192 protein-coding genes, 4 tRNA genes, 3 rRNA genes, 1 other RNA gene and 7 pseudogenes (2 of these 207 cut by a window edge) are annotated in these 230686 nt (G+C 41.9%); 40 read left to right on the top strand and 167 right to left on the bottom strand.

What is annotated here, in order from left to right; genetic code table 11:
- The 4 genes from ACFSN5_RS01995 to ACFSN5_RS01980 form a co-directional block, all read right to left on the bottom strand.
- Positions 1-4096: the 5' portion of a collagen-flanked surface repeat-containing protein gene (locus ACFSN5_RS01995; protein WP_398600922.1), read on the bottom strand. 2063 nt of this gene lie to the left of the window's left edge; only the first 4096 of its 6159 coding nucleotides appear in the window; the start codon lies at positions 4094-4096; its stop codon lies beyond the left edge, outside the window.
- 529 nt (positions 4097-4625) lie between these two features.
- The gene (gene manA / locus ACFSN5_RS01990; RefSeq protein ID WP_165212738.1) at positions 4626-5573 is read right to left on the bottom strand and encodes a mannose-6-phosphate isomerase, class I; all 948 of its coding nucleotides are present in this window, start codon (positions 5571-5573) and stop codon (positions 4626-4628) included.
- A gap of 109 nt (positions 5574-5682) precedes the next feature.
- Positions 5683-6570 carry a fructokinase ScrK gene (gene scrK, locus ACFSN5_RS01985; RefSeq protein ID WP_165212736.1) on the bottom strand — a complete coding sequence of 296 codons (888 nt, stop codon included), beginning with the start codon at positions 6568-6570 and terminating at the stop codon, positions 5683-5685.
- A gap of 164 nt (positions 6571-6734) precedes the next feature.
- Positions 6735-8699, bottom strand: a complete 1965-nt coding sequence (locus tag ACFSN5_RS01980) for a sucrose-specific PTS transporter subunit IIBC (RefSeq protein ID WP_165212734.1) — start codon at positions 8697-8699, stop codon at positions 6735-6737.
- Between the two features lie 953 nt (positions 8700-9652).
- On the opposite strand from ACFSN5_RS01980, the gene ACFSN5_RS01975 reads away from it, so the two are divergent.
- A complete protein-coding gene (locus ACFSN5_RS01975) occupies positions 9653-11089 on the top strand; it encodes a sucrose-6-phosphate hydrolase (RefSeq protein ID WP_165212732.1) in 1437 nt (478 codons plus the stop codon).
- A 3-nt stretch (positions 11090-11092) separates the two neighbouring features.
- Positions 11093-12055: a LacI family DNA-binding transcriptional regulator gene (locus ACFSN5_RS01970; protein WP_165212730.1), complete on the top strand. Its 963-nt coding sequence runs from the start codon at positions 11093-11095 to the stop codon at positions 12053-12055.
- Positions 12056-12129: 74 nt separating this feature from the next.
- On the opposite strand, the gene nusB is transcribed toward ACFSN5_RS01970, so the two are convergent.
- From nusB to nagA, 22 genes are all read right to left on the bottom strand, one after another.
- Positions 12130-12549 carry a transcription antitermination factor NusB gene (nusB, locus tag ACFSN5_RS01965; protein WP_165329335.1) on the bottom strand — a complete coding sequence of 140 codons (420 nt, stop codon included), beginning with the start codon at positions 12547-12549 and terminating at the stop codon, positions 12130-12132.
- Positions 12542-12928: an Asp23/Gls24 family envelope stress response protein gene (locus ACFSN5_RS01960; protein WP_165212726.1), complete on the bottom strand. Its 387-nt coding sequence runs from the start codon at positions 12926-12928 to the stop codon at positions 12542-12544. Before ACFSN5_RS01960 ends, nusB begins: the two co-directional genes overlap by 8 nt.
- A gap of 222 nt (positions 12929-13150) precedes the next feature.
- Entirely contained in the window at positions 13151-13711 is a 561-nt protein-coding gene (gene efp / locus ACFSN5_RS01955) for an elongation factor P (RefSeq protein ID WP_004225331.1), read from the bottom strand.
- 91 nt (positions 13712-13802) lie between these two features.
- On the bottom strand, positions 13803-14258 hold the full coding sequence (locus ACFSN5_RS01950; protein WP_165212724.1) for a deoxycytidylate deaminase: 456 nt from the start codon (positions 14256-14258) through the stop codon (positions 13803-13805).
- A gap of 9 nt (positions 14259-14267) precedes the next feature.
- Entirely contained in the window at positions 14268-15335 is a 1068-nt protein-coding gene (locus tag ACFSN5_RS01945; protein ID WP_165329334.1) for a M24 family metallopeptidase, read from the bottom strand.
- 366 nt (positions 15336-15701) lie between these two features.
- Entirely contained in the window at positions 15702-16571 is an 870-nt protein-coding gene (locus tag ACFSN5_RS01940; protein WP_165212720.1) for a hypothetical protein, read from the bottom strand.
- A 494-nt stretch (positions 16572-17065) separates the two neighbouring features.
- Positions 17066-19891, bottom strand: coding sequence for an excinuclease ABC subunit UvrA (gene uvrA, locus ACFSN5_RS01935; protein WP_165212718.1), 2826 nt, complete (start codon positions 19889-19891; stop codon positions 17066-17068).
- A gap of 1541 nt (positions 19892-21432) precedes the next feature.
- Positions 21433-22122, bottom strand: a complete 690-nt coding sequence (gene alsE / locus ACFSN5_RS01930) for a D-allulose 6-phosphate 3-epimerase (RefSeq protein WP_004228130.1) — start codon at positions 22120-22122, stop codon at positions 21433-21435.
- Between the two features lie 20 nt (positions 22123-22142).
- Positions 22143-23246, bottom strand: a complete 1104-nt coding sequence (locus ACFSN5_RS01925; RefSeq protein ID WP_004229375.1) for a PTS fructose transporter subunit IIC — start codon at positions 23244-23246, stop codon at positions 22143-22145.
- Positions 23247-23264: 18 nt separating this feature from the next.
- Positions 23265-23576, bottom strand: coding sequence for a PTS fructose transporter subunit IIB (locus ACFSN5_RS01920; RefSeq protein WP_004225901.1), 312 nt, complete (start codon positions 23574-23576; stop codon positions 23265-23267).
- Positions 23577-23812: 236 nt separating this feature from the next.
- Positions 23813-24262, bottom strand: coding sequence for a PTS sugar transporter subunit IIA (locus ACFSN5_RS01915; RefSeq protein WP_165212716.1), 450 nt, complete (start codon positions 24260-24262; stop codon positions 23813-23815).
- A gap of 59 nt (positions 24263-24321) precedes the next feature.
- Positions 24322-24747: a PTS sugar transporter subunit IIA gene (locus ACFSN5_RS01910; protein ID WP_165212714.1), complete on the bottom strand. Its 426-nt coding sequence runs from the start codon at positions 24745-24747 to the stop codon at positions 24322-24324.
- Positions 24737-26212, bottom strand: coding sequence for a BglG family transcription antiterminator (locus ACFSN5_RS01905; protein WP_165212712.1), 1476 nt, complete (start codon positions 26210-26212; stop codon positions 24737-24739). Before ACFSN5_RS01905 ends, ACFSN5_RS01910 begins: the two co-directional genes overlap by 11 nt.
- A 200-nt stretch (positions 26213-26412) precedes the next feature.
- Positions 26413-26670, bottom strand: coding sequence for a DUF896 family protein (locus tag ACFSN5_RS01900; RefSeq protein WP_040804840.1), 258 nt, complete (start codon positions 26668-26670; stop codon positions 26413-26415).
- 48 nt (positions 26671-26718) lie between these two features.
- On the bottom strand, positions 26719-28755 hold the full coding sequence (gene glyS / locus ACFSN5_RS01895; RefSeq protein ID WP_165212710.1) for a glycine--tRNA ligase subunit beta: 2037 nt from the start codon (positions 28753-28755) through the stop codon (positions 26719-26721).
- The gene (gene glyQ, locus ACFSN5_RS01890; protein WP_165212708.1) at positions 28755-29672 is read right to left on the bottom strand and encodes a glycine--tRNA ligase subunit alpha; all 918 of its coding nucleotides are present in this window, start codon (positions 29670-29672) and stop codon (positions 28755-28757) included. The genes glyS and glyQ overlap by 1 nt, the downstream gene beginning before the upstream one ends.
- A 435-nt stretch (positions 29673-30107) precedes the next feature.
- Positions 30108-30524, bottom strand: a complete 417-nt coding sequence (locus ACFSN5_RS01885; RefSeq protein ID WP_165212706.1) for an EVE domain-containing protein — start codon at positions 30522-30524, stop codon at positions 30108-30110.
- A complete protein-coding gene (locus ACFSN5_RS01880) occupies positions 30517-30975 on the bottom strand; it encodes a MarR family winged helix-turn-helix transcriptional regulator (RefSeq protein WP_165212704.1) in 459 nt (152 codons plus the stop codon). Before ACFSN5_RS01880 ends, ACFSN5_RS01885 begins: the two co-directional genes overlap by 8 nt.
- Positions 30972-31388, bottom strand: a complete 417-nt coding sequence (locus tag ACFSN5_RS01875; protein ID WP_165212702.1) for an SRPBCC family protein — start codon at positions 31386-31388, stop codon at positions 30972-30974. Before ACFSN5_RS01875 ends, ACFSN5_RS01880 begins: the two co-directional genes overlap by 4 nt.
- 467 nt (positions 31389-31855) lie before the next feature.
- Positions 31856-32713 (bottom strand): S-formylglutathione hydrolase, encoded by an 858-nt coding sequence (fghA, locus tag ACFSN5_RS01870; RefSeq protein ID WP_165212700.1) that lies wholly within the window; start codon positions 32711-32713, stop codon positions 31856-31858.
- Between the two features lie 416 nt (positions 32714-33129).
- Complete coding sequence (locus ACFSN5_RS01865) at positions 33130-34239, bottom strand: S-(hydroxymethyl)glutathione dehydrogenase/class III alcohol dehydrogenase (protein ID WP_346773315.1); 1110 nt, start codon at positions 34237-34239, stop codon at positions 33130-33132.
- A 255-nt stretch (positions 34240-34494) separates the two neighbouring features.
- A complete protein-coding gene (gene nagA / locus ACFSN5_RS01860; protein WP_165329332.1) occupies positions 34495-35643 on the bottom strand; it encodes an N-acetylglucosamine-6-phosphate deacetylase in 1149 nt (382 codons plus the stop codon).
- 430 nt (positions 35644-36073) lie between these two features.
- Here nagA and ACFSN5_RS01855 point away from each other — a divergent pair, with 430 nt between their 5' ends.
- The 6 genes and pseudogenes from ACFSN5_RS01855 to ACFSN5_RS01830 all read left to right on the top strand — a co-directional run bounded on the left by ACFSN5_RS01855 (position 36074) and on the right by ACFSN5_RS01830 (position 39483).
- Positions 36074-36343, top strand: coding sequence for a hypothetical protein (locus tag ACFSN5_RS01855; protein WP_165212694.1), 270 nt, complete (start codon positions 36074-36076; stop codon positions 36341-36343).
- Between the two features lie 10 nt (positions 36344-36353).
- On the top strand, positions 36354-36611 hold the full coding sequence (locus tag ACFSN5_RS01850) for a hypothetical protein (RefSeq protein WP_165212692.1): 258 nt from the start codon (positions 36354-36356) through the stop codon (positions 36609-36611).
- A 176-nt stretch (positions 36612-36787) separates the two neighbouring features.
- Positions 36788-37038 (top strand): annotated as a pseudogene (locus ACFSN5_RS01845) (hypothetical protein).
- 1026 nt (positions 37039-38064) lie between these two features.
- A complete protein-coding gene (locus tag ACFSN5_RS01840; protein ID WP_350018437.1) occupies positions 38065-38241 on the top strand; it encodes a hypothetical protein in 177 nt (58 codons plus the stop codon).
- Between the two features lie 640 nt (positions 38242-38881).
- Entirely contained in the window at positions 38882-39115 is a 234-nt protein-coding gene (locus ACFSN5_RS01835) for a hypothetical protein (RefSeq protein WP_165329331.1), read from the top strand.
- A gap of 17 nt (positions 39116-39132) precedes the next feature.
- Positions 39133-39483 carry a hypothetical protein gene (locus ACFSN5_RS01830; RefSeq protein WP_165212688.1) on the top strand — a complete coding sequence of 117 codons (351 nt, stop codon included), beginning with the start codon at positions 39133-39135 and terminating at the stop codon, positions 39481-39483.
- An 845-nt stretch (positions 39484-40328) separates the two neighbouring features.
- Here the strand turns inward: ACFSN5_RS01830 and ACFSN5_RS01825 are convergent.
- From ACFSN5_RS01825 to ACFSN5_RS01800, 6 genes are all read right to left on the bottom strand, one after another.
- Complete coding sequence (locus ACFSN5_RS01825) at positions 40329-40919, bottom strand: DUF4352 domain-containing protein (RefSeq protein WP_241154257.1); 591 nt, start codon at positions 40917-40919, stop codon at positions 40329-40331.
- A gap of 259 nt (positions 40920-41178) precedes the next feature.
- Positions 41179-41994 (bottom strand): Cof-type HAD-IIB family hydrolase, encoded by an 816-nt coding sequence (locus tag ACFSN5_RS01820; protein ID WP_165329330.1) that lies wholly within the window; start codon positions 41992-41994, stop codon positions 41179-41181.
- A gap of 54 nt (positions 41995-42048) precedes the next feature.
- Positions 42049-42462, bottom strand: coding sequence for an acyl-CoA thioesterase (locus tag ACFSN5_RS01815; protein WP_165329329.1), 414 nt, complete (start codon positions 42460-42462; stop codon positions 42049-42051).
- Positions 42463-42531: 69 nt separating this feature from the next.
- Entirely contained in the window at positions 42532-44883 is a 2352-nt protein-coding gene (locus tag ACFSN5_RS01810; RefSeq protein WP_165329328.1) for an endonuclease MutS2, read from the bottom strand.
- A 323-nt stretch (positions 44884-45206) separates the two neighbouring features.
- Complete coding sequence (locus ACFSN5_RS01805) at positions 45207-45725, bottom strand: CvpA family protein (protein ID WP_165212680.1); 519 nt, start codon at positions 45723-45725, stop codon at positions 45207-45209.
- Positions 45726-45728: 3 nt separating this feature from the next.
- On the bottom strand, positions 45729-46037 hold the full coding sequence (locus ACFSN5_RS01800) for a hypothetical protein (RefSeq protein ID WP_165212678.1): 309 nt from the start codon (positions 46035-46037) through the stop codon (positions 45729-45731).
- A 321-nt stretch (positions 46038-46358) separates the two neighbouring features.
- On the opposite strand from ACFSN5_RS01800, the gene rnhC reads away from it, so the two are divergent.
- From rnhC to ACFSN5_RS01780, 4 genes and pseudogenes are all read left to right on the top strand, one after another.
- Positions 46359-47285 (top strand): ribonuclease HIII, encoded by a 927-nt coding sequence (rnhC, locus tag ACFSN5_RS01795; protein ID WP_165212676.1) that lies wholly within the window; start codon positions 46359-46361, stop codon positions 47283-47285.
- 15 nt (positions 47286-47300) lie between these two features.
- Entirely contained in the window at positions 47301-47945 is a 645-nt protein-coding gene (gene lepB / locus ACFSN5_RS01790; protein ID WP_165212674.1) for a signal peptidase I, read from the top strand.
- Positions 47946-48117: 172 nt separating this feature from the next.
- Positions 48118-50424, top strand: a pseudogene (locus ACFSN5_RS01785) (ATP-dependent RecD-like DNA helicase); the annotation flags it as partial.
- Positions 50425-50625: 201 nt separating this feature from the next.
- A complete protein-coding gene (locus ACFSN5_RS01780; RefSeq protein WP_165329326.1) occupies positions 50626-51093 on the top strand; it encodes a hypothetical protein in 468 nt (155 codons plus the stop codon).
- 608 nt (positions 51094-51701) lie between these two features.
- On the opposite strand, the gene dinB is transcribed toward ACFSN5_RS01780, so the two are convergent.
- On the bottom strand, positions 51702-52799 hold the full coding sequence (gene dinB / locus ACFSN5_RS01775) for a DNA polymerase IV (RefSeq protein WP_165212668.1): 1098 nt from the start codon (positions 52797-52799) through the stop codon (positions 51702-51704).
- Positions 52800-53032: 233 nt separating this feature from the next.
- Here dinB and pflB point away from each other — a divergent pair, with 233 nt between their 5' ends.
- Both pflB and ACFSN5_RS01765 read left to right on the top strand, forming a co-directional pair.
- Positions 53033-55366, top strand: coding sequence for a formate C-acetyltransferase (gene pflB / locus ACFSN5_RS01770; protein ID WP_165212658.1), 2334 nt, complete (start codon positions 53033-53035; stop codon positions 55364-55366).
- 710 nt (positions 55367-56076) lie between these two features.
- A complete protein-coding gene (locus tag ACFSN5_RS01765) occupies positions 56077-57222 on the top strand; it encodes an acyltransferase family protein (RefSeq protein ID WP_165212656.1) in 1146 nt (381 codons plus the stop codon).
- 143 nt (positions 57223-57365) lie between these two features.
- Here the strand turns inward: ACFSN5_RS01765 and ACFSN5_RS01760 are convergent.
- The 3 genes and pseudogenes from ACFSN5_RS01760 to ACFSN5_RS01750 all read right to left on the bottom strand — a co-directional run bounded on the left by ACFSN5_RS01760 (position 57366) and on the right by ACFSN5_RS01750 (position 59583).
- Positions 57366-57914 (bottom strand): annotated as a pseudogene (locus ACFSN5_RS01760) (DUF1697 domain-containing protein).
- Positions 57914-58834: a serine hydrolase domain-containing protein gene (locus tag ACFSN5_RS01755; protein WP_165212654.1), complete on the bottom strand. Its 921-nt coding sequence runs from the start codon at positions 58832-58834 to the stop codon at positions 57914-57916. Before ACFSN5_RS01755 ends, ACFSN5_RS01760 begins: the two are co-directional and overlap by 1 nt.
- Positions 58831-59583, bottom strand: a complete 753-nt coding sequence (locus ACFSN5_RS01750; RefSeq protein WP_165212754.1) for a CppA N-terminal domain-containing protein — start codon at positions 59581-59583, stop codon at positions 58831-58833. The genes ACFSN5_RS01755 and ACFSN5_RS01750 overlap by 4 nt, the downstream gene beginning before the upstream one ends.
- A gap of 113 nt (positions 59584-59696) precedes the next feature.
- On the opposite strand from ACFSN5_RS01750, the gene ACFSN5_RS01745 reads away from it, so the two are divergent.
- The gene (locus ACFSN5_RS01745; RefSeq protein WP_165212652.1) at positions 59697-60578 is read left to right on the top strand and encodes a sulfite exporter TauE/SafE family protein; all 882 of its coding nucleotides are present in this window, start codon (positions 59697-59699) and stop codon (positions 60576-60578) included.
- 253 nt (positions 60579-60831) lie between these two features.
- Here ACFSN5_RS01745 and gla read toward each other — a convergent pair whose 3' ends face one another.
- Complete coding sequence (gene gla, locus ACFSN5_RS01740; RefSeq protein ID WP_165212650.1) at positions 60832-61713, bottom strand: aquaglyceroporin Gla; 882 nt, start codon at positions 61711-61713, stop codon at positions 60832-60834.
- A gap of 115 nt (positions 61714-61828) precedes the next feature.
- On the opposite strand from gla, the gene ACFSN5_RS01735 reads away from it, so the two are divergent.
- Positions 61829-64105, top strand: coding sequence for a Xaa-Pro dipeptidyl-peptidase (locus ACFSN5_RS01735; protein WP_165329325.1), 2277 nt, complete (start codon positions 61829-61831; stop codon positions 64103-64105).
- A gap of 81 nt (positions 64106-64186) precedes the next feature.
- Here the strand turns inward: ACFSN5_RS01735 and ACFSN5_RS01730 are convergent, their stop codons facing one another.
- From ACFSN5_RS01730 to ACFSN5_RS01715, 4 genes are all read right to left on the bottom strand, one after another.
- On the bottom strand, positions 64187-64879 hold the full coding sequence (locus ACFSN5_RS01730; RefSeq protein ID WP_165329324.1) for a LexA family transcriptional regulator: 693 nt from the start codon (positions 64877-64879) through the stop codon (positions 64187-64189).
- Between the two features lie 117 nt (positions 64880-64996).
- The gene (gene nadE, locus ACFSN5_RS01725) at positions 64997-65821 is read right to left on the bottom strand and encodes an ammonia-dependent NAD(+) synthetase (RefSeq protein WP_165212645.1); all 825 of its coding nucleotides are present in this window, start codon (positions 65819-65821) and stop codon (positions 64997-64999) included.
- 601 nt (positions 65822-66422) lie between these two features.
- A complete protein-coding gene (locus ACFSN5_RS01720; RefSeq protein WP_165212643.1) occupies positions 66423-67880 on the bottom strand; it encodes a nicotinate phosphoribosyltransferase in 1458 nt (485 codons plus the stop codon).
- A gap of 735 nt (positions 67881-68615) precedes the next feature.
- Entirely contained in the window at positions 68616-70385 is a 1770-nt protein-coding gene (locus ACFSN5_RS01715) for a DHA2 family efflux MFS transporter permease subunit (RefSeq protein ID WP_165329323.1), read from the bottom strand.
- 182 nt (positions 70386-70567) lie between these two features.
- On the opposite strand from ACFSN5_RS01715, the gene ACFSN5_RS01710 reads away from it, so the two are divergent.
- Both ACFSN5_RS01710 and ACFSN5_RS01705 read left to right on the top strand, forming a co-directional pair.
- The gene (locus ACFSN5_RS01710) at positions 70568-71107 is read left to right on the top strand and encodes a TetR/AcrR family transcriptional regulator (protein ID WP_165212639.1); all 540 of its coding nucleotides are present in this window, start codon (positions 70568-70570) and stop codon (positions 71105-71107) included.
- A gap of 178 nt (positions 71108-71285) precedes the next feature.
- Positions 71286-71504, top strand: a complete 219-nt coding sequence (locus tag ACFSN5_RS01705; protein ID WP_165212637.1) for a hypothetical protein — start codon at positions 71286-71288, stop codon at positions 71502-71504.
- Between the two features lie 230 nt (positions 71505-71734).
- On the opposite strand, the gene ACFSN5_RS01700 is transcribed toward ACFSN5_RS01705, so the two are convergent.
- The 3 genes from ACFSN5_RS01700 to ACFSN5_RS01690 form a co-directional block, all read right to left on the bottom strand.
- Positions 71735-73123 (bottom strand): amino acid permease, encoded by a 1389-nt coding sequence (locus tag ACFSN5_RS01700; RefSeq protein WP_165212635.1) that lies wholly within the window; start codon positions 73121-73123, stop codon positions 71735-71737.
- 542 nt (positions 73124-73665) lie between these two features.
- On the bottom strand, positions 73666-74286 hold the full coding sequence (locus ACFSN5_RS01695; RefSeq protein ID WP_165212633.1) for a LysE family translocator: 621 nt from the start codon (positions 74284-74286) through the stop codon (positions 73666-73668).
- A gap of 1 nt (position 74287) precedes the next feature.
- Complete coding sequence (locus ACFSN5_RS01690; protein WP_165212631.1) at positions 74288-74746, bottom strand: hypothetical protein; 459 nt, start codon at positions 74744-74746, stop codon at positions 74288-74290.
- A gap of 138 nt (positions 74747-74884) precedes the next feature.
- On the opposite strand from ACFSN5_RS01690, the gene ACFSN5_RS01685 reads away from it, so the two are divergent.
- Positions 74885-75067, top strand: a complete 183-nt coding sequence (locus ACFSN5_RS01685; protein ID WP_165212752.1) for an IS3 family transposase — start codon at positions 74885-74887, stop codon at positions 75065-75067.
- Positions 75068-75121: 54 nt separating this feature from the next.
- Here the strand turns inward: ACFSN5_RS01685 and trxB are convergent, their stop codons facing one another.
- The 7 genes from trxB to ACFSN5_RS01650 all read right to left on the bottom strand — a co-directional run bounded on the left by trxB (position 75122) and on the right by ACFSN5_RS01650 (position 82492).
- Complete coding sequence (gene trxB / locus ACFSN5_RS01680) at positions 75122-76039, bottom strand: thioredoxin-disulfide reductase (RefSeq protein WP_165329322.1); 918 nt, start codon at positions 76037-76039, stop codon at positions 75122-75124.
- A gap of 65 nt (positions 76040-76104) precedes the next feature.
- Positions 76105-76329 carry a DUF4059 family protein gene (locus ACFSN5_RS01675; RefSeq protein WP_040804414.1) on the bottom strand — a complete coding sequence of 75 codons (225 nt, stop codon included), beginning with the start codon at positions 76327-76329 and terminating at the stop codon, positions 76105-76107.
- 142 nt (positions 76330-76471) lie between these two features.
- A complete protein-coding gene (locus ACFSN5_RS01670; RefSeq protein ID WP_004227958.1) occupies positions 76472-77215 on the bottom strand; it encodes an amino acid ABC transporter ATP-binding protein in 744 nt (247 codons plus the stop codon).
- Entirely contained in the window at positions 77215-78120 is a 906-nt protein-coding gene (locus tag ACFSN5_RS01665; protein WP_165329321.1) for an amino acid ABC transporter permease, read from the bottom strand. Before ACFSN5_RS01665 ends, ACFSN5_RS01670 begins: the two co-directional genes overlap by 1 nt.
- Before the next feature lie 572 nt (positions 78121-78692).
- Positions 78693-79523 (bottom strand): transporter substrate-binding domain-containing protein, encoded by an 831-nt coding sequence (locus ACFSN5_RS01660; protein WP_165212621.1) that lies wholly within the window; start codon positions 79521-79523, stop codon positions 78693-78695.
- Between the two features lie 218 nt (positions 79524-79741).
- Entirely contained in the window at positions 79742-81085 is a 1344-nt protein-coding gene (locus ACFSN5_RS01655; RefSeq protein ID WP_165329320.1) for a DEAD/DEAH box helicase, read from the bottom strand.
- 147 nt (positions 81086-81232) lie between these two features.
- Positions 81233-82492, bottom strand: a complete 1260-nt coding sequence (locus ACFSN5_RS01650) for a peptidoglycan bridge formation glycyltransferase FemA/FemB family protein (RefSeq protein WP_241154256.1) — start codon at positions 82490-82492, stop codon at positions 81233-81235.
- A 218-nt stretch (positions 82493-82710) separates the two neighbouring features.
- Here ACFSN5_RS01650 and ACFSN5_RS01645 point away from each other — a divergent pair.
- A pseudogene (locus tag ACFSN5_RS01645) lies at positions 82711-82818 on the top strand (YSIRK-type signal peptide-containing protein); the annotation flags it as partial.
- A gap of 390 nt (positions 82819-83208) precedes the next feature.
- Positions 83209-84057 (top strand): lytic exoenzyme target recognition domain-containing protein, encoded by an 849-nt coding sequence (locus ACFSN5_RS01640; RefSeq protein ID WP_346773314.1) that lies wholly within the window; start codon positions 83209-83211, stop codon positions 84055-84057.
- Between the two features lie 158 nt (positions 84058-84215).
- On the opposite strand, the pseudogene tnpA reads toward ACFSN5_RS01640, so the two are convergent.
- From tnpA to tkt, 11 genes and pseudogenes are all read right to left on the bottom strand, one after another.
- A pseudogene (gene tnpA, locus ACFSN5_RS01635) lies at positions 84216-84449 on the bottom strand (IS200/IS605-like element ISSsu4 family transposase); the annotation flags it as partial.
- Between the two features lie 136 nt (positions 84450-84585).
- On the bottom strand, positions 84586-87327 hold the full coding sequence (locus tag ACFSN5_RS01630) for a GBS Bsp-like repeat-containing protein (RefSeq protein ID WP_165329318.1): 2742 nt from the start codon (positions 87325-87327) through the stop codon (positions 84586-84588).
- A 298-nt stretch (positions 87328-87625) separates the two neighbouring features.
- The gene (gene mraY, locus ACFSN5_RS01625) at positions 87626-88639 is read right to left on the bottom strand and encodes a phospho-N-acetylmuramoyl-pentapeptide-transferase (RefSeq protein ID WP_165329317.1); all 1014 of its coding nucleotides are present in this window, start codon (positions 88637-88639) and stop codon (positions 87626-87628) included.
- Position 88640: 1 nt separating this feature from the next.
- Positions 88641-90893, bottom strand: a complete 2253-nt coding sequence (gene pbp2X, locus ACFSN5_RS01620; protein ID WP_165329316.1) for a penicillin-binding protein PBP2X — start codon at positions 90891-90893, stop codon at positions 88641-88643.
- Between the two features lie 3 nt (positions 90894-90896).
- Positions 90897-91232, bottom strand: a complete 336-nt coding sequence (gene ftsL / locus ACFSN5_RS01615; protein ID WP_165212103.1) for a cell division protein FtsL — start codon at positions 91230-91232, stop codon at positions 90897-90899.
- A 10-nt stretch (positions 91233-91242) separates the two neighbouring features.
- Positions 91243-92193 carry a 16S rRNA (cytosine(1402)-N(4))-methyltransferase RsmH gene (rsmH, locus tag ACFSN5_RS01610; RefSeq protein ID WP_165212101.1) on the bottom strand — a complete coding sequence of 317 codons (951 nt, stop codon included), beginning with the start codon at positions 92191-92193 and terminating at the stop codon, positions 91243-91245.
- 633 nt (positions 92194-92826) lie between these two features.
- Entirely contained in the window at positions 92827-94077 is a 1251-nt protein-coding gene (locus ACFSN5_RS01605) for a glutamate-5-semialdehyde dehydrogenase (protein WP_165329315.1), read from the bottom strand.
- Between the two features lie 38 nt (positions 94078-94115).
- The gene (gene proB / locus ACFSN5_RS01600; RefSeq protein ID WP_165329314.1) at positions 94116-94916 is read right to left on the bottom strand and encodes a glutamate 5-kinase; all 801 of its coding nucleotides are present in this window, start codon (positions 94914-94916) and stop codon (positions 94116-94118) included.
- A 227-nt stretch (positions 94917-95143) separates the two neighbouring features.
- The gene (locus ACFSN5_RS01595) at positions 95144-96742 is read right to left on the bottom strand and encodes a hypothetical protein (protein ID WP_165329313.1); all 1599 of its coding nucleotides are present in this window, start codon (positions 96740-96742) and stop codon (positions 95144-95146) included.
- Complete coding sequence (locus ACFSN5_RS01590; protein WP_165329312.1) at positions 96739-97503, bottom strand: ABC transporter ATP-binding protein; 765 nt, start codon at positions 97501-97503, stop codon at positions 96739-96741. The genes ACFSN5_RS01595 and ACFSN5_RS01590 overlap by 4 nt, the downstream gene beginning before the upstream one ends.
- Positions 97504-97895: 392 nt before the next feature.
- Positions 97896-99881: a transketolase gene (gene tkt, locus ACFSN5_RS01585; RefSeq protein WP_165329311.1), complete on the bottom strand. Its 1986-nt coding sequence runs from the start codon at positions 99879-99881 to the stop codon at positions 97896-97898.
- Between the two features lie 231 nt (positions 99882-100112).
- Between tkt and ACFSN5_RS01580 the strand changes: the two genes are divergently transcribed.
- Complete coding sequence (locus ACFSN5_RS01580) at positions 100113-100493, top strand: type II toxin-antitoxin system RelE/ParE family toxin (protein WP_165329310.1); 381 nt, start codon at positions 100113-100115, stop codon at positions 100491-100493.
- Positions 100474-100751: pseudogene (locus ACFSN5_RS01575) on the top strand (helix-turn-helix domain-containing protein). The gene ACFSN5_RS01580 and the pseudogene ACFSN5_RS01575 overlap by 20 nt, the downstream one beginning before the upstream one ends.
- Positions 100752-101262: 511 nt before the next feature.
- Here ACFSN5_RS01575 and ACFSN5_RS01570 read toward each other — a convergent pair.
- The 6 genes from ACFSN5_RS01570 to ACFSN5_RS01545 form a co-directional block, all read right to left on the bottom strand.
- Positions 101263-101541 (bottom strand): hypothetical protein, encoded by a 279-nt coding sequence (locus tag ACFSN5_RS01570; protein ID WP_165329309.1) that lies wholly within the window; start codon positions 101539-101541, stop codon positions 101263-101265.
- Positions 101542-102233: 692 nt separating this feature from the next.
- Complete coding sequence (locus ACFSN5_RS01565; protein ID WP_165329308.1) at positions 102234-104282, bottom strand: BglG family transcription antiterminator; 2049 nt, start codon at positions 104280-104282, stop codon at positions 102234-102236.
- 126 nt (positions 104283-104408) lie between these two features.
- Complete coding sequence (locus ACFSN5_RS01560; protein WP_165329307.1) at positions 104409-105773, bottom strand: PTS ascorbate transporter subunit IIC; 1365 nt, start codon at positions 105771-105773, stop codon at positions 104409-104411.
- Positions 105774-105801: 28 nt separating this feature from the next.
- A complete protein-coding gene (locus ACFSN5_RS01555; RefSeq protein WP_165329306.1) occupies positions 105802-106101 on the bottom strand; it encodes a PTS sugar transporter subunit IIB in 300 nt (99 codons plus the stop codon).
- The gene (locus tag ACFSN5_RS01550; RefSeq protein ID WP_165329305.1) at positions 106098-106550 is read right to left on the bottom strand and encodes a PTS sugar transporter subunit IIA; all 453 of its coding nucleotides are present in this window, start codon (positions 106548-106550) and stop codon (positions 106098-106100) included. Before ACFSN5_RS01550 ends, ACFSN5_RS01555 begins: the two co-directional genes overlap by 4 nt.
- A gap of 147 nt (positions 106551-106697) precedes the next feature.
- Positions 106698-108305 (bottom strand): ribonuclease Y, encoded by a 1608-nt coding sequence (locus ACFSN5_RS01545; protein ID WP_165329304.1) that lies wholly within the window; start codon positions 108303-108305, stop codon positions 106698-106700.
- Positions 108306-108505: 200 nt separating this feature from the next.
- On the opposite strand from ACFSN5_RS01545, the gene ACFSN5_RS01540 reads away from it, so the two are divergent.
- A complete protein-coding gene (locus tag ACFSN5_RS01540; protein WP_165329303.1) occupies positions 108506-108988 on the top strand; it encodes an S-ribosylhomocysteine lyase in 483 nt (160 codons plus the stop codon).
- 485 nt (positions 108989-109473) lie between these two features.
- Here ACFSN5_RS01540 and ACFSN5_RS01535 read toward each other — a convergent pair whose 3' ends face one another.
- The 5 genes from ACFSN5_RS01535 to ACFSN5_RS01515 all read right to left on the bottom strand — a co-directional run bounded on the left by ACFSN5_RS01535 (position 109474) and on the right by ACFSN5_RS01515 (position 113511).
- On the bottom strand, positions 109474-110940 hold the full coding sequence (locus ACFSN5_RS01535; RefSeq protein ID WP_165329302.1) for a cell division site-positioning protein MapZ family protein: 1467 nt from the start codon (positions 110938-110940) through the stop codon (positions 109474-109476).
- Positions 110941-110951: 11 nt separating this feature from the next.
- Positions 110952-112106 carry a THUMP domain-containing class I SAM-dependent RNA methyltransferase gene (locus tag ACFSN5_RS01530; RefSeq protein WP_165212064.1) on the bottom strand — a complete coding sequence of 385 codons (1155 nt, stop codon included), beginning with the start codon at positions 112104-112106 and terminating at the stop codon, positions 110952-110954.
- 63 nt (positions 112107-112169) lie between these two features.
- Positions 112170-112538: RNase P RNA component class B (gene rnpB / locus ACFSN5_RS01525), an RNA gene on the bottom strand.
- 18 nt (positions 112539-112556) lie between these two features.
- Positions 112557-112895, bottom strand: coding sequence for a cell division regulator GpsB (gpsB, locus tag ACFSN5_RS01520; protein WP_165212061.1), 339 nt, complete (start codon positions 112893-112895; stop codon positions 112557-112559).
- Positions 112896-112986: 91 nt separating this feature from the next.
- Complete coding sequence (locus ACFSN5_RS01515; RefSeq protein ID WP_165212058.1) at positions 112987-113511, bottom strand: SLOG family protein; 525 nt, start codon at positions 113509-113511, stop codon at positions 112987-112989.
- 75 nt (positions 113512-113586) lie between these two features.
- On the opposite strand from ACFSN5_RS01515, the gene recU reads away from it, so the two are divergent.
- Both recU and pbp1a read left to right on the top strand, forming a co-directional pair.
- Positions 113587-114192 (top strand): Holliday junction resolvase RecU, encoded by a 606-nt coding sequence (recU, locus tag ACFSN5_RS01510; protein ID WP_165329301.1) that lies wholly within the window; start codon positions 113587-113589, stop codon positions 114190-114192.
- Positions 114189-116441: a penicillin-binding protein PBP1A gene (gene pbp1a, locus ACFSN5_RS01505; RefSeq protein ID WP_165329300.1), complete on the top strand. Its 2253-nt coding sequence runs from the start codon at positions 114189-114191 to the stop codon at positions 116439-116441. The genes recU and pbp1a overlap by 4 nt, the downstream gene beginning before the upstream one ends.
- Positions 116442-116544: 103 nt before the next feature.
- Here pbp1a and pepC read toward each other — a convergent pair whose 3' ends face one another.
- Positions 116545-117882: an aminopeptidase C gene (gene pepC / locus ACFSN5_RS01500; protein ID WP_165329299.1), complete on the bottom strand. Its 1338-nt coding sequence runs from the start codon at positions 117880-117882 to the stop codon at positions 116545-116547.
- Positions 117883-118084: 202 nt separating this feature from the next.
- Here pepC and ACFSN5_RS01495 point away from each other — a divergent pair, with 202 nt between their 5' ends.
- On the top strand, positions 118085-118384 hold the full coding sequence (locus tag ACFSN5_RS01495) for a YbaB/EbfC family nucleoid-associated protein (protein ID WP_165212049.1): 300 nt from the start codon (positions 118085-118087) through the stop codon (positions 118382-118384).
- 136 nt (positions 118385-118520) lie between these two features.
- On the opposite strand, the gene ACFSN5_RS01490 is transcribed toward ACFSN5_RS01495, so the two are convergent.
- The 5 genes from ACFSN5_RS01490 to ACFSN5_RS01470 all read right to left on the bottom strand — a co-directional run bounded on the left by ACFSN5_RS01490 (position 118521) and on the right by ACFSN5_RS01470 (position 122659).
- A complete protein-coding gene (locus tag ACFSN5_RS01490) occupies positions 118521-119327 on the bottom strand; it encodes an ABC transporter permease subunit (protein ID WP_165329298.1) in 807 nt (268 codons plus the stop codon).
- On the bottom strand, positions 119320-120249 hold the full coding sequence (locus ACFSN5_RS01485) for an ABC transporter ATP-binding protein (protein WP_165329297.1): 930 nt from the start codon (positions 120247-120249) through the stop codon (positions 119320-119322). The genes ACFSN5_RS01490 and ACFSN5_RS01485 overlap by 8 nt, the downstream gene beginning before the upstream one ends.
- Entirely contained in the window at positions 120249-120974 is a 726-nt protein-coding gene (locus ACFSN5_RS01480; RefSeq protein ID WP_165329296.1) for a MerR family transcriptional regulator, read from the bottom strand. The genes ACFSN5_RS01485 and ACFSN5_RS01480 overlap by 1 nt, the downstream gene beginning before the upstream one ends.
- A gap of 120 nt (positions 120975-121094) precedes the next feature.
- Positions 121095-121682 (bottom strand): 3'-5' exonuclease, encoded by a 588-nt coding sequence (locus tag ACFSN5_RS01475; RefSeq protein WP_004226538.1) that lies wholly within the window; start codon positions 121680-121682, stop codon positions 121095-121097.
- Between the two features lie 458 nt (positions 121683-122140).
- A complete protein-coding gene (locus tag ACFSN5_RS01470; RefSeq protein ID WP_165212121.1) occupies positions 122141-122659 on the bottom strand; it encodes a DUF536 domain-containing protein in 519 nt (172 codons plus the stop codon).
- Positions 122660-122912: 253 nt separating this feature from the next.
- Here ACFSN5_RS01470 and ACFSN5_RS01465 point away from each other — a divergent pair, with 253 nt between their 5' ends.
- Positions 122913-124091: an NAD(P)/FAD-dependent oxidoreductase gene (locus tag ACFSN5_RS01465; RefSeq protein ID WP_165212038.1), complete on the top strand. Its 1179-nt coding sequence runs from the start codon at positions 122913-122915 to the stop codon at positions 124089-124091.
- A 229-nt stretch (positions 124092-124320) separates the two neighbouring features.
- Here ACFSN5_RS01465 and ACFSN5_RS01460 read toward each other — a convergent pair whose 3' ends face one another.
- The 7 genes from ACFSN5_RS01460 to tsaB all read right to left on the bottom strand — a co-directional run bounded on the left by ACFSN5_RS01460 (position 124321) and on the right by tsaB (position 129821).
- Entirely contained in the window at positions 124321-125346 is a 1026-nt protein-coding gene (locus ACFSN5_RS01460; RefSeq protein ID WP_165212035.1) for a threonine aldolase family protein, read from the bottom strand.
- Between the two features lie 489 nt (positions 125347-125835).
- A complete protein-coding gene (nth, locus tag ACFSN5_RS01455; RefSeq protein ID WP_165212032.1) occupies positions 125836-126465 on the bottom strand; it encodes an endonuclease III in 630 nt (209 codons plus the stop codon).
- A gap of 45 nt (positions 126466-126510) precedes the next feature.
- Entirely contained in the window at positions 126511-126837 is a 327-nt protein-coding gene (locus ACFSN5_RS01450) for an AzlD domain-containing protein (RefSeq protein ID WP_165212029.1), read from the bottom strand.
- Positions 126824-127522 (bottom strand): AzlC family ABC transporter permease, encoded by a 699-nt coding sequence (locus ACFSN5_RS01445; RefSeq protein WP_165212026.1) that lies wholly within the window; start codon positions 127520-127522, stop codon positions 126824-126826. Before ACFSN5_RS01445 ends, ACFSN5_RS01450 begins: the two co-directional genes overlap by 14 nt.
- A 132-nt stretch (positions 127523-127654) precedes the next feature.
- Positions 127655-128674, bottom strand: coding sequence for a tRNA (adenosine(37)-N6)-threonylcarbamoyltransferase complex transferase subunit TsaD (tsaD, locus tag ACFSN5_RS01440; protein WP_165329295.1), 1020 nt, complete (start codon positions 128672-128674; stop codon positions 127655-127657).
- 42 nt (positions 128675-128716) lie between these two features.
- On the bottom strand, positions 128717-129133 hold the full coding sequence (gene rimI / locus ACFSN5_RS01435) for a ribosomal protein S18-alanine N-acetyltransferase (protein ID WP_004228123.1): 417 nt from the start codon (positions 129131-129133) through the stop codon (positions 128717-128719).
- A gap of 1 nt (position 129134) precedes the next feature.
- A complete protein-coding gene (gene tsaB / locus ACFSN5_RS01430; RefSeq protein WP_165212020.1) occupies positions 129135-129821 on the bottom strand; it encodes a tRNA (adenosine(37)-N6)-threonylcarbamoyltransferase complex dimerization subunit type 1 TsaB in 687 nt (228 codons plus the stop codon).
- A gap of 245 nt (positions 129822-130066) precedes the next feature.
- Between tsaB and ACFSN5_RS01425 the strand changes: the two genes are divergently transcribed.
- Positions 130067-130297 carry a DNA-dependent RNA polymerase subunit epsilon gene (locus ACFSN5_RS01425; RefSeq protein WP_165212017.1) on the top strand — a complete coding sequence of 77 codons (231 nt, stop codon included), beginning with the start codon at positions 130067-130069 and terminating at the stop codon, positions 130295-130297.
- Between the two features lies 1 nt (position 130298).
- Positions 130299-131990: a ribonuclease J1 gene (gene rnjA, locus ACFSN5_RS01420; protein WP_165329294.1), complete on the top strand. Its 1692-nt coding sequence runs from the start codon at positions 130299-130301 to the stop codon at positions 131988-131990.
- Between the two features lie 199 nt (positions 131991-132189).
- Here rnjA and ACFSN5_RS01415 read toward each other — a convergent pair whose 3' ends face one another.
- The 4 genes from ACFSN5_RS01415 to ACFSN5_RS01400 all read right to left on the bottom strand — a co-directional run bounded on the left by ACFSN5_RS01415 (position 132190) and on the right by ACFSN5_RS01400 (position 135544).
- A complete protein-coding gene (locus ACFSN5_RS01415) occupies positions 132190-132843 on the bottom strand; it encodes a COG3942 and LysM peptidoglycan-binding domain-containing protein (RefSeq protein WP_165212011.1) in 654 nt (217 codons plus the stop codon).
- 282 nt (positions 132844-133125) lie between these two features.
- Positions 133126-134472 carry a type I glutamate--ammonia ligase gene (glnA, locus tag ACFSN5_RS01410; RefSeq protein WP_165212008.1) on the bottom strand — a complete coding sequence of 449 codons (1347 nt, stop codon included), beginning with the start codon at positions 134470-134472 and terminating at the stop codon, positions 133126-133128.
- A gap of 99 nt (positions 134473-134571) precedes the next feature.
- The gene (locus ACFSN5_RS01405) at positions 134572-134943 is read right to left on the bottom strand and encodes a MerR family transcriptional regulator (protein WP_165212005.1); all 372 of its coding nucleotides are present in this window, start codon (positions 134941-134943) and stop codon (positions 134572-134574) included.
- 127 nt (positions 134944-135070) lie between these two features.
- A complete protein-coding gene (locus ACFSN5_RS01400; RefSeq protein WP_398601160.1) occupies positions 135071-135544 on the bottom strand; it encodes an FUSC family protein in 474 nt (157 codons plus the stop codon).
- Positions 135545-135689: 145 nt separating this feature from the next.
- Between ACFSN5_RS01400 and ACFSN5_RS01395 the strand changes: the two are divergent.
- Positions 135690-135821, top strand: a pseudogene (locus ACFSN5_RS01395) (oxidoreductase); the annotation flags it as partial.
- 784 nt (positions 135822-136605) lie between these two features.
- Here the strand turns inward: ACFSN5_RS01395 and ACFSN5_RS01390 are convergent.
- The 11 genes from ACFSN5_RS01390 to rsgA all read right to left on the bottom strand — a co-directional run bounded on the left by ACFSN5_RS01390 (position 136606) and on the right by rsgA (position 148454).
- Positions 136606-137802 carry a phosphoglycerate kinase gene (locus ACFSN5_RS01390; protein WP_165211999.1) on the bottom strand — a complete coding sequence of 399 codons (1197 nt, stop codon included), beginning with the start codon at positions 137800-137802 and terminating at the stop codon, positions 136606-136608.
- A 358-nt stretch (positions 137803-138160) separates the two neighbouring features.
- On the bottom strand, positions 138161-139174 hold the full coding sequence (gap, locus tag ACFSN5_RS01385; RefSeq protein ID WP_165211996.1) for a type I glyceraldehyde-3-phosphate dehydrogenase: 1014 nt from the start codon (positions 139172-139174) through the stop codon (positions 138161-138163).
- Between the two features lie 259 nt (positions 139175-139433).
- Positions 139434-141515 (bottom strand): elongation factor G, encoded by a 2082-nt coding sequence (fusA, locus tag ACFSN5_RS01380; RefSeq protein WP_165211993.1) that lies wholly within the window; start codon positions 141513-141515, stop codon positions 139434-139436.
- A gap of 395 nt (positions 141516-141910) precedes the next feature.
- Complete coding sequence (gene rpsG, locus ACFSN5_RS01375; RefSeq protein WP_165211990.1) at positions 141911-142381, bottom strand: 30S ribosomal protein S7; 471 nt, start codon at positions 142379-142381, stop codon at positions 141911-141913.
- A gap of 20 nt (positions 142382-142401) precedes the next feature.
- Complete coding sequence (gene rpsL / locus ACFSN5_RS01370; RefSeq protein ID WP_165211987.1) at positions 142402-142815, bottom strand: 30S ribosomal protein S12; 414 nt, start codon at positions 142813-142815, stop codon at positions 142402-142404.
- Between the two features lie 350 nt (positions 142816-143165).
- Positions 143166-143984 carry a pur operon repressor gene (gene purR / locus ACFSN5_RS01365; RefSeq protein ID WP_165211984.1) on the bottom strand — a complete coding sequence of 273 codons (819 nt, stop codon included), beginning with the start codon at positions 143982-143984 and terminating at the stop codon, positions 143166-143168.
- A gap of 95 nt (positions 143985-144079) precedes the next feature.
- Positions 144080-145018 carry a 3'-5' exoribonuclease YhaM family protein gene (locus tag ACFSN5_RS01360; RefSeq protein WP_165329293.1) on the bottom strand — a complete coding sequence of 313 codons (939 nt, stop codon included), beginning with the start codon at positions 145016-145018 and terminating at the stop codon, positions 144080-144082.
- Complete coding sequence (rmuC, locus tag ACFSN5_RS01355; protein WP_165329292.1) at positions 145008-146285, bottom strand: DNA recombination protein RmuC; 1278 nt, start codon at positions 146283-146285, stop codon at positions 145008-145010. Before rmuC ends, ACFSN5_RS01360 begins: the two co-directional genes overlap by 11 nt.
- The gene (locus ACFSN5_RS01350; protein WP_165329291.1) at positions 146282-146917 is read right to left on the bottom strand and encodes a thiamine diphosphokinase; all 636 of its coding nucleotides are present in this window, start codon (positions 146915-146917) and stop codon (positions 146282-146284) included. Before ACFSN5_RS01350 ends, rmuC begins: the two co-directional genes overlap by 4 nt.
- Positions 146910-147569, bottom strand: coding sequence for a ribulose-phosphate 3-epimerase (gene rpe, locus ACFSN5_RS01345; RefSeq protein ID WP_165329290.1), 660 nt, complete (start codon positions 147567-147569; stop codon positions 146910-146912). The genes ACFSN5_RS01350 and rpe overlap by 8 nt, the downstream gene beginning before the upstream one ends.
- Before the next feature lie 12 nt (positions 147570-147581).
- Positions 147582-148454 (bottom strand): ribosome small subunit-dependent GTPase A, encoded by an 873-nt coding sequence (gene rsgA / locus ACFSN5_RS01340; RefSeq protein ID WP_165329289.1) that lies wholly within the window; start codon positions 148452-148454, stop codon positions 147582-147584.
- A 109-nt stretch (positions 148455-148563) separates the two neighbouring features.
- Between rsgA and ACFSN5_RS01335 the strand changes: the two genes are divergently transcribed.
- A tRNA-Leu gene (locus ACFSN5_RS01335) sits at positions 148564-148646 on the top strand.
- 140 nt (positions 148647-148786) lie between these two features.
- Positions 148787-148875: transfer RNA gene (locus ACFSN5_RS01330), tRNA-Ser, on the top strand.
- 92 nt (positions 148876-148967) lie between these two features.
- On the opposite strand, the gene ACFSN5_RS01325 is transcribed toward ACFSN5_RS01330, so the two are convergent.
- A complete protein-coding gene (locus tag ACFSN5_RS01325; RefSeq protein ID WP_165329288.1) occupies positions 148968-149375 on the bottom strand; it encodes a hypothetical protein in 408 nt (135 codons plus the stop codon).
- 211 nt (positions 149376-149586) lie between these two features.
- On the opposite strand from ACFSN5_RS01325, the gene ACFSN5_RS01320 reads away from it, so the two are divergent.
- A complete protein-coding gene (locus ACFSN5_RS01320; protein ID WP_165329287.1) occupies positions 149587-150492 on the top strand; it encodes a LysR family transcriptional regulator in 906 nt (301 codons plus the stop codon).
- On the opposite strand, the gene ACFSN5_RS01315 is transcribed toward ACFSN5_RS01320, so the two are convergent.
- From ACFSN5_RS01315 to ACFSN5_RS01295, 5 genes are all read right to left on the bottom strand, one after another.
- Entirely contained in the window at positions 150489-151847 is a 1359-nt protein-coding gene (locus ACFSN5_RS01315) for a CitMHS family transporter (protein ID WP_004229867.1), read from the bottom strand. The two genes, ACFSN5_RS01320 and ACFSN5_RS01315, sit on opposite strands and share 4 nt — an antisense overlap.
- 4 nt (positions 151848-151851) lie before the next feature.
- Positions 151852-152991 (bottom strand): 2-methylaconitate cis-trans isomerase PrpF family protein, encoded by a 1140-nt coding sequence (locus tag ACFSN5_RS01310; protein ID WP_165211942.1) that lies wholly within the window; start codon positions 152989-152991, stop codon positions 151852-151854.
- A 507-nt stretch (positions 152992-153498) separates the two neighbouring features.
- Positions 153499-154863 carry an MmgE/PrpD family protein gene (locus ACFSN5_RS01305; RefSeq protein WP_165211939.1) on the bottom strand — a complete coding sequence of 455 codons (1365 nt, stop codon included), beginning with the start codon at positions 154861-154863 and terminating at the stop codon, positions 153499-153501.
- 399 nt (positions 154864-155262) lie between these two features.
- Positions 155263-156135 (bottom strand): 16S rRNA (adenine(1518)-N(6)/adenine(1519)-N(6))-dimethyltransferase RsmA, encoded by an 873-nt coding sequence (gene rsmA, locus ACFSN5_RS01300; protein WP_165211937.1) that lies wholly within the window; start codon positions 156133-156135, stop codon positions 155263-155265.
- 82 nt (positions 156136-156217) lie between these two features.
- Entirely contained in the window at positions 156218-156832 is a 615-nt protein-coding gene (locus tag ACFSN5_RS01295) for a nitroreductase family protein (protein ID WP_165329286.1), read from the bottom strand.
- 106 nt (positions 156833-156938) lie between these two features.
- On the opposite strand from ACFSN5_RS01295, the gene ACFSN5_RS01290 reads away from it, so the two are divergent.
- Together ACFSN5_RS01290 and ACFSN5_RS01285 are read left to right on the top strand one after the other, a co-directional pair.
- Complete coding sequence (locus ACFSN5_RS01290) at positions 156939-157253, top strand: winged helix-turn-helix transcriptional regulator (RefSeq protein WP_165211933.1); 315 nt, start codon at positions 156939-156941, stop codon at positions 157251-157253.
- Between the two features lie 93 nt (positions 157254-157346).
- Positions 157347-157625: a putative quinol monooxygenase gene (locus ACFSN5_RS01285; RefSeq protein ID WP_165211931.1), complete on the top strand. Its 279-nt coding sequence runs from the start codon at positions 157347-157349 to the stop codon at positions 157623-157625.
- Between the two features lie 78 nt (positions 157626-157703).
- On the opposite strand, the gene ACFSN5_RS01280 is transcribed toward ACFSN5_RS01285, so the two are convergent.
- The 26 genes from ACFSN5_RS01280 to rnpA all read right to left on the bottom strand — a co-directional run bounded on the left by ACFSN5_RS01280 (position 157704) and on the right by rnpA (position 177982).
- Positions 157704-158228, bottom strand: coding sequence for a DUF1697 domain-containing protein (locus ACFSN5_RS01280; RefSeq protein ID WP_165211929.1), 525 nt, complete (start codon positions 158226-158228; stop codon positions 157704-157706).
- Between the two features lie 9 nt (positions 158229-158237).
- Positions 158238-158855 (bottom strand): DJ-1/PfpI family protein, encoded by a 618-nt coding sequence (locus ACFSN5_RS01275; protein WP_165212117.1) that lies wholly within the window; start codon positions 158853-158855, stop codon positions 158238-158240.
- A 45-nt stretch (positions 158856-158900) separates the two neighbouring features.
- Positions 158901-159515 carry a GyrI-like domain-containing protein gene (locus ACFSN5_RS01270; protein ID WP_057489988.1) on the bottom strand — a complete coding sequence of 205 codons (615 nt, stop codon included), beginning with the start codon at positions 159513-159515 and terminating at the stop codon, positions 158901-158903.
- A 60-nt stretch (positions 159516-159575) separates the two neighbouring features.
- Positions 159576-160475, bottom strand: coding sequence for a helix-turn-helix transcriptional regulator (locus ACFSN5_RS01265; protein WP_165211927.1), 900 nt, complete (start codon positions 160473-160475; stop codon positions 159576-159578).
- 65 nt (positions 160476-160540) lie between these two features.
- Complete coding sequence (locus tag ACFSN5_RS01260) at positions 160541-160828, bottom strand: YciI family protein (protein WP_165211925.1); 288 nt, start codon at positions 160826-160828, stop codon at positions 160541-160543.
- A gap of 40 nt (positions 160829-160868) precedes the next feature.
- Positions 160869-161498: an alpha/beta fold hydrolase gene (locus ACFSN5_RS01255; RefSeq protein ID WP_165329285.1), complete on the bottom strand. Its 630-nt coding sequence runs from the start codon at positions 161496-161498 to the stop codon at positions 160869-160871.
- Positions 161499-161515: 17 nt separating this feature from the next.
- A complete protein-coding gene (gene rnmV / locus ACFSN5_RS01250; RefSeq protein WP_165212115.1) occupies positions 161516-162088 on the bottom strand; it encodes a ribonuclease M5 in 573 nt (190 codons plus the stop codon).
- A gap of 42 nt (positions 162089-162130) precedes the next feature.
- Positions 162131-162580 carry an ASCH domain-containing protein gene (locus tag ACFSN5_RS01245; RefSeq protein ID WP_165211921.1) on the bottom strand — a complete coding sequence of 150 codons (450 nt, stop codon included), beginning with the start codon at positions 162578-162580 and terminating at the stop codon, positions 162131-162133.
- Between the two features lie 17 nt (positions 162581-162597).
- Positions 162598-163371: a TatD family hydrolase gene (locus ACFSN5_RS01240; RefSeq protein WP_165211919.1), complete on the bottom strand. Its 774-nt coding sequence runs from the start codon at positions 163369-163371 to the stop codon at positions 162598-162600.
- A gap of 69 nt (positions 163372-163440) precedes the next feature.
- Positions 163441-163953, bottom strand: a complete 513-nt coding sequence (locus ACFSN5_RS01235) for a DUF1307 domain-containing protein (RefSeq protein WP_165211916.1) — start codon at positions 163951-163953, stop codon at positions 163441-163443.
- A gap of 818 nt (positions 163954-164771) precedes the next feature.
- Positions 164772-165116: a type II toxin-antitoxin system RelE/ParE family toxin gene (locus tag ACFSN5_RS01230; protein ID WP_165211913.1), complete on the bottom strand. Its 345-nt coding sequence runs from the start codon at positions 165114-165116 to the stop codon at positions 164772-164774.
- Positions 165106-165393, bottom strand: coding sequence for a type II toxin-antitoxin system RelB/ParD family antitoxin (locus tag ACFSN5_RS01225; RefSeq protein WP_165211910.1), 288 nt, complete (start codon positions 165391-165393; stop codon positions 165106-165108). Before ACFSN5_RS01225 ends, ACFSN5_RS01230 begins: the two co-directional genes overlap by 11 nt.
- 1158 nt (positions 165394-166551) lie before the next feature.
- The gene (gene dltD, locus ACFSN5_RS01220) at positions 166552-167823 is read right to left on the bottom strand and encodes a D-alanyl-lipoteichoic acid biosynthesis protein DltD (RefSeq protein ID WP_165211907.1); all 1272 of its coding nucleotides are present in this window, start codon (positions 167821-167823) and stop codon (positions 166552-166554) included.
- Entirely contained in the window at positions 167816-168055 is a 240-nt protein-coding gene (dltC, locus tag ACFSN5_RS01215) for a D-alanine--poly(phosphoribitol) ligase subunit DltC (RefSeq protein ID WP_165211904.1), read from the bottom strand. Before dltC ends, dltD begins: the two co-directional genes overlap by 8 nt.
- Before the next feature lie 12 nt (positions 168056-168067).
- Positions 168068-169330 (bottom strand): D-alanyl-lipoteichoic acid biosynthesis protein DltB, encoded by a 1263-nt coding sequence (dltB, locus tag ACFSN5_RS01210; protein WP_165211901.1) that lies wholly within the window; start codon positions 169328-169330, stop codon positions 168068-168070.
- Complete coding sequence (gene dltA / locus ACFSN5_RS01205; RefSeq protein ID WP_165211898.1) at positions 169327-170865, bottom strand: D-alanine--poly(phosphoribitol) ligase subunit DltA; 1539 nt, start codon at positions 170863-170865, stop codon at positions 169327-169329. Before dltA ends, dltB begins: the two co-directional genes overlap by 4 nt.
- Positions 170866-170881: 16 nt before the next feature.
- On the bottom strand, positions 170882-171004 hold the full coding sequence (locus tag ACFSN5_RS01200; protein ID WP_165212113.1) for a teichoic acid D-Ala incorporation-associated protein DltX: 123 nt from the start codon (positions 171002-171004) through the stop codon (positions 170882-170884).
- 266 nt (positions 171005-171270) lie between these two features.
- Positions 171271-171405 (bottom strand): 50S ribosomal protein L34, encoded by a 135-nt coding sequence (rpmH, locus tag ACFSN5_RS01195; RefSeq protein ID WP_004228750.1) that lies wholly within the window; start codon positions 171403-171405, stop codon positions 171271-171273.
- Between the two features lie 101 nt (positions 171406-171506).
- The gene (locus ACFSN5_RS01190) at positions 171507-171914 is read right to left on the bottom strand and encodes a DUF3021 domain-containing protein (protein WP_165211895.1); all 408 of its coding nucleotides are present in this window, start codon (positions 171912-171914) and stop codon (positions 171507-171509) included.
- A 9-nt stretch (positions 171915-171923) separates the two neighbouring features.
- Complete coding sequence (locus ACFSN5_RS01185; protein WP_165211892.1) at positions 171924-172379, bottom strand: LytTR family DNA-binding domain-containing protein; 456 nt, start codon at positions 172377-172379, stop codon at positions 171924-171926.
- Between the two features lie 58 nt (positions 172380-172437).
- Positions 172438-173043, bottom strand: a complete 606-nt coding sequence (locus ACFSN5_RS01180) for a DUF998 domain-containing protein (protein ID WP_165211889.1) — start codon at positions 173041-173043, stop codon at positions 172438-172440.
- A gap of 44 nt (positions 173044-173087) precedes the next feature.
- The gene (locus ACFSN5_RS01175; protein WP_165211886.1) at positions 173088-173936 is read right to left on the bottom strand and encodes an ABC transporter permease; all 849 of its coding nucleotides are present in this window, start codon (positions 173934-173936) and stop codon (positions 173088-173090) included.
- 14 nt (positions 173937-173950) lie between these two features.
- Complete coding sequence (locus tag ACFSN5_RS01170) at positions 173951-174802, bottom strand: ABC transporter ATP-binding protein (protein WP_165211883.1); 852 nt, start codon at positions 174800-174802, stop codon at positions 173951-173953.
- 784 nt (positions 174803-175586) lie between these two features.
- Complete coding sequence (jag, locus tag ACFSN5_RS01165) at positions 175587-176732, bottom strand: RNA-binding cell elongation regulator Jag/EloR (RefSeq protein ID WP_165211880.1); 1146 nt, start codon at positions 176730-176732, stop codon at positions 175587-175589.
- A 51-nt stretch (positions 176733-176783) separates the two neighbouring features.
- Positions 176784-177587 carry a YidC/Oxa1 family membrane protein insertase gene (locus tag ACFSN5_RS01160; protein ID WP_165211877.1) on the bottom strand — a complete coding sequence of 268 codons (804 nt, stop codon included), beginning with the start codon at positions 177585-177587 and terminating at the stop codon, positions 176784-176786.
- A gap of 59 nt (positions 177588-177646) precedes the next feature.
- Entirely contained in the window at positions 177647-177982 is a 336-nt protein-coding gene (rnpA, locus tag ACFSN5_RS01155; protein WP_165211874.1) for a ribonuclease P protein component, read from the bottom strand.
- Between the two features lie 410 nt (positions 177983-178392).
- Here rnpA and ACFSN5_RS01150 point away from each other — a divergent pair, with 410 nt between their 5' ends.
- Positions 178393-180837, top strand: a complete 2445-nt coding sequence (locus tag ACFSN5_RS01150) for a bifunctional 2',3'-cyclic-nucleotide 2'-phosphodiesterase/3'-nucleotidase (protein ID WP_165329284.1) — start codon at positions 178393-178395, stop codon at positions 180835-180837.
- A gap of 81 nt (positions 180838-180918) precedes the next feature.
- Here ACFSN5_RS01150 and argH read toward each other — a convergent pair whose 3' ends face one another.
- The 16 genes from argH to ACFSN5_RS01070 all read right to left on the bottom strand — a co-directional run bounded on the left by argH (position 180919) and on the right by ACFSN5_RS01070 (position 202233).
- Positions 180919-182310: an argininosuccinate lyase gene (gene argH / locus ACFSN5_RS01145; RefSeq protein ID WP_165329283.1), complete on the bottom strand. Its 1392-nt coding sequence runs from the start codon at positions 182308-182310 to the stop codon at positions 180919-180921.
- 860 nt (positions 182311-183170) lie between these two features.
- Positions 183171-184361, bottom strand: coding sequence for an argininosuccinate synthase (locus ACFSN5_RS01140; RefSeq protein WP_165329282.1), 1191 nt, complete (start codon positions 184359-184361; stop codon positions 183171-183173).
- Positions 184362-185876: 1515 nt separating this feature from the next.
- The gene (locus ACFSN5_RS01135; protein WP_165329281.1) at positions 185877-186626 is read right to left on the bottom strand and encodes a response regulator transcription factor; all 750 of its coding nucleotides are present in this window, start codon (positions 186624-186626) and stop codon (positions 185877-185879) included.
- A gap of 563 nt (positions 186627-187189) precedes the next feature.
- The gene (gene gltX, locus ACFSN5_RS01130; RefSeq protein WP_165329280.1) at positions 187190-188647 is read right to left on the bottom strand and encodes a glutamate--tRNA ligase; all 1458 of its coding nucleotides are present in this window, start codon (positions 188645-188647) and stop codon (positions 187190-187192) included.
- 119 nt (positions 188648-188766) lie between these two features.
- Positions 188767-188991, bottom strand: a complete 225-nt coding sequence (locus tag ACFSN5_RS01125) for a hypothetical protein (protein ID WP_165329279.1) — start codon at positions 188989-188991, stop codon at positions 188767-188769.
- Positions 188992-189102: 111 nt separating this feature from the next.
- The gene (locus ACFSN5_RS01120) at positions 189103-189849 is read right to left on the bottom strand and encodes a TIGR00266 family protein (protein ID WP_165329278.1); all 747 of its coding nucleotides are present in this window, start codon (positions 189847-189849) and stop codon (positions 189103-189105) included.
- A 110-nt stretch (positions 189850-189959) separates the two neighbouring features.
- A complete protein-coding gene (locus tag ACFSN5_RS01115; RefSeq protein ID WP_165211859.1) occupies positions 189960-190454 on the bottom strand; it encodes a beta-class carbonic anhydrase in 495 nt (164 codons plus the stop codon).
- A 145-nt stretch (positions 190455-190599) separates the two neighbouring features.
- On the bottom strand, positions 190600-192288 hold the full coding sequence (locus ACFSN5_RS01110) for a CHAP domain-containing protein (protein ID WP_165329277.1): 1689 nt from the start codon (positions 192286-192288) through the stop codon (positions 190600-190602).
- A 436-nt stretch (positions 192289-192724) separates the two neighbouring features.
- The gene (gene sufU / locus ACFSN5_RS01105) at positions 192725-193165 is read right to left on the bottom strand and encodes a Fe-S cluster assembly sulfur transfer protein SufU (RefSeq protein WP_165211853.1); all 441 of its coding nucleotides are present in this window, start codon (positions 193163-193165) and stop codon (positions 192725-192727) included.
- Positions 193152-194378: a cysteine desulfurase gene (locus ACFSN5_RS01100; RefSeq protein WP_165211850.1), complete on the bottom strand. Its 1227-nt coding sequence runs from the start codon at positions 194376-194378 to the stop codon at positions 193152-193154. The genes sufU and ACFSN5_RS01100 overlap by 14 nt, the downstream gene beginning before the upstream one ends.
- Positions 194379-194399: 21 nt before the next feature.
- Complete coding sequence (sufD, locus tag ACFSN5_RS01095) at positions 194400-195662, bottom strand: Fe-S cluster assembly protein SufD (RefSeq protein WP_165211847.1); 1263 nt, start codon at positions 195660-195662, stop codon at positions 194400-194402.
- 135 nt (positions 195663-195797) lie between these two features.
- Complete coding sequence (gene sufC, locus ACFSN5_RS01090) at positions 195798-196568, bottom strand: Fe-S cluster assembly ATPase SufC (RefSeq protein WP_165211844.1); 771 nt, start codon at positions 196566-196568, stop codon at positions 195798-195800.
- 604 nt (positions 196569-197172) lie between these two features.
- Positions 197173-198333, bottom strand: coding sequence for a glycosyltransferase family 4 protein (locus tag ACFSN5_RS01085; protein ID WP_165211841.1), 1161 nt, complete (start codon positions 198331-198333; stop codon positions 197173-197175).
- Positions 198334-198336: 3 nt separating this feature from the next.
- Positions 198337-199140 carry an adaptor protein MecA gene (locus ACFSN5_RS01080; protein WP_165211838.1) on the bottom strand — a complete coding sequence of 268 codons (804 nt, stop codon included), beginning with the start codon at positions 199138-199140 and terminating at the stop codon, positions 198337-198339.
- Positions 199141-199308: 168 nt separating this feature from the next.
- Positions 199309-200151 (bottom strand): undecaprenyl-diphosphate phosphatase, encoded by an 843-nt coding sequence (locus tag ACFSN5_RS01075; RefSeq protein ID WP_165211835.1) that lies wholly within the window; start codon positions 200149-200151, stop codon positions 199309-199311.
- A gap of 153 nt (positions 200152-200304) precedes the next feature.
- Complete coding sequence (locus tag ACFSN5_RS01070) at positions 200305-202233, bottom strand: DUF2207 domain-containing protein (RefSeq protein WP_165329276.1); 1929 nt, start codon at positions 202231-202233, stop codon at positions 200305-200307.
- A gap of 183 nt (positions 202234-202416) precedes the next feature.
- Here ACFSN5_RS01070 and ACFSN5_RS01065 point away from each other — a divergent pair, with 183 nt between their 5' ends.
- From ACFSN5_RS01065 to brnQ, 3 genes are all read left to right on the top strand, one after another.
- The gene (locus ACFSN5_RS01065; protein ID WP_165211829.1) at positions 202417-203961 is read left to right on the top strand and encodes an ABC transporter permease subunit; all 1545 of its coding nucleotides are present in this window, start codon (positions 202417-202419) and stop codon (positions 203959-203961) included.
- Complete coding sequence (locus ACFSN5_RS01060; protein ID WP_004226196.1) at positions 203961-204701, top strand: amino acid ABC transporter ATP-binding protein; 741 nt, start codon at positions 203961-203963, stop codon at positions 204699-204701. Before ACFSN5_RS01065 ends, ACFSN5_RS01060 begins: the two co-directional genes overlap by 1 nt.
- A gap of 350 nt (positions 204702-205051) precedes the next feature.
- Positions 205052-206446: a branched-chain amino acid transport system II carrier protein gene (gene brnQ / locus ACFSN5_RS01055; protein WP_165211826.1), complete on the top strand. Its 1395-nt coding sequence runs from the start codon at positions 205052-205054 to the stop codon at positions 206444-206446.
- 92 nt (positions 206447-206538) lie between these two features.
- Here the strand turns inward: brnQ and ACFSN5_RS01050 are convergent, their stop codons facing one another.
- The 18 genes from ACFSN5_RS01050 to ACFSN5_RS00965 all read right to left on the bottom strand — a co-directional run.
- Positions 206539-207429 carry an SPFH domain-containing protein gene (locus ACFSN5_RS01050; RefSeq protein ID WP_165329275.1) on the bottom strand — a complete coding sequence of 297 codons (891 nt, stop codon included), beginning with the start codon at positions 207427-207429 and terminating at the stop codon, positions 206539-206541.
- A 179-nt stretch (positions 207430-207608) separates the two neighbouring features.
- Entirely contained in the window at positions 207609-208859 is a 1251-nt protein-coding gene (ilvA, locus tag ACFSN5_RS01045) for a threonine ammonia-lyase IlvA (protein WP_165329274.1), read from the bottom strand.
- 709 nt (positions 208860-209568) lie between these two features.
- The gene (gene perR, locus ACFSN5_RS01040; protein ID WP_165329273.1) at positions 209569-210030 is read right to left on the bottom strand and encodes a peroxide-responsive transcriptional repressor PerR; all 462 of its coding nucleotides are present in this window, start codon (positions 210028-210030) and stop codon (positions 209569-209571) included.
- Positions 210031-210105: 75 nt separating this feature from the next.
- Entirely contained in the window at positions 210106-210537 is a 432-nt protein-coding gene (locus ACFSN5_RS01035) for a CoA-binding protein (protein ID WP_165329272.1), read from the bottom strand.
- A gap of 29 nt (positions 210538-210566) precedes the next feature.
- On the bottom strand, positions 210567-213200 hold the full coding sequence (gene polA, locus ACFSN5_RS01030; RefSeq protein ID WP_165329271.1) for a DNA polymerase I: 2634 nt from the start codon (positions 213198-213200) through the stop codon (positions 210567-210569).
- Between the two features lie 392 nt (positions 213201-213592).
- Entirely contained in the window at positions 213593-215329 is a 1737-nt protein-coding gene (locus ACFSN5_RS01025; protein ID WP_206221357.1) for an ABC transporter permease/substrate binding protein, read from the bottom strand.
- Complete coding sequence (locus tag ACFSN5_RS01020; RefSeq protein WP_165211808.1) at positions 215330-216526, bottom strand: quaternary amine ABC transporter ATP-binding protein; 1197 nt, start codon at positions 216524-216526, stop codon at positions 215330-215332.
- 251 nt (positions 216527-216777) lie between these two features.
- A tRNA-Asn gene (locus ACFSN5_RS01015) sits at positions 216778-216851 on the bottom strand.
- 9 nt (positions 216852-216860) lie between these two features.
- A 5S ribosomal RNA gene (gene rrf / locus ACFSN5_RS01010) occupies positions 216861-216976 on the bottom strand.
- A gap of 190 nt (positions 216977-217166) precedes the next feature.
- Positions 217167-220065 (bottom strand): 23S ribosomal RNA (locus tag ACFSN5_RS01005).
- 278 nt (positions 220066-220343) lie between these two features.
- Positions 220344-220416: transfer RNA gene (locus tag ACFSN5_RS01000), tRNA-Ala, on the bottom strand.
- Positions 220417-220618: 202 nt separating this feature from the next.
- Positions 220619-222166, bottom strand: a 16S ribosomal RNA gene (locus tag ACFSN5_RS00995).
- Together the 16S, 23S and 5S rRNA genes with 2 tRNA genes alongside form the textbook arrangement of a ribosomal RNA operon.
- 437 nt (positions 222167-222603) lie before the next feature.
- Complete coding sequence (gene leuS / locus ACFSN5_RS00990; protein WP_165329437.1) at positions 222604-225105, bottom strand: leucine--tRNA ligase; 2502 nt, start codon at positions 225103-225105, stop codon at positions 222604-222606.
- Positions 225106-225249: 144 nt separating this feature from the next.
- The gene (gene ilvC, locus ACFSN5_RS00985; protein ID WP_004228024.1) at positions 225250-226272 is read right to left on the bottom strand and encodes a ketol-acid reductoisomerase; all 1023 of its coding nucleotides are present in this window, start codon (positions 226270-226272) and stop codon (positions 225250-225252) included.
- Between the two features lie 68 nt (positions 226273-226340).
- On the bottom strand, positions 226341-226823 hold the full coding sequence (gene ilvN / locus ACFSN5_RS00980; RefSeq protein ID WP_004226495.1) for an acetolactate synthase small subunit: 483 nt from the start codon (positions 226821-226823) through the stop codon (positions 226341-226343).
- The gene (locus ACFSN5_RS00975) at positions 226816-228519 is read right to left on the bottom strand and encodes an acetolactate synthase large subunit (RefSeq protein ID WP_165329438.1); all 1704 of its coding nucleotides are present in this window, start codon (positions 228517-228519) and stop codon (positions 226816-226818) included. The genes ilvN and ACFSN5_RS00975 overlap by 8 nt, the downstream gene beginning before the upstream one ends.
- 471 nt (positions 228520-228990) lie before the next feature.
- The gene (locus ACFSN5_RS00970) at positions 228991-230661 is read right to left on the bottom strand and encodes a DAK2 domain-containing protein (RefSeq protein WP_165329439.1); all 1671 of its coding nucleotides are present in this window, start codon (positions 230659-230661) and stop codon (positions 228991-228993) included.
- On the bottom strand, positions 230661-230686 hold the 3' portion of the coding sequence (locus ACFSN5_RS00965) for an Asp23/Gls24 family envelope stress response protein (RefSeq protein WP_004229225.1). It continues 340 nt past the right edge of the window; the window shows 26 of its 366 coding nt (coding positions 341-366); its start codon lies beyond the right edge, outside the window; its stop codon occupies positions 230661-230663. Before ACFSN5_RS00965 ends, ACFSN5_RS00970 begins: the two co-directional genes overlap by 1 nt.

The following is a 230686-nucleotide window of genomic DNA, read 5'->3' as shown; positions in this document are numbered from 1 at the left end:
TGACAAAGCCTGCGGCGCCGGCTTTACCGTCCTTGCCATCTACGCCGTCACGACCATCGCGACCTGCGGCTCCAGTGTCCCCCTTGTCGCCTTTAGCGCCTTGGGCGCCATCGGAAACAGTGACACGGCTCTTTTCATCTTCAGAGACCACACCATCGCCATTAGTATCCGTACCAGTCGTAATCGTCTTAGTGCCATTGTGGTTATCGACAACATTGACGTAACCCGCGGCGCCTGCTTTGCCGTCTACGCCGTCACGACCTGTAGCTCCGGTATCACCCTTGTCACCTTTAACACCTTGGGCTCCGTCTGAAACTGTCACGCTGTTTTTCTCATCGTCAGAAACGACACCATCGCCGTTAGTATCGGTGCCAGTCGTAATTGTCTTGGTGCCGTTATTGTTATCTACAACATTGACGAAGCCGGCGGCACCTGCTTTACCGTCTACACCATCGCGACCTGCAACGCCTGTGTCTCCTTTATCACCCTTGTCACCTTTGGCACCTTGGGCTCCATCGGAAACCGTCACGCTGCTCTTTTCATCGTCAGAAACGATGCCATCACCGTTGGTATCCGTACCAGTCGTAATCGTCTTGGTGCCGTTGTGGTTATCCACAACATCGACGAAACCGGCGGCACCTGCTTTACCGTCTTTGCCATCTCGGCCATCTCGACCTGCGGCTCCGGTATCTCCTTTAGCTCCTTGGGCTCCATCGGAAACAGTGACATGGCTCTTTTCATCTTCTGAGACCACACCATCGCCATTAGTATCCGTACCTGTGGTGATCGTCTTAGTGCCATTGTTGTTATCCTTGACATCAACGAAGCCTGCGGCGCCGGCTTTACCGTCCTTGCCATCTACACCATCGCGACCTGCAGCTCCGGTATCGCCTTTGTCACCTTTAGCTCCGGTGTCTCCTTTTTCACCCTTATCGCCTTTGGCACCAGTATCACCTTTGGCACCATCAGAAACAGTAACACTGTTCTTCTCATCGTCAGAAACGATGCCATCACCGTTAGTGTCTGTACCAGTTGTAATTGTCTTGGTACCATCGTGGTTATCAACAACATTGACGTAACCAGCCGCACCAGCTTTACCATCTACGCCGTCACGGCCATCGCGACCGGCAGCTCCAGTATCTCCTTTAGCGCCTTTATCTCCCTTGTCGCCTTTAGCGCCTTGGGCTCCATCGGAAACCGTCACGCTGCTCTTTTCATCGTCAGAAACGATGCCATCACCGTTGGTATCCGTACCAGTCGTAATCGTCTTGGTGCCGTTGTGGTTATCCACAACATCGACGAAACCGGCGGCACCTGCTTTACCGTCTTTGCCATCTACGCCATCTCGGCCATCTCGACCTGCAGCTCCGGTATCGCCTTTATCACCTTTGGCTCCTTGGGCTCCATCGGAAACAGTGACACGGCTCTTTTCATCTTCTGAGACCACACCATCACCGTTAGTATCGGTTCCTGTGGTGATCGTCTTGGTGCCATCGTGGTTATCGACGACATTGACGTAACCCGCGGCGCCTGCTTTACCATCTACGCCATCGCGACCTGCGGCTCCGGTATCGCCTTTGTCACCTTTTTCACCTTTAATAGTATTAACAGTAAATTGTGCCGAAGCTTCTTGTCCAAAGGCATCAGTGTATTTAACCGTGTAGGTACCATTTTCACCCGGTGTAATCTCGAGCTTAGGTTTCTGAGTATTAATTGAATAGGTGAAGACATTGCCATTCTGCTCAATATTAAGACCGTTTCCTGCGCGGAAGGTAATGGTATCACCACCATGAACCTGCTGAGCATCAGGGGCAACATTGGTATCGTTCACTTGATTTTGCGTACCTGTTCCAGCAGTACCGGATGTAGCAATCCAATGATAATCTCTGGTCAGAAGGTACAATTGCGAACCGTTGACAGCATCTGTGGAACTTTCAGAAATAGCTCCCGCTGCAACATTTTTGATTTGACGTTCTTTATCTTTATAACCAACTGAAACCTGATCGCCATCAGCTTTCACCTGACCGGCAAAACCGGAATAAGTAATATTATTGACAGTTGCTTCATTCTCTGCGGTTGCTTCTGAATCTGTTCTAGAATATGCACCAAGAGCAACAGAATTATAATAAGTAGATTCAGCTGAAGGACCAACTGCTGAGGAAAGAATCGCTTTCGATTTAGCTTGGGTACCAAGCGCTATACTGTTGGCCGCTTTGGCATTGGCATAGTAGCCCACACTAACACTTGAATCGGCATCGGCAGAAGCTGTATAACCAATATTTATTGCGCCGACACCGCTTGCTTTACCACCGAGGGCAATGGCTGAATTAGCGCCAGCATTGGCAGTATTACCAATAGCAATCGCATTTTCACCGTTGGCTTTTGTATAAGTACCAAGAGCAACTGCACCGCCCTTATTATCCAAATCAACATTGGTTTCTGCATAGTAACCAATAGCGGTATCATGATTGTTGGATGGTGTTGCATTGTCGCCCAGATGAACGGTACCCACAGGATTTTCACCAGCTACAGCCCTAAATACAGAGCCGCCCGATTGGGTTGGCTGAGCAGACACGGCTGATGCATTTATCGGATTAGCCGTAAGCGAAACAGATGGCAGACCAGGACCATTTTGTTCAGCTACATATAAATGGCTTTCTGTTACATAAGTTACAGCACCTGAACCAACATAGGTACCGTCAGGGTTTGTTGCTTCAACACTAGCCTGCGACAAAATAGTATAGCTGCCGGCCTGAGCAACCTGCCCTTCAATTTTACCAGTGGATGAATCATACACTAGGCCTTCTGGCAGACCATCCTTAGTAACGGTTTCTCCCTGAATCGTTGCACTGTAGCTAAATTTAGTTGAGACCGCATTAATTCCACCATTAACGGCAATACCAGAAATTTTACGACCAGAAAAAACAGCCTGATCACTCTTAGGCAGCGCATTAACATCCAGATCAATAGTCTTGCTGGCTGTAGCCCCATCAGCGGCTTGCACAGTAGCTTTAATTGTATACTGACCAGATTGGAGGACTGCCCCCGTTAATTGGCCACTTTCAGCATCATAGAAGAGGCCGGCAGGCAGCCCATCAACTACTTCAGCTGTCCCTTCTTTAGTATAACTAAAGGACAACTCTGCCTGTGCTGCCTTACTATCTGATGTTTCCTCCTCATCTTCATCAACATTGCCCATAAGGACAAGATCAATCGCCTGACCAGATTGGGTCGCTGTGATAGCAATGGGACGGATACTGCTCGCTTCATTCAGCGATTGATAGTCACGGCCAATAGTCACACCAAGGGTGCTTTGAGCTTGACCACCACGCTGTTCAGTAGCAATTTGCCTACTATGATGCTGTGCAGAAGTCTGCCCATTACTTGCTGCAGCTGTCACCTGATTAGCAGTCTTTTGAACATAGAACGTTACATACTTGGACTTTTGAAGTTCTAAAGCTGCAACAGCTTGCGTATCAGCTTGATTTGGAGCTAAAGCATAACCTGATAAGCCTAGTTGATTTAAGTTGGCTGTTTCAGTCACAATTTTATCAGCCAAATCATCAGCAGGAATCACCAAGGATTTAGCTGGTGTCTGAGCAATCGTCGTTTCGGAACCATCAGCTCCTTGCTCAACATAACGTACCTTATAAAAAACATAGGCATTCTGCCCTGCAGCATTCACTCTAGCCGAATCACTAACGTGGCTATTTGATTGTGAGCCCTCGCTTACTTGCGAGTGATCAGCAGTTGGATCATTATCGGTAGTTTGTTCTGCATTTTGTGACGTTTCTGCCAGACTATTATTCTCCCTTGATAGGCTCGCCTGACTTTCACCAGTGCTATTGCTAACACCAGCATCCTGTGTTGGCGTCACTGCTTGATCCGAACCAACCGACTGACCGGCTGACCCTTCCGAAGACTGAACAGCTACGACTGTAGACTGAGTTTGGGGCTGCTCTTCAGCGAGAACGCTACCTGTAGCGAACAAACTGACCCCAATCAAGGCCGAAGCTGCGCCAAACTTAAACTTACGAATAGAAAAGTATTCTTTCCTTTGAATAGAATACTTAGATTTCCTAGGCTTAGGTTTCATAGAATGTATCCATCCCTCTCTAAAGATTTTATGTTGATTATAAACACTTTTAAACATCTATTGTCAAAAGCAAGCACAATCACTCTAATTATAAAGCTTAAGAAAAATAATTGCAACCTAAATGTAATGTTTTTAATTATTTTTATTTTATCGGTCGTTTTACTGTCCACTCTTTGACAGGAAGGCAATACCATGACCTCGTTACGACTGCATTCTAACCAAAAACAGAACTTAGCCTAAGACTAAATTCTGTTGAGATGAGGTACTTTTCTCAGACTAAATTCTGCTGATCTGAAGCCTAGAACTTACTCTGAGAATTCTGCTTTTTATCTTGCTCACTTTCTCCGCTTGACTACGTCCTATATTTTTTAGAATTTAACACCTATACAGCTTCAAAAATAGCATCACAACCTAATATGATCACTTGCCAAATGAGTGTTTTTTGTCTCGCACCAAAGGACGCGAGACGGACTAAAAGTCACTAATCAAAAAAATCAAGGAGCCTGTCGCTGCTCCTTGATTTGCTTTATTAATCCGTTATATGACTGACAATCATAGATAAATCCCCAGACATTTCCCAATTTCTAACGGTATTAGGCAGGATAAAATGTTGCCCTTTCTCCAATGGATAGGACTGATCAGCAATCCTAATCTGTCCCTGACCATCAATGACACTAACAAGATAGTAAGGAGCAGCAGCTTCAAAATAAGTCTGACCAACAACCTCCCACTTATAGACCGTAAAGAATTCATTAGCTACCAGCAAGGTTGAGGTTAAGTCACCCGTTTTTAAAGTGGCAGGGTGGGAATTTTGCGGTTGACCAATCGTCATGACATCAATGGACTGCTGAATATGCAGAGGGCGCAAGTTCCCTGACGCATCAGGACGGTCAAAATCATAAACCCGATAAGTTGTATCACTGGATTGCTGTGTTTCCAACACCATAATTCCCTTACCAATAGCATGCATCGTGCCGCTTGGAACATAGAAAAAATCGCCAGCTTTGACAGGTACTCTTGTTAAGAGTTGATCCCAGTCTCCAGCTTCAATCCGCTCTGCTAATTCCTGACGACTCTGAGCGGTATGTCCGTAGATAATTTCCGCTCCCTCATCAGCAGTCAGAATATACCAACACTCAGTTTTTCCTAACTCCCCCTCATGTTCCTGAGCATAAGCATCGTCAGGGTGAACTTGAACACTGAGCCAATCATTAGCATCTAAAATCTTCGTTAAGAGTGGAAAAACCGGACTGGATGGATTGCCAAAGAGCTCGGGCCTCTCTCGATAAACCCGATCCAGACCCTGATCAGCCAGAGAGCCGTTTTCAATAATGGAAACCCCATGAGGGTGACCGGAAATAGCCCAATATTCTCCGGTTGTTTCTGTCGGGATATCATAACCATAGACATCTCTCAGTCTTGTCCCACCCCAAATTTTATCATGCATACTAGCCTTTAAAAATAATGGTTCTGCCATGGCTGTTTTCCTCCGTTTTTACTGCCATTCTAACATTTTTCCCAAAAGAAAAAAAGTGAATAGGAAGAGACCAGCAACGATCTAGCACCTATTCACTATTATTACTTTACTAATCAAAACGCTCTGCGACCTTTTTCGCTAAGGCAAAATTACCGATAGTAGCTGAGCCATTACCAGATACAGCTGGTGTGACAATATAATCTTCAACAGGCGGAACAGGAAGATAATCATTGAGCAGATTCGTAAATTTCTCACGCACCCGGCGTAACATGTGCTCTTGAGCCATCACACCACCGCCAAAGACAATCACATCTGGACGGTAAAGAAGGGTTGCTTGAACAGCAGCTTGGGCGATATAGTAAGCCTGAATATCCCAAACATCTGAATGCTGTTCAATCAGCTCGCCCCGAATTCCTGTGCGGGCTTCCAGTGAAGGACCAGCCGCTAACCCCTCCAAACAGCCATTATGGAAAGGACAGGTTCCGTGGAATTCATTAGCCACATCGCTGGGGTGCAGGGCAACGTAAACATGGCCAGCCTCTGTATGACCAGCACCACCAACAAATTCTCCGCGTTGGATAGCCCCAGCGCCGATACCCGTTCCGATGGTGTAATAAACCAGATTTTCAACCCCTTGGCGAACCATAGCTTCACCATAAGCTGATGAATTGACATCTGTCGTAAAATAGAAAGGAACCTTGAATTCTTTAGCAATCAAGCCAACCAAATCTACATTTGACCAATTAGGCTTAGGGGTCTTGGTGATATAGCCATAGGTTTTCGAATTTTCGTCAATATCAACAGGTCCAAATGAGCCGATGGCAATTCCTTGCAAGTCAGCTTCAAATTTTTTAAAAAATCCTACCGTCTTATCAATGGTTTCATAGGGTGTCGTCGTTGGGAACTGCACTTTTTCGACGACCTGAAAATTTTCATCGCCGACAGCACAGACAAACTTGGTCCCGCCTGCTTCCACACTTCCATATAATTTAGTCATTATTTTTTCCTTTCTTTACCAATCTATTCCTTTTCATTATAAAAAATTCAAGAGCATAAATCAATGGAAATCCCAAGGTTTCCTGCCCAATAAAAGGAGTTTTTGAACAGCAAACAAAAGGGACCAAGACCGAAATCTCACTCCCTTTAGAATATACCAAAAACTTATTTTACTTCAAGCAAATCAGCACCAGCCGTAACAGCACCTGAGGCTACCGGAGTAACGTCTGTATAATCCGCAGAGTTGGTTACGATAACCATTGTCGTGTCTTCCAGACCCGCTGCTGCAATAGCTGCTGCATCAAATGTTCCAAGAACGTCACCCTTCTTAATAGCTTGATTGGCTTTGACCTTTTGCTCAAAACCTTTACCATCCATTGAGACAGTATCAATACCGATATGAATAAGAACTTCAGCTCCTTGATCTGATTTCAAACCATAGGCATGGCCAGTTTCAAAAGCAATTTGTACAATGCCATCAACCGGCGATACAATCGTATTGCCATTAGGTTTAATAGCGACACCTTTACCCATAGCCCCTGATGAGAAGACAGGGTCATTGACAGAAGACAGTTCAACAACTTGACCATCAAGGGGAGCGTAAATGGTTTCTTCAGAAACTTCTGTTTTGGCTGCTTGTTCATTGCCGGAGGCTTCATCAAGACCGTGTACTTCGACATCTGCTTCGGCAGCAGCCACAGCCGCTTCTGCTTCAAAGACCTTGGCTTCCTTAGTCTTACCATAGTAGTAAGTGATCAGAAAAGCAATAACGAAGGAAATCGCTTCACAGACCAAATAGAAAGGAATTGATTTAGGGGTGATAGAGATAAGACCAAGGACACCAGCCGAGCCTAATGATACAGCAATAACTCGTAAAAGACCAGCAATGGCTGCTGCAATAGCCGAACCTACCAAGGCACAGAAGAATGGGAAACGGTATTTCAAGTTAACCCCAAAGACTGCTGGTTCTGTAATACCAAGAAGAGCTGAAACACCAGCTGAACTTGAAAGCCCCTTAGTTTTAGAATTCTTAGTCAAGGCAAAGATAGCAAAAGCTGCAGCGGCCTGTGCCATATTGGCCATTGAGGCCACAACGAAGATAAAGTCCCCTGAGCCATGACCAGCTTTATAGGAATTAAGCAGGATTGTTTCGAAGGCTGGGAAGGATTGGTGAAGTCCCGTAACAACGATTGGCGTATAGAAAGCACCAAAGATACCCATACCCAAGAAGCCTAAGGTATCATATAACCAAACCAAACCATTGGCTACCCAGTCAGAAACTTGACCAAAGACCGGACCAATGATGGCAAAGGTCAAGAAACCTGAGATAATCATTGTGAAAAGCGGTGTAAAGGTAAAGTCAACTGCTGAATGCAAGTGTTTGTGGAACCATTTTTCAATGATACACATAACCCAAACGGCGATAATCGCTGGAATAACTTGTGAAGTATATTGCTGTGCATGAAGTGTCCAGCCAAAGAAATTCCAATTCAGTGACGTTCCAGCTGCCTTCACCACAGCTTCATTAAGCTCTTGCGAACTCATCATGAGTCCAAGAGCAGCTCCAAGGAACTGGTTACCGCCAAAACGTTTAGCAGTTGAGATACCAAGCAAGACCGGCATATAGATAAATGGAGCATCCGACAAGACAGTCAGCATATCAGAAATACCGGAAACTTGCGGGTATTGGGCAATCAATGATTGTGATCCAAACAATCCTTCTGACTTAAAGATGTTATTGACCGCCATCAAGAGACCGCCGGCAACAAGAGCTGGGATAATAGGTACAAAAATTTCAGACAGAACTTTAATAAAGGCCATAATTGGGTTTTGCTTATGTCCTTCTGCTGCAATTTTCTTAACCTCTTCGGTAGAAACTTCCTGCAAGCCAGTTTGTTTAATCAACTCGGCATAAACATGGTTAACGTCACCAGCACCAATAATAACCTGATATTGGCCATCCATTTTGAAAGTCCCTTTGACATCGGGATTGTTATCAAGAGCCTCTTGGTCAACCTTCGTATCGTCTTTTAAAACAAGGCGCAGACGAGTGGCACAGTGGGCACCAGCGACAAGATTATCTTTACCGACCGCTTTAATAACGTCGGCAGCTACTTTAGCATAATCCATTGCGTAACTCCTTTAAAATTTAATAAGATAAAAGCTTTCAATTTTTGAAAACGCTTTTTTACAATTCTTAATTTAACACAAGACCGTTACTATGTCAACCGTTTTGCAGAAATTAAATTTTTCCCTACAAGCTTGTTGAACTCATTAAAAAATTTATTCGACTGTTATCTAAACTTGACCAGCATCTCCTAAGGCTATGTATAGCACAACCTAGTAAAACCGGCTTATTTATCACTAATTAAAGATAATATATTCAAAATTTTTTGCTAACCCTTGACAAAATTTTCAGAAGCTCTTGATTCTATCAGTGACATAGTCTATGAATCACAGATAATACAACACTATTCATAAGCAAAAGTCCCCTATCATTAAAAATTCAACATAAACCAAAACTGTACCACCCGCGACATGAAGTCAGGTCAATCGATAACACTTGGACTGACTGAATTAGTAAGGAATATAGTTAGATCGCCATAGCGACTAGCGGAATAAGTTATCTCAAAGAGATAAAACTTATTTTATCCCCACGACACAAAGTCAGGTCAGCCGATAATACTGTATTGACATTGACCAAATGAATAAGAGGAACAGTGGGCTAATTTTTTGTAAAAATAGCACTACTTTTCCTACGAGATAAAGCTTAGAAAGTGACATTACCCATTAAACTGAGTTAGGAAGGGAAATTGGGCAAAAACTCGTCCAGTCTTCCTATTTTGGAACAAGCTCTTGGCGCAGCAGCTGGGGGGAGACCGTTTAAGGTCGCCACCTTAAAACTAGGGTGTGGTGAGAACCAAAATTTTCAATTTTTGAGTTGACCCCTCCCCATAGCTGGTATCAATGTTATTTTAAATAGACCAATTTTCTTCCTTGATTTTTCCCATGAAAACCTTTACTATGTTATGGACGTGACATTTCTTGCCAATAGTTGACATATAATATATGGAGGAATACTTATGAATCTACCAACAGAGGTGCGTTATCGCTCCTATGCTGACTGGACCGATGAGGAGAAAGCTGAGATTAGAGCTCATGTCGCTGCCTCGCCTTGGCGGGCCAACTATCATATTGAGCCAAAGACCGGCCTTTTAAATGATCCAAATGGATTTTCTTACTTCAACGGAAAATTCCAGCTTTTCTATCAAAACTGGCCTTTCGGTGCAGCTCACGGCCTTAAGCAATGGGTCCACACAGAATCCCAAGACCTGGTTCACTTCAAAGAAACTGGCATTACCCTCCAGCCTGACCACGAAAATGACAGTCATGGAGCTTATTCCGGGTCGGCCTATCCGATTGATGATAAACTCTTTATCTTCTATACGGGTAATGTCCGCAATCAAAACTGGGTACGAGATCCTCGCCAAATCGGAGCTTGGATGGATAAGCAAGGCCATATTGAAAAATTCGACGATATCCTTATCAAACAGCCAGCCGACGCGACTGAACACTTCCGCGACCCACAGATTTTTAATTACAAGGGACAATACTACGCCATCGTTGGAGCTCAAAGCCTTGATAAAAAAGGTTTTATCAAGCTCTACAAGGCCCTTAACAATGATGTCCATAACTGGCAAGAAGTCGGTAATCTGGACTTTGGTGGCACAGGTTCTGAATACATGATTGAGTGTCCAAATCTGGTTTTTGTTGATGACCAACCAGTCCTTCTCTACAGTCCTCAAGGTTTGGATAAGACTGAACTAGCCTATGATAATATTTATCCAAATACCTATAAAATCTGTCAAACGTTTGACACAAATAAATCAGCCCTCCTTGGCGCTTCGAAAATTTTCAATCTGGATTATGGCTTCGAAGCTTATGCTACCCAAGGATTCAACATGCCTGATGGTAAGGCTTATTGCGTCAGCTGGATTGGCCTTCCAGATATCGACTATCCTACCGACCGATATGACTATCAAGGAGCCATGAGCTTAGTTAAGGAACTGTCTATCAAGGATGGCAAGCTCTATCAATATCCTGTTTCAGCCATAACCAGTCTGAGAACTACCCAAGAAGTCTTTGGTGACAAAGATCAGACAGATAATTGCTATGAATTAGACTTAACCTTTGCTCCTGACCAAAAGACTGAGCTTCTCCTCTTTGCTGACCAAAAGGGACAGGGGCTCAAACTTACTGTTGATAATAACAAAGGAAAAGTTATCCTCGATCGTTCCCAAGCTGGTGTCCAATATGCCACTGAATTTGGCACGATCAGAGAATGCCAACTGGACCAAACTCAGGAAGCTCGTATCTTTGTTGATAAATCTATCGTGGAAATCTTTATCAATAAGGGGGAAAAGGTCTTCACCAGTCGTGTCTTTCCCCAAGCTGACCAATCTGGTCTTAAAATTCTCTCCGGTCAGGTTAGCGGAACTTACTATCACTTAAAGGGATAAGCTATGGTCGCAAAATTAACTGATGTTGCCAAATTGGCCGGTGTCAGCCCAACCACCGTTTCTCGTGTCATCAACAATAAGGGCTATCTCTCTGAAAAAACTAAGGACAAAGTCCATGCAGCCATGCGCGAACTGGGCTATAAACCCAATAACCTGGCCCGTGGACTTCAGGGAAAATCCTCTAAGCTAATCGGACTGATTTTCCCAAACATCTCTAATGTGTTCTACGCTGAAATTATTGAGCACTTAGAAAATATCCTTTTCTATCATGGCTACAAGGTCATTATTTGCAACAGCCAGAACGAGTCCGACAAAGAGCGAGACTACTTGGAAATGCTGGCGGCCAATCAGGTCGATGGTATCATCTCTTCCAGCCACAATCTGGATATCGAGGACTACGAACGAGTGGAAGCTCCCATTGTTGCCTTTGACCGCAATCTGGCACCCCGTATCCCTGTTATTTCTTCCGATAACTTTGAAGGCGGAAAATTAGCGGCCATTAGCCTGCAAAAGGTGGGCTGCCAAAACATTATCATGTTTACTGGTAATGATAATTCCAATTCAACCACTGGGCTGCGTCGCAAGGGCTTTAGCTCTGTCCTTCCTGAGGCCAAGGTTTTCAATATCCCCAGCGACTATTCTGCTATTCGCAAAGAGATGGAAATTAAGTCCATCCTGTCTCAGGAGAAGCCCCATGGAATCTTTACTTCCGATGATATGACAGCCATTCTGACGATGAAAATTGCAGACGACATGGGTATCAAAGTTCCCCAAGACCTAAAAATTGTTGGCTACGATGGAACCCAGTTTGTGGAAAATTACTTCCCGCAGCTGACCACTATTAAACAGCCCATCAAGGAAATTGCTGAGCTCTTGGTCGATGTCCTCCTAGCTAAGATTGAAGGCAAGGATGTTCAAGAAAACTACACTCTGCCCATCAGCCTCCTAACCGGAAAATCTTTATAAAATAATCCCTTGGCAACCAATGCTAAGGGATTTTTCACATTTCACCAAAATAAAAATGACCAACTCGGGTCATTTTATTCTTCAACAAACTTCGTCAAGATGCCGTTAACAAATTTGGCGGAGGTTTGGTCGGAGTAGATTTTAGCCAACTCAATAATCTCATTGAGGGCAACCTTGTCCGGTGTTTCTTGGTAATACTTAATTTCAAAGAGTCCTAAACGCAGGAGACTGCGGTCGGTCAGGGTCAGCCGTTCTAAAGACCAGCCTTCTTTAAGATTCTCAATAATATAAGTATCGATTTCAGCCAGATTATCCACAGTACCCTTGACTAAATTCAAGAGCAGGGTCGGAACGTCAAATTCTTGTCCTTCTTCTGCTGCCTTGTCATAGGTATAGGCAAAGCTAACAGCCTCAAGAAAATCAGCTTGACCAAATTCTAAACTAAAGATCGCCTGAAAAGCCCGTTCTCGTAAATTATGTCTTGAATCAGTCATTCAGGAAATCCTCGTCAAACAAGGCTGTCATATCTGGTTTTGGTGCCTTTTCAGGAACGATGCCAACAACATGGACATTAACATCTGAAATTTCAACCTCTGCCATATCGTAGACAGCTGATTTAACAGCTCTTTGAACTTCAATCGAAACCGCTGGGACATTTACTCCATATTGCAATTGCAGGTAAATATCCGCTGTAACCTTATCTTCACCACTGGTAGTGAGATAGACACCACGACTAAGAGTTGTTTTACTGATGCTATCCGTTACAGCCTTATTGTTGAGCGAATATACCCCCTCAACCTTGGTCGCTGCAATTCCCGTGATAACCTCTAACACTCGAGGAGCGATGACAATATCTCCAATTGTTTCTGCCATAGGTCTTCCTTTCTAATCATTCTTATTGAAATTTACGCCCTTAGGCAAGACTAACGATCCTAAGGTTTTAATCAAACTTTTTATTAGTTTTTGACACAAAATTTGACCAGTCGCTAGCACTAGTCAAACCAAGTCAATTAAGGACATCAAAAGCTATAGATGATAACTTTTCGTCGTCATTCTATTGAAAAGATAGAAAGACTCTGTCCGTGATATCGTACTTTAGGCACGTGATACGTAAGTTCCTTCTTGAGTATTGATGACTAATTTTTGACCAACTTCGATGAAGTCTGGTACGTTGACCACAAGGCCTGTTTCCAAGGTAGCTGGTTTACCTGAACCTGTTACGGTAGCTCCCTTAATAGAAGGTTGGGTATCCGTAACAGTTAGTTCAACAGTTGTTGGAACCTGTACCCCAATTACTTCGGTTCCATAGAATTGAATCTTGACATCACCGTTTTCCAAAATGTAGCGCAATTCATTTTCCACGTTAGCCACTGGAATTTCATATTGGTCATAGGTTTCGCTATTCATGAAGTAGGCTGTATCATCCATCTTATAAAGGTATTGGGCAGGCACTGTTTCAATGATAGCTTGTTCAAATTTTTCTTCTGGACGATAGGTTGTGTCGAAGGTTGAACCTGAACGAACATCACGCAGTTTCATCCGCATAACAGTATTCCCTTTACCTGGTTTATGGTGGCTGGCTTCCAGAACACGGATTAATTTCCCATCACCTGTCACAAAAGTCATACCAGCTCTAAGCTTACTTGCTTCAATCATGTTTTCTACCTCTTCATTAATTTAGTTATCAGCTTATTTTATCATAATTTGTGATGCTACTCAAATTCTTTATGAATATAAGCAGCCTTGCCTAGTCCTCCCCTAAGGTGATATGGGGAACATCATGCTGGATATATTCCACACCTTTCTGCCTCATCAGTTCGATAGCCAGAGCATTGGGACGATAGTCGGATTTATAGGTGATTTTCTTGATACCTGCTTGCAAAAGAGCCTTGGTGCAGTTGATACAAGGAAAATGGGTGACGTAGATTTCGGTATTTTTGGTCGAGATACCTTCCTTGGCACATTGAATCAGGGCATTCATCTCAGCATGAACTGTCCGAATGCAGTGACCGTCTTCCATATAGTGGCCAACCTCATTGCAATTATCTGTTTCAGAAACCCCGCCGTTATAGCCCGTAGCGATAATCCGTTTGTCCTTAACCAGAACTGCTCCAACATAGGCACGGTCACAAGTTGACCGTTTCGAAATCAGCTCGGCATTAGCCATAAAATAATCCTGCCAAGATAGACGATTTTCAGTCATAGAAACCTCCTAAATAATAATCAATTCCTTGGGTGCTTTAGTCAGGACTTCACAGCCTGTCTCAGTCACCAGTATATCATCTTCAATCCGCACACCGAATTTTCCGTCCAAATAAATCCCAGGTTCATCAGTGATAGTCATCCCAGACGCCACTAAGTCGGTTGACTGCCCAAAATAAGGCCCTTCATGGATATCAAGACCGATACCATGACCAATACCGTGGGTGAAGCAAGCGCCGTAACCAGCTTGGGCAATAACTTGACGTGCAAGACCATCATAGTCACAGCGTCTCATGCCAGCCTTGACGGAGTCAATCACGGCTTGGTTGCTCTTGCGGACAAGATCATAAACAGATCGCTCTTCATCAGAAGGCTGACCAACATGAATCGTTCGTGTGATGTCGCTGACGTAGTGATGATAAACACACCCGAAGTCTAAGGTTAGGGTCTCACCCTGGCAGATAATTTTTTCGCTGGCTCGGCCGTGGGGCATGGCAGAACGCCGGCCCGAAGCCACGATAAAGTCAAAAGATGGACCGGTCGCTCCTCGCTCTCGCATCCGAAAATCAAGAAAATTGGCGACTTCAATCTCGCTAGTCTGATTAGGCTTGATAAAATCTAAAACATCTAAGAAGGCCTGATCAGAGATTTTGCAGGCCTGACGAATAGCTTCAATCTCACTGCTGTCCTTAATCATTCGCAACTGTTCAATCAAATCAGTCAGAGATTGCAAGCAGTAATCCGCAAAGCTCTCCTTCAACTGCTGATAGTAGTGATAGGAAATAGCTTCCCCCTCAAAACCAATTGCAGTCAATTGATCACCTTTAATAATCTCAGCAATGTCAGCAAGCGGTTGGCGGGTCTCAATAATCTCAAAGCCTTTAACTTGGTCTCTAGCCAAAAGGCTGTAACGGGAATCTGTCAGAAAAAGCCGCTGCTGCTTGGAAAGAAATACTGTTCCTGCCGTGCCATAAAAGCCAGTCAAATAATAGATATTCGTTAAATTAGTAACTAAAAAGCCATCACAGGCTGTCTTCTCCAAAGCTGCCAGCAGTTTTTCTACACGCGCTTCAAACACCTGAAAACACCTCCCATCGAATAGCTTTATTCTAGCATGAATGAGGGTAAATTACTAATTTGAAAGAATTTATACAAAGACTGACTTTAATAGACTTGTTTGAAAACTAAGGCATTTCATAATCGATAATGCCTCAAATCACTCAGCTTAACCATTTTAAATGTTCTGAGTAAAGTTTTAGGGCCTTTCGTACGCAGTTTTGGTTACCGAAGAAATCTAATATATTTTTGACATTCTAATCCTTTTAGCTCAATCCTCTGCAGTTTTTGGAAGTTCTTAAAAGAAAGGATAACCACCCCGAGGTTGCTTAATTTCTCTGATACGTTGCGTTACCGAAACCATAGTCCCTCCCTTAAATGATATAGATTAATTGTTGACCTTAGTATAAGAATCATTCTCATAGATACTGTACTCGGAATAGTTTGGCTCCTCATTCATTCCATACTGCCAAAGAATAGGATATAACGTTTGTCCGTCAGAACTTAATTTGTAACCAAAGTCGTATTGAATACCACTCCCCCCTAGCTGCGCAGGCAACACTGTTCCTGAATAATCCACAATTCTATAAGTTGTCTCATCAACTGGAATCATTGAATAGACTGTCCCAGAGACTTCAGAACTACTGCTATCGCTTCCATTAACCTTTATTCTTAAGTCGCCATTGCTCGAGAAAGTAATCGTAGTTGGCGTTCCTGACATAGTTCCCTTCCAAGTTCCAATCATTTGGTTAGGAAACACACCATCATAAGTGGAACTTTTACCGTCTGCCTGAGTAGAGGAAGAAGTTAAATCTGAGGAAGCCTGACTGGATGACAAAGAAACTGAACTTGCTTGGAATTGGTCAATTTGGTTCTTCTTATTTTGATAAGAAGTCCAAAGCACAAGGGCAATGCAGGCTAAAACTGCCAGAATCAAAATCGTTAAAATATTATAAATAAGTTGCTTACGCCTTTCTTGGCGCTCCAACTTATCCTTTTCTATATAATAAAGATTTTGCTCCAAAATTGCTTCATCTAATAAATTTTTGACTTGTTGTCGCTTTTTAGGATCACTTGTCTGAGCTAGAGCTAACTCCAAACGGGAAATTTTCTCCCGCATCTCCCTCTCTTGTTGCTCATCTATGAGTTCCTGATGAAAACGTTCCTGATCTCGCTGCATCTTTTCCAATGCAGAACTCTGCCTCGATTGTTCCCAAGTATTGCGGTCTATGGAATTTTTGATTTTCCAATCATCCATACTATTTTCTCCCTCCATTTTATACAATGATAATTTTCTAAAAAATTAGATACATCTTTAGTATAACAAACAAGAAGGCCTAGAGCAATATTGGTAAAGAATCTATGACATAATATTACATTTATGATACTTTTATAACATCAAAATTGCTAAAATCCTGTCGACTAAAGGCCACTAGACTAGCATACTTTAGAACTTGATTCAGTTAGATATAGACATCTAGCTTTTTTCACATAAAAAAGATGCGGGACAAAACTTGTCCAGCATCTCTGTTTTAGATTAAACGCTTGGCGCAGTGATTAGAGGTAAGACTTGTTCTACGCAAACTTAATCTTACCACTGACAATTCATTAGGGGCTTTAGCACCAATGAACCACTGCTGATTAGTTTCCCTTTTGCCACAAGGTCAAAACGGAAAACTTAGCCAAGTATGTCGAGGTGAAAAGACACCCCAAATTTTCAATTTTTTGGGTGATTCCACTCCATTCTTATGGCTATTTCAACTTATCTTGTAAATATTGGCCGGTAAAGGACTGGGGATTTTTAGCCACCGCCTCGGGGGTACCCGTAGCAATAACTTGGCCGCCGCCAACACCGCCTTCTGGTCCTAGATCGATCAGGTGATCTGCCGTTTTGATGACGTCCAGATTATGCTCGATAACGAGCACTGTATTTCCTTCGTCGACAAAGCGTTCCAAGACCTTGAGCAGACGGGCAATATCATCGGTATGCAGACCGGTAGTTGGTTCATCCAAAATGTAGAAGGACTTGCCAGTTGAACGCTTGTGCAGTTCACTGGCCAGCTTCATGCGCTGAGCTTCCCCGCCTGACAGGGTAGTAGCTGGCTGACCCAATGTCACATAACCCAGTCCGACATCCTTGATGGTTTGAAGTTTGCGGGCAATCTTTGGAATTGGCGCAAAGAAATCCACCGCATCATTAACAGTCATATCAAGGATTTCTGCAATATTTTTTTCCTTGTAGTGGACTTCTAGAGTCTCACTGTTGTAGCGTGTGCCGTGACAAACTTCACATGGAACATAAACATCTGGCAGAAAGTGCATCTCGATCTTGATAATGCCATCACCTGAGCAGGCCTCACAACGCCCTCCCTTGACATTGAAGCTAAAGCGGCCCTTCTTGTAACCGCGGATCTTGGCTTCATTGGTCTTGGCAAAGAGATCACGAATATCATCAAAAACCCCTGTATAGGTCGCTGGATTGGAACGCGGTGTCCGACCGATTGGACTCTGGTCAATATCAATCAAACGCTCAATATGTTCAATCCCTTCAATACTCTTGTGCTTGCCGGGTTTTTCCGAATTGCGATTCAGTTTTTGTGCGATAGCCTTTTTCAAAATACTGTTGACTAAGGTTGATTTCCCTGAACCAGACACACCAGTAACGGCGATAAATTTCCCAAGAGGAAACTTAACATTAATATTTTGCAGGTTATGCTCAGTTGCTCCCTTAACTTCAATGAAACGACCGTTTCCTTCTCGCCTTTCGATTGGTACGGGAATTTCTTTCTTACCAGACAGATACTGGCCAGTGATCGATTTTTTATTTTTGGCAACCTGATCTGGCCTACCGGAAGCAACGATTTCACCGCCGAATTGGCCGGCACCCGGGCCAACGTCCACCAACCAGTCAGCCTGTCGCATCGTATCCTCATCATGCTCAACAACAATCAGAGTATTGCCTAAATCACGCATTTTCTTGAGACTAGCAATCAAGCGGTCATTATCACGCTGATGAAGGCCGATAGAGGGTTCATCCAAAACGTAGAGGACGCCGCTCAGATTAGAACCAATCTGAGTGGCCAAGCGAATGCGCTGACTTTCTCCGCCTGACAGGGTTCCTGCCATCCGAGACAGAGTCAGATAGTTGAGGCCGACATTATTGAGGAAAGTCAAGCGGTCTTTGATTTCCTTGAGAATCGGTCCTGCAATCGTTGCTTGGTTGTCCGACAGATGTAAGGTTCCAAGATGAGCCAAATGGTCCTGAATGGACAAGTCTGAAATCTGGCCAATATTAAGACCATCTTCGCCCCCAAGCTTAACAGAGAGAGCAGCATCGTTGAGACGGTAGCCGTGGCAGGTCGTACAAGTCAACTCGTTCATATAGCCCCGCATGACATTGCGGGTAAAGTCACTGTTAGTTTCATGATAGCGGCGGTTGACATTATTAACCACGCCTTCAAAAGGAATGTCAATATCACGCACCCCACCGAAATCATTGACATAGTGGAAGTGGAATTCTTTATCATCAGAACCATAAAGAATCAGATCCTGATCCTCTTTCGAGAGCTCTTCAAAGGGCGTATCCATATCAACCCCGAAAGCTTCCATCGCCTGCTCCAGCATGGCTGGGTAATAGTTAGAAGAAATGGGATTCCAAGGAGCTAAGGCACCTTCCCGCAGAGTCAAACTAGGATCTGGAATGAGGAGATCCATATCCACCACCAGCTTCATCCCCAAACCATCACAAGTCGGACAAGAACCAAAGGGGGCATTGAATGAAAAGAGACGGGGCTCCAGCTCAGGGACTGTAAAGCCACATACTGGGCAGGAATAATGCTCTGAAAAGAGCAAATCATTGCCGTCCATGGTGTCAATGATGACATAGCCATCCGCAATCCGAAGGGCAGCTTCGACAGAATCAAAGAGACGGCTGCGAATGCCCTCCTTATTGATCAGACGGTCAATAACCACTTCGATATTATGCATCTTAGATTTGGACAGCTCAGGCACCTCAGTCACATCATAGACCTCGCCATCCACACGCACACGGACATAACCTTCTTTTTGGATTTTTTCAAAAAGGGTCTTGTGCTGTCCTTTCTTACGACGGATAACCGGTGCTAAGATCTGCATACGGGTGCGCTCCGGCAGATCCAGTACCTGATCAACGATCTGCTCAACCGAGCTGGCAGAAATCTCCCCATGACCATTTGGACAGTAAGGTACTCCTACACGCGCATAGAGCAGACGCAGGTAATCATTGATTTCCGTTGCCGTACCAACTGTTGAACGCGGGTTCTTACTGGTCGTCTTTTGGTCGATGGAAATAGCTGGACTGAGACCGTCTATGCTATCTACATCAGGCTTTTCCATATTACCCAAAAACTGACGGGCATAAGCAGACAAACTCTCCACATAGCGCCGCTGACCTTCTGCGTAGATGGTATCAAAAGCCAGACTGGATTTACCAGATCCAGACAAACCAGTCACTACCACCAGCTTATCTCGTGGAATTTCTACATCTACATCTTTCAAATTATGGGCACGTGCCCCATGAATCACTAACTTATCTTGCATAACTAAGATACCAAGCCGTTAAACGACTCAAAGGAATTTAGCGAGTGCTACAGCTATCTATGATAGCGTCGTAGCACCGCCACAAGGTTGATTAGGTGGGTCGCTGTCGCTATTGCGACAAGAGTTACCAATCAACTACTGTGATAGAAACTCAGGTGAAAAGACACCTAGGAGATTTTATCTAATTCCACAGAGTCGTAGGCGGGGTCATTTCCTTTCTAAGATATAACGGGCAAAGTAAAACTAAATGCAAAAGCATTTGCTTTACTACGGGAACTCCTATAGTAGTTTCCTGTGCCCCTTACTAACTTCAAAACTTCGTTAATATCGACCGAAGTTTTTTCGTGTCGCCAAGCCGTTAGCACTCCAAAGAAAATAGCGAGTGCTACAGCTATCTGTGGTAGCGTCATAGCACCGCCACAAGGTTGATTAGTCAAGTCGCTGTCGTGCATACAACAAGAGTTACCAATCAATTACTGTAAAAAGGACGAAGAATCACTTGAATTCTAGGAAGGTGAGTCTTTTTTCACAGGAGTGTAGGCGGGTTCATTTCTTTGCTAAAAGACGCTATACTTTCAACGAATAGACATTACTTTAAAATTCACTCTCTAACCTGTTATTATAGCAGATTTCTTCTTTGCCAAGTGGAAAGAAATCTGAAACCATATATGTAGAGTAATTTCCTTATACCACAAATAAAGATCTGCTACCGACATCTGATTTTTATACCCACGAAATCAAGTTTGGTTTTTCAACTAAGAATATTAGCTGTGGGCTTGCACTCCCGTTTGACTTATTTTACCCTTAATCCAAAAATAAGAAGCTTGACTTAACAAAAAATCTTAGACAGTTGACAAGTTGACACTTGGATATCAAAAAAACGGATGAATAGCCACTTCAAAATCGTGAGAATGTGCTATTCATCCGTTTTTAATATTAGTGCTTCATAAGAATAAATTCTTACAGAATCTTTACCTTAGAAACTGTATTCACAAGTTTAAATTCTTAGCGTCAGCTGGAAAAAGCCTGGGGAAAAAAGTATTCAGCCTTCTATTTTTGCAGTAATAACAGTTTGACGCAGTGGGCAGTGGTTGGGAGAAAGACTTGTTGGCTCTGCCGACTTAGTCTTTCCCCTGCACAGTTCATTAGGTGCTTTAGCACCAACGAACCACTGCTGATTGGAGGTCCTTATCTTGGGGTGCACTCCTATTTTCAGGCACCCCCCTTAAATGGTCCACTGGACTGTTTAACGACTCCGCAAGTGTTAGCGGCCATCCTAATCAACTGTGCGGAGGTGGGACAACGAAGTCAATTTATATAAAAAATCGACTTCTGTCCCACTCTCAAAACAGACAGTTGCCGCCGTGGGAAAAAGACGATTGACCCTATTTAAGTCAATCGTCGAGGGGATTTTCAAGACCCTAGGCTTGAAAATGAGCAATGGAACTCCGTTAGGAGGTCGCTTGCGTCCCTGCCACATCAGACTAACTGTCAAAAAAATGTGAATACAAGTCCTTAGTATCTTTTTATTTCGGGCTCCGTTATTCAACAGTCTTTCCTGTCATCTCCAAATAATCCTGACACATCTTTGCCCAAGACTCTTCAATTGTATCCGCAACTGCAAAGAGACCGCTGCGGCCGATAACATAAATATCGGGGGCAGCCTGATCAATCCTCTTGAAAGTCTTACGACTGGACGAACCATCCATTTCAATTAAATAAGGATAGTTATGCTCTTTCCGTAAGTTACGCAATTGGACAATTTTATCAAGTGTGCTTTCCAAAAAACGTTGGCCTGCAAAACCAGGATCGACTGTCATAATCGTCACCTTATCCAGCAAGTCAATATAAGGCAAGATAGCGCTGACCGGTGTCTCTGGATTCAGGACAACACCAGCTTTTAGTCCCGCATCATGAATACGGTCGATTAGTCGAAAAGCGAGACCGTTAATAACTTCTGCATGCATACAGATATACTCACACCTAATACTAATCAGCCGTTCTACCCAAAAAGTAGGGTCAGTCACCATCAGGTGAGCTGACATTGGTACATCACTGAGCTTTCTTACTTCCTCAATAAACCAAGGCGAAAGTGTAATATTCGGAACAAAATGACCATCCATGATATCAATATGATAAGACTGAGCATGATCATTCAAAAAGGTGATTTCTTGGGTAAATTTATCCAAGTTCATACACATTAGTGACGGCGAAAAATGAACATGTGCCATATAGGGTTCCTTCCTTTCATTTATAAAATTTCAATATCATCTAGACTAATATCTTCTTCTTCTACCTCTGAGACTGTCGCTAATTCCTCGGCTGTTTTATTTTTGGCAATAAAAGCATAGACAAGACCCGTCACTAATACATTAACAACAATAGCAAGAACACCAGCTAAGGGATGTGACATCGTCGGAATCATCAGAAAACCTCCAAACGGAACCGTCGAATCTGCTCCCATAGCCATGGAAACCGCACCACCAGCAGCACCACCAATCGCCGCTGCTGTAATAGCACGTGCAATATCATTCATAACAATAGGAATAACTCCTTCAACAATGTTCAGAACCCCCATGGGTACTGCGGATTTCAAGGTTTCAATCTGTTCTCTGCCATAAATATTCTTACGGAGTAACTTAGCTATAAAATAGGCAAAACCAAAGCCAATAGGCGTTGAAGTATTAACTAATTGCAGGGCCGTAACCGGTTCTTTTACTCCTGACGCTAGCAGGGTTAAGGTAAAGGCATAAACTGTTTTATTGATTGGCCCACCGAAATCAACAATACTCAAAAATCCTACAACAAGACCAAATACTAACATGGAAGAAGAACTTAGCCCTTGCAAAACCGTCGTCAACCAGTTAGTAAAAGCCGCAATCGGAATACCAACAATATAAATCATCAGCAAACCAGAAATTAGAGAGGATAATAAAGGAACAATGACCGTTGGCATCAGCCCTTTGGCCCATTCGGGAACTTTGAAAGTTTTTAGAATCCCCAAGGCCAAAAATCCGGCAAAGTAGCCGCCTAGGATACCACCCAGAAAGCCAGCACTGATCGCATTAGCTGATAAGCCTACAACGAATCCGGGAGCAATCCCTGGTTTACCCGCGATAGAATAAGCAATCCCCGTTGCAATAATAACAGGTAACAGCCCTAAAGCCTTACCGCCCATTGTGGCCAAGGCATCCCAAAAGGTGAATTTCCCCTGAACCAAGGCATCTTGAGCGGTACCGCCAAGGGCCATGCCAATGGCGACAAGGAAACCAGCTCCGCATACAATGGGAACTAAATAGGAAATGGCGGTCAGAAGATGCCCCTTAAGGTTTAATTTTTTCCATGTATCTTTCATCTAGTTTACCTCACTTCTCTATCCCTGAGCTACTTCTGCAGCCTTTTGCAAGAGTTTATTGGGAGATTTGATGGCGATTTCGGTTGGAACCTTGATGACCTTTTTCCCTTCAAATCGTTCCATCCCCGAAATTTTGACATCAATAGCCAAAATAACGATATCCGCTTCTTGAATTTGCTGCTCTGTTAATGCATTTTCTACTCCAATGGTTCCTTGAGTTTCAATATGGATATCGTAACCGGCATTTTTAGCAGCATTTTCAAGTTTTTCCTGAGCAATGTAGGTGTGGGCGATCCCAACCGTACAAGCAGCAACTCCAACAATTTTCATAAATGATCTCCTTTCTTTAAAATACAAAAGTGTTAAGCGACACACAGCAAAATAGGAAAGCAGACGCAGAGGCTCGGCATCTAGGAAGTCTATATACTTAAAGGTCTCTGCACCTGTAATCAGCTAAGGCTGAAACCGTTGCATATCTTTTGGCACAATGTCGTAGGCGAGTTCAGTTCTGGTCTAAATTTTGCTTGCCTCAATCAAGAACCTCAAGCAACTCCAATTATTTCCTTTTAGGCAAAAGCTGCAACAACATCTTCAACGGACTGGGCCGCTAAAAGATTTTCAACCACTCTATCCTTGCCCAATTTCTTAGCAAAGAGTGCTAGGAGCTTTAAGTGTTCCTGAGCATTGTCGGTGTCATTGCCAACGGCAAAGAGAATCACTACTTTGACCCCCTTACCATCTAAGCTTTCCCAAGGGATTTCATACTTGTTAATGGCAATGGCCACACCAATTTTATTAACCGCTTCGCTCTTACCATGGGGAATCGCCACAAAATTACCGATGCCTGTCTGCCCTTCTTTTTCACGCAAATAAACATCCTCTAAAAAACTATCGGCATCCTCCAGATAGGCCTGCTCTTCCAGCAGCTGGCAGAGCTTCCGCAATATCTCATCCTTGCTTCTAGCAGTGAGATCTGTCAATACCAAGTTTTTATCAATCACATCTGTTACTTCCATAAATGTCTCCTTTTGATAGGGCTTCTGGGAAAAGACCAGACACAGTCTATTAACCAGCTTCATAAATTTTCTAACATGATTTCCAACTGTTTTAAATCTACCTTTCTCAATTGATGAACAAAGTGCTCATCGGCTAACTTTCTCACAAAGGCCTTAATAGCGAATTGCTCCGTTGCCCGAGCCTGACTGTCCAAGGCAATTGTAAGCACCAGCTGGACGCGATTAACAGTCTCAGACCAGTTGATTGCTGATGCCAGTCTGCTAATAATGATGCGGTTGGCTAGACCTGGAAGTTCGACATGGGGCAAGACTACTCCCGGTGCAATCTCAATACTACCCAATTTTTCCCGCCAGACCAAAGCCTCCAAAATAGCTGACTGATCAATGGGTGAATCTTTTGCAAGCTCCGTTGCTAAATACTGATAGATCTCTTTCCGACCAGCCAGAGCTAAATCTAAGTGGATGTCATAAAGATTAGTGGCCATAGCGAATCTCCTCAATCTTTCGTCGAATACGCCTCTGATCATCCTCCGTCATCAAGGCACTGACTAGGATTTTGGTCATATTCTCTGGTATCGCTACATTAACGGTTGTAATTAACAGCTGGGCCTCTGGATATTGCCGACTGACATCGGCCAAATCTCGATAGGGCAGAACCGATAAAATAGCTAAATCGCCAAATTGCTGTTCAATCTTGGAGCGAAGCAACTCTGAGGTTCCAATGCCAGAAGTACACATAATTAAAGTAGGAATCGGCGGTGACTGAGTCTCTTGATAGCGAGCAAAGTAGAGGGTAATAAAACCAACTTCATCCAGATTAATAGTTGGAAAACCATACCGTTGACTGACTACTTCTGAAACACGGCGAACCTGATTAAAAATTTTAGGATAGGTCAATCGTATATCCGACAGCATGGCATTTTTTATTCGAATCTTGTGATCCAAGCGCCTGAGCATGGGACTAATATGATTGGCCAAGTCGACAAAGATAGGAGAATCCTCCATAATAGCCTGTCCTCTATCAGGAAACATCTGCTCAAAATAGAAATGAGTGATGGCCAACGTTCGCTGAGAAAAATAAATCGGAGCGGAGTCATGAATATCCTGAAAGTGGGAAGCCATCAAATATTGATAGAGATGATAGACTTCACTATCATCAACACTAATCCCTAATTTTTCTCTAACATCCTGAATCACCCGCCAGCTCTCTTTCATCAAGAAGTTCATTTCCTCAAAATTCTGAAGAGACTGATGTGTACCTAGGAAGACCTTCCCATTCTTAGAACGCATAATCATGATATATAAGTGGGAAAAAACATTAACATCATAAGGGTAGGGAAGAACTGCTTGCAGATGTTGTTCAATAGAATGAAGCTCAGCCTGAATAAAGCCGGCTACCTCCCTATCAATCGTTTGATCCTTTTCAAGGGATAATTGCTCCAAATCAATTGTTCTAAACGTTGGAACCAAATCCGCAATAGCCCGGCGAATATTCTGTTCTTCTCCATGAATGGAAAGAATGCGTCTTCGGCTAAGCAAACGTAATTGGTAATCATTCAACAGCTTTTGTAATTCCAACTTATCCTTTTGAATGACAGATTCGCTGACAAAATAATCTTGACACAAGTCGTAAAGTGCCAACCCTTTGGGGGCTCTAAGCAAAAGGCGCTCCAAGATCAGTTCCTGTCTATTCTCAACCGTTAAGTCATCATGGAGGGGACAGGAGTGTTGAGTAAAGGTCAGGTATTTTTCTTGATTCAGCCAGTAGCCCCTGCCCTTTCGAGAGACAATCAACTGACCGCTATGCTCTTGATTGAGAGACTTAATCATTCGATAAATGGTCTTTTCTGATTTTCCCAGAGCCTGGGCTAATTGACTAGCCGTCATATAATCTGATTGCTGGCTCAAAAAGAACAAAAGCTCATCAATTTTTTTCCGACTTTCAACCATAATTCTTTCCCCACTTATACCTTTATTCTATAGCTCTTAAAGAAGTCCGCTTATTAAAAAATGGCCATTGCAACGGTCATTTTTTTCTTATCCTCACTTTAAATACCCATTCTTACAAAAGCGTTTTAAAATCTCAACAACCCTCTTACATTTGGACATACAAAAAGGTCAGCGAAAACCGCTAACCTTTGCTTATCTCATCAACTATTCGGGTCGTCTAGGCTGCGGCCATGCAGGCCTTTTTGACGTTGAATTTGACGGAGTTTTTCTGGGGTCACGTCATTGCCTTTTTCATCAACCACCTTGATTCCTTCAATGTGGTGACGCAGATTGCGACGATAGCCTTCGATATACTCCTGACGAAGCTTAGCCTGCTCAACCTTTTCCTCACCAGTCAACCCAACCGTTTTTTTCTTTTTAGCAAGCTCGTTAATGCGAGCAATCTTTTTAGGATCTATTGTCATCACCTTCTTATATTATTTTTGCGAGAGCACTTGCGCCAGCATTTACTTGGTATTCAACTGGTTAAAAGCTGCAACTTGACTAGCTTTATCAGCCAAGTCTGAGAGGATAGCCAAACGATTATTTTTCACCGCTTGGTCGTCTGCCATAACCATGGTATTGTCAAAAAAGGCATCAATAACTGGACTGAGGGCAAAGAGTTGCTCAATATTTGCACTTGCATCCTTACCCAACTCAAGCTCAGCGACAGCTTGAGCCAGAGCTTTTTCTTGGTCATTTTCAAAGAGCTTAGCATCTATAGCAACACTCTTATCAGCTTTTTCAGCCAAATTAAAGACACGAGACAAGCTTTCAACCGCTGGTTTGTAGCTGTCTTTTTGTGATGCTTCTACAAGGGCATCTGCTGCAGCTAACATGTCTGATACAACAAAAGTAGAGCCAGCGAGAACTGCTTCCTTGATATCTTTTGGTGTCTTGCCCATCATCTTATCTACACGGGCACGGATAAAATCAAGGACCTCAGCCTTATTATCGTAAGTCAAGCTGTCAAAAGTAAGACCATAGAGGTCGTCCACCAACTCATCCATCGCAATGGTCCAGCCGAAGGTATCCAATATGCGGACAATCCCTTGTGTCGCACGGCGAAGAGCGTAAGGGTCATTAGAACCGCTTGGGATAAGGCCGACCGAGAAGAAGCTAAACAGGGTATCCAATTTATCAGCCAGAGCCAAAACAGCACCGACCTTGGTTTCTGGAAGCTCACCATCAGCCGAATCAGGCAGATAATGCTCACGGATAGCTGTCGCAACAGCCGCTTCTTCGCCTGCAAGAAGAGCGTACTTCTCACCCATAATGCCTTGCAGCTCATCGAACTCACCGACCATACCAGTCAAAAGATCAAACTTATAGATTGTAGCTGCACGCGCAACAGCTGCCGCCTCATCGGAGGATAAACCTGCCATCACGCTGAGATAGTCCGCAATAACACCTGCACGGGCCATGTGTTCAGCCAAAGAACCGATCTTTTCGTGGAAGGTCACCTGAGACAGCTTAGCCACAAGATCTTCAATCCGAAGTTTTTGATCCTCATGCCAGAAGAATTCCCCATCTTCAAGGCGGGCCACCAACACTTTTTCATTCCCTTTGATGACGTTTTCTAGTGCGACATCATTACCATTACGCACCGAGATAAAGTTAGGTCTGAGCTTGCCTTCCTGATCACGGACAACGAAGTAGCGTTGATGACTCTTCATGGAAGTTACAAGGACTTCTTCTGGAATCTCCAAATATTTTTCATCAAAACTTCCCATGAAGGCAGTCGGATATTCAACCAAGTTAAGGACTTCATTGAGAAGGTCTGGCTCGATATCAACTTGGACATTTTCCTTAGCTTCAATAGCCTTAATCTGTTCCACAATCATGCGCTCACGCTCAAGGCTATCTGCAATCACAAATTCTTTACGAAGGTCATCTTCATAAGAATCTGCAGAAGCAATTTCAGTTCCTTGACCCAAGAAACGATGACCACGGCTGATACGACCTGAGGTGATATCGAGGAAATTCATATCAAGAGCCTTGTCATCTAAAAGTACGGTCAAGGTGTGAACAGGACGAATGTACTCAAAGGTATTCTTAGCCCAGTGCATACTGACTGGGAAGGTAAGACTGTTAAGCACCTCAGGGATGCCTGCCAAAACGTCTTCAGCAGGTTTGCCAGCTTCATTTTTGGTCACATAAACATACTCAACACCTTTGACTTCCTCAAAGCGGATATCATCAGTGGTCAAACCTTTACCACGCACAAATCCCTGAGCCGCCTTGGTAAAGTTACCATCACTGTCTAGGGCAATTTTTTTAGCAGGACCTTTGAAATCTTCTGAAAGATCCGTTTGAGCATCAGCTAGTCCCATGACACGCACAGCCAAACGACGAGGGGTTGAAAAAGTCTGGATAGCGTCGTATGACAGACGATTTTCTGCCAAAAAAGCCGCCATTTTTTCACCTAATTGTTTTTCACTTGGGGTTACCACATAGGCTGGAAGTTCTTCCAGACCCAGTTCAATCAATAAATTCTTCACCATTACTCTGCCTCCTCCTTGAGTAATTCTGCCCGTGTTTCTTCGTCCAAAAGTGGGTAACCCAATTTTTTACGCTCAGCTACAAAAGTCTTAGCGACAAGGCGGGCAAGATTACGGATACGGGCTATATAGCCAGCACGCTCGGTAACAGAGACAGCACCACGCGCATCCAGCAAGTTGAAGGTATGGGAACATTTGAGAACGTAATCGTAGGCTGGGTGAACCAAACCTTCTTCCAAAGCCCGACCGGCTTCCTTTTCAAACTTGTCAAAGTTTTCAAGGAGCATATCTTGATCTGAGATTTCAAAGCTGTATTTGGAATGCTCGTACTCAGGCTGTTTGAAGATTTCACCGTACTTAACACCCGGTGCCCACTCAATATCGTAAACAGAATCAACTTCTTGAATATAGGAAGCCAAGCGTTCTAAACCGTAGGTGACCTCAGCCGTTACTGGACTTGTCGCCAAGCCACCAACTTGTTGGAAATACGTAAACTGAGTGATTTCCATACCGTCCAGCCAAACTTCCCAACCAAGTCCAGCAGAACCCGTGGACGGATTTTCCCAGTTATCTTCGACAAAACGAATATCGTGCTCTAATGGGTTGATCCCCAGTTTTTCCAAAGACTCAAGGTAAAGCTCTTGAATATTGCTTGGCGATGGTTTCATGACCACTTGAAATTGATGATGCTGGTAAAGGCGATTAGGATTTTCTCCATAGCGCCCATCAGCTGGACGACGACTGGGCTCCACATAAGCCGCATTCCATGGCTCAGGACCGATGGCCCGCAGGAAGGTGTAAGGACTCATCGTCCCCGCCCCCTTCTCATTATCATAAGCCTGCATCAGCATACAACCCTGATCATTCCAGTATTGTTGTAAAGTCAAGATAATTTCTTGAAAAGTTAGTTTTTTACTCATTGGTTCTCCCTTTTTTAATAAGTATGTTTTGCGACGATTTTTCAAGTAAACCATATTTTAACTTGAAAAATCTAGTGCAGCGTCTAGGCAATCCTCATAGGGATTGCCGTTAGGTGCTCGCTCCTTTAGGAGCACTAGCACCTTTGACGAAGCGGAAGGTTAGTTTTTTTGACATTGCTGTCCTCCTTTTTCCTCTATAAATAGCAAAGCTAGGCTACAAAAAGAACCACGCTCTCCACTCCCATGTCAGCTGACATAGGGGCGTCAAAACGCGGTTCCACCCTAATTTATTACTTCATTTTTATATAGATTGTTACAGAAAGCGCCAGTTGCTTATCGCACCACACCCAGCTTTCACTATCCTGAGCTCGCTTGAGAAATGCCTATAAGCCCCTCTTTCTTGACGAGTATTATAGCAAAAAATCATCAAACTGTCTAGGTAGCATCAACCTTCATCCACTCAAAAATATACATAAAGAAATCTCGACTGACTTCAAAATGCCCGTAGCGCAACTGACTGGCATAAGCTTTCCAGTCTGGATGCTGCCTTGCCACTTCAATTGGGCAGGGACGAATAGACCTATAATACTCAACATCCCGCCTGAAAGGGATAAAGTCCGGTGCCATTTCAAATTGATAAACCCTGTCATCCTTCATTTTACCCACAGCTGTGAAAGCCTGCAACTTTTGATCAGAATCCAGCGCCACCTTGGGACTATAATAAAGCAGATAGTCTCCTTTTTTCATGCGTTTCAAGGGACCGCCTTTGCCATGACAAACTTGACAAAATTCACCTTCAACACCGCGTTGGACATGGTTTCCCGAAACCACTCCGACCCAAAATTTAACCATCTCTTTCCTCCAGTTTTATTAAAAGCTGATTGAAGTCCGCTAGCTGATTGTCCAACTGACCAAAGTAAGAGCGATCGATTGCCTCAACGAGAGGCAAAGCCTGATTCATGCGTTCTCTGCCTGCATCAGTCAGAAAGACAACTTTTGCCCGGCTGTCCTGCGGATGCTCCCGCCGCTCAACTAAGCCTTTTTTTAGCAAGAGCTTGAGAACCTGAGAGACCGTCATCACATCCATATCCGAAAAAGCGGCTAAATTGACCTGAGTAATCCAATCCTGTTTCATCTCCAGAGCCCCTAAACTCGTCAGAATAATGAACTGTGGATGCGTCAGTTCAACTTCTTGCAAAGCTTTTTTTACTCGGCTATGCCAGGCATTGTAGACCCGAGCAAATAAAAGACCCGTCGATTCCTGGTGGTTGTCCGCATACTGGGAATGAAAAACCGTTGTCATGCTGTCTCCAAAGTCTGTTTCAATTTTTCAACGCTTTCTGGCACATCGTCAAAAATCTGTTTCAAAAAGGCCAAAGCGTCTTCTGTCATATCACCATCTGTCAAAGAAACGGAATGTCTCAGGCTAATGCCACCAGCAGGATTTTCAAGTATCTCATGCTCAAAGAGAACGTTGCCAAAAGGCGTTGCTGTTACATCAGAAAAACACTGATTTTCACGCACCTCAACCAAAGTGAACGCAAGTTCAGGCATGCCTTCCAGCTTCATTTTCCCTTTTTGTCCTGTAGTGAAAGCACCGTCCAAAGCAATCTGTTCCAAATCACCCTCCCAGACAAACCACTGATCAACTTGAGAATAGTAGACCCAAGCATCCTCTTTTTTAGCATTGACAGCCAATTCAAAAGAAAATTTCATAAAAACTCCTCCTTTTCATAAGTTTTTATATTATAAGTTAACTTACAATATTAGTCAAGAGGCTGAGCTAAAACTCATCCAGTATTCCTGTTTTGGAGTAAGCCCTTAGCGCAGTGATCGGAAGCAACACTTGTTGGCTAGGCCAACTTGGTCTTGCTCCTGCACAGTTATGAGGTGCTTAGCACCAATGAACCACTACTGGCTAGCTCCCCTGTGGCCGCAAAGTCAAATATGCGAGGATAGGAGTGAAACGTTCTGGAAGAGAGACTGTTTTAGGTTACCACCTTAAAATTAGGGAGTGATAAGAAACAAGATCTTCAATTTTTAGGTTGATCCCACCTTTTGATAACTAGCATTTCATGTTATATTTTGACACGGTAGAATTATTAGACAGCAACAAAAAAGAGCAGTCCAAACTGCTCTCTAAAAATTACACGATTGTTCTAAAATCTCTCATTGCTCAAAGACTAATCCTCCATTAACCCCAAATGCTTGGCATGAAAAGCAAGGTGCTGCTCCACAAAGCTGGCAATAAAGTAATAGCTATGGTCGTAACCGGCATGCAGATTAAGAGTGACAGGAAGCTGACGCTCCTTAGCCACTGTTTCAAAACGCTCAGGCTGGAGCTGCTCAGAATAAAAGCCATCTGCCAGTCCCTGATCAATTAAGATCGGCAAGCACTTATCAGGATCCACCTGAGCCAGCAGCCGGGTGCTGTCATAGACTTCCCAAGCTTTCTTATCCTTACCGAGATAGGCGGTGAAAGCCTTCTGCCCCCAAGGGACCTCCATAAGATTAACGATAGGAGCAAAGGCTGATATAGCCGCATAACGCTCAGGATTTTTGAGACCAATCTGAAGAGCCCCATGACCACCCATACTGTGTCCAAAAATCGAACGCTGATCAGTCACTGGGAAATTGGCCTCGATCAAATCAGGCAACTCCTCTACCACATAATCATACATGCGATAATGCTTAGCCCAAGGTTCCTGAGTGGCATTGACATAAAAGCCTGCTCCTTGCCCCAGATCATAACTCTCTGCATCTGCTACACCTTCACCGCGCGGTGAAGTATCTGGCATAACGAGTACTAGGCCATACTTAGCGGCCCATCGCTGAGCGCCTGCCTTGGTCGAGAAATTTTCATCTGTACAAGTCAAACCTGATAAGAAATAAAGAACAGGGACCTTTTTTCCTTCTTCTACTTGAGGTGGCAGGTAGATGGCAAAGGTCATCTGCGTCTTGGTACTGGTTGACAAATGCGTATAGCGTTGATGTTGACCGCCAAATGAACGGTTGCTTGAAATTAATTCTAGATTTTTCATAGGTTTAAGTAAATATTTGATAACTAGAATGCACTTAGCTAGCTAAGGCACTGCTGTCTGTTATTGCGACACTAGTTGAGAGTTATTGGCCTTTGTTATCAAGTGTAAAGCACTTAGATAACAAGCCTCTGCCATATCTTGGTTTAATTGAACACGCCTACACTCCTGTAAAAAAAGACTCGCCTTCCTTGAATCTTGTGATTCCCCATCCTTTTTCACAGTAGTTGATTGGTAACTCTTGTCGTATGCACGACAGCGACTTACCTAATCAACCTTGTGGTGGTGGGATTGAAATGCTCCAGTGGAGGATTTCTACCTGAGCCTTAAAATGGGAGAGCGAAGAAAATCAAAGTCGTGATTTTATCACGATTTACTGATTTTTGTCCCACTCTCAGTTTGAGTAAGTCAGTGGTATCTTAGTAATGAATAACGGTACGAATAGATTTGCCTTCATGCATAAGGTCGAAAGCCTTGTTAATGTCTTCAAGCGGCATGGTATGAGTGATAAAGTCATCAAGCGCAAACTCTCCATCCATGTATTGATCGACAATACCTGGTAGGTCTGTTTTTCCCTTAACACCGCCAAAAGCTGAACCGCGCCAAACACGACCTGTAACCAGTTGGAAAGGACGCGTATGAATTTCAGCACCTGCTGGAGCAACCCCGATGATGATGCTTTCTCCCCAACCTTTATGACAAGCTTCCAGGGCAGAGCGCATGACTTCGACATTTCCGATACATTCAAAGGAATAATCCACCCCACCATTAGTCATCTCGATGATAACCTCTTGGATTGGACGATCATAGTCATTAGGGTTGACAAAGTCAGTCGCCCCAAGCTCCTTAGCTTTTTCAAACTTATCAGGGTTAGTATCGATGGCAATGATACGACTGGCCTTAGCCATACGAGCCCCGATAATGGCTGCTAAGCCAATACCGCCCAGACCAAAGATGGCAACCGTTGAGCCCTCTTCAACCTTGGCTGTATTGAGCACAGCCCCCATACCAGTCGTCACGCCGCAACCAAGCAGACAGACTTCCTCAAGAGGGGCATCGTCGCGTACCTTAACCAAGGACACATCAGCAACCACCGTATGCTCTGCAAAAGTAGACGTTCCCATATAGTGGTAGATAGGCTGACCGTCTTTGTAAAAACGCACCGTTTCATCTGGCATAAGACCACGACCTTGGGTCTCACGGACAGCTGAACAAAGATTAGTCTTGCCTGATAAGCAAAACTCACACTTACCGCACTCAGCTGTGTAGAGCGGAATGACGTGGTCGCCGACCTGAAACTCCGTTACGCCTTCACCGACTGCCTCGACAATACCAGCCCCTTCATGCCCTAAGATACACGGAAAGACCCCTTCACTATCCTTACCTGAAAGTGTGTAGGCATCTGTATGGCAAACCCCTGTTGCTGTTATACGAACCAAGACTTCATGCGCCTTGGGCATCATCAGATCAACCTCTTCGATCTTCAAAGGCTCATTAGGCGCCCAAGCCACGGCTGCGCGTGTTTTCATAAATTCCATAATAATTTCCTCCATCTATCAATTTAGGTAAATGATTTAACAACCAAAAGGGGGGAGGGAGCACCATTAAGAGTGTATCGGGATCGGACCAAAAGTAACCACATTAATTCCTTTAAATACAGCTCCTATTGCTCTAACCTAAACCGCTTTCTTGCTACATATTTTAGCAAAAGAAAAAAGCTGGTGCAAAAATCTGCTACCAGCATTATGGGGTGAGTGCCAAAAATTAAAAGATAGTCGATCCACCTATTCGCCCCAAACCTTTTCTCCATTGATATAAGTCGCCACTAGACTCATATCATCTTTGAGAACGACAAAATCAGCTGGCAGGTCAAGCTTGATCTGACCGCATCGTTCTTCCAGACCAACGGATTTAGCTGGAACGTAAGTTGCCATGTGAACTGCTTCTTCAGGAGTGGCAATGCCCCAATCCACTACATTTTTGAGTCCGTCTTTAAGCTTGAGAATAGACCCTGCCAAGTTACCCCCATCCTTAAGACGAACAGTCTTTCCTTTAACCACAACTGGGAGTTCACCTAGCATATAATCGCCTTCTGGCTGGCCTCCCGCTGACATACAATCGGTAATCATGGCCACGTGCTCTGTTCCCTTTTGCTTGAGGAGGATTTGACAAGCCACTGGTGACACATGATAGCCATCGCAGATGAGCTCAGCATAGGTATTCCCAAGATTATAAACAGCACCCACCATACCGGGCTCGCGATGGTTCAGCCCACTCATGCCATTGTAGGCGTGCACCCAGACACTAGCACCTGCTTGCACGGCTTGTGCAGCATCCTCATAGCTGGCATCAGAATGCCCCAGAGCAACAATGACCCCAGAAGCTGTAGCTTTGCGGATAAACTCAACCGTTCCTTCACGTTCAGGCGCTAGACCGATTTTTCGCAGGAGCCCCTTAGCTGCCTTTTGCCAGCGCTCCAGCTCCTCAAAACTAGGATTGCGCATATAGGAAGGATTTTGCGCTCCCTTATATTTCTCTGTGAAATAGGGGCCCTCGAAGTAGATTCCTTGAATCTTAGCACCTGTCTCAGACCCCGATACATCAGCGATAGTCGCGCAGATATCTTCCAGCTGCTGACTGCTAGCTGTCAAAGTCGTCGGTAAAAAAGAAGTCACCCCAGCTTCTGGCAAGTGCTGACTGATACTGCGAAGACCATCTGCAGAATTATCCATGACATCATGACCGGCATAACCGTGGATATGGGTATCTACTAATCCTGGCGCAATCTGATACCCTGTATAATCTAAAACTTGAGCAGCACTTGGCATATTCTCTGTCCACTGGCCAAAGCGGCCATCAACCAACTCAAGATAGCCAGCTGGCTTAGTCTCATGAGCATAATAAAAACGATCTGCCTTAAGGTAGGTTGCCATTTATTGTTATTCCTCTCTTCCAACGAGTTTTTCTTTCTTTTATTATAGTGCTTTTATGATAGTTTGTAAATGGTATATACCAGTCATCTTATAAACTGTACTGCTAATTCTAATATCTAAGGAAAAACAAAGATAGACAGGGCCTTGACGTATAGATAGAGGACTCAAAAGCTCCATGATTTTCATAGTAGGGTTCCTAACTACAGAAATTATGGAGTTAATTTCTAGATCTCTGCAAACGAGCTAGTCTTAGCCAAATCACTGCTCAAACCACTGATTTTTCGCTTTATGATAATTATCAGAAAGATTGTCATTTATTTTCAAATGATTACTGTTTGTGTTAAAAATTACAAAATCACTCTGATTTTCCTTGCATAAGTAAATTTTAAGCGTTACAATAATCGCATAATTTTTTTAAAGGAGAATTGTTATGAACACATTAGCTTTGGACTCAATGGCTTTTGAAAACTTTGGGATAGCAGATATTACTGCTCTTTCTGAAATAACTGGTGGCGAAGTTGATTGGCATTCTGGTATTGCAGATGGAATTAAAGCGTTAGGTGTATACGGTGGCGCATATGCTGTTGCAGCTGCTTGCCCACCGTTAGCTTTGGTGGGCGTTGCGATTGGGGCCTACTATACTTATAATGAATGGAATGAACTAGACACGAATAACAATATTAAAAAATTAATTAATTAGAGGTAAAGTTATGAGAGATACAAATGGATTAAATGCGAGTGCCAGTAATTATTTTCAGGTAGCTCCGTGTGATTACCTTGCTGAATTGAGAGGAGGAACTAGCATAAAAACCCTTCAAAATGACTTGTGGGATGTCGTGGCCGCTGATTTTGCTGTTGCTGTATCTGGGGTCACTGCTCCTCCAACAGCTTTATTTACAGTTCCAACTGCTGTATTGACAACTGCTAATTTTATTTATGATGGATATCAATATTTATCGGGTAATTAGCTTATGCGTAATTTAGTTCTCCTGCTTTGTTATGTAAGCTATTTGATACTCTGTGGGATATTTTTATACCTAAATTGGGAGTATTCTAAACTGAGGTCTATCATAGAGTTTATTATATTTATAGGATATGGTACAGTTCTATATATAATCTTCCGTAAGCAAAATTGGAGGTAGACATGAATTCTATCGCATTTAGTGATTTTGAAATTGTAGATAGTGAAAATCTTGTAGAAATTGGCGGTGAATTTAATGCTTGAGAGCTGCGATAGGCTTTGCAGGTGGAGTAATTGACAGTGCGGGTAAAGGTTTAATAGCCGGTACAGCTGTAGAACCAGGAGCTGGAAGTGTTGTAGGTGCTGTTCTTGGCGGTGTTGGTGAGGGAATGGTAGTAGGAACTACCTGTGGTATTGCTGGTTCACAGCTTTAATTATTGTTATGAAAAATTTTTTAAAAGAAAATTTCCTGATCTATTTAATCGTTTTATTAGCCCTTGTTGCTGTTTGTTCGCCAAACAAGCATTTTGGAAAGTTTGTGTTTATCTTACTGGCATTAGCGGTTTTAAGTATAATAATCATTTACTCAATAAGGTTTTTTTATCTTTTTAGAAAAAAGTAGTCCACACTTGGATTTCCCTGCCTCCATCATGGTGTCAGGGGCCTTTTTATAATGATTTAGGGTCGTTAGGAGCTGGATTTATGGAAAAATTCCCAGGAATTTCACTGATGCTCATTCTCTGTGTATTGGCTGTTATTTCTTACTATAGTAAAAATATAATTGTCTCATTTATTAGTTTTTTGCTATTTCTCGGTGTATGTACTTATGTTATTTTTAATTAGAGGTAATACAGGACTAAATTAGGAGTAGATAAAATAACAGATTAAGTAAGAAGAGTAGTAGTATTAATAGCTTGGTTAATGATGGCGATAGCAAGTACAATAGTTTTATGGTCAGATCATAAAATGATGGCGATTGTGGTATTTACTGCAATTACAGCTATTAATCTTTTGTAATTTTTTGTAAGTAAAAAAGGTTAAAATACCTAGTAACCAAATCAGATAATTTCTTATTCTTATTTGATCTAAGTGTTTAGTTGTCAGCTCTGGTGGATGCCGACTTATAACTAAACACTGGTGAGAGAGGATCGTAGTTCTCTCTTTTTTACCATTTGTCAAGCCTATCAAGGCTTTAGGCTAAAAATATTGTGAAGACAGTGGTCATATTAAGGCTATTGTCTTATCATAGAGTTATTGAAATAGCGAAGGTATATACTTTCGGAGCCATTGCTGGTAGTGTTACAGAGGGAGTGAGTGGTACAGTTTTAGGATACAGAACAGGAGATTTATTTGACTAATTAGTTATGAAATATGTGATTATTTTATCCTTTGGATAACTTTAAAACAAGGAGATAAGTTATTTTAATGAGACGGATTAACTAAAAACAGGTAACTTTTAAATGAAAGAACTAATAATTGCTCTTTTTTGGCTTTTTTCTATTAGTACTGCTAGTAAATTTTCAAAAAAGTTTGGTACAAAAATAGCTAAAATAACTGCTTTTTTTGTAAATATATCTGCTTCTGCCTTAGTAATAATTTACTATCTTTTTTCTACAACAAATAAAGAGAGCCTCTAAAACTTAAATCATCTCTCTTTAATAACTACATATTGATAAAAGATATTAATTAGAATAGGAAAGATTTATGCTGAACACAGCAACATAGTTCCTAATAACTTTAAAGCTGTAGATACAGACTTTATCGCCTCTTTTTCAGAAGGAGGTCATACAAGCAGGAGTGCTTAACTGCAGCTGCTGGTGCTACTTGTTGGGATTGATGATGAGTTATTAATATGAAGTATTTTATTATTGGTGTTTTAGTTGCAATTGCAGCATCTGTTATTTTATATAAATTAGGTATAATAAAGTTTAAATAACTAGATTGTAAGCTGCTTGAATTTATGATTACCATGAAAAAGTTAATTCCTTTACTTTGCTATGTGTCTTATTTAATACTTTGTGGGGTGGGATTTTACTTAAATTGGGCTCACTCCGAACTCATTTCTACTGTAACATTTATTATCCTTGTAGGATATGCTACGATTTTTTATATAATATATAAGCAAAAAAGAAAATAAACTTTTGCCTGTATATTACAGAGGATTCCTGAAGATTCAAGTGTGAGAAAAAATTTCAAGCAAAACTTTGAATTAATAATCAGTAATTAGTAACTTGAGCTTTTGAAAGTTACCAATATCTATCGCAAGTAGAAACTATAATGAACATTGTATTCCTAGACACAACAGCTTTTGATAAATTTGAAGTAGCGGATATGGATACACTAGCAAATTTAGAGGGCGGATTTAATGGAGAGGGAGTTGTAACTTCTATTCTTGCAATGATCCCTTATGCAGCAGCAAGGATAGCATATACTAATTCGGTTGGTGCAGCTCTATATTTTGGTGCAGAAGCTTGTGCAGGTGCTGCTGCTATTTATTATAGCAGACATTGATAGTGGAGTTATAGAGAATGATAAAAGATAGGAAACTGAGAAGGATAGTAGATCTATTAGCTTGGATTTTAGTCGCTTTTTCCTTTCTCATAGGTTTTTGGTCAGACCAAAAGATTATTGCAGTAACAGCATTTATTGCTATCACAGCTGTTAATCTTTTGCAATTTTTTTCGGATAAAACTATTGAAAAGCAAAGTAATGATTTTATGGAAAAAAAGAACTATGACGAAAAAATTGCTACTGCAATTGCTTTGATAATTTGTACAGTATCGCTAACCTATGTTTTGTGGCCTATATCAAAGAGTTTATCGGTTGTATTTTTCATTTTACTAATGCTAATCAACATTTATTTGTTTTTAAAAAAATAACTGGGAAATATTAAGCTGCATATCTAATATCTCCCTCACCTTCCCCGCCTCCGTATTGGTGTCGGGGATTTTTTGATAATGATTCAGGGCCTTCAGGAGCTGGATCGTTTGAAGGTAATATGGCTCTCAGTTTTAAGTTATAGAGCAGGAGATTGTTTGACTAATTAGTGTTATGAAATATGTGATTATTTTTATCCTTTGGATAATTTTGGTTGTTCTAGATACCATTTTTATCAAGTTTTCTAAAAACAAGAAATTAAAAGCCTTATCTTCCACATCTGTCTTGTTGATAACAGTCTTGTTGGCTCTCTATGAACTGTTTTAGTCCTAGGCTAATGAGTTATGAACAAATCTGAAAAATACTTAAATCAGTTGCGAGATTAGGTATGTATGGATTTATTCAGATAAAAGAGCTGACGAAGGCAATATCAAAAATAGATAACAACTATCCGACTGAAATGACTGAACCGTTTATTTCAAAATTTTCGACTTTTTGCCAATTGCAGTGTGGAATTTATAAATAAAGCACGAGAGGAGACGAAATTCATCTTCTCTCTTTTTAATATTCAAAAGCACTAAAAGCATAGGCGTGTCCAATCAACAACCTAACATTGACATTGTTATTCAAATAATAGATTTGATCGAAAACTAAGGCATTTCATAATTGCTAATGCCACAAATCAACTCAGCTTAATCATTTTAAATGTTCTGAGTAAAGTTTTAGGGCCTTTCGTATACGGTTTTCATGAGTTTAGCATATCAGTTTTGGTTATCGAACAAATCTAATATTAAAAGGCTTGGAACACAACCAAACCTTTTAATCTAATACGTGTTCATAGATAGAATTACTGGATATTAATTCTTGCTTTTTCAGTTCCCCATACACCTGTTTGAACTTGTAATTGCAGGCCTTTAGCATTTGCGACATCTTGGGGAACATCAATGGCTACTGTACTTGTTACGGAATTTCCTGGATTAATTTCTTCCAAGAAAAACCCAGTATTATCATTAGCGTACAAAGAAGCCTCAGAATCAGATTTATATTCAGTATCTCCCTTGTAAATTTTAAAGAAATCATCTGAAACACTTAAAGACTCTTTACCATTATTTTTCACAGTAATATTTACCAATAGATAAACACCTTGGGCAGTCTCTCCAAAATATTCAGAGCCTACGCTAGTTGCTTGTGATAACGAATTGAACGTATATTCTACATCTCCAACTTTAACAACATCACCAACTCCGTATGTCTTGCGAGCCTTTTTCTGACTGGCCTTCTTTTTAGTAGATTTAATCGTATTAGTAACTTCTTTTTGTACCTTAGAATCACTGCTAGTGTTCGCACTACTCTCACCATCTTTCCCAAATGTACTACCAATAGCACCAATTACCATTAGCAATACAATAACACTTAAGCAACCTTTTAATTTCTTCATATCTTAGAACTCCCATCTAATTGATAGAAATATTATATATATATATATATAATTTGTCAATAGATTACAAAAAGATTTCATTTAAATTTCTTAACTTAAAATAAAAAAGCCTTAAAAATAACTACTACATTCAAGGCTTCATATCTTTTTTAATTGAATTTGGAGTATAACTGTCATTTCATAAGTCTTTTAAAGACTCTAGCTTAGCTCCCCCACTTTCTGTTAGAAACTTTCGTTAAGTAAGAAACTTCTTTGTACCTTAATCTAACACATACTCATAAATAGCTTTAGCTACACCAGCTTGATCATTGCTGGCTGTCTGGTAGTTACAAACTGCTTTTACGCTGTCTGCCGCATTGGCCATAGCCACACTGTGGCCGACAAATTTCAGCATTTCTAAATCGTTAGCAGCATCGCCCAAAGCCATTATTTCAGAGCGATCGATTCCCAGTTGCTGGGCTAATGCTTTGAGACCAGAAGCCTTGCTTGTACCTTTAGGAAGTGCTTCAATAATATAGTGCTGACTGCGGACATGAGAAAAATATTGATCAAAATAGGGGCGATTTTCGTCGTGAAAACGGTCTAAAGCATCACGATCACCCATAATCATCGCTTGAAAAATACGGCCGTGCCCTGCTTGGAAGTCTGACCAGGAGATAGCCTGAGCCTGAGTGAAAATTAAACTAGCATCATAGGCGACAATCTCGGGCACCTGATCCGCAAAGACCAAAAAGCGTTCCTGCTCTGTCAAGGTTAAATAGATATTATCATAATCAGCGACCCTATCTAATAGCTCCTTTACCTCCTGATCACTCAGCGTCACATAATCAACCAAGCCCCAATCCTTGAGCGCAAAGGTTGAGCAGCCATTGTTCAAAATCGCAAATTCTTTGTCTTCTCCCAAGCCTAGCTCCCTCGCATAGGGTTCAACGCCAGACTGGCAGCGACCTGTACAAAGGACAACATCGTAACCGGCTTGACTAGCTTTCTGAAGAGCCTCAATGTTTTCCGGAGGCAGTTGTTTTTGACTGTTTAAAAGAGTGCCATCCATATCAACAGCAATAAGTTTAATCATCTTAATTTCTTTCTAATTTTCATGAGGAGACTGATTTTCCGTGACACGTGTCCGTTAACCTTGCTTGATCATTTCTTGGACCTTTATATAAAAGTCAGGATAAACCTTCTTGAGCGCAACAAACCGTCCAGTCTTATCTAAAAAGCTATGTTCCGAATGCGCCTGACAAACCAGTTGCCCGTTTTGATTCGTCATCACATAATCAAATCCCAGTTTAGCTCCCTTAAGTGTACTGACACTGATGTCAATAGCGATAACATCTGCAAATGTTGACGTTGCCTTATAGTGACAATCTACTGCAGTAACCGGCGAAATAATACCGTCAGCCTCTAGTTTATCATAGGGGAGACCTACTTCATCCAAAAAATAGACACGCGCCTCCTCCATCCAACGGACATAGTTGGAATGGTGCGTAATGCCCATCCGATCGGTCTCATAGTATTGAACCTTATGAGTAAAACCTTTCATCACTTTTCCTCTCTAGTTAGCATGACAGCTGGCGCTGCCTAAGCCAGCTGTCATTTTATTTACCATTGTTTAACCTAAGTTAGCAATAGTACAGCCCGAACCACCTGCATTTTGAGGCGCATAGCCAAAACTCTTGACATGACGATGGCTACGCAGGTACTTGGTCACACCTTCACGGATGACACCGGTACCGATGCCATGAATAATATCAACTTGAGCCATATTGTTGAGAAGAGCCTGATCAATAAAGTCATCCAGCTCCTGCATAGCCTCTTCATAGCGCTTGCCACGGAGATCCAAACGGGCATGTGGTCCTTTAGGTCCTTTACTAGCAGACCTCTTGACAACATTAACTTGTTTTTTCTTACGGGCTTTCTGACTTTCCTGATGTTTCACTAGATTGAACTCAGCTTCCCTTAGGGTCATTTTAATCAAGCCAACTTGAGCCTCCCAACGACCATCCTTGAGCTGATTGATAAGAGTTCCACGCTGACCATAAGCGATAACGATGATATCATCTCCCACTTTAGGCGCACGCGCTGCCTTTTGTTTCTTAGCCTTACGTAAAACCTTATTTTTAGAAAGATCTTCACTTGGTGCCAATTTCTTAAGTTTGCCCTTAGCTTCAATCACCTCATGCGGTTTAAGCTGCGAACGGTCGCTAAGATTTTTAAGAATTTGGTTGCTCTCGTCCGTCGCTCTAGCTACCAACCGACGAATCTCATCTTGAGCCTTCTTCAATTCCTTATCATAAGCATGCGAAAATTCATTGTAAAGCTTTTTGACTACCCGATTAAATTTAAGATTTTCTTGTTCAACTTCTCTAATATGATCCAAACGCTTACGGCTTTCAGCTGTTTGGGTCTCCAGCTGCTCAATAATAGCATTGGTATCACTGTCTCGGTTAGTCATCTGTTCAGCATCATCTACGATGACCTTAGACAACCCCAGACGTCTAGCAATCTCAAAGGCATTGGAACGTCCCGGAACCCCCTGCATAAAATGGTAAGTTGGTCTGAGGCTGTCTATATCGAACGCCATACTGGCATTTTGGACATGAGCAGTTTCAATTCCGTAAGCCTTAAGCTCAGGATAATGGGTCGTGGCCATGGTTTTGATATCGCTGAGACGCAAGTGCTCTAAAATAGCCATAGCTAAACTGGCACCTTCCTGAGGATCGGTTCCTGCTCCCAATTCATCGAGCAGGACAAGACTCTGATGATCAGCCCGATTCAAAATATCAACAATATGTCCCATGTGACTAGAGAAGGTTGACAGGCTTTGCTCAATCGACTGCTCATCACCGATATCTGCAAAGATTTCCTTGAAGAGGGCTACCTTGCTGCCTGGATCCGCTAGAATTGGTAAACCGGACTGAGCCATAATTTGACACAACCCCAAGGTCTTAAGCATGATCGTCTTACCACCTGTATTGGGACCGGTAATAACAATGACAGAGAGATTTTTAGAAAAGTGAAGGTCATTGGCAACAGGATTGACCAGCAAAGGATGACGGACATTGAGTAAGTTGACCGTCTTATCCTCTGACAGACTGGGCAGGCTAGCCTGATGCTCCTGCATGTAGAGATATTTAGCACGCACGAAATCCAAATGCCCAATCAGCCAAGCATTGTTACGAATAGTATGGGTATGAGGGCGAAGCAAGTCTGACAATTCCCGCAAAATCCGATGCAATTCATGCCGCTCATCTGCTCTGGCTTGAGTGATATCTTCATTAAGTTGCACCACAGCCCGAGGCTCGATATAAACTGTCGTTCCCGAAGCTGAAATATCATGGACAACTCCAGCTATCTTATTGCGATAGGTGTTGCGAACAGGCAAGACAGACCGACCGTTACGGCTGGCAATCAGATTTTCTGCCAACATATCCGACTTGGACTTGACCAAGTCTTGTAAGATTTGCCGAACCTGACTCTCTCCTCGATGAATGCGGCGGCGAATCTGGCTCAAACTTGAACTGGCAAAATCTTCAATAAAACCACCATCATTAACAGCCTGTAAATTTCCCTGCAATCTAGGAAAAGCCTCCAGATTCTCAAAAAGACGGCTGAGAGCGGAAAGTTCAACATTTTCCAGATTTTCATAAAAACGACCGATTTCTGAAGATACCTCTAAGACTCGCTTAACAGCCAAAAGTTCATCAACATTAAGGTCTGCCTCCAGCTCTAAACGTCTTAAGGGCTCAGCCAAACTCCTGATAGCACCAATTGAAAAGCTATGATATTCCACAAAAATGGCTTGCATATCAGCAATTTCTGCAAAGGAGCGCTCAATCTTTTCCCGATTGGTTTCAGGCAGTAAAGCACGCAACTCCTCTTGAGCGACTTCTGTCTGTAAGTAGGGTTCAAATTGATTTTTAACCTTAGCAAATTCCAAGGCCTCTAAAATTTTTGTGTTCATACGGTTATTATAACAAATTCCCTAAGAAAATCAGAACCAACGAAATATTGAGAATGAGACAAACAGTCATAATGGTTTAGTCATCCTCCACAAAATATTGTAATCTCTGAAGATTGCGCATAAAAAAAGCAGGACTTTTGTCCCAACCTTGAAATTTTATTAGCTTCCGCACAATAGCTACCATAAGCTTACAGATTCACTACAGCCCCTATAAAATCTGACTTTCTTATTAATCCCCCTAAGAAATTCAAAAAGTGTTAAAAAATCATAATCTCTCGTCTAAACAGATGATTATGATTTTTGAAATTAGTAGCTTGACCTTCTTATCTAAATAAAGCCTTGGGGAATATCATAATCAGTAACTTAAGCAGCCAATTATCGGCTAAGAAATTTTGCAGATTCGTCATAGGCACAGTGGCTAGAATGGTGAAAAATGTTGCTAGACCAAAGGCGGTAATCAGAACAGCCAGCCCACCTGCAATTGACCGCTGGTAGGCTAACTCCTCCAAACGTGAATATTCAAAAGCATGAGCAAAAATCCCAAAAAAGCGAAATATTAAATAAACAGCCAAGTAAATGATGAGAAAGGCTACCCCTGCATAATAAAGTCGATTGAGTTCGAAAACATTCTCAGAGGTAAAAAAGCTCATCTGACCTCCCTGTGTTGGGTTCGCATAGGGAACCCAGAGATAGAGTGCCTGGGCTAACTTAGTCTTAAAAATACTCGCTACAATAATAGCGACCAAACTAGCCAAAAAATAAAAAGCCTGCAAGAAAAGACCTCGACTATAGCCAAGGTAAAAATTCCATGCCAAAATAAGGAGAATCACCAGTGAAACCATCAATTATTCTCCATGAGTCTTGTTGGCCTTACGTCCCTTGATATTAGTCAAAGTCTTCTTACGTAGAGCATCCAGTTCTGCTTCTTTTTTGTCGAACTCAATCTCGCGGCTGAGCTGAGTTGACAGAGAATTGATAGCCATTAAAATAGCAATCGTCTCATCATCAGCTGTTGGCAAGGCTTCCTTGATACTGTCATACTTTTCACGCGCCACTCGTTCAACTTCTTCCATGAACAGATTATCTTTATCTGTGGTCAAGGTCAAAGGTTTTTGTCCAAATGTAAATTTATAGCGATTTTTTGTCTTTGTCATAGAGCACCTCTTTGCCTGTCATTATACCGTAATTTTAGCCTTTAGACAATGGCTAAACAATAGACCTTCACTCCTTATCTAAGCTAACTGTTTTTCTAAAAATCAGACCAGTTTGAGAGCCCTGACCGACCATTCATTCTATTAAGAAGACTATGGCCTGTTGGTGAAAAAATTTTAGTCGGCAGCTTCTAAGTCATTGAATTTTTTAAATTGATAAACTTCATGCATAAGCCAATCATGAAAATAATAACACGTCAATCTTTTCTAAATTTTCCTACTTCTAGCTATCACGACTGGGGCATTTGTGATAAAATAGTCCTCATGGATACACTTGTCATGAAAATGGACCAAAGGTCGATAAATAGTCTTACGACTGAGCTGGCTGACTACCAAATCGCTAACAAGAATCCTTACGTCAGCTTTGCAGCTAAACACAAGAATACGACCGTCCTTGTCTACACTTCTGGCAAGATCGTCTTTCAAGGTAAGGAGGCTTTGAGCCTTGCTCAAGCATTTGGTTATCAAGAAGATGACAGGTCTCCAATCAAAGCCAGTCAAACAAAGGGAATCAATCAAAACCAACAAAATTTGTCTCTGATTGGTTCTGACGAGGTTGGCAACGGCTCTTATTTTGGAGGTCTGGCCGTTGTAGCCAGTCTGGTCAAACCAGCTGACCATTCTCTGCTTAAAAATTTAGGCGTAGCGGATTCCAAGATTTTAACCGACCAAAAAATTCAAACAATTGCTCCTATCTTGGAGGAAAAAATTCCGCACAAGGCCTTGCTTCTATCTCCAGCTAAGTACAATGAAGTGGTAGGTCCCGGAAAGCCTCACAACGCTGTATCAGTCAAGGTGGCCTTACATAATCAAGCGATCTACCTCCTCCTGCAGGAAGTTCCTAAGCCTGATAAGATTGTCATCGACGCCTTCACTAGTCAGGATAACTACAATAAATACCTAAAAAATGAGCGCAATCAGTTCAACAATCCACTCACCCTTGAAGAAAAAGCCGAAAGAAAATATCTGGCCGTTGCTGTCAGCTCTATTATCGCCCGCAACCTCTTCCTCGAAAGTCTTAAAAAACTAGGAGACGACCTGGGCTACTCGTTACCCAGTGGAGCAGGTTCTAAGTCGGACAAGGTAGCCAGTCAGATACTGGCTGCTTATGGTATGCAAGGATTGGAGCACTGTGCCAAGCTCCATTTTGCCAATACGAAAAAAGCACAAAAATTATTGAATAATAACTAAAGGATTTCACACCGCATGTCTGCTATTACATCTAAGAAAAAAACAATTAGTTACTTTGATTCCCCTTTTCTCTACTTTATGAAGGAGTGGGGAGTCCTTCTCATCATTATAATCGCTATCCTCCTCAGTCGTATCTTTCTCTGGACTCTCGTAACTGTTGATGGTCATTCTATGGACCCAACCCTAGCCGGCCACCAAAGGCTTTTCGTCGCTAGGACTGCCAAAATTGACCGCTTTGACATTGTCGTTGCCAAAGAAACAGAAAGCGGCAGATCTAAGCAAATTGTCAAGCGCGTCATTGGGATGCCTGGCGATACCATCACCTACGATCATGACAAATTAACCGTTAATGGTAAGACAGTCAAGGAAGCTTATCTCAAGAGCTACCAAACAAAATTTGCTCAGGATAAGTTGCAGTCAACCTACAGCTACAATAGCTACTTTCAACAATTAGCTCGGTCAGCTCAGGCCTTTACTGTTGACAAAGAAGGCAACGCCAGCTTCACGGTCAAGGTGCCTAAGGGATCCTACTTACTCTTAGGCGATGATCGCATCGTTTCCAAAGATAGCCGAGCAGTTGGAACCTTTAAAGAAGACAGCATCATCGGGGAAGTGAAATTCCGTTTCTGGCCTCTGACCGAAATTGGTAATCCAGAATAAATGATAAGAGGGGGCGGGGAGACGGCGCCCAGCTGCGTCTCCCCGCCCCCTCTTTTTTGCTAAGGCAGCCGCTATAATAATCTAAACTATCTCTCAAAGTTCAAGAAAATTTATAAAACTAACCCAGAAGAAAACAACCCCTGAATTAGGCAAACAAGCAAGGAAAACAATCATGACGGAACTCTACTTTTCAGGAACTGTTGATCGCATCATCTTTGAAAATGCCAGTAACTTCTTTAAAATTCTCCTGCTCGAAATCGAAGAAACTAATGCTTCCGATTATGATGACTTTGAAATCATCATAACGGGTACTATGGCAGATATCATAGAAGGCGAAGATTATACCTTTTGGGGCCAGCTGACCCAGCACCCCAAGTACGGAGAACAGCTCAAAGCCAGTCGCTATGAGCGAGCCCAGTTAACCTCGGCCGGTCTCATCAAATATTTTTCTAGCGATAACTTTAAAGGTATTGGGAAAAAAACCGCCCAAAGGATTGTCGAGACTTATGGTGATGACAATACCATTGACAAAATTCTGGCCCAGCCTGAAAAATTAGAAGCTATTGCAGGTCTCTCTAAGGCCAATCGAGCCAACTTTCTAGCCAGATTGAGAGCCAATTATGGAACAGAACAAATTCTCTCAAAGCTAGCTGAGTTTGGCCTCAGCAACCGTCAGGCGCTGGACATCTATGACAGTTATAAAGAAGAAACTCTGGATATCATTCAAGAAAATCCCTACCAGCTGGTTGAAGATATCAAAGGGATTGGTTTTAAAATTGCGGATAACCTCGCTGAACAGCTGGGCATCGAGAGCGACTCTCCTCAACGTTTCCGAGCCGCCCTTGTCCACAGCCTAACCGAAACTTCGCTGGAAAGAGGAGACACCTATGTCGAGGCGCGTGACTTACTAGAAAATGCCGTCAATCTACTAGAAGAGGCCCGTCAGATAGAACTAAATCCAGCTCTAGTCGCTAATGAATTAACCAATTTAATTGCCGAAGACAAGGTACAAAATATAGAAACCCGCATTTTTGATAACACTCTTTTCTACGCCGAAGAAGGAATCAAAAACAACCTCCGGCGGATTCTCGACTTTCCCCTCAAGCAAGACTATCAAGCTCAGCAAATTGAAGAAGAACTGATGACTGTTCAAACCGAACTGGGGGTCCATTACGATGACAGTCAAAAGCAAGCCATTGTCAAAGCTCTGACCAGTAAGATTTTTCTCTTGACAGGGGGTCCTGGTACTGGTAAAACTACTGTCATCAAGGGACTAATTAAGACCTATGCCGAGCTCAATCAAATTGACCTCCATAAGGGAGATATTCCTATCATACTGGCTGCTCCTACCGGTCGAGCCAGCCGACGGATGAGTGAACTGACTGGTCTGCCAGCAGCTACTATCCACCGCCATCTAGGCTTGACCACTGATGACAGCAATTTTCAGGCTTTAGATGACTATCTGGACTGCGATCTAATTATTATTGATGAATTTTCCATGGTGGATACTTGGTTAGCCAATCAATTGTTTACCGCTATCTCAAGTAATACTCAAATCATTATCGTTGGCGATAGTGATCAGTTGCCTTCTGTTGGCCCTGGACAAGTTTTGGCAGATCTCTTAAAAATTGCTGGTTTGCCCCAAGTAACTTTGACAAAAATTTTTCGTCAGTCAGAAGATTCCACTATCGTCACCCTAGCCAGTCAGATTCGTCAAGGACAGCTGCCGGATGACTTTACAGCTAAAAAAGCCGATCGCTCCTATTTTGAATCTCAAGCTAATCATATTCCTAGTATGGTCCAACAGATTGTTAGCTCTGCTATCCGCAGCGGCATCAAAGCTCAGGAAATCCAAATTCTGGCTCCTATGTACCGCGGTCAAGCGGGAATTACTAATCTTAACACTCTTATGCAGGAACTACTCAATCCCTTAAAAGACGGAAACAGTCAGTTTCTCTTTAACGACCTAAAGTTCAGAAAAAATGACAAGGTCCTCCACCTGATTAACGATGCTGAGCTCAATGTCTTCAACGGTGATATCGGCTATATTACTGACTTGATTCCCGGAAAATATACCGAGAGTAAACAGGATGAAATCTGGCTAGATTTTGATGGCAGCCAAGTGGTTTATCCCCGCAATGAATGGCACAAAATCACCCTAGCCTATGCTATGTCTATCCATAAATCCCAAGGAAGTGAGTTTCAGGTAGTTATTCTGCCTCTCACGCGCCAGAGCGGTCGTATGCTCCAGCGCAATCTCATCTACACAGCTATCACCCGTTCCAAGAGTAAGCTGATCATGTTGGGAGAGATGTCTGCTTTTGATTATGCTGTTAAAAATCAGGGAACTCAGCGCAAAACCTATCTTGTCCAACGTTTTAACCCAACTGACCGCAATGAGAAAATTTCCCAGACAAAAGTTCAAGCCGAAGCTCCACTATCGCAGGATCTTGATAACAAGCCAAAGAAAACTGGTTCTGCTTCAACTTCAGATATGGGAAGAGCAGAGTTTAATGGGACTACAGGTACCGGACTGCTGTCAGAAGAAAACATAAAAACTGCTCCAGAAATCTATCGTTTAACCGAGGACAATCTGCTCACCATTGCCCCCATGATCGGCATCAGCCAAGCCGATATTGCCAACTTTTTTAAGAACCATTCATAAACTCAGGAGACTAATATGCCCATCAAAGACATACAAACGATCTTTAGGAAATCCAACCGTACCGTAGCCATCCTCCACTTAATTAATTTAGTACTAAATATTCTGGCCCTGCTGGGACTGCTAATGTTGCACTTTGGACTCAAGTCAGGCATCTATCAGGATAGCGGACTGAGTCAGGCCGATTTAGCTTATATTAAAGAGATATTGCATTCGGTCACGACCAGCGTTCAGTTCAATCATTGTGTCAATATTATTTTTAACATTGCTATCATGAGCTTGGCCTTTAGAAATCACATTCGCTTCAAACGGAAGGACAACCTTTCAGAACTTCCTTATATGCTGGGGTACAGCCTCTTTTTCATCAATATTTTTGCCGACCTCATGGCTGTCGGACTCAATCTCAACATGGTCTTGCAACTCTTCTATCTGCCACTTTATATCAATAGCCGTCGCTCAGCCAAACTGCTCAATGCCTTAAACTAAGTCTTGGTTCACAGATTCTTTCAAAACATCATAAACTTTGGTGTCAAAATAATAATGATCCTTTCAGTTCATCTCCCTTGACGCCTTCCTTTCTTCAATTGATATCTAACATTATTTCTCTGCATAATTGCTGCCGTCTGCTTAACAGAATTTATTATTATCACTGACAAAGGCAATCTACTCTCCCTAGCCAACCTCTTAATATTGCTCGCAATAGCGTTGACTTTTATTGGATTAGCAGTTTTGCCATCGTCACTAAACTATTGATTGCGCTGCTTGATTAAGAGAGTATAAGTTCGATACTTTTCTCAAAAATCCGCTCAAGGTTCAAAAGGGCTAATCATTCCAGCCTATTCTATTATTAAGCTTCCTGATTGAGAGCTAGAATCACCTACGAGAAAAGTTAAGGGAACAAACCTCTTATTAATTTGGTTTGTTCCCTTTCTCTAATTTAGACTTTACTAGCTTTCTGATAACAGTGATTTTCTAATCTTTGTATTACTTATTACCAGAATTTTAATCATCCCTTTACAAGGAAAGTTCCATAAAAAACTGCTTGTCTCACACAATTGAGACAAGCAGTTTTTCACTTCGTTAGGCAATAACAGCTAAAACAAAGTCATTTCACTGGCTCCTGTATCCTCTAAATCTGTTACGGTAACACCGAGGAGACGGATACCCAGACTGGATTCTTCTTCCAGTTCCGCAAAGATAGCATAAGCTTCCTTTTCGATTTGTTCCCTATTCTGTGTGGCTAGCTCCAGACTGTGACGTTTTGTTAGGGTAGAAAAATCTGAATAGCGGACTTTTAGAACAATAACCTTGCCCTGCTTACTGTGTCGCTCTAAGGTATCAGCGACTCTCTTGACATGTTTGGAAATTTCAGCCTTAATGTCTTCATCATTTCGGAGTAACTTTCCGTAAGTTCGCTCGCTGCCGATGGATTTGCGCACGCGATTGGGTTTAACGGGACTGTTGGAAATACCTCTAGCCTTGCGATAAAGGTCATAACCAAAGCGTCCAAAGTGATCAATCAGGGTCATCTCAGGAATCTCCAAGAGATCCTGCCCCGTATAAACCCCTAGCTCATGCAAGCGTTTGACCGACTGCTTGCCTACCCCATAAAATTTTTCAATGGGAAGACCCTTCAAAAAATCCTCAGCCTTATCAGGTAAAATCAGGGTCAAGCCATGGGGCTTGTCATAGTCACTAGCCAATTTAGCCAGAAACTTATTATAAGAAACCCCAGCCGAACAAGTCAGCTGGACTTCCTGCCAGATATCAAACTGAATCATCTTAGCCAACTTGACAGCCGATTTAATCCCTAATTTATTTTCGGTGACATCCAGATAAGCCTCATCTATAGACATGGGTTCGAACAAATCCGTGTAGCGTTTAAAAATCTCTCGGATCTGCTGTCCAACCTGACGATACTTCTGATAGTCACCTGATATGAAAATAGCCTCAGGGCAACGTTCCAAAGCCTCCTTGGAATTCATGGCCGAATGTACACCAAATTTTCTAGCCTCATAGTTACAGGTAGACACGACACCTCTACCACCTGTTTTTCTAGGATCAGCCCCGATAATAACGGGCTTACCAACTAGGTCAGGATTATCCCGCTCTTCAACCGAGGCAAAAAAGGCATCCATATCAATATGGATGATTTTTCGACTGGTATCGTTAAGGAGGGGAAAAATTAACATACGTTTCCTTTCTGACTACAACTTAGTTAGTTTATTATACAACTTTCATGCAAAAGAGCCAAGCAGAAAAATTTATAATACAGTTCAGCAAAAAATTCTATCTGTATTATAAAAGAAAGTGGATATTCTCCCGTTTTTCCTTGTGAAAACGGTTACCCTGTGTTACTATTATACTGTAAATTGTAACAGGTGGTAGAGCCACCATGTTACTAGAAATAGGAGAATTTAGTCTTATGGCAACTGTTAAAACAAATGCTGATGTCTTTGAAAAAGCTTGGGAAGGGTTTAAAGGAACTGATTGGAAGGAAAAAGCAAGTATTGCTCGTTTCGTTCAAGATAACTACACCCCTTATGATGGTGACGAAAGCTTCTTAGCTGGTCCAACTGAACGGACGCTTCATGTCAAAAAAATTGTAGAAGATACGAAAGCTGGCTATGAAGAAACTGGCCGTTTCCCGATGGATACGCGTCCAACATCAATTGCTGATATTGATGCAGGTTATATTGACAAAGACCAAGAGTTGATCTACGGTATCCAAAATGATGAACTCTTTAAGCTTAATTTCATGCCAAAGGGTGGTATCCGTATGGCTGAAACTGCTTTAAAGGAACATGGATATGAACCAGATCCAACAGTGCATGAAATCTTTACCAAATATGCAACAACTGTCAATGATGGTATTTTCCGTGCTTATACTTCCAACATCCGTCGTGCCCGTCACGCTCACACTGTAACTGGTTTGCCAGATGCTTATTCACGCGGTCGTATTATTGGGGTTTACGCACGTTTGGCTCTCTATGGTGCTGACTACCTCATGCAAGAAAAAGTTAATGACTGGAACGCCTTGACTGAAATTGACGAAGAAACCATTCGTCTGCGTGAAGAAGTTAACTTGCAATATCAAGCCCTGCAAGATGTTGTTAAATTAGGTGATCTCTACGGTGTTGACGTTCGTCGTCCTGCAATGGATACTAAGGAAGCTATCCAATGGACCAATATCGCCTTCATGGCTGTCTGCCGTGTCATCAATGGTGCTGCTACTTCTCTCGGACGTGTGCCAATCGTTCTTGATATCTACGCTGAACGTGACTTGGCTCGCGGCACTTATACTGAAAGCGAAATCCAAGAATTTGTTGATGATTTCGTTCTGAAATTGCGTACTGTTAAGTTTGCTCGGACCAAAGCTTACGATGAGCTCTACTCAGGTGATCCAACCTTCATCACAACCTCTATGGCAGGTATGGGAGCAGATGGTCGCCACCGTGTTACTAAGATGGACTATCGTTTCCTTAACACCTTGGATAACATCGGCAATGCTCCAGAACCAAACTTGACCGTTCTTTGGACTGACAAATTACCATACGCTTTCCGTCACTACTGTATGCACATGAGCCACAAGCACTCTTCTATCCAATATGAAGGTGTAACAACGATGGCTAAAGATGGGTATGGTGAAATGTCATGTATCTCATGCTGTGTATCACCGCTCGACCCAGAAAATGAAGAACAACGTCACAACATCCAATACTTCGGTGCTCGTGTCAACGTGCTGAAAGCTCTCTTGACCGGCCTTAATGGTGGTTATGATGATGTTCATAAGGACTACAAGGTCTTCGATATCGAACCTATTCGTGACGACGTACTTGACTTTGACACCGTTAAAGCTAATTTCGAAAAATCTCTTGATTGGTTGACTGATACTTATGTAGATGCCCTCAATATCATTCACTACATGACTGATAAATATAACTACGAAGCTGTTCAAATGGCATTCCTGCCAACTCATCAACGGGCTAACATGGGATTTGGTATCTGTGGTTTTGCCAATACTGTTGATACTTTGGCTGCCATCAAGTATGCTACTGTTAAACCAATCCGCGACGAAGATGGCTACATCTACGATTACGAAACAATTGGTGACTATCCACGTTGGGGTGAAGATGACCCTCGTTCTAATGAATTGGCTGAATGGTTGATCGAAGCTTACACAACTCGTCTTCGTAGCCACAAGCTCTACAAGAATGCCGAAGCAACTGTATCACTCTTGACCATTACATCTAATGTAGCTTACTCTAAACAAACAGGTAACTCACCAGTCCACAAGGGTGTTTACCTCAACGAAGATGGCACTGTCAACCTATCTAAGTTGGAATTCTTCTCACCAGGTGCCAACCCATCAAACAAGGCTAAAGGTGGCTGGTTGCAAAATCTTAACTCTCTTGCTAGCCTTGACTTTGCTTATGCAGCTGATGGTATCTCATTGACAACCCAAGTTTCACCACGTGCTCTTGGTAAGACTCGTGAAGAACAAGTTGATAACTTGGTTACTATCCTCGATGGTTACTTTGAAAACGGTGGCCAACACGTCAACCTCAATGTCATGGATCTCAAAGATGTCTACGACAAGATTATGAGCGGGGAAGATGTTATCGTTCGTATCTCTGGATACTGTGTCAACACTAAGTACCTGACTAAGGAACAAAAGACTGAATTGACACAACGTGTCTTCCATGAAGTTCTTTCAATGGATGATGCTGCTGAAGCTCTCTCAGGCCAAGCTAAATAAAATCCATTAATAAAAAAAGGCTTTGCCATTTTGGCAGAGTCTTTTACTTTACTTATAATACAACAAGTCTACAAGATGGCAAAGGTGGGGAGAGAGAATCAATCCTTTGAATTACTGATTTCTCTCATCCCTTCATTATAAGTACACAATACACCGACGTATGATTTCGATTTTTAAAGTATATAAAATTCTCCCCTTTTTTGATTATTTCTAGGTTTGAATTGTCAGTCAAGTTAAGTGCCAAGCATCATCTGAACAAAGTAACATCAGTTTAGGCTGTTTGGGCTAGCCCGCTGATTAGTGCTCAAGCACTTTTCGTGGCCGCCAATGGATGATTGATTATAATGCGAGGTTCAAGACTTTTCAGATCGTGGCTCAACCTTATTACAATTGGGAAAAAGATTTAAACCAAAAGCTGAGTTTGAGTTATTTGGCGTTACTATCAATGACGAACGCTACCATCAATGACGAAATAAATCAGTTTCCGGACTCATCTAATATAGTTCAAACCTACAATCTACCAACTGCATTTTTAACGATTTTAACCTAATAATGGACGTCAAGCCAGATTATTGATAAACTGAAAACTGAAACTTGATAGTTTTACAGCTATAAGTTAATTCGTCAAGGCTTTCCCTGTGTATCCATAACCAGTTTTGCTTACTGGGGATGATTTAGCAGAGGGTGTAATAGTAAATTAAGAAATGAAGATGGAAACAAAAAAGAAAATAAGACGTGCAAATATCGAGTTATTACGTATTGTAGCTCTGTTTATGATTATTATGTACCACATTGTCAGACACTGTATCAGAGTCCAGCTAGTCTCTCCCGAAGACTTGGGGAGAGAGGCAGTAGAAGTCTTTAATCAGCCTGTCTTCTACCCTCGTCTGCTAATTTTGAATGTTATTATGACCTTTGGTAGTATTGGCAATGCCTTATTTATTCTGGTTTCTGGATATTTTATGGCCAATAGAGAACCTGATACTATTCAGATCGGAAAGATTTCTAAGAAGCTGCTCTATCAACTTTTATTTGCGGCTATCTTATTAACCTGCCTTTCTCCTTGGCTGCATCACCTACGGCCAGATATATTTTCAGGTCTCCAGCGATTTATGCGGATCAATGAGCGATTTTGGTTTGTCGGTTATTATTTTGTTGTGATTCTTTTTGGAAAACTGTTCTTAAATAAGTTTCTCAAACAACTGGAATATAAGCAGTATGCTAGTTTTCTTCTTGTCTTTTTAGCTCTGATAACTTTTTCTTGGACCAATCATATTATGAGATCTTTTGCGACAGGGTTAGAGGTCTTCTTGACAGGAGTCTTTCTCTATTCCTTTGCAGGATTTGTTAGGAGGTTTGACGTCCTTTCCAGAGTACGGACCTATGTTTTATTCCTCCTTCCCATGCTAGTTTATGTCTTGGTTTTGATTTCTGGTTATAATACTGTCGTAACTAGGATTCAAACCTACATAAAAAGTGACTCTACAGAAATCTTTCTCCAGCGTATTCCTAACTTTAATAATAGTAGTTTAGTCGTTATTATCGTTGCTATCTGTATTTTTGAACTCTTCCGACGCCTGTCACTACCAGATAGTAGACTAATGGCCTTTTTGGGACGGTCGACCTTTATGGTCTACCTTATCCATGATAATCGCTTCTATTACGAACTTTGGAATCTCAGAGACTGGGTAACGACTTTGGCAGCCAGTCCAACAATCTTTATCATCCAGTTGATAAAATGGACTATCTATACCTTTGCGACCGGTGTGTTTGCTTATATCTTATATGTACTATTGCACTTTATTTTGAGACGAAACAAATGGTTGTTGTTGAGATCTGAAAAGAAAATAACATAAATAAGCTAGATTTGCCATGGGCCTTTTCAAAGTCTGTGGCAATTTTTGAGCTTTAGAAAAATCCGCTAGGCTACTTCCTAGCGGATTTTATGAAACTTTTAAAAAACAGTCACAGTTAGCTTCTAAAAAGGCTTTAACAGATATTACAGATGGTCATGAGAAAGCCTAAGATAATCTGCCAGCTTAGCATTGGTCTTCTTATGATTGCGAATAGGCATTTCCTTATAGAAGGGTTGCTTGAGAGGGACCTTATGGTAAGCCATCTTGAAGAAACTTTTTTCCTGGTATTTGCCCCAGTACAGTAGATACCTAAATGCCCAAAATGGACAGTCTCATCAGCCAGTCCCAACGTTTCAATAAGCTTTTGCACCATCTTACTATCCAATTGTAAAAAGCACATTCTTTCTGGTTAAATCATCAGTCACCAATTCGGCAGCTCGTCTGCTGCAAAACCCTTGGACGCTATAAGGGCGAAGGTCTGCACAGAAAGTTGGCTGCAAGAAGGCTTTGAATTCCGCAATAATATCAGCTTCTAGTCTTTCACTATTAAAAAAGAGGTTGCCGGAATTAACAGAGGTCGCAGCTTGACGATAACCCTACTCCCTACTACTCAGCTACTTAACCAAGTCAGCCATAACAATCTTATTCTTACCACCTACATTGATACCTCTTAGAAGCAAGGTAGAACGCATCAGAGCTCCTCCTTGATGACTGTAATTAATTGATCCCGATCCAAAATCCACTGAGCACGTTCATCCCTTTCATAAGTCCGATTGGAAAGGAAGATAGCTGCTTTCTGCGCTTTCCGGTTGTAGAGAACAAAGGTTCCTGTGTAGCCCGTATGCAGGAGCCAGTCACCCTGCTTGTCCCAAGCCAAACTGCGTTCTTTTGAACCCGAAGGTGCAAAATTGTGATTGAGATAAGTCGCAAAATCCCTTTGTAAATAGGCATTCAAAAATTTTTCCAAATCCTTCAGCGTCGAAAAAAGCCCTGCCGATCCCGTATGAACTCCCAAGACCTTGGCCTTAGGGTCATGCACCACTCCGGGTAATACTCCTTTGACCGTCGGGACTGCTACTGAGACTGGACCAAAGTTAGTTTCCTTCATGGCAAATGGTTTAAAAACCCTCTGCTTAAATACATTAGCTAGAGTTTGGCTAGTCAGAGTTTCCAGCATCAGCCCCAACAAAATAAAGTTGATATCCGTGTATTTAAACTCATGCTGACTGGTTACCTGAATATGATTGATAGCCTCAATCAAGGATTCAGCGTCTAATTTGTGACGGTTGGGAATATAGGGATCAATGCCCGATGTATGAGTCAGCAGCTGGCGGATAGTCACGCTATTATTAGCAAAAGCTGGATAATAGGCCCTAAGCGGCCAATCTAATTTGACGACGCCCTCCTTAACCATCTGAATCAGTACCGTCCCCACACCGACCACCTTGGACACACTGGCTAAATCATAAGTTAACCCTGGCACAACTGGCTGCTTACCATCTAAAGTTCCCAAGTAGAATTCCTGCCAATGTTCATTGTAAAGGGCAAGGCTGGCACCATGATAGATGTCAGCCTCAATTTGTCGCTCTATTTTGTCTAAAATCTTTTTCATTTGCTAAACCATAATTCAATTTGACTAGGATCAGAAATCACAAGTACAGTTTTCCCTTTGTCGAGGTATACTGAAAGGCCTGCAGCTTCCAAATAAGCTTTCAAAGCTGTAAAATCATAATCAGCTGGAACTTGATAATCAATAATTTCAAGATCCCAAGTGGTGTTCTCAGCTGCCTGCAGATCTGGACCTTGAGCTGCCTTTAAAGTCGGTAAAAAGGCTAGTCCAGCTAGGACTTGGTAAAACCCCTGAGAAGCTTTTAAATCAGCAACGTTCAGAACCAAATTAGCAATTTGGAAATCGGACAGCCCTTGAAAATCTGGCAAAGCAGCGAAGGTCAGACCAATCCCAGAAATTTCTTCCAAACAATCACTACTCTCCTCGGCGTGAAGGAGGACAACATCATTTTCTGGCGAAATGACTTCATAGGCATAGCCTCTCTCCCCCTTAAAGAGTCGCTTATAAGCTACTCCCTGAGCTAAAAGAGCCTCAATTTCAGCAGGATTTTGAGTCTTAACTTCTAAGCGATTAAGCTTCTTTGGTCCTTCGACCTCCCGCACGCGCATGGACGGGGATTCTTCAATAACAAGTTTGACATTTTTATTGACATAGCCGCTGAAAAAAACCTCAGAATTTTCCTCTTTTAAAACTTTAAACCCTAAGTTCTTGCGATAAAATTCCGTATTACGCTCCCGATTATTGATACGAAAAAACGGTGCTGCTAAAGTAATTCCTTCAAATAATGACATCATTTTTCTCCTAACTGCTTCCATTTTAGTCAAATTCTTTTCATTTGACAAATAATTATATGCTTTAAGCAAAAACTATTTACTATTACTAGCTTTTTCTGTAAACTAGGTACATGAATGAAAATCTAATTTTACACCTGATTCAGACAGTACTGGTGTTGGCTATGATTATCGTTATCATTGAGCTGACCCTTCATATTCGCCATAAAAAAATAAATATTTTCCAGCGTTTTACAACTGGATTTTGGATTGGATTAGTCACCGATATGCTAGATACGCTGGGGATTGGCTCTTTCGCAACGACGACTACTCTTTTTAAAATCACCAAACTCAACGATGATGATAGTAAACTGCCTGGAACTATGAACACGGCTCATGTTATCCCTGTCATGGTACAGGCCCTCTGCTTCATTTTAGTCGTCAAGGTTGAACCCTTAACCTTAATTCTAATGGCTTCCGCCTCCTTCTTTGGAGCCCTTTTTGGCACTCGAATCACCAAAAATTGGAATGAACGCCTTGTCCAACGAATTTTGGGGCTACTTCTGATTGTTGCCGCTTTGATCATGGTCTACCGTATGCTAACGAATCCCGGCGGGAATTTATCAACATCTGTCCATGGCTTACACGGTATTTGGCTGGCTATCGGTGTTGGCTTCAACTTTGCTATCGGTGTGCTTATGACCATGGGACTAGGGAATTATGCTCCTGAGTTGATTTTCTTCTCCTTGATGGGATTGAGCCCAACCATTGCCATGCCAGTTATGATGCTGGATGCTGCTATGATTATGACAGCCTCCAGTACTCAATTTATCAAAGCCGACCGCGTCAACTGGACCGGTTATGCCGGCCTGGTTTTGGGAGGCATTATCGGTGTTCTCATCGCTGTATTCTTTCTTACAAATATCGACCTCAATACTTTAAAAGTCTTAGTCGTAGGTATCGTTATCTTTACTGGTACCATGCTTATCCGCTCATCCCTAACTAAAAAAATCTAGCTTTGGCTAGATTTTTTTATAAAATTACTTGCAAAACTGGCAATGATTGATAGTCAAAAAATTAAAACCAGATTAGACAACGAGCTACTGATAACTTGGCTAGAGACTAAGCAAGCAACAGCTTGTAATACTGGAGTGTGGTAGGGGACATCATCAAAGGATCATTTTGATTTTCAAAGAGTATTAAAAGCTCAGAGAATATGATTAAGGATAAAAAAGAAGCAAGACAAACTTGCTCCTTTCTTTTGACCAATTACATATACAGCGCTTTAAAGGCAGCCACAGCAATGATACCGGCAATGATTGGTGCAACAACGGGCACCCAAGCATACCACCATTTTGAATCACCCTTATGTTCACCAAGAACGGTTTCAGGCAAAAGATGGTGGAGCAAACGAGGACCAAGGTCACGCACTGGATTAAGGGCAGGGCCGGTCGGTCCACCGAGGGAAATAACCAAGGCTGCAACTAAGAAGCCAAGACCAAGGTGAGCAGCCCCCAGAGCCCCACCAGTCATCAAAGGAATTTGCGGACTTTGCTGTGTCAAGGCATCGACAGTCATACCAGTTTGTTGAGCAGCATCTTTAAGAGCCTCAGATCCAAAGTAATTATGAGTCAATGCCAAAGCACCAAAGACCAGAACAAAAGTTCCGATAAACTCGTTGATGAAACCATTGATAGTGGAAGGACGGCGACTTTCTTCTGTACCATCATCCAAGGCAGAGATAGTCGAGAAAGAACCAAGGATGGCATTTGGATCTTCTGTCTTTTGATAGTAGGCCGCATGTCCCATTACCAAGATACCTTGTCCCAACATAGCTCCCAACATTTGAGCAATCAGATAACCTGGGACATAGGTCCATTTGAAAAGACCTGAAACAGCCAAACCAAGCGTAAAGGCAGGGTTGATGTGATTACCAGAAACGGTACCAAACATAAGAGCTGGCAACATTACGGCAAAGCCATAACCAAAACCGATAACAAGCCAACCTGATTTATGGCCTTTGGTTCCCTTCAGTTCAACATTGGCAACAGAACCATTCCCAATCAAAACCATGAGAGCAGTTGCAATAACCTCTGTGGCATACTTCACCAGCCATTCATGTGTCAGGGCTTCTTTAAAAAATTCATTCATTCGTCTAGACTTCCTTTCTCCTTAACAAGTATTTAGACAGCTACCATTTTATCAAGTATAATAGATAAAGTAAAGGTATTACTGAAAATAAAACGTTTACTAGTGAGGTAAGAGCATGCGCTTCAATCAATTTAGCTACATTCCCCTTTCAGTCCAAGAAGCTGAAGCAGAATTACAAGAACTAGGTTTCTCTGTCTCCCTAAAAGAATCAGCCAAGGCCAATCTGGAACGTTTCCTTCGCAAAATTTTCTTCCACTATGGTGATACTGATATTCCCTTAAGCAATTGGATAGCCGATCCTGAGACAGATCTACTGTCTTTCTTTCAATCTGACAGACATCTGACTGAAGAAATTTTTTATACGATAGCTTGCCAAATTCTGGACTTTGTTCCCCATGTCGATTTTGAAGAGGTCACTGATTTTCTGGATCAGACAAATTTCCCTATTCAATACCAAGAGGATCAGTTTATTTTAAATCTCTATCAATTATTGGCAACCAGACAAAAAACAGGCATGACCCTGATTGATAAACTGGTCAGTCAGGGACTTATTCCTGCTGACAACCATTATCACTACTTCAATGGGAAAAGTTTGGCAACCTTCGATACCAGCCAGATTATTCGCGAAGTTGTCTATGTTGAAACCAGTATTGACAGCGATCAAGATGGGAAAAACGACTTGATTCGCGTCCATATTCTGCGGCCTCAAGCCAATCAACCTATTCCAACAACCATGACCGCCAGCCCATACCATCAAGGTACTAATCCTGTGGCAAATGATAAAAAAATGCACAAGATGGATGGTGAATTAGCTGTTAAACCTACTGGTCAGATTGAAATCGAAGAAAAGCCCATCCCTCAAGTGACCTACAACAAATCACAAGCCCCTCAAGAACCTGCCTGTGAGACTTTTACCCATATTGCCAACTACAGCCTCAACGACTACCTTCTAGCTCGAGGTTTTGCCAATATCTATGTCTCAGGTTTAGGCACTTTGGCTTCTGAAGGGTTTATGACCAGCGGAGACTATCAGCAAGTCAATGCTTTTCGGGCTGTCATTGACTGGCTCAATGGCCGGGCTGTTGCCTATACCAGTCTCAAACGAACCAGCCAAGTCAAAGCTGACTGGGCTTCTGGCAAAGTGGTTACTACAGGAATTTCCTATCTGGGAACGATGTCCAATGCCTTGGCTACTACTGCTGTCGATGGTTTGGAAGTCATCATTGCCGAAGCCGGTATTTCCTCCTGGTATGACTACTATCGTGAAAACGGCCTCGTGTCTAGTCCAGGGGGGTATCCTGGTGAAGACTTAGATGTTTTGACCGAATATACTTATTCCAGAAATCTCCTAGGCGGCGAATACCTTCGCAGCAACCAAGCCTATCAGGCCTTCCTCAAGCAGATGAGCCAAGACCTCAAAAGAGACAGGGGAGACTATAGCCAGTTTTGGCAGGACCGAAACTATGTCAGTCATGCCAAAGCAGTTAAAGCTGAAGTTGTTCTAACTCACGGTAGTCAGGATTGGAATGTCAAGCCACTTCATGCTTATCAATTCTTTAAAGCTCTTCCTTCTGATATTAAAAAACACCTTTTCTTTCACAATGGCATGCACGTTTACATGAATAACTGGCAATCCATTGATTTCCGAGAAAGCATGAACGCCCTCCTGACTCATAAACTCTTGGGCCTAAACAACGGTTTTTGGTTACCAAGCATCATCTGGCAGGACAATAGCCAAGAACAAGGCTGGCAAAGTTTAGAAGATTTTGGCGGGACCAACTATCACTCCCTTGTTTTAGGCCAAGATCAAGCGGTCATTGATAACCACTATAACCAAAAAGATTTTGATCGTTATGCCAGGGATTTCAATACGTTCAAGGCCCAACTCTTTGAGGGCAAGGCTAACCAAGTTACTCTCGATTTGACCTTGGATAACGACCTCCTGCTCAATGGTCGTCCACGCCTGAACCTGAAAATCAGATCCTCAGCCAACAAGGGAATCCTGTCCGCTCAAATTCTAGATTTTGGACCCAAGAAGCGCTACAAAGATGTCCCGACCACCAAGGAAGCCCGAGGTATTGACAATGGCCGCAATTATGTTCGCGAAAATTGTATGGAACTTCCTTTTGTACAAACACCATATCGGGTTATCAGCAAAGCCGTGCTCAACCTTCAAAATCGTCAGGACCTGCTGTCCATTAAGACAGTCCAAGCTAATCAATGGATGACCATTCAGTTAGACTTGCAGCCTAGCATCTACCGCTTAGCTAAGGGAGATCAGCTCCGTCTGGTTCTTTACACAACTGATTTTGAGCATACCATTCGCGATGATAGCGACTATCAGCTGACTGTAGATTTAGCTCACTCTAAACTCTTACTCCCCTATGGTTAAAATTAGATCCATCGAATAAAACTATAAAAGACTCCTAGAGTCGATTCAGAAGAATCTCTCCAGAAGTCTTATTTTTTATTCTCAAACACTAGCATCGATTGGCATAAAGTTGCCAACAATTTTACCAACAATTCTAGGGTTCTCATCGTAAGGAGCGAATTTATCCGCATACTGCTGATTGATAGAAACTAGGCGAAGACCATTTGGTTCGCGATAAACCCGCTTAATGTAAGTTTGACCGTCCCAATCAACCGCATAAACAGCCCCATCATAATCAAAACCAGTCTGCTTAATCAAAACTACTTCACCATTAAGGTAGGTTGGCTCCATAGAATCTCCAAAGACCCAAGAAGCAAAATCATGATCCAGTTCCTCGTCATAGAAAACCTCATCATAGTTGCCATCATTGAAGTAGGTATAACCCGTACCAGCTGACAGGCGTTCGTAGACCTTGTAAGCAAAGAGTTTCCGTCCAGACTCAGATCTTATTTTGCCTTGTTCAGCTAAAAGATGATTGGCAAAGTCCACAGTCTTCTTTTTATTACCCTTATTGAGTTGAACATAGGTCTCAACAATCTCATATTCTGACAAAAAATAAGAAGGATTCACCTGCAAAATCTTGCTGAGCTTGTTCCAGTTCTTTTGATTAGGTTTGGTTTTTCCGTTTTCCCAGTTAAAATAAGAGGGACGGGAAATTCCCAATTGTCTGGCAACATCAGCCTGTGACATTCCCAATTCCTTACGACGATTTTTCAATTTTTCAGCCGAAAACATAGCCTCACCTCATCATTAGTTTTATAACTTACAAGTAGTATAACATAGGAAAACAAGCCAAGCAAGGGATTACCCCCAAATGTATTCAAAAAAGTAGCCTCAGAGGACTACTTGAACTTAATCTTTCCAAAAATCATCAAAGACAGTGATTGGCAGATGGCGCTTGTGCTCACCCTTGAACCACCAAGTTTCAATCGTCTTTTGAGCCTGAGGACTAACACGCTTCCCTTCCAGATAATCATCAATATCCTGATAAGTCACACCCAGAGCTACTTCATCAGCAATACCAGGTTTGTTTTCTTCTAAATCTGCTGTCGGAATTTTTTCATAGAGAGATTGGTCAGCCCCCAATTCTGCTAGAAGCTGCTTCCCTTGACGCTTATTAAGACGAAAGAGAGGCAAAATATCAGCGCCCCCATCACCAAACTTGGTAAAGAAACCAGTCAGATTTTCAGCCGCATGATCTGTCCCAATAACCGCTCCGCTATTTTCCCCAGCTACAGCATACTGGGTAATCATCCGTTGGCGGGCCTTGATATTCCCTTTGTTAAAATCAGAAACTTTAACGCCCGCCTTCGCCAGCTCTGCTACTTGACCATCGACCGCTTCCTTGATATTAATGGTCAACGAAACATCCGGTTGAATAAAGGACAGAGCCTTTTGAGCATCAGCCTCATCGGCCTGAACCCCGTAAGGTAGACGAATAGCGATAAATTTGTAGAGTTCACCTGTTTCAGAACGCAGTTCCTCAACAGCCATTTGAGCCAGACGACCGGCTAAGCTGGAATCCTGACCGCCAGAGATGCCTAATACATAACTCTTTAAAAAGCTATGCTTTTTCAAATAAGCCTTGAGAAAATCTACTGAGCGTCTGATTTCTTGCTTGGGATCAATATGTAGTTGAACCCCTAATTCTTTAATAATATCTTCCTGTAAGCTCATCGCTACCTCCTCTATTTAAGATATTAAGCCATTAAACACTCCAAAGAAAAATTGGAAACCTGACAATGAATCACATAGATTCAAAGAAAGTGACTTTTTTCACAGGAGTGTAGTCATATTCGATTACTAAGATACTAAGCCATCAAGCGACTCAAAGGATTTTAAAAAGTCTGAAGTTTCTGCTTGCCTAATTGTTGCTTTTTAGCTTTTAGGAAGCAAGCTTCAGCAGGCTCTCCTCAGACTACTGAACGCTGCTCAGTCGTAAGCGTGTTCAGTTAAATTAAGATACAAAGGGCGTAAAAAGCAATTAGGATTTTAGAAAGGTGATACTGTGTGCTTGCACACAAGGAAACTTGTCTAAATCCCGAGCTTTTAGCCGTATTCAATTGACAAAATACTAAAGGACGTTCGCTTTAGCAAAAATTACTGCCAGAGAATAGCGACTTGCTGCTGACTACTGACACACAAGAGAAGTCATCTTGTCTCCGAAAAAATTAGTCCTGTATTTATAAACATCACTATCACACTTGAAAATGAGACCCTGAAAGTAGCCTATCAGCCAATTGAAAACCTTGCTTTAACCCCTTAGTCAGGACTATCCTTAAAAGTCCTGAGTTTGATTGGCCTTTTCCCGCATTTTGGCAATCAAGTCCATCTTGTCTTGCCAAACATCAGGAGCTAAATCAACTGGATAATCCTGCGGATTGAGGACTCGCTTGTATTCATCCCAAAGATGATCCAACTCTTTCCTAGCGTAATCCTTGATTGCCATCAAGCTCGGCCGTTCGTAGACCAAACTTCCCTCCTTAAAGATGTCCTGCAGAAGGGGAACAGCATCAAAGTTCTTAACAGTCTTATTAATATAAGTATAGGTTGGATGGAACATGTTCAATTCCTTAACCTCATTGACATCAACGCCATCATAGGTGATGTAATCACCTTCAGATTTGCCCTTCTCGCGGCTAGTAATCCGCCAAACCTGCTTTTTACCAGGCGTTGAAACCTTTTCAGCATTGTTGGACAGCTTAATGGTATTTTGCATGATGCCCTCGTCATCCTCTAAAGCAACCATCTTGTAAACAGCCCCTAGAGCTGGTTGATCATAGGCTGTAATCAACTTGGTACCGACACCCCAGACATCAATCTTAGCTTTTTGCATCTTAAGGTTGAGAATCGTATTTTCATCAAGGTCATTGGAAGCATAGATATGAGCATTTGGGAAGCCAGCTTCATCCAGCTGCTTGCGGACTTTTTTCGACAAGTAAGCCAAATCCCCCGAATCCAAGCGAACACCCAGAAAATTAATCTTATCACCTAGCTCTTTAGCCGCCTTGATAGCTGCTGGTACGCCCAATCTCAAAGTATCGTAGGTATCCACCAAGAAAACACAATCTTTATGGGTCCCTGCGTAAGCCATAAAAGCATCATAGTCATTACCATAGGCCTGAACTAGAGCATGAGCATGGGTTCCGGAAACTGGGATACCAAACAGCTTACCAGCCCGAACATTGGAAGTAGCATTAGCACCGCCTATGACTGCAGCTCTAGTCCCCCAGATCGCTGCATCCAGTTCTTGAGCCCGACGGGTTCCAAATTCCATCAAGGGTTCATCATCAATAACCGATCGAATCCGAGCAGCCTTGGTCGCAATCAAGGTTTGGTAGTTGACAATATTAAGGATAGCCGTCTCTACCAACTGACATTGTGCTAAAGGACCTTCGATTTGCACGATAGGCTCATTAGCAAAGACCAAATCCCCCTCCTTAGCCGAACGAACGCTCAAGGTCATCTCAAGATTTTCCAAGTAATCTAAGAAATTCTTAGGATAACCCAAATCTTTCAAATAAGCCAAATCTGTTTGTGAAAAGGTCAGATGATTGAGATAGTCGATAATTCGCTCTAAACCGGCAAAAATCGCATAACCATTAGCAAAAGGCTCTTTGCGGAAAAAAACCTCAAAAACAGATCTTTTATTGTGAATCCCTTGATTAAAATAGACCTGCATCATATTAAGTTGATATAAATCAGTATGTAAAGTTAAACTGTTGTCTGCATACATCTGCCTGTTCTCCTTTGAGTTTGTGACTATTATAACATAATAGAAAATACTAAGGGCAGTAAGAAAAATGAAGAATTTTAGAGGACAGACAAAAATGTCGATTTATTAGGACGGCAGTCTAAATTATCAGTCTTTCAGCTCCTGTTCAATTTCAAAAGATACAGAGCTATTAAATACCTTAACCAGGCCATTCTCAAACCATTAGATATTTTCTTAATTAATATCAGTCGTATTTTAGAGAATTTGGGAGTGGGGTCAACCCCAATATTAAAAATTTTGGTTCTCACTACTCCCTAGTTTCAAGGTGGTGACCTGAAAGGGTCTCTTGCCAGAGCGTTTTTGACACTTACTTTGCAAGCAAAAGGTCTGGGATCTTTTGAGATTGGAAATAAGATACATTCGTTTAGTTTTTCCGCTTTGGCCTTATGGCAAAAGGAAAACCAACCAGCAGTGGTTCATTGGTGCTAAAGCACCTCATGAACTGTGCAGGAGTAAGACTTTTTGGCATAGCTAATAAGTCTTACTCCCAACCACTACGCCAAAAGTTTATTCCAAAGCAGGAATACTGGATGAGTTCCTGCCCAGCCTCAAGTATTCGAAAGAAGAAGTAAATAATGTACCCGCTTAAAATCTATACAATTAAGGATATTAGGTATAAAGTTGAACCAGAAAATACATTATTCCTTAGAGGAATATTAATTTAAATTTGAATGAAATAAAATCGTATTTATATAATCATTGATTTTTCTTATCTGTCATATAGGCAAGGGGTAAGCATACTAGAACGATGATACCGCCAATATTAAATACTTGGTCGAATGCTTGACTTAATTCATCATTTTTAGATTTTACAATATTTTTTAGAGAATCCGTTAACTCTTCCTTTTGTGCTAATAATTGGATAGCCGTACTCATCTCCTTTTGACCCATTGACAGGCTGGACAAGCTTGATTTCAACTGTGGAAGCGGAACAGCCCCAGCAATTTTTTCAGAACCAGCAACCATCAGCTCATTAGCATCATAAAGCTTACGATAATCACTACCCTTTTTAGGCTTAGGCAATTTACTTTTATCCTGCGCTGCTTGCTTGATTCTTTTAACCATTGTGTTTTGTTTCTTTGATGTATTAGTACTATTTTTAGATGTTTTAAAAGTATTTCTTATTTCTTCACGTGCGACTTTCTTTACTTTTGTTGATAGAACACGATGATCAATTTGATGATAAGCTTCTTCTTTAATATTAGCTTTTGCTGTATTAATATTTCCGTTTAAAATAGTAACAAGCAAAGCTATACCTAAAGCCTGTCCAATATACCTTGAAGCGTTGACAATACCTGAGCCGATCCCTGTTTTGGTAACTGGCAGATATTTTACTGAGGAAGTAAGCGCCATCGCCATAAAACCAAGGCCAAGGCCAATAATAATATTACAGCAAACGATAATACCTTTTGAAGTATTTTGTTCAACAAATCCCAACATGAATAAGCCGCCAGCCGTAACTGCTATTCCAATACCAATTAACAGCTTAGCACTGAGTTTTTGATACATCTTTGTTGCCAAGGGCATACCTATTGCTATAGCTAGAGAAGCCGGAACGATTAAATAAGCTGAGTGCAATGCTGAGTAGTTGCGGACATTTTGCAAAAAATAATTCACTACAAATGAAGGCACGATAATGGCAAATCCAAAGACCATATAGACAATACTGGAAGCCGTAAATGTTTTTTCTCGAAATAAGGAGAGCTCTATAATTGGTGATTGGACTTTTCTCTCAGTAAGAATAAGAAGAACTAATCCTACCAAGCTCAGCATGAAACTTGATACGATTGCCTGAGAAGTCCAACCGTATTCTCGGCCTTCTAACAGACCAAAAATCAATCCTCCTAGTGCAAGCGTTAGAAAAATCACGCCTAGCCAATCAATATTCTTAGTTATACTTGAGTCGTATGATTCATGTGTTCCCATTAAAATAAAAAGTAAGGCTAAGACAGCTATCGGAACATTAATACCAAAAATCCAGTGATAACTGGTCCAATTTATAATTATCCCTCCTATGACAGGTCCTCCTGCCGCTGCAATAGCTCCAAAAGCCCCTATAACTGCAGTAATGCGACTTGTTTTCTTTTTTCCAAACAGTTCAATCCCCATAGGCAAAACAATAGGAGTAAGAATCGCTCCTCCAAGTCCTTGAAAAAAGCGATAAATAATAAGAGGGAAAAGTGAGCTTGCGGTCATACAAGCAAATGAAAAGCCTCCAAATACAATCACCCCAATGAGCATGACTAACTTTCGACCGTAAATATCCGCCAGTTTAGATGCTGTAATAATAAAAGCTGACATAGCTAAAACATAAATTGTAGCAACCCAGCTAGTATCAGTCAGCCCTGTGTGTAAATTGTCCATGATATCAGGAAGGGCAATGTTGACAATCGTAGCATCTAAAGCTCCCATAAACATTGCCAGAATAAGACCGATAAAACCGATAATTTTTCTTATATTCGACATTTAATATGTCTCCTTTCTGAATAAAGAATAAATGTAAAATAATAAACTACGCAATAAAATACTAGACAAGCATTTCCAAGAAGGATGCCGGAATTTATTGATAATTTATAAAAAAAGAATATAATAGTACGTAAAAAATAGCCATGACAAAATTGAACAAGTTGTTAAATTAAGAAAAAAAAATGAGTCAAATAAGACAGACACAAAGTGTAAAACATCTCAAAAACGCCTTAATCGATTTACTATTAGAGAAAGATTACTTCAAAATTTCGATTGGTGAAATTGCAAAACGGGCAAATGTCAGTCGAGGCACCTTTTATCAACATTTTCTGGATAAAGATGATTTAGCCTATACTATTGGTGAAGAAACATTGGAAAGATTCTGGAATATCCTTTCCAAAGGTAATTTGTCCAAAAGAGAAAAAATAGTGGAAACCCTAGAAGAGATTCAATTGGATTTTAAACACTTTAAAGCTATCTCTCAAGCCTCTCACATGGAATTTTCCCAAAAAGTTCAAGAGTTAATAAGAAATATTATAAATAATAACCCTACTTTAAAAAATAAAATGAAAACTCACACTGGAATCTCTAATGATATTATTATTCAGGTTTTTTGTGCTTCTTTTGAAACCGTCATTTCATCTTGGATAAAAAATGATTTAAGAGAAAAACCTTCAGAAATCACTGATATTATTATGAAAATAGAGAATATCTTTTGGTAATTAAAGAATCTTAGGCAAAAAGATTTTTCGACTAACTAAAACCAGAGGGGCACGAAGATGTGATCCTCTGGTTTTTAATATTGCCTCATTAATGCAAAAACAACAGCATCAATAACACCATTACTTTTTCCTCAAGTTGAAAGGCTATTATTTTAAGTTTGGGATATAAACTTTTTATATGAAGATAAGCGATTTACATTTTTTTGAACTAAATGTACTGGCTCTAACTGAAAATTATTGGCTTGCTAATACATTGAAATATTCCAAATTCCCATCAATGACCATCAAATTTATGAAAAGTTCATTTATCATTCCTAATACCTATGACATTCATCAAATACCGATTGATACTAACAATAAAAAAATTTGCTATCAAGATGATGAAAATAATAATTAATCCTCATAATTAAAAAACTTTGAGCTCGTGCTAAGGTTTTACTATCCTAAAAAAATCCTAGAAGAGAAACTCTTCTAGGACTATTTATATATTGATTTTGCAAGAGTTAAAGCTGATTAAACAATCTTTAATATTTCTTATATTGGCTTTAGATTTCTTTAGACACACGAAAATCCAGCATATAGTTTCTAGTGATTTTATTTTTCACTACATGAGGACTATAGCATTAATTAATCATTCTTACGCGTAACCATTTGACAAATGGTTCCCATGACCAAAATCCAAAGGGTCGAGCCGACTGCTCCAATAAAGGTTGACTGTTGCAGAAAAAGTGACAAATAGATAAAGCCAAAGAAGGCAATAGTCAAGGGATTAAGCACCTTATAGGCTGGCATGAGAAAGCCATTCGCCATAAAGTCTTGCGATTTGCGATAGCGTAGATGGGCCAGCATAGTAAGGGCATAGATAGCAATGTAAACCCCTGAAGAAGATGAGGTGATAACGGTAAAACTATCGGAAATCCATGGAACTACGCTGAGAATAGCCGCAATAACCATAAATCCAGCTGAGGTAAAAATAGCATTTTGCGGAACATTGGTCCGAGACAAACGGTTAAGTTTGTAGCGATCCAAGGCAGGCGTTTCTCTGGCCAATTGGTAGAGATGACGGCCGCTGGAATAGAGCATAGAATTGAGGGAGGAGGCTGCTGCTGTCAAAACCACAAAGTTGATAAGAGCAGCTGCCCAGTTGACACCGGCTAACTTAAATACCATAACAAAAGGGGACTGGTCATCAGGCAGCTGCCTCCAAGGGAAGATTGACATAATAGCAATCAAGGCTCCTACATAGAAGAACATAATTCGACTTGGAATAGCATGAATGGCCTTAGGCAGAACCTCTCTAGGATTCTTAGTTTCAGATGTTGTAATCCCGACAAACTCAATAGCCTGATAGGCAAAGAAGACCATTTGGAAAGCCATAAAGAAATGATCAATCCCCAAAGGAAAGAAATTAAAACCATGGAAGATATTGGTTAGACTGGCATGACCAACCGGAGTCTGAAAACCTGTCAGAACCATAAAAATAGCTGTCACAATCAAGGCTAGAATAGCAATGATCTTAATCATCCCAAACCAGAACTCTACTTCGCCAAAGACAGCTACGGCGACGACATTGACACCGCAGAGGATCAAGAGAAAGACCAACTGAATCAGCCAACTGGGAGCGCTGGGAATGAAGTATTGAACATATTTAGCAATGGCAGTCAACTCTGCCATCCCTAAGAGTACCAAGGATATCCAGTAGGACCAGCCAGCGAAATAGCCCCAGCCCTGTCCCAAGTACTTGGTAATAAAGTTAATAAAGGTATGTTGGTCGGGATCTTGGAAAAGCATCTCCCCAATTCCTCGCATCATCAGGTACATAAAAATTCCTGTGATGATATAAACCAAGACAATGGAAGGCCCCGTCAGGTGAATGGACTTCCCAGCTCCCAGAAAGAGCCCTGTCCCAATGGTTCCGGCAATGGCGATAATCTGGACATGACGGTTGGTCAATCCCCGATCCATACCATTTTTCGTCGTTTCGACATCTGCCCCGTTTGTACGTTGTTCTGACATTTGAGCTTGTCATCTTTACCTGCCAGCTTAGAGGCTGGAGGTTCAAAGAATTTCCTCCTTTTGAAGTATAGGTAATATTATAGCACAATTCGAACAATAAGAAAAAAGCACTCCAGACGGAATGAATTGATATACTCCCCCATAGTGGGCAGTGAAATAATATCTTGGAATTCTATTTCTCTTATCAGCTATAGCTTATAATCATTTTTGAGAAGTACTATTAAAGTTCATATGCTTAGGAGCCCTCGTCTCAATAACCCATTAGAGTATCCATTAGCCCCCGTTAACTAGGAGCCAACAAAGAAAATATCAATATCATTTTGATTAGAAGTGGACTACCAGCTGGAAAATTTTTCTTCACAGTAAACCAGTGTGATAACAGCACTTTTGTAATACTTACCGAAGTTTTTGAATTATCAAATCAGGGTAACTTTCCAATGATAATGAATCTTAGAAGAGAGCTCCAGATAGTTTTCTTAGATTGAATACCTTCTTCACCTTATATTCTATCTTTATATAGTTATCTAATATATAGTGAGAACTTAAAAATTTTGGAAGATCACAATAATAGCTGATAGTACCATTGCTAAACCTCCTATACCGTTTATCCATTTTTCTGAATGTTGCCCTAGTAATTTGCCGATATGAGAAGCAAAAAAACTGTATAGAAAATCATTGACCAGCCCAATTACTAAATAAGTTACGCTCAAAATAATTACTTGGGCATAGAGAGAACTTTGTTCATCAATAAATTGTGGTAAGAAAGAAGCAAAAAAAATAATATTCTTAGGATTTAAAAAGATAAGCAGAAAACCATTTTTAAATCCTTCTCCTTTTTTGGGGGGAACTATTTCCTGACTCGCAACACTAGAGTCTTTGATTATTTCTAATAAACTTCTTATCCCTAAATATAATAAATAACTTATCCCTAAAATTCTGAAAAGACTATATAGGATAATCGATGTATTGAGTATAGTTCCAATACCAATAAAAGATAAGACTAAACATACTAATCCCCCAAAAAAACTCCCCCATACCACTTCGTAAGCAGTTTTTTTCCCATGAACCATACTGGTTGTTATTAAGTATGTTACAGTTGGACCTGGTGGAGAAATAAGTAAAATACAGGCTATAACATAAGAAACCCAGATTGATATTGCCATTTTAATTTTCCTTTATTGTTCTATATTTTATTTCACTTTTATTCAAAGTTAATAATGCTGTTGGAAGTTCAATGTGAACATATTTATCAGGTATTAACGAGGAAGGCATATATGATAAAAAATTTAATAAATTGTTTTTATTGTTAGAGGCATAAAGTGTATAGAAATTCCCAGAGTTCCAGTTAATCACGGCATAGGCAAAAAACTTCGATAAAGCATCTATAAATTGTTCAAGTGTAACAAGGCCGTTATTCATATCAGATAAAACATTTTTCTTCTTTAAGAAAATATCTTCTTCTGAGAAAAAACGTCTTTTAAAATAGATATCTTTAATTTGTTCACGTTTAAAAAATTCATTAGCGTCTGTATTAGAAAACTTTTCTATAAAACCTATTATACCATCAGATTTTAATTTACTTTTAGTAAATTTTATTTGTTTCTCCCGATTAGAGCTGTACATTTGAAAAGTAGTGTCTTCAATAATAAATAAAGAATGGCCTACTCTAAAAGGTTAGATAAGGCTCAAAAGCGAAACAACAAGTAAGATTAGGATGTAAACTGGTCTCTTACCAAGCATCTATACGTACAAAGAAGAAACATCGATTGGAAGCTTTTTCGACCACTTCAAGAGTGCTACACCCCTCAACTCAACACTTACAAGACTTTTGAGGAATTAGTCACTTATATTGATACCTATATCCATTTTTACACTAACTATCGTTATCAAGAAAAGCACAATGGCCTTGCTCCTCTTGAACTGAGGAACAAGGCCATTGCCTAATCTTTTACTATTATACTTGTCAAATAGCGGTTCCCCAGTCTTTTGGGGTAATGCCTAAGCCTGCTCAGTAATATAATTATAGACTTCTTGACCGGCAATAGCACCATCGCCAACAGCTGTTGCAATCTGCCGCAGGTCCTTCTGGCGAATATCACCAATCGCAAAAATACCTGAGCGGTTAGTCCTCATTTTCTCATCGGTAATAACCCAGCCTGCTTGATCGGTAATCCCAAGATCACTGATCATGCTGGACACTGGATCTAGACCAACATAAACAAAAACACCGCCAAATTCATGGTTAGTCACTTCCCCAGTCTTAACATTCTTGATGTCAACCGAGCGAACCTTAACATCATCACCCTTGATTTCCTCAACCACAGAATCCCAGATGAAGTCAATCTTATCATTAGCAAAAGCTCGATCCTGCAAAATTTTTTGCGCTCGCAATTCATCACGGCGGTGAACAATAGTCACCTTATCAGCAAACTGGGTCAAGTAGATTCCTTCTTCAACCGCTGAGTCGCCACCACCGATGACCAAGAGATCTTGATTGCGGAAAAAAGCCCCGTCGCAGACCGCACAGTAGGAAACACCACGACTGTTGTACTCCTGCTCGCCGGGAACACCCACCAAACGGTGTTTGGCACCCGTTGCTAAAATAATAGTTTTGGCGTCATAGTGATCATCGCCAGCAATCACCCGCTTGAAATCACCATGATCTTCAACCCTCTCAACAATACCGTAAATATTTTCAACGCCGAATTTTTCCAAGGGTTCATACATTTTCATAGACAGATCTGGACCAGAAATGGTCTCAAAACCTGGATAATTTTCAATATCTGAAGTATTGTTCATCTGGCCGCCGGGTGCCCCTTGCTCAATCAAGCCAACTTTGAGATTAGAACGACCAGCGTAGAGAGCAGCAGTCATCCCACCAGGACCAGAGCCAATCACCAATGTATCATAAATCATATCATTTCTCCTTAGCATATCTTTAGTAGACCTAGTTTACTCCAGAAGTGCAGCCGGGTCAACTATTATGACTTTATCATCAAAACAATAGCCATAAAAGCGAAGGACAGGATGGGAATAGAAATCAAAGCCATCATAATACCATCATAAAGGGCATTTTGGCGCTCCTTGATCGTCTTATCCTTCAACTTGAGCGCTCGATAGGACAGCCAGACAATCACAGCAAAAATAACAAAGGCAACAGCCATAAATAGACCTTGCAAATAAAATTTAAAAATATCGACTAACATAAAAAACCTTAGACACTTTTAGAAAATCTAATCACCTGAAATGGCCGAAATAACAATCAAAGCCCAACAAGCAAATTGCGACTGAATCCACAAGAAAGCCCGCTTGACTGGCCAAACGAGCTTCAAACTTATTCTTATTATATCAAACATAAGATTTTTTGTAACTAGCAAAAAATTCTTTGGTTCTTTCCTCTTTCGGATGGTTGAAGAGTTGATCTGGTGTCCCCTGTTCGAGGATCTTTCCTTTTTCTAAGAAGAGGACCTTATCAGCCACCTGAGCAACAAAATTCATATCATGACTGACTAAAACCATAGTTTGACCAGTCTTAGCAGCATCCGCAATGGATTTTTCCACTTCGCCTACCAATTCAGGGTCTAGAGCCGAAGTCGGTTCATCCAAAAGGAGAACATCTGGCTTCATCGCAAGAGCCCTTGCCAAGGCTACCCGTTGTTTCTGCCCGCCAGAGAGGTGGCGAGGATAATGATTCTCTCGGTCAGCCAGTCCGACCTTCCGCAACTCCTCCTTAGCAAGAGCTGTCGCTTCCTTGTCGGGCATCTTTTGAACAATCTTGAGTCCTTCTTTGACATTGTCCAGAGCCGTCCGCCGTTCAAAGAGATTAAACTGTTGGAAAACCATGGCCAATTTGCGGCGCAGAGTCAGGATTTCTTCTTTAGTAATCGTTTCAAAATCCACCTTGAAATCATCAATCTCAATCGTACCAGAATCCGCTTCTTCCAAGTAATTCATGCTGCGTAAAAAGGTCGATTTCCCAGCGCCGGAAGCACCAACGAGAGCGATAACCTGCCCCTTTTCAATGTCCAGATCGAGGCCATTCAAGACCTTTTGACCGGAAAAGGTCTTGGTCAAATTTCTAATCTTGATCATTAGCGTAAGCCTCCTTCTTCTCCGGAAATATTTTCTGGTGATTTAATTTCCATACTCTTTTCAATATAACGGCCAATATTTTCAATGACAATGCTGACAATCCAATAAATCAGGGCAACTGAAATGTAACGTTCAAAATAACGATAGTCTCGGCCGCCGATAATTTTTGCTTGGGCAAACATCTCAATAATACCAGCACTGAAGGCCAGAGAGGTCCCCTTGGTCAGACTAATCAGAGTATTGATGAGGGTTGGGGTTGCAATAACAGCTGCATTTGGAATAATAACCCGACGGTAGATCTGCGTATTGGTCATTCCCAAACTCTTAGCTGCCTCAATTTCACCCGAATCAACTGCCTGAATCGCTGCCCGAATAGTCTCACTGGTGTAAGCCGCCTCATTAAAGGCAAAAGCTACAACCGCAAAGACCAGAGGAGAGACATTATTGATATTCCAACCCGAATGGGTCTTCATATTAATATAGCGCAGTAAAAGCGGAATCCCATAATAAGTCAGCATAAGCTGAACCAAGATAGGTGTTCCCCGCAAAAAACTGACAAAGAAAGCCTGAATTTGATAGAGAACAGGCACGCGATTAATTTTGACAATGGCAAAAAGCAAGGCCAAAATCAAACCAAAGATAGAGCCCCAGACAGTCAGACCCAAAGTCATTGGCAGATGTTTTAAAATATCAGGAATAGCACCGAAAACGGCGCGTACGCTAAAGAGCATCCCATCAGGCAAGGTATTAACAAACTTGTCATAGAGACCTGTTTTTATAAGATAACCCCATACCTGCATCAAAATCAGGATAACAAGGATTAAGCCGATAAAGAAACCAGCCATTTTTCCTCTAGTTGTTTTAAAGAACTTACTCAGCCCTTGTGAGTTATTCGTTTCTGACATAGAATCTCCTAATTTTTATTTTTATCAAGTTATACTATCAGTTCATTGTAACATCCTAAGCAGCAGCTGTAAAATAGTTGATTTCTAAGACTAGAACTAGATAGGAAAACAGCATGAAACAGGTAGGACAACAGCCATGATGGCTCTGCCCTAACCCATGAATATTGCAATATCTGAAAATGACGTATAAAAAATCGATAAATCACCAGAAATAGCGATTCCGATTTTCCTCACTCTCTTATGTTAAGGCTCAGGCCTCTTCTGTCACTCTCTTGTTTCAAGGCGCGGCAGCTTTGCTTGCTCTATTCCTAACCCTCAGTATGCTGCCATACTCTTGCATGGTCATTAAAAAACCACTAGATTGTTGAAAGCAGCCTGAAAATAAGAATACACGCCCTAAATAAGAACTTCCAATCAACAGCGACTCGGCTCATTGGTGATCGAACATCGAATAGCTTAGGCAGAAACAAGACCCAATTGCTCAAGACAGCAGGTCCCAGCTACCGTATCAAACTGTTCCATCTAACAATAATTAACACGAGGCAGGCCTTTTATCCCAGCCGATTTTTCTATTACTTAAGACTGGAAACGTAGTCTCCACCAAAATACTTTTGACTTAATTTCTTCAATGTACCATCTTTTTGGAGGGCCTTAATCCGCCGATTAACAAAGGCTTGCAGCTCTTTACCTTGATCTGTCTTTCCAAAGAGGAGGTATTCCTTACCATCCTTGTTAGAACCGACTTTATCTTGTAACTTGCTGACCGTGAAGTCAAAGCCTTGGTCCTTGGCCGCATAGCTGGAAGAAATTTGGTCGTAAAAGATAAAGTCAATCTTACCCTGATCCAAATCTTGAAGACGTGAAGTGAAGCCAGTTTGACCAGAGACATAATTGACCTTGATTGGCTCTTTATCAGGATGCTGTTTATTCCAATCCTCTAGGGTCTGAGCATAATTTGAACCTGCCAAAGCTTCAGTAGATTTCCCAGAGAGCTGCTCCAGCTTATCATACTTGGTACCAGATTTGGTCACAATAGCATAGTTAGAGACTGAGATTGGATCAGAAAAGAGATACTTCTTAGCCCGATCAGCATTGTAATTGAAGTCATTAGCTGCAATTTGATAGCGATCTGAATCAATGCCCGGCAAAATAGACTCAAATTCGGCTGTCTCAAATTTGAGATGATACTTCTTTGAACCTTTAAAAATAGCCTTCATGACTTCAATATCATAGCCAGTTTGCTTATTATTCTTGCCAGTAAAAGTGAAGGGAGCCGTATCAGAATCTGTTGCAACAATGATATCCTGCTTGGCTGACTCATCCGTTTTAGACGAACAAGCCGTTAAAGTTAAAACAGCTAAACCAAGTACCAAGCCAACTAGAAAAACATTCTTTAATTTCATAGACAGTCTCCTTAAAGTCTTCATCGTGACACTAGTTTAACATGTCATGAATATTTTGAATAATAGGGAATTTCTATCAAGTGATAAATAGATACTATCAAAAAATTAAAAAGAACTTTTTGATGAATAGTTAAGAAACTATTCGAAGGGCAAAATCAGCCGAAACAGCAGATAAAAGGCCGGAAACCTAACCCCAGCCTTCAACCAACATATTAAATTTAAAAACTCTGCTTTTTAGCCTTGCGACTAGCACGGCCCTTGGCTCTGACTTGTGCTCGTCTTTCTCGCTTACGTTTTTCGTCAACCTTCCACTGAATTTTCTTCTTGTAGCCCGGTTTAATTTTTTTCTTTTTCTTCTTAACCAAACCAATCATTTCCGTGTCCAGTTTCTGATAAGATTTTTCACGATTAGCCCGACGGTCACGATCATAGGTATCTTGGAATTCCTCATTTTTAAAGACCTTAGGTACAAAACTAATCCCCATCTTTTCCAGTTCACGAATATCAGTGTCATCACTAGGTTGGTAGAGCGTAATAGCCGTACCAGACAGACCATTACGTCCCGTACGGCCGACCCGATGAACAAAGAAAGATAAATCCTGCGGAATGGCATCATTGATGACATGGCTGACCCCTTCAATATCAATCCCCCGAGCCGCGAGATCAGTCGCTACGATATACTCAAAATCCAAACGTTTAATTTGGTTCATGAGTCGCTTACGCTCCCTTGGCGGAACACCACCGTGAATCTTAGCTACTTTGAGACCATTGCTTAGCAAAAAGTTATGAAGTTCATCCGCCCGCTCCTTAGTATTGACAAAAATCATAGCCAAATAGGGCTGAAGATGGGTCAAAATTTCCAGAAGCTGACTATTCTTATCGCGGCCCTTAGTCGAAATCAGCCAATTATCAATGGTATCAGCAATCACCGTCTGAGTTTTAATTTTTTCAATAACAGGATCTGTCAGATACTTCTTCAGGAAGGGCTGGAGCTTTTGTGGAATGGTAGCCGAGAAGACTAGGAATTGCACATTCTTAGGCAGACTGGCAGCAATCTTATCAACTGTGTCCAAGAAGCCCATATCCATGGTCATATCAGCTTCATCAACAACAAATGTGGAAGCCTTGTGAATATCCAAATGACCTGATCTTATCAAATCATAGATCCGACCGGGCGTTCCAATGACAATCTGAGGCTGCCCAGCCTTCAACTTGTCTACCTGCCGCTGCTTATCCGTTCCCCCGACATAATTGACAAGGCGAATCTCACTATCAGCTTGGTCAGCTATCTGTTTAGCTGCTTCATAAATTTGAGTAGCCAGTTCCCGACTAGGAGCTGTAATAACTGCCTGAACCTGCTTGACTCCTTCGTCTATTTTTTCAAAAATTGGCAATAAAAAGGTGTGGGTCTTGCCCGACCCCGTCTTAGATTCACCAACTAAGTCACGGCCTGAACGGACTACTGGAATCAATTTGGCCTGAACCGGAGTGGGTTCCTTAAAATTCATCTGATCCAAAGCCTGATTAATATAAGCCTTGAAATTATAATCTTTAAAAGTCATACGTCCCTCATTAACTCTGCCTGAGCTCTTTTATACCTTATTTTGCTTATTGACTTAACCCATTATACCAGAAGAAATCTCTGGATACTGTAACAAAGTATCTAGGATACAACTAATAATATAATTTTGTAAATTATTTTGAAGTAGTCACTTTCTACCAAGTAGAAATTTCAAACTCTTTATTATCCCATATTTGAACAGTTTAGGATAATAAGTAAAACTGGAGAATTTCTGTATAACATAGCCATTAAAATTCTGTTTAAACCCCAGTACTCCGTCTGTCCCATCAAAGTTACCTGTCACTCCCAACATATTATAAAATGAAATTCCTTTTTTAATTGCTTTAATCATAGCATACTCCTGTAACAGGGCAGGAGCGTAAAATTTATTGAACTCAACATAGGAACCTGAGTACAGATATACTAATTCTTGCTGAGTATAGATAAATAGACTCCCAGCTAAAACCACATCTTCGTTTCCATATTTTCCTAATAATCTTTTTGCTTCTTCTTCTCTAATTACAAAGGAGTCGTGTTGATCCTCGTATTCTCGCAAACGATTTTGCTTTTTTTTAGACTTAGGACTTTTAAGTAAGTCCTCTCGGAGATCCGCTATTTTCTTGTCTAGTTCTAATTTCTTAGATAGAACATTGGTTAAATAATCATTAAAATTAATAGTTGCAATTGTAAACTCAGCTTTATCATGGAATGAATCATACAAATCTATATAATAATCAATCCCTTTGTTTTCATAACCACGTCTACAAGATGTCACAGCCATAAGCTCATCGAAAACCCCTAACTCATCTCTTTTTAAAATACGTATTTTTATACCAAATGTCTTTGCCTTTTTTAACAGAGAGCGCCCCTTTTTTGAAAAAGATACACTCAAACTATCTTGACTAAGCCCAGCTAAATCCTTTACGTAATGCCAAAAAATTTGTTCATTGGTAAAGCCATTTTGATTTCCTTGATAATGGAACCCAGAATTTTTATAAAGGTATAATAATTGATTATTATCTTTACTTTTTTTTACCCCATCATCACTGTATATCTGGTAGTCTTCATAAGGAAATAAAATTAATTTTAAAATCTTTTCTTTTTTTAAATATCTTTTTAGCCCACCAAGAAATAGTGGGAGATCTTCTAATTGATTATACACAGGTCCGTAATAAATTCCCATATTTTTTCCACCCCAAACATTTTGGAAGTATGTTAAAGCCGCAACCTGTACTATATTATTAGTAACCCATGCAAGATATTTGGTTTCATAACCTCGTCGATCTCTCAAATCAGCCATTTCCACAGATTGTTCATATGAACACTTATCTAATGTTGAGATAAAGTTTGCAAATTCTTCCCGTGTAATTTCTTTAAATATACCATTAAGTTTATTTAATTGATTCAAAGTTATTGAACCTCCACTTCATACTTAAGTGCTCCAGTAATTGTAGACCTAACTGACTATATTATATTACAATCAGCGAAATATTTCACCTGTTTTTGTCTCTATTCTGAAGTGTTTCTGAAATATATTTAAAAAATCTGAATTTTTACTTGTAAACGCTTTCTTGAAATGCTATACTAACATCATAGAAATAAATAATAAAATTGGAGGAACTTACTATGAATAACTTATTCAGAAACCAAAAACAACGATTTTCGCTTAGAAAATACTCATTTGGCTTAGCCTCAGTCCTGATAGGCTTGACACTTTTTACTGCTCCTACAGTTTTTGCAGATGAACAAGGTACTGTCTCTCCTCAACAACCTTCTTCAACTGCACAAGCAATCAAAGAGCCTGATTCTATTTCTATAAGTGAAGTTGAACAATCAGAAAATGAAAATAATCAGGTGTTAGTCTCCGAAGAGAAAGCACCCAATATCGAAGAAAGTTCAGACCTAGGAAATAACATTGAAAACAGCCCCTCCTCAAGTCCTGAAATAGAAAACGGCTATATTCAATCTGGAAATGAGAATAATATGGATAATCAAAATTCAGAAATAGCCAATAACGTTAACAGTGAAAATGATTCAGTAAATTCTAATAACACACAGGAAAACGTAGAAGTGAATCCAGAAAAATTGGATAGCGAAGAAAATATTACCGTTGAGACTGCTGACATTAAAACTGAAACAACATCTACATCTGTAGGAATTAAACGAGCTTCTGCTGGTGCTACTGTATATGCATATACAAAGCCAGTGGATGGGAACATCTCTGCTGGATTTAATGGTTACCCAGGACATGGTGGTATTGATTATGCTGTTCCAGATGGAACCCCTGTAAGGGCAGCAAGAGATGGTGTAGTAAAATTCGCTGGAGATGGGAGCAATCACAGCTGGATGACTTGGTTAGCTGGTAACTGTATTTTAATTCAACATAGTGATGGAATGTACACAGGTTATGCCCATCTTTCATCAGTAGCAGTTTCAGCAGGCAATCAAGTCAAGCAAGGACAAATTATTGGGTACTCTGGTCACACAGGATATGTGACTGGTCCCCACCTCCATTTTGAAATGCTACCAGCAAACCCTAACTTTAACAATGGATATTCTGGCCGTATTGATCCAACTCCGTATATTATCAATGCTCCTTATTACTCGGGAGGAGGAACAGATACAACCCCTTCTACTGCTAATAATTTAAAAGTATATAGAGTAGATGATATCCAATTTATAAATGGAATCTGGCAAGTTAAGTGTGATGCTCTCGCTCCTACTGGTTTTACTTGGGCAGATAACGGCATTGCTGCAGCTGATATAGATGAAGTAGACAGCAATGGAAATAAAACTTCTGATCAGGTTCTTCAAAAGGGCAGTTACTTTGTTATTAATCCAAGCAATGTTAGAAGTGTTGGAAACCCATTAACAGGAACCGGCGGTCTTGCATGGGCTCAAGTTGGATTCGCCCATGGTGGTTACGTCTGGCTAAGGGTTAATAGCCGAGACAATTTACTTTATGGTAAGTAAGAATTTTAATCTATAAATCAAAACCACCCGTCAAACGGGTGGTTTGAACCAGGGCTATAAGCCCAGATAACCAGCCAGCGCCTAAAGACGCTGGCTTTCACCTTGTTCAAGCCTCACTGCTCTTGACTCGTCACAAACCTCTCAAAGAGGTATTGGTATTACTTGCCATTATCCCTAAAGGGATCTTCATATTCTTTCACACTCAGTTTATCAAGTGCGATATCATGCTTTTCCTGTTCTTGAATATATTTCTTTATTGTGGCTTCGTTAAGTCCAACTGTACTGACATAGTAACCTTCCGCCCAAAAATGCCGATTCCCAAACTTATATTTGAGATTGGCGTGTTTGTCAAACATCATCAGAGCACTCTTACCTTTTAAATACCCCATGAAATAAAAATGCTCGTATCTTTTTCATAAGGCGAGCATTTCTTATATCCCAATTATCAAAAGGCCCTGTCCCCAGTGTCTCCTAAAACACAGGGCAGCAGGGCCTTTGCTGTTGATGAATCTCGTTTAATCTAACAATCTAGGCATCTGTAATCTTGATAAACGGAGCACCGATACCACTGGTATCAATCGGGTCATGACTTTGTTCATTCCAAAGCTGACTCACTGAATACCAGCCAGAGAGTCCAGAAGTATAAGGATCGGATACATGGGTACTACCATTGTTGTAGCCCTTGAGAACCAATTCATGACTGCCATTTCTGACAAAGACACTATTCTGCACAGCGGCCAGAACATGATAGCCTTGCGATAGGGCTGTTTGAACCTGACCTAAGCTTCCCAGAGGTGTCGCAACCAGACCCCAATGACTAGCAGCTTGTAGGATCCCTTGACCACTGGTTCCGTCAAAGTTCTTGTTGAATTCATTAGTATTGTTGTAAAGGTAGTCGGCCACTTGGTTCGGGGTAACTTCTTGGCCCTTGAGTGAGCTGATAACCATTGCTAAATCAGTTGGTACGCAGCCTGTTGGGCCAAGATATCCGCGGCCATATTTCAGACCAGACCAGCGGCCATCTCTTTGATTGTAATAAGGTGTGTCATAGTTGGACTTATTAACTTGGAAATCATAACCGGCCAAAGCAGTCATCTTATCTCCAAGTCGTTGATAAACATGGGCATGATAGGTTCCAGTACCATTGTGGTTTTGAGTATTGACTTGCAGGGAAGCCTCTAGGTTGGAACGGTTCATCTCATACCAAATGATATCATCCTGATCATGAGTGTCCGACCAAACAGCCACTAGAATATCACCATTACTGGGAACATTATGAGCCGTGATCAGGTAGTTTCCAGTTCCCTTATAGGTAGTGGTTACCGTTACCTGCTCCCTATTCTCATTAGCTGGCACCTCATAAGTTGTTCCCGTGACACCAACCAACTGATTATTGTTGTCAACATAGTATAGATGAACCATATAGGTACCCGTCTCATACTGATGCTCAGACAATTTCACAGTCACTTTATAGCTATTATCGGCCTGTTTACTAGCATCATACCAGATAATATCATCTTGGTCACGATTGCTGGTCCAAACAGGAACCTTAACCGCTACAATACCGTCACTGTTTGACACATTTGTGATCAGGACATCAAAACCATCGGATGTCTGATTTTGAATGGCAAGGGTTCCGGTCACCTGTTTATCCATCTTCTTAGTTTCTGAACGATGCTGCTGACCGGTTATACCGACCAGCTTGCCATCATTCTCTAGGTAATAGAGATGAATATTGTAGAGTCCAGTCTCATTCTTATGGTCGGACACTCTGACGGTTACCTTGTAGGTCCCATCAGCTTGTTTAACGCCATCATACCAGATGATATCATCTTGGTCGTTCCTATCTGTCCAGACGGGCACCTTAACCGCCTTAAGTCCTTGGCTGTCGGTGACATTCGAAACGATGACATCAAAATCCCCGTTATCCTTGTTACTAAAGGAGAGGCTTCCGGTTCTGGTAATTTGAGGTTCAGCCACCTTAACCTGTTGAGCGGCGACTCCCTTCATAGCTCCATCAGTTTCGACATAATACAGGTGGATATTGTAGGTACCGGTTTCATTCTTATGGTCAGACAACTTAACGGCTACCTTATAAGTACCATCTCCCTGTTTAACGCCATCATACCAGATGATATCATCTTGGTCGTTCCTATCTGTCCAGATAGGAACCTTGACGGCTAGGATTCCCTTACTGTCTGAAACATTGGAAATCCTGACATCAAAGCCTTGGCTGGTTTGGTTTTCAACACTGATCTGTCCGGTCCGTTTGGATTCTGATGGTTGAGAATTGGGCAGCTTATCCAGCATGACATAGCGGCGGATACCGCTGTAAGAGACATAAGAGATCCACTTGTAGCCATCGGCCTTGAGTTCCTTATCATAGTTAACCCCTTCTCCTTTGGTAAAGGTGAACTCTGTCTTAGCGGCTGCTCTGGCCTCATTTTTAACCGAGACTTCCCGATCGAAAGTGTAGCGCTGCAGGGTTGGAAAAGTAGTTTCGCTGTCTCCTGCTGACTGACCGTCTGTCTTAGGCGCTGGAACTTCTTTAACCTCCAGCTTAGCAATATTGGCATAACGGCGAATACCACTGTAAGACTTATAACTCAGCCATTGATAGCCATCTTGGGTGAGCACTTGATCGTAGTAAACACGGTCACCGGCGTTAGCATAAAAGGCCAGAGGAGCGCTGGCAGAGGGGCTATTCTTAACCTCTGTACGCTCTGGATAGGTATAATAGCCTGAGTTTGGGATATCTTTACCAACCGCTTGAACTGTTGTCGCCACAGATGCCCTCGTCACAGCTGGGCTTGCTTGAGCCGGTGCTGAACTCTCACTCTGCTGAGCCGTAACACGAACCGTTGATTGTACTGCAGGCTGAGCGAGCATAGCATCGGTCTGGGTGGCAGTGTCCACCCTAGCTGGCGCTGCAGTAGCTGTCACAGCATCTGTAGGAACCACATCAGACGTTTCTGACACAGTCTGAACCGAAGCCTGACCGTCTTGAGGCAAAGGCAGCTTGTCTGAAGGACCTGCGGGGTCACCAACGTCTGCTGGAGAGACGGCACTATTGCCATCTTGAACGGGCTGGTCAGCAACGGTGGTTTGAACCGTTTGGTCTTGAGGCTGACCCGCTGGCACTGCTTGTTCATCAGCCAGTGCTTGACCGCCGAAGAATAAGCTGGCACCGATTAAGACCGAGGCTGCACCAAAGGAATATTTACGGATAGAAAAACGTTGCCTTTCATTCAAAATGGAAGCTCTTTTCATGGATTAATCTCCTTTCTTACTAAGATATCTCTTCATTAACATTGTAGATCAATATCTAGGATTATTATAACAAAAAAGGAAAACGATTTCAATATATAACTGTAATTTTTGTTATATCTTTGTAACATTACGTTTATCCCCCATGCTAAGGATAAAGCCCAGAACAATAAAAATAGCATAAAATCAACACTTACCAGCAAAGATTTCATACTATTCACACTATTAAAATAAAAATTTGATTGTAACTCAGCAACTCACTCTAGTAATAAACTGCGACTATGGTAACAAATTTCTGCTGTCATTTAATCACCAGCCAGATGAAAAGGGCTACCAGACTAGAGCAGGCACCAACAGTCCAGAGAAAGGCATCTACCTTCCATTCGCTCCATTCTTTTCCTTGACCAGACAGGCCGCCCAGCTCCAAATGATGGTGGAATGGAGTCATCCGAAAAATCCGGCGACCTTCACCATATTTTTTCTTAGTAGCTTTGAAATACGCCACCTGTAACATAACAGAGGCTGTTTCAAAAACATAAACCAGACCAATGATAAGCAAGGTCCATTCTTGCCGCAGAGCAATGGAAATCGAAGCCAGCATAGCTCCTAGAGCCAGACTGCCGACATCCCCCATAAAAACCTTGGCAGGCTTGTGATTGAAGACGAAAAAGCCTAAAAGCGCACCAATCATGATAATAATAATCAAGAGAATATCCGCTTGCTTTTGCACATAAGCCATGACACCATAGGCTAGCAAAGAGATCACCACCGAAATTGAAGCCAAGCCATCAATTCCATCGGTCAAATTGACCGCATTGGAAAAACCAACAACCCAGAAAAGGACAAAAGCTAGGTAGAAGACACCAATGTGAAGTTGGAAGCCAAAAATATTGATAGCGTCTGTTCCGCTGGGACGCACATGGGTAAAATAGAAAATCAGACCAGCCAGAATTTGCAAGAGCATCTTCTGCCAGGGTGTTAAACCTTCGTTAATTTTCTTGAAAATCTTTAAAAAGTCATCCAGAAAACCGATGATGCCATAGATAACCACGACCGAAAGGATGCCAGCTGTTGCCCCAAAGGCAGCCCCACGAAAAAGACTTAGGGTAGAAAAGGCCAGAGTCACCACGGTTGCTACGATGATGAAAACTGTTCCCCCCATGGTGGGAGTCCCAGCCTTGGCCAAATGCTGTTTAACATCCTCATGTGTCTGCTGTCCCGCAATTTTCTTAGCCTGATAAAACTTAATAAAGAAGGGCATACCGACTACCGTCAAGATGAAGGCAATCAGACCTGCTAATAATATGGTAAACATCTTAGTCTCCTAGTGTAATTGTTAATTTTTTAACATTTTTCAGCTTTGAACCTGAGTCAATATTCTGCTTGGTAACGGTTCCTGAACCTTTAAATGTTACCTTGATTCCCATCCAGTCAGCAAAGGTTTTGACATTAGCCTTGGTCCAACCGTACATATCAGGCAGTTCTTGGAGCTTGTCCGTCAGAATCAAGACTTGACTGCCCGATTTCACATCACTGCCGGCTTTGACTGAAGTCTTTTTGACCTTACTGCCATTTCCCAAAGATACCACATGGACTAGATTTTGCCGCAGGGTAACAGCTGCATCGCCTGCACTCTCTCCATTAAAATTCGGCATCTTATAACTGGTTTCTGAAGAAGCCTGCGAGCTGACTGAGGTTGATGACAATTCATCCTGCATCAGCATAGCCTGTTCCAGTACTGGATTGACAACATCAGCCCAAAATGTTCCGCTAAAGTTTTCAGGTTTTTTCAGGGTTACATACATGATAAATTTAGGATCATCGGAAGGAACCATGGCGACAACAGAGTAGATATAACTGTGCTCACCCTGCTCGTAACCTCCGTCATCAGAGGCATACTGAGCTGTCCCAGATTTTACGGCTACAGGATAGTTGCCAACTTGAATAATTGGAGCACCAGTTGAAGCAGAATAAAGCGTTCCGTATGTAGGATCCGTTCCGACATTAACCATGTAGTCGCGAGTCTGACTGGCAGCATCTGCCGACACAGGATTACCAACGACTTCAGTCGAACCAACTCGGCTGGTATTATCATCCGAATCATAGATCTGACTGATAAATCGAGGCTCCAGCATGATACCATTATTAGCAATAGCACTAAAGGCACGCAGCATTTGCGTTTCTGTGACAGACACCCCTTGCCCGAAGGCAGACATAGCCGCAGTAACCTTATTGTCCAAGGAAACTGAGCCGGAAGCCTCATCATCCATTCCAAAGCGGGTTGGTAGGCCAAAGCGGAATTTTGAAAGGTAGCTTCCCCAAGTAGAATCCCCCATTTGTTGCTCCAAAATAGTCATTCCCACATTGGACGAATAAGCAAAGCCTTGCGCCAAAGTCATGGTCTGACCAGATGATGTTCCCTGATTGACTGCCCAGTCATTGATCGTCGTATCTGCAATCTTGATCCCATCACCATTGTAGTAGGTCTGGTTGGCATTGAAGGCTCCCTCATTCAGAGCCGACGCCAGCAGCATAACCTTCATGGTTGAGCCGGGTTCATAATTACTACCATAGAGCATATTGAGCCAGTTATAGCCTTCATCCTTGCTCATCCCCTGTAAGGTATCAGCATTATAAGTTGGCCGTTGGGTCGTTGCCAGAATTTCACCTGTCTGGGCATTGACCAAGGTAGCACTGGCATCTGTGGCATTACCGACCTTTCCCATAAAGGTATCCATCTGAGTTTCCAGATAGGTCTGCAGAGTAGCATCCAAAGTCGTGTAAACATCCCGGCCATCTATGGTTTTCTTGACATTTTTTCCTGTCCCAAATTGAATATTGCCATTTTGGTCCTTTTCATAGGTGACTTTACCATCTGTTCCCGATAGAATGCCGTTCATGGAAGCCTCCAAACCAGTCGCTCCGACTAGAGTAGAATCCCCCTTCTTGCCATTTTTACTTTGGGCAATACCAATGAATTCCGAGGCAAACGTTCCGTTAGGATAGAGCCGACTGGCACTGGAATCAAAGTCAACCCCTTTAATACCGGCATCCTTGGCCGCATCAGCGATAGCCTGCATGGTCGAATAAGACAAATTAGTTCCCTTAGATCCAAAATAGACCTGAGTCAGCTTTGGCTGATTCAACTGCTTTCTAATATAATCTTTTTCCATGCCAAGCTGTTGATTGAGAATATCGGTCAACTTATCAAAGTCTTTATTTTGGACATAAAGTTTTTCACCTTTAGCTGAGACATACTTTTTATCAATAATGGCATAAACGGTATAAGTGGTCGAGTTTTCAGCAATCACATTACCATTACGGTCATAAATGGTTCCCCGCTTGGCAGCCTTGGTCACTGTTGTCTGGTAGACATTTCTCGCCTTGGGAGACAGTTTAACACCAAACTTAGAATCCGTGCCGATAATAACCGCAAAATTAATGATAAAGATAAAAAAGATGACAACCGTAGTAATCATCAAATTCTGGCCAACCCGTTCTCGGTTAGCCCGCGGTCCTCGTCGGTCTTTTGTCACATAAGACAAAAAGCGATTGATCAATTTTTTCATGCCTTACTTGTTACTCCCAACATTTCCAAGATTAGAGTTATCAATGTTAAGCCCAGCTTTTTTAGCGATGTCAGCAATGCGATCAGAGCGGGTCAGCTCATTGACCTCTTGCTTAGCATTATTCAGATCCGTTTCGGCATCAGAAATCTGACTGTTAATCTCTGTGATATCCTGCTTGACTTGTAAGTTTCGACTCTGCAAATAGATAATTCCCACAGCCATTAAAACAGCAGTAATAATAATAGAACCGTAAAAAGCCAGCTCAAGCCTAGAAAACTTTCGGAATCGTTTTTGAAAAGCTTCTCGAACCGCTCTTTCTTCCTGTTTATTATGAGCCATAAATTATTCTCTACTTTCGAATTTTTTTAGCAACCCTCAGTCTGGCCGAGTGAGCCCGGTTATTGGCTGCCAGCTCCTCTGAAGAGGGTAAAATAGGTTTACGATTGACCAGAGCGATCTTAGGCTGCATCTCCTCTGGAATAAAAGGGAGTCCCTTAGGCACTTCTACCGTCGAAGCTTCTTTAAAAAGCTGCTTGGTCAAGCGGTCTTCTAAGGAATGAAAAGTAATGACCGAGATTCGACCATCCAAAGCCAAGAGCTCCAGAGCCTGCTGGATGGATTCATCTGCCGCCCCTAATTCATCATTGACCTCAATCCGAATAGCTTGAAAAATCTGCTTAGCCGGATGTCCCTTCTTTTTCAATTCCTTGGCTGGCTTGGCCGACTTGATAATATCAGCCAGCTGAGTCGTTGTTTCAATCGGTTTGACTTTCCTAACCTGCTCGATTTTTCTAGCAATCTGTTTGGAAAACTTATCTTCTCCATATTTAAAGAAGATTCTTACCAAATCCTGATAGCTGTAGGTATTGACAACATCATAAGCCGACAGATCAGCATCCTGATTCATTCGCATATCAAGAGGGGCATCCTGCTTATAGGAAAAGCCCCGCTCTCGCTGATCCAGCTGGGGACTGGAAACCCCCAGATCGTAAAGGATACCATCAATTTCAGTCACACCATACTCAGCAAGACGCTCCTTGAGGTTGCGAAAATTATCATTAATGAAGGTCACCATTCTCTGATCGACATAATCTTTGAGCTTGGTCTGGGCATTATCAATAGCAGTCTGATCCTGATCAAAACAGTAAAGATGGCCTTCTGAGCTCAACTTTGACAGTAAATAAGAACTGTGCCCAGCCCCGCCAAGTGTGGCATCAACATAGATTCCATCGGGCTTTAGGTCCAGCATATCCACCGTCTCATGTAAGAGCACGGTCACATGGTGAAAGTCATTTGTCATAACTTTTATTTTACCATAAATATAACAGATATGCCCAAGTATTTAACAAGATACCATGCCTTTAAACATTCTCAAGGAAAATAAGAAAGCCGATGTTAAAACATTAGACTTCAAAAGAAACTTTTTCTAAAAGGGTCTAGGCGACTTTGATGAAAAAATTCAAGATCAATGACTTCTATATGATCTCACCAAAAAAAGCCTGGGACAAAAGTCCAGACTCGTTAGCATTGTGCTAGATTGACGCAGTGGTTGGGAATAAGACTTGTTAACTATGACCCTGCACAGTTCATGAGGTGCTTTAGCACCAATGAACCACTGCTGATTGGTGGCCCTTATCTTGGGGCACAGTCACATTTTCGGACCTCCTCTAACAGTCTGGGGAACTATTGGAGGTTATCTAATGTGATGAACTTTGTTCATCTTATTTCCAAGCTCAAAAGGTCTCCCAGACCTTCTGAGCTGTGAGGAGATGGCTCCAGTGGACTTTGACAGTCTGGGGATAATTGCCAAAGCCTGTTACCTAAAAACAGGAGGGTGACCGAACTCTGAGCCTTAAAACAAGAAAACGCAGAAAATCAAAATCGTGATTTTATTACGATTTACTGATTGAGTCCCACTCTCTAATAAACTAGCTTATTCCCTGATTTGGCCTTGACCGTTGATATAGAACTTAGTTGAGGTCAAAGCTTCAAGCCCCATAGGACCACGCGCATGCATCTTCTGGGTAGAAATACCAATCTCAGCTCCCAGCCCAAAGACAAAACCATCGGTGAAGCGGGTTGAGGCATTGACATAGACCGCTGCAGCATCAACCTGTTCCTGAAAAGCGTCAGCAGCTGCGATGTCCTGAGTAATAATACTTTCTGAGTGATGGGTAGTGTAGGTATTGACCCAATCGATAGCTTCCTCTAAGCTATCGACAATCTTAACCGATAGAATATAGTCCAAAAATTCCGTCGCAAAATCTTCAGGTTGAGCAGGAACTGCCTCCGGCAGCAGAGCAAGAGCTCTGTCATCTGCCCGAAATTCGACAGGATGAACTTCCTTAATGGCTAAGGCTAACTTAGGAAGAAATTCATTTGCTACAGCTTGGTGAACGACCAGACTTTCTGCAGCATTACAGACACTAGGACGCTGAGTCTTAGCATTGATAACAATCTTAGTCGCCATATCCAGGTCAGCTGTCTGATCGACATAGATATGAACATTACCGACGCCAGTTTCAATCACAGGCACCTTGGCCTTATCTTTAACTGTCTGAATCAAACGAGCACCACCACGAGGAATCAGCAAGTCCAAATATTCAGTTGCCTGCATCAGTTCCTCAGCTACAGCATGGCTGGTATCTTCAATGAGTTGAACGATATCAGGGTTTAGCCCCGCTTCTCTCAAGGTCTGGCGAAGCACATCAACCAAAACTTTATTAGAATGAATAGCATCGCGGCCGCCTCGCAAGATAATGGCATTATTTGTTTTAAAAGCTAGACTAAACGCATCGACAGAGACATTAGGACGACTTTCAAAAATCATCCCAATCACACCCATAGGCACCCGCTTCTGAACAATTTTTAAACCATCCCTATTGGTAAAACCTTGAACAACCTGACCGATAGGATCCTGCAAATCAGCTACTTGGCGCAGCCCTTCTGCCATCGCTTCAATACGGTCAGCCGTTAAGCGCAGGCGATCCTCCATAACCGCACTGATACCATGTTCCTTGGCTAAAGCTAAATCTTTAGCATTTTCAGTTAAAATAGTTTCTTCGGCTTGCAGCAAGGCTTGAGCTGAGGCCCCAAGGACTTGATTTTTTTCAGCAGTACTCAAGGACAGCAAGTCCCGACTGGCCTGCCTAGCTCTCTTTCCTAAATCTTCAATGACTGTCATAGACTGCTCCCTTCAAAAATTCCTTAGGCCAATAGCTATTATTCTTGCTTAAACCAAGTACCTAACCTCTCGCCTGCCAAGAGCCGTAAGATATCCCGAGGATTCTCACCATTCATCAGAACCATCTGACCCTTATTTTCAAAAACTATCTGGGCCGACTGCACCTTACTGAGCATGCCCCCCGTACCAAATTTACTACCAGCTCCGCCGGCAGAAGCAAGGATGTCATCAGTAATTTCCGTCACTCGGTCTCGCAAGACCGCATCTTCATAAATGTTAGGATTCTTGTTGAAAAGACCATCAATATCCGAAAGCATGACTAACAAATCGGCATTAGTAATGTTTGTAACGATAGCAGAGAGGCGGTCATTATCACCAAACTTGGTCTGATGGTCCATCTCTTCAATACTGACAGCATCATTTTCATTGACAATTGGGACAATACCCATCTTAATTAAGGACTCAAAAGCATTGGTAAAGTTTTCCAGACTCTCCGGATAGACTATCACATCCCGCGTTATCAAGAGCTGACTAACCGTGGTTTGGTAGTGAGAAAAAATTTGAGAATAAAGACTCATCATGGCCACCTGACCGATACTTGAAACTGCCTGTTGCTGAGCGATTTCCGCTGGTCTTTTATCCTTGCCCAAAACATTAAGGCCAAATCCCATCGCTCCCGAAGACACTAGAATAACTTCCTTGCCTTGATTCATCAAGTCAGAAATGACAAAAGCCAACTGGTCAATTTTATTGAGATTAATTTTTCCATTAGGCAAAACAAGCGAGCTGGTTCCTACCTTGATAACCAGTCGCTTTACGCCTGTAAAATTACGTTTCATACCATTAATTATACACTAAAAGGGAGTGGGAAAGAAGTCATAAATTCAAAGAATTAGACTTCCCTCACTCCCAAATTTCAAGATAACAGGCTGAAATAGTCCAATGAGCCCTTTCACTCTTTTGTTAAACAGACAAAAGATTATTTTGACCCATCACATACCTAGCAAAGTGAATCAATAATTCCCGTTTTATCGACATGCAATAGTACGGCTTGAAAAAATACACTTTAATCCAACTGTTTCCAGAAAGTGCGGTTGATTCGGTATTGAAGAAAAGCAAAGATGAGGAGGCTGAATCCAACGACGACTAAACCAGCAGTTAGTCCACCTAAGAAGTAAATTAAAATAATTGTAATAACAGTAGCGACTCCCCCAACTAGCAAACTAGCTAGCATTATTCCAAAAATAAACCATTGACCACCGCCCCGATTAATCAATTGGGTGAGATCCTGCCAATTAAGAACAAGATTGTGATAATCTCTGCGATACATATACTGCCCAAAGACCAAAGATGATAAAGTAAACCCGAATAAAAGAGCTAAGAGATTGACTAAATTAATATGAACTAGCAGACCTATCACTAAGTAAACCAATAAAAGAGGAGCTAACTGAGCAATCGCTAAGATAGCAAACTTTTGCTTCAAGAAACCCTTAAAATTAACAGGTAAACTCTTTATGATGAAATAGTTTGTCTTTTCCAAAGATATCCCGACAGCCAGAAATGTTGAGGGCATTGAAATTAAAGCGCCCAAAGCTAAACCAATCACCCAAGGAACTCCAAAATAAACGCCAGAAACATTTGATAAAACAGAAACGTTTGACAAAGCACTAGCCCCAAAGGCAAAAGGGAAAATCAGAGGCATAAGGAAAGCCTGAGAAATCAGAGTACCATCTTGTAGTGTAGAAAGATGGTGGCGAAACCAGAATTGATTTAGACTTCTTGACTGACCGCTATCACGTCGCTTAGTACGCCCCTGATTTGGATTAGCAAAAAGAGTTTCTTGGTAGTAACGAGGATACATTTTCTTTATCAACCAAACCAAACAGATAAGAACAAAGACTAAAGGGAGGACAAAATTAAGGACAGTAGGCAAACTAAGAGGATGGGTTAAAATGTCATTATAGCCTCTAAACACAGGTATTTGTGGGATAGAAACAACTACCTTTTTTCCTTCCCGTAAAGCCGTTGATTGACTATTTGCCCAAAACCAAATAGCTACTGCACTAATTGAGGTTATGGTCAAAAGAATAGTTGAAAAAAGCTTACCATGAGAACTCTTAATAGCTACACGACCAATCAAATGGTTGAGAACTAGACCAAGAGTAAGACTTGAGATACTTGCTAGAATAAAGAGAATTATGGCTGGAATAAGCCCTACAGGCCCATAAAGTTGCCAAGTAAGACAAATTAATAAAGGCAGAATTGGTAAAAGAAAAGTCCCAACCAGACCCAGAGTAGAAAAAATCTTAGCCAGATAAATATCTTTAGGGCTTAATGGTAGATGAGCATAAAGTTTCAAATCATTACTTCTGTAAAAAATAGAGAACATAGCTCCCAAACCATTCATGACTGACATACAGAAGAAAGCTGCAAAATACTGAGAGAATAGACCAGGATAAGTCTTAAAATCATAAAAAGCGAAAGTAAAGGCAAAAAGAACTGTCATCATTGCCATTAAAATCACTTGCTGTCTAATGACACTCTTATAAGCTGTGATATTTTTACCAGGATTCTTCTCGCGCTTTTTCTTTATCTGAGACAAATTTTGCGGATTGGAATAAAGAATATTGATCTTTATCAGTTCCCAAATATTAGACCAACTCATAGACTTGCCTCCTCATTATCAAGAGAAGAATCTGCTTCTTCAGCATTCCGACCGGCCATCTCCAGATAGATAGTTTCCAAATCTTTTTCAGGATGATTGGCCTTGAGTTCTTCAAGTGTACCAACAAAAATCAGTTTCCCTTGTTTGAGAATACCAATGCGGTTACAGAGCTGCTCTGCCACTTGCAAGACATGGGTGGAAAAAAGAACTGTATTGCCTGCCTGAGCGTGCTGTTTCATCATTTCCTTGAGGTCATAAGAGGCTTGAGGATCAAGTCCGGTCAAGGGTTCATCCAAAATCCAAATATCTGGATTGACCACCAAGGCTCCTATAACGATAACCTTTTGTCGCATCCCGTGGGAAAAGCTGTCAATAATATCATCTTGCTGCTGGGTCAGGTCAAAGACTTTAGTCAAATCCGCGATCCGCTGTTCAACTTGACTGTCTGCCACACCATAGATTTTCCCTAGAAAATGCCAATATTCACTAGCTGATAGATTGAGGAAAATATCAGGAGAATCGGGAACATAACCAATTTTCTTTTTAATGGCATCCCGATTAGCGGACAAGACCTGACCATCAACCACCACATCGCCATAAGTTGCTTCGATAATCGACGTCAAGATGGAAATCGTCGTCGTTTTCCCAGCCCCATTATGGCCAATCAAACCAAAAATTTCACCATTATTGATGGTCAAATTGAGATCACTGAGCGCTTCTTTATCACCGTATAGTTTCGAAACGTGCTGAAATTCAATCATAAATTACCTCCTACAAGGAAAAGCAGAGCGCCTTTCCGCCAATCCAAGCAGGACTGGCCTTTTCCAAAATCAGAATAACAATACCTTTATACATCAAATATTGTACTATAAGTATATTACAAAGCCATTGTAAGGGATTTACTAAGTCTTGTCAATGCTAATTCACCAGAAAGCAAAGCAGAAAACTTCAAAAGTCGTGCAATAGCACGAATACGAGTGAAACAAGATCAAAAATGACAAAGATCTGATTTCAACTCGTTCATCAAAAGAGAGAGCCAAACAGCCAAAAGCTTACAGAGCCATCATGTTATTAAAAGTATCAACTTCACAACTTATAGGCGTTCCTCTCAATATAAAAAGCTCACCCTAAGATGAGCTTAATATCTCAATGATTAAAGAGAGTTGTAGAGAGCAGTCGCATGATCAACGGTGAAGCCATACTCTTCAAAGATCTTACCTCCCGGTGCCGAAGCTCCCCAAGTATCAATGGTCAAGGTCTTACCTGCTAGACCGACATATTTGCCCCATCCGAAGCTAGAACCAGCTTCAATCGCCAAACGCTTGGTTACAGCCGCAGGCAGAACACTTTCCTTGTAAGTAGCGTCTTGCTCGTCAAAAATATTTTGAGCTGGCATAGAAACAACCCGAACATAAGTACCTTGAGCTTCCAGAGCAGCCTGTGTATCCAAAGCCAACTTCACTTCAGAACCGGTCGCAATAATGATACCATCCAAATCACCCTTGGCTTCTGAAAGAACATAGGCTCCCTTGTTGACACCATCTGCCGCCTTTTCTTTGGTACCTTCTAAAACAGGCAAGCCTTGACGGGTTAGAACTAACATGGTTGGGCGGTCAGTTTCAGCCAAAGCCCTCTGCCAAGCTGCATTGGTTTCATTACCATCAGCTGGACGAATAACATTGAGATTAGGCATAGAACGAACACTAGCCAATTGTTCAACAGGCTCGTGAGTAGGACCATCTTCTCCAACAGCAACTGAATCATGCGTCATCACATAAATTGCTGGCAAGTTTTGCAAAGCAGCCATCCGAACAGCTGGTAGGAGGTAATTTGAGAAAACGAAGAAGGTACCACCGTAGACACGCGTACCGCCATGCAGAGCAATTCCATTCATAGCTGCCGCCATGGCAAATTCCCGTACACCAAACCAGATATTGCGGCCGGCATAGTTATCTGCCTGAAAATCAGTTTCAGCCTTAACCATGGTATTGTTAGAAGCCGATAAATCAGCCGAACCACCCCAGAAATTAGGAAGCTGCGCTGAGATTTGCTGAATTGCAGACTGACTAGAAACCCGGCTAGCCACTGCTGTACCAAGCTCATGAGCTTCCAGCTCAACGGACTCTGGCTGACCGGCAAAAGCTGCCTTATACTCAGCTGCCAGTTCAGGGTAAGCTTTTTCATATTCACTGAACTTGGTAGCCCAAGCATTTTCAGCCGCTTCACCGCGGAATTGGATTCCAACTTCAAAACGCCGTTTAACTTCGTCCGGTACTGTAAAGGCTGGATAATCATATCCCCAAGCCTTCTTGGCATAGTCAACGCCTTCTTGCCCCAGCGGAGCACCATGGACAGCAGACGTTCCTTGCTTTTCCGCCCCGAAACCGATGACAGTCTTAACTTCAATAATCGATGGTTTATCTTTTTCAGCCTTAGCCGCCTCGAGGGCTGCCTCAATAGCTTCCAAATCATTGCCATCTTTAACTAAAATATGCTGCCAGCCGTAAGCTTCAAATTTGCCCTTAATGTCTTCGGTAAAGGCCATTGAAGTTGGGCCATCCAAGGAAATATCATTGGAATCATAGAGCAAGATCAGCTTGCCTAATTTGAGGTGACCAGCCAAACTTGCTGCTTCTTGGCTAACCCCTTCCATCAGACAGCCATCACCACTCAGGGCATAGGTGTAATGATCAACAATATCAAAATCAGGCTTATTAAATTTAGCAGCTAGATGGGCTTCTGCCATAGCCATACCAACAGCATTGGCAATCCCTTGCCCCAGAGGACCAGTTGTTGCTTCAACACCATCGGTATGTCCCACTTCTGGATGGCCTGGCGTCTTGGAACCCCATTGTCGGAAATTTTTCAGATCATCCATGCTGACAGCATAACCAGATAAGTGCAAGAGACTGTAGAGTAGGGCACTACCATGACCAGCTGATAGAACAAAACGGTCGCGATTGCTCCATGAACGGCTGGTCTTTGGATTAACATTCATCACATGATTCCAAAGAACATAAGCCATTGGTGCAGCACCCATTGGCAGACCAGGATGACCCGAATTAGCAGCTTGGATAGCTTCAATCGACAGTGAACGGACGGTATTGACCGCCAATTGATCAATATTATCAAACGACATGACTGGAACGACCTTTCTATATAAAAAGTAAATAAGAACCTACATTTGCTATTGTATCATAAATAAATCAGATATTCTGAAAACGGTTATAAAAAGTTGTAAAAGACAGTAAGGTTATATGAGCTTCTCATTTCACCCTAGATTTAAGGATTATTCTTATAAGTGGAAGTGATTCAATCTTTTTTGAATGCTTTTATTGTTGTTTTGAACGCATATATGATATATTAGTGCATGAAAAACCTCAAGTTCGAGTTGTACGTTAGACCTAATGGAAAAAACGAATTTCTAGATTTTTTAGAAGGATTGCCGCAAAAAGATAAGAATAAGTTACTAACGATTATTGATCAAATTCAATCTTATGGTTTACTTATCTCTCAAAAAATGGAGTGGGTCAAACGATTAGATAATGAAATTTTTGAAATACGCTCAAAAGTTTCTAGTAATATTCAACGTGCCTTATACTTTCACGTCGTAGACAATCGTTATATAATTACACATGGTTTCACTAAGAAAACTCAAAAGACTCCAAAAAGTGAGATCCAACATGCTAAGCAACTCAAAATAGAATTTGAAGAAAGGGAGAAAAAGAAAAATGACAACCGTGAAATTTGATGATTTTTTAGCAGAACAACTCAAAGACGAAAAGTTCCAAAAAAAAAATATTTACAAGAAAAAAAGAGGATGGATAACGCCGTAGCTCTTATGCTTGCAAGGGAAGCACAAGGATATAGCCAGCGAGAACTGGCAGAACTGGCCCATGTGCCACAATCAACAATAGCACGGATAGAACGCGGAGCAAACACCAGCATTGATACATTATCAAAAATTGCATTAGCATTAGGAAAGGAATTAACTATCAATTACTCATAGAAACAAAAAAGACCATGACGGTCTTTTTTTGTCTGTCACGCATAGGGAAGAGAAAAGCCCTAGACTAATACTCTTTAAAAATCAAAATAAATCATCGCTGACTTCACCTTGCCGTACTTCAGTACTGTCTACGATTTCTCGTCTTGTCCTATTTTTATTTTATTTAAACCAAATCGCTCTGAAAATATCGCAAAGACTGAAAGTCCATGCAATTAAAAAGCCAACCCTCACTAGCATAGAGGGTTGGCTCAAATTTTAAATCGAACTTTTTAATGATTAAAGCTAAGGCTCAGGAACCGCTAATCCACCGAGAGCACCTACAGCACTTCCTGCCTCTGCCCCTATAATACACCAGCAATTGTTCCAATACGCTTATCAACACCCCAAGCATCTGCAATGCTCGCTCCTCCACCTCAAGACTAACTAGCGTCAATGAACAGACTTTTCAAGCATGAAAAAACACCCCTGTATCTAGGAGATTAACAGAAGTGCTTTTCATATCTGATTTTAATTAAAGTAAATAATTTAAGCCACCACCAACAGCTCCACCAGCCAATCCTGCTGCGCCAGCAACAAAAGCTCCTCCAGCAGCCCCTGCAAGAGTTCCTGCCGGTCCAGCAGCACTTCCTGCGAGAGCACCATTAATAGCTCCGCTAACTAATCCTGATGCACCACCAACATCAGCCCCTACAACGGTTGCATCAAGAAAATCCCAAAAACCACCACCTTCTACGGCAGCTAAGTCAACCATTCCTACTGTTTCAAAATCATTAAACACAAGTGTGTTCATAAGAAATTCTCCTTTTCTTTTTTCGTTAAGCACTTTTACTTAACGGAACTTAGCTTAACATAATTAGTTTCAGATGAAAATACAGTTGAGTTTGATTTAATGAAATTTCAAACTAACCATTACAAACTTAAAAAAATTCTTTTTTTTTTCATTTTCATTTATTCCAGATAACAAAAGTTACTTTCTCACCTATCCTGATACCCTTGTCAACCGATCTCATAGAAACTAGACGGAACATCAGCTGAAGCTCTCACGTGCTTAAAAATAGTTTGCAATGCCCCTTAAAATCACTGTTAACTTATAAAGTATTTCTAGTGAAAATCCTCAGTAGTTTAATAAATACCCCAAAAATACCTCAAGTATTAGACTTTCCGCCCAATTTTTAAGATACCGTTCATAAGTTCCACCTTCCTTAGCATGAGTAGAAGCCCCTTACCTAAGAAACTTCTCAGTCAAATCCTGTCGGGTCTCTATTACAGCCTTTTTCCAAAGATAGCATGCAAGTCTGAGACTTTTATGAGCTTTCTCGAGCCCTTATCACTAAAATTTCTCAAGCGAATATTGTTGTGTCGTGCTTATAAAAAAACATCTGAGTACTGAGACGATGAAATCTCCCACACTCAAATGGTTCATAAAATCCAGGACTTACCAAACTTAATAACATTGATTGGCTAACCTAAAATCAGCTATGTTTACTCGAGAGCCTTTTGAAGTAAGTGATAATTTTTTTCCTGAGAAGTTGACCTTTTCAACTCATCAACCAGTGGTCGATTTGAAAGAAGCTTAAGTAGATCTTTCATAACCTGCAGATGGCTTTCATTATCCACAGCAGCCAGAAAAATAACCAGGCTAATCTGACCCAAAGCTGTCTCAAGTGGCTTTGGCAACGTAGCTAAACCTACTCCTATAGCATTAACACCATTAGGATAAGCATGGGGCAGTAAGACTCCCGGAGCGATTAAAAAATTTTGCAAGTTTCGATCCAGACTTTCTAAAACCTGATTAATGTAACTCACTTCGATAATATTTTTTTCCGCTAATGGCTTAGCCACTGTCTCAACCGCCTCATGCAAATTGGATACATTTTCAAGAACAAGAACGAACTCCTCTTTTAAGACATCATTTAAACCTAGTTTTTCAGAAAGAAGTTTGCTATCTCCTAGCTGAGGAGAAAGGTACTGAAACAGTTCCTGTCGCAAAGATGTTTTGTTGTGAACGATCGCATATTTTTCGATAATCGCCATCAAATCATCTACACTCGGTAGCCTAAAATAAGAATTTCCTACAGTCTCATAAACCCGCTTGACCAGACGATACTCTTCATCGGCAGTCATGACAGGGTTAACAATGAAAACAGGCTTATGCATGTGATAAATCGAAGCATTACTGGCCGTAGAAAAAATAATATCAAAATCACCATCAGCCACGGTCATCATTGTCTCCATGTCCATCGGTCCCAGCAAACCCATTTCAGTAAATAAATGGTCTAATTTTTCAAACAGGATGGCCGAACTGCCCACACCATTCGTACAGACAACCAGCGCTCTGATTGAACGATGATGAGTCTTTCGCTGATTCTTCGTCAAGATGGAAGCAAAGTGCATCGTCAAAAAGGCCAATTCTTCATCTGGGACCACAAACATTTTTAAACTGTCTGTCTCTTGTAAGGCCCTTTCAACAAGATAAAAAATACTAGGATATTCTGACTTTACCTTATCAACCAATATATTGTTGATGGGTAGATGAAACAGCAAACGATAATAAGTTGGCCTTAAATGGCTATAGATTTGCCCTACGATATTGGACCATTCCATAAAATGAATCCCAGATAAGATCTGAAAATGAGTGACCATTGCCTCTGTCAGTTCTAAAATTTTCGCCCTATCTGGTGAATTAAAATGAATATCGCCTACTGATTCCCCCAAAACCAAAGCGGATAAAAAGGAACTTTCTTTAGGACTTTTTATGTCTAGACTTTTTAGTAAGGCTTGAACAAAATGATACTCTTCAAAATCTGAGAGCGCAATCTCTGAAAAATCGGTTCCTTGATAGAATCCCTCTCTTAAACGATTCAGAGTCAAAACAATAAAATAGGCTAGCTCAACCATCCGGCTTTCTACTAGACGGAGATGGTAGGACTGCTTCAATAAACGGATTTTTTGGACAAGAGTTTCAACGTTCTCAGTCTTAAATCTTGACATGTAGACATCGTAGATAATACTATTATCTTCTTCAATATCTTTTGTTAACCATTCAAAAAGCAGATTTCTCAACACTAATTCATCCCCCAAGAGATGGTAGCCTTTATCCCTAGAATAGGCTAGAGTGATACCCTTGACCTTTAAACACTTTTCCAAATTTTTCAAATCAGCCAGAGCAGTTGTCTTGCTAACCCGTAAGTCATCCACAATATCTGCTAAGGAAATATAGTCCAAATCAACGGCAACTAGCATCAAATAAAGAAACTTCTGCCTCTCTCCATTATTCATTATATAATTCTTCATTTGAGAGGTAGTGAGCAGCTGCGACAGGAAATCCAACTGCTTATCGGTGAGTTCGAGCTCCCGTCCCAGATAAGAAATCGGTGAAATCTGATTTTCTCGAAAGAGTTCATTTAATCGATCTAGTACGTACGTAATTTGCCGACGCGACAAGCCTAAATAATTCTCTAAGACAGCTAGGCTGCTTCGTCTTTCCCTGATAAAAAAATTAGCCAGATCTCTTAACCGCTTATCAAGCATACTTTCCCTCCAACCTTTGATGCAAGACAATGATTAGTACTAGTTAGTATAATCACTCTAACATACTGACACCTTATTTCAAAATCAAAAACTATCGCCCGAAGTGGTGGGACGATAGTTTGTTTATCATTCACCGCTGACAGCTCTCGCCTTCCTTCCAAGAAGAAAACTAGCTATGATAACAAGTAATACAAAAGCAATAATACTGGTTATCAAGACCACAGGACCTGCCTGACCTAACGTACCTAAAATCCATCCCGGAATTAAGTAGTCCGTATCAGCAAAGGTTGAAGCTGCTAATTTTAAAGAGCCTAAAAGCGGCAAAATAGTTAGAGGTAACCAGCTGAGTAAGAGACTATTGAAGGCCGAACCTAAGACAGCTCCTCGCCGGCCTCCCGTAGCATTACCATAGATACCCGCTGCTGCTCCACAGAAGAAGTGTCCGACAACCCCCGGAATAATCACCGTAGTGTGAAGAGCAATCATGGCAAACATCGATAAGGTCCCAACGATAAAGCTGACGAAAAAGCCAATCAGTACAGCATTTGGAGCATACGAGAAAATAATGGGAACATCCAAAGCTGGCTTAGAATCAGGAACCCACTTTTTAGCGATTCCTTGAAAGGCTGGAACAATTTCAGCCAAAACCATCCGAACACCTTGAAGAACAACGACAAAGCCAGCTGTAAAAGTTCCGGCTTGAACAAGAGCAAAGACGATAGCACTGGTTCCGTCACTTAATTTATTTTCCACGTAACCAAGTCCTGTAAAGAAGGTCAATGCAAGGTAAACTAAGCTCATCAAAATCATAATAGAAACTGTCGAGTCCCTCAAAAAACCAAATGATGATGGAACATTTAAATCTTCTGTTGACTTTGTTTCATCACCAAAAAATTTTCCAATCCAGCCAGAGGCCGCATAGCCAATATTACCAGTGTGACCCATTGCGACCTTATCATTACCAGTTATTTTTCTCATAAAGGGCTGACAAAGAGCAGGGGTAATCGTTAAAAGCGTCCCTTCAAAAATCCCTCCTAAAATAATCATCAGAGGACTGGCCTTCATGCCGGAGCTAATCAGAATAACGGCGGTAATACAGGAAACATACATCATTGCTTGTCCTGTCAAAAAGATATATTTAAATCTTGTAAAGCGGGCTAATAATATATTGACGATCATCCCTACCAGCATAATCAGGGCAGTCTGGCTGCCATAATCTTTTAAGGCAATAGCCACAACAGCTTCATTACTCGGAACGACTCCTTGAGCTTGAAGAGCAACTTGAAACATTTTCGCGAAAGGTTCCAATGCTGATTGAAGAATGCCAGCTCCGCCTGTCAGAACAAGGAAACCGACAGCTGTTTTAATCGTTCCCGAAACAACATCAGAAATCTTTTTCTTCTGCAAAATCAAACCAATCAGAGCAATCAGCGCAACAAGAATCGCCGGCTGCGTAACAATCGAAACAAATAAATTCAGGATACTTTCCATAACCGAGACCCTCCTTTAATCTCCAGAATTAACTGTGCGCAATCCCATTATCGTCTAAGAGCTGCAAAACTTTTTCTTTAATTTCGTCAGCATCAATAATGGAATCCAGAGGGATTATTTTTTCATCTGGTAGATTATTTAAAGCTGGTACCAGTGTTTTTTCCGCAAAGAAATAATCTGCCATATCTCCACTGATACTGCCAGAATCGGCATGATCAACCTGGAAATCATTCCTATCAACCCCAGCTGCTTCTAAAGCTGCTTCAATATTCATTTGAACCATAAAACTAGTTCCTAAACCACTTTGACATACGGCATAAATTTTCATGACCCTTCCTCCATCTTTATAATAGCCATAAATTCTTGACTAGTCTTGGCCTCTTTTAACCGCTTCAAGGTCTGCTTATTGGACAAAAGTTTCGTTAAAGAGGACAAAGCTTCTAAGTGCTTGTCATTATCACTAGCCGCTAAACAAAAAAGTAAATCTACTTTTTGTTGTTCATCATTCAATAAAAACACCGGCTCTTGTAATTTTAAAACGGACATCCCAAATTCCTTGACACCCTCCTCCGGCCGGGCATGTGGGAGAGCCACTCCCTGCCCCAAATTAATAAAAGGACCAAACTCTTTTACCTTATTGACCATGGCCCCAATGTAAACTTCGTCAATTTTACCTTGGTCAAGCAGCGGCTGGGCAGACAATCTTATAGCATCTTCCCAAGATATTTTTTTATCAGAAAAGCGTACACTATCCTGAGTTAAGAATCGCGATATCATACGGGCCTCCTTCCTTATTTCCTTGTTACCATCATTATAAGCAAGGAATGTAAGCGTTTCAATATTTTTTGGGTACAACTTCTGTCACGGCCTCTAACAAAAAGTGCACTAAAAAAGCCGCTAAGTTGCCTAGCGACTTTATAACTTTTATTTGGCATAATCAATGGCACGCAGTTCACGAATGACTGTCACCTTGATATTCCCTGGGTAATCTAGATTATCCTCAATCTTCTTGCGAACCTTATGGGCTAAAATAGTTACCTGATCATCAGAAATTTTCTGAGGTTGTACCATGATACGAATCTCACGACCCGCCTGCAGGGCAAAACTATTCTGAACACCATCGAAACCGGAAGCAATCTCTTCCAGATCGCGCAGACGCTTGATATAGTTCTCAATAGATTCATTACGAGCCCCCGGACGCGCTGAACTGAGAGCGTCAGCCGCCGCAACCAGAACAGCAATGACGCTCTCTGGCTCTACATCACCATGGTGACTGGCAATCGTATTAACTACTACAGGGTGCTCCTTATACTTACGAGCAAATTCTGTCCCAATTTCGACGTGACTGCCTTCAATATCCCGGTCAAGCGCCTTCCCCATATCGTGGAGAAAACCTGCCCTGCGAGCTAAAGCAACATTTTCGCCGACTTCACCAGCTAAAATACCTGCTAGTTTACCGACCTCAACCGAGTGACGCAAAACGTTTTGACCATAAGACGTCCGATACTGCAAGCGACCCATAATCTTAATCAAATCGGGATGAAGATTAGGAGCACCAATTTCGTAAGCAGCTGCTTCACCAGCCTCACGGATACGATTATCAATCTCCTGCCGGTTCTTTTCAACCAATTCCTCAATGCGAGCTGGATGAATACGCCCATCCTGAATCAAGGCTTCCAGAGTCATGCGGGCAATCTCACGGCGAATGGGATCAAAACCAGAAAGAACAACAACTTCTGGGGTATCATCAATAATAATATCAATCCCAGTTAGACTTTCCAGAGTCCGAATATTACGACCTTCGCGTCCAATAATTCGTCCTTTCATACTGTCATCTGGTAGATGAACTGTCGTAATAGTCTGCTCAGTAACATAATCACCAGCCAAACGTTGCATGGCCTGAGCTAATAAGTTTTTAGCCCTTTTATCAACTGTCCGCTTGACCTCATCATCAGCATCCTTAATGCGACTAGCAATATCCTGACTCAGATCATTCTCAGTCTCTGTCAAAATGACATCACGCGCCTCAGCAATAGTCATATTGGCAACTCGTTGCAACTCAGCTTGTTTTTCTTCTTCTAATTGTGCGATCTTAGCTTCTCGCTCATCAATGTGTTTAGATTTATCAGAAAGACTTTGTTCTTTACTATCAAGTGTTTTTTCCTTGCTTGATAAATTTTCATCTTTACGATCAAGACTTGAAGCACGCTCAGTCAGACGCGTCTCCATTTGCTTCAACTCTTGTTTTTCAGACTTAAATTCTTTATCAACTTCTTCACGATATTTTCTGGCGTCTTCCTTAGCCTCAAGAAGGAGCTCTTTGCGTTCAGCTTTCATATCCAATTCTGCTGTTTTTTTAATATGAACAGCGTCATCTTGAGCTTTTTCACGAATCGTAACGGCTTCTTGCTCGGCATTTAAAAGCGCTAGTTCTGCAGCTTCACGGTCAGCTTTTGTCTTAGCAACCATGGCTCCATAACCAATACCTAAACCAATGAGGATAGCAACAATCGCTAAAATAATATCTAGCATGTTTCACCTCAAATCTAATACCTTTTTTACCAAAAGGCTAACTTTAAGTCTAGCATATTTTAAAGAATATCTCAATTATATTTCTTACATAACAAACTCCCAACACCAGTATTTTATAGACCGTGATACTCATTTTTCATTTATTTCTAACATTTGTGGTATGATGAAATTAGTAAAACTTTTGAAAGTGAGGTTCACTTATGCCAAAAGATGTTGTTGTAGAAAGTTTTGAACTGGATCATACTATAGTAAAAGCACCTTATGTCCGCTTAATTTCTGAAGAACAAGGGCCTGCTGGAGACACGATCACCAATTTTGATCTTCGTTTAGTTCAGCCTAACGAAAATGCTATTGATACGGCAGGTTTGCATACTATTGAACACCTACTAGCCAAACTGATTCGCCAGCGCGTCGATGGTCTCATTGACTGCTCTCCTTTTGGTTGTCGTACAGGTTTTCACATGATTTTCTGGGGCAAGCAAAATCCGACAGAAATCGCTAAAGCCGTTAAATCCAGTCTGGAAGAAATCGCCACTAGCATTACCTGGGATGATGTCCCGGGAACAACTATTGAATCCTGTGGAAATTATAAAGATCACAGCCTGCATTCAGCTAAAGAATGGGCCAAGCTTATCCTTTCCCAAGGAATTTCCGATAATGCTTTTGAGCGCCACACCGTTTAAACAGTTGTAAAGTCTGATCTGAAACTTTCTAGTCCTAGTGAATAGCTCAAGCCCAGCAGATTTTTAAGCTTTAATCGTATAAAAACAAGAGTCTGAGACAAAAAGAGTTCAGGTCAAAGAAAAAACAGAGATTCACTTTTGATGTGAGTCTCTGTTTTTGTTGCGAGCCATTTTCTTGTTGTATTTGAGGAGGTTATTGGTCATGAGAACCAATCCCATGTCAATTGTTACTTGGCATTTCCCTCTTGGGTTACAGCGTTTGTCCCCCAAACAAGCCTTTATCTACCCACTACATCAACTTTTCCTTGTACGGAGATGGGGTGAAATGCTCCAGTGAACTTTGGCAGTCTGGAGATAGACTGCCAAACGCTCGCCATCTTAAAGAACAACAGAGGTTAAAGCCTAAATAAAAATGGAGAGCAAGGAAAATCAAAATCGTATTTATATCACGATTTACCGATTGAGTCCCACTCTCTTTTAAAAACTTAAAAATCAAGATTATCTGAATTGCCGGAAGCATTTCCAACAAAGTAGCCCGTTTGAGCATTTACAGAAAAGAGATAGGTGCCATCTGACTTATACATATTATAGTAACCATGACCATTGACAATATTAACCGGCTCCAAAATATAGTCATTACCTGAGAAATAACCACGTGACTGTGACGTTGAGACAACCTTTTCCAAGATACCATCACCAAAAATCCAAGCGGCATTATTGACATCCTTAACTGCATCCGCATTATAAGGAACTCGGCTCCGATCTCGTTGAAGAATGGAAGGGTCATAGCTGGTAATGCCAGACTGACGGATATTCCCACCAGAAGGAATAGAAGCATTATTGGATGAGCCAGTATTGGTATTTTGACCACCATTATCAGCAGGAGCAGAACCAGACTGACTAGATGAACTGGAAGCAGGAGTTTGACTAGCTTTTTGCTGCTCCTTCCCCTTTTTAATAGCTTCTTGAATCAATTTATCAAGTGTGCTATTACCAGTTTTAAGAGTATCATCAGTCAGGCTATCAAAATCCGCATCCTTCTTGGCCTTAGCATCGGCAGCCAACTTTCCATCAACAATCATATCTTTGTCAAAAAGTTTATTGACAGTTTTGATCGCTGTAATCTGCTTATTCAGACTGCTATAATCTGACTTGGCATCTTTATAATAAGTCGTACCATCAAGTTTTTTCAGAGTCTTATTGAGATTAACCAGCTGGCTGAACTGACTATTTTTCAACTGGGTCTGTTTATCATCAATAAAGAAGGACTTATAGGACTTTTGAAAAGCTTTGTAATCTGTTTTGCCAGCATCTTTACCTTTAGTACTAGCTCCAGAAGATACCGTTGTCGTTGACTGCTTATTCCAATAATTCAAGCCAAAACCAGTCCCGACAATGACCACTAAAATGGCCACTAGGCCAGCTACAATTCCTGCTTTTTTCTTTTTAGAGGGTTCTTCTTCTGGTAAGAAATCCTCATCCTCATCTGACTTTTCTTCTGGTTCAACCAGATAGTCTTCATCATTGATAGACTGGTCATCCTCAGCAGTCTTATCTGCTGATTTCACCCCTTCTTTGGCAGGGGCAAAGACACGGGTTTCATCTAGGAATTCTGGGTCCTTCTGGTCGGCAGCTATTGTTTCAGAAGCCTGATTTTGCGCTTGACTTTCCGGCTCTTCCTTAGATAATAAACCTTGATTGGCCAGTTCCTCTCTCTGCTTTTGAATAAAACTATCCAAAGATGACGTATCAATATTTTCAAAGTCAGACGTCTGTGCCTCATACTTTTCAGCAACCACTTGATCACGGTGCTGCTTAATATATTTATCGAGAACACCATCATCATCAGTGACGCCAGCTTCAATTTCTTTGTGTTTTTGAAGAGCTTCTTGAACTGTCATATCCTTGGCTTCTTCAAAATCCAGCTTCCCATTCTCATTTTCCTTAGCCATAAAAGTCCTCTCTACATTTCTGATCGCTTAACCCGCTGACCAAAATATTGATACAAATCAACCCGCAAGGTTCCATTATAGAGCTTGCGTTTCTTATCAGCGGCTGTCCCATACTTTTGTTCAAAATTTTCATCACTGGTCAAAATAAACTTGCTCCAAGTCCTAAGTGAAGCAAAGGTCTGACCCATTTCATTATACAGAATGTCAACCGCTTTGTCATCAAGCAATCGCTCCCCATAAGGAGGATTAGAAATAATAACGCCGTTGATTTTATCTGTTTTCAAGTCTTGCAAGCGCATTTGTTTCAATTTGATAACATCTGCAAGTCCTGCTTCTAAGGCATTATTTTTAGCAACTTCAATCATGCGGGCATCAATATCTGTCCCCATAATATCCAACTCTATATCATAGTTGGCTTTGCCGTCTGCTTCATCACGGACAGCCTCAACTAGCTCTTTATCAACCCAGGGCCAAGCTTCAAAGGCAAAATCCCGATTAAAGCCTGGTGCAATGTTCATACCGATCATGGCCGCTTCAATACAGAAGGTCCCCGAACCGCAAGTCGGATCGATAAAAGGTTTATCAGGATACCAGTTGGACAGCATAATGATAGCAGCTGCCATATTTTCTTTGATAGGAGCTCCGCCCTTATCAGTTCGGTAGCCCCGTTTAAAAAGACTTTCTCCTGTTGTATCAATCATGACCATGGCCTGATCCTTATGAATCGATACCTCTATCCTAAATTCAGCCCCAATTTCTTGCAGGGGAACCCCTTCAGGACGATGGAAATAGCTCTGCAATTTTTTAACAATGGCTTTTTTAGTAATAGCCTGAACACTAGGCTCATTATGGAGCTTGGAACGGACACATTTGGCCTTAGCTACTGGAAACTTAGCTCCCAAAGGCAGGTAGTTTTCCCAATCCAAGGCAAAGACCCCTTGAAAAAGTTCTTCAAAGGTCCGAGCCGGAAATTCCCCCACGACAATCTTAATGCGGTCTGCTGCCCGCAGCCAGAGGTTCGTTTCCGCGATTGTACGGATATCTCCTTGAAAACGCACCCGGCCATTTTCAACCTGGCGCTCAATTCCCAAATCTTTAATTTCACGGCCAACTACTGCTTCGAGTCCTGCTGCCGCTGTTGCTATTAAATTAAATGTTTGCTTCATATCTATCCTATTTTTATACAATAAAAGCTAGCCTGAGCTAGCTCCTAAACCTATTATGCAATTTTCTATAAGCCATGTTTTGTTCCGGAGACACTAGGCGCTGTCTCCTTCGATAATCATCTGTCTACCGCTTACGCAGTCAAGATGGTCCGTTCGGATTCCAGCCATCTCGTGCCCCGACCAAAATTTGGGTTGCTAGCTTGAGGGGTTTACCGCGTTCCACTCCTTGAGTTTCCCCAAGAACTCCGTCACTGTGGCACTTTCAGGACTGGGAACATATCCAAGAACTTAGCTCCGTCGTCCGCCGTCATGTCAAATAGACATGCCTAGGCTTATTGTTTCACCTAGCACAAACACTACTGGCATCACAGCCAGTGCTAGCATGGACTTTCCTCATATCGACTAAAAAGCGACATGCGATTATCCAAAAATTGCACACTATACTGTCTTTTAGTCCATCAGTTGTTTCCCGAAAACTTCCTTTTCAAGGCGGCTAACTCGCTTCAAAAGATCAATATTACTAGCTTGTGCCGAGGCCACACTAGCCGTGCGAAGACCATCACTGCCGTACGATGGGGTCACACTAGCAGGCTGAGCCGCAGCTTTTTTAGCATCAGCTTTTAACTTTTCATTTTCCTTGCGCAAAGCTGCAATTTGAGCCGCATAAGTCTCATAGTCCTTGATGACATCATCTAAAAATTCATCAACTTCATTCTTGTCATAGCCGCGCATACTGGTTTTAAAATCTTGTTCATAAATGTCCTTAGGACTAAAAATAATACTTGCCATTCTTTTCTCCATACCTATCTGTCATTTTTGTCAGAGCTAACAGCCCTAGCAAATAGTAATTATACAGACAAAACTATCAAAAATCAAGTCTTTACCACTCATCCTCTTCCAAAATTTCATTTAAATTTTCGAAAGTTAAGAAGTCTACAAAATAATGATTATTTGAGGTCATTTGCTTGATAAAATATTTCAAGTTCGTTTCAGCTTCAGAATCATAAAAAACATAGGCGCCATCAGTATTATCAATCAAAAATTGATTGTAAATTCTAAATTGGCTAGGATTTTGATAGCTCTCATAGGAATATTTCACAAAATCAGCCTGCTTAAAACGAGCCAGCTTTTCTTGATTGCTTTCCTTCCAATTTTGACCATGCGTTTGAAAAGGAAAAATCACTGCCGTTTGAAACTGATATTCTGACTTCAGCTCTTCAGCAACTTCAAAAGTCCAGAATTCAAAACCCAGATTTCCTGTAAAAATGAGCCAGTCCAAACCTTGATCACAATAGTGTAAAATGGCCCGTTTGATAGCTTTTTTGATAATCCCAATTTTAGGGTCATCATCTTTAAAAATTCCCAGTTCAAAATTACGGTAACCCGTTACAAGAATTGAGGTCATAGACTGTATTCCTTTAAATTTTTATGGTATAATGGGAAGGCTTATGGAAATAAGTCTGTTTCAGTTAGGAGAATTATGGTTAACTATCCACATAACCTTGTTCGTAAGCCATTTCCAAAAGTAAGGCAGCAAAAGAAAAAAACTGATTTTGCCAATCGGGGAATGTCTTTCGAAGCAGCTATCAACCAGACCAATGAATACTATTTGGCCCATCAGATGGCTGTCATTCACAAGAAACCGACCCCTGTTCAGATTGTCAAGGTTGATTATCCCAGACGGAGTCGGGCAAAAATAGTAGAAGCCTACTTTCGTCAAGCCTCCACAACAGATTATTCTGGTGTTTATAAGGGGCATTATATTGACTTTGAGGCTAAGGAGACCCGCCAAAAAACAGCCATGCCCATGAAAAATTTTCATGCCCATCAGGTTGAACACATGGAACAGGTGCTCAAGCAGGATGGCATTTGCTTTGTCCTACTGCATTTTTCTAGCTTGAAAGAAACTTATCTCCTACCAGCGAGGGCTCTGATAGATTTTTATCAGATTGACAATGGCAGCAAGTCCATGCCCCTTCATTATATCAGAAAAGAGGGTATCATAATCAAGGAAAGTGCCTTTCCTCAGGTACCTTATTTAGACATTATCGACTACCATTTTTTGAACGGAAGTAAAGACTTATGAAAAATTTTAATTTTAAATTTCCAGATTTGAAGGGCATTGGGAATAATTTATCCAACCGAATCAAATCAATTGGAAAAAGTGAAGGCGAACATGGACGCAAATTAACACCTAAGCAGAAGTCTTGGAAATTCTTTAAGTACTTTCTAGGCATTATCGCCTCCCTAGCAATCGTTGGGATCATTGCAGGCGGCTTGCTGTTCGCTTATTATGCCAGCAGTGCACCTAGCCTGTCTGAAAGACAGCTGGTTGCTACTAACTCAAGTATTCTCTACGACAAAAATGGCAGTGAAATCGCTGACTTAGGAGCAGAAAAGCGGATCAGTGCTAAAACCGATTCAATTCCTGTTAATCTGGTTAATGCTATTACAGCTATTGAGGACCATCGCTTCTATAAACACCGTGGGATTGATATCTATCGGATTATCGGTGCGGCCTGGCACAATATGACCCGTACCAGCACCCAAGGGGGATCTACGCTTGACCAGCAATTAATCAAACTGGCCTACTTCTCCACTAACAATTCCGATAAGACTCTTAAACGGAAGGCTCAAGAGGCTTGGCTGTCAATCCAGATGGAAAAGAAGTACAGCAAAGAAGAAATCATGACCTTCTACGTCAATAAAGTTTATATGGGGAATGGTTATTACGGAATGCAAACCGCAGCCAAGGGCTACTATGGCAAGAGTCTCACTGACTTATCCATTCCTCAGCTGGCTCTCCTTGCAGGGCTGCCAAATGCTCCAACTCTCTATGACCCTTACACCAATCCTGAACAATCCAAGAAACGGCGGGATACTGTCCTTTCTGAAATGTATAAGGTGGGCAGCATCGATAAGAAGACTTACGATGCTGCTATCGCCACTGATGTTGGAGAAGGGTTGATTCCACAGACCGAAAAATCAAGCTATGATGCCTACCTCGATAATTATATCAAGGAAGTTGTCAATCAAGTTTCGGCCAAGACCCATGCAGATGTCTACAGTGCAGGACTTAAAGTTTATACGAATGTTGACCCGACTGCTCAACAACGTCTTTACGATATTGTCAACTCCGATGATTATGTGGCTTACCCTGATGACCAAATGCAGATAGCGACAACCGTCATTGATGTGACTAATGGTAATGTTGTGGCTCAAATCGGTGCTCGGCACCAAGATGCAGCTGTTTCGATGGGGTCTAACCAAGCTGTCCTAACCGACCGTGACTGGGGTTCAACCATGAAACCAATCACGGATTATGCGCCAGCCATCGAAAATGGTGTGTACAACTCAACTGGTGCAAGTGTTTCCGATAGTCCTTACAATTTCCCTGGAACATCGACACCAGTTTACGACTGGGATAGAAAATATATGGGAAATATGTCTATCCAAACCGCTATCCAGCAATCTCGTAACATTCCAGCAGTTAAGTCCCTCTATGCAGTCGGTCTAGATAAGGCCCAAGCCTTCTTGAGCGGGTTGGGGATTAACTATCCTGAACTACAATACTCCAATGCGATCTCAAGTAATACTAGCAGTTCTGATCAAAAATATGGAGCCAGCTCTGAAAAAATGGCTGCTGCTTACGCTGCTTTTGCCAACGGCGGTACCTATTATGAGCCGCTCTATATCAATAAAATTGAGTTTAGCAATGGTAAAGACCAAACCTTCTCATCGAATGGCTCACAAGCTATGTCACCTGAAACAGCCTACATGATGGTCGATATGATGAAGACCGTTCTACAAGCTGGTACAGGTACCAAAGCTGCTGTACCCGGTGCTATCAATGCTGGTAAGACTGGTACTTCCAACTACTCCGATGATGAGTTGGCACAGGTCGAGGCTGATACCGGTCTTTACAATGCCTCTGTCGGAACCATGGCCCCTGATGAATCCTTCGTTGGAATCACGCCGATGTACTCTATGGCAGTTTGGACTGGTTACAAGAGCCGTTTCACGCCTGTCTATGGTACAGGTCTTGATGTCGCAGCAGAAGTTTATCAAGCTATGAGTTCCTTCCTCTTCCAAACTTATGGCAGCGGCTCTACAGATTGGACAATGCCTGATGGGGTCTATCGTAGCGGTGGCTATGTTGCCAAGAGTGGTTATAGTAACAACTACAGTTACAGTACATCGTCATCATCCTATGGCTACAGCAGCAGTTCTGATTCTCAAACGCAAAGTTCCAGCAGTAGTTCTGATAATAGTAGCTCATCGAGCAGTCAAACTGACCAAAATAATAGCGACAGTGATGATAATGATAGTGAATAGTCTAAAGAGTCTTGAGTTTACGCTCAAGGCTCTTTTAAACATCTTAAAAATCCTAGAAGCATTTTTCTCCTAGGATTATTATATATCTCTAAAAAACTAGAACTTATTTACTAGCCAAAGCTCCCATTGGATCCCAAGGAGCCAAAACTTTCGGTTCTGCTTGATAGGCTGCCAGCTCTTCTTGAGTGAGGAACTCTTTGCGGACAACAATTTGGTAGGTATATTCATCCATCCAACTATCAGTTGCAACGAAATAACCATCCTGACCGACCTTTTCTCCCCAAGAATTTTCAACCTTCCATTTAATAGGTTGACCCTCAGCATCCAAATCAACACCAGTGAGAACCATGGCATGAGTCATCAGGCTTTCGCTGTAATCCAACCGACCAGCTTTATCCTGCTTAAGGTTGATATCAAGAGCTGTCGCAAAATCGTAAAGATTAGCAGCCATAACGCCAGATTGACGGTTGCTGGATTGCCCCACATCTGAACCAAACCAAACTGTTTCACCAGCCTTCATTTGAGCGATAGCCAATTCCTTAAAGCGTTTCATATCTAGGTTGAGGTAGCGAACTTGGCGACTGCCAACTACATTCCCTAAAAGCTCAACTGTGTAAGACTTACCATAGGGCTTATCCGCTGTCGGAGCATTGATGATAGATACATAATCATCCAGCTTGAGGCCAACATACTCTTGGTAAAATTCCTGCGGTGTAATATCACTATCCTTATGGTAATTATCATCCTTATCGCGATAGGCAAAATCAAACCGACGCGGTGGCAAGCCAAGATTAACAGCTAAGAAATTAAAGATTTCTTGCAAGAGCTCCTCCTTCTTAGCTTGGACAGAGCTGTCATCAGCACCAGCAGCAATTAATTCCCGCAAGATTTGAGCATCTTGACGGAGCAACTTATTAAGATATTGATTAAGTTCCCGACTATTGCTAGATGAAATAGATTCTGGATAAACTGATTTGGGTACGACTCCGTACTTTTCAAAGAGAGCCACGACCATGTCCCATTGGCCCCCATCTTGTTGCGGAACATCAAGCAAGAATTTAACCTTGCGGCTACCTAACTCTTGGTCAGCTGTCGCAATAATTTGCTCTAAGAACCAGTTAGATTTTTCATACTTATCCCAGAAGAAGGTATGAGCTTGAGAGAGCTCAAAATTCTCCAACTTGAAGTCTGCCATTAATTTATGGCGGAAGGTATTGAGAGCCGCAAACATCCAGCAACGACCGGATTGTTTTTGATTGGCAACCTCATCCTTGGTTAAATCAATGGAGTAGGCAAAATCATTGTTTTGACTAGCCTTGCGATTTTCTAAAGACTTAAGCAGTCCAGCATGAGTCACAGCATTTTCAACAGCTCTCAGCTTAGGGTTGGCCTGGTAGTCTGCATATAGTTTGTCAGTAAAACGTGTTTCAATTTTCGACATAGTGCACTTCCTTCTAATTTTCATTTCTCATCTATTATAATACATGCCAAAGAATATGCAAACTCTTGCAAAGAATCAAAGGCAAAAAGTCTCATTAACCATCAATATCATCCCAGTCTTTTCTGCTAGCTCAGGTTATTTCAAAATTAAGCTTAAACATGATATAATGGCAAAGTAAAAATTTTAAGGAGAATTTAGAACAATGATGAATATGCAAAATATGATGAAGCAAGCGCAAAAACTACAAAAGCAGATGGAACAAAAACAAGGCGAGTTGGCTGCTCAAGAATTTATCGGCAAGTCCGCTCAGGATTTAGTTGTTGCAACTTTTACAGGCGATAAAAAATTAGTCTCTATTGACTTTCAGGAAGCTGTCGTTGATCCGGAGGATCTTGAAACCTTATCTGACATGACTGCTCAAGCTGTTAATGATGCCCTTGCTCAAATTGATGAAGCAACTAAAAAATCGATGGGAGCTTTTGCCGGTAAATTGCCGTTTTAATAAATGGAGGCTAGAAGCCTTATTTGCCACCAGCCTAGCTGGTGGTTTTCTTGTTTTTCTCTCTGAGAAAAACTGGTTGGAGCCATAATAAAAAATCGTTTGGAGTTTCCAAGCGATTTTTTTACTATATACGATTTTATTGAGTAATATAGGCCTCCATATTAAAAATCTTAGTGAGGATATAAAAAGCAAGCCCATTGAATAAGGCTAAAATTCCTACGATTATCAACATTAGTTCAAGGCCAATTAGCATCACACCTGTACTTTGTGAAATCATTAGAGTCACCAAGGGAAGTATCAATAACATGGAAACAGACTGAGCCGACTTACTCGTTTTGATATATTGAGATGCCCCTAAGACCAAGAAGCTCGACAGCATAACAAGTAATGGAGAAACTAACAATCCACTGATCAACCAAGTTATATTGGGAAAGAGCAAGTGGTGAAATAGGGAATAGCCCATGACATCTACGATGACACCATAAACTACCATAGCCAGCCAAGTGACCAAAACAGCTGGAATCATAGAGGCTAACATTTTCCCAACCAGTAAACTTTGAGGACTAATCGGTGTACTAAGCAAACCTTCTAAGGTCTTATGCTCCTTTTCTCCGATAAAGCTAAAACTAGCTATTAAATTTGAGAAAATAATTGGTAACATCATAAAAAGAGGAAGCATAAAAAATATCAAAAGAGCATAAAGCGGAGCTAAGTCATTGTCGATACCCTTAGGAAGGATTGTAGCTGGCAGGTTATCCACAAAGCTATCCATCCCATTGATAGAATCAAACAGCAACTCATTGTTACCGAGCTTTATGAGTAAAACTGGTAAAATTAGACTAAAGAGCAAGGGAATAAAAATGAAAAGCCCTAGAATACTCTTGTCTGAGAAAAAATCCTGCAAATCCTTGCGGATAATCACTGCAATCTGCTTCTTATTCATCTTTTGAGTCTCCTATTACTTCTAAGTAAAGACTGGTTAAGCTAAGAGCCTCACGCTCTATATGGTAGATATCACAGTCCAGAGCCACTAAATTCGCCACTAACTGAGGAATGGTTTGACGCTGGATACCAGTTATCCTTAAGCCAGTATCTCCCAGATCAATCCTTCCATAATTTTGAGCAGTCTTTACAGCTAATGTTAAGGGAGCTACTTTCAAACATAGGGGCTGAGCATCACAACGACTGCTTAGCAACCTCTCCAAATCACCAGCTAATAAAATCTTTCCTTCTGACATAATAGCCACATCGTCCACAATTAGCTCTAAACCGTGTAGTTGATGCGTACACATCAGTACTGTCGTTCCACGACTGGCAACGAGTTCTTTTAAATAGCTGAGGAAACTCTCAACCATCTGTGGGTCTAAACCTGTAGTTGGCTCATCTAAAATCAAGAGCTTTGGTTGATGTAAAATTGCTCTAGCTAGGGCCGCCTTTTGACGATTTCCTTTACTGAGTTTACCAACTGCTTCATTGAGATAAGCTACTAAATCTAAACGTTCCACCACTTCACTGATCGCTTGTTCAATATCAGAAGCATCAAGGCCATAAAGCTGACCCCAGATTCTTAGGTTTTCTTTGACAGATAGCTGCTCGTAGAGGTTGCCATCATTTTGAACCCCAATTTGCTTTAATAAATCAGCACGATTCCTTGTTGTCAGCGTTTCGCCAAACAGTTCAACCGTTCCACTATCTGCTTTTAGCAACCCTAAGATTGTCCGTATCAAGGTTGTCTTACCCGTCCCATTAGGACCTAAGAGAGCAAGAATGCGACCAGCCTCTATTTTCAGGTCAACACCCTTGAGTACCGACTTATGCTTGAAATTTTTGGTTACTTGCTGACAGCTTAAAATAGGTTCTACCATTAGTCTACCTCCTTAGCTAACTCTAAGCAAAATGATTTTTGCTGGCAATGAGGGCAGGTAAATTTTCGAGTTCTAGGTGTATGGGATGCGAAGATAAAAGCCTTTAGAGAAACATTAAAGATCTGATGGCAATTAGGGCATAAATAAACAACACGTCGATGATACTGGTACATCATCCTTATTACAACAAGAAAAATGACCGGTAAAGCAAGTAAAATAGTCCATTCATAATCGGTAGCATCAATGAAACTCGCATAGATAAAGACGATTACTATCACCAGCACCAAACTCCCCCATAATTGCCACTGCAATCGTCGCCAGGCTTTCTGATTTTTCAAGGTTAGTGAAAGGCCTGAAAGAGTTTTAAGGGATGAATCATCCTGTTTTTTCAGCCTGTCAAGCAAGTTGACAGCTGTGTCAAGTTTGCCCTGCTTATCAGCAATTTCAGTTTTTAGGTCTGCAATCCGCTCTTTTAGCAGGAGTTGCAAAACCGACATTTCTCTGTCTTCTGATAAAACCGTCTTGATGTCTTCAATCGAAAAATCCATATCACGCAGAAAACAAATGAGTTTAAGCTGCTCAGCATCAGATGCTGTATAGATTCGTCGGCCACCCTCAGTCAACTGCGACGGGGTTAAAATCTCCCTCTGGTCGTAGTATTGCACCGTTCGTACTGACACACCAACGAGCTTGGCTAGCTCACCAGTTGAATACGTCTTAGTCACTTATTACCTCCCTACCAAGAACAAGGAAAACCATTGTTCACCCCCTGTTCTCCTATATCCTAGCAAATGACGCTGCGTTACATGCAAGCCAAAACATCACTTTTTTGACAATTTTTGCTATTAATCAAATAAATCCCCCAAAGCTGCAAACGGATTGTCACCATGCGCTTCTTCCTGCTGATTAAGGTAATCTTTGTTACTGTCCAGTTCTAAAAAGGCTTCGTAAACACGCGCCGTCATTCGAGCATCCTCTAAGCTATCATGCCCACGCCCCTTGATTCCTAAAAAGTCAGCTACACTTGTTAATTTAAGGTTGACGATACCGTTTAAATCAGTCGAACGGCGCTCATAAGCTTCATCAAAGATGTCTAGCTTATATTGTGTAGCTAAACCAAGACCATTTTCAGCTAAAATCGGGAGATCAGACTTGTGAGCATTGTAGCCAATAAGTGGTGTGTCCCCAATAAAGGACTTGAAAGCATCCAGTACCTGATCAATCTTTGGGGCTTGTGAAATTTTATCCGCTGTAATTCCTGTCAAGCCATTAATAAAACTCTGCAAGGGGACAGACGAATAGACATAGCTATCGAACTGTGCCGCTTCTTCATGCTTGTCAAACTTAACAGCTGAAATTTGGATAATATGACTGACTCCCTCAACTGTATTAAATTCTAGATCAAAAGCAATATAAGTATCTAATTTTTCCATGGTATATCCTTTCCAATCAAAAAGGGAGTGGGAGCAACCCAAAAATTGAAAATTTTGGGCTGCATTCCCACCCCCGCACACCTCAAAAGGTCCGGGAGATCTTTTGAGGTCGGAAATAAAATTAAGAAGGTTCATCACGTTCGTTTAGGTTTTCCGCTTTGGCCTTGGCCAGCAATGGAGTCTGGGACAAAAGTCTAGACTTGTTAACATTGTTCTAGATTGACCAGATTGACGCAGTGGTTAATTGGCAGTCCTCAGTCCCATTGTCAGGCAACCCCCTAAACAGTCCACTGGACTGTTTAACTATCACGCAAGTGAGAGCAGCCAGCCTAATCAACTGTGCAGGGTAAGACTGCTTGGCATAGTCAACAAGTCTTGCTCCCAGCCAATGCGCTAAGAGTTTATTCCAAAACAGGGAGACTGGACGAGTTCTTACCCAGCCTCCTCTGTATTTTCAATTACTTACCGCCGAACATCCGTGCAAAAAAGCCTTTCTTCTGTGCACGAGCCTGCTGAATTTGAATCTCTTCAACCTGAGTACGAGCTTCATCTAATTCTAATTTAAGATTTTCACTGTCCTGCATAGCCGTCAAAGTCAGCTGTTGCTGCTGATCCAACTGTTTATCTTTTTCTGCAATCTGCACATCCTTGATATTGAGCTGCTCATTCATGGAAGAAAGCTGAACATCTTTAGCCTTAAGTTGGTTATAGAGACGCTCAATCTCCGCATTCTTCTCATCCACCAGAATTTCCATCAGTTCCCGCTGCTTAGTTTCCTCACTGACCGGCTCGTCCTCAAAAATCGTTTTCTTATAAATTTCTTCCAGCTTTATAAGGCCATCACGATTGACAACCGTCACACCCTTTTCATTTTTTCCAACAAATTCTTCTGGTAATGATTTTACTCGATTATTGACCGCTTGGCGACTGACACCAAGAATTTCAGCTAATTCACTGACTGTTTTTTCAATAGCCATAAAGTCCTCTTTTTTATCCGAAATTTCTTCTAAAATAGTATCATAATAGGCTTTGACTGTCAATTTCAACAAAGATTCAAAAGAACGTCTCTGCCCTAAGGTTGTCATTAACGAAGCTAGGCATCCGTAAATCCAACCAACTTATCCATTAATAGCCCTAGATAATCCGGTTAAAGAAAGCCTAGTCAAATCTGAGTCAATTTTTACATTGATTCCTAGCCTACCTCTCCTACCCTTATGCTATAATAAAGTCATGACAAAAGCTGAATTTGATACTATCATCATCGGTGGTGGTCCTGCAGGCATGATGGCGGCTATTGCTTCTTGCTCTTACGGATTCTCTACTCTCCTCATTGAAAAAAATAAACGCTTAGGAAAAAAATTAGCGGGGACTGGCGGCGGTCGTTGCAATGTCACCAACAGCGGCAGCCTGGATGATCTCATGGCTGGCATCCCCGGCAATGGCCGTTTTCTCTATAGTGTCCTATCCCAGTTTGATAACCATGATATCATCAATTTTTTCGAAGATAATGGGGTTCCTCTAAAGGAAGAAGATCATGGCCGCATGTTTCCAACAACTGATAAATCCCGTACCATCATCCAAGCCTTAGAAAATAAAATTAGGGAACTGAGCGGTCAGATTTTAACCCAAACAGAAGTGGTGTCAGTTAAAAAACAAGGTAGGATTTTTGTCCTAAAATCTGCTGAACGGACCTTTACTTGCCAAAAGTTGATTGTCACAACAGGAGGCAAGTCTTATCCCTCAACTGGTTCAACTGGGTTTGGTTATGACATTGCCCGTCACTTCAAGATAACAGTCACTCCTTTAGAAGCTGCGGAGAGTCCTCTGCTAACCGACTTTCCTCATAAAGCCCTGCAAGGCATTTCTCTGGATGATGTGACTTTAACTTACGGCAAGCATAAAATCACCCATGACCTGCTCTTTACCCATTTTGGCCTATCTGGGCCTGCCGCTCAAAGACTGTCCAGCTTCGTTTCAGGTGGCGAAGTTACTTATCTTGACCTCTTGCCCAAGCTAACAGCTGATGACCTGGCAGCCTTTCTCGAACAAGAGCGAGAAAAAACCATTAGAAATGCCTTAAAGACCTTACTGCCAGAACGTTTGGCTGACTTTCTCACCCAACATTTCCCTGAAAGAGTCAAACAGCTGACCCCTCAAGAAAAAACTGAGCTTATCAGAAAAGTCAAGTCTCTGCCTATTAAAATTACTGGTAAGATGTCTCTAGCTAAATCCTTTGTGACTAAAGGTGGAGTCGACCTCAAGGAAATCAACCCCAAAACTCTTGAAAGCAAAACAGTTTTGGGCTTGCACTTTGCTGGTGAAGTCTTGGATATCAATGCCCATACCGGTGGCTTTAATATCACTGCTGCCCTTTGCACCGGCTGGGTAGCTGGTAGCCCTCACTATTAGAGGACAATAATACCGTCCTCCCAAGCCAATATAAAGTTAAGTTTTCTAATAGTTTTTCTTAAGTATGTTTTTAGTGACTTTGGTTATAATTATCTCACAATTCTTCTTATTCAAACCCTTTGCAGCCCTAGCGGCTGCTTTTTTCTTATCTATTTTTGGTACAAGCCTTATCTCAAGCATTCTGCTTATTTAAGATTTAAAAAGAGTGACTCAACCAGCCACTCTTTTTCTATAAAATTTCTTTTAATTGATCGATATCTTCCTGAGTCGTGGACCAGCTTGTTGCTAGACGAATCACGGTATGATTATCATCATATTTCTCCCAAGAACTGTAGGCCAACTTTTCCCCTAATGCTTCTAGCTGACCATTTTCAACAATAACAAATTGTTGATTAGTCGGCGATTCATAAAAGAAAGAATAGCCCTTATCTTTTAAAATTCCCTTGAGCTGTTCAGCCAAACGAAGAGCTCCTTTACCAATTTCTTCATAGAGATTATCCGTAAAGAATTGATCAAACTGGATCCCCAAGATCCGCCCCTTAGCCAAGAGAGCACCGTGTTGTTTGACCATGGTATTAAAGCGCTTGGGCATATTCCCATGTGTAAAGACGACTGCCTCACCTATTAGAGCCCCCATCTTGGTTCCACCGATATAGAAGACATCTGTCAACTCAGCAATCGTCGGCAAATCAAGATCTGTCTCCTTCGCTGCTAAACCATACCCCAGTCTAGCCCCATCTAAAAATAAAGGAATGGCATAAGAACGGCAGACTTGAGCAAGCTCCGCCAACTCTGTCTTGCTATAGAGGGCACCGTATTCGGTCGGATGAGAAATATAGACCATGCCAGGATAAACCATATGTTCATGATTATCATCAGCATAAAAATCCTCCAGACATGCTTTAACATCCCCAGCAGTTAGCTTTCCATTTTCGTGCGGCAAGGTTGATACCTTGTGACCGGTATATTCAATCGCCCCAGCTTCATGAGCAGCAATGTGCCCTGTTTCTGCTGCTAAGACACCTTCATAAGACGCCAGCATGGTATCAATGACCACCTGATTGGTCTGAGTTCCGCCTGTCAAAAAGAAAACCTGGGCGTTGGGAGCCTGACAGGCCTCTTTGATTTTCTGACTTGCCCCCTCAGTATAGGAATCAAGGCCGTATCCTGCTAGATTTTCAGTATTGGTCTTGGTCAAGGCCTCCAAAAGCTTGGGATGGACTCCTTCATTATAGTCGTTTTCAAAATGTAACATAAATTTCCTTTCCATACCATACAGCTCGACACTAAGAATCAACTGAGAGTGGGACTCAATCAGTAAATCGTGATAAAATCACGACTTTGATTTTCCTCGCTCTCCATTTTAAGGCTCAGGCCTCTGCCACTTTCTTGTTTTTAAGTGGCAGGCTTCAGACTGCCAAAGTCCACTGGAGCATTTTGACACTTGCTTTGCAAGCTTTATTTCCCGATTAAAAAGCTCTGCCAGAGCTTTTTAACCCACCTCCGCACAGTTGGATATTGGTTTCTCAAACAGCCTCCCAGACTGTTTAAGGGGGCGCTTAAAAACTAAGAAGCTCCAGTTACAGAAAAATCCAATCAGCAGTGGTTCATTGGTACTAAAGTATCTCATGAACTGTGCAGGGTTAAGACTTCTTGGTCTAACCAATAGTCTTACTCCCAACTACTGTGTCAATCTAGAACAAGGCTAACGAATCTGGACTTTTTCCCAGACTCATTTAAGAGCTTAACTATCAGAAAAATCGTAGAGTTGTGGGTAGTTATGACATTCTGGATTCTTAGGATGGCAGATTTCACGTCCAAAAAGAATCATGGCCTGATGAGCTGGCAGCCACTCCTCTCTCGGAAGAACTTCCATCACCCGTTTTTCTACTTCCAGAGGACTGGCAGACTTTTTCACAATATCATGGTGTTTACAAATCCGCTCCACATGAGTATCAACTGCAAAAGCTGGAATACCAAAACCAACGCTCATAACCACATTAGCCGTCTTACGACCGACACCTGCCAAGCTCTCCAACTCTTTTCTCGTTTGCGGAACCTGACCAGCGAAGTCTTCGACTAATTGCTGGGCACATTTTTTCAAATACTTGGCTTTGTTACGATAGAGTCCTAAGCGAGAAATACATTGGGCTAAATCAGCTTCGCTGGCTTCTGCCATAGTCTCAGGAGTTGGATAAGCCTCAAAGAGGGCCGGTGTCACCGTGTTAACTGCAGCATCCGTTGTTTGGGCGGACAGCATGACTGCTACTAACAATTCAAAATGATTGGCAAAATTTAAACTGGGTTTGGCATCAGGGTAAAGAGCAATAATCGCCTCAATTACCTTTCTGGCACGTTTATTTGATAAAACCATAAGAGCCTCACTTTCTTGTCCCTATTTTACCACAGCTTGAGACTTCTAAAAAACCAAACGCAAGAAAGCCAGACTGACAATACCTGTTAAAACAGTATAGAGAAGATTTTTTGTCCGAATGGCGACTAGTAAAGTAGGGAAACTGGCTAGTACTTCCAAACCATTGATCCTAGGTAGATCTCCCACCTTACTGGTAAAAAGGCTGGACAAGGTCAAAGCAAAGAGAATGGTCACCGGTAGGTATTTCAAAAAATGAACGACCACATCAGGTAACCCCCGATATTTGACTAAAACAAATGGAAGCACTCGAGGAATCCAAGTCACAACAAAACCCAGAACGATAGCCAGTAAAATAAAACTAGTATTTGCCATCTAAAATCACCCCCAGGCTACAGCCGATGAAGGTTGCCAGCAAAACTACCAAAGACGAAGTCAAGACGGTCGCCAAGAGCAGGTAACTAGCCGCCACAGCTAATAAAATCAAGCAGAGCTTTTTGGCTCCTTGCGAAATCATGGACTCCAGCTGGAAGACCAAGAGTCCCAGAAACATTGCAATCAAGGCAAAATCCAGCCCCATGGCTTGCGGACTAGGTATAAGATTGCCCACTAGAGTTCCAATAACTGTCGCCGAAAACCAGACTAGGTAGCCAACTACATTATTACCATGCATCCAGGCCGCTGTAATAGCTTTATTGTGAACCTGTTCTCCCAAGAGAACGCCATAGCTTTCATCGGTAATTAGAGTAGCCATGAGAATATTCTGAAAGAAGGGAGTCTTGGTAAAGATAGTTGTAGCATGCAGGCTCATCAGCATATTTCGCAGATTGACCAGAAAGACAGTCAGGGTAATCGTCAACAAATCGGCTCCTGAAACAATCATGGCTACCATAGCAAACTGAGCTGAACCTCCATAAATGAGAAGGCTCATCAAACCGACTTCTAAGGTTGACAGACCTGCCGAAGCTGCCACTACCCCAAAAGCAATCCCTATCGATATATAACCTAAAGCTGTCGGCAGAGCATCTTTAGCCCCAGCTTTAAATCCCTTTTCTTGCATATCAAGACTTCTTTCAATTTTTAGAATATTCTATCATTATAGCAGAGAAAAAAGCCCAAGACAAGAAGTCTGGGAAATCTGAATTCTCAATTAAATCTCCGGCTTACAGTAAAGATAACTTGGGATAGAAAGCTAGTCAGCTAGGCTTTCAAAAGCCAAACTCGGCTTGGCATTGAGATCCAGATTGGCAAAATGTCCCTTCTTAAACTCAATGGCTGCTGCCAAAGCAATCATCCCAGCATTGTCACCACAGAGGCGGAGCGGCGGAATTCGTACCTCAACTTGATCAGCTACTTCCTCAGCCAAGCGCTCCCTGAGACCATGATTGGCCGCTACACCGCCAGCTACGACCAAGGTCTTGACTGGATAAAGCTCGAGGGCCCTCTTAGTCTTAGCCAGCAAAATATCCAAAACCGCTGCTTGAAAGGAAGCAGACAAGTCAGTGATTTTTAAGGCTTGACCTTTTTGTTGAGCATTGTGATACAGGTTAATAAAGGCTGATTTGAGACCCGAAAAAGAAAAATCTAGGTTATCTTCCTTGATCATAGCCCTAGGGAAATCGTAGATATCCTGTCCTTTGTGAGCTAAATTATCAATTTCCTTACCCGCAGGATAGGTCAGCCCCATGACCCGACCGACCTTATCATAGGCCTCGCCAACCGCATCATCTCTGGTTTCCCCAACAATTTTGTAATCACCTGGTTCTTTGACATAGACTAACTCAGTATGGCCGCCTGAGACCAAGAGCGCCAAGAGCGGATAGGTCAAGGCACCCGCTTCCCTAGCTGCCATCAGGTGACCTGCCATGTGGTTAATAGGAATAAGCGGGAGACCATTGGCCCAGGCAAAGGCCTTGGCTGCAGCCATCCCAACCAAAAGAGCCCCAACTAGTCCAGGACCATAGGTCACAGCCACAGCATCCAGTTGCTGAACCCCAATCCCAGACTCATTCAGAGCATCCTGAATACAGAGTGTCACCACCTCAACATGATGACGACTGGCCACTTCTGGCACCACACCACCGAAGCGTTTATGGCTCTCAACCTGACTGGCAATAATATTGCTCAACAGTTCCGAATCATTTTTTAAAACGGCGACACTAGTCTCATCACAAGAAGACTCAATCGCCAATATATATCTATCTTTCGTCATTATTCAACCTCATAATAGCCAATTTGCCAGACTCAATCTTCCTTATTTCTTAGCAGCCCGTTGCATGATCAGAGCATCTTCGATTGGATTATGATAATAGGCCTTGCGCTTAGCCAAGCAGCTAAAGTTAAACTTTTCATAGAGCCTTTTGGCGGACTGATTTGAGGCCCTAACTTCCAAAAAGATGTCTTCTGATCGGCCTTCTAACTTCTGCAATAACCGACTGGCCAATCCTTGACCTTGGTAGGCTTTCTTAACAGCCAGATTAGTAATTTCTAATTGACCAACCAGATTCTGAATGGATAAAAAACCAACAATTTCATGCCCTTCATAAGCATAAAAATAATCGGTATTGTCCTGAGCTAAATCCGCTTGTACCTGAGCCAAGGTCCAAGGGGACTGGCCATAGACATCCGCTAGAATATCATAAATAGACTGAGCTAATTCTTTCTCTTTCATTTTAGACGCGCTTGATATAATTATCAGAATTATTTTCTTGATGGGTTTTAAGCCAATTTTCTTCCGCCTCAACTCGTTTGAGATAATTTGGTACAAAGGCATGGACATCTACCGCTGACTGACTTCGACCCAAATGCCCTAGCAAGCTAGCCGATGGCAAGGTTTCAACAATCTGGGCTTGAGGCAGAACTTCTTCAATTTCTGGCCGAAACTTCTCTGCTTCACCAACAAAGGTTACTTGAGGATAAGACTGGGCAAAGTCCAAGACGTCTGCCAAACTAGCATGCCGCTCTGGGGAGACGATTTGTCCGGCCTCATAAAAACCGACGTAGACATTCTGTCGTCTAGCATCAATTAAAGGGATAACTAGACCGTCCACTTCCAGATCACATAAAGCCTGTAAACTAGACATTCCAACCAAATCAATCCCTAAGCTATAGGCCAAGGTTTTAGCAGTCGCTACCGCTACTCTTAGCCCAGTATAGGATCCAGGCCCTTGAGCCACGACAATCCGCTCCAAATCACTGGGTTGCCAGCCTACTTGAGCTACCAAAAAATCAATAGTCGGCATCAAGCTGATACTGTGGTTCTTTTTAACCGTCAAGGTCAAGTCCGCCACGATTTTATCATCTTCCAAAAGCGCCACTGACAAGGGCTGATTGGATGTGTCAAAAGCTAATAATTTCATGATTTCCCTCTCGTCAAATTCCTTCTTATTTTATCATAAAATATAGTCCTTGACACCTCAGTCTCCCCGACAAGATTGATTCCTTTTTACTAATCCCCTTTTTTATGATATAATTTCGATAGCTATAAATGTTCAGGTCAAACTACTACTCAGTATAATTTAATAGAAAATAATCAAACTGGCACGACAAGGCTTTTTTTGATTTGAATCTTTTAGAAATACCTGACAACTCAGAAAGGAAAACCATGATTTATAAAGTTTTTTATCAAGAAACTAAGGACCGTAGCCCAAGACGCGAAACCACTCAAGCCCTTTATCTGGATATTAACGCCAAAGATGAACTTGAAGGTCGAATCAAGGCTCGAAAAGTAATTGAAGAAAAAACAAACTACAATATTGAATTTATTGAATTATTATCTGATAAACACCTAGACTATGAAAAAGAATCAGGTACCTTTAGTCTAACGGAGTTCTAATATGTCAACTATCAATTTAAAACCCGAAGAAGTCGGAGTTTATGCTATAGGCGGACTGGGGGAAATTGGTAAAAATACCTATGGTATCGAATACCAAGATGAAATTATCATCGTCGATGCCGGTATCAAGTTCCCAGAAGATGACCTTCTTGGTATCGACTATGTTATTCCCGACTATTCTTATATCGTTGAAAATGTTGATCGGATTAAAGCCTTGGTCATAACCCATGGACATGAGGATCACATTGGAGGAATCCCTTTCCTGCTCAAGCAGGCCAATATTCCTATCTATGCTGGCCCTTTGGCTTTAGCCCTCATTCGCGGAAAGTTAGAGGAACATGGTCTCCTGCGCGATGCTAAACTGTATGAAATCAATGATAACACTAAATTAACTTTTAAAAATCTCAGTGTCACCTTCTTCCGAACAACTCACTCAATTCCAGAACCTCTAGGAATTGTCATCCACACGCCCCAAGGCAAAATTGTCTGTACCGGTGACTTTAAGTTTGATTTTACGCCTGTTGGTCAACCAGCTGACCTTCACCGTATGGCTGCCATCGGTGACGATGGCGTTCTCTGCCTTCTATCAGACTCTACCAATGCGGAGATTCCAACTTTTACTAATTCGGAAAAAGTTGTCGGTCAATCCATTATGAAAATTATTGGGGATATCCACGGTCGAATTATCTTTGCTTCCTTCGCTTCCAATATTTTCCGTCTGCAGCAGGCTGCAGAAGCCGCCGTTAAGAACGGCCGTAAGATTGTTGTTTTTGGTCGCTCTATGGAGAAGGCTATCGTCAATGGGATTGAACTGGGCTATATCAAAGTGCCTGATGGAACCTTCATTGAACCAAATGAACTCAAAGATTACCATGCCAGCGAAATTATGATTATGTGTACCGGCAGTCAAGGGGAATCTATGGCTGCCTTAGCTCGGATTGCCAATGGTACCCATCGGCAAGTCACTTTACAACCTGGGGACACGGTCATTTTCTCGTCTAGCCCAATTCCAGGCAATACAACCAGCGTCAACAAGCTGATTAACACTATTCAGGAAGCTGGTGTGGATGTTATCCATGGTAAGATTAATAATATTCACACTTCTGGACACGGCGGCCAACAAGAGCAAAAACTCATGCTCCGTCTGATTAAACCAAAATTCTTTATGCCCGTCCATGGCGAGTATCGGATGCAAAAGGTCCATGCTGGATTAGCCGAAGATACGGGTATCCCAAGAGAGAATATTTTTATCATGGAAAATGGGGATGTCCTTGCCCTGACTAAAGATTCTGCTCGTCGTGCCGGACATTTCAATGCTCAAGACATCTATGTTGATGGTAATGGTATCGGTGATATTGGTACTGCAGTTCTTCGGGATCGACGGGATCTCTCAGAAGATGGGGTCGTTTTAGCAGTCGCTACCGTTGATTTTAAGACCAAGATGATTTTGGCAGGACCGGATATTCTTAGCCGAGGTTTCGTCTATATGCGAGAATCAGGGGATTTGATTCGTCAAGGCCAACGTATCCTCTTCAATGCTATTCGGATCGCCCTTAAGAATAAAGAGGCCAGTATCCAAAGCGTTAATGGAGCTATCGTCAATGCCCTGAGGCCCTTCCTCTACGAGCAAACAGAACGTGAACCTATCATTATTCCAATGATTCTAACACCAGACAAAAATAACGATAAATAGAAAAAACTCGCTTGTAAGTTCCAAGCGAGTTTTTCTCCGTTCCAAGTATAAATCTAACCATTGTAATCATGACTCTCACCAGTGGTAAATTATTGTCTCGTACCTAGCGGGGTCAGACGGAGACAGAATTAAATGGCCTAAAGAAAAAGCCTCCCAAAATGAGAAGGCTTAGGCTTCGTTTATTCTTTGCCTATTATGATTATGAGTTAGGGTAGATATAGCTAACTTGACCTGGAGTTACGCTATTATTAGGATCGAACCAACCACGATAGTTATTAATTTCTAGGTTATCCTTATAGTTGGATTCCAAAACTTGGATTTGACCTTGGTCGTTGACATCTGTAACATAGGCAACATGACCGTAGCCGCCATCAGACCAACAAATAATAGAACCAACCTGCGGAGTAGAACCGACTGTGTAACCATCACTAGCTGCGCTGGCAGCCCAATCGCCACCATTACCCCACCAGTCACCGGCCCAACCAGTTACCTGTTTTACTCCCCAAGTACATTGACCTGTAGGATAAGTATTTACTGCCGTATCCAAGGCTGGAGCCGCAGCCTGCCCCTGATCGACAGGTGCTTCAGCAACTGGTACAGCTTCTTGAGCTGGTGCAGCTGCCTGAGTAGAACCATCAACTTCAATAGTTTGACCAGGCAAAATTGTGCTTGAAATGGTCATTCCATTATTGGCTGCCAATTGATAAGGATCCATCCCTTGATTGCTGGCGATAGAAAAGAAGCTATCACCATTTTGAACGGTGTAGGTTTCGGCTTGAGCGACTTGACCTGCCAAACCCACTAAAACTGTTGCAGCAACAAATAAACTTGCAGTTGATAATTTTTTATTCATCTTATTTCCCCTTATGTTCATAATAAAAATCCTAATCAATAAATTTACTTAGGATTCTTTTACTGTGTTTCCAGTTTAACAAGAAAAAATAACAAGTCCATTAATTCAAAATTAAAATCCTTGATTATTCTGGTGACAAATTCTACTTAAATTGTTAATTTTTTAACCAGATTGACACAAAAAGAAAATTTTAAGCTTATCATTCGCCAAATAAAAGAAACCTGACAAGCCATCAAGTTCCTTACTTTATTTTTATCTAATAGCCTTAGCGTCAGGCAAAACTTAATATAAATCTAAGTAGTTATCAACTTCCCATTGAGAAACAAAAGCTGCATAGCTAGCCCATTCCATTCGTTTTGCTTCAACAAAATTAGGATAGATATGATTACCAAGAGCTGCTTTAACCACTTCATCCTCCTGTAGAGCCTTGACTGCATTATGGAGAGTTGAAGGTAAATCACGAATACCAGCAGCCTTACGTTCGTCTGCTGTCATGACATAGATATTGGATTCAACAGGGGCTGGAGCTTCAATCTTGTTTTCAATACCATCAAGACCAGCTTCTAGCAGCACCGCCAAAGCTAGGTAAGGATTGGCCGTAGGGTCAACTGAACGTAGTTCCAAACGCGTTCCCTTACCACGAGAGGCAGGTACACGGATCAATGGAGAACGGTTTTGACCAGCCCAAGCAATATATACAGGTGCTTCATAACCAGGTACCAAACGCTTATAAGAGTTAACGGTTGGGTTGACAATAGCTGTATAGTTATAGGCATGCTCCATCAAACCACCCAAAAAATAGTAAGCATTTTGCGACAGCTGCATACCACGGGGATCGTCAGGATCAAAGAAAGCATTATTACCTTCGGCATCAAAGAGGGACATATTACAGTGCATCCCTGAACCATTAATGCCGAATTTAGGTTTGGCCATAAAAGTCGCATAGAGACCATGCTTACGAGCAATCGTTTTAACAACCAATTTAAAGATTTGAATATGGTCACAAGCCTTAAGAACATCGCTATACTTGAAGTCAATCTCATGCTGACCAACAGCTACTTCATGGTGACTAGCTTCAACTTCAAATCCCATCTTAGTTAAAACATTGACAATTTCCCGACGGGTATTGTCAGCTAAATCGGTTGGCGCAAGGTCAAAATAACCACCCTTGTCGTTCACTTCTAGTGTTGGATTACCAAGTTCGTCCATTTTAAAGAGGAAGAACTCTGGTTCTGGACCTAGATTAAATGATTTAAATCCCATTTCTTCCATGTGACGTAGGGCACGCTTCAAATTGCCACGCGGATCCCCTGCAAAAGGCTCACCTTGAGCCGTATAAATATCACAAATTAATCCAGCAACAGCACCATTTTCTCCTCCCCAAGGGAAAACAGTCCAAGTGTCAAGATCTGGGTAGAGATACATATCAGACTCATTAATCCGTACAAATCCCTCAATAGACGATCCGTCAAACATAGCCTTGTTTGATAAAACCTTATCAAGCTGTTCCTCAGTAGCAGGAATTTCAACATTCTTCATAGTTCCTGCTATATCCGAAAACATTAAACGTAAAAAGGTAACATTTTTCTCTTTGACTTCGCGACGAATATCGTCTACTGTGATTGCCATAACGGCCTCCTCTTCTAAGTTGTAAGGGGCAAAAAAGTAACTCAATTTCCAACCTGCCCATGTTTTATGAGTGAGAATAGTGAGTGGGATCACCAGAAACTACATCCGGAAACCACCAAAATTGGACTTAGGTGAGGTAAATCTCGCTTGATTGCGCAACTCATCCTGCAAAATCCGCCGAACATCAGCATCTGTTAATGGCTTTTGTTTACTATTAGCAGACTCTTGACGTTTAGCGTATTCTTTTTTAATAGCGGCAATATTCAAACCTTCATCCAGAAAATCTTTAATTTCTAGTAAAACATCCATATCATTCAAGGAATAGAGACGGCGGTTACTAGAACTGCGATCGGGAGTTAAAAGACCTTGATCTTCATAATAGCGAATCTGTCTGGCTGTTAAATCGGTCAGCTTCATAACTGAACCAATTGGAAAGACGGCTAGAGAACGTCTGAACTCTTTTTCTCGCATAAAAACTCCTTTCACGAACCATTATAGGCTGAAAAAGAGCCTCTGTCAAGTCAAATGTTATATTTTCTGACATTGAAATTAGAGTGAATAAAAAGCCTCATAAATCAATGATTTATAAGACCTAAATTTAAGACTTGTTAAAAAATTTTTCACGAACTCGGTCAATATCCGCATTGACTAAAGTTGCGATAAATACACCTACAAAAGTTTCAAAAATCCGAGCAATTGTGTAGGTAAAGGTATCTCCTTCTGGAATAGACAGAGTAATAATTAAGAAAGCCGCTACAGCCCCAATAATCCCAGTTTTATTATTCATAGCCACATTAGTCATAATGGTCAGCATGGTAAAAATAGGAACAAAGACTAACATCACCCACAAAGGACGATGAAAAAGTTCACTAATACCGAAAAAGAGCAAAGAATAGACACCACCAATGGTATTGCCAACAATTCGGGAGGTTCCGAAGTGAATACTCTTATCGAAATTTTCCCTGAGACTAAAAACAGCCGTTAAACTGCCAATCTGCAAACCCTTAAACCCCAAAAGAGCAAAAAGAGCTAAGACTAAGAAAACAGCTAGGCCAGTTTTAAAAGTCCGCATGCCTAACTTAAATTCTTGAGGATTAAAACGAAATCGTCCCACAATTGAAAACCCGCCTTCCAAAAATTCACTTCCCTATTCTACCATAGATTTAGATGAGTAACAAAATTTTCTGACAATTTCGAAGGATAAAATCGCCTCTGCTGTAGAGGAATACCAGCGCACTCACTTTGATCATACTAAAACAAAAAAAGAATTGGGAGGATATTTTCGCCCAATTGAAGAGACAATGTTAGCTACCATCAAATGGTACCGTAATCATGACTATTTGGATTAGCACAAAAATGAGAGTGGGACAGAAGTCAATTTATATAAAAAATTGACTTCGTCGTCCTACCTCCGCACAGTTGATTAGGGTGGTGGCCGCTAACAATTGCGGAGTAGTTAAACAGCCCAGCGGACTGTTTAAGGGGATGCCTGAAAATGGGACTGCACCCCAAGATAAGGACCTCCAATCAGCAGTGGTTCATTAGGTGCTAAAGCACCTAATGAACTGTGCAGGGGTAAGACTTCTTGGCATAGCCAACAAGTCTTACTCCCAACCACTGCGTCAAACTGTTATTACTGCAAAATTAGAAGGCTGGAATACTTTTTCCCAACCTCATTTTTTATATCGACTCTGCTTTTCTTCTACAAAATCAGAATTTTATAGAGACTAACAAGCTCAACCTTATTTTTTATCAATGCTGCGAGTCTAGGAAGAACTCTATACCTTGCTAGATTTTCTAACTCGCACCATTCGTAGAAACTCTACGCGATGTACAGAAAAAAGAGACATCCGTCTCTTTTTCTAACCTTTTTACTGCGCAGTAGCTGATTGGTAGTTTGCTTCGTTAAACTCGCAACCGACCTAATCAGCCTTGCGGGGGTGCGTCAAGGAAATCAAAGATTTCTGACTTACCGCCTATTTCTAAGCGATGCGAGTCCATGAAGAACTTTTCCTTCTAGTAATTCCATTGATGCACCGCCACTGCATCACAAATATCTCCATTATCACAAAAGGGTGAACAAGTCACCCTTTTATTATCATTACGATTTTGCAGAGACTGACGGGCTCAATCTTATTTTTCTGTCAACGCAGCCAAACCTGGTAACACTTTACCTTCTAACAGCTCCATGCTTGCGCCTCCGCCCGTACTAATCCATGAGAATTTATCTGCACGGCCAAGGTTGATAGCTGCTGCTGCTGAGTCACCACCACCGATGATTGATTTAACACCTGGTTGTTTAACGATAGCATCCATCACACCGATAGTACCAGCTTGGAAGTCAGGATTTTCAAAGACACCCATAGGACCATTCCAGACAACTGTTTTTGCACCAGTTAATTCTTCGTCAAATTTAGCGATAGATTTCGGACCGATATCAAGGCCAAGGAAACCGGCGTCTACTGCTTCACCTTCAGTATCTTTAACTTCAGTGTAGTCAGCAAAAGCATTAGCTTCTTTAGAGTCAACTGGCAAGACCAATTTACCGTCTGCTTTTTCAAGAAGCGATTTAGCTACATCAAGCTTATCTTCTTCGACTAGAGAATCACCAATTTCGATACCTTGCGCTTTGTAGAATGTATAAGTCATCCCACCACCAATAAGAACCTTATCAGCTTTTTTCAGCAAGTTTTCGATAACACCAATCTTATCTGAAACTTTTGATCCACCAAGAATAGCTACGAATGGACGTTCTGGTGTTTCAACAGCTTCTTGGATATAAGCAATTTCGTTTTCAAGAAGGAAACCAGCCACTGCCTTTTCAACGTTTGCAGAGATACCGACGTTTGAAGCATGTGCACGGTGAGCTGTACCGAAGGCATCATTTACAAAGATACCATCACCAAGGCTAGCCCAGTATTTACCAAGTTCTGGATCGTTTTTAGATTCTTTTTTACCGTCAACATCTTCAAAGCGAGTGTTTTCAACCAAGAGAACCTGTCCATCTTGCAAAGCATTAATGGCTTCTTCCAATTTTGGACCACGTGTTACACCTGGGAAAACGACATCTTGACCTAACTTAGCTGCCAAATCTTTAGCAACTGGTTCGAGAGATTTACCTTCTTTGTCAGCTTCTTCTTTAACCCGTCCAAGATGAGAAAAGAGGACGGCACGACCACCTTGTTCGATGATGTATTTAATAGTTGGAAGAGCCGCAGAAATACGGTTGTCATTTGTGATAACGCCATCTTTTACAGGTACATTAAAGTCAACACGAACGAGGACTTTTTTCCCTTTCAAATCAACGTCTTTTACAGTCAATTTAGCCATGGATAGGACTCCTTAAAATTTATTTTTTACCCCATCATTATAACATAATTTCAAAGCTATATCTAAATTCTTCCACAAAAAGTGATAGCTTTCACTAATTAAGAAGGCTTCTCTGCCAACTCTTAGTAATTAATACTCTTTGAAAATCAAAACGATACATTGTTAACTTCAGCTTGCTATGCTCAAGTCATCTACACGTCATCCTGCTATTTTGATTTTCTTTGAGTATAAAATATAAAGCACATTAAAAAGCTCCTCATTATCAAAGCGGAGTTATCTACCACAGATATTATAAGTCATAAAAAAAGTACCAAAAAAGGCTAGCCTAAACTAGCCTCTACGATCACTAAATCATAACTTATTTAGCAATTTTTGCGAAGTATTCAAGCGTACGAACAAGTTGTGAAGTGTAAGACATTTCGTTGTCGTACCATGATACTGTTTTAACCAATTGAGTGCCATCAGCACCTTCAGTTACTTCTGTTTGAGTTGCATCAAACAATGAACCGAATGACATACCAACAATATCAGAAGATACGATTGGATCAGTGTTGTAACCGTATGATTCAGTAGCTGCTGCCTTCATAGCTGCATTTACTTCTTCAGCAGTAACTTTCTTGTCAAGTACTGAAACCAGCTCAGTCAATGAACCTGTTGGAACTGGAACACGTTGAGCATGACCTTGAAGTTTACCATTCAACTCTGGCAATACGAGACCGATAGCTTTAGCAGCACCAGTTGAGTTAGGAACGATGTTAGCTGCAGCAGCACGTGCACGACGGAAGTCACCTTTACGGTGTGGACCATCAAGAATCATTTGGTCACCAGTATAACCGTGAATAGTTGTCATAGTACCAGCTTTGATACCAAAGTTCTTATTCAACGCATCTGCCATTGGTGCGAGACAGTTTGTTGTACATGAACCAGCTGAGATAACTGTTTCAGAACCATCAAGAACGTCATGGTTAGTGTTGAAGACAACAGTTTTAACATCGTTACCACCAGGAGCAGTGATAACAACTTTCTTAGCACCACCTTCATGCAAGTGCTTTTCAGCAGCTGCTTTTGTAGCGAAGAAACCAGTCGCTTCAAGGACAATTTCTACACCATCGTTAGCCCAGTCAATTTTTTCTGGATCACGTTCTGCAGAAACTTTAACGAATTGACCGTTTACTTCGAAACCACCATCTTTAACTTCAACAGTACCGTTGAAACGACCTTGAGTTGTATCGTATTTCAACAAGTGTGCAAGCATTGCTGGGTCTGTAAGGTCGTTGATGCGAGCAACTTCAACACCTTCAACATTTTGGATACGACGGAATGCAAGACGCCCGATACGACCGAAACCGTTAATACCAACTTTAACTACCATCTGTGATTTCCTCCTTATGAAAATCATATAAATTTGATTAAGGGCAAGCCCTTTAAACGATTTGTGAAAAGGTTAACTTGTGAACATTCACAAAGCCCCTTCAACATGATTATTATATAATCTTTTTCTGTAAATTGCAACCACTTACCATTTTCAGAAAGTTACAAATTCAGTTTGAAAATCAAACAAAAACTAGCAAGTTTGACCTGCTAGTTTTGAATTTTAGTTTTTCTATCCTTCAAAGAACTCTTAACTCAGATTAAGCTTCGCCTGAGTTCTTCTTGATAATTTCTTCTTGTACAGATTTTGGTACGTCTTCGTAGTGATCAAATACCATCATGAAGGTACCACGACCTTGTGAAGCTGAACGAAGGACCGTCGCATAACCGAACATTTCAGCCAATGGTACATAAGCACGAACAATTTGGCTGTTACCATGTGCTTCCATACCATCAACACGTCCACGGCGAGCAGTAACGTGACCCATTACATCACCAAGATTTTCTTCTGGAACCGTGATAGTTACCAGCATCATTGGTTCAAGAATAGTTGGTTGTGCAGACTTAGCAGCCTCTTTCAGTGCCAAAGAAGCGGCAATCTTGAAGGCCGTTTCAGAGGAGTCGACATCATGGTATGATCCATCATAAAGTTTAGCCTTGATGTCAACCAATGGATAACCAGCTAAAACACCATTAGCCATAGCTTCTTCCAGACCTTTTTCTACAGCTGGAATAAATTCACGTGGGACAACACCACCGACGATAGCATTTTCAAATTCAAAGCCTTTACCTTCTTCGTTTGGTGTAAATTCAATCCAAACATCACCAAATTGACCTTTACCACCAGATTGGCGTTTGAAGAAACCGCGGGCTTGTGTAGAAGCACGGAAAGTTTCACGGTAAGATACTTGTGGGGCACCGACATTTGCTTCGACCTTATGTTCACGTTTCAAACGGTCAACAAGGACATCCAAGTGCAATTCACCCATACCAGAAATAACTGTTTCACCAGTTTCTGGGTTAGTTTCAACACGGAAAGTTGGATCTTCTTCCGCAAGTTTTTGTAAACCGATAGCCATCTTATCTTGGTCAGCCTTAGTCTTAGGCTCAACCATGAGCTGGATAACGGGTTCTGGAACATCAATTGATTCAAGAATAACTTTATGTTTCTCATCAGTCAGTGAATCACCGGTTGTAGTATCTTTCAAACCGATAGCAGCTGCGATGTCACCTGAATAAACCGTTTCGATTTCCTTACGACTGTTAGCATGCATTTGCAGGATACGTCCGATACGTTCACGTTTACCCTTAGTAGTATTCATAACGTATGAACCAGAGTTGAGAACACCTGAGTAGACACGGATAAAGGTCAGACGACCGACGAATGGGTCAGTCATAATCTTAAAGGCAAGTGCTGCAAATGGTTCGTCATCAGATGCTGGACGTTCTTCTTCTTCATCTGTATCTGGATTAACACCCTTGATTGCTGGGATATCAAGTGGGCTTGGCAGATAGTCAATGACTGCATCAAGCATCATTTGAACCCCCTTATTCTTGAAGGCAGAACCTGCAAGGACTGGGAAAAACTCAACATTGATGGTTGCCTTACGGATAGCAGCTTTCAATTCTGCTTCAGTAATTTCTTCACCTTCAAGGTATTTCATCATGAGATCTTCATCAGTCTCAGCAACCGCTTCAATCAACTTTTCACGATATTCATTCGCTTGATCAACATATTCTGCTGGGATATCTTCGACAAGAATATCGGTACCAAGGTCATTTGTATAGATCTCAGCCTTCATCGTTACCAAATCAATAATACCTGTGAAGTCATCTTCAGCTCCGATTGGCAATTGAATTGGGTGAGCATTAGCTTGCAGACGTTCATGGAGAGTAGATACTGAATAAAGGAAATCAGCACCAATCTTGTCCATCTTGTTAGCAAAGACGATACGTGGAACACCATATTCAGTTGCTTGGCGCCAAACAGTTTCAGTTTGAGGTTCAACACCTGATTGGGCATCAAGAACCGTTACAGCACCATCAAGAACCCGGAGAGAACGTTGTACTTCGATCGTAAAGTCAACGTGCCCTGGGGTGTCGATGATATTAACACGGTGACCATTCCATTGTGCGGTTGTTGCCGCAGATGTGATGGTGATACCACGTTCTTGTTCTTGTTCCATCCAGTCCATTTGTGAAGCTCCTTCGTGAGTTTCACCGATTTTGTGGATGCGACCAGTGTAGTAAAGAATACGCTCTGTAGTAGTTGTTTTACCGGCATCGACGTGAGCCATGATACCAATATTACGAGTTTTTTCCAATGAAAATTCGCGAGCCATGAATGATTCTCCTATAAATCTATATTTTTGGAAAAAACGGATAGGCAGGGACCTACCCGTTTCCAATGTTTATTAGTTTAATTGCGTTCGGACTAAACTAACAGTTCAATAGCCGAATTGAGCTCGAACGGTCTGCCGCCAACGAAAAAAGATAAATCTCATTGAACGCAAATGCGTTCTGCTTCGATTTCCTATTTTCCGTCTGCAGACTCGTTCTCCGCATCTTAAATAATTGAACTCAGGCTAAACGCTTGGTGAAAAAGCGAGGTGGCTGTTTTGACTTTAGTCAATTACAGCCAAGACTACCTTTAGGTACAAACTCTCCTAGAGACAAAAGTCTCTTTGTCAAGTTTCCTATTTTCACTGTGCGTTTTATACGCCTTCGTATCTTGTTTTTACCAGCGGAAATGTGCAAAAGCACGGTTGGCTTCTGCCATACGATGTGTATCTTCACGTTTCTTGACGGAAGCACCTGTATTATTAGCAGCATCCATAATTTCTTTTGCCAAACGATCTTGCATCGTGTGTTCACCACGTGCACGTGAAGCATTTACCAACCAACGAAGCCCAAGAGTTGTACGACGTTCTGGACGGACTTCGACTGGGACTTGATAGTTAGACCCACCGACACGGCGAGCACGTACTTCAAGTACAGGCATGACATTTTCCATTGCTGTTTCAAAGACTTCAAGAGCATCATTGCTAGTGGCTTCTTTGATTTGGTTGAAAGCACCGTAAACGATGCTAGCAGCGGTACCACGCTTACCATCAAGCATGACACGGTTGATAAGACGCGTTACAAGCTTTGAATTGTACAATGGATCTGGCAACACTTCGCGCTTAGGCGCTTGATTTTTACGACTCATTAGTTCTTATCTCCCTTCTATTATCCTTTAGGACGTTTAGCACCGTATTTAGAACGACCTTGTTTACGGTCAGCAACACCTGCAGTATCAAGTGCACCACGGACAATATGATAACGAACCCCTGGAAGGTCCTTAACACGTCCACCACGGATAAGCACAACACTGTGTTCTTGCAAGTTGTGGCCGATACCTGGGATATAAGCTGTAACTTCGATCAAGTTACTCAAACGAACCCGAGCGAATTTACGAAGGGCAGAGTTTGGTTTCTTAGGTGTCATAGTACCAACACGCGTAGCAACACCACGCTTTTGTGGTGAAGAAATGTTTGTTGGAACTTTTTTGTGAGAGTTGTAACCAATGTTAAGTGCTGGTGAGTTAGATTTCTCAACTTTAGATTTACGTGGTTTACGTACCAGTTGGTTGATTGTAGGCATCTACATTTTCTCCTGTAAAATTTTATTTTTGGTTGATAGAGCGCTTGGTGACAGGCACCTATCTGGGTGTACTTTGCAACATTTGTCAGCACGTCTCTGTACACTTTGGAGAGACCAAAAGTAAAAAGTACCGTTTATCATAATACTACAACATCAGTATTTTGTCAATATCTTGTCTAAACTTAGCATTTTTTACAAAATAAAAAGGCTGGAATGGAATCCCTTACCTTTTCTTAGAAAATTTATAGGCAGTTATTAACAAATTTAGTTAACTCGAACACCCTTTAAAATGGATCAATTTTGACCCTAATCTTAATAGTAGACACGTCTTTCATTACTTTTCTTAATTCTTAACGTTTAAAGATATTCCCTAATTCTACCTTCACCAAATTATTTTTAATATCTATTTCTGAGACGGTCAAGAGAGACTTGTAGTCAAATAAGTGGGCCCGCTCTTTTTGAGCATTCTCTGCAAAGACAGCAACTCCAACTAACTCACTTTCAAATTCCTTGAGCAGACTGATCATTCCGCTGATAGTTCCTCCTCCTTTGAGGAAGTCATCAACAATTAATACATGACTGTTAGGTTGAAGACTGCGCTTTGACAGAAACATTTTTTCAATCCGGTCACTGGAACCGCTGGCATAGTTTACCGAAACAGTTGATCCTTCTGTAATTTTCAAATCACGCCGGACAATCACAAAAGGAACATTGAGAACATTGGCAACCGCATTAGCCAGAGGAACTCCTTTGGTAGCCACTGTCATCACTGCATCAATCTTCTGACCAGCAAAGGCACTGGCAATGATTCGTCCGACGCTCTGCAAAATACTGGGGGTGCTGAGCAAATCAGACAGATAGATGTAACCGCCTGGCAAAATTCGGTCACTCTCAGATAAACGCCGACAGAGATCTGCAACAATCGTTTTAGCTTCTTCCTGTGAAATGCTAGGTGTAAAAACCACACCGCCACTAGCACCTGTCACAGTTTCAATATGACCGATATGGCTGTTTTCAAAGGCTCGCTTAATAATAGCAATATCTTCCGAGATAGATGACTTAGCAGCTTCATACTTCTCAGCAAAAGTGTTTAAGCTAGTTAAACTATAAGGATTATTAATCAGGTAGTTAGAGATAACCACCATCCGTTCACTTCTTCTTAATTTCATTCATTTTCCCATTCCTTATTATTTTAATCATATTGTATCATAAAAACAGTAAAAAACGAACATTTATCCAATAAATATCCGTTTTAATCTTTAATTTACAATTTTGGTTTATAGAAGGAACGATTTTCCAAAGCAAAAATTCGACTGGTCATTTCTCCGTCTTCGACTTGTGTCAGCGCTGTCGTCATCATCATCATTTCAGCATCAATATTATCAATTAAGTGGATAATCTCAGCTTCCATAATTCGTGGGCGAACAGGACTGCCGTACTCCAGCTGACCGTGGTGACTGAGCACCACATGGCGAAGAACTGTGACATCTTCACGGTCATCTTCAATCCCCAACTCAATAATAGCCTTGGTAATTTCTTCATTAACCAGTGCGATGTGGCCGATGAGATTGCCACGAATGGTATACTCGGTCCCATCGACGCCAGAGAGCTCAATGCACTTAGCAAGGTCATGGAGCATAATCCCTGCAAAAAGCAGACTCTTATTGAGATTAGGATAAATGTCTCCGATACTGTCTGCCAAGCGAACCATAGTCGCTGTGTGATAGGCCAAGCCGTTTTCAAAAGCATGGTGATTGGTCTTAGCAGCTGGATAGGTAAAGAAGGCTTTATCAAACTTGCGATAGAGCGTGCGGACAATTCGTTGCCAAGTAGCATTTTCAATCTTGAACATCATCCCCTCTAGGTAATCGCGAATCTCTGCAATATCAACAGGAGATTTTTCACGGAAATCAGCTGGATCATTCGGTTCACCTTCCTTGACATTACGCAAGGTAATCTGATTGACTTGAGGGGCGCCATTATAGACCTCCCGCCGCCCTTGCATGTGAACAACCTTACCAGGAGTGAACTCTTCTACATTGTGAGGTTGGGCATCCCAAAGATTCCCAGAAATTTCGCCAGAATCATCCTGAAAAGTCATAGCCAGATAATCCTTGCCAGCCCTAGTCTTTCTTACTTCAGCCTTTTTTATCAAGTAGAAACCTTCAAAAAGCTCATCTTTCTTCATTTGATTAATTTTCATGAGAATCCTCACCTTCTTCTGTTTGAGGGATGTTTAATAACGATTGGGTACTTGAATCTTGATAAGCTTCAACCGTATCCAGAGCCTTAACAATAGCATTGGTCCTAGTCGTTAAAAGACTATCAACAGTCTTGCTTGCTGTGTTGAGTTGCTTCTGCGCCTTAACCAGCATACCGCTAAATTTGCCAAATTCAGTTTTAACATTTCCTAAAATTTTAGAAATATCATCGGCATTCTTCTGAATATTGAGGGTTTTAAAGCCAACGGAGAGGGAATTGAGCAGAGCGGATAAGGTAGAAGGACCTGCTACAACAATATTTTCCTCTCGTCTCAAGGCATCAAAGAAGGCTGAATTTCTAACCACTTCTGAGTAAAGGCCTTCTGTCGGTAGAAACATGATACCAAAATTGGTGGTCTCTGGTGGGTTAAGGTATTTCTTTTGGATGTCCTTGGCAAAACGTTTGATACTGGCCAGAAGTGACTTACGATAGGTCTCAATCTGCTGACTGTCACCGGATTCATAGACTTCTTCCAAACGGTAATAATCTTCCAAGGGAAATTTGGAATCTATGGGCAGATAGACATACTCACCGTCATGGTTTCCAGGGAGTTTGATAGCATATTCTACCCGCTCGCTAAATCCTTTAACGGTCGCAAACTCTCGTTCATACTGGTTATCTGTCATGATATCTTCGATAATTTGGCCCAGCTGTAATTCGCCCATAATCCCCCGAGTTTTGGTGTTGGAAAGGACCTTATTGAGAGTGCCAACATCTTGAGCCACAGTCTTCATTTGACCCAAGCCTTGGTTAACGGATTCCAACTGTTTAGAAACCGTTGCAAAGGAGGCCTGCAGGCGGGTTTGCAGAGTCTGCTCCAGTTTTTCTTCAACGGTCTGACGCATTTGGTCTAATCGTTTTTCGTTGGAAGCCTGCATTTCTTTAACAGCCGTACTCAAACTTTGTGTCATCTGTTGCAGCCTCTGATCCGATCGATCCTGATTATCACTGAGGTTTTTATGAAGGACATCTCGAATTTCCGATAACTGTTGGTAGATTTCTGTCTTTTGCCGCCCCAACTCCTGATTGAGAGCCAAAATCTGATCCTTCTTAGCCAAATCTAATTGATAGGAAATCTGCTCAGACAGGTTGTCCGCATTATCATCCAGCTTTTTGACCAGTTTACTGTGGAAATCGGCTAACTTACTTAGCACATAAAGGGAGAGACCTAAACCGGTCAGGCCTATGAGAATTAGAATTAGGGTCATAGTTTATCCTTACTTTGAATCACAATGAGGTAGCCCTTATCTAGGCTGACCTCTATTGCTTGATTCGTAAATTCATTACTGGAATAAATCTGTTTTTTAAAATAGTTTTCTGATGTCAACTCATACTTAGCCCCCTCGATTGTCAACTTTGCTTCTTGAGAGGGCATAAAAGAGACATAAGTCATAGCGGAATCAGGTAGAATCTGGTGCTGACCAGCCGGCAAATAACTAACAGTATTCTGATCATCTAATAAGCTGATAGACTGCATAAAAGGAGCAATCTCAGGGTCGCTGGGCAGAAAAACATTGCTGAGGGTGTGATCTAAACGACCACCAAATGCTCCGTAAATAGTCAAGACAGCTTGGGGATACTGACTCAATACTGTTTTGACTGCCAATTCGGTATCCGTATCATTCTTCTCACTTGGAGCCTGAATGATTTTCCCTACATGCTGTCTAATCAAAGCTAATTCCCGAGCAGTAACAGAATCAAAATCTCCAATGGCTACATCTAAGGGAAGGCCCTGCTCTAAAATCCAAAGACAGCCACGGTCAATGCCGACATAAAGGTCGAAATTCTCAGGAAGCTGAACTTTACTACCACCTGCTAAAAGAGCAACTTTTTTAGGCATCGAGGGCATCTCGCAGGGTTTGAACTTGACTAGCTAAATCATCAGCCTTAAAGAGATAGGAGCCCGCGACAAAAACATTAGCACCAGCGTCCTTACATGCCTTGATAGTTTTGTCATCAACACCCCCATCAACCTCAATATCAAAGTTATAACCCGTTTCCTTTCTCCAAGTTGCTACTGTTTTAACCTTATCTAGCATCTCAGGAATAAAAGCTTGTCCACCAAAACCCGGATTGACGGTCATAATAAGCACCTGATCAACCAAGCTGAGGACAGGCTTCAGAGCTGAAACTGGAGTCCCTGGATTGATGACCACACCTGCCTTGAGACCTGCTTGTTTTATCTTTTGCAGAGCCCCGTGAATATGATTAGTTGCTTCAACATGAATGGTCATAATATCAGCACCTGCCTGTGCAAAGGCATCCACATAGCGCTCAGGTTCAACCACCATCAAATGACAGTCAAAGACCAACTTACTATGCTTGCGCAGACTGGACACGACATCAGCCCCAAAACTAATGTTAGGGACGAATTGACCATCCATAATATCAATATGAACGTAATCCGCACTGGTTTGATCAATCCGATTGAGTTCCTGAGCAAAATTAGCGTAATCCGAAGCTAGAATAGAGGGAGCAATTTTATTGACCATAGAAGATTAATCCTACTTTCTTTTGACGACCTTTTTATAGATTTCTCGACGATTCTCAATTTCACTGAGAAAGATGAGGTAATTATCATAGCGACTAGACCAAAGCTGTCCAGTTTCTAGGGCGGCTTTGACCGCACAATCTGGTTCATGAGTATGAGTACAGGAGCGAAATTTACAATTTCGACTAATTTTTTGGAGCTCCGGAAAAGCTTGATTGAGCTGGACACTGTCGGAAACTTCATAATCAATGGAAGAAAATCCCGGTGTATCCGCAATTTTTCCCCCATGAACATTATAGAAACTGACGGCCCGTGTCGTATGACGGCCCCGCCCTAAACTATCGGAAATAGTATTGGTCTCAAGCTCTAACTCAGGAACTATTTTATTAAGCAGGGTGGATTTACCTACACCTGTTTGCCCCATAAAGACAGTCACCTGATCTTTTAATTTAGGAAGGAGTTCATCCAGCGCCCAGCAAAAATCATAACCAACAGCCTGATAGCGCTGGCGGATCCTTTTCATAGAGCTGTCGTCCTCAAGGAGATCCATTTTGGAAATATAGACCAACGGTTTGATTTGCTTATGCTCTAAGAGCACCAGAAAGCGATCCAAGAGATTGCTGTTAAAATCTGGCTTTTTGGCCGACATAATGACCACAGCCTGATCAATATTAACAATAGGCGGCCGGATCAAACTATTTTTTCGCTCATGAATCTTTAAAATATAGCCTTCGGAATTCTCCTCTGCTGAAAAATCAACCCAGTCGCCAACATAGGGACTCTGCCCTTTTTTACGAAAATTTCCCCGGGCTCGAGTCTGATAAATCTGATTGGCTGATTCAACATAGTAAAAACCTGCTAAAGCCTTGATAATTCTACCTTGCAAATGAGCTCCTTTATGAATTTTATGGGCTTATTATACCATAAAAGATTTCTCTTTGGGGGAGAAACAAAGTCTTGCAATTTTCAGAAAATACGCTATAATAATTGTGTATGCGGAGGTGGTGGAACGGCAGACACGCATGCTTCAGGCGCATGTGCCCGTACGGGTGTGAGGGTTCAAATCCCTTCCTCCGCATTTGATTGAGAAAGATTAATCACAGGTTGATTTTCTTCCTGTGATGTTTCTTTTCAATCAATACATTTACAAAGTCAGATAAAATGGATTTAGGTAACTCACAATTGATACTGAAGCCATCCATTTTCAAGAGACTTTTTGGAAAGGTGGCCCAGCTTGGTACGGCACCGGACTCGAAATCCGGCAAGTGGACTTTGTTCATGCGCGGGTTCAAATCCCGTCCTTTCCTTAAAATACTAAGTCGTGAAGTCCTGATGTCCTCTGACCTTTTATAGGCTTCACTTGTATTTAGCTATAGAATAAAAAATCTCTCAACTTTAATTAGGTGGGAGATTTTTGTTTGTGATTATAAAGCAAAGACAGACTAATCAAAAAAGCTAAGAACGTGATACTGCCTGTCACGTACTTTTCAAAAAAGCTGTTACTGACAAAAAAATTAAAGCAAGCAGCTAAACCTAGAAAGACCGTGACAAACTGGATAATTCTAGCAAGCGTTTTTTCCTGCCAAGATGATTTTAGAACCCCGCCATAAAGCAAATAACTATAACCAAAGAAGGTCCAAAGCAAGAATAAAGCTAGATTAACTGGTCTCAGCCACAGCGGGAAAGCCGTATAAACTCCGCCAAAGACGAATCGCCCCAGCGGAGCTCCCATCATCAACAAGAAATGCAAGATTGCCTGCGAGAACCAGAGCAGGGCACTAGCCGAGGCTAGCAGTTTGATTTTCATCACTTGACTCCTTATCTTATCCAAGCAGTCTGTTGCTGACGTTAATATTAATACAGCCACCTTATCAGAAAACGAGAACTTGTCTTAAAATCTCTAGCTGGCAAATGTTTCTAATAAAACGGAATCCTCTTGAACAGGCCGCTGCTTCGCTGCAATTTATTTAGTGCTATAATAGCAAAGGAAGATTAAGTTGTCTAGAAAGAGGTAGATCATGGAGATTAAAGATATTGAATATGTTAAAACAATTATTGATTACGGCAGTATCACCAAGGCCGCAAAGGCCTTATACATTACCCAACCGTCTCTAAGTATTTATATCAAAAATATGCAACAAAGATTGGGGTTTGACGTTTTTTACCAGCGTGGAAAGAAACTTGAGCTAACCTACCTTGGAGAAGAATTTTTAAAGTATGGTTTACAAATCCTTCGCATTCAAGAAAATTTTAACGATACTGTACAGAATGCTTTAAATAATAAATTTGGCCGTTTGCGTTTAGCTATCCCCCTTTTGCGAAGTTCCTATTTGGTGCCAGAGTTGTTACCTAAATTTCATAAAGAATTTCCTAATGTCGATATTCAATTAAATGAATCCTCATCCGCTTCATTTCCTTACCTCATTGAAAATGGAAATGTGGATTTGGCTCTAATGAATCGGACTCAGGAGAGCCACTTCTTAGAAATCAAAAAAATAAAATCAGAAGAAATCTTAATTGCTCTGCCTGCCAAGCACCATCTAGTAGGACAAAGCCATCTAAAAAAAGAGGGAGACTATCCCTCTCTAAGCCTAGATCTCTTGGCTGATGAATTATTCATTTTACACCAGCCAGACCAATTTTCAAGGCATATTTCCGACAATATCTTCCTAGAAAATCACTTCCAGCCAAAGCAGGTTTTACAAACCCGAAATATCGAGACTGCCGCCAACCTTGTTGCCAACAATCTGGGCGTTTGTTTCATTAATGCTTCACATACCAAGCATTTAAATGACAACGCCAAAATAAAATTTTTTTCGCTGGAACAGAAAGTCTATGTTGATTTAGTAGTCGCCTACCGTAAAAACAGACAGCTTCCTAGTTTTGCTAAAGCCTTTATCGAAATTTGCAAACACAGTATTTAAATCGGGATGGCTCCTGTCAAAACAGCAATGCTCGTCTGTAAAACGAAACTGGCAAAGCCCCATTTCAAATATTCCTTTTGATATTCCACAAAGCTTACTTCCGTCCGATCAACCAAGACATATAAGAAAGCAACGAGGGGACTAGCGAATCGAATAGCTTGTCCCATTAAAGAGGCTACCCCAATTTGAACAGGCGTTGCCCCATAAGAATAAGCAATTGGTGCGATAACAGGTAATAAGCCAAAATAGAAAGCATCGTTTGGCAAGAAGAACAAACCAGGCAAAGAAATCAGAGCAAAAATCAGAGGGATATAACCTCCCAAGCTATGGGGAATCATTGATACCAACTGATGCGCAATAGCAGCGCTCATGCCGCTACCATTTAAAACACCCATGATGACCCCAGCACCGAACACCAAGGAGACTGGGCCGAGAGCTTCGGCACCATTTGCCAGTAAACGGGAATTTTGAAGAGATAGATCACGATAATTGACAATCAGAGCAATAGCTGTCCCAGCTAAGAAGAGGATTCCTCCGTTGACGATATCCAACACCAGCAAAACCATGATGGCCACCGTCATAATAAGATTGAAATAAATCAATTTAGGCCGCTTGTATTCAACGTTTGTCAGAGTGACATCATCAATAATACTTTGTGTTTCAGACTGAGTGAGGATTCCTTGTCCTTTGACATAGCCGAGTCGTTTTCTCTCCTTCTTACCATACGTATAAGCCTGAAAAATAGCTAAGAGCGCTGCAGCAACCATCCCCGGAAGGACTGGTAAAAGGAATTCCTTAGGCCCAATATTTAGGACCGGCATTGCACGCGCCATGGGACCGCTCCAAGGCACCAAGTTCATAACAGAATTACCAAAACCGATGATGGCCGCCAAATAAATCTGCTTCATTTTCATCTTCTTAAACAGCACCAACATCGAAGCTGTAACAATCAGAACGGTCGTTGTACCGTCACCATCTAAGGAAACCGACAGCGTAATGACTGCTGCGGCAACCATAATCTTCATCGGATCACCCTTAGCCCATTTGATCATCATAACGGCTAAGGGATCAAATAAACCAACATCCAGCATAACAGAGAAATAAAGGATGGCAAAAAGTAAGAGGGTAATAGTCGGTGCAACCCCTGTTGTGATTTTTCCTCCACTACCGACAGCATAATAAAGTCCTTGATAGACCCATTCAAAAGTTTTCAAAAATGGGACGCCGGTTATCAAAGCCGCTGCTATTCCAAAAATTAACGGAACCAAAATTAGTCCTGCAAAGGGGCTGATTTTTTTGCCTAGCAATAAGGCCATGAAGGTAATGATCATTAAATATCCGAGTATAGCTAGCATAGGACTATTCCCCCTTAATAAAGGCCGTTCCTGTCATAATCTTTCTGGCTGTCCGATAACTCGAAACAGACCTAATAACAGTTTTTCCTTCAACAATCTCACTCTTGACAGAAACCGAAATCTTGCCGCTACTATGGGCAATCTCCAGCTTATCACCAATCTCTCTATCCTGAACCAACTCATAAGGTATCGTTCCCTTTAGATGAGTAGCTGCTCCAGTGCATAGGGCACCTGTCAAAGCAATGGATTTATGAGCCTTTTGCATACTCATCATACGGACAGCAATATCAAAATTGGATTCTTTTATTTCTTTTCCTTCTTTAGTCAGGTAAGTTTTTGGTTTAGAAATAATTGTCAACTTAGGGACACCTGGAGTCAGAACTGCACTATCTTTAGGGTCTTTAATAATTCCCATCAGTACGGCTGCCTTACCGCGAATTTCTTCCAAAAGCTGCAGGAGACTATCCTTGCTATCAATCATTTCAGGGGTCTCGATTCCCTCTAAGCCAATATCTTCTGCCCGAATATAGACGAGGGGATTGGCGACATCAACTAAGGAAACGTCAATGTCTTTCCCATCACTTAAGGTTATGACATCTTTTGCTTGTCCCGTTGGGAATAATTGCCCACTGAACGCCCCAGCAGGCTCAAGAAATTCCAGCTCAATTTTTAAGCCTTTACCCGGAACACCAGATATCTCAAAATCGCCTTCATAGGTCAATCGCCCATCTGGCGTTGGGATATACTCGTTGATTACTTTCTTGGTGTTTGTATTATAAACTCGGACCAAGGTTTGGGGTGAGCTGGTTTTAACCAAATTATTTTCAATGGCATAAATACCGACTGCAGACGAAATATTTCCACAGTTTCCAGAATAAGAGACAACGGCCTTATCCACAGCAACTTGTGCAAAGGTATAATTGACATCCCAGTCATTAACCGTCTCTTTAGAAATAATAGCCACCTTACTTGTCGTTGAAACAGCCCCACCCAGACCATCAATTTGTCTGGCATCAGGACTTCCCATCAATTTCAAGAGAATTTTCTCTCTGTCGCCGAGGTCACTTGGCAAAACTGCTTCATCAATAAAAACTGCTTTGCTAGTCCCACCACGGTAAATACTCACTGGTAAATCTACTAGCATTCTTAACCTCCTCATATAAGATACAACAGAGGCTTGTTAGCTAAGTGCTTCGCACTTGATAACAAACGCCAATCACTAGAGTGAATTGGCTACCTCTCCTACTAACTTCGTTTGATTAGTAAAATCGACTAACCAAACGTCGTGTCGCAAAGGGCGTCCGCGGATAAAGCAAAAATAGGAGGTTCGACGAAGACGCTTGCGTCTAGGAAGAAACTATCTTTTTTGCACAAGCCGCAGCCCGTGTTCGATTATTAAGATATGGCAGAGGCTTGTTACCTAAGTGCTTCACACTTAATAACAAACGCCAATCACTAGAGTGAATTGGCTGCCTCTCCCACTAACTTCGTTTGGTTAGTAAAATCGACCAACCAAACGTCGTGTCGCAAAGGGCGTCCGCGGATAAAGTCAAAATAGGGAGTCCGACGACGAATCATCAAAGATTCTAGGAGAACTCATCTTTTTGACACAATCCGCAAGCCCATGCTCCGTTATCCAAACCAAGACTTATCAAATTTTTGCCAATAAATTGGTTAACTCACTAATGTCAATGTCTTCAAGCCGAGCAATCGTATCTGCAATTTTTTGAGCTAGAGTCTGGTCAATAGATTCTGTCAGCAAATGATATTTTTCCAATAGGACCTCCCAAGTCGCTGGTCTGGAAGTAAAACCTTGGTAATCATCTTTATCAATCGTATAAACATGACCATCATTGGTTTCTACTTCCAATCTGATAGCCATCTCATTCGGAAAACGTTTGCTGAACTCAGGATTTTCCCTAACGGTTACTTTTTGCAAGAGATTTTGAATATCATCTTTTAGGATCCGATCTTGTTCATACTGGGCTGGCAAGACCTGACCATCCAAATAAGCTGCTGACAGCATGTATGGAAGCGAGTGGTCGGCTTCCTCCTTGAGACGAATTTGTTTCTTATCGCCTTCTTCGCCCCCTCCAATAATATTAAAAGCAACATCAAAGGTATCCAAACGAATTTCCTTAATAGCTTCTGGAGCAAGGTGTTCCTTATTTCTAAATTCAATCAAGCCCTCAATTGAAGACTGGGAGTGGATTTCAGCATTGTAGCGCTTGATAATTGTCTTTAAAACACGTTCCAAACCTTCTTTTTCCCAGTCGATTTCAAACTTACCCGCAATAGTTTCATAGAAGCCTTTATTGCCTTCAAAAACTTCTCGTGGACCTGTAATATTATACTTTGCCAAGAGAGCCGAAGACATTGCACCGCGGGCTGTATTCGGTGCCGCCAAACCTTTCCAGTTCGACAGTGCACCCGTCCGAGTGACCCGCAGAGAATTATAACTAGTTCCTGAGATGGCGATAGCATTTGCAATTTGCGTCTGTGTCAGTCCCAAGGCCTTAGCCGCACCAGCTGCAGCCCCATAAGCTTCCTGAACAGTATGGTCAAAACCATGTTTTCTGACAGGAGCCTCATCAGAAAGTCGGCACTGGATTTGGTAAGCAATCGCTAGACCAAGAAGAAAGTCTTTCCCCGTCCCATGATTGTGCTCTGTTGCTGCCAGAATAGCTGAAATATTATCAGACGGATGGCAGGTTTCTCCTTTAGCTAAATAAGAGTCGTTATAATCTAAATAACGAATAGCTGCACCATTAAACAAGGCTGCATAATCTGGTGTAGTTTTTCCCCCGCCAATCATGGTCACCGAACCATCAGCAGTTAAATCATGCGTCATTTGCTGGATATTCTTGATTGTCTGGCTATTCAAAGCACCAATGGCACAACCAATAGCATCAAGCACACGTCCCTTCAAAGCAGCTACTTCTTCTTGAGAAAGGTCAGCAAAATTTTTTGTAGCAGCCCATTTAGCCATTTGTTCAACAACAGTTAAATTTTCCATCTTTTATCTCCTTTAAATTTTTTCACCCCCATTATATTGCAAGCGGATTCATTACACAAATTAATGTTTTTTATGATTTTAATAGATGAAACCTATTATCGATAACCAATGACATAAGTTTATCATTCAAATGACACACCTTCTGACTAGGTGCTTAGAGTATTAAAAAAAAACCGCTAATCTAGCGGTTTTAAAACGATAATAGAGAGATGGATATGCCTATAATCCTGCTTGAAAAACTCTGGATGACCTTGTATAAATCTGGCTACAATAGATGAGATGGAGTTAAAATAATGATTACGCGATAAAAAGTCAGCTCAAAGAGGCCATATAGGCTCCCCTTATCATCCTCAACGAGATAAGTCCTGATCTTTCCATATTTCTACTCTTTTTAACCTATCAAAATCCTTGCTCTTTTAAAGCGTCAGCTAAACGGCCAAAATCAGCAATCGATAAAGCTTCACCCCGGACACTCGGCCTTAGCCCTGCCATTTCTAAAGCCTGCCTCAGTTTTTCTTTGACATTTTCTGACTTGCCAAAGCGGTTGGTTAAATTATTCCACAAGGTTTTACGACGGTGAACAAAGCTAGCTTTTGCGACATCGAAAAGAAAATCTTCATTTTGCACCTCAACCAAGGGCTGATCACGGCGTACCATTTTCAAAATAGCGCTATCCACATTCGGCGCGGGTACAAAGACCGTCCGAGGTACAATAAAGGCTACCTCAGCCGCCATATAATACTGTACTGCAATAGACAGAGACCCGTAAGCCTTGGTATTGGGCTCAGCTGCGATACGGTCGGCCACTTCTTTTTGCATCATGACCACAAACTCTGCAAAAGGAATCTTGCTTTCGATCAAATGCATGAGAATCGGCGTGGTGATGTAGTAAGGCAGGTTGGCTACAACTTTGATAGGCAGGTCTGGATTTTTAAACTGCTTGATTTGGGTCTGCAAATCAGCCTTGAGGATATCTTGATTGACTACCTGCACGTTGTCAAAATCACGCAGGGTATCTGCCAAAATCGGGATGAGACGGTCATCAATTTCAAAAGCCATGACCTCAGCAGCCTTCTCCGCCAAAAACTCGGTCAAAGCTCCGATACCGGGCCCAATTTCGATGACATTAACATTTTTGTCAACCTCTGCCGTATCGACAATCTTCTGTAAAATATTGGTATCGGTCAAAAAGTTCTGACCGAAGGATTTTTTAAAGGTAAAGCCGTGACGCTCCAAAATGGCTCGGGTCACGGAGTAGTCTGCTATTCTCATAGGGGCACTTTCTATTTTAATTCTTTCTACCTATTTTACCATAAATAAAATAGGGGTAACGGGCATAGAACAGCTGAGCTAATTAATCAATAAAAATCGAGAACTCTTCGACCTTTCTCCTAATATGGGGATGCCCAGATTCTAAAGCTTTCCCCACAGAAAGCAGCAAAATAGGCTCCCACTCAGCAGATATATTCAAGAAGTCTTTCACCGCCTCAAAATCCACACCCCTCATCGGTACACTGTCATAACCAAATGTACGGATAACATGCATAAGGTTCATTGCAAAGAGACCAACATCCAGTCGTAAGCCTTCAACATCCTTATCTTCGGGATGAAGGGCAAAGTACCGATCTATCCGCTCTGAGCGGACAGCTGCTTCAGCTTTTGTAATAGCACCTTTTTCCATATAAAATTCCTGCCACCAATCCAAATCGTAGGCCTCTTTATCTCCAAATAAGAGAAACACTGCGGAGGCTGTCTCAACCTGCGGCTGATTAGCTGATAATTTCCTCAATTCTTTTTGCTTCTCCTTATTTTTAACAACTACAACGCGCCAAGACTGAAAATTATTACCAGACGGCGCGTAACTGGCATGTTTCAGTATATCGACGATCACACTTTTTTCCAAGATGGATTGGGAATCAAAATGCCTAACAGACCGACGTTCATCCAAAAAGCTTAAAATATTTTCCATAATCTTGTATCCTCCTTTGTATTTCTTAACGATTTCATTATAATAAAGCTAATGATGAAAAAACAGTAGTCACTTTTTTGTGACTACTGTCTTAGGAGATCTTTCTATGCAAACAAACACACACTGGAACTGTGGATTATCAAGATTAATGGACAGCATTTCAGGGAAATGGAAACTCAATATTATTTGGATTATCTCACAGCATGAGCCCATTCGTTTTAATCAGTTAAAACGTGAAGTAGAGGGGATCACCAAAACCATGCTGACACGCGCTTTAAACGATTTAATAGCCGATGGCCTAGTGCTCAAAACAGACCTACAAACCTTACCTTTTCACACTCAGTACCGTTTAACAGCAAAAGGACAAGAGCTGTTGGAGCTCTTACTCAGGCTCAACAATTGGAGTAAAGATAATATGTAGCTGCCCTCTATGTTAGAAAGCAACAAAATATTGACATTTAGTCTATAAATTTATAGACTGTTACCAGTATTATCTATTACAAGGAGGCCATTTATGAAAACAATCAACGCCACGTTCTTTATTAAAGAGGATAATCGTCAAGATTTCTTGCAGGCGATTCAACCACTGATTGAATCCTCAAGACAAGAAAAAGGAAACCGCAGCTACCAGCTCTATCAAGCTGTGGACAAGCCCAATCAATTTATCATGATTGAACAGTGGGAAAATCAAGAAGCTATCGATAGCCACAACCAAACACCGGTCTTCACCCAATTTTTCGACCAATTGTCTGACTGGTCAGCAGCTGAACCAATTGTGACTGTGTTTGACTAAATGATTCTAAAGGGAGTGGGAATACGAACCAAAACTTTCAATTTTTGGGTTCTTTCCCACTCCCTTTGTAATTCTTTTTCACAGCTGACTCAAACGCTTCGTGACACTAAGCTTACGCATGGTGGCTTTAATCGCCATTTTCTTTTCTAAAAAGTTCGTATTCAGCCGTTTCTTTTCAGCATCACGTGGTAGATAAAGATACAGACATTCACTTCCGACGGCAAACAATTCATCATCAAAATCTTGCTCTAGGAGCTGGGCGACTTTCTCCGAAGGCAGTGTATCATTAGTAAAAACCAGATGAACACGTGAGCTATCATATCCGTCATCAAAAGGATTCTCCTGAGCAGCCATTAGTTGCTCAGGACTTTTGATAATGACGGATAAATCTGCACCGATTTTTTCTAAAATGGTATCGTGAACGAGGTTTTTGACGTCTTTATCGGCTAAATCCGTCTCGCAAACAATATTCCCACTCTGAATATAGATCTCTACGGCCTGCAAGCCTACTGTCTCTAAAATCTCTCTAAGATAAGCCATCTTAGGAATGCGATTTTGCCCTGTCGGTGTAACCCCGCGTAAAAGGATGATTATTTTCTCCATCAGGTCTCCTTACTCTGAAAATGAGGCCATCAATCTGGCATAAGCGGCAACATCTCCCGTAGAGAAATAGTCAAACCAAGCTTCGATGGTTTTATTAGAATACAAACCCAACTTTTCCACAATAAGTTTTGCCCACAAGAGTGAGCCAGCAGAGCTTGCTGTGATAAGATTGCCATCACAAACAGCCACATCGTCTTTATAATTTCTCTGCCCAGTATAATGAGGACTCATTTCTGGGTAAAAAGGAGCATTGCTCGTATGGAAACGTGTATTTAAGGCACTACGGTCAGCCAGCCCCAAGGTAGCACCGCAGATAGCGGCAACCAAGATCCCCTCCTGTAACAACTTGGCCGCAAGGTTCAAAATAGCTGCTTGCTCCTCATCTAGCCAAGTCTCACCGCCAATGAGCACCAAAGCTGCTGTACTCGCAACATCTATATCATCTAGACTTAAATCGGGCACTAGAGTAATGCCGCTGGCTGTCCTAATCGGCGCTTTTGTCCTGCCTACCGTCTTAAAAGAAACTTTGGGCTTTTTCAGCATAGTCTGCAGGCTCAGAGCTTGCATTAGATAGCCATGTTCCCAATCGGCCATAGTATCTTGGACGTACATATAAACGGTTTTCATCATTCCTGCCTCACACACTCCTATTGAATAACTTTTTCCATGTATTTACCTCACGGAGTACCTAAGTATAGTTTTTTGCTTGTCTTCAGCTGTTCTGTTGCGATTGCTTAGGTAGATTTCTCTGTGAAAATCGGCTGTTCGTGTAAGGTTGAGATCATTGGCAAGTTGCTCCATCAATGCAAAAGACTTGGGTTCATCATCGTAGCTTCCCATATGTAAGATCTGAATAGCTTTGCCATCTTTTACTTCTTCAAAGCCTATCTCATCATACAAGTCATTAGGCTTTTTCTTTCTAACAGTCTCAAGCGCCTTGGTAAAATCCTTCTGCCTTATAAAATCAGGTTGTTTAATCATCAGTGTATAGGTCAGTTTGTTTTTATCAAATGCTGACTCATCACCATTTTCCCAAAGTCCCTCCAAAGGATAGACGGTAAAATCCGTCACTTCAGCATCGGACCTATCTTTCATATCTTTCTTATACTGCATCTTGATAGCATAGGCCAGCGCATATAGGGCGGATATCCTATCTGAAAAATCCGCTTCATTGGGATTACCTTTGCCTTTTATCAGGATAAACTGCTGTTTGGGTACTTCTACTACGACCGGTGTCTGCTTGACACCATAAAGAGCTTTTTCCTGTTTTCTCCATTCGTATTTCATGATCTAATCCTCCTGTATTTTGATAGTTCTATTGTACAGGAAGATACTTGACACCATTTGTCAGGTTCTATATTTTTTGGCCATTTTATGAGTCATTTCTCTCATTTGCTTTCGAACATCCTCTGGTTCTAAAACTTCTACCGCATCTCCAAATGAAAGAATATAACGATAAAGGTTGTCATCATTAGGCAGTTCTATCTCAGCATAGAGATTGCCCTCTTTATCTTCTGCAGCATTTTCTGCCATTTCATCGTAGACCCTAAATGCTGCTGTTTTATCAAATTTCATTTTGATTGCTACTGTATCTTCAGTCTTTACTTCCCTTGGCAAAACAATACTGTCGAATTGATCGTTAAAGCGATCCCGACACGTTTCAAAGCCTTTGATACGAGACAGTTTAAAATACCGGAAATCATTTCTGAGCAAACAAAAACCATAGACATACCAATCCCAGCTTTTAAATAAAAGCCTGACGGGTTTGACTTCTCTATAGGTTTCTTCTTTACTGCTGGAAAAATATCGGAATCTCACAATATTTTTATTGATAATAGCTGACTTTATGTCTCTAAATAACTCATCATAGGCTTTATTCCCCTGCCAGCTATCAAAATCAACCTCTATCCAATTGGTGTTTTTCATTTTAAAGAGGGCAGACAGTTTTGTCAGAAGCTCATTCTCATATTCTTTACTTGTTCCCTCCAGACCTTTCAGGGCGATTAAAATCTGCTCTTGTTCTTTCCCAGAGAGCAGTGATTTCCTCAGTACAAAGTCATCAGAAATTTCAATGCCACCACCCTTGCCTTGAGTCGCATAAATCGGAATGCCTGCACTGCTGATAACATCGATATCTCGGTATATGGTCCTGACGGAGACTTCATATTTCTCAGCCAATTCATGAGCCGTTACTTTACCCTTCTCTAGGACGTAGTATAGAATTCTAAACAGTCTATTATTCTTCATGATTCAATCGCTCCTACAAATAGGACAGCACAAGCCTGACAGAGATTATCGAGTTAGGATATTTCTCACTCAACAAATCTTTCAAAACCTTCTGCAAATTTGCTTGGGAAAAATTCCGTAACCTCATATTCTGCGATGGCGTTGACATTGAACGGATCCTCCGCAAGAATAGTATTTAGCTCATTTTCACTTTCAGCATTGCAGAGAATAATCCCTCCTGTCCTTGGATTTTTACGCCCAGACGCAATAAAATCTCCAGATCCATAATACTTATCTAAGAAAGCGACATGGGCTTCCAGATATTTTTCCACATCTTCTAATGGTTTCACATAGTTTAAACTAACGATGTACATACTAATAACCTCCGTTTCGATTAATTTATTTTTATTACTCTCACAACCTAACTTGGCTCTCTAAAAATTTAGATATAACCTCTTCAATCTGTCCCGAGTGAGAAGTAAGCACTTGATGGGCTCCACCTTCAATCCATTCTAATTGAGCTACCTTTATACGCTTGGCTAACTCTCTGGCAGCCCTCTTATTGGGAACATCTTTTGTTCCACATAATACCAAAGTCGGACAAGAGACTGCCGACAATTTTTCTTCTAGATTAACATCTACCATGGAATTCATAAATTCAATCGCCCGATTTTTTGTCAGCCCCAAACCTTTAAAAGTCTGCTCAGGCATGAAATGAAAGATGAAATTTTGTACTTTTATCAGCCATTTGGGTGTCTTATACTGAGCAGAAATTAAGATCAAGCCAGAAACTTTATCCTGATGAGCAGCCGCATAATGTAAGGCCAGTATAGCTCCTAGTGAATGTCCAGACAAAACCAATGGCTCGCTAGTAGCGTGACAGTAATTCTCTAAACCTTCATACAATTGCCTGTAATGTGGATGCTCTTTATCAAACCAATCCCCTAAAGGCAAAATAGAAGATTTTTCTGAAGGAATTTTAGTTGCTATATCTCGCCAGACAGATGGAGAATCGCCTAAACCGTGCAGATAAACATGCTCCATTTCCCTTCCTCCAATTTTTAATTTTTTTGATAATTCTCCATCACTTCCTCAACCTCTGCCAAGGTCACGCCAAATAGTTCTAAGCGTTTGAGGAGTTGCTTACCGTTGGTGTAACCTATTCGCAACTGTTCACCGAGGTACTCACGGCGCTGACGACTGTCAGCTCCCATGAGAAGGCCGAGGCGCATGAGATCGGATTGGGTAATATCAAAATGATTGTCATCATCGTAGCTGCCAAGTACCCCAGACAAAGCTTTTTGCAAGTCCTCGAAAGAGGCATGCTCAACACCGAGCGAGCGCCCCTTGTTTTTTGATTTTGGCACAGCTTCATCACGGTTAAGAAAGGCATGTTTAGCGGTCGGTACAGCCTCCATGATGATTTTGCGGATGCGTTCCCCATTGTAGTCAGGGTCGGTGAAGACGATAACACCTCGTAACTCATTGAGATAAGCGATGCGTTCTAGATCCTCATCGGTAATGGCAGAACCCTTGGTTTCGTAGGTATCAACCTCATAAAAACGGCGCAGATTGGCCGTGTCACTCTTGCCCTCGACGACGAGGACTTCTTGTATTTTAATTTTATTTTCCATCATTTTTATTGTCGCTATGTGCACAAACTGACTAGCGGATAATTAATAAACCTTTTCAAATACTTCACACAGCATAGGTGCTTGTTCGTAAAATTCTTTTCCTATTGCTTGGTATTCCTGATTAAAAAAATCATCATGAACCTTTTTCCAGTAAAAATAACTCCTATCACCTTCCCCCTCATGCCAAGCATGCTCAGGTGAAATCAAATAATAGGGCATAAGGTAGGTCACCTTGGTTTGAGTGACACAGACTGGTTCCTGTGAGCCATTGAGGATAATGTTATAATCACCAACTTGTGGAACATACTCTCCCGCCTCATATAATTCATAAGATGAGGTCGTTGCTGTTTTTATCCCTCTATTGACCAAATCTGCTAGCTCATCTGCCATCTCTTTGGTATTTCCAAAGCTCCACGCCTCATACTTGGTATCTTCTGGTAAATGTAACTTCTTACAGCAACGGGCCCAGTAATCCTTGATCGTGTCAGTCATATAGTCTTTTTCCTTATCTAGCAGTCAATTTCAAAAATACGTAGAGCATTTTCAGTCGTAGCTTCAGCCACTTCTTCGCTCGTTAGCCCTCGTAGTTCGGCAATCTTATCAACGACATAACAAGTATAGGCCGTGCGGTTTTCTCGGCCGCGTTTAGGCACAGGTGCTAGGTAAGGGGCATCGGTTTCCACTAAGATTTTGTCAAGCGGTAAACCAGCTGCTGCTTCTTGCACGTCCAGTGCTTTTTTAAAGGTCACGACACCTGAGAAGGAAATCAACATGCCTAGATCCACGAACTTCTGCGCCATCTCAAGAGACCCTGAGTAGGAATGCATAATGCCACCACATGGACCGACACCTGCTTCCTTGATAACTTCATAGGTATCCTCAAGCGCATCACGAGTATGGACAACAAAAGGCAGGTCATAATCCTTGGACAGCTGGATTTGGCGTTTAAAGACCTCGATCTGAACGTCCTTGGGATCTTCCATCCAGTGGTAATCCAGACCGATTTCACCCAAGGCAATGACCTTAGGATCATGCAGGTGACTGACAATCATATCTTCGACTTCCTGCGTGTAAGAACCAGCCTCAGTCGGATGCCAGCCGATAGTCGAATAGAGTTCAGGAAACTGACGAGACAGCTCTAAGCTCCGCTTAATCGTCGGCTCATCAAAACCAACGATATTCATCCTCGTCACGCCGAGTTCACGCGCTGCTGCAATCTCTTCTGCTTCTTTTCCTGTAAAATTTTCTACGTTTAAATGGGTATGGGTATCAAATATATTCATGCCTTTATTTTATCACAAAGTCCAGATAAAAAGAGCCCAAATCATATTTGAGCTCTGCTATTGTATTCTTTAATTTAGTTCTTGGAATTTACCATCTTTGATCTCGGTGTAACCTTGATCTTTCAAAGCCTGACTGGATTGCTTAAAGCTGATATGATCAACCCTTTTGCCATCAGGTACCTGAACTTGCAAGAGGTCAGCATTGGCATTGATATCAACCTTAGAAAAATCCACTGTTGTGGTTTCAACCATTCGATCGCCTTGATAGTCAACTTTATGCTTAATTCCCTTAACACCGTCCCACTTGTTACCGCCGTGCGCTTCTAAATATTGCTTGGCAGCATCAGCAGAATCCACCTGAATAGCTGCGTAAAGCAGGGTAGTTGTGGTGGTCATTTTCAGCACTTTATCATCTTTATACTCATAGTGATTCCGGACATCCATCTGTCCCGCCTTTACTAATTGAAAATCAGCTGTCTCGCGAGGACTAGTATTCTCAGTCGCTTGTTTGCTGCCGCAAGCCACTAAGACCAGGGCCGCTAAGAAAGCGACTAAGCCGAGGGCTAATTTTTTTAAGGTCATAGGATGAGCTCCAATCTTTATTTAATTCAAAGCTATTATAGGAATCCCGATAAAACTTGTCAAGCGCTTTCATAAAACTTTTGAGGAAAAATCACAAAAAATTAAAAGAGACAGGAGCGCCTACCACTTCAGAGGTGAGGAGGTAGGTCTCTAATTCCCTTTATATTCTTTAGGAAATTGGCTTAAAATCGATTCTAGGAAAAATCCATGTCTAAATTTGTTGTACCATGCGCTATAATAAATCTACATAGCATTATGTGAGTATGTATTTAATAGGGGATAGCCATGAGCCTACAGGTCAGTATTAGAGTATTGAAAGAACTTAAGGAAAAGCTAGTGGGGCTTGCAAAAGAAGAAGGCAAAACAGTTACCCAATAAGCACCGTTCTAGCTGACGAAAAAGGTACAGAGTACAGAGGCTAATAGCAGTCGCATAGAGGAGATACCAACCAAGGGCTGATTTTGAGTGAGAAAGAGCCTACTATACCTCTCAGATTGAGAAAGAAGATGAGCAGATAGCTGAAATTAGCGAAACCAACCAAAAACAGCTATAACTGATCGCTGTACTATGAGAAATGAAACCCTCCTAATCGAAGAAAACCACTCAGGTAGCAGAAGATTTTCGGAAGAAAAAATAAGGCAAATTAGGCTGATTTTTAGCATAAATATACCGATTTTATGAAAAAATGGGCTAAAAATTGAATATCCCAGTTTTCAAATAAAAACAAAAGGTAGTTAAACTCTAAAGGAATCCAGTAAAGACAATGGTTCAACTGCCTTTTATAATTGATTAATTTTTTTTTTCGAAAAATTTAGTTTTTAGGAAAGTCGTCTGTTTGAGGTTCTATTTTTTAACAATCTCATATAGTCGCTTCTTGAAGGAATGAAGTGGGTGATAATCACTTCCTTATTCTCTTCGTCAACGACAAATAAAATGAGATAGTCATCAGAGATAAGAGCCTCAGTCTTAAATTTGTCGTGCAATTTCCTGCCAATTCTATCATCAAAATCAAATCCAGATGGCATAAAAGTTAGGTTGTTCACCTTAGAGCGGATTCTATTCACGACATTCTTAGCTCCAGAAGCACTAACGTTTGAGATGAAGTTGAAGATTTCATCTAACTCGCTAATCGCTTCTTTTGCATATCTGATTTTATAATCCATAACGCTCTACCAAATCTGTATCAGTGTAATAGTCCCCAGATTGAACATCTGAGACCCTTTGATTGATTTCATTTTTCAATTGCATGAACAAAAATTCATTTTCAAGTTCTTCTTCATCTGGCAAGTCTACAGATTTTGTTAGGGCCACATTTTTAAGAAAAAGAGTCATTCCTTTAGCAAGACTATAACCATTCTCTTTTAGGACTTTACTTGCGGAATCCAAAGTATCTGAATCCATTTTAAAAGCTACACTTTTCAAAGATGCTGATTTACTCATAGCATTACCTCCTGTATTTTAAACATGCTATCTATACATGTAATTATACGACTATTATATTAATCTGGCAATTATTTTATGACTAGGGAACACGAAGATATCATTATTTGTGAACCTATTAGCACATTTAGGTCAGATAAAACTTATCATCAAAATCATAAATATGGAAATTCAAATAAATTGTTCTTCATTATCCAGACCTAGTATAAGATAATGAATCGTTTATATCTGTCGCCATTGCGAAACGTATATTTCCTGCGATGCTAAGAACTTAATCTGTTCCCTGTGTATCTAAAAGCTATATATAAAGTATATAGGCTAGTTTTCCTTCCTCCCCCAGTGCCCGTCCTGATAGTAAAAATCAAATATATTAGCAACCTTACCAAGGAAAATCTTTTCTGCTATCAGTGTCAACTATTCTACTTTGTTTAATGTAAAATCCATTTTTGTCTCCTTGATTAATCAAATTTTTTATTTTTTTCAAAGCGTGTTTTTGCCACTTTTGGAAAGGGGGGCGTGAAAAAATTGCTCTTCGATCCAAACTGCTTCATCTGGACTAATTTTCATAGTCACAATTTTTAATCCTTCCTGAAAAAGCTCGTTATCTAAGACTCTGATAAATCGAGCAGACTCTAAAAAGAGCCTTAATATACTTGTTCTTTTGATAAATTTCTTCTAGAAATTCTTCTTTTTCAAATGTTTACCCATTTCGATCTTTTTCTTGTGCTCTATTGAGAACTTCTTCTAAATCATTGATTTTATTATTCATAATTTTCTCCTTCTTTTTTAATTTGATAATAAAAAAAGAGAAGCTCTATTGGCCTCTCTTGTATGGCTCTCCATTTACTAGATTGACGCAGCCGTAGGAGCAAGACTTGTTAGCTACGCCCCCTGCTGGCTTTTTCCGTTTTGGCACAAGGCCAAAACGGAAAATCTAAACGAATGCGATGAATATCGTTCATTTACTTCCAACCTCCAAAGCACCCCCAGACCTTTAGAACTGTGCGGGGGTGGGCTAAAAAGGTCTGGGAGACTTTTTTAATCAGAAAATAAAACTGGCAAAGCAAGTGTCAAAAACGATCTGGGGGAGACCCTTGCAAGTCATCACCTTAGCCAAAACTGTCATTTTTAGGGATGATTTCACTCCCTTATTACTTTTTAGCCAGCTTTGAAAGCCTCAAGCTGACCTGTATAATTAGCCCAGTCTTGAGTCAGGAAATCGTCACTGATATGATAATCTGGTTGAACCTGTTTTTGCGTCAAGAAAGGCTTGACATACTTGTCAACAGCTAACCAGCCATTCCAGCCCAAGTGAATGGTATCCTGCATAAAGTAAGGACGCTCCCCATCCTTAGAAAGGTCAGCAATATGATTAAATCCTTGACTTTGCAGTTGATATTTGATTTTAGCAACAGACTCCTGATACATTTTAGTATCCAGCCCTGTATAATTAGACCATTTCTTATTAACCGGTGGAATGATAAAAAGCACGTCAGTATTCATCTGAGCAAACTGATGGAGCACCAACTGCAAATCATTGAACTCAGGCGACTTAGTATAGTTGAATGTCTTCTGGGCCCCTTTCAAGGCCTTGTAATTTCCCTTAATCCGATTGTTATAGAAATGATTAGAGATCCCAAAGCGGTTGTTGTTCGTTGCCTTGGCCGCTAATTTATCAGCTTTGGCTGACAGAGCCTCGTAAGAGAAATCATCCGGTAATGTAGCAGCCTTCTTGACAATTTTTTCATCATAGTTCAGACTGTTTACAACAAATTGACTATAGAAGTTATCTTCCTTTTTCAATACCTGTTCCCTAAGCTTGAGCTGGGCTCGATCGGATTTGGATAATGTTTGTCCTTTAGCAACTTTTTCTACCATCTTAGACAGAGAGGCCGCTGGATAAAGCCTAAGGAAACGTTTTGCTGCATAGCGATCATAAGGGGTTCCTTTTTGATTCTGCAAAAAGCTCACCAGCTGGTCGTTGCTAAAGAAGCTTTGAAAGGCTGCCGGATTAGCACCATCCTTGACGAACCATTGGGGAGAAATAACATAAACCGCCTGCTTATGGGTCATCTGAGGAATAATTTGCTGCATGCCATAGTACTGAGTTAGAGATGCCGCACCTTTTTGTCCCAAGAGATAGGGAGTATAGCCGCGGTCGTAGGCATCAGCTAAGACGGAAGGGTGCATGGCATCTATCCGTGACCATTCACTGGAACCAAAAAAAGGAACAAAGCGATGTCTAGGGTCACCGAGAGCACGGACTTTCTTGGCCCGACTTTTAAAACTAACCTTAGTCAAAGCGGCTGCATCAGTCTTCTCAGCCTGAAAGGAATGTCCCCGATTAGTCGGATAAAGACCAATTAGGGCAATAACCAAGATAAAGGCACAGATCAGAGGGCCAAAAATTTGCCACAAACGTTTAAGCATTGCGTAACTCCGTTACTCCTTGAACAATCTTATTGGCAGTATTCCAGTCATCACGACCAAATTCTGAAACAGGTACACTGATATCGAAATGATTTTCCAATTCAACAATCAATTCAACAGTCCCCATACTATCGAGCACACCGGCATCGAATAAATCCTCGTCCATCATATCAGACACATCTTCCATGAAAAGATCGTCAATAATTTCAATAACTTCTGCTTTAATATCCATTTTTATTCCCCTTTACTTTTTAATCAGTGGATTATTAAACCACTGGGCATCTAGGAAACCTGAGAAGAGCAGGAAGGAAACCATCACTACATGGAAAGTAATAAAGATCCCTAAAGCTTGCGTCCACTTATTATCAGGCAGAGGCTCCTGCCCCTTCTTCCTTCTTTCCTTATTGATTTTTTTCTTTTTTCGGAACCAGGCATCATTAATAACAAGACCGACACCATGGAAAAGACCGTAAGCGATATAGTACCAAGTCACTCCATGCCAGAAGCCCATTACCAACATATTAACGAGATAGGCTACGCTGGAGGTGACATTGCGATTGTCAAAAACCTTCTTTTGAATTAAGAGCTTAACCAATCGCATGAAAATGAAATCTCGAAACCAAAAAGATAAGCTCATGTGCCAGCGATTCCAAAATTCCTTTAGATCCCTTGAAATGAAGGGCTTATTAAAATTAATTGGGCTCTTAATTCCCATGAGATTGGAGATTGCTAAAGCAAACATAGAATAGCCTGCAAAGTCAAAAAAGAGGTCCAAACCATAGGCATACATAACACCGAGAGTATAACGGTTGAAAATACCGCCCATTTGAAGGGAAGCTTCCTTCATTGGATTGAGTAAGTAGGTCTCATCCAAATAGGCAATGATAAACTTGTAGAGAAAGCCCAGCATAATCCAATAGACAGCCTGCTCCAGCATGTTGAGCAGCTCATCTCGTTCAGGAATATTTTGGTAATCCTCATCAAAACGCTTGAAGCGATCAATTGGGCCACTTGAAAAAGTTGGCATAAAGAGCAAGAAACGCAGGAACTGCCAGAGAGTAAATTCCTTGAGCACTCCGTCTCGCATCTCAATAATCATGCCGACCGCTCGAAAGGTCAGATAGGAAATCCCTAGAAAACCAAAGAGGGAGCCAAAACCATGCGATATAGTCGGTGCTACTTTGACAAAGACCAGCGGCAAAATCGACAGGCCAGTCCACACATAGAAAACTCCAGAACTATTGGCTCGCCCGCGATAAACCTTATAGGAAAAAACCAAGACTGTTTCCCAGATGACATAAAACAAGAGGGAAATCAGCTGATTAAGATCTTTTCCTGTCAGCATCAGGACAATAAAAGCCAGACTGACTAAGGCTTCATAGGGAGCGAAACGTTTCTTGAAGAAGAGGCCAATGAAAATCGGCAAAACCGCCAAAATAATATAGACAAAATACTGGGGATTCCCATAAGCCTCCAACTGAGGCAGAGAGGTCAAAAAGCTGATCATCGCTTATTCACCTCATTCATAAGTCCTTTAATATCAATCTTGCCATTAGGGGTCAGCGGCAGGTCATCACGATAGAGAAATTTGGAGGGCATCATGTAGTCCATCATAATATCCTTGAGATCCTCTTTGATGGCCTTAGTGATATCCAAGGCCTTGTCAAATTGCTCCGCCACTCCGTCTTTGAGAACGATATAGGCCAGAAGATTTTGCACCTTGTGGTCTTTATTGTAGCGCGGAACTGCTACAGCTGAATCAACATACTGAGACTTATTAAGGCTCTGAGCCACATCTTCCAACTCAATACGGAAACCGTTGAACTTGATTTGGAAATCCATCCGACCACCGTAGAGCAAGAGGCCTTCATCAGTCATCTTGCCCAAATCTCCTGTATGGTAGGCTGGCAAACCCTTATAACTAAAGAAAGATTCTGATGTCTTTTCAGGATTGTTGAGATAGCCCTTGGATACGGCAGGGCCTGAAACGATAATTTCACCCTGCTGACCATTAGGCAGCGGATTGCCCGCTTCATCAATGACATAGGTTGGCGAATCCTCCTTGGTATATCCGATTGGCAGGCGCTTGCAGGTTGCCAGCATCTCATCGGTCACAGCAACAGCTGATAAAGCAACGGTTGCTTCGGTTGGGCCATAAGCGTTGACAATACGGGCCTGAGGGAAACGATCTCGCAATTTCTGAGCCGTCTTAACCGTTAATTCTTCCCCATCAAAGTAGAAATGAGTCAGCTGAGGCAGGGTTTGGCTATTAAAATCATCCGACAGCATGGCCATATCAACAAAAGATGGTGTTGAAGTCCAAACCCCAATCGGTAGCTCATTGATCGTTACAAAAAGTTTCTTAAAATCAACAATAATTTCCTTAGGGAGGGCAAAGAGGGTGCCGCCCTTAGCTAGAGTCGGAGCCCAGTACATAACCGATAAGTCAAAGGAATAAGGCGGCTGAGCCAACATCTGCGGATGCTCAGGAATGCTGAACTCTGGATCGCTGATTAGCCAGTTGGTGAAGCTCAAGAGGTTGTCATGTGAGATTTGCACTCCCTTTGGTTTACCAGTCGTCCCTGAAGTAAAAATAATATAGTAGTTATCATCTCCTTGAACAGGATGGGTCAACTGGTAGACTGTTTTTGTCGCAAAAGCGGCTTTAACGTCCGATAGACTTAGTATCGGCGTAGTCACATTAGCCATCGGAAAGGCACCGATAGAAATGATCAGGCTAGGTTTAGCGACTTCTAAGATGGCTTCAATCCGATCTAAAGCTGAGTGCTGATCAACCGGAATATAGGCATGGCCTGACTTACTGAGGGCAAGAAAACTTGCTAACATTTCATACTCTTGACCACCAAAAACCATGACTGGTGATTGAGCAGGTAAAGCCAAAGTATCAAGGTAAGCAGCTAGACTATCAGAGTCAGATTTTAATTCACCATAAGTATGGACTTCTCCCAGAATATTATAAACGGGATAGTCCGCCTGAGACTGAGCAAAAGCTTCAATCGTCTGAATCATATCTTTAATCACAGTAGTCTAACCTCTCTTAAAATTCGTTGTAAATAAAGTTGCCTTGACCGCGGCCTAGATAACTAAAGAAATATAGTAACATCAGAATGATAATAAAATACAAGGCTGTCCGCCACAAGAATCGCCAATAGGCCTTCATGTTTGCTTTCCCTCTCATCTTTGAATTTGCAGATTTAAGCTCCCTCTCAGACCGAGTTACCAACTCCAATCAGAATCAGTCTTAAGTCTTCCCTCTGCAATATTTAGTCTCTTTATTTTACCATATTATTACAGAACGGAGATAGGTAACCGTTTTCAGGTTAAGCAAATTCCTGAAATCTCATTTTTGAAATAGGAAGAAGACTAGAATTTAGCCAAGAAAAAATCAGCTCCCTCGAGTAAGAGCTGATCTTGTGTTTGATGTCATTATGCAGACAAGACTTTACGTCCTTTGCGGCGACGTGCTGCAAGAACACGACGGCCGTTCTTAGTTGCCATACGATGACGGAATCCGTGTTTACGTTGACGACGGATCTTACTTGGTTGGTAAGTACGTTTCACCTGGAATACCTCCTCATAGATTTTCGTATTCGTTTAGCCGGCTATTATTATGATCAGTTACTAAACATACTTATTCATTTTATCCTAAGGCTAAGCACTTGTCAAGATTGCTCCCTCCTTTTTTCTGCTAATTTGCGATTAATCTTTTCCAAACGTCGGGTCAATATAAAATAAACGACTCCCCATATCAATAGATAGGTAAGAATAACATTAGCTAATAGTGTTAGTGATAAAAGGTGCCAGCCATAATGATTTAGACCATTCATCAAGACAACTGAACTGTAAACTAAACAAAAATGTAAAAGTAATCTAAAAACAAAAGAGGGCCTCTCTAACTCAAAAATCATGGAGAATAGGCCAATCAGCCCACTAATCCAGACGACATTTGTGATTTGCAAGACAGTCTGATCCTCTGCCCCATTTAACCAAAGGGTAGCTATGAAACTCAAGCTGCCAAAACCAATCCCCAGCAAAAAGTAAATGATGCCCTTCCGAATTGCTATCGTCATTTCTTCACCTCACAAACCCAAACGTTTTTCTAAATTGCTTAAGTAACGCCGGCTGATATCCAGCTTACGTTGGCCTGTCAAAATTGCCAGCATATTTCCTGAAAAGCTGGCTTCCAGAGCCTCTAAATGGTTGATATTGAGCAGTGCATGCTTAGACACCTGCACAAAGTCAGGATTGTTCAGTCTCTCCGCAAATTTATAGAGACGATCATTGGTCAAAAAGCGACCCTTGCACGCTTCCAAAATTAAATGACTGCCTTCAACATCTACATAAATTAGGTCTTCAACTTTAAGCATCTCAATCCGATCACTAGTCTTGATGGGAAGAACCGTCACATCTTCCCGACCATAACTTGACAGATAATCCAGCACGTCCTGAACTTCTTTTGATTTTTCCTGACTTTGAACCAAAACTCGAACCTCATTCGGTTCTAAAGCTTTAATTTTCTCAAAGCGATAGTGCATGCTCTATCTCCTATTTTTTTCTTTCTATCTTAACTTTTTAGAGCTAGTTATGCAATCATCAATTGACCGAAAGGATAGCAAAACAAATCAAAAGAAAGTAAAGGTTGCCGAAAAAAAGGAAAATTCTTTCAAAAAGTCCAAAATATTTTTTCAAAAAAGGAAGAATCAGAGCGGCTACTAAACCGTAGAGGCCTAATTCAACCAGAACTTTTAAACAATTCGCAAGCTGATAAAAATTGTGTTTTAAAGGGAGGAAAGCATCTTCAAAATTCAAGAGCACTAGGGCCAAGGCTGTAAATTGAAAAATGGCAAACAAGAGATGCAAGCGGCCTTCGAATGTCCTTTCCTGCCCTTCTATGTCTGTTGGAAAAACGGCGACTCCTAAGGTTCCAAGCAAAGCTAGGCAAAGTAAAACAATAGCTTTTTCCTTAAAATCAAATTGATAAGTCCAAAATCCTAAGGCTAAAGCTAAGGAAATGTTCCGCAAAGCCGACAACAGACCGGCCAGCTGAAAATAATTCTTATGATCGCCAATCCCATAATCACTGACTGCCTGAGAAATCGGATGATAGACTCCTCTGTTCTTGATATGCAATACTGTTAACAAATAATAATAGACTAGAATACAGATGATAGCTAGGACAGCAAAAATATCAGTTAGCATAGTTTTAATCTCCTTTAAATCCTTTTTTAGCTGAGGATCGCTTCTTAGATTTTTTTAGCTTTTCTTGCAAAAACACTCATGCCCAGCAAAAGCAAGCCAGCTAAGAAACTCAAGCCAAGGACCAAGAACTCTTGACTGAGGCTGGTCAGTTTCTCCCATTTTAGGCCAATCCCCAAGTATTCCTGAACACTTAGCCCAGGCCGATGCCAACTCACCACTTGATCACCAATCAGAATATGACGATAAGCAGAGGCGACATAGGTCCAAGGGGTATATTTCATCAGAGTTTGAGCAGAATCTGGCAGAGTTCCGATTGGGACATAAACGCCGACCAAAAAACCTGAGGCTGTTCCGATGATCACCCCCAATCGCTCCACAACCTCTGAAGTCTTAATAAATTGCACGACTGCTAAACCGATCACCGCACTCATCACACTGCTAGCAACCATAAGGGCAAACAGTTTCAATCCTTGCTCCAAAGAAACAAAATCCAAATTATCCTGCCAGCTAAAATAGACAGCCATCAGCAAATAGACCAAAACCTGCATAATCACGCCAATAACCGTGCTGGAGATAACATAACCGAGATTTAACTGAAAAAATGTCGTGTCTGTCAAAAGAAAATCGTCTAACTTATGACTTTCCCAATCACGCACTAGGCGAGTAATACCAGTCCAAACAGTCGTCACAGAAGCTACTGCCAAGGTACCGCCCATAATCCATTGATCCAGCATTTTCTCAGGGTGGCTAGTGCCAGACCAAGCATCCTGCATGTTTTTTTGCAAAAAGATGAGATAAAGACCAAAGGCAATCCAGGCTCCCATGAGGGAGAAAAAAACGGTCACCTTATTGTGAAAATAGAGTCGTAAGTTCCTTTTTGCCATTGTAATCATAGGTACGCTCCTTTTTAGTTCTTAAATTCTGTTCCTGCGACAGCCATAAAGACATCATTGATGTCTCCTTTTTGAAAATCAAAATCAAGGATATGATTTTGATGATTGACTAGAAAATCCAAGGCTTGTGGCATAGTCAAATCTTCAAACAGCAACCAACCATCGGCTTTTTCTTCATAGGTTAGTCCCGAGAATTCCGCCTGATCGGCCTTAATCAAGAGACGATTTTTGGCATATCGATCCTTGAGTTCTTGAGCAGAGCCTTGGACCAGAACACGACCATGGTCAATAATATAGGCCATATCAGCATTTTCGGCTTCTTCCAAGTAGTGAGTGGTCAAAAAGATAGTCAACCCTTCTTCTCTTTTCAGCTGATGCAGCAGATCCCAGATAGCCTTGCGGCTTTGGAGATCCAAACCCGTTGTCGGTTCGTCTAAGAAAAGCAGATCTGGCTTAGTCAAAAGAGCTCTAGCGATATCCACTCGACGCCGTTGACCACCTGACAAAGTACCATATTCCTGTTTGAGAAGATCCTCAATCGAAAGCATCTCGATCAAGTCTTCAATCCAAGCCTTGTCAATTTGGCGATAAAGACCTGCTCGACTCTCCAAATTTGCCTGAACGCTCAATTCCTCATCAAGAACACTTTCCTGAAAAACCATGCCAATCTTGAGATTCGGTGCTAATTTGACCTGACCTGAACTGGCTGCCAAAAGCCCTGTCAAAATCTTAATCGTGGTTGATTTCCCAGCCCCATTGGTCCCAATATAGGCGAGCAATTGTCCCTTATCTACCTGAATATTGAGGTTTTCCAGAACGGCCTTCTCACCGTAGACCTTCGTTAAATTTTTCGTTTCAATGAGCATCTGATCACCCGCTTTCCTTTCATTGGCCTAATTTTATCAAAGGAAAAACAGTTTGTGTTCACAATTTAGCCAAGCGGTCAAAATTCATAGGTAAGCGGAGAAAAAATACCCTGAACATTAGAATTTTTATCTAGATTTTACAATACCTATCATCTTCTTGATATGGTGTTCCCAATAGATAAAAGCTCGAAGCCTTAGTAGCCATCAGCCGAACTGGTCGTTTTATTGTTTGGTACTCCGTTAAAAACTAACTGGGTTGAAGCCATAACAAAACGAGTCTGGACTCTTGTCCCAGACTCGTTAGTATTGTTCTAGCTTACCAGATTGACACAGTGATGGGGAGTAAGGCTTGTCGGGTAAACCAAGAAGTCTTACCTCGAACCACTGCCGATTGTTTTTTGTAACTGGGCGCTTCTTAGTTTTTAAGCGTCTGGGACAAACAGCCATGATAGCTTAGCCCTCACCCACAAAGTATTGTTCTCTGAAGATTACGTATAAAAAGTTCAGACTCGTTAACATTGTTCTAGATTTACTAGATTGACGCAGTGGTTGATTGATGGTCCTTATCCCTTTCGTAGCAAGGGATAGCAGCCAACCTAATCAACTGTGCGGAGGTGGGATTGAAATGCTCCAGTGGACTTTGGCAGTCTGGGGATAAACTGCCAAAACCTGCCATCTAAAAATAGAAAAGTGGCAGAGATCTGAACCCTAAAATAAGAGAGCGAGGAAAATCCAAATCGTGATTTTATCACGATTTACTGATTGAGTCCCACTCTCTATTAGTTTAATCGTCTCGACTAGGAACAACAACCACATAGCGCTTAGGGTCGTGTCCCTCTGAATAACTGTCGACGTCAGGAATTTTGGCAATTGTTTTATGGATAATCTTACGTTCATCGTTGGACATACTGTCCATATGATAAGCCTGACCGCTGTCTGAAACACGCTCAGCAATCTTATGGGCAAAATCAATCAAGGTCTCCATGCGACGTTCGACATAATCATGAACATTAACTGTCACTGAGAAGGAACGAGAATAATGGTCATGTAAGAAGTTTTGAGCTAAAATTTGCAGGGATTTAAGCACTTTACCATGGTAACCGATGACTCGTCCAGCCTCCGGTGCTTCAACCTGAATGGTGATTTGACGGCCGGATTGATTAGTTGTTAAACCAGCCTCCACATCCATTTCGTAGATAATATTTTCAAGATAGGTTGTCACAGCTTCAGCGGCTTCACCAATATCCTTGTCGGCCTTAGTTTCAGTCTGATTAGACTCACTCGTAGCGTTAGTAAAACGACGCGGCTCCGGTTCTGAATCCTCAGCTACTGACTGTGCTGAATCCTCTTGGACAACCACGTCATCCGCCACAGGGCCAGCTGCTCTTTGATTAACCGACTTCTGTGAATTTTCAGGAGAAAGCTCAGTTGAATCAGCAGCTTGACTATCCTCAGCTTCTAGCTCATCTTCCCAATCAAGGCCTTCCTTGTCCAGTTCTTCCTTCTTACGTCGATACTCTTCAACAATTTCATCGGGAAGTAAATCGCTAAGAACAGAAGTTATGGAACGTCTAGCATCCAGCATTTCAGATTTGGCTTTATCATTAACGATTTGCCCACGATTTTCCAAATACTTGATAATGCTCGTCACCTTGCGGGACTCTGCTGCCTCTTGTTTGAGAGCTTCCTCGGAGGCTTCCCGTTTACTCAAGGCTTTTGGTAAATTCCGAACGATCTCTTGATCGGCTTGAGAAACAGTCGTGCGGCTGATGACTTCTACATCAACTTTGGCTGGTTTCTTACCAAAACCGAAAAAACCTTTTTTACCGCGCGAGAGAACGCGGATAGAAGCCTTGGTTCTAGTGATACCTAAATCACTAAGACCTGCCTGAATTGCTTCTTCAACAGTATTACCTGTGAATACTACCATAATATCTATACTCCTTCGCTAACAGAAAATTTGCGCCTTTTTCTGATGCGTCTACTTACGTTTTTTTCGCGCTCTTTTTTTGGCTCGACGAATTTTTGCTTCCCTTTCCTTTTCTTGTGCCTCCTTACGTTCCCGCTCAGCAATAATCTTAAAGGGATTGTGGAAAATCAAAAGCTGAGCTACCTGAAATGCATTACCAATTGCCCAGTAGAGAGCAATCCCACTTGTGAAGCGAGTCCCAATCCACAAAATAAAGAGAGGCATAATAATGCTAGTAGCTGTCATAAAGGCATTCTTTTCCTTAGCCGCCTTGTTGCTGAGCCACATAGACAGATAGGTAAAAATAGCTGCCAGAATCGGCAAAATATAGGTACCGTCATTTTCACCTAAATTCCAGAATAGGAAATTTCCTTGACTCAAGGCAGGTACCCGAATCAAAGCCTGATAAAGAGCCATCATCACTGGAAATTGGATGACTAAAGGCAATAAAGCTGCCCATTGGTTCACGCCATTTTCTTTGTAGAGTTCTTGCGTTTTTATGGCCTGCATATTGCGGTCGTCAGCGTATTCTTTCTGAATCCGTTTCAGCTCAGGCTGAAGCTCTTGAATTTCTTGGCTAGATTTAATCTGACGATTATAAAGAGGAATCAGGGCTAAACGAACAATTAGGGTAAAAAGAATGATCCCAATCCCGACCGAACCACCAAAGGATAGCCACTGAATAGCACGACCAAAACCGTAAACCAACTGATCCCAACCTGTCGATGAACTGTTAACTGGATTGCGACGAGCACAGGCAGACAAGACAATCAAAGCTGCTAGGACTAGACCACTTAACTTAACTTTTTTTTTCACAAAATATTCCTTTCAACACAAATCTATTAAATCATCAGGAGCTCACCAATAGGCAATACTCAATCTTGATAGACACCAGCTAGACTGAGAACATGTTTTAAATTCTGTCTCACTGCCTGATAGTCCATATCTTCAACGCCTTTTCGAGCAATAATAACAAAGTCATCGTTGCTTAAATGCGGAGCCAATTCCATCAAAACATGTCTCATCTTCCGTTTGATCCGATTGCGGATAACGGCATTGCCAAGCTTTTTACTGACCGACAGGCCAACTCTAAAATGCTTCTGTGACTTTTCTAAACTATAAACGACAAATTTCCTATTGGCGACACTCTTGCCTCGCCTAAAAATAGCTTGAAAATCTAAGTTTTTTTTAACACGATAGGTCTTCTTCAAGGCAGTCTCCAAACACTCTAAATTACCCCTTATTATACCATAAAAGAGCCAAAAGCCAAAAATACCCTAGATTCAACACGATCTATCTAACCTCTCAGACGCTTCCCTTTGCCAAGCTACATTTTATCACTAGTTAGCTATAAATACCAGACCAATTGAGTTCTAAGTATTAAATCAGCCCCAAAAGTATTCAGGTGAAAGATTGACTGTTATACGATAGAAATTAAATGTTATACAATTAAAGTTCGGATTTTAACTTGTTAGTTTCTGTTTTCTGTGTATAATAAGACCTAAAAGCGTTTCTAAGCGAACTTTTTGGCAGCTATCTTTTACAGCATTTAAATGCAAGCACAGCTGCCTTCTTTCTACATTGCCTATATGGCCATCATTAATTAGTAAGGAGTTTCCACATGCCTCAACACTATCTAAGAAAAAGTGCCCTGCTACTCTCACTGGTCACAGCTGGACTAGTTGCCAACCGAGTCACAGCCGATGAACAGCTTCCTCAATCCCAGTCCCAAACTCAAAACCAAGTAGCAAGCGCCAGTGGCGTTAGCAGTCAACAAGTTGCAACCAGTCAAGACCAAAGTCAGAGCTATGCTAATGCCCAAGCCCCTGCTGGCCAAGTATCAAATAGCCAAGAGCAGCCGATCAATCAAAACCCAACTCCGCAAACTGCCGATCAAGAAAAGGCTGATGATACTAAACCAATTGAAGGTGAAAAAGTAGATGTCCAAATCCTTTCAACTACCGATCTCCACACCAATCTGGTTAACTACGATTACTATCAAGACAAGAATGCCCAAAATATCGGTCTAGCCAAGACCGCCCTTCTCATTGATCAGGCTGAAAAGGAAAATCCTAACTCTGTCTTGGTTGATAACGGTGATACCATTCAAGGCACCCCACTGAGAACTTACGAAGCACTCATCAATCCTGTTAAGCAAGGTCAACAGCATCCTATGTACAAGGCTTTTACGACCTTGCATTATGATGCCGCTTCTTTGGGAAACCATGAATTCAATTATGGTTTAGACTACCTCAATCGCGTTGTTGATTCAGCAGGTCTACCAATCGTCAATGCCAATGTCATTGATGCGAGAACTGGCAAACACTATTTCAATCCCTACATTATTATTCCCAAAACTTTTACCGATATTAACGGCCGGCAAGTCACCATCAATGTTGGTATCACAGGTATCGTTCCACCTCAAATTATGAATTGGGATAAGGCTAATTTAGAGGGCAAGGTCAAAACCATCGATGCCGTTCAAGCTGTCGAGGCTGTCGCTCCCGAGATGCGAGCTAAGGGAGCTGACATTGTTTTGGTCATGTCCCATTCAGGTATTGGTAACGACCACTATGATATTGGTGAAGAAAATGTTGGCTATCAAATTGCCAGTGCTAAGGGAATCGATGCAGTTGTCACCGGTCATGCCCATGCTGAATTTCCATCGGGGAATGGTACAGGAGTCTACGAAAAAATTCCTGGTGTCGATGGTTTTAACGGCAAAATCAACGGTATCCCTGTTACCATGGGCGGAAAATATGGCGATCATCTAGGCGTTATCAAGCTCAACCTGCTCTTCCAAGGGGGCAAATGGAAGGTTGAGCAGAGTCACGCTGAAATTCGCAAGATTGACAGCAATTCTGACCAGGCTGATGAAAGAATTTTAAACCTAGCCAAACCTGATCACGAAGCCACTATCGATTATGTCCGTGAACAAGTAGGAACAACAACAGCTCCAATCAATAGCTATTTTGCCCTAGTAGCAGACGACCCTTCCGTTCAAATCGTCAATAATGCTCAACGCTGGTATCTGAAGGAGCAACTGGCAGGAACACCAGAAGCCAGCCTACCCCTTCTCTCAGCAGCTGCTCCTTTTAAAGCCGGCGCTCGCAATGATGCTTCTTCCTATACTGATATTCCTGCCGGTCCAATCGCTATTAAAAATGTTGCAGACCTTTATCTCTACGACAATGTTACAGCCGTTCTCAAAGTTACTGGTAAAGATCTGCGGGAATGGCTGGAAATGTCAGCTGGCCAGTTTAACCAGATCGACCCTAGCAAGACAGGACCTCAACAACTGATTAATACCGACTATCGTACTTATAATTTTGATGTCATCGATGGCATCAACTACACATTCGATGTCACGCAGCCTAATAAATATGACATTGATGGCAACCTCGTCAATCCAGACGCTCATCGTGTCCGGGACTTAACCTACATGGGACAGCCTGTTGCTGATAACCAAGAATTTATGGTGGCAACCAACAACTATCGGGCAAGCGGGAACTTCCCAGGTGTGAGAAATGCTAGCGAAAACCGACTGCTCAACTTAGAAAACCGCCAGATTCTCATCAATTACATTACGGCTGAAAAAATTATCAACCCCACTGCCGACAACAATTGGCGTTTTGCCGATACCATCAAGGGACTGGATGTTCACTTCCGCACAGCCGAGCGGGCGAAAAATCTCCTTAATCAGAAGACAACCATTCAGTTTGTTGCAGCCGATCCTAGTCAGAATGGCTTTGGCGACTTTAAGTACATCTATACCGAAGCCACTGATCCAAGCCGTCCAACAACTCCAGCAGATCCACAAGCCAAGGAACAAGAGCAGACCGCTAAACCAGCCTTGTCGCTCCAAAAACGTCAAGCTATCTTACAAATGGTAACCAGCAACTACCAAAACCTGCAAAGTCAGACAGCAGCCCCAACAGGCTCCAAGACCAGCAAGCAGGCTGAATTACCAAAAACAAATGGGCAATCTAGCTGGAGCCTGAGCCTAGTCGGTCTCCTTATCAGCATATTTGCGGCTAATCTTTTGCCTAAATCTAAACGCCACTGATAGAACAATTCCCCAGTTAATTTAAAAGCTCCCACTAGTACATTTTACTAGTAGGAGCTTTTTTCTGATGGTCAGCAATCATCATTTATCACTCATTAAAGTTTTCTTAGCTTCTTCAATCTGCCAGCGTACCTGATCAAAGCCTGTTCCACCCAGTGAATTACGGCGCTCAACGACAGTCCTCGATTGCAGGGCAGTATAGATGTCTCCCTCAATCAGATCAGAGATCTCTTGATAGCGCTCCAAGGGTACGTCTTGAAGGTAGTGACCATTCTTGGTGCATTCTAAAACCAGCTTACCAACAATTTCGTGAGCCTGACGGAAAGGAAGACCCCTGACAGCTAGATAGTCTGCTAGTTCTGTTGCATTGGAGAAATCTTTTTCGGTCGATTCCGCCATGTGGCGGTCGTTGACCGTCATACTGGACAACATTCCCGCCAAGATATCAATAGCCACCGTGATGGTTTCCGCTGTATCAAACATACCTTCCTTATCCTCTTGCAGGTCCTTATTGTAGGCGAGAGGCAGGGATTTCATAACCGTCAGCAGGCCAGTCAAATTGCCATAAACTCGGCCTGTTTTCCCACGAATGAGTTCAGCCATGTCAGGATTTTTCTTCTGCGGCATGATAGAAGAGCCTGTGGAAAAGGTATCAGATAAGGTGACGAACTGGTACTCGTTAGAACACCAATTAATGATCTCTTCACAAATGCGGCTCATGTGCACCATGAGGATACTGGCATTGGCCAAAAATTCCAAAATAAAGTCTCGATCAGACACCGCATCCAGAGAATTGCTATAGGGAGCATCAAAGCCCATCAAATCGCTGGTCAGTTGGCGATCAATAGGGAAGGTTGTCCCAGCCAGAGCTGCAGCTCCCAAGGGCGAAAGATTGGTGTGCTTTTGGTTAAAGGTAAACCGCTCACTATCTCTGGTAAACATGCTGTAGTAGGCCATGAGGTGATGACCAAAGGAAATCGGCTGGGCATGCTGCAGATGGGTGTAGCCCGGCATAATAGTATCAACATGCTTATCAGCCAAATCAACCAAGGTTTGTCGCAAATGATGCAGTTTATCCAGCACTTCAACTAATTTAGCCTTGAGATAGAGGTGCATATCGGTCGCCACTTGGTCATTACGTGAACGAGCCGTATGGAGCTTTCCAGCTACTGGTCCAATTTTCTGAGTCAAAAGTGACTCCAGATTCATGTGGATATCTTCATTAGCGATATCAAATTCTAGCTGACCAGCATAGAAGTCCTGCAAGAGTTCCTCAAGACCTGTTTTGATTTGGCTAGCTTCTTCAGGACTGATGATGCCTGTTTGCCCCAGCATGGTCACATGAGCAATGGAACCCTTTAAGTCAAATTCTGCCATCTTTTGGTCAAAAGAAATAGAAGCACCGAATTCCTCGACCCATTTTTCTAGACCTGCTTCAAAACGGCCACCCCAGAGTTTATGATTTTCTGCCATAGTATTACCAGATTCGCTTAGCTAGCGAACATTCCCTTTCTTTAATGTTACAACATCCATTATAAAAACAAAGACGTCTATCCAGTGAGTTTAACCAGTCTCCTTACACCCCTTATACTCAAAGAAAATCTTCAGGCAAGGTGAATCCTTAGTTAAATTCGCTATTGCTAGATTTAACACGAGGTTGAGACAGACAACCATGATGGCTTAACCCTCACCCACAACGTATTGTAATCCCTGAAAATGACGTATAAAAATCACACTTCTTTTGTATTACTCTAGATTTACCAGATTGACGCAGGGACTGACTGATCTTCCTCTTGGCTGCAGGCCAAAACGGAAAGTCTCGCTATCTGTGTGGGAGAGAGAAAAACGAAACGATTTCTTTAATAACATACTTCTTTTCCACTTTTTAAAGCTCTTACTAACGCGCCTATCGCAACAAGGTACAGGTGATTCAAAAGTACGCAAGCTGAAGAAAGTACAAAGGATAGTTTAAAAAACCTATCAAAATAGAGTCTGACGCTGAGTCATTATTAACTTAAAACCTAAAGGAAAATTGATCTATTTTCACAAAAACGTAAATGTGTTCAGTTCTCAATGCCCCATCGCTTTGATTTTAAAAAGGTATTACCATCATATCAAAAAAACTAGCCTATGTCATAGCTAGTTTTGATGGCCTCACAGGACTTGTCCCTAAAAGAAGAAAAATTCTTTCTTTCGGGCCCGGCAGTCGCCTCACAGAACGGCTTCATCGGGCATTAAATTAAAGAAAAGAGGTCCAGATGGGGCTCTCTGACCCCTTTTATCTGAAGATTTTCCTTTATCTTGGGCTCTGCCACCCATCTCTCACATTAACATTATTTGTTATTAACTTGTGAGTTGACTTGAGTTGGCAACCCCCAAAGTTTAATGAATCCTACAGCCGCATCTTGGTCAAAACTGTCTGCTGTGGTGTAGGTTGCCAAGTTTTCATCGTAAAGAGAATTTGGTGACTTCCGTGCTACAACTTTAGCTGAACCCTTGTAGAGTTTAACCTTGGCTGTACCATTAACAACCTTTTGAGTTTCTTTGATGTAAGCCAAGATACTCTCCGTTGCTGGACTGAACCAAAGGGCATTATAAATCAAATTAGATAATTCATTTTCAAGAATGGGTTTAAAGTGAGAGACTTCCCGAACCAGCGTCAAATCTTCAATTTCTTTATGGGCGGTCAAAAGTGTAATAGCACCAGGGCATTCGTAGATTTCCCGAGACTTGATTCCAACCAATCTGTTTTCTACATGGTCAATCCGACCGACACCATGCTTCCCAGCCAAATCATTTAATTTTTGAATTAAATCTGCTAATTTCATTTCTTGACCATCGATAGCCACGGGTTTACCAGCTTTAAATTCAATATCAACAAATTCAGGCGTATCAGGAGCCTCTTCAACAGAATTGGTGATGCCAAAGGCTTCTTCAGGAGCTTGATTCCATGGATTTTCAAGAACACCACATTCGTTGGCACGTCCCCACAGGTTTTGGTCAACTGAATAGGGATTGTCAAGATCGGCAGGAACTGGCACGCCATTCTTCTTAGCGTATTCAATTTCTTCCTCCCTAGACCACTTCCACTCCCGAACTGGAGCAATAACCTTCAATTCTGGATCAAGAGCTGCAATAGCCACTTCAAACCGAACTTGGTCATTCCCCTTACCAGTACAACCGTGAGCAATGGTGGTTGCTCCTGTTTTGTGAGCAATCTCAACCAATTTTTTAGAGATTACTGGACGGCTGAGTGCTGATACCAAAGGATACTTTTGTTCATAGTAAGCATGAGCCTGCAAAGCTGGCAAAACATATTCCTCAGCAAATTCATCTTTAACATCAAGGACGTAAGACTCAACAGCTCCAACACTCAGTGCCTTATCATGGATGAATTCCAAATCTTTACCTTCACCGACATCCATGCAGACAGCAACAACATCGTAATCTTTTTTCAACCAGGTAATTGCAACGGAGGTATCAAGACCTCCTGAGTAAGCTAGAATGACTTTTTCTTTTGACATAATTATTTCTCTTTTCTTCTTTTTTAGGCTGTTTCTTGTATATCTCAACCTTACGAAAGTCATTATATGGTATTTTTATTCATGTGTCAAGTGATTTTTGTATTTTTTCCCGATTTTTTATAATTTTTTTGTTTTTTATTCATATTTTAGTTGAATATACAGAAAATTATTCATTTGGTGACTAGTCCCTGGTAAATTCAAACATAGCTTCAAAACGACTATCAGTCTCCCCTATCACTACACAGCATCATCAAGCTACGTCAGGTGCTTGTTATCAGGCCCCTGCACTTGATAGCACTAATCACTATAGTAATTGACCGTCGCCTCACCCACTAATTGAGCCAGTGAGGCTGACTAAACACTATATCTCAAAGCTCTTAGACCATGCAAAAAGAAAATTAGGGAGACTGCTGCTGGTGACCAAGTATTTAGAAGATTTTATATTTTTAGCAGCCGTAGTGTAAGCAATCAAAACACCAACAGCAAGGTCTGTTATTTTACAGCATAACAGTATAGTAGACTAACAATTCGACTATACGAAGATAGGATTGAAATGCTCCAGTAGACTTTGGTAGTCTGGGGATAGACTGCCAAAGCCTGCCATCTAAAAATAGAAAAGCAACAGAGCCTTGAGCCTTAAAATGGGAGAGCGAAGAAAACCGAAATCACCATTCACAACGATTTACCGCTTTTTATCTCACTTTTGACCTGTGCAGGAATCAGACGTCTTGGCCTAACTAACAAAATTATCCTCCCAATCATAGCAACTATTTTCTCTAAAACAGCTAAATCGAATCCAGATATGTTTTAGGTGCCACCTATAGCTCACACGATTTTGCGACTGTGGAGTCAGCATTCCTGATGGCCTGTTCCAACCTAAATCATTCCATTTCCGCTATGCTGCTAGAAATTAAAGAATATTAAACATAAAAAAAGAACCCGCCGTCGCGGGTCCCTTTCCATTTCACAGTATATTGGGAGAGAGATGAGAAATGGGTTTCGAATAAATAAGAAGTTCGGGATAAGTTTGCGTCTGTCTTCTATCAGCATAAATATTGGGAGAGAGAAACTGATAGAAAACTTCATCCCTACGCTGATTAGTATATCTCAAATCAAAGATTTTTAAACCAAAATATCTTGAATTGTCGTTTTTTTATCTTGAAATGTCAAAATTTCTCTTGAAATGCACTTTTTTATCCCAAACGGTTCTTTCTCATCATAGAATGAGAGCCTAACTTAATGGATTAAAATTAAATTTTTTCTATGTAAATGACCAATTAACCATCTAGTTTTTCAATCTTCTCCAGCAAAATAAAAAAGAGTCTGGAACAAAAGTCCAAACTCGTTAGCATTATTCTAAATTTACCAAATTGACGCAGTGGTTAGGAGTAAGACTTGTTGGCTGTGCCGGCTTAGTCTTACCCCTGCACAGTTCATTAGGTGCTTTAGCACCAATGAACCACTGCTGATTGGCAGTCCTTATCTCGGGGCGTATTCCTATTTTCAGGCGCCCCCTTAAACAGTTTCCTGTCTTGCCTCCCACTCCCGCATAAGAGCCTTCATTTTCAAGCGGGAAACTGGACAAGCATCTCCGTTCTCAAAGAAAACGAGAAGTTCAGCCTTATCTACTCGGCTAATATTATCCAAATTGATCAGGAAGGACCGATGGCAAGAAAAGAGCCCTGAATTGACCTCAGCAATCTCTGAAAGACTGCCATAAAATTCTAAACGTTCATTTTTTGTAATTAACATGACTTTATGGGGCGTTGGCGAAGTCGCAAAATAATAGATATCCTTGAAAGGAAGCTGTACACGCGCCTGAGCCGATTCAAAGGTAAAAACCTCATCCACTTCTTCCGAGCGATGCATATTATTAGCCGTATAGGCAATAACTTCACGCAGGTCGGTCTTAAACTGCTCATCCGGAGCTGTTTTATCAATAAAATCTAAGGCAGAAACTTTATACTTAAAACTAATCGGAGCGAATTCTGAATGAGTAGTCACAAAAACAATAACAGCCGCAGGATCAATCCGACGGATATCCGCCGCTGCCTCTAGACCTTTCTTTTCTTCCCCCTTAATTTCAATATCCAAAAGGAAAAGCTGGTGATTCCCCTTTTCAACAATAGCATCCAACAGATTTTGTGACTTGGAAAAAACTTCAAACTGACGAGCTGAAATTCCTTCTTCCCGCAATATCTCCGTTACCAAGGTTTTAATCCGCGTTTGCTGGATTAAATTATCTTCCAAAATAAATATATTCATAAACTCCCACCATTTCTAACAACTCTTTGACTAATTATATTATTTCACACTTAAAATAACAAAAATTATCTTCATTTTAAAATAAAAACCCTCCGAATACTCGGGGGGATCACATTCAGTGAACAGCATGTTCTTATGGTTGGCTCAGTTATTAGAAGCAGCTCCAGAGCCTTGAGAATATCTCTCCCCCATTCTCAAGGCAGATCTTCTCCTCATGGCCAACTTTAACAGCAAGCAAACTTATCACTAATTCCTATCCAGTATATCACAACCTCCCTGTAACAGAAAGTAAAAGGATTGTAAATTTTTCAACAGTTAAATCTCTAAATCTAAGGCTCTTTGAAGCTCTTCTTATAGAACACTTAGATGCGAAAAAATTTTATGATATCAACTGTATATTAAAAATGAAACTTAATGTGAGAACGAAATCCTGCTTCATCTTTCTCAGACCAAATTCCAGTGTTCAAGCACCTAAAACCTAGCCTGAGACTTTAGCAATTAACAACTAATTGATAACAGTCAACAAATAAAAAGACCAGCCTAAGCCAGTCCTGTTATTATTCTTAACTCAAATTCTGCAACATTTGATCAATATGCTGGATCGATTTTTCCTTACCCAAGAGGTAAATGGTATCTGGCAATTCTGGACCGTGCATTTCACCAGAAACAGCAATCCGAATTGGCATGAAGAGATTTTTACCCTTGATGCCAGTTTCCTTTTGGACAGCCTTGATTTGCGGGAAGATATTTTCTGCTTGGAAATCCTCATCAGACATGGCTTCCAGCTTAGCCTTGAAGGCTGTAAGGACAGTTGGAACGCTTTCACCCGCCATAAAATCCTTTTCTTCCTGAGTTAATTCTGGAAAGTCTTCAAAGAAGAGGTCAGTTAAAGGGATAATTTCATCAGCTGACTTCATTTGTGGTTGATAGAGCTCAACCAACTTTTCAGCCTTATCGGTCAGGCGTCCCGCTTCTTCCAAGAAGGGTTTACAGAGAGCAAAGACAGTCTCAAAATCAGCCTTCTTAATATAGTCATTGCTGACCCAGTCCATTTTCTTTTGGTCAAAGGCTGCTGGTGACTTGCTGAGACGACTTTCATCAAATAGTTTAATCAATTCCTCACGAGAGAAAATTTCATCTTCACCGCCAGGATTCCAACCCAAAAGGGCAATAAAGTTGAAAACAGCTTCCGGCAGATAGCCCTTTTTGCGATAGTCTTCAATAAATTGGAGGGTATTGGTATCACGCTTGGACAGTTTCTTACCTGTTTCAGAATTGATAATCAGGGTCATGTGACCAAATTGTGGCGGCTCCCAACCGAGAGCTTCATAGACCATGAGCTGTTTAGGAGTATTGGCGATATGGTCATCACCGCGAATAACATGGGAAATCCGCATATCGTGGTCATCAATGACTACAGCAAAGTTATAGGTTGGATAACCATCACGCTTTTGGATTACCCAGTCACCACCAATATTGCTGCCTTCAAACTCAATATCACCCTTGACGATATCCGTCCATTTGTAAATACCAGCTTCATTAACAGCCAAGCGGACTGTCGGTAGGATACCAGCAGCCTGGCGCTCAGCGATATAAGCAGCTTTTTCTTCTTCGCTCATGCCCAGATATTCATTGACGTAACGAGGCGTTTCACCAGCGGCCTCTTGGCGTTCCCGCTCAGCTGCTAGTTCTTCTTCTGTTACATAAGACTTATAAGCCTTACCTTCTTCCAAAAGTTGGTCAATATAGCTTTGGTAGAGCTCCAAACGCTCTGATTGACGGTAACGTTCATGGGTTTCAGGACTTTCGTCCCAGTCCATCCCCAACCAGCGCAGGTTTTCCAGCTGTGAGCGTTCCCCATCTTCAACGTGACGCTTACGGTCGGTATCTTCAATCCGAATGACAAAAGTACCGCCATAGTGACGAGCATAAAGATAATTAAAGAGCGCTGTCCGCGCATTCCCAATATGTAGCAATCCCGTTGGACTTGGTGCGTAACGCACGCGAATTTCATTAGACATAGTCTTTATCGTCTCCTATTTTAAAAAGATTCAATCCTTATCATTATAGCACTAAATACAGAAAAAAGGGAAGGGGCTGATTTTCATCAGTCTCTTCCCTTAATGCTTAAAAATTATCTCTAACTAAAGATATCTAAACTATCAAAAGCCACACTACCAGTCCATTTCAAGATCTTACTTCCTTCAGACCGTTGACTAGGCAAACTGATAGAATTAAATGGGCTCGAGACCTTGCAAACAACCGACCAATCTCTAAGAATATAGTGAGCCATGTTGACAAAAGCAACCTCAACCTCAAACTGAGCAATATCACCTAAAATCACTGCTTCATCAAAGTAAATCACCTTCTTACAAAGTAATCAAGACTAAGACTAAAACAGCCTTGACAATTGAAATTGGCATAGGGATCAAATCAGCTTAACTCCCGATTTTTTAGAGGCTTCAAATGTAACCATCTAAAACAGATCCATGATTCCTGAACCTTTGTTATTAGTAGATGGTGTCACTAAATGGCCACCGATAACTTGGGCAAAAGTTTCAATATTGAGACTTTGTACATAGATTTCACCACTGCCGCGGAAGGTATTAACAATGCCTTCACCTGTACCGATAGATTGCAGAAAGCCATTTTCCAAATGAATTTGGTAATCCAACTCTCTGGACCAAGCAACCACATGAGCATTATCAATAGTAATCTCCTGCTGGTTAAGTTCGATTTTCTGTATAGAACCAAAGCTATTAGCCAAGAGTGTCCCTTGACCCTGGGTTGTCATAACGAAGAGACCACCTTGGCCACCGAAAAAGGCCCGTCCAACTGACTGTCGCTCCATGGTATATTGAGCAGAACCATCCAGAGCTAGAAAGGCGCCATCGTTAAGGCGGTACTGTTTGACTCCTAATTCCAGAGCGATAATCTGACCAGGCATGGAAGGCGCAATAGCCAGACGACCATCATCTGCATTAGAAACGGCCTGAGTAATAAAAGCCGATTCTCCAGAAGTTATGGAACGACCGACGGCTTTAAAGAGTTTACCTAGACCATCTCCCTTAGCATTGAGCTTGGTGTTAAGTGTGATTGATGGGGTATGGTAAACCATGCTACCACGCTGGATATAGGCTGACTCCCCTGCTTCAAGGAAAATTTCTACCAGCGGAAACTGCATATTACTATCAATCCGATAGCTCATGTGATTATCCGACATAGGACCACCTCACTTTTCTATAACTTTCTATGCCTAGTATAACCGCCCCCTTCTTATGTTGTCAATACGCTAGAAAAAAATCAGCCCCGAGACCGAGACTGAAAACGAAATTATTGAACCGGCGAAATCCGTCCTGTATCAACATCATAGATGGCTCCAAAAATAGTAATATCATCCGGAATCAAAGGAGAATCCTTGAGAAGAGCAACATCTTGGCGGACACTCTCTTCCACATCTGTGAAAGGAAGAAAATTCTTATCTTGCAGATTAACCTGAAAACGCTCCTCCAAATCAGCTACAAAATCGGCATTTTTAAAGGTTTGAGCTCCGCAGTCAGTATGATGAAGCACAACAACTTCCTGAGTTCCCAACTGCTGCTGGGAAATGACTAAAGAGCGAATCATATCCTCGGTTACACGGCCACCGGCATTTCTCAGAATATGGGCATCTCCAAGATCTAACCCTAGAGCTGGAGCGACATGGAGCCGGGCATCCATACAGGTAATAATGGCCACCTTGGTCTTTGGTTTAATGGGTAGATGAGCTGTTCCATGTCGATCGATATAGGCTTGGTTAGCCTTGATAAAATTTTCAAAATAAGACATAATACCTCCTTTAGCCGATCCAGAAAAGGATTCGGACATCAAACGTTTGACCATTATAACACGGTTAAAGGAGAAATACTAATCTTCATTCTCAAAAATAGAGACTGCCAGATAAAAATGTTTCTAGTCAAGGAATTATCAACTATCACGGAAGAGGCTTCCCAATCACATAAGTCAGTTCAGCAGCTTGGTCAGCCGTAAAAATTCGATAGGAAATAACTCCAGAACCCAAGGCATTCGATTCAGAAATAAGAATGGAACCATCCTTTTTCACCTGCTCAACAATAGCCACATGACCGTAGTCTGGATCCGCTCCTGCCTGACCCGGTGCAAAAGAAACAGCATAGCCCACCTTAGGCTGGTGACTAAGGTTATACCCTGATTTAAATTGCCAGTCCCCACCATTGCCCATGTAGGGATCAAAGCTGTAACCCAATTCCCGAGCCCGATTGTAGACATACCAGGTGCACTGACCCCAAGGATAGGAGAGAGCCTGGTAAGCTTGAGGAGTCATAGGACGAGAAAGTTGGTAGCCTGTTGGTAAGGTCGCCTGACTGATACCGGACAGATGCTTTAACTTTTCCGGAATTTCTAGAGTTCCGCCATGCTGATCAATCCAAGTATCAAGCTCCTGCATCGTTTGTGCCCGTCGCTTACCACTACCTGAGGTATCAGTAAAATAGACACCACCATCACTGATGACATCCAGCTGACCTAAGGCATTCTTTGCTGCTTTATCATCCTGTATTTTAAAAGTCCAGTTCTTATTTTGAATAATAGTCTGACCTACCATCTTAGAAATAGCTTGGCTATCGTTAAAATGACTCGCTTGATTAGGATTATTATCGAAAGCCCCATAGCCAAACATATTGGAACCTGGAAGCGTTGCTACTCCAGCAGTCCCTAAAGAACTTTCGTGAAGAGCTATAGCAACAATTGCCCGTACATCAAGGCCAGTCTCCTTCTCCCATTTGAGGAGTAGTTTCCCGTTGATCCGCCGATTATCATAGGCCAGTCCCAAAGAATTCAAGTAACCGTCTAATTGTTCCGCCTTGACACCATAACGATGGGAGAGAAGGTTGTGACTATAAGCATCCTGACCTGACCAATGTTCTACATAGGTGGTATAGGTCAAAGGGCCGGTAGACTCACCAGCTTCATTTTCCTTATCATTAAAGTAGACAGCCGCTGACTTCCCTGCCCAGTAGCCATCGAAAAATGGGCGGACAAGCACATTGGCTTGACCCAGTGGCAGTTGAGGGGACTGGCAGTAGGAAACTGACTGTTTTTCTGATTCTTCTGTTTTTGTTATTTTCTTTTCTGCCACTGGTTTCGATTCGGACTTCTGAGTCTTATCAGAGTCGGAACCAGCATCCTTACCAGAACTCTGCTGATCTGATGGTGAGTCATCAGCAGACTGGATCTCCTGCTCAGATTGGTTACCCCGACGAATTTCTGGAGTACTTTCCAATCGTTCATCAGAATCTTTTTGAAGGGAAGAACCAGACTGACTTGAAGCATAAGCCGCTCCCTCTTCTTCAGGAGCCACGGGCTTATCTTCTTTATCGCCTGATTTTAAAGGCTTGGCACTATTATCCTCATCAGAAGTCTCCTCACCTGTCGCCTTTGTTTCTGTTTTACTCTCGTCCAACGATTCTTTTTGTGAAGTGCTGGAACTGGTTTCCACGCTTTCACCGTCTCCAAGATCTCCTTGTTCCTCCCTAGGACTACGAGCTGAGTTACTGACAGCCTCTGCCAGCGTTACTCCTGAGGCTAGGTAAGAGCTCGACAGAAGAAACAAGAGAGTCAGTGATAACAATTTCTCCTTTTTCATGACATGCAACTCCTTTCACGAATAATTTCACCTATTTATTCGTAAAAGAGCAAAAAGAGAGTGGGACAGAAATCAATAATTCGAAGAAGTTGATTTCGTTGTCCCACCTCCGCACAGTTGGTTAGGGAGTGACATGAACTAACGTTCATAAAATTGGATATCCTCCAACAGTTCCCCAAACTGTTGGAGCTATCACTTGTAGAGTAGTTAAACAGTCCAGTGGACTGTTTAAGGGGGCGCCTGAAAATAGGAATGCGTCCCAAGATAAGGATAGCCAACCAGCAGTGGTTCATTGGTGCTAAAGCACCTAATGAACTGTGCAGGGGTAAGACTAAGCTGGCACAGCCAACAAGTCTTACTCCCAACCACTGCGCCTAGTCAGTGAATTGACTAAATAAATAAGGCTGAGAACTTTTGTCTCAGCCTCTTCCCATTTTTACTTTTGTTCACCATCTCTTTCGATAGCCTTTTTCAGAGCATTCCAGGAGAGGGTAGCACACTTGATCCGTTGGGGAAACTTAGCGACTCCCGCCATCAGTTCAGCTTCACCCAATTCTTTTTGCTGGTCATCTTTTTGTCCTTGAACCATTTCGGAGAAAATTTTTGCCAGGTGCAGGGCCTCCTCCTTGGTCTTGCCGATGACAGCATCGGTCATCATGCTGGATGAAGCTGTTGAAATGGTGCAACCATCCCCAGCAAAAGCAATATCCTCGATGACATCACCATCGAATTTGACAGATAAATTGATGACATCGCCGCAGGTAGGATTATTGAGCTGAAGCTGTTCAACCCCTTCTAAAAAGCCATGATGGTGAGGGCTTTGAGAATGCTCTGCAATCACCATCTTATAGAGATTATTCAAACTAGAGAGTGCCATTGAAAAACTCCTTTGCTGCTAAGATCGCTTGGATCAATTTATCGCAATCTTCCTTACTATTATAGAGATAAAAGCTTGCCCGAGCAGCTGAATGAATCCCCAGATGGTTAATCAAAGGTTGGGCACAATGGTGACCTGCCCGAACAGCTACGCCTTCGTAATCCAGAGCAGTAGCTAAATCATGAGGATGGACACCATCCAGATTAAAGGCAATAACGCCAGTGTGCTGATTAGGATCCTCAGGCCCATAAATTGTTAAACCCTTAATAGCCTGCAATTTGGGCAGAACATAGGCCACCAGCTCCTGCTCGTGGGCATGGATTGCCCCCATACCAATCTTATCCAGATAATCCAGAGCCGCTCCCAAAGCAATAGCTCCTGCAATGTTAGGTGTTCCCGCCTCAAATTTCCAAGGGAGCTCCTTCCAGTTGGCTTCCTGCTCGTAGACGAAATCAATCATTTCCCCGCCGAATTCGACAGGCGACATGAGGTTGAGCACTTCTTCTTTGCCGTATAGAACTCCGATCCCCGTTGGTCCCAGCATCTTGTGACCTGAGAAGGCAAAGAAATCACAATCCAAGTCCTGTACATCGATGGGCATGTGGGGGGCAGACTGAGCACCATCAACAACCATGTAAGCTCCTGCCTGATGGGCTAGACTAGCAATCTCCTTGACAGGATTGAGACAGCCTAGAACATTAGACGCCTGTGCCATACTGACAAACTTGGTGCGGTCATTGAGCTTGTCCTTGAGATCTACCATATCCAACTGGCCATCTTTGAGATAGACATAGACCAGCTCTGCTCCAGTCGCCCGACAGGCTTCCTGCCATGGAATGACATTGGAATGATGCTCCATAATAGAAATCAAGACCTGATCACCCGGCTGCAGAACTTCTTTGGCAAAATTAGCCACCCAATTGAGGCCAGTAGTTGTTCCCCTGGTAAAAAGAACTTCCTTAGTTGATTTTGCTCTAATAAAAGCACGGACTTTCTCCCGACTGTTCTCGTAAGCGGCTGTTGCCCGCTCTGCTAGAGTGTGAACTCCTCGATGAACATTGGCATTATCTGTCTCATAATAAGCACGCAAAACCTCAAGGACTGCTTGAGGTTTTTGGGTTGTTGCGGCATTATCCAAATAGACCAAGGATTCGTCATTGACTACCTGATCTAAAATTTTAAAATCTTTTTTAAGCGTTTCTGTATCTAACAAGGATAACCTCCTCGAATCATCTTAACGTTGGTCTAACTTGTGATCAAGAACGGCAATCATTTCATCACGCACATCCTTGCTTGGGATTTCTGTAATCACAGCTCCCAAGAAACCAAGAATCACAAGACGTTCCGCTTCTTCGTATTTCAGACCACGACTCATCAAATAATACATATCATCAGGGTCTACTTGGCCGATGGAGGCGGCGTGACCAGCAGTGACATCATTTTCATCAATTAAGAGAATCGGGTTGGCATCAGACCGTGCTTTGTCCGAGAGCATGAGGACTCGACTTTCCTGTTGCGCGTCCGCTCCCTTAGCCCCCTTGACAATATGACCGATACCATTGAAGGTTAAGGTACCCTTTTCCAAGATAACCCCATGTTGCAAGATGTGCCCAACAGAGTTACGGCCGTAGTTGGTCACACGGGTATCAATCCCTTGAACTTGACGACCGCTGGAGGCGGCTACCACCTTGAGATCAGCATGGCTGCCGTCACCAATCAAATCACTATCAAAATCACCGATGACATTGCCTTCATTCATCACGCCCAGAGCCCAATCAATGCTGGCATCGCGCTCCAAGCGCCCCCGCCGGCTCATATAAGTGGTCAAGTTTTGCCCCAAACGGTCAATAGCTGAAAACTTGACCTGACTGCCAGCCCCAGCGATAACTTCCACACTGATATTAGCCGTTGCTTTAGAACTAGCTTGACCGATAGATTCAAAGCGTTCCAAATAACTAAATTTACTATTGCGGCCAGCAATCACAAGAATGTGCTTATTAAACGGCACATCTGAATCACTGTCTTGGTAAAAGATACCTTCTAGAGGTTGGGCGATTTCAATATTGTCAGGAACATAGAGGACGGCACTGCTATTGAAATAGGCATAATGATAAGCCGCCAACTTATCTTCATCATAGGCCAGAGCCTTAGCAAAATTAGTCTCTAAAACTTCTGGAATAGTCTCCAGAGCACTGGCAAAGTCAGTAAAAATAACACCCTGTTCAATGAGTTCAGGACTTAGCTGCTCCAGAATCGTTTGAGTGCCGACTTGAACCAACTTAGGATTCTGGCTTAAAGCAGTAAAATCAGGCACATTAGCTGTCGCTTCATTTTCAGCCAGACTACCATCTCCGAAATTCCAGCGGTTAAAGCGAACCTTTTCAATCTTGGGTAGCTTCAGCTGGTCAATTTGCGCAAAAGCAGCCAAACGTCTGTCTTGTAACCAGGCCGGCTCTGCCTTGAGCTGGGAAAAATTTATAATTGCTTCTTTTGTCATAATGATGCTTACTCCATTTCTAATCAAACTGTTTGAGTAAAAGTTCGTTTTCTAGGTTTGTTAAAAACAAGGAGGCCTCCCTAAGCTAATCTACCTACAGAAAGCAGAGCAACCCTTCAAACCTCTTTTTCATCATTAGACTTCTTCGTGGTACTCTAAGCCCAAATCGTCAGCTAATTGAGCATAGCCTTCTTTTTCCAAGCGGGCAGCTAGATCGGCTCCGCCAGTCATCACTACACGACCGTCCATCATAACATGAACCACATCAGGTGTGATATAGTTAAGCAGACGTTGATAGTGAGTAATAATCATTGCTCCGAAGCCTTCACCACGCATAGCATTAACGCCTTTGGATACAACCTTAAGGGCATCAATATCAAGCCCAGAATCAATTTCGTCCAAAAGAGCAAATTTAGGTTCCAGCATGAGGAGCTGGAGAATTTCATTGCGTTTCTTTTCACCGCCTGAGAAGCCTTCATTGAGATAGCGTTCCGCCATTTCCTCCTTCATACCCAAAAGCTCCATTTTCTCATCCAGCTTCGTAATAAATTCACGGATAGAGATTTTCTCTTCGTCTTCCTTACCAGCATTCATGGCTGCCCGAATAAATTCAGCATTGGTAATTCCGGGAATTTCTGCTGGATACTGCATCGCTAAGAAAAGACCCAAACGCGCCCGCTCATCGGTTGCCAATTCAAGAATATCCTGACCATCAAAAAGAATTTGGCCTTGGGTCACCTCATAATTAGGATTGCCCATGATGGCTGCAGATAGGGTTGATTTCCCAGTCCCGTTGGGACCCATGATAGCTGCAATTTCCCCTGTTTTCAGGGTCAAATTCAACCCTTTCAATATTTCTTTGTCTTCGATAGACACATGCAAATCTTTAATTTCAAGTACAGACAAAACATTCCTCCTCTATATATTTTATAAAAGAATAGAAATCAGTGGACAACGCCTTAATTTCCTCACTCTTTAACACCTAAGCTCAGGTTGATATCCTCCACTAGACCACTAGAGCGTTTCAATCCTATCTCTGCATAATTGATGAGATGAGACAAGCTTGGCTCGCTATATCTATATTCTATATCCTTTAGTCATATTTTTCAGACTTATAAGCTATCGTACTTACGCATCGAGTAGACAGTTTAAAGGTGTGTTTGAAAAATAGGAATCCCCCAAGATAAGAACTTCCGATCAACCACTACATCAAGCAATAACTACCATCTATATCAAAGAAGCTAGCTCTTTTTACACTTATTTCAAAGATGATAGCGCTTTGTGGTGAGGGAGTAACACCCTGACTGTTTATCCTACTCTCTTCCGATCAAGTTTGAACACTCGGCTCTGAAAAGATAAGGAGATAATTTGCTCAACCATTCTCCAGCCTCAAAACGAAAGCAGGATCAGTTCGCTCAACCACCAGCCAGTTTGCCTTCACTCCCCAAACACCCTACATTATAACAAAAAAAGCCAAGCTTGGCTTTGTCTTTGATTGTAATCAGCTAACTTACTTCCACCTTTTTTTCCACTTATCCAGAACTACTTGACGATAGGAACTATTCCCAATAAACTTGAGACAGTCAAAAAGCGGAGTCCGTCCTACGCCCCAAATTTGTAGGCCCTCAATCAGAACTTCTGCTGTAAAGAGAAGACCTATAATCAAGAGCACTCCCCCCAGCCGACTGGATACATTCAAAAGCAGGGAAGTCAGCGAGAATACCATTGCGATGCCATAAACCACCAAAACCGCACCACGGTGGGTGAACCCCATCGCTAAGAGTCGATGGTGGAGGTGCATCTTATCGGCCTCAGTCGCAGGTCGTCCCGATAATTTCCGCCGAATAATAGCCACAAAAGTGTCTAAAATCGGCACTCCTAAGATAATGACCGGAGTAATAACTGCAACAGCCGTCGAATTTTTCAACCCCTGCAAGGAGAGCACCCCAATCATAAAGCCGATAAAGAGAGCACCCGTATCCCCCAGATAAATAATAGCGGGATTGTAATTATAGGGGAAAAAGCCTGCAATAGCAGCAATCAGTAGAAAAATAGTCAGGGTTGTATAGAGATTGCTATCAAATAGAAAAAAATAAGAAATCAAACCCATGGTAGTCAGACTGATAACAGACACTCCACAAACCAAACCATCTAGCCCATCTATCAGATTGATCGCATTGGTAATCGCCACGATCCAAAGGACCGTCAAGAAAAAACTCAGGACAGGACCAAAATAAAGCATAGGCCCACCAAAAGGAATTTTAAAACTATCGAAACGATAGTCCGTAAAAGCCCAGACGACAACCGCACCAGCAATAATTCCTAACATTTTTGCTCTCGGCCTGAGCTCTAAAACATCGTCAACAAAGCCTGTCATCGAGACGATCAACCCTCCCATAGCTACTGGCAGAATATAGTCAAAGTAGGACATGAAATAGTGATTCTTTTCAGTGATAATGGGCATTAAAATCAAGGTCCCTACTAAAAAGGCAATCAAAATCCCCAAGCCTCCACTTGAAGGCATGGGAACCTGATTAATCCGTCTAGCATTAGGATTATCAACCGCTCCGATCCGAAAGGCCAAAAACCGAATCAGAGGTGTTAAAACCAAGGGAATCAAAAAGACTCCGATCAGAACCAGAATGTATTGTAAACGAAATTGACTAATCATTCTTTATACCAATTCTATCGTTTTCAATTTATCTACTGCTGTATGATCCAAAAGTTTAACAGCATGCTCCAAGAGATAGGCTCGGGTGTGCTGAGCAGGTTCACCATATTCTAAAAGATGAGCTTGCAGCTGCTTAGCGCGAATAGGTTCTTCATCTTCAATGCTAAAGAGAACTGTCAAATGATAGCCTTCTTCTGATTTAAAGAGTTCTGAAGCCTCAGTTGGCACAGCCAAGGCCTTGGCTGCTACAATAACGGCTTCCAAATTAGGAAAGTCTGCAACATAATGCGCATAACTGGTAACAGGAATTAAATCCTCCTCTTTAAGCCTGAAAGCCCTAGCATCGCTCTCACCGTCTTCTGAACCAGTTGTTACTGCTTGAACTTCTTCTGGCAAATCACCGATAGCATCATCTAGCATGGCTTCCAAATTTTTCAATTTTTCATGAGCTTCAGTATCACCCTGGGCCATCATATTCTTTTCCAGATTTTTGAAAAAATCCTCTGGATTCATGTCTGACATATCCCCCATATCTTCGGCTAACTGTTCAAAATCCAGACTTTCATTAAGCTCAGACTTTGTTACAAAAACATCGACCCGATCTTTACGGGGAGTTACCCGGAAGCTTAACATACCAGTTGATTTAAAACTATCTGGGATATCCAATTCATCTAAAATAGTATAGAAAAATTCTTCTGTTTTTTCTTGAGGCATCAGGAAATCTTTTAGTTCCATGCCGTATGAATCAAGATCTTCAAGACTAACAGAAATCTTGAGTGTCGACTCATTAATTTGTTTCATTTCCATAGTAATTACCTCGCACGAGTAGTTATTATATTATACAAGAAAAGGGGCAAAAGTTCAACGAAACAAGAACAGCAGAGACCTAAGCCCAAGGCCTTTGACTGATCATCCCCAATCAGCTTCAACGCTAAATAAAAAAAGACCGAAAGTTCCCTTTCAGTCGTCTAGCCATTATACCATCAAAACCTTGACAGCTGCATAGATAAGTAAGATAAATCCCAAAACGATGCGATACCAACCAAAAACGGTAAAATCATGTTTTTTAACGAAGTTCGTCAAGAACTTGATAACAGCCATGCTGACCGCAAAGGCTACCACCGAGGCAACCAAAAGCACCAACCATTGCGCAACATTCAAATGATTACCGTCCAGCAAGAACTTAACGAACTTGAGACCACTGTAGCCAAACATGGTCGGAATTCCTAAGAAGAAAGTGAAATCCGCTGCCACACTCCGACTGGTCCCAACTAAAATGGCTCCCAGAATAGTAGCTCCTGATCGACTGGTCCCCGGGATAATACTAAGTACTTGGAAGAGACCGATATAAAGGGCCGTCTTGTAATGCATCCGTGCCAAGTCGGTCACCTGTGGCTCCACATTGCGATTGCGGCGTTCAATCCAAATAAAGGCAATACCATAGACGATGAGCATAGTCGCCACACTGGTGAAATTACTAAAGTGAGCATCCATCCAATCATCCAAAAGCAGACCAAAAATAGCTGAGGGAATACAAGCGATAACCACCTTCATCCAGAGTTGCCAAGTCAGGCGAATCTCCTTAGGAGTCTTCCCTCTTTGAAAAGGATTGAGACGCTCAAAGTAGATGACCATAACTGCTAGAATAGCTCCTAGCTGAATAACAATGTTGAAAAGCTCATTAAAGGCGTGACCTTGATTAAGCTTGACAAATTCCTGCACCAGAATTAGGTGGCCTGTGCTAGAAATGGGAAGCCATTCGGTAATCCCCTCAATAATCCCTAGAAAAATGGCTTTAATCAGTTCGATGACTAACATAATATCTCCTGTTTTCGAAAATCAATTAATTTCATTATAGCAAAAAGCAAAGACTTTTAAAAATAGGACTTCCCTAATAAAACCGATTATTCTATTAAAAAGCCGACCAATTTTACTTGATCAGCTAATATAGAGATAGATAGCAGACAGGCTCTAGAAAGATCCAAAACCTCCGCCTCCGCCGCCTCCGGAAAAACCACCGCCACCAGAAAAGCCTCCACCACTTGAAACGTGGAAATTTTGAGCAGCTACAGCCTGATGACCAAAGTCAGCAAAGTTTTGAGAAGATAGATATAGATAAGGGAAAAGATTGTAGGTTAAATATTGATTAACAATTGGAGGAAGAGGAATATCTTGCATTCTCAGAACCTCTTCAACCTGCTTAGCATAGCCAAAAAGTGTTGCATAAACCAAAATACGATTCCAAACGACAATAGACTCTAACTGAGCTTTGTCAAAGCGTTTAATATCCTTCAGCATTCGGCGGAAAGCCTGCCAAGCATGGTAATCAGCCTTTACTTCTTCTCGTGGCGTACCATCTCGCTTATCAAACCTGCAAAGCCTGAAGAGGATAATAACCAAAACAATGGATAGCAGAATCATGCCAATGTAACCTAGAATCATAGGCCAATTGAGGCCACTCAAGAAATGGGCTAATCCAGCATAATCGATAGCGACAAACATGAAAATCATAGCTAGATATAAGGCCGCAAAACTTAAACGACGCAGCTTATTTTCACCAGACCTTAAAGGTCGGTAGTAGTCCTCTAAACCTAGTGAGCGTTTAGCCTCTTCAACACTCTGCGTTAATTCGTTTAAATTTTTATCGAAAACAGATGTCATCTTACGACCATAGCGATTAACCTCCTCAACACTATAGCCATTTTTGACACTGACCTTTTTATCCACTCGGTAGTCAGGGAAAAGGTCAGATACTGCTAACTTATCACCTATATTAGGTCCCATAGTCATCTCTAGGAAGGTCAGTTCAAATGATGACAGATTATCCGAATGAACATGGTGAATCAAGGGACCGCCTTCAGAAGGTTCTAGTTTCAAATTCCCACGATCAATCAAATCCAGCAGGCTGGCTTGGATCATATTTTCAAATCGTAAGTTTCCTCTTCCTGCGGTAATAGGGTTCACCTCAGACCAATCCGTACTATAAACAACCGAGGCAACTAGCTGAGGCGACCAATCATTAGGAGCTGAGTAGAGCCACTTGGGCACTCCAGCAGCACCTTTTTGATGTTGCAGGGAAAATTTATAATAGATGAATAAAAGTACTCCTACTGCTAGCATAATAAGCCCAATGATAGGAATAATCACATAGAATAATTTTTGATAAAATTTCGTTTTTCTATTAATGTCTTCCTCTTGTTTTTTAAAGTGAGGAAGACCCTTTCCTGATACATATCTAGCTACCGAAAATGCTTGAGAACTCCAATAGCCGTGCAATTCTAATGCCTTCCCAGCACCAACATAATCAGTCGATAATTGGTAATCATTACCTGCTTTTGAAATTTTAACTTTTGGTTGTAAAAATCCTAGATGGGCGAAAAGTTGTGATTCTTTGGTTTCAGGTGCACTTACCTTAAACCTCACATGATGGGCTGCTTTATCACCATCTGAAATTGGTTTCCAATTTAATTCAGCAATATCCCGATGAATGGATAGGATATTTTTTAACTGCCAAGTCACTTTTACCTTGACAGTATCCCCTGCACTTCCACCATCATAAATTTTAAGACGGTAACCATCCTCAAGTCTTTCTATGTCCATCTTTGGTGTAAAAGCCTTACCATTATTTATAGTAACTTCTGGTCTTGCATGCTCCCCATCAATGGAAAAGCCTTGCGGCATATTTCCAGCTTCACCTAAACTGACATACTGTCCATGATACTCCGATTTGTAATGGAAGGTAATCGTTTGAGTAAAGGTTGCTGTATTATCTTTTTGAATTTCTAATAGACCGTCATAGCGACTGATATTATAGTCAACCTCATCAGCAACTGACCTTCTAGAAAAAAACAATAGTAAAGCCAGTAAGCTCAAGCAACATAAAATAATTTTCTTTTTCATTACCCACTTCCCCTTTTCTAGTATATTTCTATTCTATCATAGTTTATCAGCAACTAAAAATCCTTCATCAGACAAAATCTCTGTAACCGCCCATTGAAATACTCCCTCATTTCCTGTAAAATAGGATAGTATGTGTTGTTGTACCCTGATGATTCAATCAGGAAAAAATACTAGGAGTACCACATGGATCACTTTAAAAAAATTAGTCTAACCATCGTTCTAGCCCTGACCATTATCTTTGGAGGTATGTCAGTTGCCAAGGCTGATGAGTATTTACGTGTCGGAATGGAAGCCGCCTACGCTCCCTTCAACTGGACGCAAAATAACGACTCTAACGGCGCCGTACCGATTGAAGGCAGTAAGCAATACGCCAATGGTTACGATGTCCAAATTGGTAAAAAAATTGCCAAGGGCATGGGGAAAAAACTCTTGGTTGTCAAAACCAAATGGGATGGCCTTCTGCCTGCCCTAACTTCCAAGAAAATTGATCTTATCATCGCAGGGATGAGCCCGACTGAAGAGCGTAAGAAAGAGATTAATTTCTCCAACAGCTACTACACCAGCGAACCCGTCTTAGTCGTTAAATCAGATAGTAAATACGCTAGCGCAAGCAGTCTGTCAGACTTCAAGGGAGCTAAAATCACAGCTCAACAAGGAGTTTACCTTTACGATCTGATTGACCAAATTTCAGGAGTTAAGAAGCAAACCGCCATGGGGGACTTCTCACAAATGCGACAAGCCCTCTCATCAGGTGTCATTGATGCTTACGTCTCTGAACGACCAGAGGCTAAGACCGCTATGGCTTCCAGCAAGGACTTCAAAATGATTACCCTCAAACAGGGCTTCAAAACTAATCCTTCTGACACAGCTCTCTCCGTCGGCTTACGTAAAGACGATACAGCCACCCAAGAAAAAGTCAATCAAATCCTAGCTACCATTCCTGAAAAGGATCGGCTTAAGCTTATGGATAAAATGATTACTGAGCAGCCATCTAACAGTAAGAATAATAGCAGCTTCCTCAGCCAAGCTTGGATCATCCTCAAGAACAACTGGTCCCAATTTCTGCGAGGAACCGGTCTGACCCTGCTCATCTCTATCGTCGGTACCCTGGTCGGTTTGGTCATTGGTCTCTTAATTGGCGTTTACCGGACAGCACCAATAGCTGGCAACAAAGCTCTGGCCTGCCTTCAAAAAGGCTTTGGCTGGCTCCTTAATGTCTATATTGAAATCTTCCGTGGGACTCCGATGATTGTTCAAGCCATGGTTATCTACTATGGGACTGCTCAAGCCTTCGGGGTCAATCTGGATCGGACCTGGGCCGCTATTTTTATCGTTTCCATCAACACTGGTGCCTATATGAGTGAAATCGTTCGCGGTGGTATCTACGCCGTTGACAAGGGACAATTTGAAGCAGCGACAGCCCTCGGTTTCACCCACAACCAAACCATGCGAAAGGTTGTCCTGCCACAGGTTGTTAGAAATATCCTGCCAGCCACTGGTAATGAATTTGTTATCAATATCAAGGATACCTCAGTCCTTAATGTTATCTCAGTTGTTGAACTTTACTTCTCTGGTAATACTGTGGCTACCCAGACCTACAAGTATTTCCAAACCTTCCTCATCATCGCTGTCATCTACTTCATCCTGACCTTCACAGTAACCCGTATCCTGCGTTACTTAGAACGCCGTCTGGATCAAGATAATTACACCCAAGGAGGTGCCAGCTAATGGCTGATCCAATTTTAGAAATCACACAGTTGAAAAAATCTTACGGACAAAACGAAGTCCTCAAAGGCATCTCCCTCAGTGTCAATAAGGGGGAAGTTATCTCCATCATTGGTAGCTCAGGTTCAGGGAAATCAACCTTCCTGCGGTCTATCAATCTCTTGGAAGAGCCAACTGGAGGTCAAATCCTCTACCACGGTCAAAATGTTTTGGAAAAGGGTTATGATCTGGCCACTTACCGAGAAAAACTGGGTATGGTTTTCCAATCCTTCAATCTTTTTGCCAACCTCAATGTCTTGGACAATGCTATTGTGCCTCAAACAACTGTCCTCAAGCGTGACAAGGCCGAAGCCACCAAAATTGCCAAGACTAATTTAGAAAAAGTTGGCATGAGCCAACAATATTGGCAAGCAAAACCAGCCCAGCTCTCAGGTGGGCAAAAGCAACGGGTTGCTATTGCCCGTGCTCTTTCTGTAAATCCAGAAGCTATCCTCTTTGACGAACCAACCTCTGCTCTAGACCCTGAAATGGTTGGTGAGGTACTCAAAACTATGCAAGATCTAGCCAAATCAGGCTTGACCATGCTGATTGTTACCCACGAAATGGAGTTTGCTAAAGAAGTTTCCGACCGGGTCATCTTCATGGACCAAGGCGTTATTGCTGAGCAAGGAACACCTGAGCAAATCTTTGAACACCCACAAGAAGCCCGCACCAAAGAATTCTTGCAACGCTTCCTCAACTAAATCCACAAGAGAGAGTGAGACAAAAATCAGTAAATCGTGATAAAATCACGATTTTGATTTCTGGCCTACTCTCTTTTTGCTGGGCAAACTCTTTCCCACACAGGATGGGCTTGTCCTAATACCACGTTACCAAAAGTATTTTTGTCCACTGTAACACCATCTATTAAATCAGTCACTAATACTAGTTAGCAAGGACCATACTGACTTCTCTAGCAAATTGACTGATCAATTCAATACGAAATCGTAGTTCAGCCTCCCTCCCTTGACAGTCTTAACTTTAGCTTGTTATAATGAACTGTCATACAATTTTATGCAATTCTAATTTTTCATTAATCAATATGGAGGAATTCATGCAAAAAAAATCCACTTATTGGATTATCGGGTTTATGCTCTTCGCCCTCTTCTTCGGGGCTGGTAACCTGATTTTCCCTGCCTACCTCGGTATCTATTCTGGTACCAACCTAGCCTTAGCTATTCTAGGTTTCTGTATCACAGGAGTATCCTTACCTCTGCTAGGTGTTGTGGCTGTAGCTTACTCAGGCAGAACCGATGTTGAATCTATTGCTAGACCTGCTTCCAAGGCTTACGCCCTATTTTTCGCTATCGCTCTCTACCTGACTATCGGTCCTTTCTTTGCCATTCCTCGGACAGGGGCAGTTTCCTATGAAATCGGAATTAAACCCTTCTTTGGCAGTGGTCAAGCTGCTCACATCATCTATGGATTAGTCTTTTTCGGATTATCCTATCTGATTGCTGTCCGGCCGAGTAAGATTGCTGACCGTATCGGGAAATATTTGACACCGGCCCTCTTGATTTTCTTAGGAATTCTGATTGTCGCTTCCTTTATCTCTCCTGCGGGCCATATCGGATCCGCACACAATGCTTCTCCTGCTGTCAGTGACAGTTTCAAGAGTCTGCCTTTTGTGGCTGGACTGATTCAGGGTTACAGTACCATGGACGCCTTGGCCTCTCTGGCCTTTGCTATCCTAGTCATTGATGCTGCTAAAGGACACGGAGCCAAAACCTCTAATGCTGTTGCTAGCTTAACTCTCAAGTCTGGTATCATCGCAGCTGTCATCCTAGCAGCTATCTATATTTTCGTTGCCCGGCTGGGAGCAACCTCTCAAACCCTCTTTGGCATGACCAAAGACCTCTTCACCCAAGGAAATGTCCCAATTTCTGATGGCGGACCCGTCCTCATCCAATCAGCCGCTCACTACATGGGCAGCTTTGGCCAGATCATCCTAGGTATGGCCATCTTCCTAGCCTGTCTAACAACAGCAACTGGACTGATTACGGCCTGCGCAGAATACTTCCATAAGGTCTTTCCAAAAGTTTCTCACATTGTCTGGGCAACTGCCTTCACTCTGATTGGAGTCATCCTTTACTTCGGTGGCCTTGATCAAATTATCAAATGGTCAATACCCGTTCTTTATCTGCTCTACCCACTGACTATCGTCACCATTATCCTCATCTTCCTGAAGAAATGGATTGGCTATAATCATGTCGTTTACAAAACAGCCTTAGGCTTCACGGCTATTGCAGGTCTCTTTGATGCCTTCAATACCCTGTCAGCTCAAACTCAACTTTTTACCCTACCAAGTGACCTAGTCAACTTCTTTACTGAGGCCCTGCCTCTAGGTGCCTACAATATGGGATGGATTAGCTTTGCAGTCATTGGTTTGGTCGTCGGCTTAGTTCTGACTGGCTTTAAGCCACTTAAAGAAACAGAAACAGAAGGTTAAAACCTAATAAAGATTTAACAAGGACCAATCAACTAATCTATCAACAAAGGCCCACCTCTCAGTTAGAGGCGGGCCTTTTACTATTTAAAACCTTATTTGGCCTTGAGAGCTGATAGAATTTGTGTCCGGATATCTTCTACCCCTTCTGGATTATTAGGTAGAAAGAGGGTCTGGTTACCACCTGCAGCGAATTGATTCAAGGTATCAAGATACTGGTTGGTCAAGAGGATGGACATAATCTGTTCTTCCGTCATACCGACATTAGCTTGCTTGAGTTCTGCAATAGATTCAGCCAGACCATCAACGATCGCTTTACGCTGTTGGGCAATACCGACACCATGCAGTCGATCTTTTTCAGCTTCGGCAGAAGCAGCTGTGACAATTTTAATCTTATCAGCTTCGGCCAATTCTTGAGCGGCAACACGTTTACGTTGAGCTGCATTAATTTCATTCATAGATTGCTTCACTTCAGCATCAGGTTCAACCTTAGTAATCAAGGTCTTAACAATGATATAGCCATAAGTAGACATTTCTTCTGCCACTTGATGTTGAACTTCCAGAGCAATCTCGTCCTTTTTCTCAAAGAGTTCATCCAAAGTCAACTTAGGGACAGAGGAGCGCAGGGCATCTTCGATGTAAGACTTAATCTGTGCTTCTGGACGCATCAATTTGTAGTAAGCATCAATGACATTTTGCTCATTAACCCGATATTGGGTTGCTACATTGAGAGTGACAAAAACATTGTCCTTGGTCTTCGTTTCAACGACAATTTCACTCTGTAAGAGACGCAACTGAACACGCGCTGCGATTCTATCCATACCAAATGGCAGACGCATGTGAATTCCACTAGCAGACGTATTTTGATAACGACCAAAGCGCTCAATAATAGCTACCGATTGCTGCCTTACAACATAAAGCGAGCTGGCCAAAAAAACAATAAAAATAATAAAACACAATACTAAAAATACTAAAAAGACACCCATAATACTTTCCTTTCGTAAGATACTAATCTGTTAAATAACTCAAAAGACACTGAGGCTGATACAACAAGTATACAGAAAACTTCAACTTTTTCCACAGAGTTGTAAGCAAATTTCATTAAAATAAAATATTCAGCTAACTGCCTTTATCAGCCTGTCAAACTTCACGTCATCATACATGATTAAACCAGCATATTATATAAACTTTCGTTACCGTGCAGGTTGATATAATTAGGATCAAATCCTGCCAAACGATTCAACAGGCCATCATAATCATGTTTATCAGACAACGTTACACCCACCAAGCAGGGTCCTGTTCCCTTGGCAGCCCGCTTAATGTATTCAAAGCGCGTGATATCATCATTTGGCCCCAAAATATTATTAACAAACTCTCGTAGTGCACCCGGCCGTTGGGGGAAGTTAACAACAAAGTAATGCTTGACCCCATCATAAATTAGGGCTCTTTCTTCCATCTCCTGCATGCGATTAATATCGTTATTCCCTCCCGAAATAATGCAAACCAAAGTCTTGCCCTTGATATCTTCTTTGAGGACTTCTAGGGCTGCAATTGAAGCCGCTCCAGCCGGCTCAGCGATAATTCCTTGGCGAGAGTACATATCAATTAAGGTTTCAGAAATCAACCCCTCATCAACACCAACTAGCTGGTCGACTGTCCGGCGAGCCACTTCATAGGTTTTTTGTCCGACCTGCTGAACAGCAATTCCATCTGCAAACTTATCAATATGCTCCAGTTTAACAGGATGCCCTTTATCGAAGGCTGCCCGCATACTACGAGCACCATTGGATTCAACACCAACCACTCGGATGTCAGGTGACACATCCTTCATATAAGTCGCCACGCCAGCAATCAAACCACCGCCGCCAACAGGTACCAGGATACTGTCGAAATCAACACCTTCTTCTTTAGCCTGCTCATAGATTTCATAGGCAACAGTCCCCTGACCAGCCTGAACATTGTCATCATCAAAAGGTGGAATAAAGGTACGGCCCTGAGCCTTGGTAAACTCCTGAGCTGCTTGAGCTGAAGCATCAAAGGTATCACCAACCAGTTGGATATCGACATAAGCTCCACCAAAGAATTTAACTTGAGTAATCTTCTGTTGAGGGGTGGTGATAGGCATAAAAATAGTAGCTGAAATCTTCATTTCGTTACAAGTATAGGCCACCCCTTGGGCATGGTTCCCAGCCGAAGCACAGACAACACCATTAGCCTTATCTTCATCCGATAGTTGGTTGATGGCATAGTAGGCTCCCCGCAGCTTAAAAGAGCGAACCTTTTGCATATTTTCCCGCTTGAGATAGATGGTAGCCTGATACTTTTCCGACAGATAGCGGTCAAACTCCAGCGGCGTTCGCTCAACCACATCTTTGAGAACATTGTGAGCTTTTACAACATCAGTTGCTGTTATCATAAACTCTCCTTTTTACTATTGTCTAAATTTTCTGTAGATTCATTATAACATAAAAGTTAGCTGAAATTAAGGGAATTCCCTGAAATCATGAAAAGGATAAGAAAAAAAGCCCGAGACATAATCCCCACGCTCAGACTTAAATTTTTCCTACCCTTGACAACCAGACTAGCCCCATCGTTGTTAAAAACAGACCAATGATTTCTGCAAGTAGTCTTTGTTTATTAATCTCAAATAACTTAATTTGAACCTTTTTTAAACAGTTACTTGAACTTGCTTGTCCTAAGCTGCTTGATTATCAGCAGTTACTGTAATCCTTTGAACATCTTAGACACACAAAGGTAAAACCAGTCTGTTAGACAATTAATCCTGTATGACCAGCTTCAATTTTCAAATGATTGCTGGTCTCTGAACTCAGATTAACACTAACAGTATCTAACTGGAATATCAGCAGTATTCACTGAAATAATTTATTTACAAAAGTCTTTTAAACTAGCTAAAACTATCTCTATCGATATAACGTTTTAATTCAAGGATTTTATTTTAATAAGTAATGACACAAAAGTCTCCTCTATTTATATCATTACAACATTTTACTTTTATTTTAGTAAAACTATTTAAGACTTTTTGCATATAGTTAGACCTATCAAACAATTCCTGAAAAATCCTTAGAAAATAAAAAGCCAAGAACTTTTGTCCTCAACTTCTACTCTTAAGTAACACTGGCATCTTCTTCCTGACAATCTGGACAGAGCCCATAGAGCATGACCTGACTGCGAGTAACCTTATAGCCCGTCTGCTGACTGGCTTCTTGATACATGTCCCGCAAATCACCATCCAAGAAATCAGTAATTTTCCCACACCGTTCACAGGCAATGTGAACCTCATGATGACCTAAAAAATCATAATAAGTCGTACTATAGTTGCAAAGCTTGAGCTCTGTCACAAAACCCTCATCAACCAAAACCTTGAGATTATTATAGACAGTTGCCAAACTCATACTGGGGTACTCTGGCAAAAGGTCCTCGTAAATCATTTCCGCACTGGGATGACTTTTGGTGGCAATCATATAACGGATAATGGCTTTACGAGTTTCTGTAATCCGGATATGCTTACTTTTTAGGTGCTCTAGAACAGTCTCGTAAGCTTCTAAAGCCATGCGATCGTTTTCCATCGCTACCTCCTCTTAATCAGTCATTTTGAATTTATTATAGCACAAAAAATCTGACCCTCGCCAAATGAGTCTAACTTAAACCATAAGTCGACCATATTCTATCTTAATACAGCGATTCATGACAATTCTCTCACAACCGGCTTGGCGCAAGAAGTCTTCCGCATCCTCAGCTTCCAGCCCTAGTTGAGCCCAAAAAACATCTGCACCAACCTGAACAAAGTCATGAGCCACATCAAGCAAAAATTCACTCCGCCTAAAGACATCAACAATATCAATGTGAACCGGAATATCTTGTAGAGAAGCATATACGGTCTGATCCAGAATTTCCTGACCGGCCAACCTAGGATTAACAGGAATTATCTGGTAGCCTACCTCCTGCATAACCTTAGCGACTTTATAGGCAGCGGTCTCAGTTCTATCGGAGAGTCCCACAACCGCTATCGTATTAGCCTCTTGCAGGTAGGACTTGATGATTTCATCACTAGGATTTGTAAAATGATAAGTCATAAAAACCACCCTTTCTCATTAGTAATTTCTTATTTGGCTTCATACCAAGTTTTTCCAGTATTTTCATCAGCCAAGAGAGGAACCGCCAACTCAATAGCTGACTCCATAGTTTCTTTAACCAGCTGCTTGACAACCGCCAGCTCCTCATTGGGTACTTCCAAAACAATTTCGTCGTGCACTTGCAGTAACATCTTAGTTTTGAAATCACCTGCTTCCAAGGCTTGATCCAGATTAATCATGGCAATCTTAAGAATATCGGCTGCACTACCCTGAATAGGCGAATTGATAGCCGTTCGTTCAGCAAAATTACGGATATTGAAGTTACGTGAATTAATATCTGGCAGCATTCGACGCCGCTTAAAGAGAGTCTCAGCATAGCCCTTATCCTTAGCTTCACGCACCACTCGTTCCATGTAGTTTTTAATGCCAGGGAAACGTTCAAAATAGGTGTCGATATACTGCTTGGCTGCCTTGCGACTGATACCCAAATTCTGGGACAATCCGTAATCAGAGATCCCATAGACCACACCGAAATTGACCGCTTTGGCATTGCGACGATCATTAGGGGTAACATCCTCAGGTCTTGCAATATTAAAGACCCGCATGGCTGTCGCCGTGTGGATATCTTCGCCATTCTTAAAAGCAGCGATTAAATGCTCATCCCCCGAGATATGGGCCAGTACTCGAAGTTCAATCTGCGAATAGTCCGAACTCAGGAGGACACTGTCCTCCCATTCAGGTGTAAATGCCTTACGAATCAAACGACCTTGCTCTAAGCGCACTGGAATATTTTGAAGGTTTGGATCAACACTGGAAAGACGTCCGGTTTGGGTCAAATCTTGCAGATAGCGGGTATGAATTTTCCCATCATCCATGATAAAATCCTGTAGACCGACCACATAGGTTGACTGTAATTTAGCTATTTGTCGATATTCCAAAATTTTAGCCACAATCGGAGCATGTGGGGCCAGACGTTCTAAAACATCGACAGCTGTTGAATAGCCAGTCTTAGTCTTCTTAGTCATAGAGATTGGCAACCCCATCTTTTCAAAGAGGATCATCCCCAGTTGCTTCGGTGAATTGATATTAAATTCTTGACCAGCCAAATCATAGATTTCCTGGGTTAGAGCCTTGAGGGTTACCTCATTTTCTAGCTCCATATCCTTTAGGGTCTGGCGGTCAACCTTAATCCCAGCAATTTCCATCTTAGCCAGAACGTTAGCTAAAGGTAATTCCATCTCAAAGAGCAGATTAGATTGGTCATGCTCAGCCAATTTTTCCTTTAGAATGGGCTCGGTCTCTACTAGGACTTGAATCTTGGTCGCCAGATGTTCAAAAAGAAGGTCGTCCTCAGGTACTGCCTTCTTGGCTCCCTTACCATAAACTTCTGTATCCTTAGCCAGAGGCGTTTGTCCATAGAGACTGGCAATAGTAGAAAGTTCATTATCTTCCACCGTAGACAACAAATATTTTGCCAAACGGCTGTCAAAATTAGCTGTCAGCAAATCAAGTCCTAAGTGGCTCAAAAGAACCTTAGTCCGCTTGAAATCATAGGTTTTGATTGGCTTAGAAAGAGCTTGGATAAAAAGCTCATCTTTGAGTAAATCTAAGTTTTTGCTGACATAGATATTCTGGTCATTCCCCCAAGCAAAGCCCAGAATGTCTTCGCGATGATAATTATCATTAAAAATTTCAAAATAGAAGAATTGGTCAGGCCCAAACATAGCAGGTTCAAGTCTATTAACAACTTGATAATTGATTTCAACCTGTTCGGCCTCTTCCTTGAGGCCCAAGCTTGCCTTCAGCTGTTTAAAATTCATTTCATCATAGAACTTAGCCAACCCTTCCAAATGAGGACCCTTGTAAAGCGTATCATCTAAACCAATTTCAATAGGCGATTGGGTATTGATGGTTGCCAAAGTCTTGGACATAAAGGCCTGATCCTTATCATTGATGAGGTTTTCTTTCATCTTAGATGGCTTGAAGCTATCGATATGGTCGTAAATAGCTTCCAAACTACCATACTCCAATAGGAGTTTGAGCCCTGTCTTTTCGCCAATCTTAGTTACACCAGGAATATTATCCGACTTATCCCCCATCAAGGCCTTAAGATCAATAAACTGGGTTGGCGTAATGCCCATCTTTTCCATCAGATATTCAGGCGTATATTCTTCAAACTCAGCCACACCCTTGCGAGAAATCTCGACCACCGTATTATTATCGGCTAGCTGAATCAAATCCTTGTCCCCACTGACAATAGTCACATCAAAATTGCCATTTTCAGCCAACTTATCCAAGGTTCCGATAATATCATCCGCTTCATAATTTTCCAAATCATAATAGGCAATACCAAGATGATTCAACATCTCCCGAATATAAGGAAATTGCTCACGAAATTCATCTGGCGTCTTATCACGACCACCCTTATAATCGGCATACATATCCGTCCGAAAAGTGGTCTTACCCGCATCAAAAGCCACTAGTACATGGGTCGGCTCAATCCGCTTCATCATATGGTCCAGCATGAGATGAAAACCATAGATGGCATTAGTATGCAGACCAACAGGATTTTTAAACCGTTCAATTTGATTATAAAGAGCAAAAAAAGCCCGAAAGGCGATGGAAGACCCATCAATCAATAGTAATTTATTCTTATTAGCCATGCTCCTATTATACCACAGAAGTTCCACCAGAAAGCAAACACAAGCAGGCCCAAACAGAAGAACAAGAGGCTATAAATCACTAATTAGTATTTTCGCCTAAAAAAGAATTTAGTTACTGCTGGCTCTTCCCAGAGATTATGAAAACACCTGACCCTATACAAACTAAATTGAGACTTACATACGTTGCCTATTGCAACGACATCACATTAAAAATTGATTCCTAAAAACCAAAAAGGAAGAGCCCTGCTATAACAGGACCCCTCCCCGGAGATTATGAAAAAGAAAAGTTTATTTAGGATACCTATAGTATAGCTAGAGTTACTTAAATAGCACTTAAATATTTAACTAATAGGTTCACTAAAAATCAATCATACAAAAAGTTGATTTTCCTCTTATTTAGACCACTCAGCTACCTTATCCTTATTATTTTTAACCCATTTTTGTGCTGCTTTAGATGGCGATGTTCCATTGCTAATATCTAGCATAACAGATTCCATATCAGCAGAAGTCCAATGGAAATTATCAATAATCTTGTAAGCACCTGCATTATCTTTTTTAAGGTTTTTGCGAGCGATAGTATGAATATTCTCAGATTTTCCAAAGACACCCTTTGGATCATCCAAAAATTTTAAATCATACTTAGCAAACATCCAGTGAGGTTTCCAACCTGTAATAACAATATCTTCCTTATTCTTCAATGCCTGTTGAAGACTGGTAATCATGGCGCCAGTAGAAGAGGAACTTAGCTTCCAATTGGAGAGGTTGGAATACTCTTTTTGTGCTTTCTCAGCACTTGTCATGATACCAGCTCCAGGTTCAATACCAGTGATGGTTGAATCGGCTTGATCAGATAGATCTTCGATACTGTTAACATCAGTCATATAGGTTGGCACAGCTAATCCTAGTTTGGTTCCTTTTAGATTAACTCCCAAGTCATCTAATTGTCCCTTATATTTTTCGTACTGTGCTTTATGTGTAACCGGCAGCCAAGCTGAAACAGAAGCATCAACACTACCGTCAGCAACCGATTTCCAAGCAATGGCATTATCCAGAGGCTTGATTTCAACATCATAGCCTTTTTCTTTGAGAACTTCAGCTAAAACATTAGTCGAAGCCACTTCCGAATCCCACTCTACATAAGCCAAGGTAACCTTTTCCTTATGTGGACCCATATGGCTAGCAACTGTTTGTGCAATTCCCGTAGCAAGAAAGGCTATGACCAAGACGGGAGCTATCCATTTCTGCCATTTGGGCTTGCTTGCTTGCTTTTGACCAACCGGTGCATTTAATTTTTGGGTAAAACGATCAATAATGATGGCCAAGATTACCAGAGCCAAACCATTGACAAATCCGTTACCAATTTCTGCGTGTTGCAGAGCTGAAAGGACTCCATTACCAAGGCCAGGAGCCCCAATCATGGAAGCCGTCACCACCATAGACAGAGCCAACATGATGGTTTGGTTGACCCCAGCCATAATCGTACTCTTGGCTAATGGCAGTTCAACTCCGAAGAGCTTTTGCCGACTGGTACTACCAAAAGCATCTGATGCTTCAACCAACTCGATAGGAATTTCTCGAATCCCAAGATTAGTCATCCGTACCGTTGGTGGTAAAGCGAAGATAACTGAAGCAAAAACCCCAGGTACCATACCAATACCAAAGAAAGCAACCGCTGGAATCAAATAAACGAAGGCTGGCATGGTTTGCATAAAGTCCAGAATTGGATTAATAACCTTTTTGGCTGTCTCATTCTTAGCCATCCAAATTCCCAGTGGAATCCCAATTAAAATTGAGATCAAGCTAGACAAGAGTACCAAGGTAAAGGTATTAATCAAATCTCCCCAGAGTTCCTGATTGTAAATATATAACAAACCGATAGCTGTTAAAATCGTAAAGCCCCATTTTTTAGAAATCAGATAAGCTAAGGCCACGATGAGAAGCATTAAAATCCAAGGATTGATGAAAGTCAATGTATTGGAAATAAATCCCATAAGGGCATCACCAATGATTTTTAGAACATTGAAGAACCCAGCAAAAGTTTTAGTCAGCCAGTCAACAAAAGAATCCATATAATTAGAAATAGGTAATTTCCCAATTCCTGCTAATAATAAGCTTTTCAAACTTCTCACCTACCCTTCTACTTCAATACCCTGTTTAGTAAGAGCCTCAATCACACGACCCTTAATAATAACGCCAACAGGACGCTTGTTCTCATTTAACACAGCAATCGGAGCTGCCGAGTCATAAATCAATGGTAAGATATCTGTCAGCACCATATCCTGAGGCACCGTCCGAATATTAGGATCGACAACATCAGCCAGTTTCTTACCTGCCTTACGAGCATCATAAGCTGCATCAGCCGAGATAACCCCTAAGAGCTGACGCTTCCGATTAGTGGCTACCAACATGGAAACTTCTTCCACGTCCATCCGCTTCAGAGCCACATTGGGTCCATCAACATCAACATTTGCCGTAATTGGCTTAATCATAATATTTTGAGCCGTCAGAACCTTAGAGCGGTCGACATCCTCAACGAATTCTCGGACAAAATCATTAGCTGGTTGAGTCAAGATTTCTTCACCTGTACCTATCTGCATGATTTGACCATCTTTCATCAAGGCGATACGATCGCCGATCCGCAAGGCTTCATTGAGATCGTGGGTAATAAAGATAATTGTTTTTTGAACACGATCCTGCAAATCTAGGAGCTCATCCTGCATTTCTTTACGAATCAAAGGATCCAAAGCAGAGAAGGCCTCATCCATCAAAAGAATATCAGGATTATTAGCAAGCGCTCTAGCTAAACCAACCCGTTGTTGCATCCCACCGGATAATTGATCAGGATACTGATCTTTAAAAGGCAACAAATTTGAATTTTCCAAGGCTTGTTCAGCCATTTTTTCCCGCTCTTCCTTGGGCACTCCCCTCAATTCCAAACCATACTCAGTATTTTCCAAAATGGTTTTATGCGGAAAGAGACCAAAATTCTGGAAAACCATATTAACCGAATGGCGGCGAACCTCTCGCAGTTCATTAGCAGTCATTTCAGAAACATTCTGACCATTAAGTTCGATGGCCCCAGAAGAAGGTTCAATCAGGCGATTAATTAAGCGAATCAGAGTAGACTTTCCGCTTCCAGAAAGCCCCATAATTACAAAGATTTCACCCTCTTGAACTTCAAAATTAGCATCATAAACACCAACCGTACAGCCAGTTTTCTCTAAAATTTCAGTTTTACTCTTTGCTTCTTTGACCATCTGGAGAGCCGCTTTTTGCTTTTTCCCAAAGATTTTGGTTAAATGGCTAACTTTTAAAATCGTTCCCATATATCCCTTATCCTTTCTTCTTACAAAATATCTATATATTCTAAATATCTATTAATTAGTAGGCATCTATACTATTGTACCAAAATCATGGCTATTATTAAATTAAAAATAGTTACAAATTAGTTACCAATATCCAACAAAGATAAAACTCTCCACCAAGTGATGGTAACACTAACACTCAGGACCTGTCCAAGCAAGTCTAATAAATAAAAAAAGAGTTCCCTTAAGAACTCCCTCCAGTCACATCTCTACTCCACCAGTAGGACTCGAACCTACGACATCATGATTAACAGTCATGCGCTACTACCAACTGAGCTATGGTGGATAATAATACGCTAAGCGACTCCCTTATCTCACAGGGGGCAACCCCCAATTACTTCAGGCGTGCTAGGGCTTAACTGCTGTGTTCGGCATGGATACAGGTGTCTCTCCTAGGCTAGCGTCACTTAACTATGAATTGAATTGTATTCGAACTTAAAAGCTAGTGATTTAGATAAATCCTCTTGAAGTCCTTAGACTTCTGCGGTGATTTCCTAAAATCATACGCTTTTCTTCACGTTCTCATTACTTATTTTGCCAATTCAAAATTGAATACCTATCTATTGTATCAAGCCTTACCTCGCGCTGTCAATACCTTCTTTAGGATAAGTCCTCGAGCGATTAGTATTGGTCCGCTTCATAGCTTACACTACTTCCACTCCCAACCTATCTACCTGATCTTCTCTCAGGGCTCTTACTGATATATAATCATGGGAAATCTCATCTTGAGGGAGGCTTCACACTTAGATGCTTTCAGCGTTTATCCCTTCCATACATAGCTACCCAGCGATGCTCTTGGCAGAACAACTGGTACACCAGCGGTATGTCCACTCTGGTCCTCTCGTACTAGGAGCAGAGCCTCTCAAATTTCCTTCGCCCGCGACGGATAGGGACCGAACTGTCTCACGACGTTCTGAACCCAGCTCGCGTGCCGCTTTAATGGGCGAACAGCCCAACCCTTGGGACCGACTACAGCCCCAGGATGCGACGAGCCGACATCGAGGTGCCAAACCTCCCCGTCGATGTGAACTCTTGGGGGAGATAAGCCTGTTATCCCCAGGGTAGCTTTTATCCGTTGAGCGATGGCCCTTCCATGCGGAACCACCGGATCACTAAGCCCGACTTTCGTCCCTGCTCGAGTTGTCGCTCTCGCAGTCAAGCTCCCTTATACCTTTACACTCTGCGATTGATTTCCAACCAATCTGAGGGAACCTTTGGGCGCCTCCGTTACCTTTTAGGAGGCGACCGCCCCAGTCAAACTGCCCGTCAGACACTGTCTCCCTAGACGCTTAGCCTAGCGGGTTAGAGTAGCCATAACACAAGGGTAGTATCCCAACAGCGCCTCCTTCGAAACTAGCGTCCCGATCTCTATGGCTCCTACCTATCCTGTACATGTGGTACAGATACTCAATATCAAACTGCAGTAAAGCTCCATGGGGTCTTTCCGTCCTGTCGCGGGTAACCTGCATCTTCACAGGTACTAAAATTTCACCGAGTCTCTCGTTGAGACAGTGCCCAAATCATTACGCCTTTCGTGCGGGTCGGAACTTACCCGACAAGGAATTTCGCTACCTTAGGACCGTTATAGTTACGGCCGCCGTTTACTGGGGCTTCAATTCAGATCTTCGCTTAACGCTAAACCCTCCTCTTAACCTTCCAGCACCGGGCAGGCGTCACCCCCTATACTTCATCTTTCGATTTCGCAGAGAGCTGTGTTTTTGATAAACAGTTGCTTGGGCCTTTTCACTGCGGCTCAGTCTAGCTGAGCGCCCCTTCTCCCGAAGTTACGGGGCCATTTTGCCGAGTTCCTTAACGAGAGTTCGCTCGATCACCTGAGGCTACTCGCCTCGACTACCTGTGTCGGTTTGCGGTACGGGTAGAGTATACATTAACGCTAGAAGCTTTTCTTGGCAGCCTGACATCACTCACTTCGCTACTAAACTTCGCTCCCCATCACAGCTCAATGTTACAGGACTAAGCATTTGACTCAGTCCACACCTCACTGCTTGGCCAGACACTTCCAGTCGTCTGGTTGAGTTAGCCTTCTGCGTCCCTCCTTCACTCTATACTCTAGTACAGGACTATCAACCTGTTGCCCATCGGATACACCTGTCGGTCTCTCCTTAGGTCCCGACTAACCCAGGGCGGACGAGCCTTCCCCTGGAAACCTTAGTCTTACGGTGGACAGGATTCTCACCTGTCTTGCGCTACTCATACCGGCATTCTCACTTCTATGCACTCCAGCACTCCTCACGGTATACCTTCTCCACACATAGAACGCTCTCCTACCATCCCTAAAGGATCCACAGCTTCGGTAAATTGTTTTAGCCCCGGTACATTTTCGGCGCAGGGTCACTCGACTAGTGAGCTATTACGCACTCTTTGAATGAATAGCTGCTTCTAAGCTAACATCCTAGTTGTCTGTGCAACCCCACATCCTTTTCCACTTAACAATTATTTGGGGACCTTAGCTGGTGGTCTGGGCTGTTTCCCTTTCGACTACGGATCTTAGCACTCGCAGTCTGACTGCCGACCATAAATCGTTGGCATTCGGAGTTTATCTGAGATTGGTAATCCGGGATGGACCCCTCACCCAAACAGTGCTCTACCTCCAAGATTCTTATTGTCGACGCTAGCCCTAAAGCTATTTCGGAGAGAACCAGCTATCTCCAAGTTCGTTTGGAATTTCTCCGCTACCCACAAGTCATCCAAGCACTTTTCAACGTACTCTGGTTCGGGCCTCCAGTGAGTCTTACCTCACCTTCACCCTGCTCATGGGTAGGTCACCTGGTTTCGGGTCTACGTCATTGTACTTATCCGCCCTCTTCAGACTCGGTTTCCCTACGGCTCCGTCTCTTCAACTTAACCTCGCACAATAACGTAACTCGCCGGTTCATTCTACAAAAGGCACGCTCTCACCCATTAACGGGCTCGAACTTCTTGTAAGCACACGGTTTCAGGTTCTCTTTCACTCCCCTTCCGGGGTGCTTTTCACCTTTCCCTCACGGTACTGGTTCACTATCGGTCACTAGGGAGTATTTAGGGTTGGGAGATGGGCCTCCCAGTTTCCGACGAGATTTCTCGTGTCTCGCCGTACTCAGGATCCTGTTAGCGTCTTCCATCATTTCAAATACGAGGCTTTTACTCTCTTTGGCCGACTTTCCCAAGTCGTTCTTTTATGACGTTTGATCACTCTTCACAGTCCTACAACCCCAGAATGTAAACATCCTGGTTTGCCCTCCTGCCCTTTCGCTCGCCGCTACTCAGGCAATCGCTCTTGCTTTCTCTTCCTGCAGCTACTGAGATGTTTCAGTTCACTGCGTCTTCCTTCTCATATCCTTAACAGATATGGATGACAACCTGTAGTTGCCGGGTTCCCCCATTCGGATATCTCTGGATCTCAGCTTACTTACAGCTCCCCAAAGCATTTCGTCGTTAATCACGTCCTTCATCGGCTCCTAGTGCCAAGGCATCCACCGTGCGCCCTTATTAACTTAACCTTATTAAAAAACTCATTAAATATTTACAGCGTTTCGGTTTATTTTCTTGTTACTATTTGATAGATATTCAATTTTCAATGGACAAGTCTAAGATACTAAGACCGTCCCAACTTGTTGGGCATTTTTGTAGAAAAATAGGAAATCAACGCTGTGTGACTTGCACACAAGGAGATTTATCTTTTTTCCTAAAAAATGAGGTCGTGTTCAATTTCTTGAACAATATCTTATTTAGCTTAGAATACAAGTTTTCGCTAAAGCGAATCATCTCTCGTATCCTATGGAGCCTAGCGGGATCGAACCGCTGACCTCCTGCGTGCAAAGCAGGCGCTCTCCCAGCTGAGCTAAGGCCCCACAAAACCTCTGAAAACTAAATAGAGACGCCCTAAAACGTGCTTCCGTAGCTAAATAAGGGTACCTTTAACCTTATCGGCTAAATTGTACTCGGGCTAAAAGCTTGTGATTTAGATAAACCACCTTGTATGCAAGCATACTGCCTTGGTTTCCTAAAATCAAGTCGCTTTTAAACGCCCTCCGTTACTTAGTTTTTCCTTAGAAAGGAGGTGATCCAGCCGCACCTTCCGATACGGCTACCTTGTTACGACTTCACCCCAATCATCCGTCCCACCTTAGGCGGCTGGCTCCCGAAGGTTACCTCACCGACTTTGGGTGTTACAAACTCTCGTGGTGTGACGGGCGGTGTGTACAAGGCCCGGGAACGTATTCACCGCGGCGTGCTGATCCGCGATTACTAGCGATTCCGACTTCATGGAGGCGAGTTGCAGCCTCCAATCCGAACTGAGATTGGCTTTCAGAGATTAGCTTGCCGTCACCGGCTTGCGACTCGTTGTACCAACCATTGTAGCACGTGTGTAGCCCAGGTCATAAGGGGCATGATGATTTGACGTCATCCCCACCTTCCTCCGGTTTATTACCGGCAGTCTCGCTAGAGTGCCCAACTTAATGATGGCAACTAACAATAAGGGTTGCGCTCGTTGCGGGACTTAACCCAACATCTCACGACACGAGCTGACGACAACCATGCACCACCTGTCACCGATGTACCGAAGTAACTCCCTATCTCTAGGGATGGCATCGGGATGTCAAGACCTGGTAAGGTTCTTCGCGTTGCTTCGAATTAAACCACATGCTCCACCGCTTGTGCGGGCCCCCGTCAATTCCTTTGAGTTTCAACCTTGCGGTCGTACTCCCCAGGCGGAGTGCTTAATGCGTTAGCTCCGGCACTAAGCCCCGGAAAGGGCCTAACACCTAGCACTCAGCGTTTACGGCGTGGACTACCAGGGTATCTAATCCTGTTCGCTACCCACGCTTTCGAGCCTCAGCGTCAGTTACAGACCAGAGAGCCGCTTTCGCCACCGGTGTTCCTCCATATATCTACGCATTTCACCGCTACACATGGAATTCCACTCTCCCCTTCTGCACTCAAGTTCAACAGTTTCCAAAGCAAACAATGGTTGAGCCACTGCCTTTAACTTCAGACTTACTAAACCGCCTGCGCTCGCTTTACGCCCAATAAATCCGGACAACGCTCGGGACCTACGTATTACCGCGGCTGCTGGCACGTAGTTAGCCGTCCCTTTCTGGTAAGATACCGTCACTTGTGTAACTTTCCACTCTACACATCGTTCTTCTCTTACAACAGAGCTTTACGATCCGAAAACCTTCTTCACTCACGCGGCGTTGCTCGGTCAGGGTTCCCCCCATTGCCGAAGATTCCCTACTGCTGCCTCCCGTAGGAGTCTGGGCCGTGTCTCAGTCCCAGTGTGGCCGTTCACCCTCTCAGGTCGGCTATGTATCGTCGCCTAGGTGAGCCCTTACCTCACCTACTAGCTAATACAACGCAGGTCCATCTGTTAGTGGTGCTCTTGCACCTTTCAAATCACTAACATGAGTTAGTCACTATTATGCGGTATTAGCTATCGTTTCCAATAGTTATCCCCCGCTAACAGGCAGGTTACCTACGCGTTACTCACCCGTTCGCAACTCCTCGTACTAGAGCAAGCTCCAGTACTCAGCGTTCTACTTGCATGTATTAGGCACGCCGCCAGCGTTCGTCCTGAGCCAGGATCAAACTCTCATCTAATAGTTTGAGCGCTTAACTCACTTGTGTCATCGCTGACTTATTGTCCTTTGACAGGTTACTCTCGTAACCCGCACGTCTTGGTTCGTCTCTATTCAGTTCTCAAAGGTCTTGCCCCTCTCTCGAGGACAGCTCCCTTATTCTAGCAAACACCTCCTCCTTTGTCAATACCTTTAGATTAATTTTTTTATTTTTATTCCCATTCATAATGCTTGCGAGTCTCTCGCGAAAACTCGCAAATAGCTCGAGTAGTGATTTTGGAGTGGAATTTAGCTAAGAATGAGAGCCTGTTGACATGAACTGTTAATTGGACACAGGGCTTAAAGCTACTTGGCACAGGATTTCTTAAATTTTATATGGCTAGCTAATAGTTTCTTAAAACCGACTTTAAAGTTCATTGGAAAACACAAAAACAGATCCCAAAGGAATCTGTTTTAAATTTATTTAACTACAATATTGACAAGTTTATTGGGGACTGTGATGACTTTCAAGATATCTTTTCCCTCAACTTCAGCCCTGATCTTATCATCGGCTAAAGCTAGTGCCTGCAGATCTTCTCGCGGAAGGTCTTTAGGGATCATCATCTTGGCTCTAACCTTACCCTTAATCTGCACGACAATTTCAACCTCGTCTTCAACAAGTTTCGATTCATCCCAAGTTGGCCAAGTCACGTAAGAAATAGAATCTCCTGAGCTAGTCAAATTTTGCCACAACTCCTCAGCAATATGCGGAGCAAACGGTGCCAATAATTGAACGAATCCTCGAGCATAATCAATAAAGAGTGTCCCTTCCTTATTAGCTGTATTAACAAAGACCATGAGCTGAGCAATAGCTGTATTAAATTTCATGGCTTCAATCTGTTCAGTTACTGCCTTAACAGTTTCATTGTAAACCTTATCAAGCTTACCATCATTTTCAGCTATAATATCTTTTGTGGTTAAGAGACGATAAACACGGTCGAGGAACTTACGAGATCCTTCAAGACCTTCTTCTGACCAAGCAATCGAGGCATCAAGCGGCCCCATGAACATTTCATAAACACGTAAGGTATCTGCGCCATACTGTTCCACGACATCATCCGGATTAACAACGTTCTTGAGGGATTTAGACATCTTAGCTGGTGCCTGCTCCAATTCTTCACCAGTTTCAATATTGAAGAAACTGCCATCGCGCTTTTCAACCTTGTCTGTTGCGACAAGAGCCCCGCGACTATCACGATAGCTAGTCCCCAAAATCATTCCTTGATTAAAGAGTTTCTGGAAAGGCTCCTTGGTTGGAACAATACCTAGGTCGTAGAGGACTTTATGCCAAAAACGGGCGTATAGCAAGTGAAGTACAGCATGCTCAGCCCCGCCAATATAAATATCAACTGGCAACCATGTCTTAAGCAAGTCTTCATCAGCTATTTTTTCATTATTGTGCGGATCGATATATCGCAAATAATACCAGCTTGACCCCGCCCATTGTGGCATGGTATTGGTTTCACGGCGGCCCTTGACACCATCTTCGCGAACCACTTCTAGCCAATCAGTCAAATTTGCCAGCGGCGACTCTCCAGTTCCCGAAGGTTTAATGTTCTTGGTGACAGGCAACACCAATGGTAGCCGGTCTTCTGGTACCGCACTGGAAGTACCATCCTCCCAATGGATAATTGGAATGGGTTCACCCCAGTAACGTTGACGGCTAAAGAGCCAGTCTCGCAGACGATAATTGATCTGCCTCTTACCAAATCCCTTTTCTTCTAAAAACTCGATAATTTTATCAATCGCTTCTTCCTTATTTAAACCATCAAGAAAGTCAGAATTAATGTGTGGCCCATCTTCTGTCCAAGCCTCTTTTTCAACATCCCCACCCTGAAGAACAGGAATAATATCCAGACCGAATTTCTTCGCGAATTCCCAGTCACGCATATCATGAGCTGGAACAGCCATAATGGCTCCTGTTCCATAACTAGCTAAGACGTAATCTGAAATCCAGATTGGAATGTGACGACCATTGACAGGGTTAATGGCATAGGCACCAGTCCAGACTCCCGTCTTATCCTTATTGAGATCAGTCCGAGCTAGATCGGACTTGAGGCTGGCTTCATGCTTATAATCAGCAACTGCCTGAGCCTGTTCTGGGCTAGTGATGACATCAACCAGCTCATGCTCTGGCGCCATCACTGCATAGGTAGCGCCAAAAAGGGTATCAGGACGAGTAGTAAAGACTGTAAAGCTCTTATCCGTTCCAGCCACCTGAAAGTCAACATGAGCTCCGACTGATTTACCAATCCAATTGCGTTGCATTTCTTTGATGGATTCTGGCCAATCGAGCTCGTCTAAATCCTGCAGAAGACGCTCCGCATAAGCAGTAATTTTCAACATCCATTGTTTCATGGGTTTGCGGACAACAGGATAACCACCACGCTCAGATGTGCCGTCAGGAAGAACTTCTTCATTAGCGATAGCTGTACCCAATTCCTCAACCCAGTTAACAGGGACCTCTGCTTCATAGGCTAAACCATTTTCATATAGCTTAGTAAAAATCCATTGGGTCCACTTGTAATAATCAGGATCGGTTGTATTGATTTCGCGGTCCCAATCATAAGAAAAGCCCAAGCTGTTGATTTGACGCTTGAAATTAGCGATATTTTCTGCCGTAAAATCGGCTGGGTCATTCCCTGTATCCATAGCGTATTGCTCGGCTGGAAGACCAAAAGCATCCCAACCCATTGGGTGAAGGACATTGTAACCTTGAGCACGCTTATAACGACTGAGGATATCTGTCGCCGTATAACCTTCTGGGTGGCCAACGTGCAGACCAGCTCCTGAAGGATAAGGAAACATATCTAAGGCATAAAAGTTAGGTTTGGAGCTATCGGTCCCTGTCTTAAAAGTCTCATGCTCAGCCCAATATTTCTGCCATTTGTGTTCAATTTCTTTGTGATTGTAGAAAGTCATAGAGTATCTCTCCATCTTAATATAGTCCCGTTTATTATAACATTTTCAGTATATTTTTAAAGGCCAGTTTCGCCCTCTACGCTAGCTCAACCTCTTCAAGAAAAAAGAAGGCTATCGCCTTCTCTATCTGCTAACAGGATTAAATCATTCATAAATCTTGAAAGCATCGTCATCATTTTGGTTGACAAATGGCATAGCCTTACGCAATTCTGCCCCAATTTTTTCGATTTCAAGATTTTCAGCTTCTTCACGATAAGCTTTCAAGCGCGGGAAACCTGCATCGTGATCTTCAACAAATTCTTTTGCAAATTTGCCAGATTGGATATCTTTAAGGGCTGCCTTCATGTTTTCCTTAACTTCTGGTCCAATGACACGTGGACCAGTTACAAAGTCACCAAATTCGGCAGTATTTGAACATGATTGACGCATCTTCTTGAAACCACCTTCATAAATGAGATCAACAATCAATTTCATTTCATGAAGGACTTCAAAGTAAGCTAATTGAGGCGCATAGCCCGCTTCAGTTAAAACTTCAAAACCAGCCTCAATCAAATGAGTCAAACCACCCATCAGAACAGTTTGTTCGCCAAAGAGATCTTCTTCAGTTTCTTCCTTGAAGCTGGTAGTCAAGAGTCCAACACGAGCAGAACCAAGCCCCTTAGCCCATGACATAGCGATTTCTTGTGCATGACCGGTTGGATTTTGATAAACAGCATAGAGAGATGGAACACCAAAACCTTCTGTATATGTGCGGCGAACCAAGTGCCCTGGCCCCTTAGGAGCAACCATAAAGACATCAACATCTTCTGGCGCCTTAATATAACCGAAGTGAATATTGAAACCATGGGCAAAACCAAGAGCATTGCCAGAAGACAAATTCGGTGCAATTTCCTTAGCATAGATATCTTTTTGAATTTCATCCGGTGCCAAAACCATGATGATATCAGCTAGTTTAGTTGCTTCTCCAACCTCATAAACATCAAAGCCGTCTTCCTTAGCTTTATCAAACGACTTACCATGACGCACACCAATGATGACATCATAACCTGAATCACGCAGGTTTTGAGCATGAGCATGACCTTGTGAACCATAACCCACAACAGCAATTTTCTTTCCCGCAAGGGCGTCAACTGTTACATCTTTTTCGTATTCCATTTCTACTGCCATAATAAAGTTCTCTTTTCTAAAAATATATTTTTACTAAACTAGCAAACTAGCATTGGTAAGGGAGATTTTTAGGACAAATCTCGTGAAAAACCTGTTGCTCCTGTTCGAGCAATGTTTTTAATGCCATAAGGTTCAACCACTCGCAAGAGGGCATCAATCTTATTAGCATCTCCTGTCACCTGAATAGTGATAGATTTTAAAGCTACATCAATAACACTAGCTCTGAAAGGCTGAATAACAGCTAAAATTTCCGCCCGCTTATGAGCTGGAGCTGCCAACTTAATTAAAATGACTTCCCGTTCCAGATGCGGGATATCTGTAATGTCACGTACCCGAATAACATCAATTAAACGATTGAGCTGCTTGATGATGAGATCAGTTTCTTCCAAACTAGAGACATCGACAATAACGGTGATACGGGTAATTCCCTCTTCTTCAGTATGTCCTGCCGAAACTGCCTCAATATTAATTTGCTTTCGCAGAAGGACCCCCGTAAAGCGATTGAGGACACCAGCTGTGTTACGAAGCCTCGCTGTTAACATTCTACGCATCGAAGGTCACCCCCATCATCTCAGCATTTGATTTCCCAGATGGAACCATCGGATAGACATGCTCACGATTCGAGATATTCACCTCAATTAACATAGGCTTGTTTTCGGTAATAACCTGCAAATCCTCTTCCAAGGTCTTGGGATTAGAGAACTGATAATGGGAAATACCATAGGCCTCAGCCAAAAGTTGGAAGTTTGGTTCATCATCAAAAGTTGACTCACTGCGCCGTTCATCGTAAAAGGACTCCTGCCATTGGCGAACCATACCCAAGGAATGATTGTTGATAAGAACCACCTTGATTGGCAGGCCATAACCATTGAGGATAGCCAATTCCTGATTGGTCATTTGAAAACCACCATCTCCAACAAAGAGAATAACCTCCTTGTCAGGATTAGCTAGCTTGGCACCGACTGCAGCCGGAATACCAAAGCCCATAGTGCCTAGACCGCCTGAAGTGATGAGCTGACGCTCATTTTGGTAGGGATAAAATTGAGCCGCCCACATCTGATGCTGACCGACATCAGTCACTACAATAGCTTCCCCTTTGGTTAACTTACCAATGATCTCAATAGTATGCTGAGGTTTAATGATGGTTTCATCAAACTTGTAGGAGAAAGGAGCCTTAACCTTATTAGCCAAAACTTCCTTAGTCCAATCATCATGCCTCGTCTTGACTTCCTCCTCAGCTAGCAACAAACTCAGGGTCTCCTTAGCATCCCCAACGATAGGGATATCGGTCTTAACAACCTTTCCAATCTCAGCTGCATCAATATCAACATGAGCAACTAAGGCGTTCTTAGCAAAGGTCTTTGGATTGCCGGTCAAACGATCAGCAAAGCGTGAACCGAAATTGATCATAAAATCGCAGTGAGTCATGGCCATGTTGGAAGCATAGGAACCATGCATCCCACCCATACCAAGAGCCAGAGGATGGGAAACAGGAATAGTCCCCAAACTCAAAAGGGTCGAGACAACTGGGATGTTATATCTTTCCGCAAAAGCAATCAGTTCCTGAGAAGCTCCAGCATAGTTTACACCACCTCCAGCAATAATTAGAGGCCTCTTAGCTCGCTTAAGCTGATTCAAAAGTTTCTTAACCTGCAAGCCATTGGGTTCAACCTTGGGCTGATAGCTAGGCAAATTTAGACTTGGATCGTTGTAGCCAGTCACCCTAGTCTCGGCTATATTCTTAGGTAAATCAACAACGACAGGCCCTGGTCTCCCAGTAGTCGCAATGTGAACCGCTTCGGTAACAATCCGAGGAATATCAGCCGCATCACGAATCTGATAATTATACTTAGTAATGGGCATGGTAATTCCGACAATATCAGCTTCCTGAAAGGCATCCTTACCGATTCCAGCCATACCAACCTGTCCAGTAAAAATCAACATGGGAACACTGTCGCTCATACCATCCGCAATCCCTGTGATAGCATTAGTTGCTCCAGGACCACTCGTAACGACCGCCACACCAATCTTGCCTGTTGATTTGGCAAAACCTTCAGCCTCATGGAGAGCCCCTTGCTCATGACGAGCAAGGATATGCTGGATATCATCATGTTGATAAATAGCATCGTATAACGGGAGTACAGCTCCACCGGGGTAGCCAAAAATAGTTTTAATACCTAAACTCACCAAGGTATCTAAAAGTAAATCAGAGCCGGTCTTGGCTTGTTTTAAAGTTATTTGGTTCATATTACCCCCTTTGTCTGAATTTTACGGATTTTTCTAAAAATTCAAAAATCTTGTACTTATAATAACATTTTCAGAAAATAATGCAAGCCTAAAATTAGAAAAATTTGTTCAGTCCTCTTCAAAAATAGCCTATAAAAAGAGAGTGTGGGACAACGAAATCAATTTCTATCAATTTCTTCGAAATACTGATTTCTTATACGTAATCTTCAAAGATTACAATGTTTTGCGGGTGAGAGCGAAGCCAGCATGGCTGTTTGTCTCATTCTCTTAGCTTTTCTGCTTTGGCCTTATGGCAACAGGAAAGCCAGCCAGCAGTGGTTCATTGGCACTAAAAGCAGCCAATGAACTTGCAGGGAGCAAGACTCAGTTGGTGTAGCCAATAAGTCTTGCTCCCAACCACTGTACCAAGAGTTTATTCCCAAAAAGGAAGACTGGACAAGTTTTGCCCAGTCTCTAGATATTCTAATAAACTTATTCAACACTCATCAAGTATGGATAAACTGGCTGGTCACCCCGGTGAACTTCAACCTCAATATCTTCATAACTAGTTTTTAAGTTCTCCGCCAATTTATTAACAACTTCTTCTTGACCATCTTGACCGATATAGACAGCGATAATTTCACTGTCTTCATCAATCATTTTATCAAGAGTTGTAAGCAGGGCTACTTCCATATCAGGATTAGAAACAACAATCTTACCATCAACCATGCCCAAGATATCATCCTTGTGGATGTCCAGACCATCAATACTAGTATCACGAACAGCCAAAGTCACACTACCACTGACAACATCAGCTAGACTGGCTGACATGGCAGCTGCATTCTCTTCTAAAGAATTGTCAGAATTAAAGGCTAGAAGACTGGTTAAACCTTGGGGAATCGTTCGACTTTCAATAACAGCTGCAGGAATATCAACCACCTCAACTGCGGACTGGGCTGCCATAAAAATATTTTTATTATTCGGTAAGATGATAACATTTTTGACATTGAGAGACTCAATAGTCTTAACGATATCTTCAGTCGATGGGTTCATAGTTTGCCCCCCTGAGATGATAGCGTCAACACCTTGAGATTTAAAAATCTCCGCCAAACCATCACCAGCTACAACAGCAATCAAACCAAATTCTTTTGCAGGAACTTCCGGCGCGACCTCTTGACCGGCCTCTTTTTCCAACTGAGCTTCATGTTGTCCTCGCATATTGTCAACCTTGACCTTAACCAAGGCACCATACTTTAAGCCTTCTTGCATAACTAAACCAGGATCTTCAGTATGGACATGAACCTTGACGATTTCATCATCATTAACAACTAGGAGGGAATCCCCAAGTTCATTGAGATAATTACGAAAAGCATCATAATCAAACTCCTTAACGTAAGTAGGTCCCTTACGGAGAGCCACCATGATTTCAGTACAATAACCGTACTTGATATCCTCAGTCGCCACATGACCCGCGACCGATTTATGGTGCTCTGCATTAATCATTTCGCTCATGTTAGCTGGTGTAGCTCGAAACTCTTCCGAAGCAATGTAGTCCCCCGTCAAAGCGGACAGGAAGCCTTCATAAATAAAGACCAAACCTTGACCACCAGAGTCTACTACACCGACCTCTTTCAAAACCGGTAACATATCTGGTGTCTTAGCCAAGGCCGCCCTAGCACCATCAAGGGCTGCTCGCATGACCTCTACAGCATCATTAGTTGTTTCCGCCTTTTTCAGAGCTGCGGTAGCCGCTCCACGTGAGACAGTCAAAATTGTCCCTTCGACAGGCTTCATCACTGCCTTATAGGCAACTTCTACCCCTGATTGAAAGGCTTCTGCCAGAGCTTTACCATCTAACTCTTCCTTATCTTTGATAGCTTGGCTAAATCCACGGAACAGTTGCGAGGTAATGACACCAGAATTTCCGCGTGCTCCCATCAAGAGACCCTTAGACAAAATCTGACCGACTTGACCAACAGTTGAAGCTGGTTGATCAGCAACTGCCTTCGCTCCATTTTCAATGGTCATCCCCATATTGGTTCCTGTATCACCATCAGGAACTGGAAAAACATTCAAAGAATTAACATATTCTGCTTGATTTCCAAGACGAGTCGCAGCCGCCTGCACCATTTCTTGAAATAAGCTCGTTGTAATATTTGGCACTAATCTTCTCCTACAACTTTAATAT

The sequence above is a fragment of the Streptococcus tangpeifui genome (assembly GCF_044503215.1).
Classification (GTDB): Bacteria; Bacillota; Bacilli; order Lactobacillales; family Streptococcaceae; genus Streptococcus; species Streptococcus tangpeifui.
Note: the sequence above shows the minus strand (reverse complement) of the source record. Positions and strands in the feature narration are given on the sequence as shown.

Coding starts and splice junctions, on each gene's coding strand:
- manA (WP_165212738.1), bottom strand. CDS start 5,573: ATGGCAGAACCATTATTTTTAAAGGCTAGTATGCATGATAAAATTTGG.
- scrK (WP_165212736.1), bottom strand. CDS start 6,570: ATGACTAAATTATATGGAAGTGTGGAAGCAGGCGGGACCAAGTTTGTC.
- ACFSN5_RS01980 (WP_165212734.1), bottom strand. CDS start 8,699: ATGGATTATGCTAAAGTAGCTGCCGACGTTATTAAAGCGGTCGGTAAA.
- ACFSN5_RS01975 (WP_165212732.1), top strand. CDS start 9,653: ATGAATCTACCAACAGAGGTGCGTTATCGCTCCTATGCTGACTGGACC.
- ACFSN5_RS01970 (WP_165212730.1), top strand. CDS start 11,093: ATGGTCGCAAAATTAACTGATGTTGCCAAATTGGCCGGTGTCAGCCCA.
- nusB (WP_165329335.1), bottom strand. CDS start 12,549: ATGACTGATTCAAGACATAATTTACGAGAACGGGCTTTTCAGGCGATC.
- ACFSN5_RS01960 (WP_165212726.1), bottom strand. CDS start 12,928: ATGGCAGAAACAATTGGAGATATTGTCATCGCTCCTCGAGTGTTAGAG.
- efp (WP_004225331.1), bottom strand. CDS start 13,711: ATGATTGAAGCAAGTAAGCTTAGAGCTGGTATGACTTTTGTGACAGGT.
- ACFSN5_RS01950 (WP_165212724.1), bottom strand. CDS start 14,258: ATGACTGAAAATCGTCTATCTTGGCAGGATTATTTTATGGCTAATGCC.
- ACFSN5_RS01940 (WP_165212720.1), bottom strand. CDS start 16,571: ATGGATGATTGGAAAATCAAAAATTCCATAGACCGCAATACTTGGGAA.
- uvrA (WP_165212718.1), bottom strand. CDS start 19,891: ATGCAAGATAAGTTAGTGATTCATGGGGCACGTGCCCATAATTTGAAA.
- alsE (WP_004228130.1), bottom strand. CDS start 22,122: ATGGCACATGTTCATTTTTCGCCGTCACTAATGTGTATGAACTTGGAT.
- ACFSN5_RS01925 (WP_004229375.1), bottom strand. CDS start 23,246: ATGAAAGATACATGGAAAAAATTAAACCTTAAGGGGCATCTTCTGACC.
- ACFSN5_RS01920 (WP_004225901.1), bottom strand. CDS start 23,576: ATGAAAATTGTTGGAGTTGCTGCTTGTACGGTTGGGATCGCCCACACC.
- ACFSN5_RS01915 (WP_165212716.1), bottom strand. CDS start 24,262: ATGGAAGTAACAGATGTGATTGATAAAAACTTGGTATTGACAGATCTC.
- ACFSN5_RS01910 (WP_165212714.1), bottom strand. CDS start 24,747: ATGGCCACTAATCTTTATGACATCCACTTAGATTTAGCTCTGGCTGGT.
- ACFSN5_RS01905 (WP_165212712.1), bottom strand. CDS start 26,212: ATGGTTGAAAGTCGGAAAAAAATTGATGAGCTTTTGTTCTTTTTGAGC.
- glyS (WP_165212710.1), bottom strand. CDS start 28,755: ATGGTGAAGAATTTATTGATTGAACTGGGTCTGGAAGAACTTCCAGCC.
- glyQ (WP_165212708.1), bottom strand. CDS start 29,672: ATGAGTAAAAAACTAACTTTTCAAGAAATTATCTTGACTTTACAACAA.
- ACFSN5_RS01885 (WP_165212706.1), bottom strand. CDS start 30,524: ATGGTTAAATTTTGGGTCGGAGTGGTTTCGGGAAACCATGTCCAACGC.
- ACFSN5_RS01880 (WP_165212704.1), bottom strand. CDS start 30,975: ATGACAACGGTTTTTCATTCCCAGTATGCGGACAACCACCAGGAATCG.
- ACFSN5_RS01875 (WP_165212702.1), bottom strand. CDS start 31,388: ATGAAATTTTCTTTTGAATTGGCTGTCAATGCTAAAAAAGAGGATGCT.
- fghA (WP_165212700.1), bottom strand. CDS start 32,713: ATGAAAAATCTAGAATTAATTTCAAGCAACCGTTCATTTGGCGGTCAA.
- ACFSN5_RS01865 (WP_346773315.1), bottom strand. CDS start 34,239: ATGAAAACACGCGCAGCCGTGGCTTGGGCGCCTAATGAGCCTTTGAAG.
- nagA (WP_165329332.1), bottom strand. CDS start 35,643: ATGGCAACCTACCTTAAGGCAGATCGTTTTTATTATGCTCATGAGACT.
- ACFSN5_RS01855 (WP_165212694.1), top strand. CDS start 36,074: ATGAACACATTAGCTTTGGACTCAATGGCTTTTGAAAACTTTGGGATA.
- ACFSN5_RS01850 (WP_165212692.1), top strand. CDS start 36,354: ATGAGAGATACAAATGGATTAAATGCGAGTGCCAGTAATTATTTTCAG.
- ACFSN5_RS01840 (WP_350018437.1), top strand. CDS start 38,065: ATGAAAGAACTAATAATTGCTCTTTTTTGGCTTTTTTCTATTAGTACT.
- ACFSN5_RS01835 (WP_165329331.1), top strand. CDS start 38,882: ATGAACATTGTATTCCTAGACACAACAGCTTTTGATAAATTTGAAGTA.
- ACFSN5_RS01830 (WP_165212688.1), top strand. CDS start 39,133: ATGATAAAAGATAGGAAACTGAGAAGGATAGTAGATCTATTAGCTTGG.
- ACFSN5_RS01825 (WP_241154257.1), bottom strand. CDS start 40,919: ATGAAGAAATTAAAAGGTTGCTTAAGTGTTATTGTATTGCTAATGGTA.
- ACFSN5_RS01820 (WP_165329330.1), bottom strand. CDS start 41,994: ATGATTAAACTTATTGCTGTTGATATGGATGGCACTCTTTTAAACAGT.
- ACFSN5_RS01815 (WP_165329329.1), bottom strand. CDS start 42,462: ATGAAAGGTTTTACTCATAAGGTTCAATACTATGAGACCGATCGGATG.
- ACFSN5_RS01810 (WP_165329328.1), bottom strand. CDS start 44,883: ATGAACACAAAAATTTTAGAGGCCTTGGAATTTGCTAAGGTTAAAAAT.
- ACFSN5_RS01805 (WP_165212680.1), bottom strand. CDS start 45,725: ATGGTTTCACTGGTGATTCTCCTTATTTTGGCATGGAATTTTTACCTT.
- ACFSN5_RS01800 (WP_165212678.1), bottom strand. CDS start 46,037: ATGACAAAGACAAAAAATCGCTATAAATTTACATTTGGACAAAAACCT.
- rnhC (WP_165212676.1), top strand. CDS start 46,359: ATGGATACACTTGTCATGAAAATGGACCAAAGGTCGATAAATAGTCTT.
- lepB (WP_165212674.1), top strand. CDS start 47,301: ATGTCTGCTATTACATCTAAGAAAAAAACAATTAGTTACTTTGATTCC.
- ACFSN5_RS01780 (WP_165329326.1), top strand. CDS start 50,626: ATGCCCATCAAAGACATACAAACGATCTTTAGGAAATCCAACCGTACC.
- dinB (WP_165212668.1), bottom strand. CDS start 52,799: ATGTTAATTTTTCCCCTCCTTAACGATACCAGTCGAAAAATCATCCAT.
- pflB (WP_165212658.1), top strand. CDS start 53,033: ATGGCAACTGTTAAAACAAATGCTGATGTCTTTGAAAAAGCTTGGGAA.
- ACFSN5_RS01765 (WP_165212656.1), top strand. CDS start 56,077: ATGGAAACAAAAAAGAAAATAAGACGTGCAAATATCGAGTTATTACGT.
- ACFSN5_RS01755 (WP_165212654.1), bottom strand. CDS start 58,834: ATGAAAAAGATTTTAGACAAAATAGAGCGACAAATTGAGGCTGACATC.
- ACFSN5_RS01750 (WP_165212754.1), bottom strand. CDS start 59,583: ATGTCATTATTTGAAGGAATTACTTTAGCAGCACCGTTTTTTCGTATC.
- ACFSN5_RS01745 (WP_165212652.1), top strand. CDS start 59,697: ATGAATGAAAATCTAATTTTACACCTGATTCAGACAGTACTGGTGTTG.
- gla (WP_165212650.1), bottom strand. CDS start 61,713: ATGAATGAATTTTTTAAAGAAGCCCTGACACATGAATGGCTGGTGAAG.
- ACFSN5_RS01735 (WP_165329325.1), top strand. CDS start 61,829: ATGCGCTTCAATCAATTTAGCTACATTCCCCTTTCAGTCCAAGAAGCT.
- ACFSN5_RS01730 (WP_165329324.1), bottom strand. CDS start 64,879: ATGTTTTCGGCTGAAAAATTGAAAAATCGTCGTAAGGAATTGGGAATG.
- nadE (WP_165212645.1), bottom strand. CDS start 65,821: ATGAGCTTACAGGAAGATATTATTAAAGAATTAGGGGTTCAACTACAT.
- ACFSN5_RS01720 (WP_165212643.1), bottom strand. CDS start 67,880: ATGTATGCAGACAACAGTTTAACTTTACATACTGATTTATATCAACTT.
- ACFSN5_RS01715 (WP_165329323.1), bottom strand. CDS start 70,385: ATGTCGAATATAAGAAAAATTATCGGTTTTATCGGTCTTATTCTGGCA.
- ACFSN5_RS01710 (WP_165212639.1), top strand. CDS start 70,568: ATGAGTCAAATAAGACAGACACAAAGTGTAAAACATCTCAAAAACGCC.
- ACFSN5_RS01705 (WP_165212637.1), top strand. CDS start 71,286: ATGAAGATAAGCGATTTACATTTTTTTGAACTAAATGTACTGGCTCTA.
- ACFSN5_RS01700 (WP_165212635.1), bottom strand. CDS start 73,123: ATGTCAGAACAACGTACAAACGGGGCAGATGTCGAAACGACGAAAAAT.
- ACFSN5_RS01695 (WP_165212633.1), bottom strand. CDS start 74,286: ATGGCAATATCAATCTGGGTTTCTTATGTTATAGCCTGTATTTTACTT.
- ACFSN5_RS01690 (WP_165212631.1), bottom strand. CDS start 74,746: ATGTACAGCTCTAATCGGGAGAAACAAATAAAATTTACTAAAAGTAAA.
- trxB (WP_165329322.1), bottom strand. CDS start 76,039: ATGATTTATGATACATTGGTGATTGGCTCTGGTCCTGGTGGGATGACT.
- ACFSN5_RS01675 (WP_040804414.1), bottom strand. CDS start 76,329: ATGTTAGTCGATATTTTTAAATTTTATTTGCAAGGTCTATTTATGGCT.
- ACFSN5_RS01670 (WP_004227958.1), bottom strand. CDS start 77,215: ATGATCAAGATTAGAAATTTGACCAAGACCTTTTCCGGTCAAAAGGTC.
- ACFSN5_RS01665 (WP_165329321.1), bottom strand. CDS start 78,120: ATGTCAGAAACGAATAACTCACAAGGGCTGAGTAAGTTCTTTAAAACA.
- ACFSN5_RS01660 (WP_165212621.1), bottom strand. CDS start 79,523: ATGAAATTAAAGAATGTTTTTCTAGTTGGCTTGGTACTTGGTTTAGCT.
- ACFSN5_RS01655 (WP_165329320.1), bottom strand. CDS start 81,085: ATGACTTTTAAAGATTATAATTTCAAGGCTTATATTAATCAGGCTTTG.
- ACFSN5_RS01630 (WP_165329318.1), bottom strand. CDS start 87,327: ATGAAAAGAGCTTCCATTTTGAATGAAAGGCAACGTTTTTCTATCCGT.
- mraY (WP_165329317.1), bottom strand. CDS start 88,639: ATGTTTACCATATTATTAGCAGGTCTGATTGCCTTCATCTTGACGGTA.
- pbp2X (WP_165329316.1), bottom strand. CDS start 90,893: ATGAAAAAATTGATCAATCGCTTTTTGTCTTATGTGACAAAAGACCGA.
- ftsL (WP_165212103.1), bottom strand. CDS start 91,232: ATGGCTCATAATAAACAGGAAGAAAGAGCGGTTCGAGAAGCTTTTCAA.
- rsmH (WP_165212101.1), bottom strand. CDS start 92,193: ATGACAAATGACTTTCACCATGTGACCGTGCTCTTACATGAGACGGTG.
- ACFSN5_RS01605 (WP_165329315.1), bottom strand. CDS start 94,077: ATGACAGTCATTGAAGATTTAGGAAAGAGAGCTAGGCAGGCCAGTCGG.
- proB (WP_165329314.1), bottom strand. CDS start 94,916: ATGAAACGTAATTTTACAGGCGTAAAGCGACTGGTTATCAAGGTAGGA.
- ACFSN5_RS01595 (WP_165329313.1), bottom strand. CDS start 96,742: ATGAGTTGGTCTAATATTTGGGAACTGATAAAGATCAATATTCTTTAT.
- ACFSN5_RS01590 (WP_165329312.1), bottom strand. CDS start 97,503: ATGATTGAATTTCAGCACGTTTCGAAACTATACGGTGATAAAGAAGCG.
- tkt (WP_165329311.1), bottom strand. CDS start 99,881: ATGTCGTTTGATAATATTGATCAATTGGCGGTCAATACCGTCCGTTCA.
- ACFSN5_RS01580 (WP_165329310.1), top strand. CDS start 100,113: ATGAAAAACCTCAAGTTCGAGTTGTACGTTAGACCTAATGGAAAAAAC.
- ACFSN5_RS01570 (WP_165329309.1), bottom strand. CDS start 101,541: ATGAACACACTTGTGTTTAATGATTTTGAAACAGTAGGAATGGTTGAC.
- ACFSN5_RS01565 (WP_165329308.1), bottom strand. CDS start 104,282: ATGCTTGATAAGCGGTTAAGAGATCTGGCTAATTTTTTTATCAGGGAA.
- ACFSN5_RS01560 (WP_165329307.1), bottom strand. CDS start 105,773: ATGGAAAGTATCCTGAATTTATTTGTTTCGATTGTTACGCAGCCGGCG.
- ACFSN5_RS01555 (WP_165329306.1), bottom strand. CDS start 106,101: ATGAAAATTTATGCCGTATGTCAAAGTGGTTTAGGAACTAGTTTTATG.
- ACFSN5_RS01550 (WP_165329305.1), bottom strand. CDS start 106,550: ATGATATCGCGATTCTTAACTCAGGATAGTGTACGCTTTTCTGATAAA.
- ACFSN5_RS01545 (WP_165329304.1), bottom strand. CDS start 108,305: ATGCTAGATATTATTTTAGCGATTGTTGCTATCCTCATTGGTTTAGGT.
- ACFSN5_RS01540 (WP_165329303.1), top strand. CDS start 108,506: ATGCCAAAAGATGTTGTTGTAGAAAGTTTTGAACTGGATCATACTATA.
- ACFSN5_RS01535 (WP_165329302.1), bottom strand. CDS start 110,940: ATGGCTAAGGAAAATGAGAATGGGAAGCTGGATTTTGAAGAAGCCAAG.
- ACFSN5_RS01530 (WP_165212064.1), bottom strand. CDS start 112,106: ATGAAGCAAACATTTAATTTAATAGCAACAGCGGCAGCAGGACTCGAA.
- gpsB (WP_165212061.1), bottom strand. CDS start 112,895: ATGGCAAGTATTATTTTTAGTCCTAAGGACATTTATGAACAAGATTTT.
- ACFSN5_RS01515 (WP_165212058.1), bottom strand. CDS start 113,511: ATGACCTCAATTCTTGTAACGGGTTACCGTAATTTTGAACTGGGAATT.
- recU (WP_165329301.1), top strand. CDS start 113,587: ATGGTTAACTATCCACATAACCTTGTTCGTAAGCCATTTCCAAAAGTA.
- pbp1a (WP_165329300.1), top strand. CDS start 114,189: ATGAAAAATTTTAATTTTAAATTTCCAGATTTGAAGGGCATTGGGAAT.
- pepC (WP_165329299.1), bottom strand. CDS start 117,882: ATGTCGAAAATTGAAACACGTTTTACTGACAAACTATATGCAGACTAC.
- ACFSN5_RS01495 (WP_165212049.1), top strand. CDS start 118,085: ATGATGAATATGCAAAATATGATGAAGCAAGCGCAAAAACTACAAAAG.
- ACFSN5_RS01490 (WP_165329298.1), bottom strand. CDS start 119,327: ATGAATAAGAAGCAGATTGCAGTGATTATCCGCAAGGATTTGCAGGAT.
- ACFSN5_RS01485 (WP_165329297.1), bottom strand. CDS start 120,249: ATGGTAGAACCTATTTTAAGCTGTCAGCAAGTAACCAAAAATTTCAAG.
- ACFSN5_RS01475 (WP_004226538.1), bottom strand. CDS start 121,682: ATGGAAAAATTAGATACTTATATTGCTTTTGATCTAGAATTTAATACA.
- ACFSN5_RS01470 (WP_165212121.1), bottom strand. CDS start 122,659: ATGGCTATTGAAAAAACAGTCAGTGAATTAGCTGAAATTCTTGGTGTC.
- ACFSN5_RS01465 (WP_165212038.1), top strand. CDS start 122,913: ATGACAAAAGCTGAATTTGATACTATCATCATCGGTGGTGGTCCTGCA.
- ACFSN5_RS01460 (WP_165212035.1), bottom strand. CDS start 125,346: ATGTTACATTTTGAAAACGACTATAATGAAGGAGTCCATCCCAAGCTT.
- nth (WP_165212032.1), bottom strand. CDS start 126,465: ATGGTTTTATCAAATAAACGTGCCAGAAAGGTAATTGAGGCGATTATT.
- ACFSN5_RS01450 (WP_165212029.1), bottom strand. CDS start 126,837: ATGGCAAATACTAGTTTTATTTTACTGGCTATCGTTCTGGGTTTTGTT.
- ACFSN5_RS01445 (WP_165212026.1), bottom strand. CDS start 127,522: ATGCAAGAAAAGGGATTTAAAGCTGGGGCTAAAGATGCTCTGCCGACA.
- tsaD (WP_165329295.1), bottom strand. CDS start 128,674: ATGACGAAAGATAGATATATATTGGCGATTGAGTCTTCTTGTGATGAG.
- rimI (WP_004228123.1), bottom strand. CDS start 129,133: ATGAAAGAGAAAGAATTAGCTCAGTCTATTTATGATATTCTAGCGGAT.
- tsaB (WP_165212020.1), bottom strand. CDS start 129,821: ATGAAATTATTAGCTTTTGACACATCCAATCAGCCCTTGTCAGTGGCG.
- ACFSN5_RS01425 (WP_165212017.1), top strand. CDS start 130,067: ATGATTTATAAAGTTTTTTATCAAGAAACTAAGGACCGTAGCCCAAGA.
- rnjA (WP_165329294.1), top strand. CDS start 130,299: ATGTCAACTATCAATTTAAAACCCGAAGAAGTCGGAGTTTATGCTATA.
- ACFSN5_RS01415 (WP_165212011.1), bottom strand. CDS start 132,843: ATGAATAAAAAATTATCAACTGCAAGTTTATTTGTTGCTGCAACAGTT.
- glnA (WP_165212008.1), bottom strand. CDS start 134,472: ATGGCAATCACAGTAGACGATATTCGTCGCGAAGTCAAAGAGAAAAAT.
- ACFSN5_RS01405 (WP_165212005.1), bottom strand. CDS start 134,943: ATGCGAGAAAAAGAGTTCAGACGTTCTCTAGCCGTCTTTCCAATTGGT.
- ACFSN5_RS01400 (WP_398601160.1), bottom strand. CDS start 135,544: ATGCGGACTTTTAAAACTGGCCTAGCTGTTTTCTTAGTCTTAGCTCTT.
- ACFSN5_RS01390 (WP_165211999.1), bottom strand. CDS start 137,802: ATGGCTAAATTGACTGTAAAAGACGTTGATTTGAAAGGGAAAAAAGTC.
- gap (WP_165211996.1), bottom strand. CDS start 139,174: ATGGTAGTTAAAGTTGGTATTAACGGTTTCGGTCGTATCGGGCGTCTT.
- fusA (WP_165211993.1), bottom strand. CDS start 141,515: ATGGCTCGCGAATTTTCATTGGAAAAAACTCGTAATATTGGTATCATG.
- rpsG (WP_165211990.1), bottom strand. CDS start 142,381: ATGAGTCGTAAAAATCAAGCGCCTAAGCGCGAAGTGTTGCCAGATCCA.
- rpsL (WP_165211987.1), bottom strand. CDS start 142,815: ATGCCTACAATCAACCAACTGGTACGTAAACCACGTAAATCTAAAGTT.
- purR (WP_165211984.1), bottom strand. CDS start 143,984: ATGAAATTAAGAAGAAGTGAACGGATGGTGGTTATCTCTAACTACCTG.
- ACFSN5_RS01360 (WP_165329293.1), bottom strand. CDS start 145,018: ATGAAAATTAATCAAATGAAGAAAGATGAGCTTTTTGAAGGTTTCTAC.
- rmuC (WP_165329292.1), bottom strand. CDS start 146,285: ATGACCCTAATTCTAATTCTCATAGGCCTGACCGGTTTAGGTCTCTCC.
- ACFSN5_RS01350 (WP_165329291.1), bottom strand. CDS start 146,917: ATGCCTAAAAAAGTTGCTCTTTTAGCAGGTGGTAGTAAAGTTCAGCTT.
- rpe (WP_165329290.1), bottom strand. CDS start 147,569: ATGGTCAATAAAATTGCTCCCTCTATTCTAGCTTCGGATTACGCTAAT.
- ACFSN5_RS01325 (WP_165329288.1), bottom strand. CDS start 149,375: ATGAAAATCAAACTGCTAGCCTCGGCTAGTGCCCTGCTCTGGTTCTCG.
- ACFSN5_RS01320 (WP_165329287.1), top strand. CDS start 149,587: ATGGAGATTAAAGATATTGAATATGTTAAAACAATTATTGATTACGGC.
- ACFSN5_RS01315 (WP_004229867.1), bottom strand. CDS start 151,847: ATGCTAGCTATACTCGGATATTTAATGATCATTACCTTCATGGCCTTA.
- ACFSN5_RS01310 (WP_165211942.1), bottom strand. CDS start 152,991: ATGCTAGTAGATTTACCAGTGAGTATTTACCGTGGTGGGACTAGCAAA.
- ACFSN5_RS01305 (WP_165211939.1), bottom strand. CDS start 154,863: ATGGAAAATTTAACTGTTGTTGAACAAATGGCTAAATGGGCTGCTACA.
- rsmA (WP_165211937.1), bottom strand. CDS start 156,135: ATGAGAATAGCAGACTACTCCGTGACCCGAGCCATTTTGGAGCGTCAC.
- ACFSN5_RS01295 (WP_165329286.1), bottom strand. CDS start 156,832: ATGGAAAATATTTTAAGCTTTTTGGATGAACGTCGGTCTGTTAGGCAT.
- ACFSN5_RS01290 (WP_165211933.1), top strand. CDS start 156,939: ATGCAAACAAACACACACTGGAACTGTGGATTATCAAGATTAATGGAC.
- ACFSN5_RS01285 (WP_165211931.1), top strand. CDS start 157,347: ATGAAAACAATCAACGCCACGTTCTTTATTAAAGAGGATAATCGTCAA.
- ACFSN5_RS01280 (WP_165211929.1), bottom strand. CDS start 158,228: ATGGAGAAAATAATCATCCTTTTACGCGGGGTTACACCGACAGGGCAA.
- ACFSN5_RS01275 (WP_165212117.1), bottom strand. CDS start 158,855: ATGAAAACCGTTTATATGTACGTCCAAGATACTATGGCCGATTGGGAA.
- ACFSN5_RS01270 (WP_057489988.1), bottom strand. CDS start 159,515: ATGAAATACGAATGGAGAAAACAGGAAAAAGCTCTTTATGGTGTCAAG.
- ACFSN5_RS01265 (WP_165211927.1), bottom strand. CDS start 160,475: ATGAAGAATAATAGACTGTTTAGAATTCTATACTACGTCCTAGAGAAG.
- ACFSN5_RS01260 (WP_165211925.1), bottom strand. CDS start 160,828: ATGTACATCGTTAGTTTAAACTATGTGAAACCATTAGAAGATGTGGAA.
- ACFSN5_RS01255 (WP_165329285.1), bottom strand. CDS start 161,498: ATGGAGCATGTTTATCTGCACGGTTTAGGCGATTCTCCATCTGTCTGG.
- rnmV (WP_165212115.1), bottom strand. CDS start 162,088: ATGGAAAATAAAATTAAAATACAAGAAGTCCTCGTCGTCGAGGGCAAG.
- ACFSN5_RS01245 (WP_165211921.1), bottom strand. CDS start 162,580: ATGACTGACACGATCAAGGATTACTGGGCCCGTTGCTGTAAGAAGTTA.
- ACFSN5_RS01240 (WP_165211919.1), bottom strand. CDS start 163,371: ATGAATATATTTGATACCCATACCCATTTAAACGTAGAAAATTTTACA.
- ACFSN5_RS01235 (WP_165211916.1), bottom strand. CDS start 163,953: ATGACCTTAAAAAAATTAGCCCTCGGCTTAGTCGCTTTCTTAGCGGCC.
- ACFSN5_RS01230 (WP_165211913.1), bottom strand. CDS start 165,116: ATGGATTATAAAATCAGATATGCAAAAGAAGCGATTAGCGAGTTAGAT.
- ACFSN5_RS01225 (WP_165211910.1), bottom strand. CDS start 165,393: ATGAGTAAATCAGCATCTTTGAAAAGTGTAGCTTTTAAAATGGATTCA.
- dltD (WP_165211907.1), bottom strand. CDS start 167,823: ATGCTTAAACGTTTGTGGCAAATTTTTGGCCCTCTGATCTGTGCCTTT.
- dltC (WP_165211904.1), bottom strand. CDS start 168,055: ATGGATATTAAAGCAGAAGTTATTGAAATTATTGACGATCTTTTCATG.
- dltB (WP_165211901.1), bottom strand. CDS start 169,330: ATGATCAGCTTTTTGACCTCTCTGCCTCAGTTGGAGGCTTATGGGAAT.
- ACFSN5_RS01200 (WP_165212113.1), bottom strand. CDS start 171,004: ATGAAGGCCTATTGGCGATTCTTGTGGCGGACAGCCTTGTATTTTATT.
- ACFSN5_RS01190 (WP_165211895.1), bottom strand. CDS start 171,914: ATGACGATAGCAATTCGGAAGGGCATCATTTACTTTTTGCTGGGGATT.
- ACFSN5_RS01185 (WP_165211892.1), bottom strand. CDS start 172,379: ATGCACTATCGCTTTGAGAAAATTAAAGCTTTAGAACCGAATGAGGTT.
- ACFSN5_RS01180 (WP_165211889.1), bottom strand. CDS start 173,043: ATGCTAACTGATATTTTTGCTGTCCTAGCTATCATCTGTATTCTAGTC.
- ACFSN5_RS01175 (WP_165211886.1), bottom strand. CDS start 173,936: ATGATTACAATGGCAAAAAGGAACTTACGACTCTATTTTCACAATAAG.
- ACFSN5_RS01170 (WP_165211883.1), bottom strand. CDS start 174,802: ATGCTCATTGAAACGAAAAATTTAACGAAGGTCTACGGTGAGAAGGCC.
- jag (WP_165211880.1), bottom strand. CDS start 176,732: ATGGTAGTATTCACAGGTAATACTGTTGAAGAAGCAATTCAGGCAGGT.
- ACFSN5_RS01150 (WP_165329284.1), top strand. CDS start 178,393: ATGCCTCAACACTATCTAAGAAAAAGTGCCCTGCTACTCTCACTGGTC.
- argH (WP_165329283.1), bottom strand. CDS start 182,310: ATGGCAGAAAATCATAAACTCTGGGGTGGCCGTTTTGAAGCAGGTCTA.
- ACFSN5_RS01140 (WP_165329282.1), bottom strand. CDS start 184,361: ATGTCAAAAGAAAAAGTCATTCTAGCTTACTCAGGAGGTCTTGATACC.
- ACFSN5_RS01135 (WP_165329281.1), bottom strand. CDS start 186,626: ATGAATATATTTATTTTGGAAGATAATTTAATCCAGCAAACGCGGATT.
- gltX (WP_165329280.1), bottom strand. CDS start 188,647: ATGTCTAATGAAATTCGCGTGCGTTACGCACCAAGTCCAACGGGATTG.
- ACFSN5_RS01120 (WP_165329278.1), bottom strand. CDS start 189,849: ATGTCGGATAATCACATGAGCTATCGGATTGATAGTAATATGCAGTTT.
- ACFSN5_RS01115 (WP_165211859.1), bottom strand. CDS start 190,454: ATGTCTTATTTTGAAAATTTTATCAAGGCTAACCAAGCCTATATCGAT.
- ACFSN5_RS01110 (WP_165329277.1), bottom strand. CDS start 192,288: ATGAAAAAGGAGAAATTGTTATCACTGACTCTCTTGTTTCTTCTGTCG.
- sufU (WP_165211853.1), bottom strand. CDS start 193,165: ATGGCACTCTCTAGTTTGAATAATCTCTATAAGATGGTGATTGCAGAG.
- sufD (WP_165211847.1), bottom strand. CDS start 195,662: ATGACAAAAGAAGCAATTATAAATTTTTCCCAGCTCAAGGCAGAGCCG.
- ACFSN5_RS01085 (WP_165211841.1), bottom strand. CDS start 198,333: ATGATTAGTCAATTTCGTTTACAATACATTCTGGTTCTGATCGGAGTC.
- ACFSN5_RS01080 (WP_165211838.1), bottom strand. CDS start 199,140: ATGGAAATGAAACAAATTAATGAGTCGACACTCAAGATTTCTGTTAGT.
- ACFSN5_RS01075 (WP_165211835.1), bottom strand. CDS start 200,151: ATGTTAGTCATCGAACTGATTAAAGCCATTTTTCTAGGGATTATTGAG.
- ACFSN5_RS01070 (WP_165329276.1), bottom strand. CDS start 202,233: ATGAAAAAGAAAATTATTTTATGTTGCTTGAGCTTACTGGCTTTACTA.
- ACFSN5_RS01065 (WP_165211829.1), top strand. CDS start 202,417: ATGGATCACTTTAAAAAAATTAGTCTAACCATCGTTCTAGCCCTGACC.
- ACFSN5_RS01060 (WP_004226196.1), top strand. CDS start 203,961: ATGGCTGATCCAATTTTAGAAATCACACAGTTGAAAAAATCTTACGGA.
- brnQ (WP_165211826.1), top strand. CDS start 205,052: ATGCAAAAAAAATCCACTTATTGGATTATCGGGTTTATGCTCTTCGCC.
- ACFSN5_RS01050 (WP_165329275.1), bottom strand. CDS start 207,429: ATGGGTGTCTTTTTAGTATTTTTAGTATTGTGTTTTATTATTTTTATT.
- ilvA (WP_165329274.1), bottom strand. CDS start 208,859: ATGATAACAGCAACTGATGTTGTAAAAGCTCACAATGTTCTCAAAGAT.
- perR (WP_165329273.1), bottom strand. CDS start 210,030: ATGGAAAACGATCGCATGGCTTTAGAAGCTTACGAGACTGTTCTAGAG.
- ACFSN5_RS01035 (WP_165329272.1), bottom strand. CDS start 210,537: ATGACTTATCATTTTACAAATCCTAGTGATGAAATCATCAAGTCCTAC.
- polA (WP_165329271.1), bottom strand. CDS start 213,200: ATGGCTAATAAGAATAAATTACTATTGATTGATGGGTCTTCCATCGCC.
- ACFSN5_RS01020 (WP_165211808.1), bottom strand. CDS start 216,526: ATGGGAACGATTTTAAAAGTTAGCCATTTAACCAAAATCTTTGGGAAA.
- leuS (WP_165329437.1), bottom strand. CDS start 225,105: ATGACTTTCTACAATCACAAAGAAATTGAACACAAATGGCAGAAATAT.
- ilvC (WP_004228024.1), bottom strand. CDS start 226,272: ATGGCAGTAGAAATGGAATACGAAAAAGATGTAACAGTTGACGCCCTT.
- ilvN (WP_004226495.1), bottom strand. CDS start 226,823: ATGCGTAGAATGTTAACAGCGAGGCTTCGTAACACAGCTGGTGTCCTC.
- ACFSN5_RS00975 (WP_165329438.1), bottom strand. CDS start 228,519: ATGAACCAAATAACTTTAAAACAAGCCAAGACCGGCTCTGATTTACTT.